The 230,686-nt window shown below is 51.7% G+C and carries 201 protein-coding genes, 1 tRNA gene, 1 other RNA gene and 2 riboswitches (2 of these 205 cut by a window edge); of the genes, 79 read left to right on the top strand and 124 right to left on the bottom strand.

Annotated elements, in window-relative coordinates:
• The 3 genes in view from JYB63_RS04540 to JYB63_RS04550 are tightly spaced (at most 39 nt apart) and all read right to left on the bottom strand, a layout consistent with a single transcriptional unit that may run on beyond the window.
• Window positions 1-546, bottom strand: the 5' portion of a protein-coding gene (locus JYB63_RS04540; protein ID WP_205656603.1) for a LysR substrate-binding domain-containing protein. It extends 453 nt beyond the left edge of the window; only the first 546 of its 999 coding nucleotides appear in the window; its start codon is at window positions 544-546; its stop codon lies off the left edge, out of view.
• On the bottom strand, window positions 543-2,855 hold the full coding sequence (locus tag JYB63_RS04545) for a mechanosensitive ion channel family protein (protein ID WP_205656604.1): 2,313 nt from the start codon (window positions 2,853-2,855) through the stop codon (window positions 543-545). The genes JYB63_RS04540 and JYB63_RS04545 overlap by 4 nt, the downstream gene beginning before the upstream one ends.
• Before the next feature lie 39 nt (window positions 2,856-2,894).
• Window positions 2,895-3,386: a methyltransferase family protein gene (locus JYB63_RS04550; RefSeq protein WP_205656605.1), complete on the bottom strand. Its 492-nt coding sequence runs from the start codon at window positions 3,384-3,386 to the stop codon at window positions 2,895-2,897.
• Window positions 3,387-3,460: 74 nt separating this feature from the next.
• Between JYB63_RS04550 and JYB63_RS04555 the strand changes: the two genes are divergently transcribed.
• Window positions 3,461-4,357 (top strand): endonuclease/exonuclease/phosphatase family protein, encoded by an 897-nt coding sequence (locus JYB63_RS04555; RefSeq protein WP_205656606.1) that lies wholly within the window; start codon window positions 3,461-3,463, stop codon window positions 4,355-4,357.
• 141 nt (window positions 4,358-4,498) lie between these two features.
• Window positions 4,499-5,314, top strand: coding sequence for a substrate-binding periplasmic protein (locus JYB63_RS04560; RefSeq protein WP_205656607.1), 816 nt, complete (start codon window positions 4,499-4,501; stop codon window positions 5,312-5,314).
• Window positions 5,315-5,464: 150 nt separating this feature from the next.
• Here the strand turns inward: JYB63_RS04560 and JYB63_RS04565 are convergent, their stop codons facing one another.
• The 5 genes from JYB63_RS04565 to JYB63_RS04585 all read right to left on the bottom strand — a co-directional run bounded on the left by JYB63_RS04565 (window position 5,465) and on the right by JYB63_RS04585 (window position 13,508).
• A complete protein-coding gene (locus JYB63_RS04565) occupies window positions 5,465-7,432 on the bottom strand; it encodes a Rieske 2Fe-2S domain-containing protein (RefSeq protein WP_205656608.1) in 1,968 nt (655 codons plus the stop codon).
• Window positions 7,433-7,458: 26 nt separating this feature from the next.
• Entirely contained in the window at window positions 7,459-8,634 is a 1,176-nt protein-coding gene (locus JYB63_RS04570; RefSeq protein WP_205656609.1) for an SRPBCC family protein, read from the bottom strand.
• 482 nt (window positions 8,635-9,116) lie between these two features.
• Window positions 9,117-10,532, bottom strand: coding sequence for an MATE family efflux transporter (locus JYB63_RS04575; RefSeq protein ID WP_205656610.1), 1,416 nt, complete (start codon window positions 10,530-10,532; stop codon window positions 9,117-9,119).
• Window positions 10,533-10,607: 75 nt separating this feature from the next.
• Window positions 10,608-11,933, bottom strand: a complete 1,326-nt coding sequence (locus JYB63_RS04580; protein WP_205656611.1) for a sensor histidine kinase — start codon at window positions 11,931-11,933, stop codon at window positions 10,608-10,610.
• Window positions 11,934-11,975: 42 nt separating this feature from the next.
• Window positions 11,976-13,508 carry an HD domain-containing phosphohydrolase gene (locus tag JYB63_RS04585; RefSeq protein WP_205656612.1) on the bottom strand — a complete coding sequence of 511 codons (1,533 nt, stop codon included), beginning with the start codon at window positions 13,506-13,508 and terminating at the stop codon, window positions 11,976-11,978.
• Between the two features lie 743 nt (window positions 13,509-14,251).
• On the opposite strand from JYB63_RS04585, the gene JYB63_RS04590 reads away from it, so the two are divergent.
• From JYB63_RS04590 to JYB63_RS04610, 5 genes are all read left to right on the top strand, one after another.
• The gene (locus JYB63_RS04590; protein ID WP_205656613.1) at window positions 14,252-15,511 is read left to right on the top strand and encodes a flavin-containing monooxygenase; all 1,260 of its coding nucleotides are present in this window, start codon (window positions 14,252-14,254) and stop codon (window positions 15,509-15,511) included.
• 74 nt (window positions 15,512-15,585) lie between these two features.
• Window positions 15,586-16,005 (top strand): RidA family protein, encoded by a 420-nt coding sequence (locus JYB63_RS04595; RefSeq protein ID WP_205656614.1) that lies wholly within the window; start codon window positions 15,586-15,588, stop codon window positions 16,003-16,005.
• A 72-nt stretch (window positions 16,006-16,077) separates the two neighbouring features.
• Complete coding sequence (locus JYB63_RS04600) at window positions 16,078-16,749, top strand: DUF1028 domain-containing protein (RefSeq protein WP_205656615.1); 672 nt, start codon at window positions 16,078-16,080, stop codon at window positions 16,747-16,749.
• A 332-nt stretch (window positions 16,750-17,081) separates the two neighbouring features.
• Window positions 17,082-18,263 carry an acetylornithine deacetylase gene (gene argE / locus JYB63_RS04605; RefSeq protein ID WP_205656616.1) on the top strand — a complete coding sequence of 394 codons (1,182 nt, stop codon included), beginning with the start codon at window positions 17,082-17,084 and terminating at the stop codon, window positions 18,261-18,263.
• A gap of 130 nt (window positions 18,264-18,393) precedes the next feature.
• Window positions 18,394-19,821: an APC family permease gene (locus JYB63_RS04610; protein WP_205656617.1), complete on the top strand. Its 1,428-nt coding sequence runs from the start codon at window positions 18,394-18,396 to the stop codon at window positions 19,819-19,821.
• 99 nt (window positions 19,822-19,920) lie between these two features.
• On the opposite strand, the gene JYB63_RS04615 is transcribed toward JYB63_RS04610, so the two are convergent.
• Together JYB63_RS04615 and JYB63_RS04620 are read right to left on the bottom strand one after the other, a co-directional pair.
• Window positions 19,921-20,520 carry a macro domain-containing protein gene (locus JYB63_RS04615; RefSeq protein WP_205656618.1) on the bottom strand — a complete coding sequence of 200 codons (600 nt, stop codon included), beginning with the start codon at window positions 20,518-20,520 and terminating at the stop codon, window positions 19,921-19,923.
• Window positions 20,521-20,534: 14 nt separating this feature from the next.
• Complete coding sequence (locus JYB63_RS04620; protein ID WP_205656619.1) at window positions 20,535-21,467, bottom strand: LysR family transcriptional regulator; 933 nt, start codon at window positions 21,465-21,467, stop codon at window positions 20,535-20,537.
• Between the two features lie 126 nt (window positions 21,468-21,593).
• On the opposite strand from JYB63_RS04620, the gene JYB63_RS04625 reads away from it, so the two are divergent.
• From JYB63_RS04625 to JYB63_RS04635, 3 genes are all read left to right on the top strand, one after another.
• Window positions 21,594-22,034 carry a VOC family protein gene (locus tag JYB63_RS04625; RefSeq protein ID WP_205656620.1) on the top strand — a complete coding sequence of 147 codons (441 nt, stop codon included), beginning with the start codon at window positions 21,594-21,596 and terminating at the stop codon, window positions 22,032-22,034.
• A gap of 55 nt (window positions 22,035-22,089) precedes the next feature.
• Window positions 22,090-23,175 (top strand): alkene reductase, encoded by a 1,086-nt coding sequence (locus JYB63_RS04630; protein WP_205656621.1) that lies wholly within the window; start codon window positions 22,090-22,092, stop codon window positions 23,173-23,175.
• A 250-nt stretch (window positions 23,176-23,425) separates the two neighbouring features.
• On the top strand, window positions 23,426-24,289 hold the full coding sequence (locus JYB63_RS04635; RefSeq protein ID WP_205656622.1) for a substrate-binding periplasmic protein: 864 nt from the start codon (window positions 23,426-23,428) through the stop codon (window positions 24,287-24,289).
• A 2-nt stretch (window positions 24,290-24,291) separates the two neighbouring features.
• Here JYB63_RS04635 and JYB63_RS04640 read toward each other — a convergent pair whose 3' ends face one another.
• The 3 genes from JYB63_RS04640 to JYB63_RS04650 are packed head-to-tail and all read right to left on the bottom strand — an operon-like array spanning window position 24,292 to window position 27,094.
• Window positions 24,292-25,320 (bottom strand): FecCD family ABC transporter permease, encoded by a 1,029-nt coding sequence (locus JYB63_RS04640; protein ID WP_243431799.1) that lies wholly within the window; start codon window positions 25,318-25,320, stop codon window positions 24,292-24,294.
• Window positions 25,321-25,323: 3 nt separating this feature from the next.
• Window positions 25,324-26,280, bottom strand: coding sequence for an ABC transporter substrate-binding protein (locus JYB63_RS04645; RefSeq protein WP_205656623.1), 957 nt, complete (start codon window positions 26,278-26,280; stop codon window positions 25,324-25,326).
• The gene (locus JYB63_RS04650; protein ID WP_205656624.1) at window positions 26,225-27,094 is read right to left on the bottom strand and encodes an ABC transporter ATP-binding protein; all 870 of its coding nucleotides are present in this window, start codon (window positions 27,092-27,094) and stop codon (window positions 26,225-26,227) included. Before JYB63_RS04650 ends, JYB63_RS04645 begins: the two co-directional genes overlap by 56 nt.
• A gap of 140 nt (window positions 27,095-27,234) precedes the next feature.
• Window positions 27,235-27,437, bottom strand: a riboswitch (cobalamin riboswitch).
• 207 nt (window positions 27,438-27,644) lie between these two features.
• Window positions 27,645-27,745: riboswitch (TPP riboswitch) on the top strand.
• A 60-nt stretch (window positions 27,746-27,805) separates the two neighbouring features.
• Here JYB63_RS04650 and thiD point away from each other — a divergent pair.
• The 10 genes from thiD (at window position 27,806) to JYB63_RS04700 (ending at window position 35,984) form a co-directional block, all read left to right on the top strand.
• On the top strand, window positions 27,806-28,627 hold the full coding sequence (gene thiD / locus JYB63_RS04655) for a bifunctional hydroxymethylpyrimidine kinase/phosphomethylpyrimidine kinase (protein WP_205656625.1): 822 nt from the start codon (window positions 27,806-27,808) through the stop codon (window positions 28,625-28,627).
• 8 nt (window positions 28,628-28,635) lie between these two features.
• Window positions 28,636-29,418, top strand: a complete 783-nt coding sequence (locus tag JYB63_RS04660; RefSeq protein WP_205656626.1) for an ABC transporter ATP-binding protein — start codon at window positions 28,636-28,638, stop codon at window positions 29,416-29,418.
• Window positions 29,419-29,492: 74 nt separating this feature from the next.
• Window positions 29,493-30,242, top strand: coding sequence for an ABC transporter permease subunit (locus JYB63_RS04665; RefSeq protein ID WP_205657028.1), 750 nt, complete (start codon window positions 29,493-29,495; stop codon window positions 30,240-30,242).
• Between the two features lie 22 nt (window positions 30,243-30,264).
• On the top strand, window positions 30,265-31,194 hold the full coding sequence (locus JYB63_RS04670) for an ABC transporter substrate-binding protein (protein ID WP_205656627.1): 930 nt from the start codon (window positions 30,265-30,267) through the stop codon (window positions 31,192-31,194).
• Between the two features lie 41 nt (window positions 31,195-31,235).
• On the top strand, window positions 31,236-31,901 hold the full coding sequence (tenA, locus tag JYB63_RS04675; RefSeq protein ID WP_205656628.1) for a thiaminase II: 666 nt from the start codon (window positions 31,236-31,238) through the stop codon (window positions 31,899-31,901).
• A 504-nt stretch (window positions 31,902-32,405) separates the two neighbouring features.
• Complete coding sequence (locus JYB63_RS04680) at window positions 32,406-33,074, top strand: DUF1007 family protein (RefSeq protein ID WP_205656629.1); 669 nt, start codon at window positions 32,406-32,408, stop codon at window positions 33,072-33,074.
• Window positions 33,075-33,091: 17 nt separating this feature from the next.
• Window positions 33,092-34,177, top strand: coding sequence for a nickel/cobalt transporter (locus JYB63_RS04685; protein ID WP_205656630.1), 1,086 nt, complete (start codon window positions 33,092-33,094; stop codon window positions 34,175-34,177).
• A gap of 231 nt (window positions 34,178-34,408) precedes the next feature.
• A complete protein-coding gene (locus tag JYB63_RS04690; protein ID WP_205656631.1) occupies window positions 34,409-34,813 on the top strand; it encodes a helix-turn-helix domain-containing protein in 405 nt (134 codons plus the stop codon).
• Between the two features lie 63 nt (window positions 34,814-34,876).
• Window positions 34,877-35,266 (top strand): VOC family protein, encoded by a 390-nt coding sequence (locus JYB63_RS04695; protein ID WP_207758288.1) that lies wholly within the window; start codon window positions 34,877-34,879, stop codon window positions 35,264-35,266.
• A 253-nt stretch (window positions 35,267-35,519) separates the two neighbouring features.
• On the top strand, window positions 35,520-35,984 hold the full coding sequence (locus JYB63_RS04700; protein WP_205656632.1) for a cyclic nucleotide-binding domain-containing protein: 465 nt from the start codon (window positions 35,520-35,522) through the stop codon (window positions 35,982-35,984).
• Between the two features lie 112 nt (window positions 35,985-36,096).
• Here JYB63_RS04700 and JYB63_RS04705 read toward each other — a convergent pair whose 3' ends face one another.
• The 7 genes from JYB63_RS04705 to JYB63_RS04735 form a co-directional block, all read right to left on the bottom strand.
• Complete coding sequence (locus JYB63_RS04705) at window positions 36,097-37,485, bottom strand: ABC transporter ATP-binding protein (RefSeq protein ID WP_205656633.1); 1,389 nt, start codon at window positions 37,483-37,485, stop codon at window positions 36,097-36,099.
• The gene (locus JYB63_RS04710) at window positions 37,472-38,275 is read right to left on the bottom strand and encodes an ABC transporter permease (protein WP_205656634.1); all 804 of its coding nucleotides are present in this window, start codon (window positions 38,273-38,275) and stop codon (window positions 37,472-37,474) included. Before JYB63_RS04710 ends, JYB63_RS04705 begins: the two co-directional genes overlap by 14 nt.
• Complete coding sequence (locus tag JYB63_RS04715) at window positions 38,272-39,207, bottom strand: ABC transporter permease subunit (RefSeq protein WP_205656635.1); 936 nt, start codon at window positions 39,205-39,207, stop codon at window positions 38,272-38,274. Before JYB63_RS04715 ends, JYB63_RS04710 begins: the two co-directional genes overlap by 4 nt.
• The gene (locus JYB63_RS04720) at window positions 39,207-40,739 is read right to left on the bottom strand and encodes an ABC transporter substrate-binding protein (RefSeq protein ID WP_205656636.1); all 1,533 of its coding nucleotides are present in this window, start codon (window positions 40,737-40,739) and stop codon (window positions 39,207-39,209) included. The genes JYB63_RS04715 and JYB63_RS04720 overlap by 1 nt, the downstream gene beginning before the upstream one ends.
• A 357-nt stretch (window positions 40,740-41,096) precedes the next feature.
• Window positions 41,097-41,858, bottom strand: coding sequence for a substrate-binding periplasmic protein (locus JYB63_RS04725; RefSeq protein WP_205656637.1), 762 nt, complete (start codon window positions 41,856-41,858; stop codon window positions 41,097-41,099).
• A 149-nt stretch (window positions 41,859-42,007) separates the two neighbouring features.
• The gene (locus tag JYB63_RS04730) at window positions 42,008-42,460 is read right to left on the bottom strand and encodes a hypothetical protein (RefSeq protein ID WP_205656638.1); all 453 of its coding nucleotides are present in this window, start codon (window positions 42,458-42,460) and stop codon (window positions 42,008-42,010) included.
• A gap of 241 nt (window positions 42,461-42,701) precedes the next feature.
• Window positions 42,702-45,302: an inverse autotransporter beta domain-containing protein gene (locus tag JYB63_RS04735; RefSeq protein ID WP_205656639.1), complete on the bottom strand. Its 2,601-nt coding sequence runs from the start codon at window positions 45,300-45,302 to the stop codon at window positions 42,702-42,704.
• Between the two features lie 492 nt (window positions 45,303-45,794).
• On the opposite strand from JYB63_RS04735, the gene JYB63_RS04740 reads away from it, so the two are divergent.
• Window positions 45,795-46,235 (top strand): pseudoazurin, encoded by a 441-nt coding sequence (locus JYB63_RS04740; RefSeq protein WP_205656640.1) that lies wholly within the window; start codon window positions 45,795-45,797, stop codon window positions 46,233-46,235.
• Window positions 46,236-46,369: 134 nt separating this feature from the next.
• On the opposite strand, the gene JYB63_RS04745 is transcribed toward JYB63_RS04740, so the two are convergent.
• From JYB63_RS04745 to JYB63_RS04755, 3 genes are all read right to left on the bottom strand, one after another.
• Window positions 46,370-47,770, bottom strand: coding sequence for an ATP-binding protein (locus tag JYB63_RS04745; protein ID WP_205656641.1), 1,401 nt, complete (start codon window positions 47,768-47,770; stop codon window positions 46,370-46,372).
• Window positions 47,757-48,404, bottom strand: a complete 648-nt coding sequence (locus JYB63_RS04750; protein WP_205656642.1) for a response regulator — start codon at window positions 48,402-48,404, stop codon at window positions 47,757-47,759. Before JYB63_RS04750 ends, JYB63_RS04745 begins: the two co-directional genes overlap by 14 nt.
• 191 nt (window positions 48,405-48,595) lie before the next feature.
• Window positions 48,596-50,479, bottom strand: a complete 1,884-nt coding sequence (locus tag JYB63_RS04755) for a methyl-accepting chemotaxis protein (protein ID WP_205656643.1) — start codon at window positions 50,477-50,479, stop codon at window positions 48,596-48,598.
• Window positions 50,480-50,654: 175 nt separating this feature from the next.
• Between JYB63_RS04755 and JYB63_RS04760 the strand changes: the two genes are divergently transcribed.
• Window positions 50,655-50,831, top strand: a complete 177-nt coding sequence (locus JYB63_RS04760; protein ID WP_205656644.1) for a hypothetical protein — start codon at window positions 50,655-50,657, stop codon at window positions 50,829-50,831.
• A 307-nt stretch (window positions 50,832-51,138) separates the two neighbouring features.
• Here JYB63_RS04760 and JYB63_RS04765 read toward each other — a convergent pair whose 3' ends face one another.
• From JYB63_RS04765 to JYB63_RS04780, 4 genes are all read right to left on the bottom strand, one after another.
• Window positions 51,139-53,637, bottom strand: a complete 2,499-nt coding sequence (locus JYB63_RS04765; RefSeq protein ID WP_205656645.1) for a DEAD/DEAH box helicase — start codon at window positions 53,635-53,637, stop codon at window positions 51,139-51,141.
• A 7-nt stretch (window positions 53,638-53,644) separates the two neighbouring features.
• Window positions 53,645-54,565: a HamA C-terminal domain-containing protein gene (locus tag JYB63_RS04770; RefSeq protein WP_205656646.1), complete on the bottom strand. Its 921-nt coding sequence runs from the start codon at window positions 54,563-54,565 to the stop codon at window positions 53,645-53,647.
• Between the two features lie 889 nt (window positions 54,566-55,454).
• A non-coding RNA gene (locus JYB63_RS04775) (RtT sRNA) lies at window positions 55,455-55,589 on the bottom strand.
• A 45-nt stretch (window positions 55,590-55,634) separates the two neighbouring features.
• Window positions 55,635-55,711, bottom strand: a tRNA-Val gene (locus JYB63_RS04780).
• A gap of 279 nt (window positions 55,712-55,990) precedes the next feature.
• Between JYB63_RS04780 and JYB63_RS04785 the strand changes: the two genes are divergently transcribed.
• From JYB63_RS04785 to JYB63_RS04795, 3 genes are all read left to right on the top strand, one after another.
• Entirely contained in the window at window positions 55,991-56,872 is an 882-nt protein-coding gene (locus tag JYB63_RS04785; RefSeq protein WP_205656647.1) for a transporter substrate-binding domain-containing protein, read from the top strand.
• Between the two features lie 127 nt (window positions 56,873-56,999).
• A complete protein-coding gene (locus JYB63_RS04790; protein ID WP_205656648.1) occupies window positions 57,000-57,548 on the top strand; it encodes a heme NO-binding domain-containing protein in 549 nt (182 codons plus the stop codon).
• Entirely contained in the window at window positions 57,545-58,552 is a 1,008-nt protein-coding gene (locus JYB63_RS04795) for a sensor histidine kinase (protein ID WP_205656649.1), read from the top strand. The genes JYB63_RS04790 and JYB63_RS04795 overlap by 4 nt, the downstream gene beginning before the upstream one ends.
• A 47-nt stretch (window positions 58,553-58,599) precedes the next feature.
• Here JYB63_RS04795 and JYB63_RS04800 read toward each other — a convergent pair whose 3' ends face one another.
• From JYB63_RS04800 to uvrB, 6 genes are all read right to left on the bottom strand, one after another.
• Window positions 58,600-61,290, bottom strand: a complete 2,691-nt coding sequence (locus JYB63_RS04800; protein ID WP_205656650.1) for a bifunctional diguanylate cyclase/phosphodiesterase — start codon at window positions 61,288-61,290, stop codon at window positions 58,600-58,602.
• A gap of 397 nt (window positions 61,291-61,687) precedes the next feature.
• A complete protein-coding gene (gene nosR / locus JYB63_RS04805; RefSeq protein WP_205656651.1) occupies window positions 61,688-62,968 on the bottom strand; it encodes a response regulator c-di-GMP phosphodiesterase, NosR family in 1,281 nt (426 codons plus the stop codon).
• Window positions 62,969-63,006: 38 nt separating this feature from the next.
• On the bottom strand, window positions 63,007-64,875 hold the full coding sequence (locus JYB63_RS23490) for a sensor histidine kinase (protein ID WP_205656652.1): 1,869 nt from the start codon (window positions 64,873-64,875) through the stop codon (window positions 63,007-63,009).
• Window positions 64,876-64,877: 2 nt separating this feature from the next.
• Window positions 64,878-66,089 carry an ABC transporter substrate-binding protein gene (locus JYB63_RS04815; protein ID WP_205656653.1) on the bottom strand — a complete coding sequence of 404 codons (1,212 nt, stop codon included), beginning with the start codon at window positions 66,087-66,089 and terminating at the stop codon, window positions 64,878-64,880.
• A 41-nt stretch (window positions 66,090-66,130) separates the two neighbouring features.
• Complete coding sequence (locus JYB63_RS04820; protein ID WP_205656654.1) at window positions 66,131-66,751, bottom strand: response regulator; 621 nt, start codon at window positions 66,749-66,751, stop codon at window positions 66,131-66,133.
• Window positions 66,752-66,912: 161 nt separating this feature from the next.
• Window positions 66,913-68,928, bottom strand: a complete 2,016-nt coding sequence (gene uvrB, locus JYB63_RS04825) for an excinuclease ABC subunit UvrB (RefSeq protein ID WP_205656655.1) — start codon at window positions 68,926-68,928, stop codon at window positions 66,913-66,915.
• A gap of 234 nt (window positions 68,929-69,162) precedes the next feature.
• Here uvrB and JYB63_RS04830 point away from each other — a divergent pair, with 234 nt between their 5' ends.
• The 3 genes from JYB63_RS04830 to mepK all read left to right on the top strand — a co-directional run bounded on the left by JYB63_RS04830 (window position 69,163) and on the right by mepK (window position 72,727).
• Window positions 69,163-70,344, top strand: a complete 1,182-nt coding sequence (locus JYB63_RS04830; RefSeq protein WP_336510852.1) for a pyridoxal phosphate-dependent aminotransferase — start codon at window positions 69,163-69,165, stop codon at window positions 70,342-70,344.
• Window positions 70,345-70,705: 361 nt separating this feature from the next.
• Complete coding sequence (locus tag JYB63_RS04835) at window positions 70,706-72,010, top strand: L,D-transpeptidase family protein (protein WP_205656657.1); 1,305 nt, start codon at window positions 70,706-70,708, stop codon at window positions 72,008-72,010.
• Window positions 72,011-72,124: 114 nt separating this feature from the next.
• Complete coding sequence (gene mepK, locus JYB63_RS04840) at window positions 72,125-72,727, top strand: peptidoglycan L,D-endopeptidase MepK (RefSeq protein ID WP_243431800.1); 603 nt, start codon at window positions 72,125-72,127, stop codon at window positions 72,725-72,727.
• A 58-nt stretch (window positions 72,728-72,785) separates the two neighbouring features.
• Here the strand turns inward: mepK and JYB63_RS04845 are convergent, their stop codons facing one another.
• From JYB63_RS04845 to JYB63_RS04860, 4 genes are all read right to left on the bottom strand, one after another.
• Window positions 72,786-73,070 (bottom strand): hypothetical protein, encoded by a 285-nt coding sequence (locus JYB63_RS04845; protein ID WP_205656658.1) that lies wholly within the window; start codon window positions 73,068-73,070, stop codon window positions 72,786-72,788.
• A gap of 85 nt (window positions 73,071-73,155) precedes the next feature.
• A complete protein-coding gene (locus tag JYB63_RS04850) occupies window positions 73,156-74,133 on the bottom strand; it encodes an alpha/beta fold hydrolase (RefSeq protein ID WP_205656659.1) in 978 nt (325 codons plus the stop codon).
• A 41-nt stretch (window positions 74,134-74,174) separates the two neighbouring features.
• On the bottom strand, window positions 74,175-75,245 hold the full coding sequence (gene ada / locus JYB63_RS04855; protein ID WP_205656660.1) for a bifunctional DNA-binding transcriptional regulator/O6-methylguanine-DNA methyltransferase Ada: 1,071 nt from the start codon (window positions 75,243-75,245) through the stop codon (window positions 74,175-74,177).
• Window positions 75,242-76,177, bottom strand: a complete 936-nt coding sequence (locus tag JYB63_RS04860) for a DMT family transporter (RefSeq protein WP_205656661.1) — start codon at window positions 76,175-76,177, stop codon at window positions 75,242-75,244. Before JYB63_RS04860 ends, ada begins: the two co-directional genes overlap by 4 nt.
• A gap of 556 nt (window positions 76,178-76,733) precedes the next feature.
• On the opposite strand from JYB63_RS04860, the gene JYB63_RS04865 reads away from it, so the two are divergent.
• Entirely contained in the window at window positions 76,734-79,883 is a 3,150-nt protein-coding gene (locus JYB63_RS04865) for an HD domain-containing phosphohydrolase (RefSeq protein WP_205656662.1), read from the top strand.
• Between the two features lie 116 nt (window positions 79,884-79,999).
• Here JYB63_RS04865 and htpG read toward each other — a convergent pair whose 3' ends face one another.
• The 7 genes from htpG to JYB63_RS04900 form a co-directional block, all read right to left on the bottom strand.
• Window positions 80,000-81,907 carry a molecular chaperone HtpG gene (gene htpG, locus JYB63_RS04870; RefSeq protein WP_205656663.1) on the bottom strand — a complete coding sequence of 636 codons (1,908 nt, stop codon included), beginning with the start codon at window positions 81,905-81,907 and terminating at the stop codon, window positions 80,000-80,002.
• A gap of 187 nt (window positions 81,908-82,094) precedes the next feature.
• A complete protein-coding gene (locus tag JYB63_RS04875) occupies window positions 82,095-83,036 on the bottom strand; it encodes an MBL fold metallo-hydrolase (protein WP_205656664.1) in 942 nt (313 codons plus the stop codon).
• A 17-nt stretch (window positions 83,037-83,053) separates the two neighbouring features.
• Window positions 83,054-83,596, bottom strand: coding sequence for a YceI family protein (locus JYB63_RS04880; protein ID WP_205656665.1), 543 nt, complete (start codon window positions 83,594-83,596; stop codon window positions 83,054-83,056).
• A gap of 16 nt (window positions 83,597-83,612) precedes the next feature.
• Entirely contained in the window at window positions 83,613-84,134 is a 522-nt protein-coding gene (locus tag JYB63_RS04885) for a cytochrome b/b6 domain-containing protein (RefSeq protein WP_205656666.1), read from the bottom strand.
• A gap of 5 nt (window positions 84,135-84,139) precedes the next feature.
• The gene (locus JYB63_RS04890) at window positions 84,140-84,727 is read right to left on the bottom strand and encodes a YceI family protein (protein ID WP_205656667.1); all 588 of its coding nucleotides are present in this window, start codon (window positions 84,725-84,727) and stop codon (window positions 84,140-84,142) included.
• A gap of 242 nt (window positions 84,728-84,969) precedes the next feature.
• On the bottom strand, window positions 84,970-85,857 hold the full coding sequence (locus tag JYB63_RS04895) for a LysR family transcriptional regulator (RefSeq protein WP_205656668.1): 888 nt from the start codon (window positions 85,855-85,857) through the stop codon (window positions 84,970-84,972).
• A 2-nt stretch (window positions 85,858-85,859) separates the two neighbouring features.
• The gene (locus tag JYB63_RS04900; RefSeq protein ID WP_207758289.1) at window positions 85,860-86,621 is read right to left on the bottom strand and encodes a DUF599 domain-containing protein; all 762 of its coding nucleotides are present in this window, start codon (window positions 86,619-86,621) and stop codon (window positions 85,860-85,862) included.
• Window positions 86,622-86,765: 144 nt separating this feature from the next.
• On the opposite strand from JYB63_RS04900, the gene JYB63_RS04905 reads away from it, so the two are divergent.
• On the top strand, window positions 86,766-87,083 hold the full coding sequence (locus JYB63_RS04905; RefSeq protein WP_205656669.1) for a DUF3301 domain-containing protein: 318 nt from the start codon (window positions 86,766-86,768) through the stop codon (window positions 87,081-87,083).
• Between the two features lie 16 nt (window positions 87,084-87,099).
• Here JYB63_RS04905 and JYB63_RS04910 read toward each other — a convergent pair whose 3' ends face one another.
• The 8 genes from JYB63_RS04910 to JYB63_RS04945 all read right to left on the bottom strand — a co-directional run bounded on the left by JYB63_RS04910 (window position 87,100) and on the right by JYB63_RS04945 (window position 100,170).
• The gene (locus JYB63_RS04910) at window positions 87,100-87,780 is read right to left on the bottom strand and encodes an alpha/beta hydrolase (RefSeq protein WP_205656670.1); all 681 of its coding nucleotides are present in this window, start codon (window positions 87,778-87,780) and stop codon (window positions 87,100-87,102) included.
• Window positions 87,781-87,832: 52 nt separating this feature from the next.
• Window positions 87,833-88,843: a class I SAM-dependent rRNA methyltransferase gene (locus JYB63_RS04915; protein WP_205656671.1), complete on the bottom strand. Its 1,011-nt coding sequence runs from the start codon at window positions 88,841-88,843 to the stop codon at window positions 87,833-87,835.
• 105 nt (window positions 88,844-88,948) lie between these two features.
• The gene (gene recD / locus JYB63_RS04920) at window positions 88,949-90,979 is read right to left on the bottom strand and encodes an exodeoxyribonuclease V subunit alpha (protein WP_205656672.1); all 2,031 of its coding nucleotides are present in this window, start codon (window positions 90,977-90,979) and stop codon (window positions 88,949-88,951) included.
• A complete protein-coding gene (recB, locus tag JYB63_RS04925) occupies window positions 90,966-94,658 on the bottom strand; it encodes an exodeoxyribonuclease V subunit beta (protein ID WP_205656673.1) in 3,693 nt (1,230 codons plus the stop codon). The genes recD and recB overlap by 14 nt, the downstream gene beginning before the upstream one ends.
• Window positions 94,651-97,941 (bottom strand): exodeoxyribonuclease V subunit gamma, encoded by a 3,291-nt coding sequence (gene recC / locus JYB63_RS04930; RefSeq protein WP_205656674.1) that lies wholly within the window; start codon window positions 97,939-97,941, stop codon window positions 94,651-94,653. Before recC ends, recB begins: the two co-directional genes overlap by 8 nt.
• Window positions 97,942-98,039: 98 nt before the next feature.
• Window positions 98,040-98,243, bottom strand: coding sequence for a hypothetical protein (locus JYB63_RS04935; RefSeq protein ID WP_205656675.1), 204 nt, complete (start codon window positions 98,241-98,243; stop codon window positions 98,040-98,042).
• Window positions 98,244-98,341: 98 nt separating this feature from the next.
• Window positions 98,342-99,169 (bottom strand): hypothetical protein, encoded by an 828-nt coding sequence (locus JYB63_RS04940; protein WP_205656676.1) that lies wholly within the window; start codon window positions 99,167-99,169, stop codon window positions 98,342-98,344.
• Window positions 99,170-99,783: 614 nt separating this feature from the next.
• Window positions 99,784-100,170 (bottom strand): hypothetical protein, encoded by a 387-nt coding sequence (locus tag JYB63_RS04945; protein WP_205656677.1) that lies wholly within the window; start codon window positions 100,168-100,170, stop codon window positions 99,784-99,786.
• A 274-nt stretch (window positions 100,171-100,444) separates the two neighbouring features.
• Between JYB63_RS04945 and JYB63_RS04950 the strand changes: the two genes are divergently transcribed.
• Window positions 100,445-101,263: a mechanosensitive ion channel family protein gene (locus tag JYB63_RS04950; protein ID WP_205656678.1), complete on the top strand. Its 819-nt coding sequence runs from the start codon at window positions 100,445-100,447 to the stop codon at window positions 101,261-101,263.
• A gap of 68 nt (window positions 101,264-101,331) precedes the next feature.
• Here JYB63_RS04950 and JYB63_RS04955 read toward each other — a convergent pair whose 3' ends face one another.
• Window positions 101,332-103,116 carry an acyl-CoA dehydrogenase gene (locus tag JYB63_RS04955; RefSeq protein ID WP_205656679.1) on the bottom strand — a complete coding sequence of 595 codons (1,785 nt, stop codon included), beginning with the start codon at window positions 103,114-103,116 and terminating at the stop codon, window positions 101,332-101,334.
• Between the two features lie 320 nt (window positions 103,117-103,436).
• Here JYB63_RS04955 and JYB63_RS04960 point away from each other — a divergent pair, with 320 nt between their 5' ends.
• Window positions 103,437-103,865: a MaoC family dehydratase gene (locus JYB63_RS04960; protein WP_205656680.1), complete on the top strand. Its 429-nt coding sequence runs from the start codon at window positions 103,437-103,439 to the stop codon at window positions 103,863-103,865.
• Window positions 103,866-103,935: 70 nt separating this feature from the next.
• On the opposite strand, the gene JYB63_RS04965 is transcribed toward JYB63_RS04960, so the two are convergent.
• The 25 genes from JYB63_RS04965 to sdhC all read right to left on the bottom strand — a co-directional run bounded on the left by JYB63_RS04965 (window position 103,936) and on the right by sdhC (window position 129,263).
• Entirely contained in the window at window positions 103,936-104,379 is a 444-nt protein-coding gene (locus tag JYB63_RS04965) for a c-type cytochrome (RefSeq protein WP_205656681.1), read from the bottom strand.
• Window positions 104,379-105,431: a quinolinate synthase NadA gene (gene nadA / locus JYB63_RS04970; protein WP_205656682.1), complete on the bottom strand. Its 1,053-nt coding sequence runs from the start codon at window positions 105,429-105,431 to the stop codon at window positions 104,379-104,381. The genes JYB63_RS04965 and nadA overlap by 1 nt, the downstream gene beginning before the upstream one ends.
• Before the next feature lie 122 nt (window positions 105,432-105,553).
• A complete protein-coding gene (gene queC / locus JYB63_RS04975; protein WP_205657032.1) occupies window positions 105,554-106,237 on the bottom strand; it encodes a 7-cyano-7-deazaguanine synthase QueC in 684 nt (227 codons plus the stop codon).
• 48 nt (window positions 106,238-106,285) lie between these two features.
• Entirely contained in the window at window positions 106,286-107,041 is a 756-nt protein-coding gene (ybgF, locus tag JYB63_RS04980; protein ID WP_205656683.1) for a tol-pal system protein YbgF, read from the bottom strand.
• A 20-nt stretch (window positions 107,042-107,061) separates the two neighbouring features.
• Window positions 107,062-107,565 carry a peptidoglycan-associated lipoprotein Pal gene (gene pal, locus JYB63_RS04985; RefSeq protein WP_205656684.1) on the bottom strand — a complete coding sequence of 168 codons (504 nt, stop codon included), beginning with the start codon at window positions 107,563-107,565 and terminating at the stop codon, window positions 107,062-107,064.
• Between the two features lie 323 nt (window positions 107,566-107,888).
• Window positions 107,889-109,187: a Tol-Pal system beta propeller repeat protein TolB gene (gene tolB, locus JYB63_RS04990; RefSeq protein ID WP_374730434.1), complete on the bottom strand. Its 1,299-nt coding sequence runs from the start codon at window positions 109,185-109,187 to the stop codon at window positions 107,889-107,891.
• Entirely contained in the window at window positions 109,184-110,260 is a 1,077-nt protein-coding gene (gene tolA / locus JYB63_RS04995) for a cell envelope integrity protein TolA (RefSeq protein ID WP_205656685.1), read from the bottom strand. Before tolA ends, tolB begins: the two co-directional genes overlap by 4 nt.
• Before the next feature lie 7 nt (window positions 110,261-110,267).
• Entirely contained in the window at window positions 110,268-110,684 is a 417-nt protein-coding gene (tolR, locus tag JYB63_RS05000; RefSeq protein ID WP_205656686.1) for a protein TolR, read from the bottom strand.
• An 11-nt stretch (window positions 110,685-110,695) separates the two neighbouring features.
• Entirely contained in the window at window positions 110,696-111,364 is a 669-nt protein-coding gene (tolQ, locus tag JYB63_RS05005; RefSeq protein WP_205656687.1) for a protein TolQ, read from the bottom strand.
• Window positions 111,365-111,753: 389 nt separating this feature from the next.
• On the bottom strand, window positions 111,754-112,125 hold the full coding sequence (locus JYB63_RS05010; protein ID WP_243431854.1) for a TraR/DksA family transcriptional regulator: 372 nt from the start codon (window positions 112,123-112,125) through the stop codon (window positions 111,754-111,756).
• A 137-nt stretch (window positions 112,126-112,262) separates the two neighbouring features.
• Window positions 112,263-113,276, bottom strand: coding sequence for a Holliday junction branch migration DNA helicase RuvB (gene ruvB, locus JYB63_RS05015; RefSeq protein ID WP_205656689.1), 1,014 nt, complete (start codon window positions 113,274-113,276; stop codon window positions 112,263-112,265).
• A gap of 19 nt (window positions 113,277-113,295) precedes the next feature.
• The gene (gene ruvA, locus JYB63_RS05020; RefSeq protein WP_205656690.1) at window positions 113,296-113,919 is read right to left on the bottom strand and encodes a Holliday junction branch migration protein RuvA; all 624 of its coding nucleotides are present in this window, start codon (window positions 113,917-113,919) and stop codon (window positions 113,296-113,298) included.
• Window positions 113,920-113,964: 45 nt separating this feature from the next.
• On the bottom strand, window positions 113,965-114,675 hold the full coding sequence (locus JYB63_RS05025) for a trimeric intracellular cation channel family protein (RefSeq protein WP_243431801.1): 711 nt from the start codon (window positions 114,673-114,675) through the stop codon (window positions 113,965-113,967).
• Window positions 114,669-115,184, bottom strand: a complete 516-nt coding sequence (ruvC, locus tag JYB63_RS05030; RefSeq protein WP_205657035.1) for a crossover junction endodeoxyribonuclease RuvC — start codon at window positions 115,182-115,184, stop codon at window positions 114,669-114,671. The genes JYB63_RS05025 and ruvC overlap by 7 nt, the downstream gene beginning before the upstream one ends.
• Before the next feature lie 255 nt (window positions 115,185-115,439).
• Window positions 115,440-117,206, bottom strand: coding sequence for an aspartate--tRNA ligase (gene aspS, locus JYB63_RS05035; RefSeq protein WP_205656691.1), 1,767 nt, complete (start codon window positions 117,204-117,206; stop codon window positions 115,440-115,442).
• Window positions 117,207-117,305: 99 nt separating this feature from the next.
• Window positions 117,306-117,536, bottom strand: coding sequence for an FmdB family zinc ribbon protein (locus JYB63_RS05040; protein WP_205656692.1), 231 nt, complete (start codon window positions 117,534-117,536; stop codon window positions 117,306-117,308).
• Window positions 117,537-117,771: 235 nt separating this feature from the next.
• Entirely contained in the window at window positions 117,772-118,647 is an 876-nt protein-coding gene (gene sucD, locus JYB63_RS05045) for a succinate--CoA ligase subunit alpha (RefSeq protein ID WP_205656693.1), read from the bottom strand.
• A gap of 2 nt (window positions 118,648-118,649) precedes the next feature.
• Window positions 118,650-119,816 (bottom strand): ADP-forming succinate--CoA ligase subunit beta, encoded by a 1,167-nt coding sequence (gene sucC, locus JYB63_RS05050; RefSeq protein WP_205656694.1) that lies wholly within the window; start codon window positions 119,814-119,816, stop codon window positions 118,650-118,652.
• Window positions 119,817-120,010: 194 nt separating this feature from the next.
• Window positions 120,011-121,453: a dihydrolipoyl dehydrogenase gene (lpdA, locus tag JYB63_RS05055; RefSeq protein ID WP_205656695.1), complete on the bottom strand. Its 1,443-nt coding sequence runs from the start codon at window positions 121,451-121,453 to the stop codon at window positions 120,011-120,013.
• 39 nt (window positions 121,454-121,492) lie between these two features.
• Window positions 121,493-122,704, bottom strand: coding sequence for a 2-oxoglutarate dehydrogenase complex dihydrolipoyllysine-residue succinyltransferase (gene odhB / locus JYB63_RS05060; protein WP_205656696.1), 1,212 nt, complete (start codon window positions 122,702-122,704; stop codon window positions 121,493-121,495).
• A 47-nt stretch (window positions 122,705-122,751) separates the two neighbouring features.
• Window positions 122,752-125,583, bottom strand: coding sequence for a 2-oxoglutarate dehydrogenase E1 component (locus JYB63_RS05065; protein ID WP_205656697.1), 2,832 nt, complete (start codon window positions 125,581-125,583; stop codon window positions 122,752-122,754).
• Between the two features lie 467 nt (window positions 125,584-126,050).
• A complete protein-coding gene (locus JYB63_RS05070; protein ID WP_205656698.1) occupies window positions 126,051-126,755 on the bottom strand; it encodes a succinate dehydrogenase iron-sulfur subunit in 705 nt (234 codons plus the stop codon).
• Between the two features lie 12 nt (window positions 126,756-126,767).
• Window positions 126,768-128,543, bottom strand: coding sequence for a succinate dehydrogenase flavoprotein subunit (gene sdhA, locus JYB63_RS05075; protein WP_205656699.1), 1,776 nt, complete (start codon window positions 128,541-128,543; stop codon window positions 126,768-126,770).
• 1 nt (window position 128,544) lies between these two features.
• Complete coding sequence (gene sdhD / locus JYB63_RS05080; RefSeq protein ID WP_205656700.1) at window positions 128,545-128,892, bottom strand: succinate dehydrogenase, hydrophobic membrane anchor protein; 348 nt, start codon at window positions 128,890-128,892, stop codon at window positions 128,545-128,547.
• Window positions 128,886-129,263, bottom strand: a complete 378-nt coding sequence (gene sdhC, locus JYB63_RS05085) for a succinate dehydrogenase, cytochrome b556 subunit (protein ID WP_205656701.1) — start codon at window positions 129,261-129,263, stop codon at window positions 128,886-128,888. The genes sdhD and sdhC overlap by 7 nt, the downstream gene beginning before the upstream one ends.
• An 850-nt stretch (window positions 129,264-130,113) precedes the next feature.
• Here sdhC and gltA point away from each other — a divergent pair.
• Window positions 130,114-131,394 carry a citrate synthase gene (gene gltA / locus JYB63_RS05090; RefSeq protein WP_205656702.1) on the top strand — a complete coding sequence of 427 codons (1,281 nt, stop codon included), beginning with the start codon at window positions 130,114-130,116 and terminating at the stop codon, window positions 131,392-131,394.
• A 94-nt stretch (window positions 131,395-131,488) separates the two neighbouring features.
• Here the strand turns inward: gltA and rlmKL are convergent, their stop codons facing one another.
• Window positions 131,489-133,672 carry a bifunctional 23S rRNA (guanine(2069)-N(7))-methyltransferase RlmK/23S rRNA (guanine(2445)-N(2))-methyltransferase RlmL gene (gene rlmKL, locus JYB63_RS05095; RefSeq protein WP_205657036.1) on the bottom strand — a complete coding sequence of 728 codons (2,184 nt, stop codon included), beginning with the start codon at window positions 133,670-133,672 and terminating at the stop codon, window positions 131,489-131,491.
• Window positions 133,673-134,189: 517 nt separating this feature from the next.
• Here rlmKL and rmf point away from each other — a divergent pair.
• The gene (gene rmf, locus JYB63_RS05100) at window positions 134,190-134,399 is read left to right on the top strand and encodes a ribosome modulation factor (protein WP_205656703.1); all 210 of its coding nucleotides are present in this window, start codon (window positions 134,190-134,192) and stop codon (window positions 134,397-134,399) included.
• Window positions 134,400-134,524: 125 nt separating this feature from the next.
• On the opposite strand, the gene JYB63_RS05105 is transcribed toward rmf, so the two are convergent.
• Both JYB63_RS05105 and JYB63_RS05110 read right to left on the bottom strand, forming a co-directional pair.
• Window positions 134,525-135,553 carry a quinone-dependent dihydroorotate dehydrogenase gene (locus JYB63_RS05105; RefSeq protein WP_205656704.1) on the bottom strand — a complete coding sequence of 343 codons (1,029 nt, stop codon included), beginning with the start codon at window positions 135,551-135,553 and terminating at the stop codon, window positions 134,525-134,527.
• Window positions 135,554-135,627: 74 nt separating this feature from the next.
• Window positions 135,628-135,846, bottom strand: a complete 219-nt coding sequence (locus tag JYB63_RS05110) for a DUF2835 domain-containing protein (RefSeq protein ID WP_205656705.1) — start codon at window positions 135,844-135,846, stop codon at window positions 135,628-135,630.
• Between the two features lie 256 nt (window positions 135,847-136,102).
• Here JYB63_RS05110 and JYB63_RS05115 point away from each other — a divergent pair, with 256 nt between their 5' ends.
• Window positions 136,103-137,911, top strand: a complete 1,809-nt coding sequence (locus JYB63_RS05115) for a BatD family protein (protein WP_205656706.1) — start codon at window positions 136,103-136,105, stop codon at window positions 137,909-137,911.
• Here JYB63_RS05115 and JYB63_RS05120 read toward each other — a convergent pair whose 3' ends face one another.
• Window positions 137,912-138,814 (bottom strand): TIGR01777 family oxidoreductase, encoded by a 903-nt coding sequence (locus tag JYB63_RS05120; protein ID WP_205656707.1) that lies wholly within the window; start codon window positions 138,812-138,814, stop codon window positions 137,912-137,914.
• Between the two features lie 178 nt (window positions 138,815-138,992).
• Between JYB63_RS05120 and JYB63_RS05125 the strand changes: the two genes are divergently transcribed.
• Complete coding sequence (locus JYB63_RS05125) at window positions 138,993-139,607, top strand: riboflavin synthase subunit alpha (protein WP_205656708.1); 615 nt, start codon at window positions 138,993-138,995, stop codon at window positions 139,605-139,607.
• A gap of 149 nt (window positions 139,608-139,756) precedes the next feature.
• On the opposite strand, the gene mqo is transcribed toward JYB63_RS05125, so the two are convergent.
• Window positions 139,757-141,259, bottom strand: a complete 1,503-nt coding sequence (gene mqo, locus JYB63_RS05130) for a malate dehydrogenase (quinone) (RefSeq protein ID WP_243431802.1) — start codon at window positions 141,257-141,259, stop codon at window positions 139,757-139,759.
• Window positions 141,260-141,775: 516 nt separating this feature from the next.
• The gene (locus JYB63_RS05135; RefSeq protein WP_205656710.1) at window positions 141,776-142,714 is read right to left on the bottom strand and encodes a bile acid:sodium symporter family protein; all 939 of its coding nucleotides are present in this window, start codon (window positions 142,712-142,714) and stop codon (window positions 141,776-141,778) included.
• A 541-nt stretch (window positions 142,715-143,255) separates the two neighbouring features.
• On the opposite strand from JYB63_RS05135, the gene JYB63_RS05140 reads away from it, so the two are divergent.
• From JYB63_RS05140 to JYB63_RS05150, 3 genes are all read left to right on the top strand, one after another.
• A complete protein-coding gene (locus JYB63_RS05140; protein ID WP_205656711.1) occupies window positions 143,256-144,413 on the top strand; it encodes a cation diffusion facilitator family transporter in 1,158 nt (385 codons plus the stop codon).
• On the top strand, window positions 144,410-145,018 hold the full coding sequence (locus tag JYB63_RS05145; protein WP_205656712.1) for a YigZ family protein: 609 nt from the start codon (window positions 144,410-144,412) through the stop codon (window positions 145,016-145,018). Before JYB63_RS05140 ends, JYB63_RS05145 begins: the two co-directional genes overlap by 4 nt.
• Window positions 145,019-145,420: 402 nt before the next feature.
• Window positions 145,421-146,443, top strand: coding sequence for a GGDEF domain-containing protein (locus JYB63_RS05150; protein WP_205656713.1), 1,023 nt, complete (start codon window positions 145,421-145,423; stop codon window positions 146,441-146,443).
• 76 nt (window positions 146,444-146,519) lie between these two features.
• Here the strand turns inward: JYB63_RS05150 and gorA are convergent, their stop codons facing one another.
• On the bottom strand, window positions 146,520-147,875 hold the full coding sequence (gorA, locus tag JYB63_RS05155; RefSeq protein ID WP_205656714.1) for a glutathione-disulfide reductase: 1,356 nt from the start codon (window positions 147,873-147,875) through the stop codon (window positions 146,520-146,522).
• A gap of 291 nt (window positions 147,876-148,166) precedes the next feature.
• Here gorA and xthA point away from each other — a divergent pair, with 291 nt between their 5' ends.
• The 6 genes from xthA to JYB63_RS05185 all read left to right on the top strand — a co-directional run bounded on the left by xthA (window position 148,167) and on the right by JYB63_RS05185 (window position 156,600).
• Complete coding sequence (gene xthA, locus JYB63_RS05160; RefSeq protein WP_205656715.1) at window positions 148,167-148,976, top strand: exodeoxyribonuclease III; 810 nt, start codon at window positions 148,167-148,169, stop codon at window positions 148,974-148,976.
• 369 nt (window positions 148,977-149,345) lie between these two features.
• Window positions 149,346-151,721, top strand: coding sequence for a DUF1989 domain-containing protein (locus tag JYB63_RS05165; protein WP_205656716.1), 2,376 nt, complete (start codon window positions 149,346-149,348; stop codon window positions 151,719-151,721).
• A 67-nt stretch (window positions 151,722-151,788) separates the two neighbouring features.
• The gene (locus JYB63_RS05170) at window positions 151,789-152,757 is read left to right on the top strand and encodes an ABC transporter substrate-binding protein (protein WP_205656717.1); all 969 of its coding nucleotides are present in this window, start codon (window positions 151,789-151,791) and stop codon (window positions 152,755-152,757) included.
• 128 nt (window positions 152,758-152,885) lie between these two features.
• Window positions 152,886-153,950 carry a quaternary amine ABC transporter ATP-binding protein gene (locus JYB63_RS05175; protein ID WP_205656718.1) on the top strand — a complete coding sequence of 355 codons (1,065 nt, stop codon included), beginning with the start codon at window positions 152,886-152,888 and terminating at the stop codon, window positions 153,948-153,950.
• Window positions 153,947-155,485: an ABC transporter permease gene (locus tag JYB63_RS05180; protein ID WP_205656719.1), complete on the top strand. Its 1,539-nt coding sequence runs from the start codon at window positions 153,947-153,949 to the stop codon at window positions 155,483-155,485. Before JYB63_RS05175 ends, JYB63_RS05180 begins: the two co-directional genes overlap by 4 nt.
• Window positions 155,486-155,583: 98 nt before the next feature.
• Entirely contained in the window at window positions 155,584-156,600 is a 1,017-nt protein-coding gene (locus JYB63_RS05185) for a LacI family DNA-binding transcriptional regulator (RefSeq protein ID WP_205656720.1), read from the top strand.
• 111 nt (window positions 156,601-156,711) lie between these two features.
• Here the strand turns inward: JYB63_RS05185 and JYB63_RS05190 are convergent, their stop codons facing one another.
• The gene (locus JYB63_RS05190; protein WP_205656721.1) at window positions 156,712-157,650 is read right to left on the bottom strand and encodes a universal stress protein; all 939 of its coding nucleotides are present in this window, start codon (window positions 157,648-157,650) and stop codon (window positions 156,712-156,714) included.
• A gap of 77 nt (window positions 157,651-157,727) precedes the next feature.
• Complete coding sequence (locus tag JYB63_RS05195) at window positions 157,728-158,474, bottom strand: sulfite exporter TauE/SafE family protein (RefSeq protein WP_205656722.1); 747 nt, start codon at window positions 158,472-158,474, stop codon at window positions 157,728-157,730.
• A 254-nt stretch (window positions 158,475-158,728) separates the two neighbouring features.
• On the opposite strand from JYB63_RS05195, the gene bfr (JYB63_RS05200) reads away from it, so the two are divergent.
• Window positions 158,729-159,214 (top strand): bacterioferritin, encoded by a 486-nt coding sequence (gene bfr / locus JYB63_RS05200; protein ID WP_205656723.1) that lies wholly within the window; start codon window positions 158,729-158,731, stop codon window positions 159,212-159,214.
• Window positions 159,215-159,280: 66 nt separating this feature from the next.
• Window positions 159,281-159,754 carry a bacterioferritin gene (gene bfr / locus JYB63_RS05205; RefSeq protein ID WP_205656724.1) on the top strand — a complete coding sequence of 158 codons (474 nt, stop codon included), beginning with the start codon at window positions 159,281-159,283 and terminating at the stop codon, window positions 159,752-159,754.
• 14 nt (window positions 159,755-159,768) lie between these two features.
• Here the strand turns inward: bfr (JYB63_RS05205) and JYB63_RS05210 are convergent, their stop codons facing one another.
• Both JYB63_RS05210 and JYB63_RS05215 read right to left on the bottom strand, forming a co-directional pair.
• Entirely contained in the window at window positions 159,769-160,038 is a 270-nt protein-coding gene (locus tag JYB63_RS05210) for a hypothetical protein (RefSeq protein WP_205656725.1), read from the bottom strand.
• Between the two features lie 296 nt (window positions 160,039-160,334).
• Window positions 160,335-160,529 carry a bacterioferritin-associated ferredoxin gene (locus tag JYB63_RS05215; protein WP_205656726.1) on the bottom strand — a complete coding sequence of 65 codons (195 nt, stop codon included), beginning with the start codon at window positions 160,527-160,529 and terminating at the stop codon, window positions 160,335-160,337.
• A 317-nt stretch (window positions 160,530-160,846) separates the two neighbouring features.
• Here JYB63_RS05215 and JYB63_RS05220 point away from each other — a divergent pair, with 317 nt between their 5' ends.
• The 4 genes from JYB63_RS05220 (at window position 160,847) to JYB63_RS05235 (ending at window position 163,849) form a co-directional block, all read left to right on the top strand.
• On the top strand, window positions 160,847-161,200 hold the full coding sequence (locus JYB63_RS05220) for a hypothetical protein (RefSeq protein ID WP_205656727.1): 354 nt from the start codon (window positions 160,847-160,849) through the stop codon (window positions 161,198-161,200).
• A 104-nt stretch (window positions 161,201-161,304) separates the two neighbouring features.
• The gene (locus JYB63_RS05225; protein ID WP_205656728.1) at window positions 161,305-162,567 is read left to right on the top strand and encodes a GGDEF domain-containing protein; all 1,263 of its coding nucleotides are present in this window, start codon (window positions 161,305-161,307) and stop codon (window positions 162,565-162,567) included.
• Window positions 162,568-162,699: 132 nt separating this feature from the next.
• Window positions 162,700-163,266 carry a DUF5610 domain-containing protein gene (locus JYB63_RS05230; protein WP_205656729.1) on the top strand — a complete coding sequence of 189 codons (567 nt, stop codon included), beginning with the start codon at window positions 162,700-162,702 and terminating at the stop codon, window positions 163,264-163,266.
• 274 nt (window positions 163,267-163,540) lie between these two features.
• Complete coding sequence (locus JYB63_RS05235) at window positions 163,541-163,849, top strand: ArsR/SmtB family transcription factor (RefSeq protein ID WP_205656730.1); 309 nt, start codon at window positions 163,541-163,543, stop codon at window positions 163,847-163,849.
• Between the two features lie 51 nt (window positions 163,850-163,900).
• Here the strand turns inward: JYB63_RS05235 and JYB63_RS05240 are convergent, their stop codons facing one another.
• From JYB63_RS05240 to pdxB, 5 genes are all read right to left on the bottom strand, one after another.
• Window positions 163,901-166,633, bottom strand: a complete 2,733-nt coding sequence (locus JYB63_RS05240; protein WP_205656731.1) for a GNAT family N-acetyltransferase — start codon at window positions 166,631-166,633, stop codon at window positions 163,901-163,903.
• A 266-nt stretch (window positions 166,634-166,899) separates the two neighbouring features.
• Window positions 166,900-167,463: a hypothetical protein gene (locus tag JYB63_RS05245; RefSeq protein ID WP_243431803.1), complete on the bottom strand. Its 564-nt coding sequence runs from the start codon at window positions 167,461-167,463 to the stop codon at window positions 166,900-166,902.
• A 152-nt stretch (window positions 167,464-167,615) separates the two neighbouring features.
• On the bottom strand, window positions 167,616-168,731 hold the full coding sequence (locus JYB63_RS05250; RefSeq protein WP_205656732.1) for an ATP-NAD kinase family protein: 1,116 nt from the start codon (window positions 168,729-168,731) through the stop codon (window positions 167,616-167,618).
• A 114-nt stretch (window positions 168,732-168,845) separates the two neighbouring features.
• The gene (locus tag JYB63_RS05255) at window positions 168,846-169,541 is read right to left on the bottom strand and encodes a flagellar brake protein (protein WP_205656733.1); all 696 of its coding nucleotides are present in this window, start codon (window positions 169,539-169,541) and stop codon (window positions 168,846-168,848) included.
• A gap of 2 nt (window positions 169,542-169,543) precedes the next feature.
• On the bottom strand, window positions 169,544-170,698 hold the full coding sequence (gene pdxB / locus JYB63_RS05260; protein WP_205656734.1) for a 4-phosphoerythronate dehydrogenase PdxB: 1,155 nt from the start codon (window positions 170,696-170,698) through the stop codon (window positions 169,544-169,546).
• A 113-nt stretch (window positions 170,699-170,811) separates the two neighbouring features.
• On the opposite strand from pdxB, the gene JYB63_RS05265 reads away from it, so the two are divergent.
• The 8 genes from JYB63_RS05265 (at window position 170,812) to JYB63_RS05300 (ending at window position 181,107) form a co-directional block, all read left to right on the top strand.
• Window positions 170,812-171,060, top strand: a complete 249-nt coding sequence (locus tag JYB63_RS05265) for a hypothetical protein (protein ID WP_205656735.1) — start codon at window positions 170,812-170,814, stop codon at window positions 171,058-171,060.
• A 210-nt stretch (window positions 171,061-171,270) separates the two neighbouring features.
• Window positions 171,271-172,473 (top strand): tryptophan synthase subunit beta, encoded by a 1,203-nt coding sequence (gene trpB / locus JYB63_RS05270; protein ID WP_205656736.1) that lies wholly within the window; start codon window positions 171,271-171,273, stop codon window positions 172,471-172,473.
• 342 nt (window positions 172,474-172,815) lie between these two features.
• Entirely contained in the window at window positions 172,816-174,105 is a 1,290-nt protein-coding gene (locus tag JYB63_RS05275; RefSeq protein ID WP_205656737.1) for a TolC family protein, read from the top strand.
• Entirely contained in the window at window positions 174,102-175,301 is a 1,200-nt protein-coding gene (locus JYB63_RS05280; RefSeq protein ID WP_205656738.1) for an efflux RND transporter periplasmic adaptor subunit, read from the top strand. Before JYB63_RS05275 ends, JYB63_RS05280 begins: the two co-directional genes overlap by 4 nt.
• The gene (locus tag JYB63_RS05285; protein WP_205656739.1) at window positions 175,298-178,447 is read left to right on the top strand and encodes an efflux RND transporter permease subunit; all 3,150 of its coding nucleotides are present in this window, start codon (window positions 175,298-175,300) and stop codon (window positions 178,445-178,447) included. The genes JYB63_RS05280 and JYB63_RS05285 overlap by 4 nt, the downstream gene beginning before the upstream one ends.
• Window positions 178,441-179,115: a response regulator transcription factor gene (locus JYB63_RS05290; protein ID WP_205656740.1), complete on the top strand. Its 675-nt coding sequence runs from the start codon at window positions 178,441-178,443 to the stop codon at window positions 179,113-179,115. Before JYB63_RS05285 ends, JYB63_RS05290 begins: the two co-directional genes overlap by 7 nt.
• A gap of 15 nt (window positions 179,116-179,130) precedes the next feature.
• Window positions 179,131-180,393, top strand: a complete 1,263-nt coding sequence (locus tag JYB63_RS05295) for a sensor histidine kinase (RefSeq protein ID WP_205656741.1) — start codon at window positions 179,131-179,133, stop codon at window positions 180,391-180,393.
• A gap of 132 nt (window positions 180,394-180,525) precedes the next feature.
• Window positions 180,526-181,107 carry a cytochrome b gene (locus JYB63_RS05300; RefSeq protein WP_205656742.1) on the top strand — a complete coding sequence of 194 codons (582 nt, stop codon included), beginning with the start codon at window positions 180,526-180,528 and terminating at the stop codon, window positions 181,105-181,107.
• A 131-nt stretch (window positions 181,108-181,238) separates the two neighbouring features.
• Here JYB63_RS05300 and JYB63_RS05305 read toward each other — a convergent pair whose 3' ends face one another.
• Window positions 181,239-181,829 carry a hypothetical protein gene (locus JYB63_RS05305; RefSeq protein WP_205656743.1) on the bottom strand — a complete coding sequence of 197 codons (591 nt, stop codon included), beginning with the start codon at window positions 181,827-181,829 and terminating at the stop codon, window positions 181,239-181,241.
• Window positions 181,830-181,999: 170 nt separating this feature from the next.
• On the bottom strand, window positions 182,000-183,307 hold the full coding sequence (locus JYB63_RS05310; RefSeq protein ID WP_205656744.1) for a Na+/H+ antiporter NhaC family protein: 1,308 nt from the start codon (window positions 183,305-183,307) through the stop codon (window positions 182,000-182,002).
• A 340-nt stretch (window positions 183,308-183,647) separates the two neighbouring features.
• On the opposite strand from JYB63_RS05310, the gene JYB63_RS05315 reads away from it, so the two are divergent.
• Together JYB63_RS05315 and JYB63_RS05320 are read left to right on the top strand one after the other, a co-directional pair.
• Entirely contained in the window at window positions 183,648-183,905 is a 258-nt protein-coding gene (locus JYB63_RS05315) for a CV_2116 domain-containing protein (RefSeq protein WP_205656745.1), read from the top strand.
• 260 nt (window positions 183,906-184,165) lie between these two features.
• Window positions 184,166-185,203 carry a GGDEF domain-containing protein gene (locus JYB63_RS05320; protein WP_205656746.1) on the top strand — a complete coding sequence of 346 codons (1,038 nt, stop codon included), beginning with the start codon at window positions 184,166-184,168 and terminating at the stop codon, window positions 185,201-185,203.
• Between the two features lie 72 nt (window positions 185,204-185,275).
• On the opposite strand, the gene JYB63_RS05325 is transcribed toward JYB63_RS05320, so the two are convergent.
• From JYB63_RS05325 to JYB63_RS05335, 3 genes are read right to left on the bottom strand one after another with little or no spacing between them, the layout of a single operon-like run.
• Window positions 185,276-185,647, bottom strand: a complete 372-nt coding sequence (locus JYB63_RS05325; RefSeq protein WP_205656747.1) for an antibiotic biosynthesis monooxygenase family protein — start codon at window positions 185,645-185,647, stop codon at window positions 185,276-185,278.
• 30 nt (window positions 185,648-185,677) lie between these two features.
• On the bottom strand, window positions 185,678-186,133 hold the full coding sequence (locus tag JYB63_RS05330; RefSeq protein ID WP_205656748.1) for a hypothetical protein: 456 nt from the start codon (window positions 186,131-186,133) through the stop codon (window positions 185,678-185,680).
• A gap of 14 nt (window positions 186,134-186,147) precedes the next feature.
• Entirely contained in the window at window positions 186,148-186,570 is a 423-nt protein-coding gene (locus JYB63_RS05335) for a c-type cytochrome (RefSeq protein ID WP_205656749.1), read from the bottom strand.
• A gap of 112 nt (window positions 186,571-186,682) precedes the next feature.
• Here JYB63_RS05335 and JYB63_RS05340 point away from each other — a divergent pair, with 112 nt between their 5' ends.
• The 3 genes from JYB63_RS05340 to JYB63_RS05350 all read left to right on the top strand — a co-directional run bounded on the left by JYB63_RS05340 (window position 186,683) and on the right by JYB63_RS05350 (window position 189,994).
• A complete protein-coding gene (locus JYB63_RS05340; protein ID WP_205656750.1) occupies window positions 186,683-187,315 on the top strand; it encodes a cytochrome b/b6 domain-containing protein in 633 nt (210 codons plus the stop codon).
• A 10-nt stretch (window positions 187,316-187,325) separates the two neighbouring features.
• Window positions 187,326-187,775 carry a MarR family winged helix-turn-helix transcriptional regulator gene (locus JYB63_RS05345; protein ID WP_205656751.1) on the top strand — a complete coding sequence of 150 codons (450 nt, stop codon included), beginning with the start codon at window positions 187,326-187,328 and terminating at the stop codon, window positions 187,773-187,775.
• A 620-nt stretch (window positions 187,776-188,395) separates the two neighbouring features.
• A complete protein-coding gene (locus JYB63_RS05350; RefSeq protein ID WP_205656752.1) occupies window positions 188,396-189,994 on the top strand; it encodes a sensor domain-containing protein in 1,599 nt (532 codons plus the stop codon).
• Window positions 189,995-190,038: 44 nt separating this feature from the next.
• Here the strand turns inward: JYB63_RS05350 and JYB63_RS05355 are convergent, their stop codons facing one another.
• The 4 genes from JYB63_RS05355 to JYB63_RS05370 form a co-directional block, all read right to left on the bottom strand.
• Complete coding sequence (locus JYB63_RS05355; protein ID WP_205656753.1) at window positions 190,039-190,482, bottom strand: pseudoazurin; 444 nt, start codon at window positions 190,480-190,482, stop codon at window positions 190,039-190,041.
• Window positions 190,483-190,651: 169 nt separating this feature from the next.
• On the bottom strand, window positions 190,652-190,996 hold the full coding sequence (locus JYB63_RS05360; RefSeq protein ID WP_205656754.1) for a mannan-binding lectin: 345 nt from the start codon (window positions 190,994-190,996) through the stop codon (window positions 190,652-190,654).
• A 668-nt stretch (window positions 190,997-191,664) separates the two neighbouring features.
• Window positions 191,665-194,586, bottom strand: coding sequence for an AAA family ATPase (locus tag JYB63_RS05365; protein WP_205656755.1), 2,922 nt, complete (start codon window positions 194,584-194,586; stop codon window positions 191,665-191,667).
• Between the two features lie 422 nt (window positions 194,587-195,008).
• A complete protein-coding gene (locus JYB63_RS05370; protein WP_205656756.1) occupies window positions 195,009-195,782 on the bottom strand; it encodes an IclR family transcriptional regulator in 774 nt (257 codons plus the stop codon).
• A 302-nt stretch (window positions 195,783-196,084) separates the two neighbouring features.
• Between JYB63_RS05370 and bhcA the strand changes: the two genes are divergently transcribed.
• The 7 genes from bhcA to JYB63_RS05405 all read left to right on the top strand — a co-directional run bounded on the left by bhcA (window position 196,085) and on the right by JYB63_RS05405 (window position 202,922).
• On the top strand, window positions 196,085-197,254 hold the full coding sequence (bhcA, locus tag JYB63_RS05375) for an L-aspartate--glyoxylate aminotransferase BhcA (RefSeq protein WP_205656757.1): 1,170 nt from the start codon (window positions 196,085-196,087) through the stop codon (window positions 197,252-197,254).
• Between the two features lie 32 nt (window positions 197,255-197,286).
• Window positions 197,287-198,249 carry a beta-hydroxyaspartate dehydratase BhcB gene (gene bhcB, locus JYB63_RS05380; RefSeq protein ID WP_207758290.1) on the top strand — a complete coding sequence of 321 codons (963 nt, stop codon included), beginning with the start codon at window positions 197,287-197,289 and terminating at the stop codon, window positions 198,247-198,249.
• Window positions 198,250-198,359: 110 nt separating this feature from the next.
• Window positions 198,360-199,520 (top strand): 3-hydroxy-D-aspartate aldolase BhcC, encoded by a 1,161-nt coding sequence (gene bhcC / locus JYB63_RS05385; RefSeq protein WP_205656758.1) that lies wholly within the window; start codon window positions 198,360-198,362, stop codon window positions 199,518-199,520.
• A 63-nt stretch (window positions 199,521-199,583) separates the two neighbouring features.
• The gene (gene bhcD / locus JYB63_RS05390) at window positions 199,584-200,570 is read left to right on the top strand and encodes an iminosuccinate reductase BhcD (protein ID WP_205656759.1); all 987 of its coding nucleotides are present in this window, start codon (window positions 199,584-199,586) and stop codon (window positions 200,568-200,570) included.
• Window positions 200,571-200,775: 205 nt separating this feature from the next.
• Window positions 200,776-201,651, top strand: a complete 876-nt coding sequence (locus JYB63_RS05395; RefSeq protein ID WP_205656760.1) for an isocitrate lyase/PEP mutase family protein — start codon at window positions 200,776-200,778, stop codon at window positions 201,649-201,651.
• 92 nt (window positions 201,652-201,743) lie between these two features.
• On the top strand, window positions 201,744-202,466 hold the full coding sequence (locus JYB63_RS05400; RefSeq protein ID WP_205656761.1) for a DsbA family protein: 723 nt from the start codon (window positions 201,744-201,746) through the stop codon (window positions 202,464-202,466).
• Between the two features lie 12 nt (window positions 202,467-202,478).
• Complete coding sequence (locus tag JYB63_RS05405) at window positions 202,479-202,922, top strand: nuclear transport factor 2 family protein (RefSeq protein ID WP_205656762.1); 444 nt, start codon at window positions 202,479-202,481, stop codon at window positions 202,920-202,922.
• Between the two features lie 21 nt (window positions 202,923-202,943).
• On the opposite strand, the gene JYB63_RS05410 is transcribed toward JYB63_RS05405, so the two are convergent.
• Window positions 202,944-203,669: a PhzF family phenazine biosynthesis protein gene (locus JYB63_RS05410; protein ID WP_205656763.1), complete on the bottom strand. Its 726-nt coding sequence runs from the start codon at window positions 203,667-203,669 to the stop codon at window positions 202,944-202,946.
• A 171-nt stretch (window positions 203,670-203,840) separates the two neighbouring features.
• On the opposite strand from JYB63_RS05410, the gene JYB63_RS05415 reads away from it, so the two are divergent.
• Window positions 203,841-204,311: a nucleoside triphosphate pyrophosphohydrolase family protein gene (locus JYB63_RS05415; RefSeq protein ID WP_205656764.1), complete on the top strand. Its 471-nt coding sequence runs from the start codon at window positions 203,841-203,843 to the stop codon at window positions 204,309-204,311.
• A 61-nt stretch (window positions 204,312-204,372) separates the two neighbouring features.
• Here the strand turns inward: JYB63_RS05415 and JYB63_RS05420 are convergent, their stop codons facing one another.
• From JYB63_RS05420 to JYB63_RS05490, 15 genes are all read right to left on the bottom strand, one after another.
• Entirely contained in the window at window positions 204,373-205,494 is a 1,122-nt protein-coding gene (locus JYB63_RS05420) for a mandelate racemase/muconate lactonizing enzyme family protein (protein ID WP_205656765.1), read from the bottom strand.
• A 134-nt stretch (window positions 205,495-205,628) separates the two neighbouring features.
• Complete coding sequence (locus JYB63_RS05425) at window positions 205,629-207,416, bottom strand: BatD family protein (RefSeq protein WP_205656766.1); 1,788 nt, start codon at window positions 207,414-207,416, stop codon at window positions 205,629-205,631.
• A gap of 12 nt (window positions 207,417-207,428) precedes the next feature.
• Complete coding sequence (locus JYB63_RS05430) at window positions 207,429-209,672, bottom strand: vWA domain-containing protein (protein WP_205656767.1); 2,244 nt, start codon at window positions 209,670-209,672, stop codon at window positions 207,429-207,431.
• Window positions 209,672-210,700, bottom strand: coding sequence for a VWA domain-containing protein (locus JYB63_RS05435; RefSeq protein WP_205656768.1), 1,029 nt, complete (start codon window positions 210,698-210,700; stop codon window positions 209,672-209,674). Before JYB63_RS05435 ends, JYB63_RS05430 begins: the two co-directional genes overlap by 1 nt.
• A complete protein-coding gene (locus JYB63_RS05440) occupies window positions 210,697-211,191 on the bottom strand; it encodes a DUF4381 domain-containing protein (RefSeq protein WP_205656769.1) in 495 nt (164 codons plus the stop codon). Before JYB63_RS05440 ends, JYB63_RS05435 begins: the two co-directional genes overlap by 4 nt.
• Window positions 211,188-212,123: a DUF58 domain-containing protein gene (locus JYB63_RS05445; RefSeq protein ID WP_205656770.1), complete on the bottom strand. Its 936-nt coding sequence runs from the start codon at window positions 212,121-212,123 to the stop codon at window positions 211,188-211,190. The genes JYB63_RS05440 and JYB63_RS05445 overlap by 4 nt, the downstream gene beginning before the upstream one ends.
• Before the next feature lie 16 nt (window positions 212,124-212,139).
• Window positions 212,140-213,132, bottom strand: a complete 993-nt coding sequence (locus JYB63_RS05450) for an AAA family ATPase (RefSeq protein ID WP_243431804.1) — start codon at window positions 213,130-213,132, stop codon at window positions 212,140-212,142.
• 78 nt (window positions 213,133-213,210) lie between these two features.
• The gene (locus tag JYB63_RS05455; protein ID WP_205656771.1) at window positions 213,211-213,864 is read right to left on the bottom strand and encodes a YfdX family protein; all 654 of its coding nucleotides are present in this window, start codon (window positions 213,862-213,864) and stop codon (window positions 213,211-213,213) included.
• Window positions 213,865-214,058: 194 nt separating this feature from the next.
• Window positions 214,059-214,235, bottom strand: a complete 177-nt coding sequence (locus JYB63_RS05460) for a hypothetical protein (RefSeq protein WP_205656772.1) — start codon at window positions 214,233-214,235, stop codon at window positions 214,059-214,061.
• Window positions 214,236-214,481: 246 nt separating this feature from the next.
• Window positions 214,482-215,870 carry an ATP-binding protein gene (locus JYB63_RS23615; protein ID WP_205656773.1) on the bottom strand — a complete coding sequence of 463 codons (1,389 nt, stop codon included), beginning with the start codon at window positions 215,868-215,870 and terminating at the stop codon, window positions 214,482-214,484.
• Window positions 215,857-216,534 carry a response regulator gene (locus tag JYB63_RS05470; protein WP_205656774.1) on the bottom strand — a complete coding sequence of 226 codons (678 nt, stop codon included), beginning with the start codon at window positions 216,532-216,534 and terminating at the stop codon, window positions 215,857-215,859. Before JYB63_RS05470 ends, JYB63_RS23615 begins: the two co-directional genes overlap by 14 nt.
• Before the next feature lie 111 nt (window positions 216,535-216,645).
• On the bottom strand, window positions 216,646-217,089 hold the full coding sequence (gene hisI, locus JYB63_RS05475; RefSeq protein WP_205656775.1) for a phosphoribosyl-AMP cyclohydrolase: 444 nt from the start codon (window positions 217,087-217,089) through the stop codon (window positions 216,646-216,648).
• An 11-nt stretch (window positions 217,090-217,100) separates the two neighbouring features.
• Window positions 217,101-217,703, bottom strand: coding sequence for a DUF1826 domain-containing protein (locus JYB63_RS05480; protein WP_205656776.1), 603 nt, complete (start codon window positions 217,701-217,703; stop codon window positions 217,101-217,103).
• Complete coding sequence (gene folE2 / locus JYB63_RS05485; protein ID WP_205656777.1) at window positions 217,700-218,656, bottom strand: GTP cyclohydrolase FolE2; 957 nt, start codon at window positions 218,654-218,656, stop codon at window positions 217,700-217,702. Before folE2 ends, JYB63_RS05480 begins: the two co-directional genes overlap by 4 nt.
• A 157-nt stretch (window positions 218,657-218,813) precedes the next feature.
• Window positions 218,814-219,731: a LysR family transcriptional regulator gene (locus tag JYB63_RS05490; RefSeq protein WP_205656778.1), complete on the bottom strand. Its 918-nt coding sequence runs from the start codon at window positions 219,729-219,731 to the stop codon at window positions 218,814-218,816.
• A 117-nt stretch (window positions 219,732-219,848) separates the two neighbouring features.
• Between JYB63_RS05490 and JYB63_RS05495 the strand changes: the two genes are divergently transcribed.
• Window positions 219,849-220,538, top strand: coding sequence for a type 1 glutamine amidotransferase domain-containing protein (locus JYB63_RS05495; RefSeq protein ID WP_205656779.1), 690 nt, complete (start codon window positions 219,849-219,851; stop codon window positions 220,536-220,538).
• A gap of 126 nt (window positions 220,539-220,664) precedes the next feature.
• Here the strand turns inward: JYB63_RS05495 and JYB63_RS05500 are convergent, their stop codons facing one another.
• A complete protein-coding gene (locus JYB63_RS05500; protein ID WP_205656780.1) occupies window positions 220,665-222,638 on the bottom strand; it encodes a DNA topoisomerase III in 1,974 nt (657 codons plus the stop codon).
• 126 nt (window positions 222,639-222,764) lie between these two features.
• The gene (locus JYB63_RS05505) at window positions 222,765-223,127 is read right to left on the bottom strand and encodes a glutathione S-transferase N-terminal domain-containing protein (protein ID WP_205656781.1); all 363 of its coding nucleotides are present in this window, start codon (window positions 223,125-223,127) and stop codon (window positions 222,765-222,767) included.
• Between the two features lie 340 nt (window positions 223,128-223,467).
• Here JYB63_RS05505 and JYB63_RS05510 point away from each other — a divergent pair, with 340 nt between their 5' ends.
• Window positions 223,468-224,037, top strand: coding sequence for a TIGR04211 family SH3 domain-containing protein (locus tag JYB63_RS05510; RefSeq protein ID WP_205656782.1), 570 nt, complete (start codon window positions 223,468-223,470; stop codon window positions 224,035-224,037).
• Window positions 224,038-224,082: 45 nt separating this feature from the next.
• Here the strand turns inward: JYB63_RS05510 and JYB63_RS05515 are convergent, their stop codons facing one another.
• Window positions 224,083-224,568 carry a cyclic nucleotide-binding domain-containing protein gene (locus JYB63_RS05515; protein ID WP_205656783.1) on the bottom strand — a complete coding sequence of 162 codons (486 nt, stop codon included), beginning with the start codon at window positions 224,566-224,568 and terminating at the stop codon, window positions 224,083-224,085.
• Window positions 224,569-224,890: 322 nt separating this feature from the next.
• Between JYB63_RS05515 and JYB63_RS05520 the strand changes: the two genes are divergently transcribed.
• Complete coding sequence (locus tag JYB63_RS05520; protein ID WP_205656784.1) at window positions 224,891-225,160, top strand: GrxA family glutaredoxin; 270 nt, start codon at window positions 224,891-224,893, stop codon at window positions 225,158-225,160.
• Between the two features lie 43 nt (window positions 225,161-225,203).
• On the top strand, window positions 225,204-225,359 hold the full coding sequence (locus tag JYB63_RS05525) for a hypothetical protein (RefSeq protein ID WP_205656785.1): 156 nt from the start codon (window positions 225,204-225,206) through the stop codon (window positions 225,357-225,359).
• Between the two features lie 106 nt (window positions 225,360-225,465).
• Here JYB63_RS05525 and JYB63_RS05530 read toward each other — a convergent pair whose 3' ends face one another.
• Entirely contained in the window at window positions 225,466-225,915 is a 450-nt protein-coding gene (locus JYB63_RS05530) for an HIT domain-containing protein (RefSeq protein WP_205657040.1), read from the bottom strand.
• Window positions 225,916-226,110: 195 nt separating this feature from the next.
• On the opposite strand from JYB63_RS05530, the gene JYB63_RS05535 reads away from it, so the two are divergent.
• Together JYB63_RS05535 and JYB63_RS05540 are read left to right on the top strand one after the other, a co-directional pair.
• A complete protein-coding gene (locus JYB63_RS05535) occupies window positions 226,111-227,292 on the top strand; it encodes a GNAT family N-acetyltransferase (RefSeq protein WP_205656786.1) in 1,182 nt (393 codons plus the stop codon).
• Window positions 227,293-227,485: 193 nt separating this feature from the next.
• Window positions 227,486-228,613, top strand: coding sequence for a sensor domain-containing diguanylate cyclase (locus JYB63_RS05540; RefSeq protein ID WP_205656787.1), 1,128 nt, complete (start codon window positions 227,486-227,488; stop codon window positions 228,611-228,613).
• Window positions 228,614-228,672: 59 nt separating this feature from the next.
• Here JYB63_RS05540 and JYB63_RS05545 read toward each other — a convergent pair whose 3' ends face one another.
• Window positions 228,673-230,328 carry an aminotransferase class V-fold PLP-dependent enzyme gene (locus tag JYB63_RS05545; protein ID WP_205656788.1) on the bottom strand — a complete coding sequence of 552 codons (1,656 nt, stop codon included), beginning with the start codon at window positions 230,326-230,328 and terminating at the stop codon, window positions 228,673-228,675.
• A 197-nt stretch (window positions 230,329-230,525) separates the two neighbouring features.
• Between JYB63_RS05545 and JYB63_RS05550 the strand changes: the two genes are divergently transcribed.
• Window positions 230,526-230,686, top strand: partial view of an Lrp/AsnC family transcriptional regulator gene (locus tag JYB63_RS05550; RefSeq protein ID WP_207758291.1) — the 5' portion only. It continues 295 nt past the right edge of the window; only the first 161 of its 456 coding nucleotides appear in the window; the start codon lies at window positions 230,526-230,528; its stop codon lies beyond the right edge, outside the window.

The following is a 230,686-nucleotide window of genomic DNA, read 5'->3' on the forward strand; positions in this document are numbered from 1 at the left end:
CGGCGCACATACCAGACACTTGTCATCCCGGATCAGTAACTGTTTGTGGCGGAACGGCCACTGACCAAAGCCCCACTGAATGGCAACATCGGTCTCTTCCCGGGAAAAATCAGGGAACCGTAAAGCAGTACGGACATTGAAATCCACCTGAGGATAACGGGCTTCAAAATCACTGAAACCGGGCAATAAACAATGCACCGCAAACCAGGGAGATACCCGGATATTAAACTGCCGGCGGCCCTGCTTGGCACGGATATCCGCAATACCGGTTTCGATCAGGCTTACTCCCCGCTCAACATAATCAAGCAACTGCCCGCCTTCCTGAGTCAGCTGTATACCCGCAGACAAGCGTACAAAGAGACTGAACTGCAGAGACTCCTCCAGCGAACGCACCTGCAGGCTCACCGCCTGAGGCGTGACGCACAACTCTTCTGCCGCTTTTTTAAAGCTGCCATGGCGGGCCGCCACCGCAAAGACATGCAAGCCCCGCAAAGGCAAACGGCCGGAAGCTGACCGGGCATCCTGTTTCGTCATTTTCTCTGTCATACCGGTTTGCCCGCTTCTGCAGGCTGGCTGTTCTGGATAGCTTCACTGGCCGCAGCGACGGCCCGCTCTTTATCCTGCTCGGTAGCGTGTTCCGGCATCTGCACCTCAACTTTGCGACGGGCAAACTCAATGCCGTTTTCCGCAAACACCCGCTGAACCTGCGCATAAACTTCCTTACGGATCATAAACTGGCCGCCGGGTTTGCAGGTAAACTTACCGCGGATCACCATCCCCACTTCATCCACTTCCAGCACCCCCTGACTCTTGAAAGGTTCAATGAAGTCTTTACCGATCAGCGGATGGTCCAGCAACTCTTTACCCAGATTCTTAAACAACTTCTTCACCTTATTGATATCCGTATCATGGGGCACCCGGAACCGCAGCTTCATAATCACCCAGTCGCGGCTGTAATTGGTCAGGCGGGAAATGTCACCATAGGGCACGGTATGTAACGCCCCGAGATGATGTCGCAAACGCAGCGAACGCAGGGCTATTTTTTCGACCGTTCCCTTTATTTCCCCAACATCCACATACTCGCCCATGCGAAATGCATCATCGATCAGGAAGAACATTCCGGATACGATATCTTTCACCAGCGTCTGGGCACCAAAACCGATTGCCAGACCAACGACACCGGCACCTGCCAGCAACGGGGTGGTGTTAACCCCAAGGCTGCTGAGAATGGCAAACAGCGAACTGACAAAAATCAGTACAAAGGCAATGATCCTGATAATCGGCAGTAAAGTTGCAGCCCGGGACAGCCCCTGCCCGCCTTCTGAATCCTGCTCCTGCTCACCGGCTGGCAGCTCGGTCGCCAGCTTGCGTTTAACCAGCACATCGATCACCTGAGCGGCAATCATCGCCAGCAAGAGCAGAACCGTCGATTCAACCAGGCTTGCCGCAATTCTCGCACTGACTCCCTGACTGGCCAGATCCACATAACTGACACCCCACAACAGAGGCAACACAATCAGAATCAGACCGGCCAGCAGCAGCCGGGTTACTCTTAAGGCACTAACCTGTACCTCACCGCGCATCAGGGCTTCCTGTTCTCTGGTTGAACCGGTTGCTGTGTCTCCTTCCACCGTTTCAGCAGATTCAGCCTCAGGATCGTCAACATCAGCGTTGGCACTGGCCTGCGCCCCGCAGTCAGTCAGATGCAGAGGATAGAAATGCTCAATCACAGCCCGGATCGCCACATCAAAAAATGGCACCACCAACAGAATGACCAGGGTAAACACAGCTGCATAAATCAACTCGAGGCTGAAGCCTCCGTTAGCAATGATGACCTGTAAACTCAGCCAGGTCAGGACTACTGCCACCATGACAACCTTTGGCCAGAACTCCGCAAACCGTATTCTGGAAAGGCTGTTCTGTTCATTCTGTAACAACAGCATGGCTGTAAAGGTTTGCCGGTTACTCCAGACGATCCATAACAGTGCCAGATAAAAGCCGAAATCAATCCAGAATCCCAGCCCCGCCTCAAAGGGCTTAAGGCCCAGATGCCAGCTCCATTCCAGAATAATGCTGCTGGTCGCCAGCAACGCCAGTAATACCCCCTGATACACCATGCGTACAGCAGCAGGGTCCGGCAAATTAACCATCCGTAAGTGGCTGTGAGAAGGCGCCAGAAAAAATGACATCAGCACATAGGCCACCCGGCCCATATAGACATAATCAAGAATGGCTACAGCGGTCATCAGGGCTGTTTCATTACTGATCGTCAGCATCAGCAAGGTTTCTGCCACACTGTAAAAAATCACCAGGCTGATGTTCACCAGCAGGAAATAACGCCCCAGTAATTTCAGCCGGAGCGAAAATGGCAGTGCCGAGCCGTCATCTTCAGGCAAACGGTATTTAGCGGGCAGCAGGCGCAGTACCCCGGCAGAAACGGCATAGGCAACCGCAAGAATCAGCGCAACCAGCCCTGCAAACCAGATAACGGCAAAGAAATCACTGAACGCCTCACTGAGCGCATCCCCCACCACTGCAAAGTTCTGTGGTAACGCCAGTAACTGCTGCACGGCCCCCAGTAAATGATCCCGAGTATTCACAATGCCTGCAGTAAAGCCTTCAAACAGACTCTGTTTTTCTTCCGCTGATTTCTCCGCCAGCCCCTGCAGCTGTTTATTCAGCAGGCTGCGAACCTCTTTATCTGATAACTCCGCCAGAAAGCCACTGACACTTTCTTTTGTCAGTGTTTCCGGCAGTTGGGGTTCAGCGGTGGCCGTCGCGGCATGTACGTTAACCAACACACTCAGAAGCAAAGAGAACACAACCCCAAGGCCGGTGATTAATCGCAACTGCATAAAGGATATCCTTTGTTATTTTTCTTTAGGGAACAGGCGTCAGAACCAGCGACGCACCTGTTGCATATAGGTCTGGTAGTCATCACCGAACTTAGCCAGTAAGTAAGCCTCTTCTTTACGGATAGCAAAATACGACAATAACCTCAGCGTCACGCTACCGCATAACACGACCCAGCCGTTCAGTAACCAAAGCCCCAGGCCAACCTGAAATACAAACATTGCAAGATAGATAGGATTACGCGAAAAACGGTAAACACCTGAAACTATGATACGGCTGGTAGGCTGCCAGGGTTCTATATGGGTTTTAGCGCGCCAGAACTGCCAGACACACGCCAGTGCCAGACACACAGCAACGGCCATCAGAAACACACCCGGCCAGTACACTAACGTACTCAGGGTTAAAGGCACGATAAGGTTCAGCCCCACCCCCAGTAAAATTGATCCGGCGACCATCATCGGCGGCGGTACTCTGACACCGGGGCCACACTTGTCGTTATCAGGATCGAATGGCTGATCGGAATGAACTGTCATCTTAAAATCCGGCTATCAATGGCGTTAGTACAGCAGTATATTGAATCCCCGGGGCAATGATAAGGAATCAGACAATGTTCGGTTTACAAAACAACAAGATAGTAAAACTGCAACTCATTTCCGCTCTGATTCTTAGCAGTGCGTACACACAGGCAGGCCCGCTGAAACTGGCCAGCTGGAATATCGAGTGGCTGGATACGACACCGCAACAGCGTCAGCAGGAACGAACCGCTACAGACTACGCAAAGCTCAGAGACTACGCCCGCCGGCTGGACGCTGACATCATCGCCTTTCAGGAAGTCGCCGACACCGCCAGCGCCGCCCGTCTGTTCCCTGCAGATGAATATCAGCTGTTTATCTCATCCCGGGAAAACGATCAGAAAGTCGGCTACGCCATTCGCCACACACTTAAAGCGGAACCGCTTCCTGAACTGAAAGCCCTGGACCTCTATGGAAAACAAAGCCTGCGTTACGGGTTCCCGGTTAAAGTAACCACCCCTGACCGGCAAAGCCTCACTCTACTGAATGTGCACCTGAAAGCCGGCTGCTACAACAATAAAGCCGACAAACAGAGCAAGCGTCGTAAAAGTTGTCAGCAACTGGACCGGCAAATAAAACTGATTAACACCTGGGCTGAACAACAAGCCGGCACTAAGTACGTAATACTCGGTGACTTTAACCGGCAACTGAAAAACACCGCCGACAAATACGGTAAACGCTTACAGGAAAGCGGCCTCCAAAGCACCGGTAACAACAATGCCAGCCAGTGCTTCAGCCGGCGATACGATAAAAAAAACCAGCGCTGGACCCTGAGAAATTACCGCCAGTACATCGATCATATACTCCTCAGCAATTCAGCTCATATAGCCCTTGAGCCCGGTTCATTCCGGCAACATGTGTTTGCAAAGGATGACGTCCTGAACACCTACCTGAGTGACCACTGTCCGATATCCGTTACGCTGAATTTCTGAGGCATTTCAGACAACTGAGAAGCCTTAACAAACCTGCTTATACGTTTTATTTATTTGCTTATATGTATTTTTGCGATACCTTAAGTACTACAACTCTTTGATTTATTTGTAGTATTTTAAATCCATCGGGGATACAAACGTATGAGACGCCGTGGTCAGTTAGCCAGAAGTTTACTGCTCGGAACCTGTTTGTTGTTTACTGCCTATACACCTGCCTGGTCTGAAGAGGCAACGCTTAAAGCCTGCGGCCATCAGGATTACCCGCCCTGGAACTGGCACAGTCAGGGTGAAATACGCGGCGCCTGTGCCGATGTTACCCGAGAACTGTTTGGCCGCCTGGGTATCGGCGTAGACCTTTCGTACGTCGGGCCTTGGAAACGCTGCCAGAAAGCTGTCGAAGAAGGTGATGTAGACGTTAATATCTGTGCCTTTATCAACCCTGCCCGCCAGACCTATTCAGACTTCACCGCCACCCCAATGGGCTACAACCAGAACGCTGTGTTCGTCAGCAAAGACAATGCATTCGGTTTTAATCGCTGGGCAGACCTCAGCGGGAAACAGGCGGCTATGGTGCTGGGTGTAAGTATCGGCGAACAGTTTGATACGTTTCTGAAAAACAATGTGAACATTGAATGGGTACCGGATTACAAATCAGCTTTCATGATGCTTAAACACCGGCGGGTCGACTTTGTGCCTTTCGGCCGTGAATCCGGGCTAACCAAACTGGCTACCCTGAATATGTCAGATGATATCGTGCCACTGGATCATCCGATCACCACCGGCAACCTGTACATCTCTATCTCAAAAAAATCCCGATTTAAGCATTTACTGCCCGAAATTAACGCCATGATTCAGGAACCAGGCTACCGGCAATGGGTTACAGAGTTACTGAAAACCAATATAGAAAAGTATTCCGCTGAGCAGGCCAGACTCAGATCATCAATCAAAAATAACTGACCGACATCATCTATTTTCAGCCTCTCTGGTTTAATTTTTTACTTAGTCAGCTCACTACGAAAGCAACTGCCTTAAGTCTGATATCGCCGGTTTGCTTAAACCAAAAAAGGAGAGCCGAAGCTCTCCTTTTTTCTTACTTTCATCACCTGTTTACAGGGCGATTTCAGTATCCGTGATCGGGTTGGTACAGCAAGCCAGTACGTAACCCTGATCGATTTCCTTCTGGCTGATACCGCCACTGTGAACCATGTGGGTATCACCGGAAACCACCTTGACCTTACAGGTACCGCATACACCGAAGCCACAGGCACTCGGAATGGCGATGTCGGCCGCTTTAGCCGCATCCAGCAGGGTTTCACGCTGGCTGACTTCACGGGTCTTGTCAGACTTACCGAAGTTAACCTGCACCACTTCTGCGCCATCCGGAAACTGATCTTCCTGCTCAGACGCATCCGGTGCACCGAAGCTTTCCTCATGGTAACGGCTCATATCGAAACCGGATGCATCCAGCGCATCCCGTACCGCTTTCATAAACGGTGCAGGACCACAGCAATACACATCACGGTCCATATAGTCCGGTGCAGTCAGACCCAGAATCAGCTTGTTGAAACGGCCACGCAGGCCAGTCCAGGCGTTGTATTCTGTATCTTCAGCACACACCCAGCTCAGGCGGAAGTTAGGGCAACGGCCGGCAATGTTTTCCAGCTCTTCGCGGAACAGAATATCCTGCGGTGTATTCACACAGCTGATGAAGTTCACATCCAAATCGTAGCCATAGTCGAACATCCAGCGGGTCATGGACATCATCGGCGTGATACCGGAACCTGCAGAAATGAACAGATACTTCTCAGACGGCTGGTTAAAGAAGCTGAACTCACCTGCCGGCCCGTAAGCCTTCAGGCTGTCACCCGGTTTAACGTTGTCAAACAACCAGCGGGTGCCGGTGCTGTCCGGCTGAACCTTCACGGTAACCGACAGAGAGAACGGCCGCGACGGCGTCGACGAAATGGTATAGGTACGCAGTACCGGACCGTCTTCGGTCGGCAGCGACAGGGTTACAAACTGACCCGGCTTAAACTTAAACCAGCTGCCACCTTCTGTTTTGAAGGTGAAGGTCTTCACGTTATGGGTCTCGTTCACCACCATGGTGCACACCAGTTCCTGGGCACTGCTGTCCCAGATACGGTGTTCAGAGAACATATCGTTGTAGTCCATATCGTTATGGCGCAGCACCGGTGCTTCCAGACCGTACTTCTCGGCGAATTCCATATTCGCCTGGTGCTGTTCGTCCGGATCAGCATCAACTGTCACCGTCAGGCTGGACTGGTAATCCGTCACACCCCACTGCTCCATTAATGCCTGATCCAGATAATCCCGGCCCGGTGCGGCGTCAACAGACACCAGACACTGGATTGAAAACTCCGTCTGATAGAGGTTTAACGGGATCTTACGGATGATCGCAATGTGATCCGGCGCCTGCCAGATGCTAATGTTCTTGCCGGTAAACAGGCACTCAGCGGCCTCATTAGAAAAGCTTTCAGCTTCTTCCCAGTGCCCTTCTGCCAGCTGGCGGTACTCTGCGGCAGACGCCCACTGATCAATATCCGCCAGCGGTAAACCGGCCAGCGCCTGCTTGAAGGTCTCTTCAGCTCCATCAAAAGAAGCATCTTCTTCAGTCAAATGAACAAAAATAAACCCTTCATGTTCCGCAATGGCGAATTTCTTCAGCGGATAATCATCCAGATTCACTTCGTCCATCATGTTACGGGCAAACACCAGCTCACCGTTCAGATCGTAAGTCCACTGGTGATACGGGCACACCAGATTAGGCGCATTACCCTTATCCTGCTGGCATACCCGGGAACCCCGGTGGCGACAGCTGTTATTCAGTGCAACGATCTGGCCGTCATTGTTGCGCACCAGAATCACCGGGTAATGACCGGCCTGCACAGTCATGTAATCACCGTTGGCAGGAATCTGGCTGCTGTGGCCGGCAAACAGCCAGTCGCTGTACCACTGCTCATGCAGTTCAGATTTAGAACTTTCGTGGCTCTGGTAAATCAGTTCCTGATTGTCTTCAGTTCCACAGGGGCGGCTTGTCGAAATAGTTGTTGTCATTATCAGATCTCTTACTGCCGTGGCTATCAGCCCAGGCGTGCCTGCAAAGTGTTGCTGTACCATTCAATAAACTGAATAACACCGTCTTCCTGATTCTCCGAGTACGGGCCGGATGAATACAGCGGCGAGTTAATACCCCGCTGGTTCTCTTCCACCAGGTGCTTATCCTGTGCATTGGTGGCTTCCCATACTTCCAGCAGCTCCGCCGGGTTGTAATCCACGTTCTCTTCAGCGTCAGCCCGCACCATCCACTTGGTGGTGACCAGGGTAGTCTGCGGCCCCAGTGGCAACATACGGAAGGAAATAACGTGATCACCCAGGAAGTGGTTCCAGGTATTCGGGTAATGGAACAACACCAGTGCACCGACGTTTGGCAAACCTTCATCACACAACGGCTTGGCAACCGCATCTTCACCGCTCATGGTGTAACTGGTGAAGTCTTTCAGCAGTGGCATACGGGCGACGCGGAAATCACCTTTATCGGAAATCTTGAAACGGCTTGGTAAACCGGCTTCCTCACAACGCTCCCAGTGATCAGACACCATGGCTGGGACTTCGCCAGTCGGGCTGACGCCAGTTACCGCAGGGTCTTCCGGGTAGGTAATGATCAGTTCAGGGTGGTTACTCAGGCAGTGGTAGCATTCACGGTTGTTTTCGAACACCAGCTTCCAGTTACCTTCTTCAATGATGGAAGACTGGGCAGCAATTTTGACATTGTCCATGCTGTGCGGCGCCATATACGGTTCAACGACGCTGCTGAACTCAGCAAAATCTTCCGGCTCATCCGCCAGACAAATAAACAGATAGCTCTGCACACTGTTCAGCGCTACCGGCTGTAATTGCGCATCTTCCTCACCCAGGGATTCGCCATCCAGCTGATACTGAATCGTCGCACCGCTGTCACCCAGGGTCAGCTGGTTACCGCTCTCTTCGTTACACAGCGGATAACCACTGACCGGACAACGGTTATAAAAGGCTTTCAGGGACTCACCCTGATTGATGATGACGATGTTATGCTCACCCAGAGGCAGAGTCATGTAATCGCCGGTATTGGCTAACTCAAAATCATGGCCGACAAATATCCAGTCTTTGTACCAGATATTTTCCAGATCCATCTGATAAAGCGCAGGGTCATTGTAAAATTTGCCAGCCAGACTGAAGTTCTTTGGCTTATTGGCAAGCTCGGTAAGTACGTGTTGCATAGGGCCGCCTACACTAAAAAAAGCAATAGCATCTCAGGCGGTGAACAGCATGAATCGTTACAGCTTTTTCTGGCAAGGGGTAACCCTGCAGCCAAGCCGCAATTCAGTTTTGTTGTCCACCGCAACCTTATTCACCAGGCTCCGTGCCTGGTATCCAGTTTGTGACTTAGGTGGGATCGGGCTACAAACGCATCTTTATCAGAAAACGTTCTCACCGTTACGGGGATAGCAACAGAGTTTCACTGTTTTCACCAACCCGCCGCTTGTGACGGCGTGTCCTAAGTGGCGCCAGTATCGCAAAAAAATTATTCGGTCATTGCTCAAAAACGACCATTCCAGACCCAAAAAAGCCGGTGAAATGGTCGTAAGTCGCATAAAAGCAGGTTATGAGTCGCAAACAGATGCAGAAAAAACCGCCCGTCTGACGGACGGTTTCTTAAAACAGAGAAAAAACTGTGTTCCAGCCGAAGAAATGAAGAACGTCAGTGCGCCGGCACCCAGGCCTGCTGTCGCACCATAAGATAAAGGCGTCGCGCCTGAAACATGGCACTGAGCAGCACCCCGCACATAAAGCCGGCCCAGAAACCGAAAACACCATACTGCTGCCCCCACAGATCCGTGAGGCCCAGGCTGTAACCCAGCGGAAAACCGATTGCCCAGTAGGATGTCAGCTGAATCACCATTGGCATACGGGTATCCTGAAACCCTCTTAACACCTGAATACACCAGACCTGCAGAGCATCAAAGAAAAAGAACAGCGGCGCAAATGCCAGCATAGTAGCGGACAGCGCAATTACCGAAGCATCCCGAACAAACAGCCCGGGCATCGTCTCATGCCAGATCATAATCAGCGTGCCGGATACCAGACTGAACACCAGCACCATGCTCAGCCCCACTTTCAGTTGCTGATTAACACCGCGGGTGTCCTGCCGGCCAATACTGTGTGAGGCACGGATAGCTGTCGCCTGGCCGATACACAGCCCAACCATCAGCACCAGCGCCGCCACCTGAATGGTAATCTGGTGAGCCCCCATAGAACTGACCCCCAGCGGGGCAATGAGTAACGCGGAAAAATTAAAATAGCCTTCTTCCGCCAACAGCATCAGACCGATAGGCAGGCCCAGCCCCAGAATGGCTTTAATCCGTGCTTTATCGATTCCCGGCCAGCGCTGGTAAAAACGATAGCCTTTCAGTTTAGGATGTTTCGTCGCATAGACGCACAGTGCAATAGTCCATAACGCGTACAGCGAAGCAGATGTTACCGCACAGCCAACGCCCCCCATGCCTTCGAACGGCCCGACGCCAAAGACAAACACATAATCCAGCAACAGATTCAGCGGTAAAATCAGCAGGCTGGTCAGCGCTATAAAACGGGTTAGCCCATGACTTTCCAACAGGTTCATCACCACAATGAATACCCCGATTGCCGGGAACCCCAAACCAATAATTCTGATGTAGCCCTGGGCAATACGGGTTTCCGTCTCCCCCGCCCCCAGCCCGGGCAGCCAGCCGGGAATCATCCAGCTCAGCAACGTCATGATCAAACCCAGCACTACTGCCAGGATCATCCCCTGCTGCACTTCACCGGTAACATTCGCACCGTCATCCGCACCGTAAAAACGGGCCATTCGTGGCAGCACCGCCCCCAGTACGCCCACCATAAACAACACCAGTATCAGCCAGATACTGCCGCCCATTGCCAAGCCCGCCAGATCCTGAGCACTGTATTGCCCGGCAACAATGGTATCAATAACCTCCATACCGACCATCGCGATATGTGCGACCGCCAGCGGAATCGCCAGGCTCAGAATAGCCCGGGCTTCTCCAGTTGTACGGGGTGTTGTGTCTGATGAATACTGATCCTGAAGCATTTTCCATAACCACAAAAAAGCCGGCATACGGAAAGCACACCGGCATACAGAGCCTCAGCATAACAGAAAAAATTGAATAATCATTCAGTTTATATGGAAAAATCAGCCCGTAAATGAACTGAATCGGTAACAGAAACTGACCCCGCTGTCCCCGGGCAGTAATTCGATTTGCCCCTTAAGAGACTGCACAATCAGGTTATAGACAATAGACATGCCCAGCCCCGTGCCGCCTTCACTGCGGGCAGTGGTATAAAAAGGTTCAAAGATTTTTTCCCGGCTTTCAGCATCCAGGCCTTTACCGTTATCAGAATAATCCACCTGAACGGAACCATCCTCACGGCTAAACCCGGTAATCAGAATCCGGTTGTCTTCACCGTTTACCTCAAATCCATGACGGGCACTGTTCTCAATAAGATTACTCAGCACCTGTGCATGCACTCCGGGCAAGGTACGTACCTTAAGATCTGCCGGCATATCTAACTGCAACCTGATGCGTTTTTTATTCAGCACCGCGGCAAGAGTAGAGATAACATCTGCATAGTATTCCCGCAGATTAATGGTTTCTTCTTCCAGCACATGCTGATCCGCTGCCGTGCGCTTAAAGCTGTCGATCAGATCTTTGGCATGGTTGAGATTAAATGCCTGCAGACGCAGGGATTCCCGGGTTGAATCACAGTACTTATCCATATCCTCAATGGTCAGTTCCTGAGCTTCAACCTGACGGCGAAAATCCCCAAACTGTTTTTCCATGAAGCTGTGAGCGGTAATGGCTATGCCCAGCGGCGTATTCACCTCATGGGCAACGCCTGTCACCAGACGGCCAAGGGCTGCCATTTTTTCCGATTCAACTAACTGCTGCTGGGCTTCCTGCAAATTCGCCAGCGTAGTGCTCAGCTCCAGAGTCCGGCTGCGAACCTGCGCTTCCAGAGTTTCGTTAAGATTTTCCAGCGATGCTTCAAACCTTGCCCGTTCAAGCTCCGCGGCAATCCGGCCGGAAAAGACCTGAAACAGCCCTGATATCAGCGCCTGTTCCTGGGTGATATCCCGCTCATAAAGCGCTGCAATCAGCCCCATAATCCGGCCTTTTGAATCCCGGATCGCCGTGCCTATATAGCCTTCGATATTGAGATCAGCGAGAAACTCATCCTCGGGAAACTCTTTGGCCACTCCACTGGGAAAGCAGGCAACCTTCTCACACATCACATCAGAACAGGGGGTATCTTTCAGCGGATAACTGAAAGTATCACTGAGCTCACCTTTGGCCACCCACACCACCAGATCCGCTTTTTCATAAGCATCATCCGCTTCAGCAATGTAGGTATAATCAGCCTTTAGAATACTGTTCAGCTTAAGGGTTATTTTCTGAAGAAAATCAGCACCATAGGTACTGGAAGCATCTTCAATAATCTCTTTAATGTAATCTTCCATTACGTATTATCCCACCAGCGCAAACGTTACCTTAACCGCAGTTCAGTCGGGGTAACGATCCCGGGTTGCCACCATTTCATCGAAAGACTCAAAGAACAGATCCACCAGTTGCGGATCAAACTTAACGCCCCGGTTGTCTTCAATAAATCCGCGAATATCCTCCAGCGACCAGGGGTCCTTATAACAACGCTTTGCCCCCAGCGCATCAAAGACATCTACCAGGGCCATAATCCGTGCCTCGATCGGGATCTGCTCTCCCGAAAGACCCTCCGGGTAACCGCTGCCATCCCAGTTTTCATGGTGGTAGCGGGCAATCCGTGAACCCAGCTGCGCCACCGGCAAATGACTTTTCGCCAGCATATTGCCGCCGATTTCTGCGTGGCTCTGCATCACCGCCCATTCCCCGGCGTCGAGCTTTCCGGGCTTACCGAGAATATTATCGGGAATAGCAATTTTGCCGATATCATGCAGCGGCGCAGCGGTTTTAATGGCTGCACAAAAACTCTCCGGCAACCCCAGTTTACGGGCCAGCAGCTCACTGAGAATGGCTACCCGCTTCACATGTGATCCGGTTTCCTTACTGCGCGCCTCCACCGCTTCCCCGACGATATACATCAGCTCTCGCTGGTTATCGGCCAACTGCTGCTTACCAATGAGACTTTCCAGAATCAGGGCAATATTGGTGATATACAGTTCTGCCAGCCGGGCATTAAAGTGCTCGCCTTTTTCAGCATATTTCACATACAACACGGAACAGGTCGTCGCAGATGTCTGGAAGTAAGCAATGAAGTAACCACCGGCCTGCACATTTTGCCGCAGGCGAAATACTGACTGAATCTGCCGCCTGACGGTATCCGGCACGCTGCTGATACACTGGCTCTGCCGGCCCTTGCGACCGCTGCAGGCGACAACCGTCTCCCGGGTTTCCCCCATAAAGTCATCTTCGTGGCGGACCATATAAAACGACGCACCTTTGAGATGCAGCAACGGCAGCATGTTATCCAGCGCCGCCAGGGCAAACTCTTCGAGGCTCTGGACCTTAAGAATGGTATTTGAAGTACTGATGAGATTGCGGAATTCCCTGAGATTTCTCAGAATGGTTTCAATATCCCGGTAACTGCGAATGCCGGAGATCACTGAAGTGGTCATCTTCAGTGCGGTGAATTCCGTCTTGGTTTTATAGTCGTTAATGTCATACCGGCGAATGACTTCCTCTTCCGGTGCCATCCCCGCCTGACCGGTACGTAACACCAACCGGATAGACTGGTTCTGAAGTTTTTCACGGATCCAGGAAACCAGCTCCAGCCCGGCGCTGTCACTTTCCATCACCACATCCACGAACGCCATGGCAAACTCAGTGCCATTCTGCAGCATCCTGCGGGCTTGCGCACCGTTATAGGCAAAATGCAGCTTTAGCGGCCGGCCAAATACTTCAACACCGGAAAGGACTAACTGGGTAACATCATGAATAGCCTGCTCGTCATCAACCACCAGCACGTGCCAGTGGTCTGTTTCCTCAGGCTTAGAAACCTTGTCTGAGGGTTGCTCAGACGTCTTGAACTGAAACAGCGTCATATCGTTATCGTTCCCCCGGATGCATCACACCTTGCACAGTGAACCTGGCCTGATGCAAACCTGTAAGGTCTTCCTGACACCCACTCCCACCGGACCGCTGAAAATCACCAATCCATTTTCCATGCAGTCAGTTCTAACAAATACAAACTGAACAACTGCTAACAAAAAAGTAAAAAAACGGGCGACAAGCCCTGCCTTGCAACCTCATTCAGCCGGCCCTGACAGAGCAACAGTCAGCAACCGATGAAAATACCGATACCTGTCACAGAAGCCTAACATCAATTTTCACTTGTGCACGGCCTGCAGAAGCTGCTTAGCCCCACTGCGCAACCTCCACATTCAGGCGTTACACCTGCCATAATCAGACAGCCTGTCCTGCAGGCTATGGAAATCAACAGGTTAGTTTTTTCTTTTGAAATCAGCGCAGAAAAAATGTGCCTGAATTAATGTGACACAAAGATAACCATTTTAGTAACACCGTTCAGGTTTCCCCAAAACCCTGGCAGGAAAAGTGACAAAAAATGATCTAAATCAGTTTTTTTAATCCATTCTAAAAGTTAAAAATATTTTAATAATACAAGCAAAGCTCATAGTCTGAATGCACACCATGAGGGCCGTGCAGGTAATCGGCATAACCGGAAAACACAATGTTTTTTTGCCATGCACACCCCGCCCACCCTGCTGTGTGGGACGGGTCACTAATCCCTCTGAGAAACACTGAATAACAACAACAGGAATCAGACATGACAGTTGAAAAAATAGACACGCTTGTTATCGGTGCCGGCCAGGCCGGCGTGGCCATGAGCGAACACCTTAGCAATCTCGATGTGCCACATCTGGTTCTGGAACGTGACCGTATTGCAGAGAAATGGCGCACCGCCCGCTGGGATTCACTGGTTGCCAACGGCCCGGCATGGCATGACCGTTTCCCGGGTATGGAATTTGAAGATGTCGATCCGGATGCCTTTGCCCCGAAAGAACGGGTTGCTGACTATTTCAATGACTATGCGAAAAAATTCAACGCGCCAATCCGTACCGGCGTGGAAGTTAAAAATGTTGTCCGCAATGCTGACCAGCCAGGCTTTACCGTAGAAACCTCTGAAGGCACCATCATTGCTAACCGTGTGGTTTCTGCCACCGGCCCTTTCCAGCACCCGGTTATTCCACCGATTGCCCCGAAAGATGACAGCATTCACCAGATTCACTCTGCCAGCTACCGTAACCCTGAACAGCTGCCTGAAGGCGCGGTACTGGTGGTAGGTGCAGGTTCATCCGGCGCACAGATCGCCGACGAACTGCAACGTGCCGGTAAAAAAGTGTACCTGTCTGTTGGCCCGCACGACCGTCCGCCACGCTCATACCGTAACCGCGATTTCTGCTGGTGGTTAGGAGTACTGGGTGAGTGGGATGCTGAAGCCATGAAACCGGGTACTGAGCACGTCACCATCGCTGTAAGCGGTGCCTACGGTGGCCAGACTGTCGACTTCCGCCGCCTGGCAAACGAAGGTATGACGCTGGTTGGCCTGACTAAAGCCTTCAACAACGGCTCAGTAACCTTCCAGTCGGATCTGGTTGATAACCTGAACCGTGGCGATGACAACTATCTGGAACTGCTGGATGCGGCAGACGCGTACATTGAACGCAATGGTCTGGACCTGCCGGAAGAACCGGAAGCCCGTACCCGCTTCCCGGATGCAGACTGCATCACCAACCCGATTGTTGAGCTGAACCTGGCCGAAGCCGGCATCACCTCCATCATCTGGGCAACCGGTTTTGCCACCGATTACAGCTGGCTTAACGTTAACGCCTTCGATGATAAAGGCAAACCTGCTCATCAGCGCGGTGTATCCACTGAACCGGGTGTCTACTTTGTTGGCCTGCCATGGTTATCCCGCCGCGGCTCAACGTTCATCTGGGGTGTGTGGCATGACGCCAAGCACATTGCGGACCACATCGCCACGCAGCGCAAGTACCTGGCATACCGCGATCCGTCACAGCGTTAATCACCAGCTACACCCAATTCCCTCAGGCCGGTTGATACCGGCCTGATGTCATACAGAATTACTGGAGCAAGTTGATGCCAACCCATACACGCATCCGTATGTTCAATACGAAAGAAACCTATCCGAACCAGAGCCTGGATAACGACCTGTGTCAGGCCGTCCGTGCCGGCAATACCGTTTACGTCCGTGGCCAGGTAGGTACTGATTTTGAAGGCAACCTGGTAGGACTGGGTGACCCGCGGGCACAAACCGAACAGGCCATGAAAAACGTCAAGCAACTGCTTGAAGAAGCCGGTTCAGATATGAGCCACGTGGTTAAAACCACCACCTACATCATCGACCCCCGCTACCGGGAAGAAGTCTATAAAGAAACGGGCAAGTGGTTCAAAGGCGTTTACCCGATTTCAACCGGACTCGTAGTTCAGGCCCTGGCACAGCCCCAGTGGCTGATGGAAATTGACGTCATTGCCGTCATTCCGGACGACGAAGCCTGATTACAGATACGCCCTACAGCCTGCCTCAGTAATGACGCAGGCATTTTTACTACAGCACAACAGGATAACAATATGACATTCTCAGTTGCAGGTATTTGTCCTGATACAGGAATGGTCGGCTGCGCGATCACCTCATCCAGCATTTGCGTCACCAGCCGCTGCGCCTTCGCCCGCAGTGGCACAGGTGTTGCTCTGACACAGAACATCACCAACCCGGATCTCGGTCCGCTGGCACTGGATCTTCTTACTGAAGGCCACAATGCTGACGCCGTACTGGAAAAACTTCAGGCAGCCGAACCTCATGTTCAGTGGCGCCAGCTGGGCGTACTGGATAAAGACGGCAACGGTGCCACCTTCAGCGGTGCTGAAGCACTGGGTATATACGCCACCGCCAAAGGCAAAAACTGTATCGCCATGGGTAACCTGCTGGCCAATACAGATGTACCTCAGGCCATGGCAGAGCACTTTGAAAACAGCACCGGTGATCTGGCGGATCGCCTGTTAGCCGCACTGGAAGCAGGCCTTGCAGCCGGTGGTGAGCTGGGCCCGGAACATTCCGCCGGCCTGCTGGTTTATGGCGAACCGAACTGGCCCATCGTTGATCTGCGGGTCGACTGGCATATCTCCCCCATCAGTGAACTGCGCATGGTACTGAACAACTACCAGCCACAGATGGGCGCCTACATCACCCGTGCAAAAGACCCTGCCAATGCAGAATCTTACGGTGTGCCGGGCGACGAATAAGCGCCCGAAATCACCCGATCAACAAGCTCGGCAAACACTGTTTCCGGGCTTTTTTATGGCGTAAATGTATGTTTTTACGCTCATACAGCCACATAACCTGCTGAAATAAATACTGAATTAATTTTTTTGATCCAAATCAAAAAATAAAAATATTTTAATGATGAAGATCAAGGGCATATTCTGAATTCATCGCCAGCTGGCCTTCTGAGCAACCTGTTCAGCAGTGTTATGAAAGCGTCTGTTCTTCACGGCGCAGACTTTCAGAAGCACATGAACAACCAACTTCAGAAGCACAGCCGGCAACTGATAATAACAACGCTCCGGGAAATAAAATGGCACACACCGCAACCCTGCAACTGCTGCAAGATCTGATCAGCTTTGACACCACCAGCTGCAATTCCAATCTGGAACTGATGGCCTATGTACAAAGCTATCTGAACGAACAGGGTGTGCAAAGCCAGCTGATTTACGATGAAGCCGGCGGAAAAGCCAATCTGTATGCCACGGTTGCGGGCTCTGCTGCCAACAATGCAGAAGTAGCAGCTAAAGCGGGCGTTATGTTATCCGGCCATACCGATACGGTACCTGTCACCGGCCAGAACTGGACCTGTGACCCGTATCAGCTGAGTGAAACCGATGGCCGATACTATGGCCGTGGCACCAGCGATATGAAAACCTTCATTGCTTCTGCCCTGGCAGCCGTACCGGCCATGCAGGCAGCTGACCTGCAAGTGCCAGTGCACCTGGCCTTCTCCTACGATGAAGAAATCGGCTGTGTGGGCGTACGCCGCATGATCGATACCCTGAAAGATCACCCGGTTAAACCGGCCATCTGCATCATTGGCGAACCTACCGAAATGCAGGTGGTTACCGCCCACAAGGGAAAACTGGCAGCTAAGGTAAGTGTCTACGGCAAAGAATGTCATTCCGGCATGGCGCCTTACGGTGTCAACGCGGTGAACTACGCCGCCCGGATGATTACCTGGCTGGAACAGCTGGCGCACGAAAAACAGACACTGGGCCCGTTCGAAGACGGCTACGACATCCCTTACACCACCGTTCACACTGGCGTTGTTCACGGCGGTACCGTGGTGAACATCGTGCCGAACTACTGTGAGTTTGTATTTGAATTCCGCAATGTAGCCGCCGAAGATCCCCGCGGCCTGCTGCAACGCTTACAGGGCTATGCCGACAAGCTCAGTGAAGAAATGCGCAGCACCGATCCGGACTGCCGGATTGAAATTAACATCACCACGGAATATCCCGGCTTAAGCACCGCCAGTGACAGCGAAGTCATCGCTTTTGTAAAGAACCTCGCCCAGCCACTGGCAAAAAAACACATCAACTTTGGCACCGAAGGCGGCCTGTTCAGCAAGGTGCTGGGCATTCCCACCGTCGTTTGCGGCCCTGGCAGCATGGACCAGGGGCACAAGCCTGATGAATTTATCCATATTGATCAAATCAACCAGTGCGATGCCTTCATGGCCCGCTTAATTACCCAGCTAAGCGGATGATCGCCAGCCAGGTTATAGCACCACGCGCACACCTTGAATCGCGAAGGAGGTCTTACCCGTTTTAACGTCCGGTCTTATACTTGAATAGGGCCAACCTGATATCAAAAATATAATAAACCAGGAGTAAAAAATGTCTGACAATTCTACCTACGCCTCTGGCGTCGCTGGTGCTTCTTCAGGAAGCAGCAGTAAGGGATTCAGCAGAGTACTCGGTTTAGGCTCACTGTTAGCCGTTGCCGTTGGTCTGGTGGTATCTCAGGGTGTTATGGTTCTGATGCTGCAGGGCGCCGGCATCGCTGGTCTGGGATTCATTATCCCGCTGGCTATCGGCTATATTCTGGCCCTGACCTACGTCTATTCATTCTCTGAACTGTCACTGATGATTCCCCGTGCGGGCAGTCTCAGTAGTTACACTGAGGTGGCGATTGGCCATTTCCCCGCTATTCTGGCGGTATTTTCCGGCTATGTCGTGGTGGCAATGTTTGCCCTGTCGGCTGAGCTGTTGCTGGTCGACTTCATTATCGACAAGATTTATCCGGGTGCCTTCCCGCAGTACACCGTAGGCTTTGGCTTACTGGCTATCTTCACCGCCCTGAACCTGATGGGCATTGACGTGTTCGCCAAGCTGCAGTCTGCTCTGGCATTCATCATGGTTGTGGTATTACTGGTTCTTGGCCTGACAGCCGTCTCCGGTGCTGCTAACCCGCAGCCTGCCGGCCTGGACCTGACATCAACCTGGAACCCTCTGGGTGCAGAAGTTATCACACTGGTTGCCCTGGCAATCTGGGGCTATGTAGGTGCAGAGTTTGTCTGCCCGCTGGTGGAAGAATCCAAGAGCCCTGAGCGCAATATTCCACGGGCAATGATCATCGGTGTTACCGTTATTTTCGCCACTATCGCGATTTACTGCCTGGGTGCCCTACTGTACATCCCTGCGGATGATCTGGCGGCGTCTCCGTTACCACATTACGATTACTTCAAAGCTGTATTCGGCGATGTAGGCTTAACCTTCCTGGCGGTTGCTGCTGTTACTGCAACCTGCTCCACGGTTAACACCTCACTGGCGGCTATTCCACGTATGCTTTACGGTATGGCACAAAACGGTCAGGCATTCCCACAGTTCAAGAAACTGACCAAAACTACCAAGACGCCTTGGGTTGCGGTTGTATTCGTTGCCGCGGTTACCGGCCTGCCAATGCTGGTCATGGGTGATAACCCGGATGCCATTGGTCTGCTGCTGATCTCTGCCGCAATCGCCTGGTTGCTGGCGTACATCATTACGCACATTAACGTTATCGCCCTGCGTAAGCGTTACCCGGATATGGCTCGTCCCTACAAGACACCTTTCTATCCGTTACCACAGATCATCGGTATCGCCGGTATGATCTACGCAGTGATCTACGCATCACCGGCACCGGAACTGAGCAATCAGATCTTCGGCGCAGCAGGAGTAGTACTGGGTATCGTGTCTGTGATCGGTGTGTTCTGGGTCAAAGTGGTGATGAAGAAGAACCTCTTCGAACCGGAGCCAATTGAAAAAGCACTGGACGCTGAATAACAGCTTCCGGCAGATAATCAAAAGGCAGTGAATTCACTGCCTTTTTTACATCTGTAAAGACGCAATACGTTCTTAAACACGCCCGTAATGCAGATAAAATCAATCCGCTGTCGCTAACCGCCTGTACATTTCACGTAACTCAGAGGCCCCAGGTATTCTCGCCGGCCGGTCAAGCTGTTCAAAAGCCAGCTTCATCTGCATAGCACACTGGGCCGGAGGCATTCTCCCCACGCCAGTTCCCAGCCCCGGACAAATCAGTGTCCGGATAGCATCTTCCGGCCGAAGTGTATTATGTCTGTGCACAGCAATTAACACTGCCCTGAACGCCAGATAAGCATTCAGTGTATGTCGAATATTCTCTGGAACACGCATCGTTGGGGCCACTATTAAATAAGGCCATACACCATGATCGGTTTTCACTACCGCAGCATTGCCAACCGGAAGCTCACCATAATATTCCCTGACAATGCAGTCCTGAACACGGGCTTCAATGTTATTGCCCAATTCATGACGAATCGCCAGATCAAGCCCACCATCCATAATGCCAAAACTGTTCGCTGGACTTACCAAAGCATCGGCAGGATGCTTAAAAAAATCCCCCTGCTCAGCGCTCACCCGTTCCGTATCTTCGAATACAGACTGCCAGGCGGTTATAAGGCCAGCATCGGCATCCCGCAGGTATATGTGTTCAATGTCCATAAGTCATAATCTCTTTAGCAATCAGACAACCCCTCTGCCTGATATTGTAATGCTTCCATCAGATACTCACTGAACGCCTGCACCTGACGGGGCAGATAACGCCGCTGCGGGTAGACAATCTGCAACCCTACCGTTGCATCATCCTGCTCACTCAGACCGGCAGTGTAATCTTCCAGCACGGGAATAAGCCGGCCGGCTTTAAGATCGCTACAAACATCCCAGTAAGACTTCAGCGCAATCCCCATGCCTTGCAGTGCCCACTGCCTGACCAGCGCACCGTCATTTCCGGTCAGGCGGGGTGTGATACGCAACCGGGTTTCAGTACCGTCAATCATGAAGTACCAGCTGTCACGGGGCTCACCTGACCGGCTCATGACAATACAGTCATGCTCAGCCAACTCGGACGGATGCTGAGGCTCACCTCTTTGTTTCAGGTAGTCCGGCGATGCACATAACAGGCGGCGGTTTGAGACTAACCGCCGGGCAACCAGACTGCTATCCGGCAGATTACCGATACGGATGCCCAGATCAAATCCAGACTGTGCCAGGCTTACCACCCCGTCATCAAGATGCAGCGACCCGTTCACCTGAGGATTCAGCCGGGTAAATTCCGCCAGTGCCACCGCCACAAACTGACGTCCAAAATCAGACGGTGCGGTGATTGCCAGCCGGCCACTCAGCTCAGCAGCCTGATCAGCCAGTAACGCCTCAGCGCAGTGAAGCTCCTCGACGATACGCAGGCAGGATTCATAGAACCGTTCACCTGCCGGTGTCAGTGAAATATTTCGGGTTGTACGGTTTAACAACCGTGCTTTATAACGGGCTTCAAGGCTGTTAATCCTGGCGGTCATTGCCGCCGGTGATAATCCAACCTGCCGGCCAGCCGCCGCCAGCCCTCCGGCTTGAACCACTTCAACAAACAACTCCAGATCATCCAGTTTTGCCATCGCAAATCGCCCGAGACTCTTTTATTCATATTTTATAAATAATATTTTCACATCTAAGCCAATTATCAAACATAACCTTAAGACTTAGCCTGAGAACACTGAATAAATCACCGACAGGCAACACTGATGAAACTCAATCACGCCTTACTGATGTGCGAAAACATCACCGCGATGGAAGACTTCTTCATCCGGATTATTGGTTTTGAAAACGGCCCCCGTCCGCCTTTCCCGTTCGCCGGGAGCTGGCTTTACAGCGATGGCCAGCCGTTAATCCATCTGGTGGGCAAGACCCCCTTCTCTTCACAAGAGCCGTCACAAGAGCAATCACAACAGGCTTATCTGCGAACAGTAGAGAAAGACACTGAAGCCAAAGCTAACGGCATCATTGATCACCTGGCCTTCCAGGGAGGCTGCTACCGCACGCTTATCAGACGGCTGGACGAGCAGCAGGCCACCTACTTCGAACGGACGATCCCGCTCAGTAATGAGCATCAGGTATTTGTCATCGGCCCTGAACAGATCAAATTAGAAATTCTTTTTAATCAGGACCGCAGTTCTCTGAACTGAAGCGGTCACATTCACTTCGTTCTCACCCCATTCTTTCTCAAATAAGGAAAACACCATGTCAGACTTTAACCTGCACAGCCCAGGACGCATTGGCCAGGCAAACACTGCTAACAGAATCATCATGGCCCCCATGACCCGCGCCAGAACCACACAGCCCGGCGATATTCCTAATCTGCTGATGGCTGAATACTATGCCCAGCGGGCCAGCGCTGGCCTGATCATTTCTGAAGCCACCCAGATTTCACCTCAGGGTAAAGGATATTCCTTCACACCTGGCATGTATTCTGAAGCTCAGATAAAAGGCTGGCAGCAGGTAACCGGCGCAGTCCATGAAGCGGGTGGCAAAATGTTTGCCCAGCTATGGCATGTTGGCCGTATGTCTCACGGCACCTTTCATAACGGCGGCCAGCCGGTAGCCCCGTCCGCCATTGCCCCGAACGCTCAGGTATGGGTTGAAGGTGAGATGCTTGACTGCCCTGTCCCCCGGGCGCTCAGCCTGCCGGAAATAAATAACATCATCGCGGATTACCGCCAGGCCGCCGCCAACGCGATAGAGGCGGGGTTTGACGGCGTGGAAATTCACGCTGCCAACGGCTATCTGATCGACCAGTTTATGCGTCGCAGCTCAAATACCCGTACAGATCAGTACGGCGGCTCACTGGAAAACCGTATCCGCTTTGCCTGCGAAGTCACCGCCGCTGTTTGTGAAACTGTCGGGGCAGACAAAGTCGGCATCCGCCTCGCCCCCTTTATTACCCAGCGGGGCATGAACGACAGCGAAGCGATTGAAGCCATTCTCACCGCTGCCCGGTATTTCAACACTCTGGGCATTGCCTATATTCATCTGGCGGAAGCGGACTGGGACGACGCACCGATAGTTACCGACAGTTTCCGGCATACTCTCCGGGACCTGTTTGATGGCGCGATCATTGTCGCCGGCAACTTTACCCGTGAAAGCGGCGAACACCTGATCCGCAAGGGGCTGGTGGATTTCGTCGCATATGGCCGGGCCTTTATAACCAACCCGGATTTACCACGCCGCTTTAAGGAGAGCCTCCCTCTGTCTCCCCTTAAAGACAAAAGTACACTGTTTGGCGGTTCTGCAGCCGGATATACTGACTATCCGTTATCACCTGTCTGAACCTCTGGCTGCAACAGAAACAGTGACTCTCGCAGACTATATTTTCAGGATGTGCTGCACATCCTGAAAACTCTTTATAAAAGCTCTTCACAAAAACACTTCACAAAAGCTCGGCACAAAAGTTCAGCCAGGATTCAGTTTTTAGATGAAATTACCTATGGATTTCCGTAGTATCTGTTTAATTAGAAAGGGATTTCTGAAAAAAACAGGGATGAGGGACCAGTTTCGTTTTTGTCATAAGGCTGCATGAATGTTCAGACGAACCTTCAGATATTTTTTACCATGCGGTAAGCAATCGTTAATTTTCAGGCACTGTATCCGCCTGTCAGCCGCACTGCTGACCGGCATAATGGCTACGCTGAGCTATGCGGCAGATCCTGTGCAACTGGACCTGATCACTGAAGAATTCCCTCCCCTGCAAATAGAAACGGACAACCAGCCCAAAGGGTATGTGATTGATTTCATCAAAGCCCTGGTTGAAGAAGCAGCAAAACAACAGCCAATGGTTATCCGCAGCACCCACTTTGCTCCCTGGCGGCGTGCTATCAAAATGTCTCAGGATGGCCCCAACAAACTGTTTTTCTCTATCTCCCGTAATCAGCAGCGGGAAAGCCAGTATCACTGGATTGGCCCGGTCTCCCCTTACGAAGTGATCATCTACAGACATAAAGATGGCCCCGATCACATGCCCGAATCACTGGAAGAACTGAAAAAATACCGGGTAGCGGTACAGGGGGGCGGCAGCCTCGACACCTACTTTACTGAGCAGGGTTTTACGCCGGTAAGAGTCAATTACACCCGCCAGACCATTAAAATGCTCCGTGCTCTGCACATTGACTACGCCCCACAGGTAAACAGCTTCCCCTACAGAATTGATGAGTTCGGCCTTAACGCGGATGACTTTATTCCGGTGTTGCGGGTAGACGATTTGTCAAAACAGCTCTGGCTGGCCGCCAGCCCGGAAACCTCACCAAAGGTTGTCCAGGCATTACAGACAGCCTACATAAAACTTTCAGAAATAAATCTGCTGGATGATCTGATCAGCCTTTACGGATTCAACAGCCCGGTGATGCTCGATTACCGTTTACGCAAACGGCTGATCAACAAGATATAAAGTTAACGCCGCGCCAGCAAATAACAGAAGTAACTGCCGCCTACCGCGCCGGTAATTATTCCGATTGGCAGTTCCTGCGGCGCCAGCAACATCCGGGCAACAATATCCATCCCCAGCATGAAAGCCGCACCAGCCAGTGCGCATACAGGCAACAGGATGCGGTTATCCCCGCCGATGAATGTCCGCATGATGTGCGGCACCACCAGCCCGACAAATCCGATAGTACCGGTCAGAGAAACGATCAGACTGGTCACCAGGGTTGCCAGTAACAATACGGTTATCCGCACGCGGTTAACGGATATACCCAGCGCAGCTGCACTCTCCTGCCCCATCATCAGGGCATTCAGGTTACGGGCCTGCCAGATCAGTAACATCACGCCCAGTACTATGATCAGCGTCGGAATAGGCAGCAGATCCCAGCGGGCCCGGCCAAGCCCCCCCAGCATCCAGAAAACCACTGACTGTGCCGCCCGCTGGTCACCCAGAAAAATCAGACCGTTGGTGCCGGCCATCAGCAAGAATGAGATGGCCACACCCGCCAGCACCAGCCGGTCCGGCCGCTGGTTCTCCGGCCGTTTCATCAGTATCAGCAACAACAGGAAAGACAATAAACCGCCGGCAAAACTGAACACCGGCATGGTATACGCCCCGATCACCAACCCCACATGGGAGATAACCAGCACCGCCCCCAGTGAAGCACCGGATGATACCCCCAGCAGGAACGGGTCGGTTAACGGATTACGGGTTGCCGCCTGCAAGGCTGCACCGGCCACCGCCAGGCCAGCACCGGCCAGCATGGCCAGAATCACCCGGGGAGCCCGCAGCTCATTAATGATAACGGCCTGGGAATTACGCCAGTCCGGCTCGATAAAACGCCCCAGCCCGTCGGGGCTGAAACCGTGAAGCAGGATACCAAGTGCCTGGTCAGGCTGAATCTGGCTGACACCAATCATGACGCCAGCCAGTGAAAGTGCCAGGATGATCAGCAGCAGGACACCGCCGATCAACCCCGGCCTGAAGGGTTTGCTCAAAACTTACCGTCCGCTCAGGTACATCTTCTCAGCCAGTTTTTCCACCGCCTGAATGTTCAGCGGGCCCGGTGTAATTTCACCGTACTCCAGTGGCAGGAAGCGGTCGTTCTTCACCGCATCCAAAGTGGACAGCACCGGATGGTTCTTAATGAATTCCCAGGAGCCTTTCCAGCCACCCTTCTGATAATCCACCAAAATGAAGAAATCAGGTTCGGCATCCATCACCGCTTCAATGCCTACCTTGCCCCAGCTGGTATCGATGTTATCCATCACGTTTTCACCACCGGCAGCACGGATCAGCGCAGTTGGCATACCGAAACGGCCAGAAGTAAAGATCTTGTCTTCACCGGAGTCATACAGGAATACCTTCACCGGCTTCTTGCCTTCGGTCTTATCAGCGACGGCTGCCAGACGGGATTTCCAGCCATCAACCAGTGCGTCGGCTTTTTCCTTCACGCCGAATACCGCACCCAGACGTACAACGTCATCGTATAGCAGATCCATAGACGCATCCGGACCGGATTTGGTCAGGTGAACACAGGATTCAGTCAGTTCCAGAACCGGTACACCCAGATCACCCAGGCTTTGTGGCGTCAGCTCACCGTCGGTACGCATACCGTAGTTCCAGCCGGCAAAGAACAGATCCGGATCAGCACTGATGACGTTCTCAGTGGTCGGGTTCTTCGGCGCCAGTTCAGGAATATCACCACGGTCTTTATCAAACTCAGGGCTGGTTTTGTACCAACCGGTAATACCGGTCAGGCCGGCTACATTCTTTTGAATACCCAGCGCAAATGCCATCTGGCTCATATTCTGATCATGAATGACCGCCCGCTTAGGAGCTTCATTAAAGGTAACGGTTCGGCCACAGCTGTCTACAGTAACCGGGAATTCAGATGCCTGGCTAAGCGGCGCCAGACTGGCGAACAGCATCGCTGAGCTGAAGATGAGAGTGCGCATGTGCTTGATCCTTTTGCTTTTTTGTACAGGAAAAAAAGGGGAGCGAGGTGGCATAAAACGACCACTGCTCCCAAGGGTTAGAGTAGGTATTGGCACGCACGGCAAAAACGTTTTCGAATAACTCAGGGGTCAGCACAGATTCAGCAGGCCCCTCAGCCACCAGACGTCCCTGCTTCATGACCAGAACGCGGTCGCAATAGCGGGCCGCCAATGGAAAATCATGCAGGGACACCAGGCTGCTGACCGGCAGTTTACGCAGTAACTGCATCAGGCTGAGCTGATGTTCAATGTCCAGATGGTTACAGGGTTCATCCAGCACCAGCAGTTCCGGTTGCTGTACCAGTGCCCGGCAGATCATGACGCGTTTGCGTTCACCGCCTGAAAGCTCACTGATGTCCCGGTCCAGATAGCGCCGCAGATGAAACTGCCTGACGGCCTCATCAATCACCTTTTCGGCATCCGGGTCTTTACCCGTAAACCAGTGCTGATGAGGCGTACGGCCGGTCGCAATCACCGAACGGACACTGAGCTGAAAGTCAGCTGGCATTTCCTGTGTTACAGCAGCCACCTGCAAAGCCCGTTGCCGATCAGTCAGAGTGCTGATATCCCGGCCATTGATGTGAACTGATCCGCTGAACTGGCGCAAAGCACCAAACAGGCAGCGCAGCAGTGTGGTTTTGCCGGCGCCGTTCGGCCCCAGTACACCCACTACTTCGCCCGGGCGCATACTGAAGCTGACGTCATCCAGCAGTAATTGCTGGTTATCGCCAGATACAGTCAGCCCTGAAACCTGCAGCAAATCAGCCACAGCCATCGGTTACCGGAAGCCCCGGCAGAACAGAGAGTGTTTTCGAATTGTCTTTGCCATGTGTCGCCTATGTTCACACACGGACAAGCACGCCCAGGAAAAAAGCTACAGAAAGCTTTTATGCCCAGAACCGCCCACCGCGATAATATAAGGGTGATACGCAGGCTGGTTTCCGGGCTTAACAGTTGGCAGATGCCGGTAATCAGCCCTTCCCAAGCGTATTGCTCAGTGGTTTGCTGATCACCAAACTGTAGTTACCGTTGCGGGGGCAGCGCCGGACTTACACCGGCTTCCCAATTATCAGCCGGACATAAAAATGGCCGGCTGCACCTGTCGCATACAGAATTAGTTGGCAGCATAGTATTTTGGAAAATTCTGAAACACAACCCTTACCCCGAGAATTTTTTTCAGTACCGAATTACCTGTGTCGTTTTTTGACCTTTACCCCCAGGCCATACCAGCCCTGAGTTTCACGACAACTCTCATGCTTTAGGCGCACAGCCACAGATAACAATAAGTTTCATTTGTCTTTGTATAGCCAACTCTCTATGATCGCCCAATACAGTCGGGGAACCAGAATTCTGGTTGAGATGGCATATGCTGAACCCGTTGAACCTGATCCAGTTATTGGCGTAGGAAATCTGTGAACATTACTTCCAGCATTGCTTTTCCTGCCCGGGTCAGACCGTTATCTATCTTCAGACGCAGGAAAGCACCATGTCACAGCCCAACACTCCTATCGTTCTCAGCGTAGCCGGATCCGACAGCGGTGGCGGTGCTGGCATACAGGCGGACATCAAAGCCATTTCTGCCACCGGCAGCTACGCCTGCACAGTCATCACTGCCCTGACCGCCCAGAATACCCGCGGCGTCACTGGCGTTATGCCGGTTACCGGCGAGTTCATTGAGCAACAGTTCGAAGCAGTTTTCAGCGATATCGCCGTCGATGCCGTCAAGATCGGCATGCTGGGCGACGCGGACACCATCCGTACAGTGGCGGCAGCCATCCGCAAATATCAGCCAAAACACGTGGTGCTTGACCCGGTGATGGTTGCCACCAGTGGCGATGTGCTGCTGGCAGCGGATGCTACCGATACCCTGATCCGCGAACTGATCCCACTGGCGGACGTAATTACCCCTAACCTGCCAGAAGCGCAGGCATTACTGGCAGCACGCCCGGAACTGAATACCGCTGGCGCGGAAGATACCGCCGCACACTGCGAACAGTTGCTTGGCTATGGCTGCAAGTCGGTACTGATCAAAGGCGGCCATCAGGCAGCCGATACCAGCACTGATTTCTGGCTAGGATCTGAAGGCCTGCGCACATACAGCAGCCAGCGTATCGACACCAAAAACACCCACGGCACTGGTTGTACGCTGTCCGCCAGCATTGCGTCTTTCCTGGCACAGGGCTACCCGATGGCAGATGCCATTCAGCAGGCAAAAGACTATATACAGGCGGCCATCGAACACGCTGATGAGTTGCACATTGGTGAAGGTTCCGGCCCGGTTCACCACTTTTACCGTCAGGCCCGGTAATCCAGACCATGCAAGCCACCGAAATTAATATTCGCCAGCTCAGCCTGCAGTATCAGAATGCCCCTGAACCGGTCTTCAGTGATCTCAACCTGCAGCTGCCCGCCGGAGAATGGACCTGCCTGCTGGGCAGCAGCGGCTGCGGTAAAACCAGCCTCTTGCGCCGTCTTGCGGGATTAATTGAACCGCAGCATCACTGCAGCGGTGAAATTATCGATCAGCACGGCCAGCCCCTGGAAGGTCAGATCGCCTATATGGCCCAGCAGGATTTGCTCCTGCCCTGGCTGAAAGTACGCGATAACGTTTGCCTGCAGGCCCGCCTGAGCAAAGGTAAACCCTCGGCTGAAGACTACGCCCGGGCAGACCAGCTACTGGCCCAGCTTGGTCTGGCTGACAGCAGCCACCTGCTGCCGGATGCGCTGTCCGGCGGTATGCGACAGCGTGTGGCGCTGGCCCGTACCCTGATGCAGGACACCCCCATCGTCCTGATGGATGAACCCTTCAGCGCACTGGATGCCGTGACCCGCCACCGCTTGCAGGCACTGGCCTTCAAAGCACTTGAAGGCCGTACGGTACTGCTGATCACCCATGATCCTCAGGAAGCTCTGCGACTGGGCCAGCACGTCTGGCTGTTTCAGCAGCGCCGGCTGAAAGCTGCCGCCACACCGGACAGCCCCGTGCCCCGTCCGGTGGATGCAGAACTTGGTGACTACCAGCACCGCCTGCTGGCTGCCCTTCAGGCCGCCGATGAACAGTTCAGTGTGGCCAGTGTCAGTGAAGGAGAGCGCCAGTGAATAAGCCCGTTACACCGGTCGTTAACCGCGCCAGCACACAACAGGATTTACAGAACGGCACGGGGCGGCGCCAGATACTGTTTCGCCTGACCATCACCAGCCTGGTCTTACTGGGCCTGTGGCAGGCCATTGTGGTGATCTTCTCGATGCCACCGTTCATTCTGCCGCCGCCTCTGCTGGTCTTCGACAAACTGATCAGCAATCCGGAACTGCTGTGGGATCACAGTCTGATCACTCTTACTGAGATTGTACTGGGGCTGTTACTCGGCTTATTTATGGGCATCGGCCTGGCCCTGCAGATGCTGCTGTTTAATCCGGTACGCCGCTGGTTACTGCCGGTACTGATTGCCAGCCAGGCGATCCCCGTATTCGCACTGGCGCCAATTCTGATGCTCTGGTTCGGCTATGGCATGGCCTCCAAGGTCATTATGGCGGCACTGATTATCTTCTTCCCGGTCACCACTACCTGCTTTGACGGTTTGCGCCACACGCCCACCGGCTACCTTGATCTGGCCACCACCATGCACGCCAACCGCTGGCGTCAGCTGTGGCATATCCGCTTACCTGCCGCCCTGCCAACACTGGCATCCGGCATCCGGGTAGCGGTGGTGGTTGCGCCAATTGGTGCAGTGGTTGGTGAATGGGTAGGCTCTGCCGGCGGCCTGGGTTACCTGATGCTGCAAGCCAATGCCCGGATGCAGATTGCCGACATGTTCGCGGCCCTATTTATCCTCGCCCTGTTCTCTATTCTGCTGTACTACAGCACCGACCAGTTACTTAAAAAAGCCATTCCCTGGTATCGGGAAAAGCCAAACAACACCTGAAAATGAAACAACGGAAACTGTTATGAAAAAAATATTCGCTTTTGCCCTGATTATGTTCAGCCAGCAGGCACTGGCTGAAAAAGTCACCCTGATGCTGGACTGGTTTGTAAACCCGGACCACGGCCCGATCATTGTTGCCAAGCAGCAGGGCCTGTTCAAAGCTCAGGGTCTGGACATTGAAATCACCGAACCTGCTGACCCAAGCACTCCGCCTAAACTAGTTGCTGCCGGTAAATTCGATCTGGCGGTTACCTATCAGCCACAGCTGATCCGTGACGTGGTGGAAGACCTGCCCCTGAGCCGGGTTTCAACCCTGATCGCCACCCCGCTAAATACCGTGATGGTACTGAAAGACAAGGGCTACAACTCTCTGGCTGACCTGGAAGGTAAGAAAATCGGTTACGCCTTCGACGGCGGTCTGGTCGATGCCACCATCGGCACCATGATGAAGAAAAACGGCGCCAGCATTGAAAATGTTGAACTGATCAACGTGGGCTGGTCTCTGTCTGCTTCACTGGCAACCGGCAAAGTTGATGCTATCTACGGCGGTTACCGTAACTTCGAAATGCACCAGCTGAGCATGGAAGGTTTTGAAGGCAAAGCGTTCTTCGTTGAAGAAGAAGGCATTCCGCCATACGACGAGCTGGTTGTGGTTGCGAACAGCAACAAAATCGATAAAGAGATGCTGAAGAAGTTTAACCGCGCACTGGAACTGGCAACACAGTACACCGTTAACCACCCGGACGAAGCATGGGAACTGTTCAAGTCTTACGGCGACGGTAACAAGCTGGATACTGAACTGAACCGCCTGGCCTGGAAAGACACCCTGATCCGTTTCGCCCTACGCCCACAGGCAGCAGATCTGGGCCGTTATGATAACTATGCCCAATTCCTGTTCGACAACGGTGTGATCAAAACGCTACCGAAAGCCACTGACTACATCGTTCAGTAAACCTGTGTAAAACACAGCAAGTACAAACAGGAAAACAGACTATGAACCATCAGGATCTGATCAAAGGCTGCCAGCAAGACTGGAATCTGTACATCAAGCACCCCTTCGTGCAGCAGCTTGGCCAGGGCACACTGGCCGGGGAAAGTTTTCGTCACTACCTGCAGCAGGACTACCTCTACCTGATCCACTACGCCCGGGCTCACGCGCTGGCGGTGTTCAAGAGCGACAGCCCACATCAGATGCGGGCCAGCCTGCCTTCACTCTCGGCACTGGTAGAGCACGAAATCAGCCTGCATATCGACTACTGCAAGTCCTGGGGCCTGCAGGAAAACGATATTCTGGAACTGCCTGAAGCCGTTGCCACCGTGGCTTACACCCGTTACCTGATCGATGCAGGCCTGCAGGGTGACCTGGCCGACCTGTACGCGGCACTGGTGCCATGTGCACTGGGCTACGCCCACGTGGGTCAGTACCTCACTGAAGCTGGCAACAGCGTCATTGAAGGTAACCCGTACGCTAACTGGATCGACATGTACGCCGGTGAGGAATATCAGGAAGCAGCCTATGCCACCACGGCATTCTTTGATGAACTGATTGCAGAAATCCCGGCGGACAGCCGCCGCGGCAAACAGCTGCAAAAGCACTTCACCACCGCTACGCGGATGGAAATTGCCTTCTGGCAACAGGGGCTGGATCTGACTCAATAAATCGGCTCCCCCTCTGACGGGCATTCTGAACCATCGCTTCAGAACGCACCGCGCGGCACAAAAAAACCTTAGCAGAGTAACTTGCTAAGGTTTTTTTATTTTTGCGGCATGCCCGGCTATTCCAAATATACAGTGCCCCTGTAGTCCAGCTCATTGCTGTTACATCAGTGCTTACACAAAGCATGATACATATCTCATCTCCCTCTCATGAATGGCCTCAGCTGGCTACGGAGCTATATTCTTTTTCGCCTCCATAGAATCTATTCCGTTGCCGTCACCTACGCCGGTGTTTATGAATACAGCCACTGTGCAAAGCAATCTCCTCAGTTGCCAGTCAGTCATTCTTGACCGGCACATTACAAAGCAAGGCTAGACTCGAAAAATGTTATAATATAACATTTCTTAAATCATACACTGAGAATCAGTCATCGGATTCACGCCCACTAACACGCTATGCAGACAGAATATGAAAACCATCGGCCACCTAAACAGACAGCCTGTCAGATGAAATTTCGCGCCCGGGTTTTCATTTTTTTGATTTTGTCTGTGCTGCTGTCCTGCTATGCATCCCTTACAAATGCTCACCCACATAACTGGATCAATCTGAAATCTGATTTCACAATTGATAGCCAGTTCAGGCTGACACAGATTAAGCAGACGTGGAAATTTGATATGTATTACTCAATGATCACGTTAGCGGATGTATTGAATGAGTATAAGGATGAAGAAAAAGGCCTGAATGCCGTTGCCCGTAAAATGATTTCCAACCTGGCGGATTATAATTATTTCTCCCTGCTAAAAATAAAGGGGCAGCCCGTCCCCCTCTCAGCACCGACTGAATACCGGCTATATTCCCGGAATGAAGGCAATACACAGCTTCTTGAAATGGAAATTCTGTTTGATATCACACCGGAAATTCCTATCGATAATAAAGGGATTGAATGGCAGGTATACGACCCTACCTACTACATCGCCATGATGCATACAGAAAATACTAACGTTTCCGTAACCGCCAACCATGCGCTTGATTGCTCAAGTACTGTTGAACAGCCTGATCCCACCGAAGACATCATTAACTACGCCATGGGTTTAGACCAGAGCCAGCGGGAAACGAACGGTTTAGGAAAACATTTTGCCGAGAAAATCCGAATTAACTGCCATCCGAAATATTAAATAAAAGAAGTGCATCCATGAAAGCTATCAGTACAACGCTTCAACTTAACCGCCAGAAGACAATCATTAATCTGGTAACGCTCATCTTGACGGTTAGCCTGGTCACCGCCCTGTATCTGAACTGGGCTGCTCTTATGGCCATCATTGTTGATGTGCAGTTACAACTGCACAAAACGATGGCGGACCATATCAGCCGGGTTTCAGAGAATCCTGCGAAGTTTGGCGGAGCGCTCATCGCAATCAGCTTCCTGTACGGTGTTTTTCATGCAGTCGGCCCTGGTCACGGTAAAGCGGTGATCGTCACGTATTTAGGCACCGGTAAAGACAGCCTGCGAAATGGCGTGTCTATATCCATGCTGTCCGCCATTATGCAGTCACTTGTTGCCATTGCACTGGTCAGCGTTCTGGCTAAATACCTGGCGTTTCAGTTATCCGATGTACAAAGCTACGGCAACAATGTAGCCATTGTCAGCTATATCCTGGTGATGCTGCTGGGGCTGGTTTTAACATTTAAAGCCATGCGGGTACTTCTGAAAACTGACCGCTTTGCTAATCTCTTTAAACGGCTTAAATCCGTAAACAGTCATAATCACCAGCACCATAACCATTCACATGATCATGCTCACAGCCATGGACATGATCACAGCCATGGACATGATCATTCTCACAATCACGCACACAGCCATTCACATGATCACTCCCATGGCGCAGGTTGTGGCTGCTCCCATGCCCACGCACCAGTAAAAGATCAGTCACTGTTTCAGACACTCACGGTTATTTTATCGATGGGATTCAGACCATGTTCCGGGGCGATTATCGTACTGATCTACGCCCACCTGGTTGACGTGTTTTCCTATGGCGTGATCGCCACCCTGATGATGGGACTGGGTACCGGGCTGTCCGTAAGTCTGATGGCTGTTGCAACGGTTTACGCCCGCACCCGACTGGAACGCCTGGTTTCCGGCCCGGACGGCATCAGCACCCGAGCCTATCATTTTATGTCCAACTACCTGCGCCTGACCGGCGGAGTTTTTCTGATCTTTTTTGGCTATAGCTTGTTAAGTGCCACGACAGCCCTGCTCAGTAAACACCCTTTACTGTAAGCCTGACCCACACCTGTATTGCCGGGTGATTTACAATGTGAATTACACCGGCAATCTGTTAGTCCCCGCTTAAATAAGAGCAAGCATAAGATTTCCACTACATTCATTTACAGCTGTGCAGGAAGCTACACATTCCTCTCCTGCAATCTGCTCAAAACTCCTGCCAGCTCAGACAAACATCAAACTGTGCTAAAGTCAGACAAAAACCGCACCGTTACACTGCACAGCCAAATGCCAAAAGCCCCCAAAACATTTTATGAACGTGAGCTGGAACGTATCTACAGTGAAGAGGTATTGCCACCGGAAAAGTTTGAGCAAGTAAGGCAATCCAGAACCTTCATGGAAGAACACTATTCCGACCGGTTAGAACTGGATGACCTGGCCAGCGCAACACATATGTCACGGTTTCATTTCGTCAGAATCTTTCAGCAAATGTATGGCTTAACGCCCAGAGTCTATCTGAGGGATTTACGCATCGCGAAAGCAAAAGACCTGATCAAAACCGGATTATCCATTACTCAGGTTTGCCTGGAAGTTGGTTACCAAAGCATGCCAACCTTTTCATCCGTGTTTAAAAAATGCACCGGCTATACTCCCAGAGAGTATCAGCGCATGCATAACAGCAATCCGGAATAAGTTTTCTTATGCAAACACGTCTATGCTTTACCGGCTCACTAACCAGCAGAGAGTTTCACAGCAATGATCAAAATATATGTCACCAGCATTCCTGTTGAAGATCAGGACAAAGCTCTGGATTTCTACACCCGTATTTTAGGCTTCATCAAGAAAAAGGATATCCCGCTTGGCGAACACAAATGGCTGACTGTCGTCTCCCCGGCTGAACAGTCCGGCGTTGAGCTCTTACTGGAACCCATGGCCTTTGAACCGGCAAAAGTGTACCAGCGCGCCCTCAAAGACGCGGGTATTCCCTGCACCTCTTTTCAAGTGGATGACATAGAAAAAGAATACCAAAGGCTCTGCGAATCAGGCGTGCAATTCTCAATGCCGCCCACTGAAGCAGGCACAGTTAAGATCGCCCTGCTGGATGATACCTGTGGCAATTATATTCAGCTGATGCAAGAGCTGTAGCGCCCAAAAAACCTGAGAGTGATCCTGGGGTGCGAGGCTAATTTAGCTCCGGCCCCAAACCTCTTCTGCTTCCAAATAACCACTCCACCAACTGAAATCACCGCTACACAAATCAAGACAACGAACTTCAGGCTTTCCTGTTTCCGCTACTTCTCCGTAAACAAAGTAATTCTGTGTTGATCATTTCCACCATTTCCATGCAACCCGGCAGCGGTTTTACTACACTGGAGTGAGAGAAATCGGGGTCTCCGCCATGTTGAAAATATCCAGAGAAAAGTTTGATAAGGATTACCCTGTCGGGCATCTTCAGGGACTGTCTGTGTTTGGTGCGCTGAACCAGGATTTTGTCGGGCATTTACTGGATGAGTGCGAGATATACCGCACTGAAAAGAAAGACCGGCTATTCTCAGCTGACCATCGGCCCAACGGGTTTTATATCCTGATTGAGGGTAACAGTACGCTCTACTGCGGTCCGCAGAAAGAAAACAAAGTCGTGAACGTGCTCGAGCCCGGTGAATGCGTGGGTTTTATCAGCATGCTTTCAATGAATCCGGTCATCGGAGATGTAACACCCACGGCCGGTTCAGTGGTGCTGCGCATCAGCGACCATCTGTTTGCCAGCCTGCCAGAGATTGACGGTGAACAGTCCTTCATCCTGCTCATGAACCTGACCCGTAACATCTGCAGGGCCTATATCAAGCATGCGATTCAGAACTAGCTTATAAAGAAGTATCAGAGCCAGCCCCAGTTTCTGCGCTTCCCCCTTTTATCGGTCAGAAAACAGAAACAAGGCCCGACTCTGTAGTGGTAACTATCAGGTTAGAAAGCCATTAAGCGGTCAGTTGAATCACCCGGTCGCAGCGTTTCTCGATCAGCATCGGGTCATGGCTAACCAGCATCACGGCACAGCCCTGTTCTCTGGCCAGATCCACCAGCAACTGGCTTACTTCCCGGGTGGTTACAGGATCAAGCCTGGAAGTTGGCTCATCAGCAAACAGGAAGACCGGTTTCAGCAAGAGAATCCGCAACAGACAAAAACGCTGCAACTCCCCCCCTGATACTTCACTGGCACTGCGTTCCAGTAAGGCGTCGCTCAGCCCCAGCCGGGCCATCAGTGCAGGCACTGAGGTCACGTCCAGGTCATGAAGTTGTATCAGATCCATCAGCAGAGTACGCAGGGAAACCGCATGGCTTACAGCCGCTGTTGGGTCCTGATACAGCTTTTGCCAGTGATGGCCGGATACGCCTTCACGACGGGCCACCTCACCTGCATGCGGCGGATTCAGCCCAAGCAAGGTATCGCCCAGTGTACTTTTACCACACCCGCTGTCACCGACAACACCGACAACTTCACCTGGATGCACCTTAAAATCCAGCCCGGAAACCAGCGCCTGTTTACCCCGCCCAACCGTTAACTGACGGGCACTGATAAGAGGTTTACTGTCTTCAGCAAATACCTTGCGCGGTGGCTGCCACCACTTAGCCGGATCAGCACTGATCAGTTCACGGGTGTAAGCATGCTGCGGGTTGCTGAGAACGTCCTCTGCCAGCCCTTCTTCCAGTAATACGCCGTCTTTCATCACCATGATCCGGCCACCGATCTGACGGGCAACAGCAACATCATGGGTGATAGTCAGCAACACACCGTCTGCCGCCTGACTGATAAGCTGACTGACAACATGATCACGCCGGGATATGTCCAGTCCCTTGGTGGGCTCGTCTGCCAGCAGCACCTGAGCACCGCCCGCCATGGCACAGGCAATGGCCACCCGCTGGGCCATACCCCCGGACAGCTGATCTACCCGTTTCTCTGCACCAGCCTGTAAACCTAACCGGAACAAATCATCTTCTGTCCGGCTACGCGCTTCACTTTCAGTCAGTCCGCCTACCAGATGATAGGTTTCCTTCAGTTGATTACGGGCACTCATCAGCGGCGACAGTGCATTCCAGGGTTCCTGAGGCAACAGAGTAAGTTGCCGCCCCCAAAGCCCCTGCCTTTCACTCATACTCTGCGCTTTGCCGAACAGTTCCAACCGCCCTTCACAGTGCAAAGTGTCAGCCAAATTCCCCATAATCGCCTGCGCAAGGAGGCTTTTACCCGATCCGGTCTGCCCTAAAATGGTTAACCGCTCCCCCGCATCCAGCGTCAGGCTCAGCGATTGCAATAACTCAACATTGCCGGCGTATACGGCCAGGTCTGTTGTCTTAATCAGGTGCATTACCGCCCCTCCTGCCACAAAGATGGAATGCCAGTACCAGTAATGCCAACGCCAGTAATGGCTGTGCTAACAGCCAGGGGGCTTCCTGATAATACGGGAACAGCTCGACGATCATTTGCCCCAGCTCTGCCGTCGGCGGCTGAATACCTACGTATACAAACCCTAACGATGCCATCATCAGTACAGCATTAGCGGCACCAAAGGCAGCCAGCGTCAGCAGCTGCGGTGCCAGCGCCGGCCAGTAATGACGCCGGAACAGATACCATAAACTGAAACCCATTAACCGGGATGACTCAACGGCCGGAGAGGTATCCACCCGCTGGATCACTGCACGGGTCAGGCGAAAATATTCAACCCACTGGATCAGTGCAATGGCGATATACAGGACCAACAGGGAGCCAGGCGCGATTGAAGCAAAGATCATCACCAGCACCAGCCCGGGCAGCGCCATAATCAGCGTCACCAGCATATCGATCAGCCGGTCAACCCAGCCGCCCCGGGTCGCTGCCAGCACGCCTAACATCACGCCGGTCAGCGCTGATGTCACTACACATGCCAGCGCCAGAAGCAGCGATAACCGCAGGGCATCCGCCAGCCTTAGCCACATATTGCGGCCGAAATGATCAGTTCCCAGTAAAAGCTCGGCATTGGGAATGCTCAGTATCTGATTAAGATTCTGACTGTTACCGTCACCGGCAAATAAAAAGGCGGTACCAAAGCTGTACACGCAAAGCACGGCTAACAGGACTAATCCCAGCCCCTGCGCATTAATAAGCGTACGGTCACTCATTGCAGTCGCCCTCCCCGCGGATCCAGATAGTAGCAGGCAATATCAACGGCGGTATTCAGAAGGACAAAGAGTATGCCCATCATCAGAGCAGCCCCCTGTATTACCGGAATGTCACGGGCAAAAATGGCATGGGCCAGACCATGGCCCACCCCGGGCCAGGAAAAGAGTGATTCAATCATCACCACCCCTTCCACCAGAGTAATCAGCTGAATCCCCATGAAAGCAACCACAGGCACCGCGAGATTCCGCAGCCCATGACGGTAAAGCACCTGCCAGTTGCTCAGGCCTTTAGTACGGGCAAACTCAAAAAACGGGCTTTGAATCACCTTACGTGCTTCGTTATGCACCACCCGGTTAGATACCGCTGCAAGGCTCAGACCTAACGCCAGCATGGGCAAGACCAGATGGCTGGCACTGCCAAAACCGGCAACCGGAAACCACTGTAATTCCAGCGCGAAAAGAATGATCACTAACAGGCCGGTTACAAATACCGGCAATGCCCGCATCAGGGTTGAAAGCGTCAGCATCAGCCGGTCAAACCAGCCCCCCCACCATGCGGTGGCAATGCCTAACGGCACAGCAATCAGCATAGAAAGAGCGACACCTGCCATTGCCAGATAAAATGAATGGCTCAGCATATGCCAGAGCTCATCCACCACCGGCATACCACTCACCAGAGAGTTGCCAAGGTTGCCTGTCAGCAGGTCTGCAAACCATTGCAGATAGGCCTGAAACGGCCCCTGATCAAGGCCTAACTCGGCCCTGACCAGATCCGCAGACGTTGTATCAACCGCATCCATTCCGTAACGCCCCGCCGCAATACGGTAGGCCATATCTCCGGGAAGGCTGCGCATCAGCAAAAATGTCAGGGTACTGACACCCCAGGCCACACCCAACAACTGCAGCAGGCGCTTTATCAGTAACTGCGCCACTAACGGTTCCACTTAATCTCGTTCAGAAAGTAGCTACGCTCATAGGGATCGAAGCGGAAACCCTCAACGTCTTTCTGAACCGCGGTATGCTGAACATAGTGCGCGATGGCAATCAGCGGCTTATCTTCATAAATAGCCTGGGCGATTTGCTGCGCCTGCTGACGGTATTTTGCCGTATCGTTCTGCTGAACCAGCTGACTTAAAGATGCCTGAATCGCCGGTTGAGACCAGTTCATGCTTCCCCAGTCACCGCCACTGCTGTTACCAAAATCTTTAATCAACACGCCCAGAGGATCAGCAATGGTGCCGTAGTTACGTGCGATCAGCGCCACTTCCAGTGAACCGTCCTGATGCCCGGAAGGAATAGCACTGGAGTTAGTAACATTCACGTTCAGCTTAACCCCGATGCGTTTCCACTGATCCTGCAGTGCTGTTGCAACTGTCACCAGCTCCGGCCGGTCGGCATAAGTAATCAGTGTCAGTTCAAACGGCTGACCGGCTTTTTCCATCCAGCCATCGCTGTTTTTCTGCCAGCCATCAGCCATCAATAATGATTGGGCACGTTCAAGATCCTGCGCTGCAGAGGTATCACCGATATGCCAGTCAGACATATAAGACGGCAGCAACTGAGCCGTTGCTGATTCAGGGCTGCGCAACACAGCGGATGCAATACCATGGCGGTTAATTGCCAGGCTCAGTGCCTCCCGGCTTGACTGGCTCGCCAATAGCGGATGCGCCAGGTTCAGCTTAATGGACAACACCCGTGGTAAATCCGTACGCAAAATTTCCACCTGAGGCAGCATGCGCAGTGCAGGTACAGACGCTGCATCCAGGCCAAATACAATATCACCTTCCCCGCTGCGCACCTGTAATACTCGGCTTTCCGCCCGGTGACCGGTCAGATAGCTGGCATACTCTATTGACGCTTTTTTACCCCAGTAATCATCAAAACGCTCCACCACCAGCTTGTGCGGCATCGCAATTTCATAGGCAGTGAATGCCCCGGTACCGATAACAGCGATTACATTGGATTCAGCATCGAACGCTTCCGGCGCCAGAATAGCGGTTGAATAGTTAGCCATGATTGCCCCTAACGGGCTGTAAGGATTGGCAAGGTTAACTCTCATTTTCTGGGGATCCAGCACTTCAATGCCGGTAATCGGCGCCCCCTGCATAAGGCTTGGCTTGGCACGGGCAATATTCAGGCTGTTAACCACCGCGGTAGCATCCAGGGCAGAACCATTGTGAAACTTAACATCCGGCTGCAGGGTAAATGTCCATGCTTTGCCGTCTTCACTGATCTCCCACTTGCTGGCCAGACCTGGCGTCAGATTTCCTTTCGCGTCGACATTCACCAGTGTTTCAAGTACCTGCATCCGCTGAAAGACATAGCCCCGGCGCGTCGGATCCAGGCTGGCAAATTCAAACTGTCCCTTTATCGCTAATGTATTTTCTTTTGTCGGCTCAGCCAGTAAAGGGGCTGAGAGTGACAAAGCACCAGCGACACCCAACGCAGAAATAACCTTCAACATCTGTCCAATTCCTTACACATAACATGAAAGCTAAAAATGTTACGTTATAACAAACCAATTGAAAACAGTTATTATTCTGTTTAAAGAACACAGACATCTGACGAAGCAATACCCATCAGCAGGTCAGGCATGCAAAGATGCCACTTTACTGAGCGATACGCTTATTCATCCCTGAACAGCTGTAGCTTCAGAGAAACCTGACAAGAAAATCTCTGAAAACCGGAAAGACCTGCCGGCTGAAGAATGAATGATCTTGCAGGCACGGTGAATGAAACAGACTTCCCGTGAATACCTGTTTCCGGTGAAAGCCTGTCAGTGATGAGAATGGATGCGCTAATCTGATATCAATTGTTGCAATTACTCTTCAACAAACTGATATTTCTGCAGAATTTTCTGATAAATGCCCTGCTCCTTTATCCGTAACAGTGCACCGTTAAAATCACTCAAAAGACGCTGGTGTCCGGGATAATTACGGGACACCATCAGCCGGGAGGGGCTCTTGCTGTACAGAGGTTTTGGCAGCATCCGGTAATCAGCCTGACGATCCCCCAGCATGTCTGCTAACAATAAGCGGCCACCGAGGGTATCCAATGCAGCAAAATCTATTCGCTGCGACGCCAACATTTTCACCAGCTGAACATCGGAATTCACGACAGTCAGTTCGGCACCGACACTCTCAAAATCCCCCACGTAGCTGTAGCCCCGAACACCGCCAATCAATACACCCTTAAGATCTGAAAACTTTTCGAAGGTTACCGGCTCTGTACGCTCAGCATCAAAGAATAAGCGGGTTGTGGTAAAGATCAGCGGATCAGAAAATGCAAACTCACTGCTGCGTTCAAGGGTTTTGCGGTAAGGAAATGCCGCAAAAACTTTACCCTGCCTGAGCAGTACTTCGTTACGTTTCCAGGGTAACCACTGAACCTCTGTGTGCATCCCCATTTCAGCAATCACGGCACTCACTATTTCAGTGGTCAGACCATAGTCACCGGGTACGTTTTGAGTATAGGGAGGCCAGTCACCACTGGCTAAAGGCAAAGTATCTGATGCCCTGACAAAACCAGAAATCAGAAACAGCACCAGCGGAATACACCAACCAAAGATAAAGCACTTACGCATACAACCCATTTGCCAGCCTTTACTTGAAAGATACGGGCTACAGTATAGGCAGATTAAAAGGCATTAAAAACAGGGTGATGAATGAAAATCACACAGTCACGGGTGATGTTGTCCGAGACTGTGTGACAGGGGAAAAGCAAAACTGACTGTTATGTCATGCCAGCGTCGGCCTGATTGTAATAAGTAACTGTTGATGGCTGGCCGGTTCTGAGTACCCGGTTATCGGCCGACTCAAACTCATCGACATCATACCGGCGATCAATGGGTGCATTCGCCAGGCCGTACAGTGAATACTTCTGCGCAGCGAGAATAAAATCCGTCTGACGGATCTGCTCCAACTGTCTGATAAAGGCATCATCATCCAGATCCCGCTGTCGCTGAACCTCAATACGCTCTTCATTCAGTCGCTCCAATTCCAGCTGCTCCCGGGCCAGTGCTTCGCGGGCTGCATCGCTGATGCTTACCTGAACCCCTGGCTGCTCAACACGCGGTGGCTCAAGGTTTTCGGTATATGCCGCAATGGCCCGTTCCGCCCTGCTAACGGGTGCTGTAGCAGTGATCTGACCGACCGCTGCTGAAGTAATATGTGAAATGCCGTCCATAACCGATCCTCCTTATCCCTGCTATCCGATTAGTTAAAAGAAGTAAGACCACGACCCACCATTGATCAGTATATAAACACCTGTAACTGAAATGTTACTGAAAGAGTTATCACAGCTTCAGAAACAACAACGATAAGGGCTGAACAAGCGTAGTTACCTGTTACCGGTAGCAGGGTACCAGCACAAAAAAACCGGCAGCCTTTCGACTGCCGGTTTGGACTCCCGGACAACTTCAATCCGGTTATTGCTGAGTTACAGTAAAGCCCTGCAGGTTAGTCAGATCCAGCGCTAGCGCTCCGGTATTCGTCAGATTAAGGTTACTCAGTAATAACTGTCTGCTAATCGCCAGATTATCGCCGGCGCCGTTAAATGACACACCGGAACCCGCGGTGTTATCTACCCGAATATTGTCCAGCTCAACCCGGTAGCTCAGGCCATTTGCCGGTATTGATGTGAACTGATTAAACGATCCCTGTAGCGATACACCCTCATTCAGGACAATATCACTCACCCGGATGTTACGCAGGGCTAATGTCGCTGTCCCGCTTGAATTAGTGATCTCATCGTAGGCGTGGCTGATATCAATACCGTTTGGTGCACCGCTTACAACAATGTTACTCAGTACAGTCGTGCTGTTAACCCTGCTGTTCACCGTCTCGTCAAAACTGCCACTCATATCAAGTGCATCGGAATTCGGATTGAGAATCCCGGCATCAATCACTGTGATGTTATCCAGTGTTACCTGGGCATTCACTGTACTATCTGTGAATTCATCAAGGATCTGTAAATTGATGCCGTCATCAGCGACTCGGTTAACGGTGATATTACTCAGCGCCAACTTCGCAGTTAAAGTACTGCCGGTTGCTTCATCCAGCCCGCCACCAAAATCAATACCATCTCCTGCCCCTGTAAAACCGGCATCTTCAATGGTGATATTGTTCATGACAATATCGATATCCGATACAGCATTATCAAACTCATCAAAAGAACCATTCAGGGCAATCGCCGTTTCCGGTGCTCCCCGCACAGTCACGTTGTTAAACCCAAGCTTAAGCTTACCGTTACCGCCATGAAACTGATCAAAAAAGTTAGACATACTGAAGCCCCGTGATTCGGGATCAATTATGCCAACACTGTCGATGGTGACGTTGTTGAAAGCAATATCAAAATCTGCCGTGCCGTTTACAAAGCGGTTAAAGGCACTGCGCATACTGATCCCGTCGTCACCGGTATTGGATATATCCAAACCGTTAAATCTGAGTATGCCGGTGCCTGTTTTAAAACTGTGGACCGAGCTCTGGAAATCAATACCGGTCTGGGCGATATCATGAAGCGTAATGTCATTAAGTTGCACATCCAGATGAATCCTGTCCGCATTTATCAACCCGCCCAAGCCAGTAAAATCAAAACCGGAACCGCCAACCTGATGCATATCGACGTTATTTGCCCGTAGCGTCAGATCCGATGCGCCCCCTAACCGGATACCGGCACCGCCCACGTCGGAAATATTAATATCATCAAATGCCAGTATCTGACGGGGTAATACAGCGCCGGTCACCTCCTGTACCAAATGCCGGTCACTGAAACCATGGTTAAAAATACTGCCGGACATAAAGCCCGCACCGCTGACATCCAACCCGATAAAGTGATTACCATCTGCCACCTGAAAAACCGCTTCATTAAGTGTATGGCTGATACGCGGGCGGCTGCCCGGTGCTGTATAAACACCGCTGCCGCCGGTTTTAGCACCGCGCAACTGCACGGTTCCTGCACTGCCCACCAGTGTCTGATCAGCCGCCATCACACGGCCACCGGTGAACGTACCGGCGGTGCCGTCCAGCACGATTAATGTATTGGCACCTTTATTAATTGCCTGTGTCAGATCGGCATCATCAGTTGCAAAGGCCACTTGAGATAACGCAACACCGGTGGTGGCATCTTCTACCGCTTCGCGGCCGGAATCAGCGGCAATGATATCAGTATCTCTTTCCAGCGCTGCCAGCATCCGCTGTTCCTGAACAGATAAACGGCTGGCGGGCCGGTCATATTCCGGCACGAGAGGAATGGTCAGTTTCAGGCCGAGTTCCCAGTTATCGTCCCGTACCTGATCATGGCTGTAACCGGCTTCCCATGTCAGTGATGAACCGGGGATTGCCGCAAAGACATTGTTCAGTCGCCACTGTGCCCGTACCTTGGGGCCCGTCACGGCTTCAGCGGCCAGTTCATCATCAAACCAGAAGCCGCCACCATGTAACCAGAGTTCGCTGTCAGCCCCCAGGTTAATCGGCAGGCGATAACCGGCTTCCAGATCCACCCCGTGTAAAGGTACCTCTGCCGCACCGGTAATAAATAACTGATTGCCCACCAGCTCAGCCTTTACCGGCGTGCTGTAGGCTTTAGCATCAGACAACGGATAATAACCATTGAAACGCAGATCCCAGTTGGCACTCAGTGCCTCAAGCCCACCTGCCACCTGTTTAAAGCGGTTGCCGGACTCAGACGTCCGGGCATCCAGCCCGAGCCAGCCGCCGATGTTCCAGCTGGAATCCAGCATTTGCCGGTAACCCAGCGCCACATTGCCTTCCCGGCTGCCTTCGGTAAATAACTTGCCCCGTAACTCAGTGAACACCATCCGGTCATCCAACTGATACAGGGGGATAAACAACGCGGCTTCACCGCGGCTGACATTATCGGAGCCGGCAAAACCGCCGACTTCCAGCCAGGGCTGCCACTTATTTGCTTCATGTGTATCTGCCGTTGCGTGACCGGCGAGAGATATTCCAGAAATAATCAGGCAAGCTGAAATTGCTTTATTAAGACACAGTGGATTCAGAGTCGACATCTTGGTTTGTGCTCCGTCAACGGTTAGTCAGCGGCAGCCGGATGAAACAGAAAAGCCCGCCGGCAGATACTCCAAATCCATCTGTTCTGCCGGTCCCCCCTGATCGGACAGAACCACCTGCCAGCGGGCATCTTTTCCTGTTCAGCACATACTGCCAGTCAAAGATGTTCTGACGGGGGACGTCTCTCCACGACACTGATTATCCTCCTGTGCTGTTGGGTATACACCGCAACAACTGATGATGACCGCCATCAGAACGACACAGAGTTTTACAAAGAAAACTTAAGAAACTCTTAAGCCTTTTCAATCTCTTACTGAAAAAACGGAATAAACACAGTAATCTGACGCGCCACTGATATCTCTGCTTCACCGGAGATAAACAGCCAGGCAGGATCAGGCACCCCTTAAGGCAGCCTGCCGGAAAATGACTGGGCTGATTGGATTGGACTGAACATCAACAAGGAACGCCCACGGGGGCATTTGGAACACACAATGAAAACCAGAATATTCTCAGCGCTGCTACTCTCGGCACTCACCGTTACGCCGGCATACGCTGCCGAGTATGAAGTCAAAATGCTTAACGCCAATGAAGAAGGCAACATGGTATTTGAACCTTCTGTTTTACAGGTGGAAGTGGGCGATACAGTAACCTTTATACCCAGCGACCCCGTTCATGATTCAATCTCAGTGCTGACACCAGCCGGCGCCAACAGCTGGCACGGTAAGAGAGACCAGAAAATAAGCGTCGTGATTAATAAAGAAGGCGTTTATATCTACAAATGTGCGCCCCATTACTACTACGGCATGGTGGGAGTCATCCACGCAGGTAACCCCGTAAACCTGGCTGAAGCACAGCAGGCCGCTAAAGACATCAGCTCTAAATTCCTGATGAACAAAGACCGGCTGATCAACTATGTGGACCAGCTGAAATAGCCTTTCACATCAAGCCCTTTTACAGAAAGAGCTTTCACATAAAAAAAGGGCTTCCGTCAGAAGCCCTTTTTCTTTGAAGCTGTTTGCACGTCAACAACCAGCCAGTTAAACAACCTTTCGATCAAACCCAGCAGTTAAACAGGGAGTGTGATCTGCACCGTCAGGCCGCCTTCCGGCGTATCCGACAGTTCATAACGGCCCTGGTGAAGCTCAACAATGGTTTTCACAATCGTCATGCCCAGCCCGGCACCTGGCAGGTGCTTATTCCCTGCCCGGTAAAAACGTTCGAACACCTGGGCTTTTTGCTCATCACTCAACCCGGCACCGTGGTCAATCACCCGCACCTGTAACTGCTGCCCTGCCGGCTCGATCTCAACCTGAATGCTGTCACCTTCATTACTGTAGCGAATGGCATTCTCGATCAGGTTACGTAACAGAATTCCCAGCAAGACCGGCTGGCCCTGCATACTCAATTCTGCATCAGAAGCGCTGCATTTGAGTTCAACATCCATGCGCCGGCTCAGGGCCTGCGGATACAGATCCGCAATCACATCACCGGCTACAGCTGGCAAAGCCACGGCTTCAGTTTTCATGCCGGTGGCATTTTGCGGATTCAGCCGCGCCAGCTCCAGCAACTGATTAATCAGCCGTTCCATCCGGGCTACCCCTTCATTCAGCTGAGTCTCGTTAGAAGTATCCGTATTAATGAACATTCTCAGTGCCGCCAGCGGAGTACGTAACTCATGGGCAGCATCATCGGTAAAACGCCGCTCCCGTTCCAGCATCACCTCCACCTTGGCAAACATCGAGTTCAATGCGTCAATCGGTGCATTCAGCTCCGCTGCCAGATCCGGTTTCGCCAGCGGGGTCAGGTTATCCGGGTCACGTTCACTCAGTTCATTACTCAGCTTCACCAGCGGCTCCATGCCCTTGCGTACCACCAGATAAATAGCCAGACACAGCAGCACAGCAGCCACTGTCAGTGCGGGAATGAAACTGAAGCTGATCTCAAGACTCAGGTAAGACCGCAGGGGGATATTCTGAGCGCTGCGAATCCACAGCTGACGCTGCTCATCAAAAATGCTGAATACCCGCCAGGCATCATCCTCCAGTTCAATATCCTGAAATCCTGACACCGGAGCACTCAGCCCTGCACCCTGTTCTAACGAACTGAACAGCACCTCACCTTCACGGTTCTGAATGATCACCCCAAGGCCGTCTGCGAAATATTCAACGGACTCCTCTTCCTCATGATCCAGATCCTGATCAAAGTACTGCGACAGATCACCGCTGTGGTCTGCCTGCTGTTCCCGGGTCCAGCCACTCAACACTTCCTGAAGATCATCCTGTTCATGGGGTAGCAGAGTATCTATAAGGGAACTGGCCTGAATCAGCCCGGCATCAAACACCTCTTCCGTTTCATGCTGCGCCATGTACACCGCACTGAGCAGTGAAGCAAAGCCCCCCAGACAAATCAGCGCCAGCGTCCAGTAAAGAATATACGTCTGAATTGAATACACCTTAGCTTTCAACAAAATAACCCACCCCTCTCACGGTTTTGACTAATTCTTTACCCAGCTTTTTACGCAGGTTATGGACGTGCACTTCCAGCGCATTACTTTCCAGATCATTCTCGTAAAGCTGTTCTTCTATCTGACGCCGGGTCAGTACCCGTCCGGCACTTTCCAGCAAATACACCAGTAATTCGTATTCCCGGCGCCCCAGCGTGATTAACTCTTCAAGGAAGAACACCTGTCGCGCCTGGGTGTCTATCCGGATATCCCGGTACGTCAGCATGGCCTGGCTGCGGCCCGCAGCTCTGCGCTGCAAAGCCCGTAACCGCGCTTCCAGCTCATCCAGATCAAACGGCTTCACCAGATAATCATCAGCACCGTTATCCAGCCCTTCAATACGGTGGTTCACTGCATCCCGGGCAGTCAGAATCAGCACCGGCAACTCAACCTCCCGGCGAATCCGGCGCAGCACCTCCAGCCCGTCTATATCCGGCAAGTTAAGATCCAGAATCACCAGCTCAGGCTGCAGCTCAAACACCGCATTGACTCCCGGCTCCCCGGCTTCAACCCAGTCAACCCGGTAACCCCGTTGCTGCAGATTCAGCTGAACCCCCTGCCCCAGCAAAGGATCATCTTCAATTAAAAGAATTCTCATAGACATCAACACACACAATTAACAACTGCCCGATGTAGCACATAGCTTCGGCTTATAATTGGCAGCCAGCATACACTATTGAACTCCTTTAAGGCCTGACCAAAAGTACCAAAGAGAGTAATCTCCCGGCCAGATACAAAAAAACCAACAACCTTTAGGGCTGTTGGTTTTGAAAAACGCCACCGAACGGATCAGACGCGGAAAGCAGCCACTGACTGATTAAGCTCATCTGCCACCGTGGCTAAACTCTGGGCCAGCGCCTTGTTCTGCTCGGACGTATCGAACGTATTTTTCGCCAGATCATTAATCTCAACAATGCTGACATTAATGGTTTCAGCCACCGCAGACTGCTCTTCTGCCGCCGTGGCTATCTGGCTGTTCATATCCTGAATGCTCACCGCTTCACCACCGATCACCGCCAGAGCCTGATTGGCATCCGCCGAGCGGGCTCCGGTTTCACCTGCACCGGCGGCATTCTCCTCCATCAGTTTTACAGCACTTTCAGCGGCATTCTGTAAGTTGGTAATCATGTTCTGAATTTCACTGGTGCTGGCCTGGGTCTGATTCGCTAGGCCACGGATCTCATCGGCAACAACCGCAAATCCCCGACCGGCCTCACCGGCACGGGCCGCTTCAATTGCCGCGTTGAGTGCCAGCAGATTGGTTTGTTCAGAAATGCCGTTAATCACATCCAGAATGCTGCCCACCCGGTTGGTTTCGCTGTCCAATTGAACAATCACTTCCTGAACATGGCCGATGCCGGAAATCAGCTCGGTAATCTGGGTGTTCATATCAGCCACCACGGAAGTACCATGCCCAGCCGATTCATGGGCCTGATTGGCAGAATCCGCAGCCGTCTGGGCACTGCGTGCCACTTCTTCAACGGTCATCGTCATTTCATTCATCGCCGTTGCCGTGTGTTCCAGCTGCTCCATTTGCTGATGAGAACTCTGATGCACCTGGCTGGCGGAGACCATAATATTCTGAGATGCATCACTGAGCTGGCCGGCAGTGCTGTTGATCGTGCCAACGGTCTTCCGCAAGCTGGCGATCATCGACAATACCTGCGCATAAATACCGGTTTCACTGCCCTTAATCTCAACATCGTGACTCAGGTCACCCGACGCAACCCGTTTGACCAGCGCCTCAATATCCCGGGGTTCACCACCAATCGGAACATACATCAGACGGTGAATACAGTAATACACCACGAACAACGTGATCACGATAAACACCAGCGCCAACAGGCTGGCCAGCATCAGGTTTTCATTGGATGCCTGTAAAATCTCATCCCAGGACACCCAAGCCCACACCATCCAGCCGAACTCCTCCACCCGGGTAGACACCACAAAATACTCGTTACCATCAAAAACATAACTGTGTTCACTGGTTGGCTGATCTTTGAAAGGCACATAGCTGGGACGCTGCTCATACAGGTTGGTGCCGATATAATCCGGATACTTCGCCGCCATAATGAAGCCATCCGCCCGGCTGACGAACAACTGATTGTTCTCATCCAGCCCCTGAATAAAATCAGTAATCTCATTCAGCGACAGGTTAATAGAAAGCACGCCCACAACGGCGTTACTGCGGATCACCGGAACAGCCACCGCCATCACCATATTGCCGGATGCACTGAGGTAAGGCGTGGTCATAATTTTACGTTCACCCGCCAGCGCCCGCAGATACCATTCACGCTGCTTCTGCTTGGCATTAAAGCCGGGAATCAGGCCATTCTTATTTACCGAATAGGTACGACCGTCCCGCAGCCCCACATATGCATTCAGCACACCGAACTGGCTTTTCAGCGCCTGAAGCTGCGGTAACAGCTGCTCAGAATTAACCTCACCATCAACGATCTGCACTTCACCGGAAATCAGTTCCAGTGCGTCAAACATACGGTTCAGTTTTTCGCTGATCGCTCTTGAAATCAGAAAAGACTGATTCTGCAACTTCCGCTCATAGTCATGAACCGAAGCGGTTTTAAAGTGATAAAAACCGACAACGGATATGCTGACAATCGCCAGCGCAAACAGCATACCCACGTAAATTAACAACTTTGCTTTAACACTCATTCATCATTCTCCCAGGGAATTCCTGACAGAGAATATCCTGTAAGACGCGTTAAACCCAAACACTTACAACCCAAAATGAAAATCAAATTCTCATTTTAGATACTTTATGTTGTTTTTTAGTATTCATTTTAAAGGCGGAATTGACTGACATCCGCAGAGAGTCTGGAGCTTTTTTATGGCTTACATTTCCATTTTCTGTATGACTGATTCTCCAGATAACAGCAATTCAGCAAAGCTCTCACAGATCACAGTGATGAATGTTGAGCTATCAGCAGGTGCAGAGAGGTACATAGAAGAAGAGAACATCATCGACTTTATGGCTGTCTATAAAGACTGGATCTACGGCTACTAGTTGGCCAAGAAATGCCTAGCGATCGTGAACGTCTCAGTGATTCGATGATTCTCCGCTTACAGATGGCGACATGCTGTTGATCGATTCTGCAGATAGATGTGCCCAGTTCGGAAATATCTATGTGGTAGAGATTAGGAGTGAGTTGCGCGTGAAATGCTTAATGAAGCGGATGGATAGACGTTGAGCCATCAGCTCAGATAATAAGAGTGCCCGGCCTATCAAAATGAAATTATCTCGCATTACAAGTTTGAGCTATTACGAGTGATAGGCCAGGCTTTTCTGATATTAAAAGGTAAGCTTTGAATATTTAATTACCAAGTAAGCTCAAAACTTCTTGTTTGCATAACTCAGGAATTTCAAGACGATCAAAATTTACATTCTTTAATTCTTTATAATAATCTTCGGTATCTAAATTATTAGCATCAAATTTTAAAACTTTACTCAGATAAATAGCTGTAAATCTAGATACACCTAAAGCCATAATTTGTAAGGTATGGCGGTTACACGAACCAAATTCAAAATAAATATGATATGGTTCTAAGCTAATATTTTCTTCTCCGTTTTTCTTTTCGATAAGATATCTTAAAATATCATTATACGCGGAGAAAAACTTAACCATGTTAAATCGTACTTCTTGATCAAGTAGTTTCAAATGATCTCTAATAACAGAAGAAATGCTTTTTTCTGTGTTAGCTAGAATATACTTAACTCTAGTATTCAGTATATCTTTTAAACTGTCTCCCTTAATCCAAGAATAAGCCAAACCGCTAATTAAGTTCTTATAAGATTCACTTTTAAGATCCCAACCTAGGCATAAAGCAAACAACTCAATAACGGTTATCATTTTGCTCTTTGCACCTGTAGCATATGGGTAGAGCAATTTTAAATCATTAAGGTCATCATAGTTCTCAATAAAGTCATACAGAAACTGCAAATAGTCAGCTCTAATAGCTTTATTTTTTTCTAATATTTCATCAGGAACCGTCACTGACAAACTAGTAACTTTTTCAATGGTTTTATCCAACTCGACAGTATTAGAATCAGTTCTAAATCTTTCAAAAATTTCAAGAGAATCTGTAGAGCGATAATCGTTGTATAGTTTACCAAAAGCCATTTCAGCTTTGCCGTACTCTTTTGAATTTAAGTCGAAATTAGATATTAACTCTTGAATAGTTCGTCCACCATCTTTCATTATGCTATCTAAGGATGACTCTATAATTTGAAGTTTCTCTCCTTTATAAACAGATTCTTCCCACTCATCAGGTTGTACACACCAAATGTTTCCCTGAAACTCTTTCACTAGACGACCTGCACGACCCGATAAATTCAGAAAATCTGAACGATTCATCGGAGAGTCACCAGACTTTGGATTTTCAATAACAATGTGCTTAGCAGGGAGATTTACCCCCTGTAACAAGGTACTGGTACAACATATGAATTTAATTTCGTCATCTTTGAATAAATTTTCAACACCCTGTCTAACTGTAGAAGGCATATGTCCATAGTGAAAACCAACTCCTTTCTCTAAACAAGAAATCAAAGGGTAATCAGGATGTATTTCCTTCTTTATAAAATCAATAAAGACTTTAACTTTATCACTTATAACGAAACTGCTATTTAATTCTGATATCTGAAACGCAACATTTTCTGCATCACCAGGACCGTTTGAAAAAACTATAACAGAATCTATATCTTTCGATATAGCTTTTGCAACATAAGAGCGCCTCTTAACTTTCGGTTCTCTATAAGTGAAATTAACCGATATTTCCCCTATATTAATAGAGCTTGTATCTGTTAGTAAGTCTACATTTATAAACTTAGGTTTCATTCTAACCGAATTCAACAAGAATATATTTTGAGACACCGGAGAAATAATTTCTGTGAAATATTTTCCTTCTTCATTAAGATTAAAAACATTTAAGAAATAATTAGGATTTTTTATTAACGGTGAAGCAAATAATATATTAATAGCAGGAAACATTTTAAGTGAATAGTCTATTACACTCTGAAGTAGAATACCTCTTTTTCCTTTTTGTATTTCATGAGCTTCATCAACAATCAAAGAGGAAATATATGGTTCATTATCTTCATGAGAGTTTAAAAAGCTCATCAATCTTTCTTGAGTAAAGACAAAAACACTTCCTGACTGCAATTGTTCTTCATTTGAAGGAAACGGCGCAGTTCTTACAAGAACATCACTCAAACCTTTATCTCTAAGCAAACTCCTTAACCTTGAAGAAACTTCAGTTATTAAAGCTCTAGTAGGAACTATATAAACTATGGACTTCTTACCCGGACCTTTTAGTTTATCTATCAAATCCATGCCGAGTATGAACGACTTTCCTGCCGATGTAGGTGCAGAAACACTGAGAAATTTTTCTTTTTTTAATGATGTATAAAATTTATATTGAAAATCTGTAAGTTGAATTTTTCGATCATCATCAAAAACAGAGTTTTCAATTTCTCTAGATAAAGTCTCTAGTTTGAGAAAGCTTGGTACTTTATTACTTTCCCCAAACCTATTTCTTAACAAAGCCCTACCAGGAAAATTCCCAAGCCTAGATAAAATAACATCTGCAGCACCTAGCACTTTTTCATCATCTATTATATTTAACAGATCTGATATTATACTATAAGCATCAGTTTTATCTTGATCTCTATCTGATAAAGACTTCATAGATGATATCGCTATCAATCTATTTATTTCCTTTTCAGTCAGCTTATCCGATTCAGAAGTACTTTCACCTGGCATATATATTAGTGAGCTATTCTTTTTTAACTTGATAATTAAGTCAGAATATTCCATTTTCAACCTAACGCTTTATTAAATTCGTTTCTAAATTCGACCACAGAAGGAAATGGTATAAAAAATACATCAAAGCATAAGTGTTTTTTATCGAAGACATCAAACTTTTCTGTATATTTTTTACAAGCCTTTGGCTATCTTTCAAAAATTCAATTCTAAAGTTATTATTTTTTTCTCTAGCAATATCGCCTACAGCCTCATCATAGCCCTTATAATCATAGCCAATCAAGCATGCATGATTTATCCTTACTGCCTCACTGGGTGCTCCGTTAACAAACAGGTTACCAATTTCTTCTTTAACAACCTCATCGGCATATTTATAATGCTTTGTAACCATCGAGAACTCATGTTCGAGCATATCTATATCGTGAAAATCACTTATACTCTGAAGTGCAGATGTTATTGCAGACGTGGCGCTTTTATATAATTTAGATTCACCAAAGTAAAAATCAACAAGCTTTAATTCTTTATTCCACTTAGCATGAATGCCATCTGATCCTTTAATTTCATCTTTATGATTAGTTTTAAGTTCCATCTTTGCTACAACTTGCGGAGCCTTAATTACTGCTTCCATTAAAAAGAACAAAAGTGTCTCACCAGCTTCACCTGTTTTATCTGGAGAATCATCATAAACTTCTGGATTTCTAAATAAACTTCTGGCTTCTTTAGTTAGAATTGCTGATTGAACCGGGTCCAAACTTTCACTTCTATTTCTAGAAGAAATACAGTAGTGAATTATATATGCATAAAGAGTATTGGCTAAAGCTTTAATCATTGGTTGCTTATTTCCATCAAACTTAAGGTGATGAAAACGCAACTTAGCTTCAATTCCATTAATGGTATGTTGATGCTCTATAACATCAATACATGTTGAAAAATGAGTAGGATCAACTGAAACATTTTTTTCAAATTCAGATTCGAAATTCATCTACTATCTATCACCTATTTAGATTTACAATCTAAAGGCGAAAGAAAAACAATCGATACTGTATCCTTGCTCTCTAACGCCTGCTGCCGTTATTTATCAATATCCAGCTCGTCGCTGTATCAGTTACTCCAATTATCCACTGAAAGACTATACACCACCTATCAATTCAATCCCTATAACTTATACATAATATTAAACAACAATTTACATAAATATTTGATTAAACCTAACCAAACATAACTACAATGATTGCATAAGTTATATATATATAAAACAACTTAAGTTATTTTGCATAAAACAACCTAAGAATTTACTATTATTCCTAAACCAAACAATGGTGCTATCAAAATCACTTCAGTAATTAGCTATAGCTGATTTTGTTCACTGTATTAATAAATATGCCCCTTTTGGCGCCCCAATATGTCAGAGCCTTTATAGCCCCAAATATCCGCAATCTGCTTATAAGTAGTCGTCTGGCGGTTATACGCTATTTTTATTAAAACCGGCCAAGTCTGAGCTGCACGGTACCCTAAGGATGGAGTGCCTGATAAATAACTGATCATAATGTAACAGCTCTCTGTGGCTAGAATTCAACGCAGTTTTATTAGCATCGATTAAACACAGTCACATCACAAAAAACAGTATCATCTTGGTATCAGTTAAGGGGACATTGAGCCAGATCAGAGGACCTATTGATCAAGAAGTGAACACCGCCAACAAAAATTACGAGTGAGTACGCAGATTGTTCACCCCTCCGGGGCTATCGTCGCAAGCTCCGATGTGGTCTCGCTTCGCTCGGCTCGACTGCCTTCGGCAGTTCTCATCTGCCTATTAATTCCCACGCCGTAGAATGCAAAAAGCCCGCAGTAAATGCGGGCTTTTTTATATCTGGTAGGACTAGGCAGATTATTCACGGCTTCGCCGCTCACCCCTTCGGGGCTATCGTCGCAGGCTCCGATGTGGTCTCGCTTCGCTCGGCTCGACTGCCTTCGGCAGTTCTCATCTGCCTGTAATTTCTCACACCGCAGAATGCAAAAAGCCCGCAGTAAATGCGGGCTTTTCGGTATTCTGGTAGGACTAGGCAGATTCGAACTGCCGACCTCTACCATGTCAAGGTAGCGCTCTAACCAACTGAGCTATAGTCCTGAAGTGGGGTCGTATTATAGGCAAATCGTTCCCGGACGCAAGCAGTTTTTACCTGTGTTTTAACAACTTATGCATCATGAAAGACAAAACGCCTGATTATCTGAATTAAACTCAATGTAATTCAGCTGCAGCTCATAAAACGCCCGTTAGACTTTAGTCAATGCTCAGCTTCTGACTGTTCTTTTTACTCATTAAACACATTACTCACACTTACACCCGCTCAGCCATGTATACTTTTCCAATCCAGACCGCTGAAGCATTTATCTGACAGGTTGTTTTATGATTGCTGTTGTTCGCTCTCTGGCCTGTGTACTGCTTTTGCTGTTCGGTACCGTTGTACACAGTACGCCTCTGACACTGAAATTCTTTCAGACCGATTCCCGGTATAACTACCGGATCGATCTGCTTAAACTTGCGCTGGATAAAACCGCCGCAACCGATGGTCCGTATCTGCTCAGCCCTGTTACGGAAGAGATGACTCAGGCCCGTGGCCTGCAGTCTCTGGAAATGAAACAGGAGATTAATATTGCGTTTCTTTCCGCAACCGCTGAGCGAGAAGCACGTTTTCTGTCGGTTAAAGTGCCTCTCCTTCAGGGCATTCTTGGCTACCGGATTGCGATGATTCATGAGCGTCAGGCGGATACTTTTGCCGGCATTAAGACCCTTGATGATCTGCGCCAGTTAAACGCCGGCTTTGGTAGCCACTGGGCCGACCTTTCTATTCTCGAAGCGAATCAATTACCGGTAACAGGCGTCGCCCGCTACCCTAATCTGTTCTCTATGCTCAACGCCGGTCGCTTTGATTACTTCCCCCGGGGCATTAATGAAATCTATAAAGAGCTGGAAGAACGGAAACCGGATTATCCGCGATTAACGGCGGATAAAGGCTTTGCCTTTTATTACCCCTACCCGGTATTTTTCTATGTCAGTAAGGATAATCAGGCGCTTGCTGACCGTCTGACCCGCGGGCTTGAGATGGCTAAGGCGGACAGTTCCTTTCATCAGTTATTCATGAGCTACCACCGGGATACGATTAACCGGGCACGTTTACCGGAGCGGCGAATTTTCATTCTTAACAATCCTTCTCTCCCGACTGACCTACCCCGCCCGAATACCCGTTGGTGGTTTGAGGAAGCTTTCCGCTCGGTCAGGGCTGACTGAACATCTGCAGTCCTGTAACGGGGACATCTCAACAGTCCCCCGCAATGGGTAACTAACGTACTGCAAACATCTGAATTCCCGTTATATTTAAAGGATATAGGTGAACAGCTACGTCAGGAGGACGTCCATGAAAGGAGTAATCTTCAACATTCTTGAAGAAATGGTCATCGAGAAATGCGGCATGATGGCCTGGAACGATATTCTCGAAACCCTCGGCCAGGATGGTATCTACACCGCTGGCAAAAGTTATCCGGATGATAAGCTCTTCGCACTGGTCGGTGAAGTTTCCGCCCGGCTGGAGCTACCGGCTGAAGCCGTTGTCGGCGCGTTCGGTGAGTTTCTGTTCGACCAGTTGGCCCGGCGTTATCCGGTGTTTCTGGAAACCCAGCCTACCCTCAAAGACTTCCTGAAAAGCATCGACTCTGTGATTCACGTTGAAGTGCGTAAGCTTTATGAATCGCCGGATCTACCTTCCATCATCTGCCATGAGCCTGACGAGCATACCCTTGTCATGGAATACCGCTCCCCCCGCCAGCTTTGTCTGTTAGCTGAGGGGCTGATTCGCGGTGCTGCCAGCCGCTACAACGAAGCCATTGAAATGACCCATCCGGTCTGCACCCATCAGGGGGCCGATCATTGTGATCTGATCATCCGCTTTACTGAGCAGGCAGCATGAACAAAGAAGCCGAAGCGTATAAAACAGCCTATGCCCGGGAACGGGCTGCCCGCCTGGAAGCGGAGCAGTTACTGGATGATAAAAGCCGGGAGCTGTTTCTGAAAAACCAGCAGTTAGAAGCCTCTAACACACGGCTGAAAGAGCAGCATAATGCCCTTGTGCGTAACGAAAAGCTGGCAACCCTGGGCACACTGTCCGCCGGTGTTGCCCATGAGATCAATAATCCGCTAGCCTTTGTTTACAGTAACCTTGGCAGCCTGAACGGCTATATCGGCGGATACCAAAAATTGCTGCAGATGGTGCAGTGCTGGCAGGCGGATGAGCAGCTGAGTCCACAACAGGCTGAGGCGCTCAGCCAGCTGATAGAAGCCGAAGATCTGGTGTTTATCAGCGAGGACATTACAGGCCTGCTGGCTGATTCACAGGAAGGTCTGGACCGCCTGAAAGACATTGTGCAGAACCTCAGACGCTTTGCCCATTCTCAGGATACCGACTGGGAAGATGTGGATGTGACCGACGGCCTGGAAAGCACCCTGAAAATTCTCAACAGCCAGCTGAAAAATACCGTCACGCTGGAAAAACACTTTGCTGAATTACCCATGGTGCCCGGCAAAGCTAACGAACTGAATCAGACATTCCTGAACATCATCGTAAATGCCTGCCACGCCATGAAAGATACAGAACGGCCATTACTGCGCATTGAGACCCGCAAGGAAGAAGACGAGGTCCTTGTTCAGATCACGGATAACGGCTGCGGTATGGATGAAGCGGTGCTTAAGTCCCTGTTTGATCCCTTCTTCACCACGAAACCCGTGGGCGAAGGCACCGGCATGGGCATGTCGATTACCTATTCAATTATTAAGAATCATCAGGGGCGTTTGAAGGTGGCCAGTAAACCAGGCGTTGGTAGCCGCTTCAGTATTTATCTGCCACTGAAACGCAGTGAGTCGGCAAATAAGGATACGTTGTCAGACCCTCAGGATCTGACAGAAGAGCCGGTTTAATACCACACTCAGAGAGATATAGTCAGAGTATTTATTAATCAGTTTTATTAATCCGTCAGCCCGGGCTGTGAAGCAGGCACAGCGGCTTCTTCAACAGCCTCTTCATGCACAGCAGATGAGTTCATCACCTGCTCAGCAAAAACCTCTGCAGACATCGGCCGGCCTAACAGGTATCCCTGCACCGCATCACATCCGGCGGTGTGCAGGAAGTCATACTGATAGGCGTCTTCCACCCCTTCTGCCACGACCTTCAGTCCCAGACCTTTAGCCATCGCAATCGACGCCAGAATCAGTTTCTGATCACTCGGATCACTGGCCAGATCCCGCACAAAACTGCGGTCAATCTTCAGCACGTCAAACGGGAACTGTTTCAGATAACTCAGCGAAGAATAACCGGTACCGAAATCATCCATCGACAGGCAGATACCCATATCCTTGATTTGCTGCAGAACAGTTTTGGTGCTGGCATCGTGTTTGATCAACAGGCCTTCGGTGATCTCAAGTACCAGCTGATGAGCCGGGAAACCGCTCTGCTCCAGCGCCTGATGCAACACCTGAACGATATGGCCATCCTTAAATTGCCGGGGAGACACGTTAATCCCCAGAGTAAACTCACCGTTAAGCTGCTCACTCCAGCGCTTCGCCTGATGGCAGGCGCGGGTCAGAATCCATTCGCCCAGCGGGACGATTAAGCCGGTTTGCTCGGCAACCGGAATAAACACATCCGGCGGCACCATGCCCAGCTGCTGATTATCCCAGCGCACCAGTACTTCCGCGCCCAGCAGCTGCTGTTCCTTAAATGAATAGATCGGCTGGAAGTTGAGATAGATTTCATCCCGTTCCAGCGCACCCCGTAACTGATCTTCCACTTCCAGCCGGTCGGTAATCTCGTTATTCATTTCCGGCGTATAGAAGGCAAAATTATTACGCCCTTCCGCCTTAACGTGGTACATGGCGGTGTCGGCCTTTTTCAGCAACTCTTCCGGCTGGGTACCATCCTGCGGCGCAATCACCAGCCCGATGCTGCCGGAAATAAAGTAACTGCGGCCCTGCAGCTGAAATTCCATCGCCAGCGCCACCAGTATTTTGCGGGCAATGGCTTCGGCATCCGCCTGACTTTGCTGGTTTTCAAGAATCAGAATGAATTCGTCACCGCCATAACGGGCCAGGGTATCGTCTTCGTGGATCACGTCCTGCAACCGCTGGGAGACGGATATCAGCAGCTCATCGCCCACTTTATGCCCGAGGCTGTCGTTGATCTTTTTAAAGTCATCCAGATCAATAAACATCAGCACCACAAAGCCATCATTCAGCATTGAGCGGCCAATGGCCCTCTCCAGGCGCTGGGTCATCAACGTACGGTTAGGCAGGTTGGTCAGGGCGTCAAACTGGGCCTGATAACGGACCAGCTTTTCACGCTGGCGGCGGACGGTAATGTCCTGCAAATTGATAATCGTCGCGGGGCCGTCATCCAGAATGATATGTTTGGTATTCAGTTCAACCGGAAAGCTCATGCCGTCACGGCGCAGTGCTTCAACCTCAATATGCTGCTCACTGTTAGCCATGGCCTTCTGCACCAGTTCAGCCTGGGCACTGCCCCACAGATCCGGCATTTCGGTACTGAGTAATTCACTACGGGTATAACCAAACATGCTTTCAGCAACTTCGTTGAAATCGATGATCTGGTTGTCCCGCAACATAAAGACGGCTTCACTGCCGGTATGGGTCAGTTGCCGTAAACGGGATTCACTGGTACGTAAATTCTGAATATCACGCATCAGCTCCTCAATATACACCCGCCCCTTACTGAGCAACATCCAGGTAATCATCGCCAGAATCACCGCCACCAGCGACAACAGGGTTATTACCGATACATCTGCAAAATGGCTGGAAGGCAGATAGTTTTCATCTTCCAGATACAGCCAGCGCCATCCGGGTAGCCGCTCAATTTCAGCCGTCGATACCCGGTAGGTATTGCTGAACTCATCGGTCACCACCGGCGAGCCGGTTTTCCAGACAAACGGCAATGTCTCGGTCACTCTCTCACCAAACTGACGCCCGTCAACCAGCAACTGCTGCTGCCAGCTATCCAGCGGGTTCATGCTTCTGAACACCCATTCACGGATGTTTGACGCCATGACAATGCTGTCCGGCGATAACAGCACCATTTTGCCCGGTACATCAGAAAACCGATCTTCCAGACCGGAAATATCAACCTTATTAACAATCACCCCCAGTAACTGGCCATCATCACCGCGCACCTGATGGGAAAAATACAGCCCCCGCTTTTTCGTGCGGTATCCCAGTGCCAGATACACAGATGAGATCCCGGACAGCGCCTGGCTGAAATAAGGACGGTAGGCAAAATTGTTGCCCAGAATCTGCTGTTTCAGCGGATTATCATTCACAGCCACCATATAGCCGTCGAGATCCATGAGGTAACACAGGGATGCAGAGTTAATTTCACAGATACTGTTAAGCAGCGGCGTCGGGTCGCCACCGGGGCTGGTGTAAAAATCTTTTACCTCAGTCATGCTGGCTTGCAGATTTAACTGCCGGGACTGAGCCCGCAAATATGCATCGAGTTCTGCATTCACTTTTTCCACATAACTGTCGGCCCGCTGCCGGGACTGATGTTCAGCGTCGGTTTCAAGCAGCCAGAGATAACCGCCAAAACTGCCAAATACCGTCAGCAGACAGAGCAACGCCAGAGAAAACTGAATGGATTTAAGCTTCATGACACAGGTTTAAGCACTGACCGGTTGGGTTGGAATTAACATAAGACCTCTCTGTAAGCGTGTTTGCTGATACGTCAGAGTGGCCAGAGAATTATTTGAGAAAACATAAAATGCCGTTATTACATGCATAGTACTGCTCCGGGATTGCTTACCGGTGATTCGACATCCGTTAAACATCCCGTGTTTCCGGCAAACTTATAATCTTCTGCGCTGTCCGGACGTAATTACATGAAACTTAGGGTTAAGCCTACAACGATACTGGCAGTTTATCTGCTCATGAAGCGGGAGAACTCACCAGACTGGGTATACCCTGCCTTAAAATCAAACAGTTATATTACGGCCGGAGGCTGACTCTATCCTTAAGAACAGCCGGCAGAACAGCTGCTCAGCCCTTGCCTCATTTACGCTGCTGAATATAAATCCGGAAGTGCTCTCCCAGATTAAATTCCATTTCCCGCAAGCGTTCGATGGCCACGTCATCCATGACCATACCGGCACTGAGCAGGAGTACATGCTGTTCACTGAGAAGGTCACGGGTCAGCTTCATACCCGGCTTCAGTTCCACACTGCCAATATATTCATCCTTAAGAGCAGCCCCCTGCTTATTAAGTTCCTGCAGAGCCTTAACCAGTGTTTTCAGTGCTTCAGGGTTATAACGTTCTTCAGCGGTGTCCTGCATATAACGGATGGCTTCTGCGGTGCTGTAAGCCCGCTCAGAATAATGACCGTTCACCAGCTCCACGTAGTCATTTACGACGCACAGATACTGGGCTCCAAGGCTTATTTCGTCCGCCTTCAGGCCTGAGGGATATCCGCTGCCATCCAGATATTCTTTATGCTGAGCAATAATCTTGCCGGCGTCATAAAGCGGCTTAACCAGCATAATCTGTGCCTGTGCCAGCAGAGGATGTCGGCGATACAGACGCTGCCGGGCCGGCGACAGCTGGAGATAGGCAGGCTTAATGAGTTGATCATCAAAACTCAGTTTGCCGATGTTACGTAACTGCCAGGCGTAATAGAGCTGCTTTAAATCGCCGCCCTTCAGAGGGCTGAGTTTGGCCACTGTGACCATCAGCTTATTCAGCCTGACATTGTCTTCCGCCAATTGTCCCAGTCGTCGGGCAGTCAGTGCGGAAAACATCCGCACCACTGAACGGTAACTGCTCTTAAGCTCGGTATGGCTATGTAACAACCGGGCAGTCCGGTCTTCAACGGCACCGGCCAGTTTACGGGTGAGTTTTTTCAGCTGCTTATTACTTTCCAGCGTCAATTCATGCAGCTGTTCGTTTTCCCGTTTTAGCTGCCCCAGCTGTAAACATTTCTCCACCGCCTGCAACATTTCGTCATCTTCCCAGGGTTTGAGAAGAAAACGGCTGACCTTACCTTTATTGATGGCCCGAACGGTTACTTCCGACTCAACGGACGCGGTCATGCCGATGCGTTCAGTTTCCGGCCATTTGGCAGCCACTTCACTGAGAAACTCATCGCCGCTCATGTTGGGCATGTTCATGTCACTGATCACCAAATCCATGGGAATATCTTCCAGAATAGCCAGACCGGCCTCTCCGGATTCAGCGCAGTGTATATGGTGCCCGACAGGCTCCAGCAGCGCTTTCAGCGCCGCCAGGTATTCAGCGTCATCATCCACCAGAAGAATCGATCGGTAATCAGTATCCATGCCGCTCCCTGTAAATAGGTAAAACCTGCCGGTTGTGTTTAATCCTGCTGTACCGCTGCGGTATTTGCCGGCAGTGAGATCTGGAATTCAGTGCCCTTGCCAGGCTCGCTGGTAACCTTTATCGAACCGCCATGCTTTTCGATAATGCCATGGCTGATAGAAAGGCCCAACCCGGTACCTTCACCCACTTTTTTGCTGGTATAGAACGGCGTAAACAGGTCTTTCATGTTGTCGGCAGCGATCCCACAACCTGTATCCCGAACGCTGATTATTATCTGACCGTCACAATAACGGCTGGCTATAAATATATCCCCGCGGGTCTCAATCGCCTGTACGGCATTCATCAGTAAATTAATAATCACCTGCTGAAGCTGGCCGGCATTGGCATCAATTTCCGGTAAATCACCATAGTCTTCATACACAGAGGTTTTGTATTTCAACTCGTTCCAGATGACCTTCAGGGTATCCTGAATAATGACATTCATATCCACCCGGGCCATTTCCGTTTCACCCACATGGGCAAAGCTCTTCAGGTTAGTAACGATATCCGCCACCCTTTCAACCCCGGCTGTGGATTCACTGATCAGTTGCGGTGCATCTTCCATGACATAGTCAATATCAGCGCTCTGCCTGAGTTCAGCCAGTTGCTTACGTTGCTCAGGAAAGGCTTCCAGCCATGCTTCACTGTGCCGGTCAATGAACTGCTGATAGCGCAGCATAGATGCCAGGTATCCCTCAAGGGTGCCCAGATTACTTTTGACATAACCGATCGGGTTATTGATTTCATGAGCAACCCCAGCTGCCAGCGTACCCAGACTGGCCATTTTCTCTGCATGGACCAGTTGATCCTGGCTTTGCTGCAATTGCCGGTTCATGCGGGCAAGGTCCTGATTAGAATGCTTTAACTGCTGTTCTCGCCGGTCGATCCGTCGCAGCATCCGGTTAAAGCCTCTGGCCACATCCTGAACTTCCCGCCATGCACTGGTTTCATCGATCGGGTCTTTGTTTTTACTGACACTCAGGCGGCGTATCTCCTGCTGCAGATACAGAATCGGCCGGGCAATCGCCCTTTGTCCCCAGCGGTAGGCCAGCAACACCATGGCGATGGCCACCGATGCCACCAGCAACACCAGTTGCATCAAAATTTCCCAGCGCTGGTTATGCATGGCTGTATCGTCTACCTGAAACTCAAACCGCAGGTTCTGTGCCGGCCAATCAGCCAGGTACACCGCACCGCCCGGTTGTGGCTGGCCGTAATGGGCCACTTCCTGATCCCCCTGCAGCAGGCGAATATACATATCACTGAGACGCTCATTCAGTTGGTAATCGTTACTCATGGCACTCAGGGGGATTTCTGTAATCAGTGCCCCTTCCGCAAATCCCTGATATTCCACCGGAATGACAATGCACCAGTAATATTCACCGCGGATGGCATGCAGCATCACCAGTTCGGATACCTCACCGCTGATCACTTTTTGCATCCATGGGGCATGGCTGTAATCCGCCTCCAGTTCCGGCCGGGTCGAATAAACTGTACGCCCCTGAAAATCCACCAGGGTTTCTTTATAACGACGGCCAATCACCGAGAGATTCTGCATAAAGTCACTGACATAGCCGCGCATCTGTTCAGGCTGCAGTACCCCCTGACGCATCACCGGGAACGCCGCATGGTCACGTAACACGATCATTTGATTGGCAAGAAAACGTTCAAACTCAGCCACCAGAATCTGGCTTTCATGATGCAGATGCTCCTGCCGCAACTCCTGCATGACACCGTTAATCCGTAAACCAACCAGCAGCACCACCAGAATGCCCATGATCGCAATACTAAGGGCGGTCAGGCGGGCAACCCCTCTGGCAATACTGGGTTTACGTGCATTTTGCTGCGGTGCTTGCTGTACTGACATAGTTATTCAGACTCCAGAATGATATTCCCCTGCCCGTTGTAGCGGGCCATGCGCAAATCCTCAGTCCCGAGGGCCTCATGGGCATCCGGCTGATCCGGGCTGAACGCAGAAAAAGGTTGCCGGTAGGTTTTGATCAGCCCTTCAACCGGTACCTGCAACCGGTTAAGCGCAGCGCGGATAGCCGCCCGGTCAGCGATCACATCTCCCGTCAGCCCCGCCTGTTCGATGGCGGCGATCATCAACCGGGTCAGGTCATAGGCATGAATAAATCCTGCCGGGGCCTTAATATCCCGGGCGCTGATCACATCGGAAAAGTTCTCGCGGGTTTGTTGCAGCACCTGCTCTGCCAGCGGCGTCCGGGGCAATTCGAGAAATGAAAAACGGGTCTGGATAAATTTAAGGTCAGCCTGCTGGCGGGCTTCAGCAGATACATCTGTGGCGAAATCGCCGCCGGTAATCCCCCAGTGACTGCGAACCGGTAACTTCAGGGAAGGATCTTCCGCCATTGCCTGCAGCAACACTTTGCCTTCCGGCGCGTTGGCCACCAGAAAGATCACATCCGCACCGGAGTCACGGGCCGTACGTAAAATGGTTCTGGCATTGTATTGCCCCAGCGACCAGTTAAACCAGCTGACCCCGGCCGCCTTCAGGTTTCTGGCTGCCAGCGCGCGGAGCATATTTTTTTCGTTTGAACGTCCCCAGCCGGTATTTTCAAGCAACAGATAGGGACGGCTGAAACCTTCAGTATCCACTGAGTAGGCAGTGATAAACTCACCGGCCTTACTGTCATCCACCGACAACCGGTAGATCCAGTTTTCCGCCTCTTTACTGCGGGTAATAGGCGCCGCTGCCGCCCAGGGGTCCAGTAACAGAATTTTTTGCCGGTTAATGAATGACTGATTCGCCAGCAGCGGAGGCGAATGCAAACCGCTGAACACCAACAGGCCCCGATCATCCTTCAGAAAGGCTTCCAAGTTTACCTTGCTGCGGGACGAGTTGCCCCGGTGATCCCGGATTACTATTTCAAACAGATAGCCTTCGATCAGAAAGTCACGTTCCTTCAGCGCCGTATAAATGCCCCGGTAAATCGATTCAGTTGCCTGCCGCGAAATGCTGTTGTCCGCATCAATATACAGCCGCATGAGGTTATCCCGGGCGAGAACCGGCCATGCCAGGACACACACCATCAGAAAAATGATCAGACGTAGCTGCATATCGGTTACTCCCTATTCATAAGGCAAATATGTTCGGACGTTCAGGCTTCCTTACGGTTTGAATTCATGACCAGTTGTTGTGCCAGTTCCCGCAGCCTCTGGTTATCAAAAGGCTTGGCCAGAACCTCATCGGCACCGCTATCCAAAGCCTTTTTCAGTGCAGCCGGTGGCAAGGCAGAAATCACCAGAATCCGGCAGTCACTAATCTGCCGGTTCCCCCGGATATAGCGGATGACTTCATAGCCATCGAGCCCGGGCATACTCAGATCCAATAACACCAGATCCGGCTTTTCCTGCAGCATCAGGCTACCGGCCTGAAATCCGTCAGCCGCTTCATGTAACTCCCAGCGTAATGGCCGTAATACCCGGTTAATGGCCCGGCGGACATCTTTTTCATCGTCAACAATCAGCACCTTAGGAACACTGACGCCTGCCGTTTCTGTTGCAGAAGGTTTGCCTTCAGGGCTGGCTGTGCCCTGCAATTCAGCCGGAACAGGCAGCCCGTTTTCTTCCAGAAAGGCGATAAAATCACCTTCCTGTACCCGGTGATTGCCCCCGGGCAAGCGGAATGCTTTCAGCTTGCCGCTGGTGATCCAGCGCAATACCGTTCGGGGATTTACGTTACACAGAGTGGCAATCTTGCCACTGGTCAATGTCTGCATGGAGGCTCCTTTATTCCTCTCTATACTAGACACCTTTTCAGACAAATGCGACTTATCAGACAAACCGGACATTCAGGACATATCCGACAAGTTAAGTTTATTAAGCAAACCGCAGGCACAAAAAAGCCCGGCAGGTGCCGGGCTTTCCGTTAAGTTCGATCTTATAAGCCGCTGTGCTTGAGCTTTTCCAGCTGATCCCGGAAATGGGCGGCTTTCTCAAACTCAAGGTTTTTCGCCGCTTCATACATCTGATCTTCCAGCTTGCTCATGGCTTTAGCCAGCTCCGGCCCGCTCAGTTGTGACGGATCAACATTGTACTCTGCGGTCGCTTCAGCCACCTTCTTCGCCGCCTTAGTACTCTTACGGCCCGGAATAGACGAAGCCCCTTCCATAATGTCGGCAACCGACTTCTTAATGCCCTGCGGCACAATGCCGTGTTTCTCGTTATGCAGCATCTGCTTTTCACGGCGACGCTCGGTTTCATCCATCGCCCGCTGCATGGAGCCCGTTACCCGGTCCGCATACAGAATCGCCCGGCCATTGATGTTACGGGCCGCCCGGCCAATGGTCTGAATCATCGAGGTTTCAGAACGCAGGAAGCCTTCCTTATCTGCATCAAGTATGGCCACCAGCCCTACTTCCGGCATATCAATACCTTCACGCAGCAGGTTGATCCCTACCAGCACGTCGAACTCACCGATCCGCAGATCGCGGATAATTTCCACCCGTTCCACGGTATCGATATCCGAGTGGAGATAACGCACCCGAACCCCGTGCTCATCCAGATACTCAGTAAGGTCTTCCGCCATCCGCTTGGTCAAGACGGTAACGATGACACGTTCTTTATTGGCGGTGACTTTATTAATTTCACCCAGCAGGTTATCGACCTGGGTTTGTGCCGGCCGCACTTCCACCACCGGATCCAGCAGACCGGTTGGGCGTACTACCTGCTCCACCACCTGCCCGGCATTTTCTGCCTCATATTTACCCGGTGTTGCGGAGACAAAAATCATCTGTGGAGAGACAGACTCCCACTCCTCAAAACGCATCGGCCGGTTATCCAGCGCAGACGGCAGCCGGAAACCGTATTCCACCAAAGTTTCCTTACGGGAACGGTCACCTTTATACATGGCACCTAACTGCGGCACCGTCACGTGGGATTCATCAATGACTACCAGTGCGTTGTCCGGCAGGTAGTCGAATAATGTTGGTGGTGCTGCACCGGGATCACGGCCGGACAGGTAACGGGAATAGTTTTCGATCCCCGAGCAGTAGCCAAGCTCCATGATCATTTCCATATCATAGAGGGTGCGCTGTTCAAGACGCTGGGCTTCCACCAGTTTATCGTGGTCACGTAACTGCTTAAGGCGTTCCTGCAGTTCCACTTTGATCTTGTCGACCGCAGCCACCAGAATTTCCCGCGGGGTAACATAGTGGGATTTCGGGTAAATGGTTGCCCGGGGCACTTTGCGCAGCACTTCACCGGTCAGCGGGTCGAAGTAGCTGATGTTTTCCACTTCGTCATCAAACAGCTCGATACGCACCGCTTCTTTTTCGGATTCCGCCGGGAAGACATCAATCACATCCCCGCGCACCCGGTAAGTACCCCGGTGCAGCTCGATATCATTACGGGTGTACTGAAGCTCAGCTAAACGGCGCAGAATAAAGCGCTGATCAATCTCATCGCCCCGGTCCAGATGCAGCATCATACCCAGATAAGACTTAGGATCACCCAGACCGTAAATCGCCGATACCGTCGCAACAATGATGGCGTCTTCACGTTCCAGCAGCGCTTTGGTGGCCGACAATCGCATCTGTTCGATGTGATCGTTTATGGATGCATCTTTCTCGATGAAAGTATCTGAAGAAGGTACGTAGGCTTCCGGCTGGTAATAATCGTAGTAAGACACGAAGTACTCAACCGAGTTATTCGGGAAGAACTCTCTGAACTCACCGTAAAGCTGGGCTGCCAGGGTTTTGTTATGGGCCAGCACGATGGTTGGCCGCTGCAGCTCTGCCACCACATTCGCAACGGTAAAGGTTTTGCCTGATCCGGTTACCCCAAGCAAAGTCTGCGCAGTTAATCCTGCATTGATACCCGTAACCAGCCCTTCAATTGCGGTTGGCTGATCGCCGGCCGGCTGGAAATTCGACTTTACCTGAAAGCGTTGCTTCATAATGTGAGTTCGCTTGTGCTGCTGCAAAAATAAGAGAATCGGGGATTATACCCGGCAGGCCGAAAGAGGGACAAACGAATCTGTAGCACGAATTTAAAAAACAAAGCGTTATTTCACAAATATGTCGCTTTTTTACGGTTCAGGGGGATGCTTCCTCACATTGGTTTCCGGTATGATTGTGCGGTTAATCGACCGTGGAATAAATCCACATTTTCAGAGGATATGGGCTTGGATATGCAACTTTCCGACCGCGTAAACAGTATCAAACCTTCCCCGACACTGGCGGTGACCAACCGTGCTGCCGAATTACGTGCAGCGGGTCAAAACATTATCGGCCTGGGTGCCGGCGAACCAGATTTTGACACCCCGGAACACATTAAAACCGCAGCGATTACCGCGCTGAACAACGGCTTCACCAAATACACCGCTGTTGACGGTACGCCAGCTCTGAAAACCGCGATTATTAATAAATTTAAACGTGATAACGGCTTTGATTACGAAGCTAACCAGATTCTGGTGTCATGTGGTGGTAAGCAGAGCTTCTTCAACCTGTCGATGGCCCTGCTGAACAAAGGTGATGAAGTCATCATCCCTGCGCCGTACTGGGTGTCTTACCCGGACATGGTTCTGATGGGTGAAGGTAAGCCGGTTATCGTGACCACTGAACAGGCTGCCCGTTTCAAAATTACGCCGGAACAGCTGGAAGCGGCCATCACTGAACGCACCAAGCTGCTGGTTCTGAACAGCCCCTCTAACCCGACCGGTGTTGCTTACGAACTGGACGAGCTGAAAGCTCTGGGTGAAGTGCTGAAGAAGCATCCGCACGTGATGGTTGCCAGCGATGACATGTACGAGCACATCATGTTCGACGACAAACCATTCGTGAACATCCTGAATGCCTGCCCTGAACTGTATGACCGTACCATCGTACTGAACGGTGTATCCAAGGCTTACTCTATGACAGGCTGGCGTATCGGTTACGCAGCAGGTCCTGCGAAGCTGATCGGTGCAATGAAAAAGATTCAGTCTCAGAGCACATCAAACCCGACTTCTATCTCTCAGGTAGCAGCTGAAGCTGCGCTGGAAGGTGGTCTGGAATGTGTTAACGAAATGCTGGTTGCGTTCCAGGAACGTCGTGACTTCGTTGTTAGCAAGCTGAATGAAATCGAAGGCGTTGACTGCCTGGACGTTGATGGCACGTTCTACGCGTTCCCAAGCTTCCACGCTGTTATCGACAACGATGACCGTTTTGCTGATGACATCGCACTGGCTGAATTCCTGCTGCAGGAAGCCGGTGTTGCACTGGTACCGGGTTCTGCGTTCGGTGCACCGGGCAACATGCGTCTGTCTTTCGCTACCTCTATGGATGTACTGGACGACGCCATCGGCCGCATCAAGAAAGCACTGCAGGGCTAATTCTGCTGCTAAAAGAAAACCGGGCAACTGCCCGGTTTTTTATTGCCTGTCCGCTATAAAACAACCGCAAAACAGCCATAAAACAGCCGTTTCATTTTGACATCCGGTCAGAAAATAACTTGAAGAACACTCCAACCCGGACTGTACTTACCGGTACTTAGATTCATTTTGAATAGTGTTTTTAGCCGCTACATAGCAAGACCGCAGCATGACCCGGGAACATCTCAGCTGCTCGCCACTATGCAGTAATTCTGTGGGAGCCACCGGAATAAAGAACGACTGACAGCATACATTTTGCAGGCACTGCCCGCTTCACCACCGACAGTCGCTGACCGGCTTCACCCGCAGGGAGGAGTATGTCATGTTTTGCCGAACGATCCGTCAGCCAGCACTGCCCCCGTTTACCTTGCACACTTTCGTCTTCTTTCTGCTGCTCTGCTTAGCAGCAACAGCATGTGCCAACCGCCCTTCTATTACCCCCCTGGATACCAAACCCTACGATTTTAAAAACCTGCAACAGGCAATCGGCTTTTATCAGACCCTGAGTACCTTGCCCTGGCCCACTCTGCGGAAAACCAACAAACTGCTACGGCTGGATGACAACCACCCGGATCTGGCAATCATGCGCCAGCAGCTGTTACTGCTGGGTGATCTCTCCGCGCCGTATACCGATCCGGACACTGCTGGAAGCAATGAGTATTTCGACATTCATCTGGAGCAGGCGCTGATGCATTTTCAGCAACGCCACGGCATTAAAGTGGATGGCATCCTCGGCCCGCAAAGCCGCAAAGCACTGAATATTCCACCGGCCCACCGCATTCAGCAGCTAGCCCTGAACATTCATCGCCAGAACCAGTTTGCTGAGAAAATCAGTAACCGGTTTATTCAGGTGAATATTCCGGAATTTCGTCTGCGGTTATTTGATCAGCAGAAACTCCTGCTGGAGATGAAAACCATCGTCGGCAGAAAAACCCGTAAAACCCCGGTATTCGACACCCATATCCAGGCACTGGTAATTAACCCCTCCTGGAACGTGCCCCGCAGCATTGCCTTCAAAGATATTCTGCCCCGTTGGCAGGCAGACCCGGAGTATCTGGCACGGAAAAACCTGCAGGTACTCTCCGGCTGGCACTCATCCACCCCGGTTGCTGAGGAAAATATAGATCTGAATAAAATGTATCAGGGTGAAGAATTCCAACGGTTATGGGAACCGCCCGGCGCCGGCAACACACTGGGACGGATTAAGTTTGTCTCCCAAAGCCAGTATGCAATCTACCTGCACGACACCTCCGCACCGCGGCTGTTCGATGAACACCGCCGGGCATTCAGTTCCGGCTGCATACGGGTAGCTAAAGCACGGGAGCTGGCAGACACCCTGTTGGCACTGAGTGAACCGGAAACGGTACCGCTGGACCCCATACTTGAGCATTCCGAAACCGAAACATTACCGCTTCAGGAACCGGTTAATCTGCATGTTACCTACTGGACGGCCTGGATTGCCCCTCAGGGGACATTAAATTTTCGCGAAGATTTGTATAAACGCGACCGCTGGCAAATTCAGGAACACCAGCAGCAACTTGCTGATATCATAAATAAAACCACTGCTCAGCCGGTACTGGAGACCGCACAGGCAGACATATCATCATCGCCTGAAGCACATAATTAGTGATCATTTTATGTACAGCACAGGTGCTTTCGGGCATAATCCCCAGCCATGATTCAGGGCGGCCAATGCGGCCGCCCTGGTAGTATTCGTTGACTGGTAACACCCACGCACACTATGTCTAAACAGCTTCACAGCCGCAGAAAATTTCTGCGCACCCTCAGCGGCTTCACCGGCCTGTCTCTGGCCCCTAACGCCTTTTCACAGATCAACCAGATGCAGATGCCTGCCCCGTTAGCATCCGGTAAAGAAATGCCACTAGCTTCTCATGCAGACAAGCAACTGGATTTCTTACACCTACATACCGGTGAATCCCTGTCGACGACGTTTTTCAGTGGCAACCAGTTTGTCGCTACAGAAATGTCCGACGTGAACTACCTGTTACGGGATCATCATAACGGTGAGGTATATACCATGAACCCGGAACTGCTGAACCTGTTGTACGACGTACGTACCGCACTGGGAACTAATAAACCCTTCCATGTCATTTCCGCTTACCGTTCACCGGCCACCAACGAAAAGTTGCGCAAGAACAGCACCAAGGTTGCGAAAAAGAGCCTGCACATGCAGGGCAAAGCCATCGACATCCGTATCCCGGGAGTTGATGTGAAAGACATCCAGAAAGCAGCACTGGCTGTTAAAGGCGGCGGCGTTGGTCTCTATACCCGCAGTGACTTTGTTCACCTGGATGTGGGCCGGGTTCGCCGCTGGGGCAAATAGAAGCAACCAGGTAAAACCAGCTAAGTAAAAACAGCCAGGTAAAACCCGGCAAGCAAAATCAGGAACCGGCAGCAGTCCCCTGCCGGTGCGGCCAGAGCAGCGCCGACAATCCTGTCAGCGACAGCAGCCCCAGCAAGACAGCCGTTCCCGCATTCTCTGAAGACAGGTTGAAACCGCCGCCGAGTGTGCCGGCGGCGATCAGCAGAATCAGCGCAAATACCGACAAGATGCCCGACACCCGGGCGAGTGCAACCGCCAGGGTATTCAGTGCAGCGACCTTCACCGATGCAGCGACCGTACCGCTGAGCAGAAGCCCGGCGATCGCCAGCACCAAATCAGCCATCGTGAACCCTTCACCCTCCGACGAACTGAACAGCAAAACCCCGGCTATAAGCACAACCAGGATGGCAAAGCCTAACTTAAGCCGGTTAACCAGCCGAACAGGCAACATCAGTTTCACTCACACGCAGCAAGCCTGTCAGCCGGCTAATAAACCAGTCATGCATGCTGTCGGGTAAGTCATGCCCCCAGCCTGCCAGCACTTCCAGACGGGCACCGTCTATGCTGTCGGCAATGCTTTGTGCGCAGGCAACCGGAAAGATCGGGTCCGCTGCACCGTGAAATATCAGCGCCGGCGCGGTTATCGACCGGTTAGCTTCCCGTAAATCAGAATGACAGAGAATCGCCAGTAACTGGCGCATATAGCCTTCAGGGCAATAACAGCGGCTTAGCGCCTGCTCCGCCAACTGCAGTTGCTGTTCATCAGTCGGCCGATGGTCTGTGCCGGTGTACAGGGCACTCTCTGCGGCTGAAGCCCGGACCATATCTGCAAATGTATTCGGGTCATCAGGAAGGCTTCTCGGTGCTGCCACCGGGGCCTGATTATCGTCATAGAGTAAATGCCAGCCATGGCCTTTGGGTAACTGAGGATCAAGCGAGGTGGAAAACACCACGCTCAGACTCAGGGTTCTCTCCGGCCAGTGAGCGGCAAAAATCTGGGCGATCAGCCCTCCCATTGATCCGCCCAGAATATGGGCTTCAGGAATCTCCAGCTCGTCCATCAGACGCGCCACATCTGCTGCCATATCCGTGAGGGTATAAGCCGGGGTAACGGTTTCTCCCCGCCAGGCCTGCTGTAATCGTTGCGCCAGCATGTTGCCGGTCAGTGCCTGATGTTTATCAGACAGTCCGGAATCCCGGTTATCAAATACCACCACCCGGTAACCTTCACCGGCGATACGCTGCAACAGATTTTCCGGCCAGTGAATCAGCTGTGATCCCAGCCCCCGGATCATCAGCACCACAGGATCAGCCACATGACCATACGCCTGCCAGTAAAGGCCGCTGGATTGCGCATATCCCTGGTCGACGGGTCCGGTTAAAACCGTATTATCTGTCTGTAGCATCACTGTTCCTGTTAAGTCTGTTGCTGTTAATTCTGGGCCTGCTAATCATGCTCACGGTTTTTCTGCAGCTGTTCTTCATTATTCAGCAACTGTTGCTTGCGCTCTGTTCCCCAGCGGTAACCGCTCAAACCGCCGTCGCTGCGTACAATCCGGTGACAGGGCACCAGCACCGCCAGCTTATTCGCACCACAGGCACCAGCCACTGCCCGGCTTGCGGTGGGTTGCCCTACCGATGCTGCGAGCTGACTATAACTCATTGTCTGGCCCACCGGAATTTCCTGCAGCGCCTGCCAGACCCGCTCCTGAAACGCGGTTCCCTGAATATCCAGCGGTAACTCACAGTCCGCCTGGGGTGCCTCTACAAATGCCAGTACTTCCGCCAGTAAATCAGATAATTCATGCCTGGCAGCAATCAGCTCTGCTGCGGGAAAACGCGCCTTCAGTACCTGTTGCACATCCGCACCGGCATCCAGAAATTCAACACAGCAGATACCCCGGGCACTTACTGCCATGACCAGCGGACCGAGCACGCTTGCGCCGGTGCAATAATAAATCTGCTGACCTTTTCCGCCTTTACGGAACTGCGAAGGGGTCATTCCCAGCCGGTTATGGCTGTACACGGAAGCCGCTGAGCCAATACCGGAGGCATAGACTGCCTCCGTCACACTGACCTGATCCAGCAACGCCTCACTAAAACGCTTATTCCGGTGGTTGCGCTGATAGGCTTTCGGACTCACGCCAACCAGCCGGGTAAACAACCGCTGAAAGTGCCAGATACTTAATTGCGCATGCTCTGCCAGTTCAGCAAGATCAACACTGTCTTCGGCCTGCTCAATATACCGGCAGGCCTTCACCACCACTTCAACCAGTGCATCTGTCGCGGAGCTGTCCTGCGGTTTACAACGCTTACAGGCACGAAACCCCGCTTCTGTCGCCTTCTCGGTATTTTCAAAGAAGCGAACATTTTCCCGTTTTGGCTGCCGGGACGAACATCCCGGACGGCAGTAAATACCGGTACTCAGCACCGCATAATAAAACTGACCGCTGGCCGCCAGGTTCCGGTCGCATACCGCCTGCCAGCGGCTGTCATCATCAGCAAACAACATACTCATTTCATTACCTCCTGCTGATTCACCTTTGAACCGGCGAACAGTTTCACCGCCCTGCCGTCGATCGCCAGCAATCCGGCTCCCACCAGAAGAATGCCCAGATAATGCTCAGCAGATAAAGACTGACCAAGAAATACCGCCCCCAGACTAATAGCACTAACCGGCGCCAAAAACGTTACCAGAAGTAAGTTGGTCGGGCCCGCCGTGGAAAGAATCCGGAAATAAATAATATAGGCAAGCGCCGTACAGATCAGGGCCAGTGCCGCAACAGCCAGTAATACGTTGGTATCCGGCATAGGCAGTAACCATGGCTGATCGGCCCATAGCACCACCGGCAATAACAGCAGCGTAGAAGCGGTGACCTGACCGGCAGTTATGACCAGCGTACTGTAACCCTGGCCCTGCAAACGTTTACCGTACACACCGGCACAGGCATAACTGAATGCCGCCAGCAGAATCGCCAGCTGCGCGGTAAGATCTCCTTTCAGACCGGCAAACACATCCGGGCCGATAATCACTGCAACACCGGTGATACCCAGCACCAGCCCCACCAGTTTACCGGCACCTATCTGCTTTTCGATGCCCAGCCCCCGCAATACCAGAATACTGAACACCGGCGTCATCGCGATCAGCACCGACGCCAGCCCGCCACTGATGTAGGTCTGCCCCCAGACGATCAGGCAAAAAGGTGCCGCATTATTCAACAACCCGATACAGAGCATCCCCCGCCAGGCCGGCCAGTTGAACGGCATCCGCTGCCCCAGCATATATACCAGCGCAAACAGCAACAGCGCCGCACCGGCAACCCGCAACAGTACAATGCTGAAAACCGGCAACTGTGTCAGTGCAATATCGACAAAGAAATACGAGCCTCCCCAGATAATTGCCAGACTGATTAACAGCCCCCACTCCTGAAGATTCATTGTCTGTTTCATATAAATTCCTTTCACCGGCTACTGATATAGCCAATGTATGCCAGCGCCCCGGGTAAAACACTCAGGTTCTTGCGTTCTATTCAGAAACAATTTTTCTGGCGTGTAATAACAACTGTAATCACTGACCGATAACGTAAACAGAAGCCGGCCCGGAACATAGCCAGATTACAGCATCACTGCAGTCTGCCAATATAAAAATCAGTATGTTATGCACTCCCGATGTACAGTAAAAAAAACCGTTTAACAGGCAAGAATACCTAATATGGGCACCCGCAGCCCATAACAGAAAATACTGCTTATAAACATATAACTATATGATTTTAAATATAAAATCCATCCATCTTACAGAATCAAAAAAACAGACCCGTCAGTCAGCTTATAGCCCCAGCCGATCCAAAGTGTCTCTTTTATGCTACAAAGGTGACCAGTTAGGCTGAAGTCTGTTGCTTGATGTACCTCCCCCAACAATCAGTTTTCTCGCGAAAACCTGAGGATTAGCGGCAAGAACCGGAACACTTACAGACATCGTCAGGTGCCATGGGAGGGTACATCAGACATGGATAATGCCGTACTGCACGCCAGAAAATTTTCCATCCGGTTTACCGTTGGATGCATCTTTTTGATGGTCACCGGTTTAACCGCTGTCTTTGCACTCAGCCTGCAATTTCATTTTGGCCGGGCCATGTCAGAAGAGCTGGTATTAACCAAGCTCACGACAGCCTCTTCCAAAATAAGCGCCTACATCCAGGGGATCGACATTGATGCCTCCAGAAGTATAAAGGTTCTGAAAGACGTTTCAGTCACCAGCCAGCATAAATTCTCTGAACAGGAAATCCGGGATCTGCTAGTTCAGGTACTGCAGGACAACCCGATGTTTTACAGCATCTACTACGGTAAGCCTGACGAAGATTTCTACCAGGTGATTAATCTTGAATCGTCACCGGTGGTTCGCGAAAAAATATTCGCCGCCGATAAAGACCACTGGGTTATCATAAAAATCAGCAGTGAAACCGGCCAGCGCATCAGAAACACCCATTACTACGACAGTCAGTTAAACCTGACCAACAGCACTTCAAAAATCAGTAACTACTTTCCAACCCAGCGCCCCTGGTATAACGCAGCCACAGCAAATAAGGTTCATAAAACAGATCCCTATCTTTTCAAACACCTGAAACTCACCGGCCAGACTTATTCAATCAGAACTCCTAAAGCCGTGCTGGGTATCGATATCGTGCTTTCCTCAGTGAATTCAAAACTCTCGGCAGCATCACTGGGGCTGGAAGATCAGCAGGGTATCGAGTCATTTATATTCAGTCATAACGGCGAGCTCATCGCTTCAAACCAGAATACGGCCCAGCAACTTGAGATCCCCGCCTCTGAGCCACTTCAACTATCCCCAGACCAGCAGCGGCTGATTAATGCTATCAGCTCCCTGACGGTGTCTAACCAGACCAACTGGCCACCGCTGGACTATTCAGTCGCCGGCGAACCTAAAGGTTATGCCATTGATTTGTTAACCCTGGTTTCTGAAATGACCGGCCTGAAATTTGAGTTCATCAACGGCTTCAGCCTCAACGAACTGCAAAGTAAATTTCACGACGGGGATATCGACATACTGCATTCGGTGTCCGGCCTGAAAGCCAACCGGGGCGAAATCAGTCAGCCCATGTATACCAAAGCACTGGCCGTTGCGGTTGAAAAGCACACCACCGGTATCTCAAAGCTGAGCGACCTGAACGGTCTGAGGCTGGGACTGCCCTATGGTCAGGGATTAACTGAATTACTCAAACGTCAGGGCGTTGAAGCAACCCTGCAGGGTTTTCCTGATCTGGAAACCACCATTAAGGCATTACAGAACGGCCGCATCGACGCCATTGTCCATGTCAGTTCCACCCTCAAGCATTTCAGCAAAACCAGTATTGGCAACATGCTGAAGGTCATTATGCTCCCGGAGCTGAAAAAACTGGACCTGCACCTGTATCTGCAACCTGACCAGGCAGAACTGATGGAGATCATGAATCTCGCGCTGGCAAATGTTACGCCGGCACAGAGAGAAGTGCTCGATGAAAAATGGCTCAGTGAAGGCATTCACACGCAACACAATAACTTTGTCCCTTACGATCAGCTACTGGACTTATCACGGAATCCGTCTGTACAGCAGAACATGATCAAAATGGAGGTTAACGGCAGCAACAAATTCTTTTATGTCACCCCGCTGCACGGTCAGGGCTGGAATAAGGAGTTTTTTGCCGTCGTCATACCGGAAAAAATTGTCACTGAAGCCGTCTTTGGGCAGATCATTACCTCTACCCTGATGACCGGCGCCGTTCTGTTGTTACTGGTGCCTTTCGCCTGGTGGTTCGGTTCCCCGATTGTGCGGGCGATCACCTCACTGAAAGAAGAAACCAAGAAAGTGAAAGAACGCCGTTTTGATGAAATACAACTGGTGGACACCCGCATAAAAGAAATCTGGCAGCTGTCTAACTCTGTGCTGGACATGTCCAAAGATATTAAGAAACACCAACAGGATCAGAATGATTTCATCGAAGCCTTTATTCGCCTGACCGCTCAGGCGATCGATGATAAATCCCCTTACACTGCCGGACACTGTAACCGGGTGCCGGAACTGGGCCTGATGCTGGCGAAAGCCGCTGAAGACAGCAACAAAGGCAAATTCAGAAAATTCCGTTTTGCCAATGACAACGAACGCCGGGAATTCCGCATCGCCGCCTGGTTACACGACTGCGGAAAGATCACCACGCCGGAGTTTATCGTCGATAAAGGCACCAAGCTTGAAGCCAATTACAACCGGATTCATGAAGTACGGACCCGCTTTGAAGTGCTCTGGCGGGACGCAGAAATTGAGTACCTGAAAACCCTGCAGAAGAACCCTGAATCTGAAAGCATTGCTGCCGCCAAACTGCAGCAACAGCAAAACCGTTTACAGGAAGAATTCCGCTTTATTGCCAGCGCCAATGTCGGTGGTGAATTTATCAGTGATGAGAAGGTAGAACGGATCAAAGCGATCAGCCAGCAAACCTGGATGCGCCATTTCGACGACCGTCTGGGACTCGGCCCGCTGGAAGAAATGAACCGCCCCGCAACAGAACAATCTTTACCGGTGGCGGAACCCCTGCTGGCAGACCGGCCCGAACACATCATTAAACGGGACCGGGAAATGCAGTTCGATCCGAAGTTTAATATAAAAATGGACGTACCGGAGCACCTCTACAATCAGGGTGAAATTTATAACCTGTCTATCGGACGTGGCACCTTAAATGCCGAGGACCGCTTTAAAATTAACGAACACGTCATCAGTGGTATCAAGATCCTTGAAGCACTGCCCTTCCCGGAAGAGCTCAGCAAGGTACCCCGCTATGCCACTACCCATCATGAAACCCTTAAGGGCACCGGTTACCCCCGTAAACTGACAGCCGAGGACCTTTCAATACCGGAACGTATCCTGGTGATTGCCGATATTTTTGAAGCCCTCACCGCCGCAGACCGGCCATATAAAAAAGCCAAACCGCTCAGTGTTGCCGTCGATATCATGTACAAAATGGCGCTGGATGAACACGTCGACATGGAACTGTTCCTCCTCTTCCTGGAAAGCGGTACTTATCTGCAATACGCCAAAAAGTTTCTCCCGGATGAACAGATCGATCCGGTTGATTTGCGCAAATATCTGGAACAGGCCGCGGCATAACCCCCCGCTTTTACAGGCATAAAAAAACGCAGTCAGATGACTGCGTTTTTCTGTTTATGGCCGGCGGATACAAAAACGCCGGCTTTAACACAAACGGCTTTTAACCGATCCGGCTGTTAACCAATCATAGTTACCAGCAGCTTGTTCAGACGGTTAACGTAAGCCGCCGGATCATCCAGCGTGCCGCCGGCCGCAAGCTGAGCCTGCTCGAATACCACCAGGCTCAGTTCGTTGAAGCGGTCTTCATCCGCTTCCTGATCCAGCTTGGTAATCAGCGGGTGCTCAGGGTTAACTTCAAAGATCGGCTTGCTTTCCGGTACTTCCTGACCGGCCGCTTCCATGATCTTACGCATCTGCATGCCCATATCGTAAGCACCCAGAACCACACAGGCCGGAGAATCCGTCAGACGGTGAGTAATGCGTACTTCGCTTACTTTGTCACCCAGACCAGTGGTCAGGCGCTCAACCAGACCTTCCAGTTCCTTAGCGACTTCTTCCTGTGCCTGCTTCTCTTCTTCGTTCTCAACTTCACCCAAATCCAGCTCGCCTTTGCTCACGTCCTGGAATGACTTGCCGTCGAAGTCGAACAGGTGGCTCATCAACCACTCATCAACCCGGTCAGACATCAGCAGAACTTCGATGCCCTTCTTACGGAAAATTTCCAGATGCGGGCTGTTCTTCGCGGTGTTGTAGTTTTCAGCAACGGTGTAGTAAATCTTTTCCTGACCTTCCTGCATGCGGGAAACGTAATCTTCCAGCGATACACTCTGGGCAGAGTCAGCGTTGTGAGTAGAAGCAAAACGCAGCAGCTTACAAACGGTTTCACGGTTAGCGTGATCTTCCGCCGGACCTTCTTTCAGCACTTCACCGAAGGAAGACCACAGAGACGCGTATTTTTCCGGATCGTTTTTAGCCACTTTACCCAGCATATCCAGCGCACGCTTGGTCAGTGCTGCACGCAGCTTATCAACCACCGGATCCTTCTGCAGAATCTCACGGGATACGTTCAGGGACAGATCATTAGTGTCCACCACACCCTTCATGAAACGCAGGTACATTGGCAGGAACTGATCAGCGTCATCCATGATGAATACACGCTGCACGTACAGTTTCAGGCCACGGGGAGTATCACGGTTCCACAGGTCATGGGGTGCGTGGGAAGGTACGTATAACAGGCTGGTGTATTCCAGCTTACCTTCAACCCGGTTGTGGCTCCATTTCGCCGGCTCCTGGAAGTCGTGGGAAATGTGCTTGTAGAACTCACCGTATTCTTCGTCAGAGATTTCACTCTTGGAACGGGTCCACAGCGCTGTTGCAGTGTTAACGGTTTCATCTTCCGGCTCTTTCTGCTCTTCACCTTCAGCCGCAGGCATTGGCTCAGACTGCATGATCACCGGCAGGGAGATGTGGTCGGAATATTTACGGATCAGGGTACGCAGGCGGAAACCGTTAGCAAACTCTTCTTCACCTTCTTTCAGGTGCAGTACGATACGGGTACCACGCTCGGCTTTTTCAACGGTTTCAACGCTGAACTCACCTTCACCGGCAGATGCCCAGTGAACACCTTCTGCAGCAGACTCACCTGCTTTACGGGTGTAAACGTCAACTTTATCAGCCACGATGAAAGCCGAGTAGAAACCTACCCCGAACTGACCGATCAGCTGAGAATCTTTCTTCTGGTCGCCGCTCAGGGACGACAGGAACTGAGAGGTACCGGACTTAGCGATAGTACCCAGGTGATCAACAACGTCCTGACGGTTCATACCGATGCCGTTGTCATCAATGGTGACGGTTTTGGCATCAGCATCAAAGTCGATACGAATACGCAGTTCGCCGTCACCTTCATATAAGGCGTTGTCAGAAAGCGCCTGGAAACGCAGCTTGTCAGCAGCATCCGATGCATTGGATACCAGCTCACGCAGGAAGATCTCTTTGTTGGAGTACAAAGAGTGAATCATTAAATGTAAAAGCTGCTTAACTTCGGTCTGAAAACCAAGTGTTTCTTTCTGAGTATCTGTGCTCATTATTCAATCCCAAGCTTGAAACAATAATTACGGAATCTGCTGTAAAACAGCTGCTCGGTGAAAGCAGGCGGCAAAATTAAATGTCAGATTCCTTAACCCTGCATTCAAAATGGGGGTAGGCAAACAGATTTCAAGGCCGGCAGGGATAAAAATAATACCTGTCACCGGCCCCTTTCTTCAGATGCGCTCAGCGGTTCTTTTCCCAGCGGTAGAATGCCCGGACGTTGCCTTCAAACCAGTCATCGTAGTTAGCAAAGTGCCGGAACGCTTCAAGCTCGATACGCTCTGCGGCCTGATCTTCCGTCCACCCGGCAGCAAGCGCTTTGCGTGCTTCAGCCTGAAGCGCAGTAAAATAATCAATCTGCCGCTGCAGCGTGGCTTTATTACCCGGTGCACCGTGACCGAATAAAAACGTATCGGCATCCAGCTCAAGGGTTCTGCGCTGCTGGGCCATCAGCACATCCAGATTGATACCCGGCAAGTCGGTCCAGCCCACCACATCACCGTTGATATAATCCACGGTATAGGCCACACGCTTCTCAGGCAGCACCGGCACCAGGATGGAGGCGGTGTGTACATCCCCCAGATACTGCAGCTGAATCTCGGTATCGCCGAACTGATAGGTTTTACCTTCGTCTCCCACGACCTCGGTGGGCATATCAATAAACGGCACCTTCCTGATACTGAAATACCGTCGGGTACGTTTATGGGCGATGATCGGAGTATCTGAACCAAACGCTTTACGCAGCACCCGGGCACCAGCGATATGGTCCGTATGCAGGTGGGAATACACAATAGCAGCCAGCGGCTGGCCCGGTGCTTTTTCCCGGATAACATCCACCATGGCTTCGGCGGCGCTGTCTGACAGGGGATCAAATACCACAACACCTGCGGAGGTCACCACAAAGTGGTTGTAGTAGAACTCCTGCTCATTTTTAAATTTCAGGGAGAAAACACCCGGTACAGTTTCCTTCACATCCACAAAGTCAAACCAGTTATAGAAGGTGCCCCGGTCATTAAAATACGCTGATTTTTCTGCCAGATGATTCGCCTGTAACGCAATACTGAAAGACGTCACGCTCAGGGTTAACATCCCGGCGATAATCCACCCTGCCGCTTTATTCATCATGCTTCTCCTGAATACGGTTACGGTGCAAAGCTTAGCCTGGCACTGAATTTAACGGCTGCCCCCACGACGGCTGTGTCCAGCCATTCGCCGCTGCCAAGCCCAAAGGCCAGACGGTCGAACTCCCCTTCGGCACTGAGGCTCACCAGACGGTTTTCTGTGTCAGTGTTCACCGCCAGATCCAGTGGCAAGGTTTTATCACGGATGGTGAGAAAGCCACGGATAAACTCACCGTCAGCAGACTGGCCTTCGAAGCGCATTTCAGGAAACACCGCCGCATCCAGCCACTCATCTCCGTGCAGCACCTGATCCCGTTCAGCATTCTGAGTATCCAGCGAATCCGCACGGATCTGTAACTGCAGGGCGGTCAGTTGGCCTGCTGCGCTGAAATCAGCCGTTGCCGTGTATGTGTCCGCCTGACCTTCAAATACTCTGCCCATCTGTGTACCACTGAAGCGGATCTCACTGTTTTCCCTGACCAGCTCTGCTGCGCTGGCAGCCGCACTGATCAGCATACCTAACCCCAGCGTCAGCGCCAGCAGACTCTGCTTTACTCTTCTCACACCGCTACTCCGGTTATTAATCATAAGGACGCATCCGCTGCCAGACATCATCTTTCAGCCAGCAGCGGTGCCATATCACCGCACCGATATGCCCCACCAGTAATGCACACAAGCCCCAGCCCAGCCATTCATGCACAGCAGTAAACACATCTCTGAGAAACGGGTTTTCCGCCAGTAATACCGGCAAAGTAGCCGTGCCATAAACCGTAACACTGAACCCTGCTGCGTTAGACATCAGCCAGCCACTCAGCGGCAGGCCGAGCAAACACAAATACAGTAACCGGTGGGCCATTCTGGCTGCCGCATTCGCGGGCATCTGCGCAGCCGGCCTGATCACCCAGTGGTGTAACAGGCGCATCAGCGTCAGCAGTAACAGCAGCACTCCGAGGGACTTATGCAGATTGACCGTATCAAACCGCTTCAGCCCCAATGGCATATCTACCATCAGCCAGCCAATCACCAGCAGTGTCAGCACCAGAGGAACGGTCAGCCAGTGAAATATCCGGCTGACCCGGTCATACCGTTGCGATCCCGACATAGCCGTTACGGTGTACGCTTCAGTTCAGTTTCGATGGTAATGTTTACCTGATCCCCCAGCATTGGCGCGTAGGTCATCATGCCAAAATCTGTACGGCGGATACTGGTGGTCGCAGAAAAGCCCAGGTACTGGGTGTCATAGGCCGGGAAGAAATCTGCCAGCGGGTGCCGGCCCTGAAAGTTCAGACGGGCATCCAGCGTGACCGGCAGGGTTTTATCCAGCATGGTCAGCTGGCCTTCCACGGCATACTTATCCGCAGCGACCTGCACAATCCGCTCACTCTTGAAGCGCATTTCCGGGTATTTAGTCACGTCGAAGAAATCTTCATTCTTCAGGTGATCATCCAGCGCCGGTACATCGGTATCTACACTGGCGGTTTTAATCACCACATCAAAGGAAGACTGGGTCAGATCTTCTTCGTTGATATCGAACTTGCCGGTAAAATCCTGAAACTGACCCAGAAAATTGGAAATGCCGTTGTGGTTAACACCGAACTGAATGTTGGTGTGCGCCTTATCAAACTCATAATCTGCCGCAGATACAGGCAGTGCCATCGCTAATCCTAAGGAACACAGTGCGAGTGTTTTTTTCATAATAATCTCATTCTCGGTCAGTGAGTCCGGCGCTTAGCTTTGCAACTTTTCTTTGCAAGCTCTGGCCGTACCCGGTTAATTAATCGACGGATATGAGAATACTATTGTTGCCCGTATATGATTAGACAGGTTATTTGAGAAGGATTGTTCCACTCAAGGAACAATAAATAAGGAACTTTTAGCTGATACGCTGAAACGTAAAATTCCCGGGAAACTTAAAAGGTATTTACTCAGTGACCGGGCTAAGCCTCAGCAAAATATTCCCGGAGATGATCAACAAAGCTGCGTACCTTAGGGGACATCAGCTTACGGTGAGGATACACCGCGTACACACCGCCCTCCGGGTAGCGCCATTCGGGCAAAAACGCCACCAGCTCGCCGCTTGCCTCTTCCTGTTTACACAGGTGTTTCGGCAGAAAACCTATGCCCCCTCCCCGCAGGGTGACATTTTTAATAAACCCCAGGCTGTTCACCGCCATACGGCCTGACAAGATGACTTTGTCGCGCTTACCGTCGTTGATGAACTGATGAACGACCTTGGCAGTGCGTTCACCATAAAGAAAACAGCTATGTTCCGCCAACTGAGCAATGTCTGTCGGCGTACCGTGTTTCTGCAGGTACTCCGGCGATGCATAAGGGGTCATGGTTTCGCTGAATAACTTCACCGCGATCAGAGATGAGTCCGGCAATTCGCCGGCCCGGACGGCAACGTCATACTCGCCCCCCACCAGGTCCACGAATTCATTGGTCAGGTGCAGCTGTAACTCAACTTCCGGGTACTTCATCAGGTAATCTGCAATGACCGGCCCCAGCACATCGTTACCTTCTTCTACCGGGGCCGAGACCCGCAGTATGCCCCGGGGTGCCGCCAGGCTGTCCAGCATTTCACTTTCAGCATCCTGCGCCTGCTGCACGATCAAACGGCAGCGCTGATAAAACGTACTGCCCTGTTCGGTGAGGGTCAGTGAGCGGGTGGAGCGCTTCAGTAAACGCACCCCCAGATCAGATTCCAGTTGAGACAGCTTACGGCTAATGGTGGATTTTGGCAGCCCCAGCACTCTGCCGGCAGCACTGAAACCACCGGCATCCACTACCTGGACAAAAATCCGTACGCCGTTTAGGTCCAGCAAAATTAATCCTTGAGCCCCGGATCAGCCTGACTGCTGACCAGTTGCAGTAATGTGGCCGACTTAAATTCACGTCGGTAGAGTACAAACAGTACCCCGCCTGACAGTGCCATGAACAGCCAGGGATTAATGAACCAGCCCAGTACCGCCATGCTGAAGTAATAGGTGCGTAGCCCCAGGTTAAAGTTATTGGCCGCCAGCGAGCTCATGATGGCAATACGGTTAGCATGGCTCATCAGCTCTTTTTCCTGCACGCCTTCACTGGGCATCGGCGCACCACCGATCATCACCGAGGTAAAGCCGTACTGCCGCAGGCTCCAGGTGAACTTGAAGAAGGCATAAATAAACATGCCAATCAGCACCAGCAGTTTCAGCTCCCATTCGGCCTTGGTGGCATGGGTGGCAAACGGAATATCACCGACAATGTCGATGGCTTTTTCAGTGGATCCGAGCACGGTCATTAAACCGGCCAGTATCAGGATTGTAGAAGAGGCAAAGAAAGATACCCCCCGTTCCAGATTGGAAATCACTGTTGCATCGGCAATCCGGACATCCCGGTGCAGCACCTGAGTCATCCAGTCGAGCCGGTAAGAGTGCATCACACTGGCAAGGCAGTGACAGGTTTTGGCCTTCTTCTTGCTGTAAAGGTTATAGCCCTTGAAACACATTAAAAACCAAACAAGTGCCAGTATATTCAGCCAGTTTTCTTGAACAAACAGGGACAACGGTTCCACATTCACAACCCGGTAGCAGAAAGGAGCCTTCATTCTAATCATGCCGGGGTTAAATTGCACTGTATAAACATAGGCTTATACGGTATAGCCAAATGCCGGAGCCAGCCTTACAGCCGGTTGGCATCCCCCGGCAGCTATGCTAACTTGCCAGTGTGTCTTTCCAGTAGAAATGCCCGTATGTATATAGATTTAAAAGCTTTATTCTGGCTATGCCTGATTTGTGTCGGTTGCTGGCACTGGTGGCATTCACTGAAAGTAAAAGACATCGCCCTGCGTGCGGCAAAAGCCTACTGCAAAGATATGGACGTCCAGCTGCTGGATGAAAGTATCTATTTACGGGGTTTCTGGCTGAAGCGGGATGAAACCGGCCGGTTCCGTATCTGGCGTTCTTACCTGTTCGATTTCACCGCCAATGGCGAAGACCGCGCCCGTGGCAGAGTGGTTCTGCTGGGCTATAAGGTAACCAGTACACAACTTGATCCCCACAGGATCTGAATACTGGCCTTCTGTTTCAGCGCTTAAAAGTACCGTTGCGCAGGAAAAACAATGTCTGGGCCATCACCTTGCGGTTCTGCATCATGAAGGTATGGGTCACCGGCATGATCAGATGATCCTGCATTCCTTCAAGCCGGGTATGTACCACCGACACCTTACCGTCATTAGTGCCGGGTATCAGTAAAGATAACCAGGGATTCACACTGCGGGTACCGGCGATAATGCCCAGTTCACCACTGAACGGTCCCAGTTGCACCGGTAGACCGCGGGTGCCCAGCTGTAAGCCGGCCGGGCCGTTTATCCAACGGAACGGCGGTAACCAGCCCAGCTTATCAACCACTTCACTGCCACCGTTTGGCGGCCCGAGCATGACCACCCGGCCAAGTCCGGTAATGGTTTGCTGACGCAAAAAATAACGCAGTAAGATACCGCCCATGGAGTGAGTTACAAAATGCACTCTGGAAGCCCCTTTGCAGGCTTCAAGGGCAGTGCTGATCGCCGGCTCTGCCAGCGCTTCAACCGGTTCAGATGTGGATGGATAGCCCTGATTCACAACCTGATAACCGGCCTCTTCCAGAAACCGGGCCAGAAGGTTAAATGCTGCCGGCGTTCGGGCCAGGCCATGCAGTAATACCACCGCTTCTTTCACATTTTCTGCTGCCGTTGCAGTGGTTTTTTCAGCGTTCTGATCGTCCATGGGCATCCCTGTCATTTCTGAAAAATATACGTGAGCCTACCGGCCTCCCTGACTATAACTGTAACACAGCGATTTTCAGCGGATGACAACCGTCAGTGCTCGGGAAATCCGCTTCCGGGGTAATCAGCTGGATATCCTTCACCGGTCGTCCGGCTTTGGTGGCACAGCGCTTTATCACATCGAGCCAGTCTTCAAGGCTGACCTTGGCAACGTTATTGGTACACACCAACTGCCCACCTTCACTGACAGCCAGCAATGAGGGTTTAAGCACGCTCGGGTAATCGCGAATCAGATCCACTGTACCGAAATGACTCTTCGCCCAGCGGGGCGGATCCAGGTACACCAGATCAAACTGTTCAGCTTCAATGCGGGGGAACTGCCGGGGTTTCTGCCCTCTTTTCACCCGCTGTTTAATTTCAATACCTGCCAGTTGCTTGGCCGCGGTAAAAAAATCACTCTGGAAGAAACCGATACGGGACTCATCCAGATCATTCAGACGGGCGTTCTCGCGACCAACATCCAGGCTGCGGGTGGCAAAATCCACATTCAGCACCCGGCTGGCACCGGCCTTAGCCGCCACGACGCCAACACCGCAGGTATAAGAGAACAAATTCAATACTGATTTTCCGGCGGCATTCGCCTGCAGCCAGCGGCGTCCGGCCCGCATATCCAGGAACAGTAACGGGTCCTGACCTTTGTGCTTGCCTTTCACCAGATAATTCACGCCCAGTTCCTGCCCGGTCAGTTGCTGACGGTCAACAACGTGATCATCACTGCGACGGGAGTTACTGCTGCTGCGGTCGTTATATACCCGCTGCAGATTTTCCACTCCGGCAGGTTGCAGGAACGCTTCAGCCTGATCAAACAGCACATCCGCTTCAGACTCGCTCAGCGGTGTATGAAAACTCTGCAGCAACAGCTGATCACCGTAGCGGTCCAGCGTCAGCCCCGGTGTACCTTCAGTGGTGCCGTGATACAGCCGGTAACAGCTGGTAGCTTCAGCGTGCAGATCTGCCAGCAGTGCCTCCCGGCGTTGCAGTGCAGCTTGGAATAGGTCAGACATTCAATCAATCTCAGTAAGTGCGGCTCGGCGGGCAGTATACGTGGATAGCCAGTGACATCAACTAAACATCACTGGATGGTCGCAACTGCCCGCGGCGGTTTCAGCTCATTTCCAAAGCTTAGCGCCCAGACCACTGGCCCGCTCCGTACGACGGGACGTGGCGCCTTTCAGGCTGGACAGACGGGCGTACAGCTCGAGCCGCTGTTTTGCCCGGGTCACCCCGGTATATACCAGCTCGCGGGTCATCAGCGGACCGTCTTCCGGTGGCAGGATCATCAGCACCCGGGCAAACTCTGAACCCTGACTTTTATGCACCGTCATCGCAAACACGGTTTCATGGCCCGGCAACCGGCTGGGTAACACACCCCGCACACCGTCCGGGTGGTGCGGATCTTCAAACCAGACTCTCACCCGACCATCCTGATCCGGCTGAACAATGCCGATATCGCCGTTATACAGCCCTAACTGGTGGTCATTCTGGACGATCATTACCGGCCTGCCCGCATACCATTGCTGGCTGGTCTGAATCAGCCCCATGCGGTTTAGCCGCTGCTCCAGCGCCTGATTAAGGCCTTCTACTCCGTAAACACCCTGACGCAGTACCGCCAGCAGCTGAACCCGGGCAAAAACCTTCAGTACCTCCAGTGGCGCAGTACCGGCCCGCAACGCCCGCAGATACTCTGAATACCCTTGTGCCGCAGCCTCTATCAGTTGCGGATAACTGTCAGAAGATAACGGTATAAAATCAATATCCTCATAACCTTTATTCAGCACCGGCTCAACCTGCGCGGCATCACCGGCATTGATCGCCGCCGCCAGCTGACCAATTCCGCTGGCAGCATCAAACCGGTAACTGTGCCGTAACAGCGCAAGACTGTCGGCCACTGCTTTCCTCCCGCCGGCAACACTGCGGGCATCCAAACCACACACCCGGCTCAGGTACCCTGCCTGATCAGCACTGTACTGCAGCTCAGCAGATGTAACAGACTGGCTATTGCCCGCCTGCAAATGCCAGGCACAGATGTCGCCCAGCACACTGCCCGCTTCCACAGAGGCCAGCTGATGTTTATCACCGATCAGAATGATGCGCCCCTGCGGCGGCAACGCTGCCAACAGCCGGGCCATCATAGGCAAATCGATCATGGAGGCTTCATCAACTACCAGTAACTCAAGATGCAGCGGGTTTTCCGCGTTATGCCGGAAGGATTTACTGTTAGGGATCGTGCCGAGTAAACGGTGAATGGTAGTGGCTTCCACCGGAATCCGCTGAATAATCTCCGGGGAAATATTCAGCTGATCACGGGCCTGAGCAATGGATTCACTCAGCCTTGCTGCCGCCTTACCTGTGGGGGCTGCCAGTTTAATCGCCGGTACAAAATCTGCGCCATGCTGTAAACACTGTTGCTGAATGTACAGCGCCAGTAACCGGGTCACGGTGGTGGTCTTGCCGGTACCCGGGCCACCGCTGATAATACTGAAACGCCGCCGCAGGGCGACAGCAACCGCCACCTGCTGCCAGTCAACCGTCTGTGCCGGATCAGGTTTGAACAGCTGTGCCAGCCCCTGCTTAAGACTTGACTCATCAACGTCCAGCGGCTGAGCAAGACGGTTAATCTGGCTGTTCAGGTAGGCTTCAAAACTGAAATACCGCTGCAGATAGACACGCTCACCGTCAAAGATCAGCGGCGCTTCTTCACCCGGCTCACCCATGCTGCTGTAACGGTCACTTAAAGATGTGGCTGACACGAAGCCTGCCGGTACCTGAGGCGCTGGCGGCTCTGCAAACATGTCGAGGGTAACCGGCGTATCATCGACAACAGGGACTGTTTCAACAGCAGGCTGCGGCCGCAAACAGTCGCTCTCCAGTGCGTTAAATAACAGCCGGAACTCTTTACGCAACACTTTCGGCCATTCATCCACCAGACTGGCAATCCGGTCCAGTGGTAAACAGACATCTCCCCGGCCCAACTGATAACTGGTAAACGCCGCCAGTAATGCCAGATGCTGATCTGCAGCGCTGTCCTGTTCGCAGATAAAACGGGCAAACTGATAATCCAGCGGCCTCAGCAGGTTCTGCTGACGGGCCCGGAGCAAAGGTTCAAAATAAGCATTCAGAGCAGACTCATGCGGTTTCATCGCCAGCGCCCTCCATCGCAGGAATATCCTTCAGTTCAGCTTTAAACAACGCATCCATTTCGGTCACCAGTGCCAGTGAGGGCCGGTTATAAAACACACCGTAGCCTGGCATACCGGCCCGCATGCCCCGCAGGAACAGATAGTAAACGCCGCCGAAATGCTGCTCATAGCGGTAGCCGGGCAAACGGCTGGCAAGCAGACGGTGCAGCGCCAGCGTATACAGCTGATACTGCAGGTCATAACGGTGCTCCAGCATGGCCTGATCAAGTTTTTCAGGGCTGTAATCGTCGGTCGAACTGCCCAGATGATTGGATTTGTAATCGAGAATGTAATAGCGCCCCTGATACTCAAACACCAGATCGATAAAGCCTTTCAACATGCCCCGTAACGGCGCGAAATCCAGCGGCGGCGCATGTTGAGAAAGCGGGTCATGACGGGCAACCAGCGCATTTAACCCGCCGGCATTCAGGCCTTCAGAAGGCAGCATAAACTCCATTTCCACCAAACGCTGCGCATTGCTGATCTGCCCCAGGGTCAGTCCGGTTTCAGTATTCAGCGGGCATTGCAGTACATCGTCCAGCAGTTGCTGCAGTACGGGCAGCCATTCCGGCTCATAGCCCATGACCAGGCTGCGGGCTTCCAGCAATTCCGCCACCTCAGGGGTGCGGTAATCGGTGAAATCCACCGATTCAAAAATTTCGTGCAAAAACGTACCGGCCTGCGCTCCCTTGTGAAAGGTAAAAATATCGTAAACCGGCGTGGCATCCGCGCCGCTATCGGAGCCGCTGTCAGCCTCATCCGCCACTTCAAGATCCAGCCCCGGCAGGTTTGGCAGGCTGTGGCTGGCGTGGCTGGTCAGCGCTGAATAACTGGAGATACGCCAGTCACGCAGTAAGCGGCGGGCAAACGTCCGGGCCTGTGGTTCTGCAGCTTCAATATCGGGAGAAATACCGACATCCGCTGCATCATGATCGTCGTCAGCAAACAGTGACTGTTGTTCTGCAGCTACCGGTTTCGGCGGTTCAGTGACGGTTATTGAGCCTTCAGCAGTCGCCAGTAGGCTGTCCAGCTGGGCATCCAGATCCGGCACGGGGGCTTTTTTACCCGGCACCATATCGGCATCGCCCTGTAACAGCAGATAACCCAGTGCGCTGCGAGCCAGACCACTGGCTTTGCGGCGGCCGTCCTGCAGGTTTGCCAGCCCCACATAGCAGGCATATACCGACCGGGTAAGTGCCACATATAGCAGGCGGACGTCTTCCGCCAGCCGTTCTTTATCGGCAGCAGCCAGTGCTTCATCTGCAGCCGTCAGGTCAATCTTATAGCGGCCGTCATCATCGTGATAACTGGCCTGAGTAGCCGGTTTAAAGGTGCAGGCAAAAGGCAGATACACCAGCGGATACTCCAGACCTTTACTCTTATGCACGGTGATCACCGTCACCAGCGCCCGGTCACTTTCCAGCCGCAGACGCTGCTCATCATTTTCACCGTTGGGTGACAGCAGTTGATCGCTGAACCAGCGCATCAGGCTGGTCATGCTGTCCTGTTCAAGGCTCACCCGCTGGAGTATTTCACCGAGATGCAGCAGGTCCGTCAGTCGGCGCTCCCCCTGTTCCCCGGCCAGTAGCTGTTCGGCCAGTTGCCGGCGAGCAAGTAAGCGCCGCAGCATGGGCAAGATACCCAGGTTCAGCCAGCAATCGTGATAGCCACTGAACTCTGCCACCAGGCTTTCCCACAGCTGTTCATCCCGGTTTAACCGTTCTAAAAAGCTTGCCGGGTAATCTAACAGGCCGGTCGCCAGTGCAGCCCGAAGCCGGCGTTCGTCCTGCGGATGCTGGATGGCCTGCAGAATCAGATTCAGATCCACCGCTTCCTGGCTATTAAACACACTTTCCCGGCCACTGAGGTAGACACTGGCCACTGCACGGCCGGCCAGCGCCTGACGCACCGCATTGGCTTCGGTCCGGTCACGCACCAGAATGGCAATGTCTTTTGCTTCCACCGGCCGGTCACCGATCAGGGCTTCGCCCCGGGCGGCGGCCGCCAGTACATCTGCAATGTGGCTGGCACAGGCCTGCGCCATACTGTTCAGATAGGATTTCTTACTTTGAATTTCCCGTTCGCCAAACCAAAGATTCAGGGGTGTCTGTGGCTGACCGGCCAGGGTAAAAGGTGTTTTATCTGCTTTATTAGCGGCATCCACCGGCAGGAACGGAATGTCCCGGTTATACATAAACGGCGCGGAATGATATTCGAACAGGCGGTTAACCCCCTGAATCATCTTGCTGGCAGAGCGCCAGTTTGTGCCAAGGGTATAGTGTGCCTTTACCGCACGGCGGGCCTGAATGTAGGTAAAGATGTCCGCACCGCGGAAACCATAAATCGCCTGCTTCGGATCACCGATCATAAACAGGCCGGTGGTTTCGTTGCCCCCGTACAGATGACTGAAGATCCGATACTGCAGGGGATCGGTGTCCTGAAATTCATCAATCAGCGCCACCGGATACTGTTCAGCAATACGCTGTCCGAGAATATTGTGGGTATCCCGCTGCAACGCCTGATCAAGATTACTCAGCAGGTCATCAAACGAGAGTACGCTGAGCCGCTGCTTGAGCACGCTGTACCGCTTATTCAGTTGCTCAAGCCCCTGATGAAGCAGAATTTCCCGCAGAGGCAGACGCCACTCAAAGTAAGCATCACAAAGATCAAATAAAGGATGTTCAGGCACCGCTTTGCCTGCCGGGGTTTTCGCCGCCAGCACCGATTGCCGGAAACGCTGCATTTCTGCTTCCGGAACCTGCCTGATGTCCCCCCGGGCGAAGCTGTCAATTACCCCGATGTATTTCGGGACCGAAGCTTTGCGGTAAGAATTCTTGTTCACGCCGGAGTTCTGGATCAGCTCAACCAGATCGGTTTCACTGGCCAGCCACTGTTCACGGAATCCCTGCAGCTTTTGCTGATAATCCTGCCAGCCACTAAGCAAGTCATAACCCCGGCAATCCGGGGTAAACTCTGCTTCGCTCTGCCCCAGGTACGGCCGCAGGGTTTGCATATAACGGTCGGGGGTCGGCCAGATTTGCAATAAAGCTTCGGTCAGCTCTTCCGGCAGGCAGTAACTGAGGCTACGCCAGGTATCCAGTAACGCCTGACGGCGCAGGTCCGCATCATCGGTCAGCAGCTCTGTGGCAAACAGTGCACCACTTTCAAAGGCATGCTGTTTGAGCATCCGCTGACAGAAACCATGAATGGTAAAAATGGCCGCTTCATCCATCTGCCGGGCAGCCAGCTCCAGCAGTTTTGCCGCCCGCAACTGTTCTTCGGCGTCGCCCTGATCCACCAGCAACTGACGCAGGATCGGATCATCCGACAGGGTGCCGTCGCCGGCAACCGCTAAAAACGCTTGCTGGGCTTGCTGAATCCGTGCCCGGATTCGCTCTCTCAACTCCTCAGTAGCCGCTTCGGTAAAGGTCACCACCAGTATCTGATCCACACTCAGTGGGGCTTCCCGGCCGGCACCGTCGGCGCCATGGCCCAGCAGCAGGCGTAAATACAGTGCTGCAATGGTGAAGGTTTTACCGGTACCGGCGCTGGCTTCTATCAGCCGCTGGCCATGCAGAGGAAACGTCAGCGGGTTCAGCTGTTCCGGTGTGACATCCCGTGGGATTACAGATTCAGTCATCGGCGTCCTGCTCATTTGAAGTTTCGTACCAGGCCAGCATCGGCTGGTAACACTGTTCGGTCAGCCGCACGAATGCTTCACCCAGTGAAGCAAACTCCGGATACACCCGGGCGATATAGGCATCTGCAGACTCCCCCGGACTGAAGGCATCATGATTAAAACGGCTCTCGGCTTTCTGAGCGGCCGTCTCCGGGCCTTTCTCTTCATTCACCGTCATCCATTCCCAGGCAGTGTCCGCAGGCAGTGGCAGCGGTTCACAGAGCCCCCGACGATAAAGATTCAGCCAGTCCTGAAGATGACCCCGGGCTTTGGTCGCAGAAAACATTTTGAACCCGTGGCGGCCGTTCAGCCCGAAGAACCAGGAATCGTGATGATTGTCATGAGCCATACTGACCAGATGCTCAAGCCACAGGCTCACCATGTCCCGCCCTTTTGAATGAGCCGGACGGTAACGTAACAGACGGTTTTCATGGTAATCGTCCAGCCAGCCGGTCAGTTCTGTTTCGCTGCCATCTTCCAGTTCAAGGGTCAGACGGCATTCCCGGCGGGCAGGATGTCCGCTGTAATAGGCTTCCATCTTCTGTGCCATTTCCTGGCAGTCATGGACCAGCTTGCGGGTCTGCAGCTGCCCCGCCAGTCCGTATGGCAGTTCGCCGGCCGCTTCAACCCGGGCCAGCAATTTACTCAGGCTTTCACCGTTCAGGGCCGCCAGCAGCAGGCGCTGCTTCAGCTGATAGCCTTCCAGACCATCCAGCTGAAACGGTTCTTCATCCTGGTTAACGATGCTGTGATCCAGAAAATACACCTGCAACCGGCGCTGGAAGAAATGCTTCACCGGGTTACGGGCAAACGCCAGCAGGTCTTTCAGCTCCAGCGTTGGCAGTGCCTCCGGCTCCAGTGGCTGGGTAAGGAACTGATCCGGCTGTTCGCCCCCGCCCCCTGCCGCGGGTAACCATTCATCCGCATAACTGAATAATTGCGGGTGTTGCCCAAAATACGCCGGGTTAAACGGCTGCAAAGGGTGCTCGGTGAATTCTGTCACAGCTAGCCCACCCTGTTCATCGATATAGTTCTGCTGGCAGTATTCCAGCAGCTCACTGACCAGCACCGACGGCACCCGGGGGGAGTTATCCTGTGCGCTGCGTCCCAGATAACTGATGTAGAGCCGCTCCTGTGCAGACAGGAGGGCTTCAAGGAACAGATAGCGGTCATCATCCCGGCGGGAACGGTCCCCGCGACGGGTGTGTTTCACCATCAGGTCGAAACCCACCGGCGCAATGCTGCGCGGGTAAACACTGTCATTCATACCAAGCAAACAGACCACCCTGAAAGGAATCGCCCGCATAGGCATCAGGGTACAGAAGTTAACCGCTCCGGCCAGGAAGCGCTGGCTGGAACGCTGACTGCCGAGATGCTCCTGCAGCCAGTCGTTGAAGACCTGCGCACTGAGCGGCGCTTCGAAACGGTTTTCCTGCAGGGTATTACTGAGATTCTCCAGCGCTTCACGGATCTGATTCAGGACCACTTCATCGGCGGCATCCGGATCATATGCACTGTTCAGCAGGTGGTTAATGATCTGTAACCAGTCTTCAATACTGCGGGGTTCACTGAGGCTGCTCAGGCAAAATTCCAGCAACTCGATGAATTCAGCCAGTTGCCCCAGATCCCGGGCTTCAATGCCTTCAATCTCGGCATAGGGATCAATGCCCTGCCACAGTTCATCGCTACCACCCATGGCGTAACCGGCCAGCATCCGCTTCAAGCCAAACTGCCAGGAGTTCTGTTCAAATGCCGGTAATTCCATGCCGGAGCGCTGACGGCTGTCCAGCCCCCAGCGGATATTGGTCTGATCAATCCAGCGCCGCAACCGTTCAAAGCCTGCTTCATCCAGCTGGAAGCGGCGTAATACGGCGGGCACTTCCAGAATGGCCAGCACATCAGACACGGTTAACCGGCTCTGCGGCAGGGATAGCAGCGCAAAAAAACTCATCAGCAACGGGCTTTCCTGCTGGGCGGTCCGGTCGGAAATGGAATAGCCGATAAAGCGCCCTGCCGGCGCATTCCCAAACACCGCCTCAATATACGGCGCATAGGTGGCCACATCGGGCACCATGACAATAATGTCCCGGGGTGTCAGGCTATGATCTTCATCCAGCATGGCCAGCAACTGATCGTACAGCACTTCCACTTCACGCAGGTGGCTGTGAGCACTGTGCAGCATCAGCGACTGATCATCGGAGGATATCTGACGCTTTTCCTCATCGGACAGCAATTTATTGGCTGCCGGATCATCCAGATGCAAAATGTCGTTCTGAATGTGCTGTAACACCCCCTGACGGCTCTCTGTCAGCGGAGATTCAAACAGTTCTACTTCCTGAGCGCCCAGTTCCTGAAGCTGATACAAATAGTCCCGGCCCAACTTGCCCATGGAAGACAGCAACGGATTACCGTGGCTGTAATAGTTCTGTTCTGTCATACCCGGTTTGGACAGCCAGCGCTGATGCAATCTTGCCAGATACTTAGGGTCGACAATGTCCCCCCAGAAATAACGGCACGGATTATTCACCATCAGATGAACATCCACCTGCTGACCCAGCGCCTGCAATGCTTCGATGAAGTTACCAGGCAATGCCGAAATACCGAAGACATAGACCCGCTCCGGCAGTTGCGAGGTGTCGAAAGCACCGCTGCGCAACGCTGCCAGGAAGTCATTGAACATATTACCCCGGTGCCAGTGGGGCTGCCCCAGCGCGGCCACCTCTGCCACCAGTGCCTGCCAAAGTTCAGGCTGCCAAGGTTGTGATTCGGTAATATCCTGCAGCGGATCACCCGCCTCCCAGGCAGCGATCCAGTCAGGGCGGTATACAAGATACTGGTCAAAAATATCGGCGACTTTGGCACTCAGTTGATAAAGCTTATAGCCGTTATCATCGCCTCGCAGGTATTGCTGCAGCGGCAGGAAAGCATCCTTAGAAAGATAATCCGGTAACAGTCTTACCAATAGCCAGGTCATGGCTTCTTTGTTAAACGCTGAGCGCTCCGGCACACTGGATAATACCTGGGTAAAGATGCGCCACAGGAAAGATGCCGGTAAAGGGAATTCAATATTGGCGGCAATGCCCAGACGCTCTGCCAGTTCCAGCTTTAACCACTGGGCCATGCCGGGACTCTGCACCAGAATCTGTTCCCGGCTGAAAGGATTGGGTAAAGGCTCACGGCGGATCATTTCCACCAGCAGATCTTTCTGTAATTCCAGCGAGTTCGAGTGATAGATTCGGAACATAGGGTACGGGGCACTCAGTTGCGATAAGCCATATAAACAAAAAAGCCCCTGCATCAGCAAGGGCGGTCAGACCGGCGCAGCAAGGCTACGCGTATATATCAGGTATCCGGCGCACCGGCGTCCGGCGGTAAAGCCGATTCACGTTCTTCGGGCGGCAACTCCCAGTTTTCCTCACCGGCAACCACGCTTACCACCCCTTTAAAGCGCTTACGAAGATAAACAATGGCTTCATCAAAATCTTCAATATCACACAGCATTACACCGCCGCGGTCATTCTCTGTAGTAAACAGATAACTCTTCATGTTCGCTCTTCAGGCATGTCTTTAAAACCAACATTTTACAAGAACCTTAACCGCACACAAGCCCATTCACTGACTTTAAAAATACCTGGGTTCATCACTTACTGCAGAGCTTTATGATCCAGTTCAGCAATCACGGCTTTATTCTGCTCAACAACAGCGGCGGTCTCTTCAGATAAAAGTGAAATACGGCTGGCAGAGTGTTCAGCGTGCCCCGCCACCGGTTCCGGACTGTCGCCTGCCTCTCCTGCTATACCCTGATACTGACCAGCGGGCGCGGTACGTAAAGAACGATGCCAACCGGTGAGATAGCGGTAAAACAGCAACCCGGCAAGCAGAACGACGGCAAGTGATGCCAGCATCAACGGCAAAACACTGGTAAATGCAGAATCAACCCGGGACTCAATTCTTTGAATATAGATTGCCAACAACTCAGTGTTACGGGCCTGCAAATCGGCAAGCCCCTTAACTGCTGGGGCATCTGAAATCTTAACGCTCTTATCAATGCTGCCGCTGTCAGCACCCCGGGCCAGTAGATCCCTGACGGCAGTGGCTGAAGCCAGATACTCATCGGCCACCTGCTGAATATTATCCAGTGCATTGCGTTCCGATATTGTCAGCCCGCCGAGCTGGCGATAGCGTTTAATTCCCAGGGTTACCGCTAAATGATTTTCTGTGAATTGCAGGTAGTAGCTGTCCTGCCCCCGCAACACATAATTTTTGAAATTATGGATCAGTGACCCGTACCCCATTTGCGAGCGGATAACCGCTAACAGCTGTTCACGGGCAAGTGCTTGTTCCCGGAGGCCATTCCAGTCATTGCGCTGGCCCTTCAAAAACAAAGCCTGTACGGTACCGGCACTGGCAAATGCCAGAATAATTACCGTCATGAAGCCTGCAAACCGGTGCCTGAGCCCCAATTCTTTCATCGTCCTGAATCCCTGTCTTATCCCTGATTTACCCCGCAAACGGCCATGTAACTGTCGGCCCCGAAAGCGTAGTGAAACTATAGGTTAAAACCCAAGTTGGGATATAGGCAAAAGGTCGACAGACTAACCATTATGGGTTTGAAATCAAAACGCAAGGGCAGAAATCCCGGGACATCTGACGTGAAAGCAGCTTACACATATTTTTTGCAGATGCGTCATGCAAAATTAATTCGGCCAGCCAGATCCGAAAAAAATAAAGTATTTCATGATTAAATACATAAAATTTCATGAAGTTAGCATATTTTATTCATGTATTTAATAAAGATAGCTACCGGTCAGGCAACTGAAGAGACACACTGAAAAGCGATAAATCAGACTAAAAATTAAGCAGAAAACCCCTTGACGAATCCTTTATTGAGACCAATACTTTTAATCCGCGCTGCAGAATTCGGCACTCACATCACAAGTAATAATTGCCGGAATTCAAACGCTAAGCAGTTATAATTAAGCCGCAGCGTTGTATTTCCCTAATGAAAGTTTCATCAACATTCATTAAGCCACGGTATCCCCTAATACCGTGGCTTTTTTTATGTCAGCCATACCGGCCGCGGTGTTCAGTCCTGTGGTACTTCTGTCACAATCAGCCGGTCGGAATCCGCCACCCGGACAATCTGGCCTTCTACCGTGGTGAACCGGCGTAATTCAAGGTCCCGTTTATACACCTGATAGTCGCGACTCTCCCCCTCCCCTGCCGGTGTTAACTGCACTTGCAGCAGCGTACGGCCGTCATACCAGTGGTAAGCCGCAACCGAAGCACCACCTACCAGCGCCAGAACTACCAGGATAACCGCCAGCAAGCGAAACGGAGGTCGTGGATCAATATCTGTATCAGGGATAACCCTTACCGCAGGCTGAGAAGCGGCGGCACGTTTGCGTTTGAATTTCAGATAAAAGTAACAGGCAGCAATAACAGCGAGGGTAATTAAAATTTTGGTGATCATAGATGCCCGTTGTAACAACACATAAAAATTAGTCTCAGACGCTGGAAACCATCTGCAGCACATAATATCGCCCCAGCCTTCCAGCAATCAGAAGCTTACCTGCAAAGACGTACAGATACTACCGCAAGACAACCAGATACATCCTGATTCAAACACTTCGCTCAGAAACAGCTACGAGCGCCATTCTGTTCAGCCAGATGACAGTATCAGCCGGTTATCATTTCCCGGTTTCCTGCTTAACTCATCAACTTACTCATACAAAAACGGTACACCTATGGACATCTTACAGTCGCAATACGAGAACCTGATCAACCTCGCCACCATCTATGGCGGGCAGATACTGCTGGCAATCGTGGTTCTGATCGTGGGCCTCTGGGTCATAAAAAAAATCAGCAACTTCGCTAAAACCACCATGATCCGCCATTTTCCGGATGAAACCCTCGCAAAATTCCTTGGCGGTGCGCTGGATGTACTGCTGAAAGTGCTGCTGGTGATCAGCGTCGCCTCCATGGTCGGCATCGAAACAACTTCTTTCATCGCCGTTCTGGGTGCTGCCGGCCTGGCAGTTGGCCTGGCACTGCAGGGCAGTCTGTCTAACTTTGCCGGTGGCGTGATGATTCTAATTTTCCGTCCCTTTAAGGTCAGCGATTATATTGAAGCCCAGGGACTGAAAGGCGTGGTCAGCGATATCGGTATCTTCGTTACTACCCTGCAAACGTTCGATAAGCGCACCCTGATCATCCCTAACGGCCCACTGGCTAACGGCAACATCATCAACCACACCCACAGCGATATCCGTGCGGTGGAAATCAATATCGGGGTTTCCTACAGCGATGATCTGGGCAAAGCCAAAACAGCGATGGAAGCGGTACTGGCTGAAGATGCCCGCATCCTGCAGAACGAAGGCAATGTGGTCGCCGTCGTTAACCTGAACGACAGCTCTGTAGACTTCCTCGTTCGCGGCTTTGTGAAAACAGAAGACTACTGGTCTTTCTTCTTTGATAGCCGTGTGGCACTCAAGTCAGCGGTTGAAGCGGCAGGCTGCACAATTCCGTTCCCTCAGCGGGATATTCATATGATCTCGCAAGACTAAATGACTCAAATAAAAAGGGCCTTCATCATGAAGGCCCTTTTCATATCTGTACATTTCCGTGAATGATTTTAACCGATAGAACTCAGCCATTCTTCTTCAGACATCGCGGTAACCGCAGCACTGCCCTTTTGTAAGGTTTCAGCATGGCCGTGAATACGCGGCAAAATCTGCTGAAGATAGAAATCACAGACCTTTTGCTTACCGGCCCTGTACTGCGGACTGATGTCAGCCTCAGACTGACAGGCAACCGCCTGACGCAGTAACTGCCAGCCACCGCAAACATACCCGGACAACATCAGGAAATGCTGCCCCACCGCACCGGCCAGCAGGGGATCACCTGCCTGTTGCTGAAGAATAAACTCGGCAGAACCTTCCCAGCACTGCACTGCAGCCTGTAAAGCCTCAGCCTGAACAGCCAAACCGGCAGCTTCTGCACTACCGATATCGGCCCGGATTTCAGCCATCAATACATTAAAAGCAGCGGCGTTATCAAAAATCAGCTTACGCCCTACCAAATCCATCGCCTGAATACCGTTGGTGCCTTCATAGATTGGCAGGATACGTGCGTCCCGGTAGTACTGAGCAGCACCGGTTTCTTCGATAAAGCCCATCCCACCATGAACCTGTACACCCAGCGAGGTGACTTCCTGCGCCAGCTCGGTACACCAGCCTTTAACAACTGGAGTCAGCAATGCCGCACGGGCACCGTGAGTTTGCTGCAGATCTTCATGCTGGTTCTGTGACGCCCAGTCGATACTGGCGCAGGCATCATAGGTCAGCGCCCGGCCCGCCTCAGTCAGCGCCCGCATGGTCAGCAACATGCGCTGCACGTCAGCATGACGGATAATAGGACCTGCCTGATCAAAGCCTACTGCACGCCCCTGAACACGTTCGCGGGCAAACTCAACTGCATGCTGATAGGCCCTTTCCGCTATCGCCACCCCCTGTAAACCTACCGCCAGGCGGGCGTTATTCATCATTTTGAACATACAGGCCAGCCCCTGATTTTCAGCGCCGACCAAGTAACCAACAGCACCGCCATTATCCCCGTAGGACATCACACAGGTCGGGCTGGCATGAATGCCCAGCTTATGCTCAAGGGAGACAACCTGACAGTCATTCCGGCTGGCCGGGTTGCCGGCAGTATCCGGTAAAAACTTAGGCACCAGAAACAATGATATTCCTTTCACGCCCGGCGGCGCATCCGGTAAACGGGCCAGCACCAGATGGACGATATTTTCCGCCATATCATGCTCACCCCAGGTGATGAATATCTTTTGTCCGCTGATGAGATAATGGTCGCCGTTTGGTACCGCTTTAGTACGAATGACTGACAGATCAGAACCGGCGGCGGGTTCAGTCAGGTTCATGGTGCCGGTCCATTCACCGCTGATCAGTTTTGGCAGATATGTCTGCTGCAGTTCATCACTGGCACTGCTTGCCAGAGCCTCAACCGCGCCCTGGGTCAGTAACGGGCACAAGCCCCAGGACATATTGGCCGCCTGCCACATTTCCATCACAGCAATGGACAACACATAAGGCATACCCTGTCCGCCATGCTCCGGATCGAACTGTAATGAACCCCATCCGCCTTCGATAAAGGCCTGATAAGCTTCCCGAAATCCGTCCGGGGTCTGTACGTCAGTATCATGCTGCTGTAACCCCTGCTGATCACCGCTGACATTCAGCGGGGACAGCACTTCACCGGCAATTCTGCCGGCTTCTTCAAGGATCGCCGTCACCATGTCATCGCTGGCATCCTCAAACTGGGGCAGCTTAGCCAGCTGCTGCAAACCCGCTGCATGTTTCAGGGTGAACCGCATATCCGCAACCGGTGCTCTGTATTCCGCCATAACCTATTCCACTCTTTTACTGTAGCGCCCTGCGGGCAGGGCTTTTTTATGTCAGGAAGCCGTGTATTTTTCTGTTCTGACCTTCGCTAAGGGGCAAAAGCATGTTTTACTTAACACCCTGATGATCAGTGCGCCCATCATTTTATAAGGGTTTTCACTTATATTTCCAGTATAAGATTGTCGGAAGGTTAAAACAGTTACCGGAAACGAGTCATAAACCTGTTTAACCGACGGCATAACGCCTGATTCTGAAACCTGTATGCTGCCCGGAAACCGCATCACCGGGCTGCGCGATACGATTGCAGACAAGAGGAAAATGTATGCAAGATTTACACGGCTACTATCTGGAAGATCTGGAAGTAGGCATGAGCGACTCCTACGAGAAAACCATCAGCGAAGCCGATGTTAACCTGTTCGCTGAACTGTCCGGCGACACTAATCCGGTACATCTGGACGAAGAATACGCCGCTGCCACCCCTTTCAAACAGCGGATCGTTCACGGTATGTTTTGTGGCGCCCTGATCTCTACCGTAGCAGGCACCAAGCTTCCGGGACCAGGCTGTATCTACCTTGACCAGCAGATTAAATTTAAAGCGCCGGTACTGATCGGTGATACTGCGAAAGCCACCGGTACCATTGAGGAAATCGACCAGCGCCGCCGTCGCGTGAAGATGCGCACAGACGTGCACGTAGGAGACAAACTGGTAGCCACCGGTTACGCATTACTGATGGTCGACAAACGCGGCTAACCGTTACAAAGCTATCTTCAGATAACAAAAAACCGGCATAAGCCGGTTTTTTTTCAGAGTCAGAAACAGATCAGCGCAGCGCGTCAACCTGCTCCATTGTAAAGGTCATACCGCTGTCATTTCCCCAGGCATTAGAAATGTAAGTCAGGATATCCGCCAGCTCCATTCCGGTCACTGAATGGGAAAAACCTGGCATGGTTCCTTTTCCTTCCAGTACCAGCTCAATCAATGGTTCAACTTCATCGCTGACAAAAGCATTATCTTTCAGTGCAGGCGCACCCACACTGACCTGACCTTCACCACTTCCCATGTGACAGGCAGCACAGGTACGCTTATAAAACTTCTGGCCCCGGTCAAGACGCAGCAAATCAGCTTCGCTCCACTGCTTCGCAGGTGTATTCCACTGTTCAGCCAGGGCATTAAGATCAGGTTCGCTGCCTGGCATACCATCACACCCGGCCAGCATTACACCGGCCCCCATTACAGTGACTAACAAAGCTGAACGCAGCATCATTACTTCACCATCTGGCTGGAAAAATCGAGCATCCGCTGCAGAGGACGACGGGCATCATCCAGCAGCGCATCATCAACGATAACTTCATCCGTGCCGTTTTCCAGCGCACTGAGGACATTTTCCAGACCGTTCATTGCCATCCACGGGCAGTGTGCACAGCTACGGCAAGTGGCACCGGAACCGCCGGTAGGCGCTTCGATAAATTCTTTGTCCGGTGCGGCCTGACGCATCTTGTAGAAAATCGCTTTATCAGTCGCAACGATAAACTGCTTGTTTGGCAGATCACGGGCGGCATTGATAATCTGGGTGGTCGAACCCACTACATCGGCAATCTGCACCACCGGATCCGGTGATTCCGGGTGAACCAGTACTGCAGCGTCCGGATATACCTGCTTCATATCCAGCAGGCGCTGTGCCTTAAATTCTTCATGGACGATACAGGAAGAATCCCACATCAGCATTTCAATACCGGTCTGCTTTTGGACATACTCGCCCAGATGCTTGTCCGGTGCCCAGATAACTTTCTTGCCCTGATCTGCCAGATGCTCTACGACCTTAAGCGCAATACCAGACGTAACCACCCAGTCAGCACGGGCTTTAACCGCCGCAGAGGTATTGGCGTACACCACCACTTCATGATCAGGATGGGCGTCACAGAATGCTGTAAATTCTTTTTCCGGGCAGCCCAGATCCAGTGAACAGGTGGCTTCCAGTGTCGGCATCAGAACACGTTTTTCAGGGTTGAGAATTTTGGCTGTCTCCCCCATAAAACGTACCCCGGCAACCACCAGTGTCTTGGCTGGATGCTGATTGCCAAACCGGGCCATTTCCAGTGAATCAGAGACGCAGCCGCCGGTTTCATCCGCCAGTTCCTGAAGAACCTCTTCGGTGTAGTAATGCGCGACCAGACAGGCATCTTTTTCAATCAGTAACTGCTTGATTCGCTGCTTGTATTCTTCGCGCTGGGCCTGGTCGACATCAACCGGCAAACGTTCCCTTGCAAGGTGTTCCTGGACCAGAATGCGGTCATCTAATTCGTGTTTCGTTAGCATTGTGTAGATCTTGTCATCAACACAGCGTTTACGCTGTAAGTGGGGTCGGTTTTCTTAAGCTGCGGAGTATAGCATTGTTGCCGGTGCTTTTGGCATCACCGGCACACTCCGCTGTATAAAGCTTACGGCTGGTAACGGGTAGGATCAGAAACGCCGGCGTCGGCAAAGCCTTTGGCACGGATACGGCAACTGTCGCACTCGCGGCAGGCACGGCCGTCATCATCGGCCTGGTAGCATGACACACTCAGACCATAATCCACGCCCAGACGGTTACCTTCAGCAATGATTTCAGATTTGGTCAGGTCGATCAGCGGGGTCAAAATCTTAATGCCATCGCCTTCAACCCCAGCTTTAGTTGCCAGGTTCGCCATGGTTTCAAAAGCTGCCACATATTCAGGACGGCAATCCGGATACCCGGAATAATCAACCGCATTGACACCAATGGAAATGTACTTGGCTTCCAGCACTTCTGCCCAGGCCAGCGCCAGTGACATGAAGACAGTATTACGGGCAGGTACATAGGTAACCGGAATGCCTTCTTCTTCCTCGACTGGCACGTCGATACTGTCATCAGTAAGTGCAGAACCACCGAAGTCTTCAAGGTGCAGACGAACAACCTTGTGATCAGCCACATTCATCTGAGCAGCAATTTTCTTAGCTGCATTCAGCTCGGTCTGGGAACGCTGACCGTAATCAAAACTGAGCACATAACATTCATAACCGGCTTCCTGAGCCATTGCCAGTGCGGTCACGGAGTCCAGACCGCCGGATAAAAGCACGACAGCTTTTTTCGGAGAAGTATTCATCATTAATCTGTCACTGGCAGCCAGTACTGACTGCCATCTTTGAAGTTTTTACTTGAGTTGATCCTGCGCCAGATTGGCGGCAGAAGATCCGGGATACTGAGCAACAGTCTGCTCAAAATACGATTTTGCCTGCGCTGCATCGCCCTGCTGCTTGAAAATCACACCCAGCTTATAGCTGGCGTCCGCAGCTTTACGGTGCTTGGCAAAATTATCGAGCACATACTGAAAGGCCTGCTTGGCCGGTTCAACATTCTGCTCTGCAAGATTTACCTCACCCAGCCAGTAATAAGCATTCGCTAAGCGCGGGCTGGAAGGATAAGTATTGATAAAGGCATCAAAGGCACTCAGTGCAGCACTGTAATCTTTCTGACGAACCAGTGCAAAAGCGGCCTGATAGGCTTCAACATCGGTAACCTGAGTTGAAGATGCCGGCGCTGATGTGTCGGTGGCAGCCGTATCGGAGCCTGTATTATCACCTTCCGGTGATGCCGGGCCATTCGCCGCCGCACCCTGCTGAGCAGCAGAAATACGCCGGTCCAGATCACGGTAACGGTCACGGGCATCCCGCTCCATCTTCTTGATCTGATATTGCTGCTTTTCAACAGTGCCCCGTAAAGACTGGACTTCACGCTGCAGCTGTTCAAGCAACTGGAGGATATCGCCATTGGCGGCGCTACCCTGAGAAAAATTGCTGGCAGACCCTTCCTGCACCTGAAGTTCGATCACCGGTACCGGATCAGCAGCGAAAGCGCTGGTGCTTGCAAGCACCAGCGCCATAGCAGTAACAGAACATGCTTTAATCATGTGTTATTGCTTACCTACGCTTAGTAAGTCAGAACAGCACGACGGTTCTGAGCCCATGCAGATGGGTTGTTACCCACAACTGCTGGCTTCTCTTCACCGTAGCTGATGACTTCAATCTGGCTGCTGGACACACCGTTGATAGTCAGAACACGTGCAGCTGCTTTAGCACGCTTCTCACCCAGAGCGATGTTGTATTCACGGGTACCACGATCATCCGCGTGACCTGCCAGTGTTACTTTTGCAGACGGGTTAGACGCCAGGTATTTAGCGTGACCACGCAGTGCAGCAACGGCTTCTGGCTTCAGAGTGTACTGGTCGAAGTCGAAGTAGAACGTGTTATCCAGGCTCTTAACCTGATCCATTGCATTACCGGAAACACTGCTGGTAGTAGTGCTGGTAGTAGACGTAGTGCTGGTATCGCCAGCCGCGCCTTCAGTAGTGTTCTGAGATGTGGTGCTACAACCGGCAGCCCATACCACGGTCAGCGCTAAAGCAACTGCTTTGCTGATATTCTTAGCTTGCATTGACGACTCCTAAAGTTTTCTAACTGGTTCATAATGAACCGAAAATTAATGCAACGTGTGGTTGCCTAAATTAAAGCTTGCCAGCCATGAATGCAATAGCCTTGCCCCAACTACACTGGCTTTACACAAGTCCTGCGTGGCATTTTGCGACGATCATCTGAAATTTGGCATGATCTTTTCCGCATTAAGCACAGAACTGCATATTCTAAGTGGTTCCCGCAAGAGTTCAATAGCCAGAGAACCCTTTATTATTGTTCCCTGTCAACTGCTTACGTGAAACCTGTTAAGGCTGCCTGCCAGGCAAACAGCCTATTTAAAACGCATCAGTTAAGAAACGGTGACCAGGCCGGTTCACGGACATCACCGCGATCGGATGGCAGACGATACTTCACGTTACCGTCCAGAGACACCGCCCCTAACACACCCCGGCCGCCGGCCTGGGTTGCGTACATTACAATGCTGCCGTTTGGCGCAATCGTCGGTGATTCATCCATCGCTGTCTGAGTCAGCAGATCCAGACGGCCGGTCTGCAGATCCTGAACAGCAATGTGGAATGAACCGCCTTGCTGATGCACCATGGTCAGGTAACGACCATCCTGAGTCAGGCGACCACGGGCATTGTAGCTCCCTTCAAACGTCAGACGGGTAATATCACCGGTCGGTAAATAAACCTGGTAAATCTGTGGCTGACCACCCCGGTCTGACGTAAAGATCAATGATTGACCATCAGGTGTCCAGGAAGGTTCCGTATCAATACCAAAATGATGTGTTACACGGTTTAAACGGCGCTGTACCAGATCCAGAACATAGACTTCAGGGTTACCGTCCTTCGACAGAACCAGTGCCAGTTTGTTGCCATCCGGTGACCACGCAGGCGCACCGTTCAGACCCGAGAAGGACTGCACCTTTTCACGGCGACCGGTAGACAGGTACTGGATATAGATTGCCGGGCGGCCGGTCTCGAAAGACACGTAAGCCAACTTAGTACCGTCACGGGACCAGGTCGGTGACATAATCGGTTCATCGGACTGAAGAATAGTCTGTGCGCCGTAACCGTCCGCATCCGCCATTTGCAGTTTGTAGTCATACACCCCTGAACGGACCAGATCTGCCGTCACATACACAATTCGGGTGGAGAACGCTCCGCGAATACCAGTCAGAGTTTCATAGATTTTGTCACTGATATAGTGCGCCACAGCCCGCAGATTAGAGAAATTGGCATTCACCACTTCACCTAAAATGCGCTCTTCTTTCAGCACATCAAACATTTCAACCGCAACTTCAAGGTTACCGTCCACCTGGGGACTGATCCGGCCAATCACCAGGAAGTCCGTGCCTGACACCCGCCAGTCGCGGAAGAAGACACCGGAACGCTCCGACGGGAAGCTGAGCATATTGTCCTGAGACATCAGTGAGAACAGACCGGTGGTTTTCAGGTCATTGGTAACGATCTCTGCGATATCCTGCGGTAACGCGGTGGTGCCGCTCCAGGCAAAAGGAACAACCGCAACGGGTGTCGGCTCATCCACCCCTTCGGTTATCTCAATAGTTAATTCAGCCCTGGCGAGTAAACTGAAAAAGAGTAGGCATACCATGATTGTGCCGGACAACATTCTGCTCATTGACGAAGATCTCCAGGGTTAAATAACAAATCAAATTTTCTGAACTGCCGATCAAATAAGGCAGACTGCATGTCCTGCAGCTGATCGAACCGCTCCACACGCTTCACCGCCCGAATGGCGCTCTCATCGAACAGCGCATCACCACTGGAGCTTTTAACGTAGACGTTATCCACTTCTCCGGTGGGGAACAGATGAATTGTCAGCGTAACCTTCATACCATTCCTTGCACTGGGCGGACGGCTCCAGCGACGCTGAATCTCACCTTTAATATAGGCAGTATAACTATTTACGCTGGCAGCATCGGCCAACTCCTGAGCAATTCGGGCTTCTTCGGCAATTTCAGCATCCAGTGCAGCCTGCAATGCTTCCTCTGCCTTCTTCCGCTCAGCTTCAGCCTTCTTACGTTCGGCTTCTTTCTTGCGCTTAGCTTCCTCAGCTTTCTTACGTTCAGCTTCGGCTTTCTTACGCTTCGCCTCTTCAGCTTTTTTACGCTCGGCTTCTTTCTTGCGCTTAGCTTCTTCAGCTTTCTTACGTTCAGCCTCTTTCTTGCGCTTAGCTTCTTCAGCCTTCTTACGCTCGGCTTCTTTCTTACGCTTCGCCTCTTCAGCTTTCTTCTGCTCAGCTAACTTCTTAGCCTGCTCTGCTTTTTTACGTTCAGCTTCCTGCTTTGCCTGTTCAGCTTTCTTACGTTCCGCTTCCTGTTTAGCCTGCTCAGCTTTCTTGCGTTCCGCTTCCTGCTTAACCTCTTCAGCTTTCTTGCGTTCGGCTTCCTGCTTAGCCTCTTCAGCCTGTTTACGTTCCGCTTCTTTTTTCGCTTCTTCCGCTTTTTTCTGTTCAGCCTGCTGCTTCTTCAGTTCTTCAGCTTTTTTGCGGGCCTCTTCTCTTTTCTTCGCCTGCTCCTCTGACGCTTTACTCTTGGATGTCAGATCCACAATACTGGCCTGAACATGACGCGGTGTGACCTTCCGCTCATCATCCGCATGGCCAAACCATGAGTTGAATAACAGCGTCAGCACAACTGCATGCAGTGATACAGCGAGAAACGTAGGAATTATATAAGATCGGGAATTCACAGTTGCTTTACTCAGTCACCAGCCCAACACTCGGGGCACCGGCATCTTGCAGCAATGTCATCAGCACGACAACGGCTTCATAATCGACACCCTTATCACCTCTGACCAGCAAAAGCTTCTTAGGGTTCGTTGCCAGCACCTTGCTGATCCGCTCAAACACCACTTCTTCACTGACAGCTTCAGCAGGGTCGCCACCGACATCAATGTAATAATTACCCTCTTTATCGACCGTCACAATAACGGGCTCGTTATCCTGAGTATCCACCGGGTCAGCCCCCGCCTGAGGTAATTCAACATTAACCCCCTGAGTAAGCATAGGCGCTGTGATCATAAAAATAACCAGCAGCACCATCATTACATCAATATACGGGACAACATTGATCTCAGAGTTGAGCTTGCGGGACTTCTTCTGACGTCTGATCATAACAGTACCGCTTATTGCCCGGCATGTGCACGGCGGTGCAGCACGCTGGAGAACTCATCAGCAAAGGTTTCGTAACTGTTCATGAGCGTTTCAGTCTGAGCGGAATAACGGTTGTAGGCGATTACCGCAGGAATCGCAGCAAACAAACCGATAGCGGTTGCAATCAGGGCTTCGGAAATACCCGGCGCAACAGATGCAAGTGTCGCCTGGTGAACGTTTGCCAGGCCACGGAATGAGTTCATGATTCCCCAAACGGTACCGAAGAGACCAATATACGGGCTGGTAGAGCCAACAGTTGCCAGAAATGGCAGATGGGTTTCCAGACGCTCTTCTTCCCGGGCCAGTGCAACGCGCATACTGCGCTGAGCACCATCCATGACCGCATCAGGATCAACGCCCGGCTGCTGATTCAGACGGGTAAATTCTTTAATGCCGGCACGGAAAATATTTTCGGCCCCATTGTCTGCATCCGGGGAATGATTAACTTCCCGAAACAGTTGGCTGAGATCCATACCGGACCAGAAACGGTCTTCAAAATAATGTAATTTCTGTTTTGCCTGACGTAATACAGCATGACGCTGAAAAATCATTACCCAGGAAACGACCGATGCAAGTAACAGCAGCAACATAACCAGCTGAACAACAACGCTGGCATTTACCACCAGACTCCAGATCGACATTTTATCCGGCACAGTCTGAACCTCTTCCGTTTATACAAAAAAAATTATTTAGCATGAGATAGTAGCCGGATAAAGAAGTAAAATCTTTATCTTTTTTACAAAATTCAATTATTTGGCTGCTGATCCGGCAGGCAGTTTTATGGTGAGCTTCAGTACTGATGGCCACTGTATTTTACAGCCAAACATCAGACACCTTCTTTTTTCAGGTAATTTTCAGAGTACTGAATTAAGCTCGCCTGACGTCCTGGTGTCTGACTGACCTGACCGCATTCAGAGTTTCTCAATGCTGGCCATGAAAAGAGACAGCAATGATTGCCGGAAGTTTATTTTTTCCATAAAAAAACCGGGTAAAAAACCCGGTTTTTTTATTTCACTTCGTCAGGCATCACTCAGCCTTCAAAATTAGACTGGCATCCGATACACAACACTGCAACAGGATTTGCTTTAAGACGGTTCAGTTCGATCATTTCACCACAGTTTTCACACTCACCATACAACCCTTCATCAAGGCGCCTTAAAGCATGCTCCGCAGAACGAACCTCTCCTTCAAGCTGCTGAATATGTCCCAGCAACTGCACCCGACGGGCACTGTCACTCGCCTGCTCAGCACTGTCCACCGGCTGTGCCACATCAACCAGCGCCAACTCAGCCCTTTGCTGTTCCCGCGCCTGTGACAGGTCTTCCCGCAACTGATCAATTAACTGACAGACATCTTTTCTAAGGTCAGCTAACTGGGACTGCGACAACTCACAGCTTCTCATCACATCTTTACTCCGGATCCATCGTATTATTTAAGCGGTGCGCCCCTGGCCCTCTATGGCCCGCCGGCAATCTGCAACCACTCTGCTCAGTTAAGATGTAATATTAAACTTTCATGAAAAACGCACCATGACGCACGTCAATCGCGTTTAGGTAATTCCAGTCCAAAGTGTTCATAAGCATGATCAGTAACGACCCGGCCACGGGGCGTCCGCATCATATAACCCTGCTGAATCAGATAAGGCTCTAACACGTCTTCAATGGTATCCCGCTCTTCGCTGATCGCTGCGGCAAGGTTATCTACGCCGACCGGACCGCCGCCAAACTTTTCAATCATAGCCAGCAATAACCGGCGGTCCATATGATCAAAACCACGGGCATCTACATTCAGCATGTTCAGCGCAAGATCGGCCATTTCACGGGTAATTTCACCGTCACCGCGGACTTCAGCAAAGTCGCGGGCACGGCGTAATAAACGGTTAGCAATTCGCGGTGTACCCCGGGAGCGACGGGCTACTTCAATTGCCCCTTCATGCTCTATTGCACAGCCCGACAGCCTGGCTGAACGCTCAACAATGCTAGTCAGATCATCAATGTTATAAAACTCTAACCGCTGCACAATACCGAACCGGTCACGCAACGGAGATGTCAGCAAACCGGCTCGGGTAGTTGCCCCTACCAGAGTAAAAGGCGGCAACTCCAGCTTAATTGAACGTGCCGCCGGCCCTTCGCCGATCATAATATCCAGCTGGTAATCTTCCATGGCCGGATACAGCACTTCCTCAACCGACGCGCTTAACCGGTGAATCTCATCGATAAACAGCACATCGCCGGGCTCAAGGTTGGTCAGCATCGCCGCCAGATCGCCGGCTTTTTCCAGCACAGGCCCGGAGGTAGTTTTTATTTCACTGCCCATTTCGCTGGCGATAATATTTGCCAGTGTGGTTTTACCCAGCCCCGGTGGTCCGAAAACCAGTGTATGGTCCAGTGCTTCGCCACGTTTTTTCGCCGCCCCAATGAAAATTTCCATCTGTTCACGAACAACCGGCTGACCAACATAGTCTTCCAGTGTTTTCGGACGAATGGCCCGGTCCTGCACTTCCTCAGCTGCCGGCACAGACACCGGCGATACAAAACGATCTGCTTCGATCATCAGTTGACCCTTATCTCAGTTATCCCTGCACCATACTTTTCAGCGCAGCACGGATCAAGGATTCGCTGCTGGCACCCGGCTCCAGCCCTTTTTCTGCAGCCGCAATCGCCTTCGTTGCCTGCACAGGCTTATAACCCAGCGCAACCAGCGCACTTTCAGCTTCAGCCCGGTTATCAGCAACCGGAGGCGCTTCACCGAAATCATCGGTCAGGGTGAAATCAGCTACATCATCAACCTGGAAGTCTTTAATCTTATCCTTCATTTCGATCAGCAGGCGTTCGGCAGTTTTCTTCCCGACACCCGGCAACCGCACCAGTGCAGCGGTATCTTCAAATTGCACACTCTGCACAAATTCAGACACACTGATGCCGGACAAAATCGTCAACGCCAGCTTAGGCCCAACACCGTTAACCTTAATAAGCGTACGAAACAGCGAACGCTCCTGCCGATCATAAAAACCGTACAGTAACTGTGCATCTTCACGCACAACCATATGGGTAAACAGCACCACTGTCTGCCCCACACCCGGCAAACGGTAAAAGGTGTTCATTGACGCATCCACCTCATAACCGACACCATTTACATCCAGCACCAGTTGCGGAGGAACCTTTTCCAGCAATTCACCTTTAAGACGACCTATCACGTATTGTTTCCTTCATTTACAGAGGCTGCCAGACAACCTGAAATACTAACCCCGTTCTTTATCGTCGCGACGTTCCAGCTTATGGCCGGCAACGATAAATTCCGGCAGACAGATATCACCGAATACGGCTGCCATACGGATAATAAAAATAATTGAAATAGATAAAGCAACCAGAACCACCGGATGCATTGAGCCTTCAAGCCACACATACAGTACTGCACCAATGATCGAGCAGGTGGCATATAACTCACCGTGCCGGTGCAGTATCAGCGGAATCTGCCGGGTAAGCACATCCCGAACCATACCACCGGCACAACCGGTAACCATCGCCATCATGACAACAATGATGGGAGGCAAATCAAGACTGATAGCCTTTTGCGCTCCAAGCACAGTAAACAGCGCCATTCCAAGCGCATCAAGAATAATCAGCAAACGCCGCGGATAACGCAGATACCGGCAAATCCAGAACGCCGATACGGCAGATATAACCGCCGTCCATATATAGGTGTCGTTCTGAATCCAGAGTAATGGATGAATATCTAAAGTCAGATCCCGAATAGTGCCGCCACCCAGTGAGGTTACAATGGCCAAAACCACCACGCCAAGAATATCCATGTGCTTTCCCTGCGCAGCCAGTGCACCGGTAATTGCAAATACCGCCACCCCTAACAGCTCAGTGACATAGACAAATTCTGACAGGGTAAAAAACAGGTTCATTTTAAAGTCTGCAGTCCAGCCAAATTCATCGCTTAACATAATCGCCCCCGCCGGCTGCCCTTAGCCCCCGCCATCGCAATCAGACTGGTTCGGGTGTGAGCATGACACAGCGCAATAGCCAGGGCATCTGCCGCATCCGCCTGTGGCAAACCGGGCAGTTTCAGAATCGACATTACCATGTGCTGCACCTGAGATTTATCCGCTGAGCCCTTGCCTACCACAGCCTGTTTTACCTTACGGGCCGCATATTCAGCCACCGGCAGACTCTGATTAGTACCGGCAACGATGGCAACACCACGGGCCTGTCCCAGCTTCAGAGCGGAGTCCGCATTACGGGCCATAAACACCTGTTCAATGGCCATTTCCTGCGGACAATAATGCTCAATGATTTCAGTCACCCCGGCATACACCTGCTGCAGCCGCTCAGGAAGTTCATCTCCCTTTATCCGGATACAGCCACTGGCCACATATTCATTTTTACTGCCCACTGCATTGATAATACCGTACCCGGTTATCCGTGAACCCGGATCTATTCCTAAAATCAGCATGGCGTTTTGAGACATCTCCGGTTATCAATAAAACTGAATAAATACACTGTATTTTTATACATACTATCATTGCTTCAGCCAGGCATCTACGTGCAATAGGCATAAAAAAACCGGGATCTGAATCCCGGTTTAATTTTCGCATCACTTTCACGCTACAGTTCAGCACTATTCAGATCTGAATAACACATCACATCCGGATAAGTGATCCGAATCAGGCTCACCGCCGCAGAACCCGGCGGTGAACAAAGCTTCAGCTTAAGCTTCTTTCTGACGCAGCTTGATGTGCAGTTCACGCAGCTGAGCAGCGCTTACCTGGCCCGGTGCTTCAGTCATCGGACAGGAAGCACTCTGGGTTTTAGGGAAGGCAATCACTTCGCGGATTGAGTCAGTACCGGTCATCAGCATGATCAGACGGTCCAGACCGAATGCCAGACCACCGTGCGGTGGCGCACCGTATTTCAGGGCATTCAGCAGGAAGCCAAACTTATCTTCAGCTTCTTCGTCAGAGATACCCAGCACTTCCAGTACAGTTGCCTGCATTTCCTGATCGTGGATACGAACTGAACCACCGCCCAGCTCACAGCCGTTCAGTACCATGTCGTATGCACGGGACAGTGCATCCAGCGGGTTAGCTTTCAGCTCTTCCGCAGTACAGCTTGGCGCAGTGAACGGGTGGTGCAGTGCAGTCAGACCACCTTCAGATGTTTCTTCAAACATCGGGAAGTCAACAACCCACAGCGGCGCCCACTCACGCTCGCCCATATTAAGATCTTCACCGACCTTGATACGCAACGCACCCAGTGCTTCGCTGACAACTTTCTCTTTGTCCGCGCCGAAGAATACGATATCGCCGTTCTGAGCACCCAGACGTTCCATGATTTGCATGGCAACTTCTGCACCCAGGAATTTAACGATCGGAGACTGCAGGCCTTCTTCACCCTTCTCCAGTTCGTTAACCTTGATCCACGCCAGGCCTTTAGCACCGTAGATGCTGACGAACTTGGTGTACTCATCAATGTTCTTACGGGTCAGCTGAGCACCGCCAGGAACTTTCAGCGCAGCAACGCGGCCTTTCGGATCTTTAGCAGGACCGGCAAATACCTTGAACTCGATCTCAGCCATCAGGTCTGCAACATCAACCAGCTCCATCGGGAAACGCAAGTCCGGCTTATCAGAACCGTACTTCTGCATCGCTTCCGCGTATGGCATACGTGGGAACTCACCCAGATCAACGCCTTTCAGTTCCAGGAACAGCTTGCGGATCATGGTTTCAGTCATCCCCATGATACCTTCTTCATCCATAAAGGATGTTTCGATGTCGATCTGGGTAAATTCTGGCTGACGGTCTGCACGCAGATCTTCATCACGGAAGCAGCGGGCAATCTGGTAGTAACGGTCGAAGCCGGACACCATCAGCAGCTGTTTGAACAGCTGTGGAGACTGCGGCAGCGCGAAAAACTGACCTTCGTGAACTCGGCTTGGTACCAGATAGTCACGGGCACCTTCCGGCGTTGCACGGTTCAGAATCGGTGTTTCGATATCCAGGAAACCGTTGTCATCCAGGTAGTTACGGATCGCATTGGTCACCTTGGAACGGAAGCGCAGTTTTTCCTGCATTTCCGGACGGCGCAGGTCAACATAACGGTGACGCAGACGCACATCTTCACCTACCTGCTGATGCTCATCCAGCTGGAAAGGCGGTGTTTCAGATTTGTTAAGGATAACCAGCTCTTTACCCAGTACTTCGATCTCGCCGGTAGGCATATCCGGGTTAGTGGTACCTTCAGGACGGGCACGGACAGTACCGCGTACTTCGATGACATATTCATTACGCACGCTGTCGGCCAGAGCAAAACTTTCTTCCCGGTCCGGGTCGAATACGACCTGAGTAATACCTTCGCGGTCACGAACATCCAGGAAGATTACACCACCGTGATCACGGCGGCGATGCACCCAGCCGTTCAGGACGATGTCTTCGCCGATATGAGTTGTATTTAGTTCGCCGCAATAATGGCTGCGCATAATTACCAGTTCCTGTTATTTATCAGTTGTTCACTCACAGCCGCCCTGCCGGCCAGCTGCTGAATAATTCAGATTGCCGCAGCAATCGTATGTCAGGTATCAGCTACCCGCACCGGAGGAGCTGTCCCCCGCCAGATTTTTCTTCTTGCCGGTTTTGAAGTCAGTCTCATACCAGCCACTGCCGGATAAACGAAAGCCCGGTGCCGACACCTTCTTTTCTACATTTTCAGCATTGCAGGCCAGACAGGCCGGAGGCGGCGCATCAGACTTCATTACTAACTTTTCAAATTCGTGACCGCATTCGCGGCAGGCAAAATCAAAAATAGGCATCGGTTAAATCACTTCTTTATGCTTATTCGGGCAAGGATCGCCAATAAAAAGACGCAAATTATACCTGAATTTCCCCGGGCTGACAGGGGCTGTGACGGAAATATATCGCGCACACTCATGCAGCCATACCAACTGTATTTCAGACGCTGCTGAAGCACGCTCCTACCCGCAAAACCCCAGACGCAAAAAAGGCAGCCGAAGCTGCCTTTTTCATAGCGGAAAACCCGTCAGGAAATTATTCCCAACCGGTTACCTCGCGCAGACCGTCAGCGATCTGTGCCAGAGAGCGAACAGTTTTAACGCCCGCTGCTTCCAGTGCTGCAAACTTCTCATCAGCAGTACCTTTACCGCCAGAGATGATCGCACCGGCATGACCCATACGCTTACCTGCAGGTGCAGTTACACCGGCAATGTAAGATACAACAGGCTTGGTTACGTTTGCCTTGATGTACGCAGCCGCTTCTTCTTCAGCAGAACCGCCGATTTCACCGATCATTACGATGGCTTCAGTCTGCGGATCGTTCTGGAACATTTCCAGAATGTCGATGAAGTTAGAACCCGGAATCGGATCACCACCGATACCAACACAGGTAGACTGACCAAAACCAGCATCAGTTGTCTGCTTAACCGCTTCATAGGTCAGAGTACCTGAACGGGAAACGATACCTACTTTACCCGGCAGGTGGATGTGACCCGGCATGATACCGATCTTACATTCACCCGGCGTGATAACACCCGGACAGTTAGGACCAACCAGACGTACGCCCAGCTCGTCACACTTAACTTTACACTCCAGCATATCCATAACCGGGATGTGCTCAGTGATACATACGATCAGCTCGATACCTGCATTTGCCGCTTCCAGGATAGAATCCTTACAGAATGGCGCCGGTACGTAGATAACAGATGCAGTTGCACCGGTTTCAGCAACCGCTTCAGATACAGTGTTAAACACTGGCAGACCCAGGTGCTCAGTACCGCCCTTGCCCGGCGTTACACCGCCAACCATTTTAGTGCCGTACGCAATCGCCTGTTCAGAGTGGAAGGTACCCTGGCCACCGGTGAAACCCTGACAGATCACCTTAGTGTCTTTGTTAATTAAAACCGCCATGATTATTTACCCTCCGCTGCTTTTACCGCTTGCTCAGCAGCGTCTGTCAGACTGGTCGCTGCAATGATATCCAGACCGGATTCAGACAGCAGTTTAGAACCCAGTTCTGCATTGTTACCTTCCAGACGTACCACAACAGGTACCTCTACACCGACTTCTTTAACCGCGCCGATGATACCTTCAGCAATCAGGTCGCAACGTACGATACCGCCGAAGATGTTAACCAGAACCGCTTTAACTTTAGAATCTTCCAGAATGATCTTGAACGCTTCGGTTACACGCTCTTTAGTCGCGCCGCCACCAACATCCAGGAAGTTAGCCGGGAAGCCACCGTGCAGGGAAACGATATCCATCGTACCCATTGCCAGGCCTGCACCGTTAACCATGCAGCCGATGCTGCCATCCAGTGCAACGTAGTTCAGATCCCACTCAGCCGCGCGTGCTTCACGCTCGTCTTCCTGGCTCGGATCTTCCATTGCCTGCAGATCTTTGTGACGGTAAACCGCATTACCGTCGATCGCTACTTTAGCGTCCAGACAGTGCAGGTCACCTGCTTCGGTGATTACCAGCGGGTTGATTTCCAGCAGCGCCAGGTCTTTTTCCTGGAACATTTTCGCCAGACCCATGAAGATCTGAGTGAACTGCTTAATCTGCACACCTTCCAGACCCAGCTTGAACGCCAGCTCACGGCCCTGATAAGGCTGTGCACCGGTCAGCGGATCGATGGTCGCTTTAAGGATTTTTTCTGGTGTTTCTTCCGCAACTGTCTCAATTTCCACACCACCTTCAGTAGATGCCATGAAAACGATACGACGAGAAGAACGGTCAACTACTGCACCCAGATACAGCTCGTTAGCGATATCGGTGCAGTCTTCTACCAGAATTTTAGATACAGGCTGACCATTGGCGTCAGTCTGATAGGTCACCAGGTTTTTACCCAACCACTTAGCGGCAAATTCAGACGCTTCAGCAGGAGAGTCAACCAGCTGTACACCGCCAGCCTTACCACGGCCACCGGCATGCACTTGAGTCTTAACAACCCACTTGCTACCACCAATTTTTTCAGCTGCTTCAGCAGCCGCTTCCGGGGTATCTACAGCGTATCCTTTGGATACCGGCAGACCATATTCGGCAAACAGTTGTTTGCCCTGGTACTCATGAAGATTCATGCTCTAATCCGTCGTTTTTACTTTTGAGGTCTCTGTATTCAATGGGGAGAGGCCACTGATATACAGCCCAAAGGTTGCAAACACCTCAGCTGCTGCAGTAACAGCGTGCCGGGCATACACAACGATAATCAACCGGGGTCTCCGGTCGAAATCTAAAACTATAAAGCCCCTGCACAGAGTACAGGGGCTTTTCATTACTTACGCTTGCGGCGGTTTGCCATGTGGATTGCGTGACCATCCACAGCCAGTGCCGCTTCATGCACTGCTTCACTCACGGTTGGGTGAGCAAATACAGTCAGCTGCAGGTCTTCTGCAGTTGAAGAGAACTCCATTGCGATTGCAGCCTGAGCAATCAGCTCAGAAGCAATACCACCAACCATATGTACACCCAGTACACGGTCAGTTTCAGCATCAGCGATCATCTTCACGAAACCGTCGGTATCGTTAGCAGCCATGGCACGGCCAGATGCTGCAAACGGGAATTTACCCACTTTGATTTCAACACCTTCCGCCTTCAGCTCCTGCTCGGTCTTACCGACCCAGGCCAGTTCAGGATGGGTGTAGATGATGCTTGGAATCACATCGTAGTTCATCTGTGCATGGTGACCGGCAATGATATCCGCAACCATGATGCCTTCTTCAGATGCTTTGTGTGCCAGCATCGGACCACGTACAGAGTCACCGATCGCGTAAACGCCAGGTGCTTCAGTACGGCACTGACCATCAACGAAGATGAAACCACGCTCATCCAGCTTAACGCCGGAATCATCCGCCAGCAGACCGTTAGTCTGAGGACGACGGCCAACCGCTACGATCAGCTTATCAACAACCAGTTCCTGGTCACCGTTAGCATCGGAGTACTTAACCTTAACTTCTTTGCCGTCAATGATTTCAGTACCGGTGCAGCGCGCGCCCAGTTTGATATCAAGCTTCTGCTTCTTCAGCAGCTTCTGAGCTTCTTTGGCAACATCCTTATCGGCCATTGCCAGGAAGCTGTCCATCGCCTCAAGTACTGTAACTTCAGTACCCAGACGCGCCCATACGGAACCCATTTCCAGACCGATAACACCGGCACCGATTACACCCAGACGCTTAGGCGTCTCGTCGATGTTCAGGGCACCTTCGTTGTCCAGAATCAGACCTTCGGTCAGCGGCGCTGGCGGAATCTCAACCGGTACAGAACCGGAAGCCAGAATCACGTTTTCTGCGTCATAAACAGTCGCAGCGCCGTCAGCAGCAGTTACTTCAACACGCTTGTTAGCCAGCAGCTTGCCTTTACCGGCCAGCAGGGTTACACCGTTCGCTTTGAACAGACCGGCAATACCGCCAGTCAGGTTTGAAACGATCTTGTCCTTACGGGCAACCATCGCTTTAACATCCATAGTGACTTCGCCACCTGTCTGGATGCCGTGAACATCAGCGTGCTGGGCATTATGAAACTGGTGAGTAGACTCCAGCAGAGCCTTGGAAGGGATACAACCAACATTCAGACAGGTACCACCCAGTACAGGAGCACCTTTGCCATCGACCCACTTCTCTACACACGCGGTTTTCAGTCCCAGTTGTGCGGCTCGAATCGCAGCTACGTAACCACCAGGGCCAGCACCAATCACGATGACATCAAATTTATCTGACATTTTTACCTACCTTTAAAAATTTCTGTAAGGGGGCTGAATTTATACGTCTAGCAACATCCGAGCTGGATCTTCTAAGAGATCCTTTATAGTAACCAGGAATTGTACAGCTTCCTTACCATCAATCATACGATGGTCGTACGACAGGGCCAGATACATCATTGGCAGAATTTCTACCTGACCATTGACGGCCATTGGACGTTCCTGAATTTTATGCATGCCCAGAATAGCGGTTTGTGGCGGATTCAGAATTGGCGTAGACATCAGGGAACCGAACACACCACCGTTGGTGATGGTGAACGTACCACCCTGCATATCATCCATACCCAGCTTACCGTCACGACCACGCAGACCAAAGTCACGGATTGTCGCTTCAATATTCGCCAGGCTCATCGCATCTGTATCACGCAGTACCGGTACCATCAGACCACGATCGGTCGATACCGCTACACCGATATCCTGATAACCGTGGTAAACCATATCGTTACCATCGATTGAGGCATTTACTGCAGGGAAACGCTTCAGCGCTTCAGTTGCAGCTTTAACAAAGAAAGACATGAAGCCCAGACGGGTACCGTTGTGGGTTTTCTCGAACAGATCCTTGTACTGCTTACGCAGCTCCATGATCGGCTTCATATTGACTTCATTGTAAGTCGTCAGCATCGCAGCATTTTGCTGAGCTTCAACCAGACGCTTAGCAATCGTTGCACGCAGACGGGTCATCGGAACACGCTTCTCTACACGCTCACCCACAGGCACAGTACCCGGTGCAGCTGCCGAAGCAACCGCTGGCGCAGCAGCGGCCGGAGCCGGTGCAGCAGGCTTGTTCTTGATGAAATTCGCTACATCTTCCTTGGTGATACCGCCATTCTTGCCGGTACCCGGAATCTGGGTAGCATCCAGACCGTTTTCTTCAATCAGCTTACGGGCAGCCGGGCCGATTTTATCAGCATCAGATGCTGCAGGCGCTGCTGCAGCTGGCTCAGCCGCTGCGGCCGGCGCCGCTGCAGGAGCTGCACCCGCTTCGAAAGTCGCCAGCACTTCTTCACTCAGTACTGTATCGCCTTCACCTTTAATGATGTCCTTGATTACGCCATCCGCCGGCGCGACCACTTCCAGTACAACTTTGTCGGTTTCAATATCAACAATCAGCTCATCGGTGGAGCAAGCTTCACCAGGCTGTTTGTGCCAGGTAGCCACGGTACCGTCGGCTACGGATTCAGGGAAGGTCGGCGTTTTGATTTCGATAGACATATTCTTTCCTTTCTCAGTGTTACTAACAGGCGTTTTCGTCAGGCCTGTTAGCCATTGATTGCTTCATTAACCAGTTTTTCCTGCTGTTCAAGGTGTACCGAAATGTACCCTACAGCAGGTGCGGCTGCATGTGGCCGGCCTACGCCGCCCAGTTGAATCGAGCTGTTATGACGGGCCAGCGCATGACGCATATGGTGCTGACTGCAGTACCAGGCGCCCTGGTTCATCGGCTCTTCCTGACACCAGATAACTGACTCAAGATTGGTGTAATCCTTGATCGCTTCGTACATCTGGTTTTCAGGGAACGGATAAAGCTGCTCAATACGTACAATTGCCACATCATCTTTTTCCAGCTCTGCACGGCGGTTATACAGGTCGTAGTAGACCTTGCCGCTACACAGCACAAGGCGCTTAACCTTGGCCGGATCAAGCTGATCAGTTTCGCCGATCACCGGCTGGAAGTTGCCGTTTGCCAGTTCTTCAATACTGGAAACCGCCTGCTTATGACGTAACAGACTCTTTGGTGACATAACCACCAGAGGCTTACGCAACGGACGCACAACCTGACGACGCAACAGATGGAAAATCTGTGCCGGCGTGGTCGGAACACACACCTGAATATTGTGCTCAGCACACAACTGCAGGTAACGCTCCAGACGGGCTGAAGAGTGCTCAGGGCCCTGGCCTTCAAAGCCGTGCGGCAGCAACATAGTCAGACCGCACAAACGGGCCCACTTATGTTCACCACTGGTAATAAACTGGTCGATAACTACCTGGGCACCGTTGGCGAAATCACCAAACTGGGCTTCCCAGATAACCAGAGCGTTCGGCGTGGTAGTGGCATAGCCATACTCAAACGCCAGAACCGCCTCTTCCGACAGGAAAGAATCATGCAGGGTCAGCCGTGGCTGATCCGGTGCAATGTTCTGTAACGGCTCGTAAACGGCCGCATCTTTCTGACTGTGCAACACCGCATGACGGTGAGAGAAAGTACCACGACCCACATCCTGACCGGTCAGACGGACACCATGTCCCTCCGCCAGAACCGAAGCGTATGCGAGCATTTCCGCACAACCCCAGTTAACCGCCATTGCCCCGGCAGCCATTTTCTTACGGTCGTCGTAGATCTTCTGTACCTGACGCTGTACAGCAAAACCTTCCGGCACATCACAGATCTTCTGACCCAGAGATTGCAGAGTTTTAATGTCAACGCTGGTATCACAGTCAAATGACCATTTGTGTCCCAGATACGGTGTCCAGTCCACAAACAGTTCTTTATTCGGTTCCAGAACCAGAGAATGGGTAACGTGCTTGCCGTCTTCCAGATTCTTCCGGTAATCCTTCTCCATTTGCTTGCTCTGCTCCTGACTGATAACGCCCTCTTCAATCAGTTGCTGAGCATAAAGTTCACGGGTAGTTTTCTGAGCCTTGATCTTCTGGTACATCAGCGGCTGGGTGCCGGAAGGCTCATCCGCTTCGTTGTGACCGCGACGGCGGTAACATACCAGATCAATAACCACATCTTTCTTAAACTCGGTACGGTAATCCACAGCCAGTTGGGTTACAAAACGTACCGCTTCAGGATCATCACCGTTCACGTGGAAAATCGGTGCCTGTACCATCTTCGCGATATCGGTACAGTACTCGGTTGAACGGGAGTCTTCCTGCTTGTTCGTTGTAAAACCAACCTGGTTGTTAACAACGATATGAATGGTGCCGCCGGTCTTGTAAGCACGGGTCTGGGACATCTGGAATGTCTCCATGACCACGCCCTGACCTGCAAACGCCTGGTCACCGTGAATATTCACCGGTACAACGGTATCGCCGTGCGGATCATTACGGCGGTCCTGACGGGCCCGTACTGAACCTTCAACCACAGGCGCTGCAATCTCAAGGTGCGACGGGTTAAACGCCATCGCCATGTGCATTTCACCGCCATCGGTCATGATGTTGGATGAGAAGCCCTGATGATATTTAACGTCACCGGAGGTTTCCAGTGTCTGCACACCTTCAAACTCACCAAACAGTTCCGCAGGGTTTTTACCGAAGATGTTTACCAGGGTATTCAGACGACCACGGTGGGCCATGCCGATGACCAGTTCACGGGCGCCATGTTTACCGGCACGGTGAATCAGGGTATTCAGGGAAACAATCAGGGATTCGCCGCCCTCTAGACCGAAGCGCTTGGCACCGGCAAAACGGGAACCCAGGTATTTTTCCAGACCTTCTGCCGCTGTCAGGCGCTCAAGCACCATGACTTTCTTTTCAGGCTCAACGGTCGGATGAGAACGGACCGGCTCCAGACGTGACTGAATCCAGCGTTTCTCTTTCGTATCAACGATGTGCATATATTCAGCACCCACCGTTGTACAGTAAGTCTTTTTCAGATCATCCAGGATAGATTTCAGTGTTGCTTCTTCAGCACCGAAAAACAGGGAACCTAACTGGAAGGTCGTATCATAATCTGCCTCAGACAGCTCATGAAAACGCGGATCCAGATCAGGAACAGGCTCGCGCTCAAGCAGATTAAGCGGGTCAATCTGGGCAGCCTGGTGTCCCCGTACACGGTAAGCGTTGATCATTCGCAGAACGCGAATCTGCTTTTTCTCGTGATCGGAACTGACGCTGGAAGCAGAGACAGGCGCAGCCCGACGCTGATTCTTAGCAATAAACTGGAAGTGTTCACGCACCGCTGTATGCGGCACATCCTGTGTAATGTTGTCGCCGACTTTGGGTAGCCGGTCAAATTCTTCACGCCATTCCTGAGGAATCGCGTTGGGGTCCATCAGATAGGTTTCATACAGCTGCTCAATGTAGGATAAATTGCCACCGTAAAGATGCGCATTTTTCCACATCAGCTCCATTATGCCTTCTTGCATTATTGATCACCCTGGCTCAAAGGAATATCAACGTTCAGGTTGCACCACGTCCCGACTGATTCGGCCATTTTCCGGCCTTTTCCTTTATGGTTATCGTTTATTATTTCTCACGTATATAGCCCCGAAGTGGTAGCACTTATACGGGGACAGATTCTACGCTTTTTGTACCCAGCTTCATACATGCAAGGCACTAAGAATCATAAAGTTTTCTAAATTTGGATCATATACAACTTCTTTTTACTTACAAAAATACGACATCCACCTCACTCATCCGATTCAAAAGCGTCTTTCAGCTGATTTGATGTATAAATTTCAACCGTTCAGAGCAGAATACCTTTGTACCATCCCTGCCTGCACATGAACATTCACCAAAGGATGCATGAATGCAATTCAGCCAAGCACAAATAGCTGAGTTAAATTTGAGCAATAAAAAAGGCGGTACCTTTCGGGACCGCCCTGAGTAACAATCAGGTTGCCTGTTGCAACAGCATGTTACGGATCTTACCAATTGCCTTTGTCGGGTTAAGCCCCTTAGGACAAACACTGACACAGTTCATGATACCGTGGCAGCGGAACACGCTGAACGGATCATCAAGATCAGCCAGACGCTCCTTAGTAGCCGTATCACGGCTGTCAGCCAGGAAGCGGTAAGCCTGCAGCAAACCGGACGGACCGATAAACTTGTCAGGGTTCCACCAGAAAGACGGACAGGCAGTTGAACAGCATGCACACAGAATACATTCGTACAGGCCATCCAACTCAGCACGTTCTTCCGGTGACTGCAGACGCTCAATGGCAGGCGCCGGCGTGTCGTTCAGCAGGAACGGCTTAATCTTCTCGTACTGCTGATAGAACTGAGTCATATCAACAACCACGTCACGGATAACCGGCAGACCTGGCAGCGGACGCAGAACAATCTTATCGTTCTCAACCACTTCAGACAGCGGCGTAATACACGCCAGACCGTTCTTACCGTTCATATTCATACCGTCAGAACCACAAACACCTTCACGGCATGAACGACGGTACGCCAGAGACGGGTCCTTATCTTTCAGCAACTGCAGCAGATCCAGAACCATGATGTCCTTGCCACCAGGGATGTCGATATGGACATCCTGCATGTAAGGGGCATCATCAACCTCAGGATTATAGCGATATACACTTACTAACATCGTGGCAACCCCTTAATACGTTCGAACTTTTGGCGGGAAGGCATCTACTGTCTTCGGCGCAAAGTTAACAGCACGCTTGGTGATCTGTTTTGTCTGCGGGTGGTACAGTGAGTGGCACAACCAGTTTTCATCATCACGCTCGGTGAAGTCGTTACGGGCATGCGCACCACGACTTTCCTTACGGGTAATAGCAGCGATCGCCGTTGCCTCAGCAACTTCCATCAGGTTTTCCAGCTCCAGCGCTTCAATACGGGCAGTGTTGAATGCCGCGCTCTTATCTTCCAGGTGAAGATTAGAAACTTTGGCACGCACTTCCTTAAGCAGCTCCAGACCTTTCTCCATGCTTTCGCCTTCACGGAATACCCCGAAGTACAACTGCATGGTCTTCTGCAGCTCAGCACGAACCTCAGAAACCTTTTCACCACCGGTTGAATTGTTCAAACGGTTCAGACGTGCCATCGCACGCTCCAGATCAGCATCGCTGGCCGGCGCTACTTCGTAGCCCTCACGCATCTGCTTCTCAATCTGAATACCCGCCGCACGGCCAAATACAACCAGATCAAGCAGCGAGTTGCCGCCCAGACGGTTCGCACCGTGTACAGATACGCATGCAACTTCACCGCAGGCAAACAGACCGTCGATAATGGTATCGTTACCGTCCGCATCAGCACCGATCGCCTGACCACCGATATTGGTGGTTACACCGCCCATCATGTAGTGACAGGTAGGTACAACAGGAATTGGCTCTTTAATCGGATCCGCGTGAGCAAAGGTACGGGACAGCTCAAGGATACCCGGCAGCTTGGCATTCAGGGTATCAGCACCCAGGTGATCCAGCTTCAGGAATACGTGATCACCGTCTTCACCACAACCACGGCCTGCCAGAATTTCCAGCACCATGGAACGGGCAACAACGTCACGACCCGCCAGGTCTTTCGCGTTAGGGGCATAACGCTCCATGAAGCGCTCGCCATCCTTATTAACCAGGTAACCACCCTCACCCCGGCAACCTTCAGTTACCAGTACGCCGGCACCAGCAATACCGGTTGGGTGGAACTGCCACATTTCCATATCCTGGGCCGGTACACCGGCACGCAGGCTCATACCCATACCGTCACCGGTATTGATCAGAGCATTGGTTGTGGACTGATAAATACGGCCTGCACCACCGGTCGCCAGAACGGTCGCTTTAGCCTTGATATAAACTGTTTCACCGGTCTCGATACAGATCGCGATAACACCAACCACCGCATCATCTGCATTCTTAACCAGATCAACCGCATACCACTCATTCAGGAAAGTGGTACCGGCTTTAATATTACCCTGATAAAGCGCGTGTAACAGAGCGTGGCCGGTACGGTCAGCCGCCGCACAGGTACGGGCTGCCTGACCGCCTTCACCAAAGTTTTTAGACTGACCACCGAAAGGACGCTGGTAGATACGGCCTTCTTCAGTACGGGAGAATGGCAGACCCATATGGTCCAGCTCAAATACCGCCTGAGGGCCTACAGAACACATGTATTCGATAGCGTCCTGGTCACCGATATAATCGGAACCTTTAACGGTATCGTACATGTGCCAGCGCCAGTCATCATTAGGATCCGCACTGGCAATCGCACAGGTAATACCACCCTGGGCGGATACAGTGTGCGAACGGGTCGGGAATACTTTCGTGATACACGCAGTATTCAGGCCCGACTGGGCCAGTTGCAGCGCGGCACGCATACCGGCACCGCCGCCACCAATTACAATCCCGTCAAAGGTCAGGGTACGTAACTTGCTGCTCATCTTATGCTCCCCACAGAATCTGAACACCCCAAACAACGTAGATAAAGGTCAGCAGACCACACGCTGATTGGAACAGAAAACGGATGCCGGTTGGCTTGATATAGTCAGTAGAGATAGACCACATTCCGATCCAAGCGTGTGCCGCCAAAGACAGGATTGTCAGCAGCGTAAAGATACGCATTGCTGTGCCCTCAAACAGGCCACTCCACTGGTTGTAATCCAGATCCGGATTCATTAACAGATAACCGATCATAAAGATCGTGTAAGCAAGCAGTACGACAGCTGTTACACGCTGGATCATCCAGTCATATAAGCCGCTGCGACCAAAACTTGTAATTGAAGTTACCATATCCATACTCCTGCCAGCAGAATTGCGATAGCCGCAATAACCAAAGTCGCTTTGGCGGCTTTCTGTCCAGATTCCAACTCTTCACAATGACCAAAATCCATAATCAGATGTTTGATACCGGCAAAGAAGTGATACAGCAATGCTGAAACCAATCCCCAGGCAATCAGCTTCGCAAAGAAGCTCTCCGTCAGCATCTGCGCGGCAGCATTAAAACCCTGCTCAGACTCAAGAGACATCCCCAGTGCATACAGCATGAAGAAGGCACCAAAAAATAATGCCAGACCTGTCACACGATGCAGGATGGATGTAATCGCCGGTAAAGGCTGTTTGATAGTTCGTAGATCTAAGTTTACGGGTCTTTTCTTGTTCACGGCTCTTGTTCACACTTTATTGGTTAGCCCGATCGCAGGGCTAAGTTATAAAAGGGTAGTGTTCAAAGACAAAGTAAGTACCTCGGTCCAACGCCTACACCCCTTTAAATACGGGCCTGTAAGCTGGTGCGAGAGTATACCAGCTCGCACTAATATTACAATTAAGCAACAGGTCTCTAAGCCCTTTGTCTAGGTACTTACAGCCAGATTTGGCGATCAGAAAACAGCCAAAAACACCTCTTTCAGACCCCAATCCGTTTTTCTCCATGCGACAGAATATGTCGCATATACCATCGTAAAACCCGCGCCATACTTGGCCTCAGGCAAAATTGATTAACCTGCATAATAGTGTCAACATTCCGGCTTCTCCACTCGTGATGGGTAGTGTTAAATTTTTTTTAAAAACCTTATTTTTACCCCCTCCCGGAAGCGACATCCAGAATCATACAAAAGTCGCTATCTGCGGCATAAACACTTAAACACCCACCTGATTAAATACACTTAACTAATTGATAAACAAAAACTTAATCCCGAAAAAGATCAAAAAACAACCCATGCTGCACCGCAGCACAAGAATCCGAATATAAATTGACAATTTCGTGTAAGTCTCTATATTGTCTGGGTCCTATTACGAGCAGAGACTCAGACGAAACCCTGAAAAAAGCTTGGCAACCGTCAGAAATTGTTATCAATCTGGCAGTTGGACCAAGAGCGGTTTCCCTAACGTGACTAGTATTACAGGAGCCTCTGAGCAAACCCGACCGCCTGCTTTATATAGCCAGCGCCGGTCCTGCGGTTCCCTCAAAGGCTCTTGAGTCATTCAGATAACCAGAAATGATAGGAGCCTCTAATGGCTGACAAGAAAGCACGCTTAACGGTCGATGGTCTCGAGGAAGTCATCGAACTTCCGGTTTATTCCGGCACCACAGGTCCCGATGTGGTTGACGTACGCGCTCTGACTAGCAAAGGCCTGTTCACTTATGACCCTGGCTTCGTTTCCACCGCAGCCTGCGAGTCCAGCATCACTTATATCGATGGTGCCAAAGGTGTACTGCTGCATGGCGGCTACCCGATCGAACAGCTGGCAGAAAATTCCGATTACCTGGAAGTCTGCTTCTTACTTTTAAATGGCGAACTGCCTACTCCGGAACAGAAAGAAGTCTTCGTCAAGACTGTTAAGAACCACACTATGGTTCACGAACAGATGACACACTTCTTCAACGGTTTCCGCCGTGACGCTCACCCAATGGCTATCATGGTAGCGGTTGTCGGCGCACTGTCTGCCTTCTACCACGACTCCCTGGATATCGACGATGCGCACCACCGCGAAGTGTGTGCTTTCCGCCTGATCGCCAAAATGCCAACCATTGCTGCCATGTGTTACAAGTACAGCATTGGCCAGCCATTCCAGTACCCGCGTAACGAACTGGACTATGCAGACAACTTCCTGCAAATGATGTTTGGCAACCCGTGTGAAGACTATGTAACTAACCCGGTACTGGCGAAAGCTATGGACCGCATCTTCCTGTTACATGCAGACCACGAGCAGAACGCATCTACTTCTACTGTACGTCTGGCAGGCTCCTCCGGCGCTAACCCGTTCGCCTGTATCGCTTCCGGTATTGCGGCACTGTGGGGCCCGGCACACGGCGGTGCAAACGAAGCTGTACTGACCATGCTGCAGGAAATCGGTGACGAATCAAACATCGACGAATTCATCAAGCGCGCTAAAGATCCTGAAGACTCTTTCCGCCTGATGGGCTTCGGCCACCGTGTATACCGTAACTTTGACCCACGCGCCAAAGTTATGAAGCAAACCTGTGACGAAGTACTGGCTGAGCTGGGTATTGAAAACGATCCTCTGCTGAAGATCGCTAAGCGTCTGGAACAGATCGCCCTGGAAGACGACTACTTCATCCAGCGTAAGCTGTACCCGAACGTAGATTTCTACTCCGGCATCATCCTGAAAGCTATCGGTATCCCAACTAACATGTTTACCGTTATCTTCGCCCTGTCCCGGACAATCGGCTGGATCTCTCACTGGAGTGAATTCCACAGCGGCCCGAACAAAATCGGTCGCCCACGCCAGCTGTACACCGGCCCAACCAAGCGCGATTACGAGAAGAAGTAATCCCACTGGCAAGCCACAAAAAAGGCCATCATCAGATGGCCTTTTTTATTGTCTTCAGGTCAGCACCTTAACGACTGACAACTCCCCTTCCAGCTTATTCCGGTTTTACAAACTCAAAACAGCAGTGAATTTTAGCATTACGCTTAAAATCCAGATCAATGGTTGAACGGGTAATATCCTTCACCTGATAGCGCTGCTGCAGCGCCTCATCCAGCTTAAAGCGGCGATAATTATTAGAGAAGATAAGCTTGCCACCCGGGCGCAGTAACTGCATAGCCTGATCCACCAGCATCACATGATCACGCTGCACATCCAGCACATCATGCATGCGCTTGGAATTCGAGAACGTCGGCGGATCCATAAAGATCAGATCAAACTGCTGCCCCTTTTGCGCCTTGAGCCACTTAATACAGTCTTCCTGCAGAAAATGGTGGCGGGTTTCAGCAAAACCGTTCAGCGCAAAGTTCTTACGCGCCCAGTTAAGGTAGGTTGCCGACATATCAACACTGGTAGTCGAACGGGCACCGCCCTTCGCAGCATGCAACGAAGCCGTCGCGGTATAGCTGAACAGGTTAAGTACATCTTTACCCGCTGACTGCTGCTGAATCTGCAAACGTACCGGACGGTGATCCAGGAACAGACCGGTATCCAGATAATCCTGAAGATTGACCAGAATCCGGCAGCCGCCTTCCTGCACTTCAAAGAAATGCTCCGTCGCATTCTGCTTTTCGTACTGGCTGCTGCCCTGCTGACGGCGACGCTGCTTCAGCACTACCTTATCCGCCGGCATTTCCAGCAGACCAGGCAAAACCTGCATGACTTCCTGCACCCGCTCAAATGCCTTAACTGAATCCACACTCTTAGGTGCGGCATATTCCTGCACGTGCAACCAGTCACCGTAACGGTCTACCGCAACCGCATACTCCGGCAGATCCGCATCATAAATCCGGTAACAGCTGATATCCTGCTTACGGGCCCATTTACCCAGCTGCTTTAAATTCTTCTTCACCCGGTTGGCAAACATGGTCGCCCCTTCGGACAGAGCCACCGCACCGGCTTCAGTTTTATACTTTTCCTGATCCCGCTGTGCCTTTTCTGCCGCCTGCGCAACCTCTTCTTCAGTACGGGCGCGGATATCAAACATCAGCAACTGGCTTTCCAGCGCACCGTTATACAGCTTGTAACGCTTATCCACCGCCAGCTTCATCATCTTGCACAGTTCCGGATTACCGGTAAATACTGCAGCACGCCAGCCGGCAAAATGCGCCTTAAGCCGCTCACCAAGATGCTGATACAGGAAATACAGCGTTGGCTCATCACCCAAACGCTCACCGTACGGAGGGTTGGTCAGCAACAGACCCTGTTCCATTTTCGCCGGCCGCGACAGCTTGGCCAGCTCGCGACGCTCAAAATGCATCAGATGATCAACCCCGGCACGACGGGCATTTTCCTGAGCAGTTGCCAGCACCTTGGCATCAGAATCAAAACCTGCCAGCTTGATATTAACAGCTGCCAGACCAGCATCACGGCGCGCTTGTGCCTCTTCCAGCAATACACGCCATACCGACGCCTTGTGCTGCGGCCAGTGGGTAAAACCAAACTCACGGCGCTGCAGGCCAGGGGCAATATCTGCGGCCATCATCGCCGCTTCAATTAACAGAGTACCTGAACCACACATCGGGTCGATCAGCCCCTGCCCCTGACTGAAGAAGTCTTGCCACTGGCTGCGGTATAGCAGCGCGGCGGCCAGGTTTTCCTTCATAGGCGCTTTACCCGCCTGCAGACGATAGCCACGACGGTGTAAACTGTCCCCTGACAGGTCCAGACAAATCCGCAACTTACCCCGGTTCAGGCGCACATTCACCCGTAAATCCGGACGCAGACGATCCACAGATGGCCGCCGCCCCGTTTCTTCACGGATCTGATCAACGATTGCATCCTTAACCTTCTGAGAACCAAAGCGGCTGTGACTGATCGCCTGAGACTGACCGGAAAAATCCACTGTCAGTGTGCCACTGGCCCGCAGATGATCCAGCCAGCCAACCGCACGCACCGCCTGATACAGATCATCAGCGGTTTCAACTTCATCAGCTTCGTGTAATACCAGCAAGACCCGGTTAGCCACCCGCGACCACAGACACACCCGGTAAGCCTCAGCCAGCTCGCCGGCAAAACTCACACCCGCCAGGGTCTGACGGCAGTCCGTCACCCCCAGAGATTCAAGCTCATTAAATAAAACAGGCTCCAGGCCTTTGGGACAGGTAGCAAAAAAATTCATATCAGACAGGTATTCAAATAGATGGATGCGGGACACAGATTGTCAGGACACGCATGGTAACGCGCCGGCTCACATAACACCAGCCAAACAGCGCCAGATACCGGCCCTGCGCACCTTACACAAACCGTCACCGCTAGATCAAAATTCCCGAAAAACAACTTTCACAGGAAGAAATGGGTACAAATATTGAGCCATATCAGATGAAAATATTTCAAACATTTATTTGAAAAACATCTACAGGAATTAACTGTTTGAAAAAGCTGAATTATTGCATCTGCGAAGATTACAAATTTATTAAAAGCTAACCGTTAATATGCTTTTTTAATTACACAGCGAAGCTGAATTGAGTATAAATGGTGGAGTGCGATGTTCAGAGGCAAGAGCATTCTGCCCCTGATTCACAGAGAAATGGATAGCTATTATTGCTGGCAGATTATCAAGAGTCACCCCACAGCTAAGGGATTCCAGAGGACGGCTATCCTGCCTTCAATGTTAAACCTTAAAGAGAGGTTGTCTTATGAAAAGACAAAAGCGAGATCGTTCCTCCGTACTGTTCAACCGTGGTTTTCAGGCAGGCCTGATTGGCAAATCCCGGGACGAGTGTCCCGTCAATAACGTCAATGATTTACGCAGTCACTGGATGAGTGGCTGGAGAGAAGGCCGCGAAGCACACTGGAACGGTCAGTCCGGGGTCTCAGCTATTAACATTAACCCGTCTCTTCATTAACACCCGACCGAATCCTGCCAGCCTTCCGGTCGCAGGATTCAGATAGAACACTCACTTTTCCTAACCCATTAAAAAAGGGCCTGAAACACAGCTTCAGGCCCTTCTTTTTATCCCGGCAAAATAACTCAGCTCTCTCTCAGCTCAGCAATGGCCTGAACAGAATCCCGGATAAGCGCCGGCCCCTGATAGATGAAACCGCTGTAAATCTGCACCAGGCTGGCACCGGCTTCAATCTTCTCCCGGGCATCAAAGCCATCGGTAATACCGCCCACACCGATAATCGGTAGTGCACCATCCAACTCACGGGCCAGAATCCGTACCGCCCTTGTAGACCCACTGCGAACCGGCGCACCGCTCAGGCCACCGGCCTCATCACCGTGCTGCAGCCCCTCCACCCCTTCACGGGACAAAGTAGTATTGGTTGCAATCACGCCGTCCAGTTCAAACTGTTTCAGGGAAGCGGCCACCAGACCAAACTCTTCTTCATTCATATCCGGTGCAATCTTCACAGCTACCGGTACATACTTGCCGAACACCTGTGCGAGCTTAGCCTGCTCTTCTTTCAGATTCTCCAACAGCTCATTCAGGGAATCACCAAACTGCAGGTTACGCAGGCCCGGTGTATTCGGCGAAGAAACATTCACCGTAATATACGTCGCCTTATCGTAGACCTTACGCATACACAGCAGATAATCATCCAGCGCACTCTCAACAGGGGTATCAATGTTCTTACCGATATTAATCCCCAGCACTCCGGTGTAACGGCTTCTGGCTACATTCTCCAGCAGGGTATCCACCCCCAGATTATTAAAACCCATACGGTTAATAATCGCGTACTGCTGTGGCAAACGGAAAATCCGTGGTTTCGGATTACCCGGCTGCGGCCGCGGGGTTACAGTGCCCACTTCCACAAAGCCAAACCCCAGAGCTGCCATTGCATCAATGGCGACGGCGTTTTTGTCCAGACCTGCCGCCAGACCCACCGGATTGGGAAAATCGATACCCATCACATTCACCGGCAAATCCGGTTGCTTGCACGCCAGCAATTTATTCAGTCCGCTGCTGCCCATCAGCTGCATGCTTTTCAGAGTCAGGTCATGGGAAACTTCAGGATCAAGCTGAAACAGTGCAGAACGAGCGAGTTGATATAACATTGGCGGCCACATATCGGATTAAAAGTCAGGCGGCATTATAAGCAATCGGTGAAACAGAGTAAAAAGCCATCCCTTTATAAACGCCGGATATCGCTAAATTTTCCCTGATCATCGAAGCGAATCACAAAACTTCCACTGATTCCGCTGTGCAACAGAAACGGCCGCAGTATTTCAGCCGGAAACCGGATACGCCGACCGTCCCGGCTACGGGCAAGAACATTTTTCGCCGTACCGCGGTAATGCTGTAAAAACTCTTCGCTGCTCAGGCTGATATCAACAATTATCTGCTGCATAATCCCGCTTAAAATTCATTCCAGTATTGCCGGTATTTTATATCAGGAAAATATCAGGTTTCCACGACAATCAATGACCAGAATGCATCTGAAAAACGCTTAACAAGCTGACATTGCCAGCTTTTTAACACCCGCACTTCATGGCCACTGGGATTTACAGAAAACCCCGTTATAATCCTAAGCTTAAACTTCCGCTGCCTGCGACCGAAACTGCCGGCATATAGACTATCAGCGCAACAGGATCTCACCTGCCAGTATGCAACGCTTACTTAATTTTTTTGTCATTCTGTCAGGCACGTTAAGCCTGTTGTATTCCGGTCTGCTACTGGCACAGGTAGGCGTTTATCTCGACCGCTATGCCATCAATGAAAATGAAACCGTCCTGCTGACCGTCGAAGTGGATCAGCGGAGCGCCCGCCGTCCGGACTTTTCCCCCCTGAATAAAGATTTTCATTTCCTTGGCAGCAAGCAAATGAGTGTTTCCAGCCACACCAATGGCAACAACACATACAGCAGCCGCTGGCAGATATTGCTCCGCCCGCGTAAAAGCGGTGAACTGCAGATTCCCGAATTACTGATCAACGATGAAGTCAGCCCGACCATTTCCCTGACAGTACTGCCATCCCAGAACCGCCCGGCAGCTGCTGCCCCACAGAATGAGTTCATTGAGCACAACGTCGATAACAACGAAATATATGTGAACAGCCAGTTGCTTTACAGCATCAAGGTATTTCACCAGGAACCCCTTGCACAGCTTGCACACCTGCAACAGCCGGAACTGGACAATGCCGAAGTCAAGCCATTAGGAGAACCCCGCCAGTACACCACCCGCTTTCAGGGAGAAAGCTACCAGGTACTGGAACATAACTATGCAATATTCCCGTTGCAGCCGGGCCAGTTAGTTATTCCTCAGGCCAGTTTCCGTAACGGCCCCGGCGCAGCTGAGGTAACCAGCCCGCCACTGAATATCGCCATTCTGAACCAGGCGCCTCAGGATCCGCCCGGTTTCTGGTTACCTAGCAGCAAAGCCAGCATTACCGAAAACTGGCAGATGCCTGAACCACTGGTGCCGGGCGCCGCCATCAGACGGACAATTACCCTCAGCGCTGAAGGTGTTCCTGCCAGCAATCTGCCTTCACTGATGCCCCTGCGAAACGAACTGGCACGTATTGCCATTGAAGAAGTTACCCTGAATGAAGAAGTCACCGGCGCAGGGTTGGTAAGCAGCCGGACGGAAGTCATTACCATTATCCCCACCGAACGGGGTGAAGTAACCCTGCCACAAATCGTGATTCCCTGGTGGAACACCGAACGTGACCGTAATGAAAGAGCTACCTTGCCAAGTGCCATCCTGCGGGTGATTCCAGGTGCTGCACCGATCAGCATCGGTGAAAGCCTGCCACCGGCTGATGCCGTTAAAACAATGGCTCAGACAGAACCGGCTCAGAAAGCAACTGCTGCCCCGGCAATGCAAGAAAACACGGCAACAGAGCCAGCGGCGCCTGCTAACGCGCAGCCTGTCCCTGCTCCAGCCACAGATACAACGCCGGCCCTCCCTCTGGCATCACCGCAGGATAACTCACTGCCTTTCATTGTCTGGCTGTTAGCAGGTTTCAGCATTCTCTGTGCTCTGGGCTGGCTGTATACCTTTGCCCGGCTGCGCAAGATGAAACAGGATCCCTTCGCACCGTCTATGCCTCTGACAGAAGACCAGACCGCTGCTCCTGAAGCCGTTGAAGAAGAACTGGATGCAGCCGATCTGATGGCCATTCAGCTCGCTGAAGAAGAAGCCTTTAACGCCACCATACAGGCCTGTCATCAGGGCATGGCGCTGGAAGCCCGGCTAATGATGCTGGAATGGGCCCGGTACATCTGGCCGGATAAAGAAGTACAGAACAGCATGGACATGATCAACGCCAGCGGTAGCAAAACCCTTGAGCTGCTGCTGATTGATCTTGAAAACCATATTAATGAACACGATACGGATGACTGGGCCGGTGACCTGCTCGCCAACGCCCTTTATAAAATCCGGGAACGCCAGTCGGTGCTGTTACAAACCCTCTGATTATCCGTCAGCCAGAACCGCTTCAAGGGCTGCCGGCAATTCAGGATAACTGAACCGGTAGCCAGCCTCTTCTATGCGCTGCGGATAGACCCGCTGTCCTTTTAACAGCAATACAGCCCCTTCCCCCAGCATCAGCCCCGGTACAAACCCGGGCAAGGGTAATATCGCCGGACGATGCAGCGCCCTTCCAAGCTCAGCACTGAATTCGGCATTGCTGACCGCACCGGGAGCGGTCAGGTTATACGCGCCGGAACATTCTGAATGCTTCAGCAAATACACAATGATCGCCAGTTCATCCTGAAGGTGAATCCATGACATCACCTGCTCACCGGACGCAATCCGCCCCCCCAGCCCGAACCGGAACGGCGGGAGCATTTTCGCCAGCGCACCGCCTTTACCCAATACAATTCCGGTACGTAACAGACATACCCTTACACCGGATGCTTCAGCCCGCAGCGCACTCTCTTCCCAGCACCGGCAAAGCTCATGGGTAAACTCATCATGGGGCTCAGCATCTTCAGACAACACCCGGTCAGACGGCTGACTGCCGTAATAGCCGATAGCAGAACCACTGAGAAAAACTGCCGGCTTATTCTGCAGACGCTCAACCAGCGCCACCAGCGCATCCGTCACAGCAACTCGGCTATTGAGCAGTAACTGTTTACGTGCTTCTGACCAGCGGGCATCCGCAATGCCTTCCCCTGCCAGATTAATGATCGCATCGATATGCACATCATCCCCAAGGTGATCCAGTGAAGTAACACCACTGACGCTGTCTGCGAATAAACGCCGCAGTTTCGCTTCTGAGCGAACCCAGAGCGTCAGCGAATGACCTTCAGCCAGCAATACCGGCACCAGCGCCTGACCAATAAATCCTGTTCCGCCACTCATCAGAATATGCATACGATTCCCTCATTCCTTGTTCCGGCATCTGTGCATGCGCAAAACTGCACAGACTCTTTACAATCTTATACCTTGAAATCCATCCTGTGGATCTCTATATAAAGATCTCAGCTAAGACACTTGACGTTAATACAGCTTAATCCCCCGGCAGCCTGCTGCCTACAGATGAGAGATAACTATGTTCACAGGTATCGTACAAGGCATCGCCACTGTCACCCAACTGGAACGACAGGAAAACTTTATGCGGCTCACACTGGAGCTGCCACAGGCCAGTTGCGATAACCTGCAAACCGGTGCCAGCATTGCCGTCAACGGCACCTGCCTGACCATTACCGGCTTCAGCGGCCAGTTGGTCCACTTTGACCTCATCATGGAAACCCTGCGGGTAACCAACCTTGGCGCACTGCAACAGGGGGATAAAGTAAACTTTGAGCGGGCGGCGCGCTTTGGCGATGAAATCGGTGGCCACCTGTTATCCGGCCACGTGCACAGCCAGATCAGCCTGCGCAGCAAAGACACCCCGGCGGATAACTGCATCCTGTGGTTTGACGTTGCACCTGAATTTATGAAGTACATCCTGCCGAAAGGCTTTGTCGCCCTGAACGGCTGCAGCCTCACTGTCGGTGAAGTCAGTGACAACGGCTTCAATGTATACCTGATTCCCGAGACGCTCTCCGTAACCACCTTCGGCACTGTTCAGCCCGGCGATACCATCAATCTGGAAATCGACAGCCAGACCCAGGCAGTGGTGGATACCATTGAACGCTATATGGCGCACCGGAGCGACAGCTAACGCATCCACAAGCGGGCTGCTTCAGCAAAACAGTAAGGAAAGCAGTAAGCCCCCTACAGAGCCCCCCTACCTTACATCTGGCCTGAAACATACAGACGAAAAAAAACCGCAGCACCCGGCTGCGGTTTTTTGTCACTCAGTAAAAAGACTTACGCCTCTTCAGCGCCGTACTGATCATCAATTTTCAGCACAGACAGGGTACGCTTACGAATCCGGCGCAGCAGCTCATCATCTGCCACCAGATCTTCACCGTAAGACTCAACCATCTGCTTCAGCTTGGCCTGCCACTCTGGAGTAGCAACCTGCTCAGGGAAGCAGCGATGAATCACATCAATCATGGTCATGGTAGCTGTAGACGCCCCCGGAGAAGCGCCCAGCAGCGCAGCCAGCCGGCCATCGGCAGAGGAAATAACCTCGGTACCGAATTCCAGTTTGCCCTTACCCTTATCATCTTTCTTAATGATCTGTACCCGCTGACCGGCATAAGACAGTTCCCAGTCTTCATCTTTAGCATCCGGGAAGAAACGGCGTAAGGCATCCACGCGGTCACTGTGTGACTGCATCACTTCGCTGATCAGATAACGGGTCAGGTCCATATTCTTGGCACCGACCGACATCATTGGCTTAAGGTTATTCAGACGCACACTCAGCGGCATATCCAGCACAGAACCTTCTTTCAGGAACTTAGTAGTAAAACCGGCGAAAGGCCCGAATAACAGCGCACGCTTACCGTCGATCACCCGGCTGTCCAGATGTGGAACAGACATCGGCGGCGCACCGATTGGCGCCTGACCATACACCTTGGCCATGTGCTGCTCAACAATTTCCGGCTTATTACATACCAGCCACTGACCGCTTACCGGGAATCCGCCGTAACCGTCACCTTCACTGATGCCGGATTTCTGCAGCAGTGGCAATGCACCACCACCGGCACCCAGGAAGACAAACTTAGCCCGCAGTTTAGTCTCTTTACCCTTCAGAGACTTAAGCTCAACCCGCCAGTCGCCATCGCTGTACTGGGACAGATCTTCAACCGCATGGCCCAGCAGTAACTCAAAGTTATCCTGCTTCTGCAGGTAATTCACCATGTTACGGGCCAGAGAACCGAAGTTAACATCCGTACCGTAACGCACACGGGTAGCTGCTACTGGCTCATCCGTCGGGCGATTCTGCATCACCAGTGGCATCCACTCATTCAGCACAGCCGGATCTTCAGAATATTCCATATCGGCAAACTGAGCACTCTTGCTCAGGGCCGCATAACGCTTACGCAGGAAAGCAACATTCTCTTCACCCCACACCAGACTCTGATGCGGTACGTTGCTGATGAACTGTTCAGGCTCAGGCAGGCAGCCCTGCTCAACCAGATAGGACCAGAACTGCAGACTGGCTTCAAAAGACGCGTTAATGTTAAAAGCTTTATCAGTACTGACACTGCCATCGCTCTGCAACGCTGTGTAGTTCAGTTCACAGTATGCCGCATGGCCCGTACCGGCATTGTTCATTGCATCGGTACTTTCATTCGCCACGTGGTCTAGACGCTCGACCATGGCAATCTTCATGGAAGGATCAAGCTGTTTAAGCAGCACACCCAACGTGGTGCTCATCGCACCGGCACCCACCAGTAATACATCAACAGTTTTCGAGGTCATAAATCTCCGCCATTTAAACCTGGACATTAACGCTGCTATCAACACTGCACCGCAACAAATCGGCAGAACCGAAATCCCGCCGGCGGTAACAGCACTGGGTAAAGAGCTTCTGCAGTTTAGTTGCTGCAGCATCCATCTGGGTAAATGAACCAGCTTTCGTTATTAACGAAGCAGAATTACCGCCCAGGATGGAATTTGTGGCGCTGATTATACTGATTATGACCGAAAAAGCTTGTGGCACCGGATAATAAAATACTATCCCTTAGGCGGATACTCCCACTAAGGTCTATACAATAATCCTCTTCTACAGGAATCATCACGCTGCACCTGCAAAATCACCGGTAGCTGTTTCTCAAAACAGAAATCACTGCCATCAGCCCGCATATCAGGGCCTTATGACAGCACCTGACCTGATAAACCCTAGTGCAAATTCGGCTAACCGCCAGCCCCTGAAACAACAGATACCGGCAATACGCCTCATAGTGATAGCTAAAACGCGTCTCAGCCTAGAACAACTCAACGTAAAATCGCTGGACTGTGCCCGGAACGGCCCGGCAGGTTACGCCAGATGATCAGCCCCAGTGCCGGCACCTGCATAAATATCCCATACAGGAGAACCGCAACGGACATTTCATTATTCTGCAAAACCACTGCTGTAATCACCAAGCCTGTGCCCGCATTCTGGATTCCCGTCTCAATCGCCAGCGTCAGTGCCCGGGGCGTCCCCACTCTCAGCTTATGGCCGGCCATATACGCCAGTAACATTGCGCCGGTGGCCAGGGTTAAAATCGCCGGCGCCAGTACCGGGAGCAATTGCATCAGCCCCTGAATCTGAGCGGCCGTGAGTGTTATTACCACCACCAGCATAACCAAAGCAGCGGCGGCTTTTATCCAGCGCTGTGCCCGAATACAAAACCCGGTTTGCCAGTGACGGCAAAGCATTCCCAGTATCACCGGCAAAACACCGATCGCCAGCAGCTTACCGATTGTCGCCCCCACCGGAAAATCAATGGCTAAATTGCCCAACTGCAACTGCTGCAGGGCCAGCACACTGAGCACAGGTAAGGTAAAAGGAATAATCAGCCCGGATAAAACAGTCAGGCTGACCGACAATGCAGTATCCGCCCGGCACAGCAAACATATCAGATTAGAAGTGGCACCTCCCGGTGCGAAGGTAACAATCATCAGGCCCGCCGCCAAAACAGCCGGCAGCCCAAATAAAGCCACCACAGCCAACCCCAGCAAGGGCAGCAACACTAACTGCAACAGCCCTCCCAGCACCAGCACACCAGGTCGCGACAGTAACGCGCTGAAATCTTTAACCGACAGTGACAGCCCCACGGCAAACATCACGGCAAAAAGCCCCAGGGGTAAGAAGATAGCAACTGTATCCGGGCTGTTCATAAGCAGGTCTGTACTCCGTTGCAGACAGGTTTCAGAAGTTTTCGCCATCATAGGGCTTACCCGCCCCGGATAACATAACCACCTCTTATCCGTTAGTCGTATAAGTTGCTAAAAAAACACCCGGATAACATCCTGTTTTTGCTGCCTTTACCGGCATCAGTAAAAACAGTTGCCTGGCTATAAATCTTTTCCCCAACCGGCACCCAAACCCCGGCAGTACAGGGCCTGAAAAGATCTACTCACATATCTTGTGGATAACGCTGTGGGTAGCCGTTCAAAAAACCGCCAACGCCCCCATAACAGTGCTGATACACACAAACTGATCATTTTTTAACCATTTGTTTTATTTTATATTTATCAAATACTTACAAACAGCAAAATGGATTTTTTCTGGCTAAAGCGGTATTTTTCCCACACTATATTGCAAAACCGCGTCAGCTCTGTGACAGAGCCAAGTCAACCCGAAAAACGCATTTTTTTGATATTTTTTTACGCCTTTTTGATCCCGGCGCTGGAGCCCGCCAACCAGACACATTAGTATGCCCCCTCCGGATTCAGACGAAGCTGCCCGATAGCAGCTATTATTCAGATTATGACCCCACAATCAGAAGCACAGAAAATCACCCTGATCGGCGCTGTACTCGATGCAGTGCTGGGCGCCCTGAAAATCGTTATAGGCAGCATTGCCCACTCCAGTGCTCTGGTTGCCGACGGCATTCATTCCCTTTCAGATCTGCTGACCGACTTTATGGTCATCGTCATTCTGAAGTATTCCCACCAGGAACCGGATAAAGAACATCCCTGGGGACATGCCCGGTTCGAAACTCTGGGGACAATTATTCTCGGCGGCCTGCTGATTCTGGTAGCCGGCGCCATCGCTTACGACAGTCTGCACATCCTGATCAGCGGTACTCAGCTACTGATCCCGGAATGGCCGACATTACTGGTCGCGGCAATATCAGTCCTCGCCAAGGAAGCAATCTTCCGCTACACCCTGGCAGTCGGGAAAAAACTGAAGTCCGATCTGCTGATCGCCAACGCCTGGCACAGCCGCACAGACGCCCTTTCATCCGTCATCGTATTTGTCGGCATTGCGGGAGCCATGAGTGGCTTCGCCTGGCTGGATGCGGTGGCAGCCATTCTGGTGGGCTTCATCGTTGCTAAAATCGGTATTGAACTGAGCTGGAAATGTGTTCAGGAGCTGCTAGATACAGCTTTACCGGAAGAAGATGTCCAGGCCTATACCGATGAAATTATGCAGGTTGAGGGCATACTCAGCGTACACAGTTTCAAAAGCCGCCGGATGGCCAGCCACATTCTGCTGGAAGTACATCTGCAGATAGCGCCCTATCTGAGCGCCTCAGAGGGCCATTTTATCGGCGATATGGCAGTGTACCGGCTACGGGCCCGTTTTCCCGACATCAAGCACGTGATCTTCCACATCGACACCTATGATGATGAAGCCGAGAACTATTGCCAGGTTCTGCCCAACCGGGTTGAAATCAGCCGCTGTCTTTTCGCCATTCTGGACCGGTATGATGCAACTGAGCTGAAAATTCACCGCCTTGGTCTGCATTACCATACCGACGCTATTGAAATTGACCTGCAACTCAACCAGCAGGATACCGTTGCGTATGACCTGCCACACCTGCAACAGCAGCTGAATACTGAACTGAGCAAGCACGCCTGGTTTGGTCATCTGAACCTGCTTGTACGCCACATAGACAGCAATAATCAAGTACTGAAATGAAAACCTACCTGCGCCCCAGCGCTGCTGTCAGCAGTGAAATCATCATCAAGCACAGCCGGTTTATCTGCTATATCGCGCCGGTTACAGGCCGGGCAGAAGCAGAAGCCTTTATCGACAGCATTCGCCGCCAGCACCCCAAGGCCAACCATAACTGCTGGAGCTATGTTGCGGGCTACCCCGAAGACCCGCAACAGTGGAACTGCAGTGATGACGGAGAGCCCAAAGGTACCGCCGGCCAGCCCATGCTTAACATTCTGCGCCATTCCGGGATGGGACAAATCTGTGCGGTGGTTACCCGCTACTTTGGCGGCGTAAAACTGGGTACCGGCGGGCTGGTCCGGGCCTACGGCCAAAGCCTGAATGAAAGTATCCGCCTGTTGGAGACCGAAGAAGTCGTCCCTCAGTCTGCAATCAGCCTGAGCGCCGGCTATGACCTCACCGGCGACCTGGAGCAACTGATCGCCCGTTTCAGCATTCAGGTAGAAGAACGGCTCTTTGAAGAACAACTGGTCATTCATGGCCGGATAGAAGCTCAACAGCTGGATGACCTTAAGCAGGCACTGCAGCCGATTCAGCACAAAGTCACCCTCACCGCCGACGAATAATCCCCCCTGCTGCCGGTGAATCGTCTTTCACCGGCAGACTCTGTGCGTACCCTCATTTGCAATCTGATCTCGCCACTGCACTGTTCCATGGGGCACATCGATACCCCCTTCTGACAAAAGCGCCACCTAAACACAGGTAAGTGTCTGATCTGCATCAAATATCCAATTTAATATTGTTCAAACCGCCCACCTTAACCTATAGTCTTATTTCAGCATTGCTTAACCTCATGCGAGGATCGAAAAAATAGCGCATCCGGGCTTTAAAACAGTTGTTTAATTATTTTCAATAAACTATAAAGTTCCGCCAAATCAAGCCGATAGATAACTACTAAGTAGAAAATCAGGTTCATGTTTGATTGTTGTACTTGTTGATATAACGATTGCACTCGCAGAAGAGGTCGTATGAAGTTCGCAGATAATCCAAATCAGGCTGCAGAATGCCTCCGTCAGGCCATCCCCCTGATGGTTAAATACAGCATCCCGCCCAACCCGCTGAATTATTCACTCTGGTATGCCTACGTCTCCAACGTTATCCCGGGTCTTAACACCCAGATGGACAAAGCTCTGGAAACCTACGGTACCTGCCCCAGCATTATCAGTGAACAAATGTTCCGGGATTTCCTCATTAAAGAAGAAATCGATAACGCAGAAGATCTGCAAACTGCACTGATGGCTGTGATGGGAAGCCTGGAAAACGAAGCCAGCAGCACCATTCAGAATACCGAAGCGTTTAATGACGTTCTTGAAGACAGCCTGCAGGCACTGCAGGCCAGCCACTTTATTGACCAGGACGAAAATGTTGCCGGCATCATTGAAAAGCTGACAGCAAACACCCAGGCAATGAGCGAAACCACCAAACAGTTCCAGAGCAAGATCGACGAAGCTCAGGCGGAAATTGCCACCCTCAAGCAGGAACTGGAGAAATCCCGACAGGATGCCAGTGTTGATTCCCTTACCGGCCTGTTCAACCGCCGGGTGTTCGACATGGAATTCAGTCAGATCGCCAGCAGCCAGGATGCCAAAGTCACGCTGGTGATGATCGATATCGATCACTTCAAGAAATTTAACGACACCTACGGCCACCTGATGGGCGACAAGGTCCTGCAGTACGTCGGTAAAATGGTTAAGGAACTCTGCCTGCCCCCACTGTTACCGGTGCGTTTTGGCGGTGAAGAATTTGCGGTACTGATGCCCGGTAAAGACACAACCGCGGCGGCTGAACTTGCCGAAACTATCCGTGGCAAAATCAAAGCGATCCGGATTAAACAGAAGAAATCCGGCGAAGTTATCAGCTCTATCACATCCTCATTCGGTGTGGCTGAGCTGATTCCGGGCGAAACCCCGGAAGCCTGTACAAGCCGTGCCGATGCAGCCCTTTATCAGGCAAAAGCCAACGGCCGCGATCAGGTACAGGTAGCTGGCTGACCCCCACTGCCCTGCGACTGCTTACGAAAAAAAACGCGCCATCCGGCGCGTTTTTTTATAACCCGGTGAAACCGCTTTACTTAGCCGGCTCACGCATGGTGACAAACTCTTCAGCAGAGGTTGGGTGAATACCGATGGTGGAATCGAATACCGCTTTGGTTGCACCGGCTTTCAGCGCAACAGCCATACCCTGAATGATTTCACCGGCATCAGCACCTACCATGTGAATACCCAGCACCTTATCGGTATCACGGTCCACCAGCATCTTCATGAAGGTCTTCTCGTCACTGCCACTCAGTGTATGCTTCATCGCCCGGAAAGAAGACTTGTAAACATCCACATTCGTATACTGCTCACGGGCCTGCTCTTCGGTCAGACCAACAGTACCGATATTTGGCTGGCAGAATACCGCCGTCGCAATCAGGTTGTAATCCACCTTCTGATCCAGGCCACCGAACAGATTACGCACCAGCGCCATGCCTTCAGCCAGAGCAACCGGCGTCAGCTGAACACGGTCGATAACATCACCAATCGCATAAATAGACGGCTCGCTGGTTTCAAAATTATCGTTTACCACGATCGCGCCATTCTTCTGCTGTTCAACATTAACTGTTTCCAGGCCCAGATCCGTAACATTTGGCACCCGGCCAGTTGCATACAGAATGGTATCCGCTTCCAGGGTTGTACCATCCGTCATGTGTGCCAGCAGGCTGCCATCAGCCTGTTTTTCGATCTTGCTGATGTTGTTGTTGAAGCGCAGGTTAACGTTCTTCTTCGCCACTTCTTCAGCGGTGAAACGGCGCACTTCTTCATCAAAGCCACGCAGGAACATATCACCCCGGTAAATCAGAGACGTTTCAGCACCCAGACCGGCAAAGATACCGGCAAACTCAACCGCGATATAACCGCCGCCCACAACCAGGGCACGTTTCGGGAACTCATCCAGATAGAACACTTCGTTTGAGGTAATCGCGTGTTCGCTGCCTTCGAACTCAGGAACGAACGGCCAGCCACCGGTAGCAATCAGAATCCGCTCAGCGGTATAGGTCTGCCCGGATACCTCAACTGAATTCGGGCCGGTAATGCGTGCGCGGCCTTCAATCAGGTTCACGCCAGCGTTCTTCAGCATATTGCGGTAAATACCGTTAAGACGCTCAATTTCTTTAGTCTTGTTATCACGCAGAGTCGGCCAGTCAAAGCCGTTCGCTTTAACATCCCAGCCGAAGCCCGCTGCATTTTCAAAATCTTCATGGTAGTGAGAACCGTAAACAAACAGTTTCTTCGGTACACAACCCACGTTTACACAGGTACCGCCCATATAGCGGTCCTCAGCCATACCTACTCTTACACCCATGGCAGCAGCCATACGTCCGGCACGTACACCGCCTGAACCGGCACCAATTACAAACAGATCAAAATCAAACTCTGCCACAATTATTCCTCTTTTCTGTTACGCCACGTACTGCGCTGCGAATATCAATCTAAACCGCGACAACCTGCGGTCATATAAAGACGCTAATCTACCTGTTTGGACGACTAACTGCCAATAAAGATAATCAACAATACTTATAGCAATCACTTATAAACATCCATTTTAAAAATTACCAAAAGCTATAAACAAAACTTCCCGGCAACCATCCCGGTAACCAGAGTGACAGGCGATTGATCTTTAGCGATGCGCAGAGTAACTTAGTGCCTTTCGATTCAGCCTTACGGATTTACAATGAAACTCATCTCTTTCAACATCAATGGCTTGCGTGCACGTCCTCACCAGATCAAAGCCCTCATCGACAAGCACCAGCCAGACGTTATCGGTATTCAGGAAATTAAAGTACATAACGAAGAATTTCCGGTAGAGATGATCACCGACCTGGGCTACCACGTTGAGTTCCATGGCCAGAAAGGCCACTACGGTGTTTGCCTGATTTCCAAGAAGCCACCGGTCAGCATCCAGATGGGCTTTGCCACCGATGAAGAAGACGCTCAGCGCCGTATGATTATCGGCGAATACGACATCGACGGTGAAACTGTCACCGTACTGAACGGCTACTTCCCGCAGGGTGAAAATATCGCCCATGAAACCAAGTATCCGGCCAAGCGTAAGTTCTATGCTGACCTGCAGATTCATCTGAATGAACACTGCTCCCCGGATGCAAATGTCTGCGTCATGGGTGACCTGAACATTTCCAGCGAAGACATTGATATCGGTATTGGCGAACCTAACCGTAAGCGCTGGCTGAAAACCGGTAAAACCAGCTTTCAGCCGGAAGAACGTGAATGGCTGGCGACCCTGCTGGGATGGGGTCTGCAGGATACCTTCCGGAAAATTCACCCAACCGAAGATGCCCTGTTCAGCTGGTTTGACTACCGCAGCCGTGGTTTTGAGGCAGAGCCGAAACGCGGTCTGCGCATAGATGCGGTACTGGTGACCAAGTCACTGTATGAACGCTGCACCGACGCAAATATCGACTACGATATCCGCGGCATGGAAAAACCGTCAGATCACGCACCGATCTGGGCCGAGTTCAGCTGATCCACCGGATCACTCCGGCCTGAATGGCCATCTGAATTTTATAAGGATACCTGCGGGTATCCTTTTTATTTTTAGCTGTCCGTCTCCTCTTTCTCTGCCTTTTCGTTAACCATACCTTTTAATGGAACAATCTCCCGGCAGCCGGAGCCAGCAGCACACCGACAGCTCAAAATGTAACTGTTACATCAGCAATCAGGGCTCTCCTTACTCATCCGTCTGTACAAATTTTCACCTGTTTTTTTAACTGCAGGGCTTGCAAAGAGGCTGAACCGGGATTAAGTTAAATACAAATGTAACCGGTTACATTTACTCAAAACGACTAAATGCAGCCATTCATCATCCACATAATCTGATTAAAAGAGCCCTGCCATGGCTGATGCAACAACACTTATCTGGGAACCTGCACGGGGCGGGCTGGACACCTCCGCCCTGTATCCCGGCTTTCCACAACCGGATACCCAGGAAACGCTGCAACTCAACCCGGGAAGCTGCCACTGGGTCAGCCTGCGTAAAGGCGATCTGCTGTCGCTGAATGCGCACCTTACAGACAGTACACTGCTGTTCTCAGCACTGACCAGCAACAGCACTGACTCTGCCAGCCTCAGCACGGTCTCCTACCAGCCAGAATTCCTGCAAGCCATGCCAGAAACAGCGCAGGCTGCTGAACAATTTAACCCGCTGGCAATACAACCCCGGTTGCAGGCGCGGCAACTGCGATTACAGGATCTCAGCTTCCGTACGCTAAGCCGGGATATGCTGGCAGACACAGAACGTCCCCTGATTATTCAGGCGGCACAGGATTACTGCCTGATCATTGCCCTCTCCGCCACCAGCAACCAACTGGTGGACGGCAGTGAACAACCCCGGTCAGTCGCCCATATCAGTATTCAGCGGGCTGAAACCAATAGCGATCAGCCACTGCCAGAGCCACTGGGGCCTGTTCGGGATGAATTCCGCATCCCCCGTGCCACCGCCAAAGCCTACACAGTTAAAAAAGGTGAATACATCCAGATCATCGATGTGGAAGGTCGCCAGTGCTCCGACTTTATGGCCATGAATTCAGCAGCACTTGCAGAAGGCAGAGAACGCTTTATTGACTCCACCGTCAGCCGTTCACTGGCGGCCGGTGCATACCCTCAGCCAGGGCTGCACGACAAGTTTTATGATCAGGATATGAAGCCACTGCTGGCGGTTGTACAGGACACCGCCGGCCGTCACGATACCTTCGCGCTGGCCTGCACAGAATTTGGCTACGCAGAACGGGGCTTTCCCGGCCATGTGAACTGCTCCGACAATATCTCTGCCGCCTATGCACCTTACGGCATCCAGCCCCGCCGGGCCTGGCCGGCCATTAACTTTTTCTTTAACTCCTGGATTGATCCCGACAGCCACCGGCTTGGTTCCGATGAATCCTGGTCCCGGCCCGGGGATTATGTCCTGATGCAGGCCCTCACTGATCTCACCTGCGTCAGCACTGCCTGCCCGGACGACATTGATCCGATCAACGGCTGGAACCCAACCGAAATACATATACGCATTTACCGTCCGGATGCGGCCATTCCCCGCTCTGTTGCTTACCGATCCTTACCGGAGTCGACCCCGTTTATGAGTACCGAAACCCCTTTTCATCCGCGTACCAGCGCACTGACCAAGCGTTTCCATAATGCCCGTAACTACTGGGTACCTCAGGCCTTCGACAGTACCGGCAGCATTGCTGAATACTGGAATTGCCGGAACAACGTCACCGTACAGGACATGTCCAACCTGCGGAAACTGGACGTCTACGGACCGGATGCCGAACGGCTGTTACAACTTGCACTGACCCGGGACATCAGCCGACTGTCCGTGCACCGTGGCTACTATGCCCTGCTCTGCTCAGAACAGGGCGCGGTCATTGATGACGGCACCCTGTTCCGGCTGGCCCCGCAATTGTTCCGCTGGTGCTGCGGCAGCGACGAATCCGCCCGGCAACTGGAGAGCCTCGCCCGGGAAAATAACCTTAAAGTCTGGATCAGAGATCTCACGCTCAAGCTTTGCAACCTGGCCATCCAGGGGCCGAAAAGCCGTGAACTGCTGCAACGGCTGGTGTTTACCCAACCCGCTCAGCCGGATCTGAATAACATTAAATGGTTCGGCTGTGCCATTGCCCGCACCCATGACCGGGACGGTATTCCCTTCATGCTCACCCGAAGTGGCTTTACCGGTGAACTGGGTTATGAACTGTTCTGCGATCACCGTGATGCGGTCGCACTGTGGGATGCGGTGTTTGCTGCCGGAGAAGATCTCGGGGTCAGCCCAATGGGCGGTGATGCACTGGAAATGCTCAGAATCGAAGCCGCCCTGATGATCAGCGGTGCCGAGTTCGGTGGCGAGACAGAACCGGATGAAGCCGGTCTGGGGTTTGCTATTGATATGCGCAACACCGAATTCACCGGCCGTGCAGCCATTGATCGTAACCGTCAGGCGCCTCGCAAACAGCTGGTCGGCCTGAAAATACAGGGGGACGAACTGCCCCAGCACGGTGATCACATTTTCCTTGAGCGTCAGCCGGTAGGCACGATCACCAGCGCCACCCGTTCACCGGAACTGCAACAGGTTATCGCCATGGCGCGGGTCGCCACTGAACTGGCAGCGGCCGGTACCATGCTTGAAATAGGCCGGCTCGACGGTCACATGAAACGCCTCAGTGCTACGGTCTGTGAACTGCCGTTCATTGACCCGCAACGTCATAAAGCAAGGCAATAACGGTTAACCACCGGGATTGCTTTAACAAACCGAACACCTAAACCAACAATAACAACCGGAGTGAAACATGAAATCTTTACGTCAACCTCTGCTGGTCGCCCTCAGTGCTTCAGGTCTGCTGCTCAGTCAGGCCCATGCGACGGATAAAATTACCGTCGGCGAACCCAGCTGGCCGGGGGCCAAAATCATCGCTAACGTGATTCAGGTCGTAGCCAGTGAAAAGCTTGGTGCTGAAGTCGGCCTGGCACCGGGGGCTAACGCCGCGATTTACGCCGGTATGGATAAAGGCCGCGGTGATATCGATGTACACCCGGATGTATGGCTGCCTAACCAGCAAAGTTTCACCGACAAATATGTGGTTGAAAACGGCACCGTCAACCTCAGCGAAGGCTCTTATGAAGGGGTCAGCGGCTTCTGTATGCCGACCTATATGAAAACCGAGCACGGCATCAGCTCTATTTATGACCTGGCCACCCCTGAAGCTCAAAAACTGTTCGACCTGAACAACGACGGCAAAGGGGAAATCTGGGTCGGTGCACCGGGCTGGGGCTCAACCAAAATCAATCAGGTCAAAGTACGGGATTACGGCATTGAGGACTTTCTCGAGCCGACCACCGAAGATGAAGCGGTGTTCTACGCCAAAATTTCTGCTGCCATCAAGAAACGTCAGGGCGTGGTGTTCTACTGCTACAACCCTCACTACGTTCACAAACTCTACGACGTGACCATGGTAGAAGAGCCGGAAAATAATCCTGACACCTACCGCATGGTTCAGCCTGATCAGGACCCTGAATGGTTCGCTAAATCTCACATCAGCAGCGGTGATGCGAAAAAAACCGTCCGGGTCGCCTATTCTAAATCACTGGAACAGCGTGCACCGGAAGTGGCGAACTTCCTGAAAAATATCGATCTGGACAACCAGGCCATCAGCGCCATGACCCATGCAGTGGTCATTGAAAAACAGGCACCGGCCGACGTGGCTAAAGCCTGGGTCGATGCCAACAGCGCAACTGTCGATAAATGGCTGGGCCTCTGAGGCCCGCACAGGTCTTTAGCACAGACAGTCAGAACAGGGCCCACCACAGGGCCACTGTCACCGGGACCTGTCGCTTCTCCCCGAAGCGGCAGGCCAGCAGAAACACACAGAATAAGAAGGAAGTAGCGGTGAATACACTAACCGAGCAGCCGGCTATTCAGGTCAGCGGGGTCTGGAAGATCTTCGGCGACCGCTGGCGCGAAGCACTGCAGGCGGTGCAGGAACATGGCATCAGCAAGCAACAGGTACTGGAAGAATATAATTGCGTGGTCGGCGTGGCAGACGCCAGCTTTGAAGTGGCAGAAGGTGAAATCTTCTGCATCATGGGCTTATCCGGCAGCGGCAAATCCACCCTGGTACGTCATGTAAACCGTCTGCTGGAACCGTCTGCCGGTCATATTCATGTGAATGGCGATGATGTTGTCGGGCTGGACGACAAACAGCTGCGTGATCTGCGCAACCGCCGCATTGCGATGGTCTTTCAGAACTTCGGCCTGATGCCCCACCGCACCGTGCGGGATAACGTCGCCATGCCTCTGGAAATCCGCGACCTGCCCAAAGCCACCCGCTGGCAGGAAGCCGACCGGGTACTGGAACTGGTCGAACTGAACGGCTGGGAAGACAAATACGCCCATGAACTCTCCGGCGGTATGCAGCAGCGGGTCGGCCTGGCCCGGGCAATTGCCGCCGACCCTCAGGTGCTGCTGATGGACGAACCCTTCAGCGCACTGGATCCTCTGATTCGCCGTCAGTTGCAGGATCAGTTCATGCAGCTGGCCCGGGTGATGAAAAAAACCACCCTGTTTATCACCCATGATCTTGATGAAGCCATCCGCATCGGCCACCGGATCGCCATCATGAAAGACGGCCGCATCATTCAGATCGGCACCCCGGAAGACATTGTGACCAACCCTGCCGATGATTATGTAGCGGACTTTGTCGCCAGTATCTCCCGGCTCAAATTTGTCCATGCCGCGTCACTGATGCAAAACCCCGAAGCGTATATTGCCGAATTTGGCCCGCTGGCGCAGAACGCCCCGAAAGTCAGCGCGGATGCCGACCTGAATACCCTGATCGACACCGCCATTGAATGGCCCGGCGCAATCATTGTTGAAGACGCCGGACAAACCGTCGGCGTAATCGACAGAGTAGACATTATGCGCGGCATTCAGGGCAACGGAGGTTCAGAATGAACAGCACCACCCAACACACAGCGAATGCCGCGGCTGACAAAAACACAGCAGCCTACCAACAGGCAGTTAACGAACTGGTCGATCAGTATTGCGTACAAAACAGCCCCTACTACCGGCAGGCCTTTGCACGGATCAGCGGTGCTAACCGCTTTATCCTGAGCTTCAACCTGATGGCCGCATTACTGGGCCCGGTATGGTTTGCCGCCCGGGGATTATGGAACTGGTTTCTGGTATTCGTCCTGCTGGAAGCCTTTGCCTGTATTCAGATCTCACTGGGCCTGTTCAGTGACCTGGGGGCTGAATCCAAACTGCGGGCTGAACGTATCAGCGCCACACTGGAACAGCGCCGGGAACAGCTTGCCACCGCCATTGAAACCGGTACCGGTAACATTGAAGGCCTGACCCGCATTGTCAGCTCACTGGAAAATGCCGTACAGCAGGCCCTGCAACAGGCACAGGCGCTGGAAACCGAGCGTATGTCGCTGCTGATTTTCGGTCTGGTACTGATGGCTGTGTTTAAACTGATTCAGGGCTTAATCGCCAACCAGGCGCTGGAAAAACACTTTACCCTGTGGCGCTCCGACCGCTATCTGCCCCACGGTATTTCCGTATTACGCGGCATCACCGGGCTGGCTATCGTAACAACCGTCTACGGGCTGGCATCGGCACAGTTTTCCTTCCCAACCAGCTGGACGGCCCTGCAAACCTTCCCCGCACCGGAGGGCTTCCGGACCGGAGTCAGCTCCGGCCTGAAAGAATGGTTTGACTACGCCACAGTTGCCGGCAGCGGTTTCTTTAACAACATTACCGACAGCGTACGGGTACTGCTTGATGGCCTGGAAACTCTGTTCGTCGGCACCCCATGGCCGGTGGTCATTCTGTTCATCGCCCTGCTGGCGTGGCAATGTGCCGGGCCGAGAGTCGCCATCTTTGCCGTCGCCGGTTTAATGTACCTGGGCTTTCTGGGCTTCTGGGACAAAGCCATGGCCACAGTTTCCCTGCTGGGGGCAGCAGCCTGCGTAAGCATCTCGCTGGGCATTCCAATGGGCATTCTCTGTGCCCGCAAGCCGCGGGTATATACCTTTATCCGGCCAGTGCTGGACTTCATGCAGACCATGCCGTCGTTCGTCTACCTGATCCCGATCATCGCCTTCTTCGGTACCGGTAAACCGGCCGCTATACTGGCGACACTGGTATTCGGCAGCCCGCCGGTTATCCGCCTGACAGTACTGGGCCTGCAGGGTGTTCCGGAACACGTTCGCGAAGCGGCTATCTCCTTCGGCGCCACACCGGCATACCTGCTCTTCAAGGTAGACCTGCCACTGGCAGCCAAAACCATCATGACCGGGGTTAACCAAACCATCATGATGAGCCTGGCCATGGTCGTTATCGCCTCCCTGATCGGCGCGAAAGGTCTGGGTGAAGATGTACTTGAAGCATTGCAGTACGCCTCCACCGGCGAAGGTATTCTGGCCGGCTTTGCCATTCTGATCTGCTCCATGATTCTTGACCGGATCATTCAGGGTAAACGCTGACCAGCACCGGCCACAACTGGCTGAAACCGACGCGCTGCCGTGGCAACACGGCAGCGCATTCTTCTCAAAGCACCACAGATCCAGTATTCTCCTTGCCTATGAATAAAGCAGTGTCCGGACAAAGCGGCGTCCGCCAGGTCGCCAAACTCGCAGGGGTCTCCGTCGCCACCGTCTCGCGGGTGTTTAATCAGGCCAGTACTGTACGGCCCAATACCCGTGACAAAGTGATGGCCGCGGCCAAACAGCTTAACTATGTCCCCAACAGCGCTGCCCGCTCACTGACCATGAACCGCAGCTACACCATTGGCATTGTCATTCCCACCATCGACAACTCAATCTTTGCCCGGTTTATTGACGCCATCGAGCAAACACTGGCAACCCAGGGCTATGGGCTGATCGTTGCTACCTGTGGCTTTGACCGGCACAGCGAAAGCCGCCGGGTTGAAGAACTTCTGAAAATGGGCATTGAAGGCCTGATTCTGTCGGGCGCAGAACACGATGAAGAACTGCTGGAACTGATCGCCGCCCGAAACCTTCCGCTGGTCTGCACCAGCTTATTTGATTCTGATTATCCATGGCCAACCATCGGTTACGATAACTACAGCATGGGCAAAGCCATCGCCCGGCATTTGCTGGACCATGGCCACCGGCAGTTTCATATTCTCTCCGGCCCGCGGGACCTGATCGACCGGACCCGCATCAGGGTGCAGGGTATTCTGGACTGTTTACAGGACGCCGGAGTCAGTGATATCAGCATCAGTGAAACTGACCTGAATTTTGCTGCCGGCTGCCAGGCGGCCAAGAACATCCTCACCCCACCGCTGAATTTCACGGCTCTGCTGTGTACGTCTGACGTGCTGGCCATGGGGGTATTGCTGGAAGCACCCCGGCTGGGCATCCGTGTACCGCAGCAGCTTTCAGTCACAGGATTTGATGATCAGGACTGGGCCGCCGTCAGCAACCCGGGACTCACTAGTGTACACACCCCTTCCCGGCGCATGGGAGACGCCACAGCAAGGGCACTGATGGATAACATCGAACAGGGAATTGCTGTCGCCAGCCAACTGATTGATTCCCATCTCGTCATACGGGACTCCAGCGGCCCGGCACCTTAAGAACACTGGCTATCAGAAAAAAGTCCATAGAAAAAAGACCATAGGAAACTCACTGACACAAAAAACCATCCCGAAGGATGGTTTCCTATAGCACTTCAACGACAGGCCAAATCAGGATTCGCTGACATGGCATTCAAAGTCAGGCCCTTTCACCACCATAATGTCACAGTGGATCGAATCCAGAATCCTTTCAATGGTACTGCCCACCATCAGCCGGTCAAACACACCCCGGGCAACGGCGCCCATCACCAGTAAATCCACATGATGATCTTCAACATATTCCAGCATCTTCCGGTGTGGCGGCCCTTCCAGCAAATTGACTCTGGAGCTGTCCGTATTCAGCCCGTAAGGCTCCAGCAATGTGTCCAGTGCCCGGATATGCTCACGGCGTACTTTCACCTGCATGTTTTCAAAATCAGCGACGACATGTTCATCAAAAATAGCGGAATGGGGTAAAACGTTAAAACAGTGCATCACCCGCATCTCACCTTCCAGTTGCTGTGCCATAGCCGCACTCCAGTTAAGAATATGGCTGTCCAGCACCGCCGGTGAGTCACATTCATGAAACGGATCAACCGTCGCCGCCACATGACCACCATCCGACCAACTATGTTCCTTAACCAGCATTAAAGGCACCGGACACTCGCGAATCAGCTGCCAGTCACTCTGAGCAAACAGGAAATGCCCCAGACGGGAATGTTTCTCTATCTGATGGACCATAATATCCGGCTGATAACGGAGCACCTTACGTACCAGGCTATCAGCATGATGCCTGTCCCAGCAAACATCGAAGTCAACATCGACACCTTCAGCCTCCAGCTGTTCAGCCAGAACTTCCAGCTCCGTCTCGGCCTGATTCATAAAGCGGTGTTCAGCCCGAAGCAGGCCTTCTTTATCGAACAGATAGCTATTGCGCAACGACGCGTTATAACAGCAGCGAAACAGTTCTACACGGGCACCGCTGGCTTCAGCAAGGCGTAAAGTTTTCTCCAGCAGATACTGATGATCTGCCTCTGCTTCCACGTTAACCAGAATCTTTTCTATATTCACCGCTAACCCCCTGTTCACTCAGCACCCTTTAAGCATGAATCAGCATAGGGATTTTTCAACGCTTTTTCACAGAAAAACTATCCGGCGAACGCCTGAATCCCTGCCCGGATAATACCCACCGCAGATAAAAGTATAAGCAGACAGATAACCCCACGGCGCAGTTTTTTCTCTGGCAGCACACTGAACAGGCGCGAACCGAAGAAAATACCGATACCCATCGGCACCATCATGGCGAGGCTTTGCCACACCAGTTCTTCGTTCAACAAACCATGACCGGAGGCGGTACTCAGCAGGATAATATCCGTCAGCAGGAAGAACATAACCAGGGTAGCCCGCAGCTCTGTCATGGTCAGATTCATGGCGGTCAGAAAGGTCGCTACCGGCAAACCGCCTACCCCGGCGGCACCATTACAGACACCTGATACCAACCCAAGCCCGAAAAACGGCACCGGGCCGGTAGGCCCCCGGTACTGCCAGCCAACGGCCAGCAACACACTCATAATCAGAATAACTGCAGAAAGCAGCAGACGGATGTTGTCCGCTGGCATCACCACCAGCGCATACACACCCAGCGGGGTGGCAATCAGCGTGCCGATCAGCAGATAACTAAGAATACGCCAGGCGGTATCCCGCCAGGTACTGAGTACCATCTGGATACTGGCGGCAATTTCCAGCACAGCAATCATCGGGACGACCTGGGATGGCGCCAGAAAGAGCGTTGCTGACGCCACAACCAGCGCTGAGAATCCGAAGCCAATACAGCCTCTGACCACCCCTGCTATGCCAACAATCAGTGTCAGCATTACCCACTCAATAAGTTCCATCAGTCATCCTCAGGTCGCGCCAAATGATATTAATTTTCAAACAGTTAACACGAATCCAATACGCCGGTTAGCGATAATAATTTACAAATGATAATCCCGTCATGGTATGCAAAAACAGCATTGAATCACACCCACAAATGTCACATTAATCAGCTATATTTATGCCACCCTATTGTCCGGCGGGTAGAACCAATTACAAAAAAGCACCTGTCCGAACACACAATAAATGACAAGAGTCTGATACGGAGAATCCCATGAAAGGCAGCCAAAAAGTTATCGACGCCTTCAATATGCTGTTGGCGAATGAACTCGCCGCCATTGACCAGTACTTTGTACATTCACGGATGTATGACGACTGGGGCCTGGATAAGCTTTACACCCGACTGAATCACGAGATGGAAGAAGAAACCCAGCATGCTGACTGGCTGATTAAGCGTATCCTCTTTCTGGAAGGTGTACCTAATCTGAGCAAACGACGCGAACTGATCATCGGTCATGACGTTAAGTCGATGATGGAAAATGATCTCAAGCTGGAAATGGAAGTGGTTGCAGCCGTCCGCGACGTTATCGCCACCTGCGAAGCTGAACAGGATTACCAGAGCCGCGAAGTGCTGGAAAAACTGCTGTTCGACACCGAGGAAGACCATGTTTACTGGCTGGAACAGCAACTGGGTCTGATCGAACGGATCGGTATCGCCAACTACACCCAGTCACAGATGGGTGGCGGTGCAGGCGCATAACTCAACAGAACAGCCACACGTATCAAAAGAGATATCAGACGCTGATTCTCTGAGAAGGAAAATATTATGAAGGGTGATAGCCAAATTATCGCAGGCCTGAACGCTGTACTTGCCAACGAACTGGTCGCCATTAACCAGTACTTCCTGCACGCACGCATGTTCAAGAACTGGGGGCTGGGTGGCCTGAATGAAGCTGATTACAAAGTTTCTATTCAGAAAATGAAGAATGCCGACAAAATCATCGAACGGGTCCTGTTTCTGGAAGGTTTGCCAAACCTGCAGGATCTGGGCCGGTTACGGATCGGTGAAGACACCGGCGAAATCATTCAGGCAAACATGGACTTTGAGCTGGAAGCGTTAAAGCCGCTTAAAGAGACCATTGCCAAATGTGAAGAAAAGAATGACTACATCAGCCGCAGCCTGCTGGAAAGCATTCTGGAAGATCAGGAAGAACAGATCGACTGGCTGGAAACCCAGCAGTATCTGATTGCCAATGCCGGCATGGAAAACTACCTGCAAACCCAGATGGATGATGACTGATACCGACTCCGGTATTAAGACGTAATCCCCACCGCAGTGGCCAGTGCGCCACTGTGGTGTTGTTCCAACCAGTTAAACATCTCTCTTTCCTCAAAACGCACATGCGCCCTGAGTAACCGGGCAAACGCCTCCCGCTCCGCATCAGTATCCGCCTCTGCCAGGCGCCGCAACTCCCGATGCTCTTCTTCAAACTGCAGCTTCAAATCACCCTGTAGCAGATGCGCAAACAGCTTTTCTTCTTCTCCGAAATGCTCCAGTAAGTCAGCAATAAAAGTATTTTGCATGACCTGCCACTGATCAGCTAAAGCCTGGGCGACTGCTGCGCAGCATCCAGGATGCGTTTGGCATTCACCAGGGCAGTATGATGTTCTTTACTGAGTGGCGTCAGGGCCAGTGAGCGTTTCATAGGAGGCACTCTTAAACAGGTAGTTTAAAAGCATCTTATAAACAGAGGAGTGTCGGGGTCAAACAGGATGTAAGCTGAAACAGGATAGAAACTAAAACAGGATAGAAAATAAAACAGGAAGTATCAGGCCCGTGCAGATGCGCTCAGGCCAGAGAGACAGAAGGCACGGCCTGTTCAGGCAACCTTTACAGCGTTTTCCGCCAGCTCATACAGCTTATCGTTAAGGATTTTCTTAGTGACGCGTGCGCATTTTCCACACTGGCTGGCTACACCCAGCTCAGTAGAAAGCTGTTTCATCGTAGTCGCACCAGCTTCAATACTGGCTTCAATTTTTTTATCGGTAACACCGTGGCAAATGCAGACGTACATTGAACTCATTCTCATTAACAGTAGCTGCAGGGATATTAATGTAAATGATAATGACTATCAAGATGAATTAACATGAAAATGATTCACATCAACACTGTGCTCCAATGTCAAACTGAGTACAAAGGACTCCTCCTTATACAACTTTGGGTAGAATTAATCAGTCTGTTGATTTACAAACGATTTATACGCTTGTTTAATGTAGTGAAACCATACGCCCCTCAGTAACGGAGCCTCTGAAAATTTCACGATACCCGTTCACTGAATAAGAAAAACAATTACTATGCTCACACGGGACGTGAATCAGGTTAAACAGATCTATGACAGTACGCTTACCATTACCCGCAGCCAAGAAGTTGACCATCATTTATAACGTTGAGTCAGGTTGCCTGGGCCCCCGGGGCCGCTCTCACATCGAGCCCTTTTGCCAGTTTGCTCAGGAACAGATGGCCGATTTGCACAGTGACTTTATTAACTGGCAAATAACCCCCCGTACCGATAACAGCAAACCGGAAATTCAGTACTCACTGATGAATAAACTTCTGCAGGATCATCAGACAGAAAAGTTTCTCAGCTACTTCAATAAAAGCGTTGATGAGCTGGAAACCTTCCTGCTGGGCATCATTGTTATCCTGATTGAGCAATACCATAACGAGCACCCGGAAACGAACTGAACCGGGTAAAGAAATTCCCCAAACCGGTTAACCGCAGACTTCCTCCCGGGGCAGCCTGTGATAACCTAACGCCTTAATTTGTCTGTTATTTTAAGGCCACTTCTTTGCTTGCTCATGCCTTCACTAAGTCGCTGCGTTTACTGGTCCCCGGCATTATTACCCTGATTGCCGGTATCCTGTTACAGCAGCAGGCAGCGGCGCTGCCCCTGCACTATAAAGATATTGTTACCCTACTCCCTTACGTTCTTGGTGTGATCAGTCTGATCCTCGCCATGAGTTTTAACCAGGGACGTCTGTTTCTGGGGTCTCTTAACGCCCTTTGTTTTTATGCAGCCATTCAGGCTGAGTTGCAAACGTCGCTTAACTTGCCGGCTAACTTTGTCTTTTTCAGTTTGTTGTGTCTGTTGTTTCCGGCCCAGCAGGCGCTGCTCAGCCTATATCCCGAACGGGGCTTCAGCCCCCGCTGGGCGATCCCCCGTGCGGCCATTATCATTTTCAGCTATCTGCTGTTATGTGGCCTGAAATATACCCAGAGCTTCGCCGGCTGGATAAGCACCCTGCCGTCATCCATGGTAGAACTGGCCTATGACCCGCTATTGCTAAATCAGGTTAGCCTGGCAGTATTCGCAGCAACCCTGCTACTTAACGGTTATCTGTTAATGCGGCGCCAGAGTCTGGTAGACGCCGCCATGCTGATGATGACTCTGGCCGCGGCAGTTATGCTGGCGTTCTTTGCACAGCCGCTGGTATCCGCCCTGTTCGCCTGCTCGGCCCTCATCCTGCTGTTATTCACCACCCTGTTTAACTCCTACAGCATGGCGTTTATCGACGAGCTAACCGGCCTGCCCGGGCGGCGGGCACTGGAAAACCAGCTTGCCAGCGTCGGCAAGCATTACACGCTGGCGATGGTGGATGTGGACCATTTCAAAAAATTCAATGATACCTACGGCCACGATGTCGGCGACCAGGTACTGAGAATGGTGGCCAGCCAGATGCGTCAGGCTGCCAAAGGCGCACAGGTATTCCGCTACGGCGGTGAAGAATTCACCATCCTCTTTAAAGGCAAAGATGAAGCTGCCGCCTGGCATACCGCAGAACGGGTCCGGGAAGCGGTAGCCGGATATCCGATGTATATTCGCGGCGACAACCGCCCTGAAGATGCCGACGAAGGTAAAAATCAGCGCCGCAAAGGCAAACCTGAATCCGATTATGTTCAGGTCTGTATAAGTCTTGGCTTATGCCAGAATACCGATGATCTGGCTGATAGCAGCGCGGTACTGAAAGCCGCTGATGAAGCCCTCTATAAGGCTAAACAGATGGGCCGTAACCGCACTATCGGGCGGCAAACCGGCATCACTAACGAATAGTCACACTTTCTCATAGCCGTTTCGCCGGGTCAGGCAACTCTGCAACCGACCCGGTTGAAATAATTTCACTCGATATTTTCCCTCAGTGGCCGATAGTAAAGGGATCGTTAAACCCATTCAGAGACCGGTACTATGGAGATTAATACTCAGGGAACCACTCCCCGCAGCAACGAAGTATCTGCTCAGCAAAAACCGCAGGCCGAACAGGTCAGCACCGCTCAGTCCAGCCGCACTGAGCTGAACCAGTCAATTCTGCAGGCATCACTGAATGTCAGCATCAGCTCCGGTAACGACTCCCTGGCGCTGGTGTACCGCAGCGCAATCGATAAGCTCAATGAAGTGCTGGAAACTGATCTGGGTGAAAATGCTATCAACAAAGCCTATGACTCCGGCCTGGATGTCAGCCCGGAAGCCACGGCAGAGCGTATTGCAAGCCAGACCACGGCCTTCTTCGGCGCTTATCGGCAACAGAATCCGGAACTCAGTGAAGCGGAAGCAGCCAGCAAATTCAGCGAGATCATCCGCGGTGGGATTAAACAGGGCTTTGATGAAGCCCGTGAAATTCTCGACGGCCTGAAAGTGCTTGAAGGGGACATTGCTGCCAATATCGATACAACCTACGATCTGGTGCAGGAAAAACTCGATGTTTTCTTTGAAAACCTGACCGGACCAGACACCTCTGAAAGCGCCGCAACATAACCCGATTCAGATCAATGTCCGGCATCCTACTTAGGTATATGATCAAAAAAATTACGATCAGTGCCGGACGCAAATACTCCCCGGGATTTTTTTCAGCGACAAACTGCAGTATCTGCTCGCCAGCCAGCGTCGTTTCTAGTGTATTAGCAAATTGAGATTTAATTCCAGTTCCACTAGAATCCCTGTGTTGGATTGCCGAGTGATCCTTGGTCAGCCCCGCACAATAATAAAAATTACCGGAGACTTCCCCTTGAATACCATTGCGGATCATCCTATGACGCCAGAGACCCTGGTAATGATGAAAGACAATGCGGCCCAGGCCGCAAAAATAATGAAAGCCCTGAGTAATGAAAGCCGCTTACTGATTCTCTGCCATCTGGATGGCAAAGAACTGTCGGTTACTCAGTTAAACGACTATCTGGACCTAAGTCAGTCGGCTTTATCGCAACATCTGGCAGTACTGCGCAAGGATGAATTAGTCAGCACCCGCCGTGAATCGCAGACCATCTACTATTCGCTGTCAGGCAATAATGCCACCCGCATTATTCACACCCTGCACGAAGTGTTCTGCCCAACGCTATAAGTGATCAGGCATTGAAGAGTGCCCCTTCAGTGCCCATGATTACCCTGCCTGTCAGTGCTTCAGGCGCTGTTTCTGCCAGTCCTGTTCCGGCTCATTGAGCAACATCTCCATTTCAATTGCATCTTCATCCATGTTGTAACGGTTATTAAAGCCCAGATGACGGGCCAGCCCCTGCATACCTTTGTTAGATACCAGAGTCGAACCCATCAGCAACAGTGTGCCCCGGCTGCGGCAGTAGTCGATGACCTTTTGCATCAGAATACGGCCCAGTCCTTCCCCCTGCAGCTCATCACGGATAACCACCGAAAACTCCGCCCGGACATTATCCGCATCGGTCACTGCACGAACGACACCCAGAGTTTCCCAGCCGCTGCCGTCCGCTTTCCAGGCGGTGGCAATGAAGGCCATCTCCCGGTCGTAATCAATCTGTGTCCAGTTCGCCAGCTCCAGATGATCCGGTACGCCGCGGTTATAGAAATACCTGAGCCGGATCGATTCCGCACTGAGGCTGTTATAAAACATCAGATGATTAGGTTCGTCTTCGCCGCGAATCGGCCGGATCTCAACGGTTCTTCCGCCCTTCAGACTGACCTCTTCCCGCAAATGTTTAGGATAAGGTGAGATTGCCAGCGGTGCCGGTTCACCGAGAGAGACCGATACATCCACCGCCAAAACGCCCTGTTTATTGATCATCAGCGGGTTAATTTCCACCGCCTGCAAATGGGGCAGCTCAACCGCCATTTGCGACAGACTCAGCAACACTTCGCACAACTGTTCCAGGTCGCTGTGCGGGCGATGGCTGTTTTCCTGCAGCACCTGCCATGCCCGACTCTGACATATCAGCTGCCGGGCCAGACTCAGATTCAGCGGCGGCAACATCACCCGCCGATCAGCAATCACATCCACCGTATAGCCACCGACACCAAATATAATCACCGGCCCGAATACCGGGTCCCGGCTGATGCCCAGATTGATCAGAATAGACTGCTTGCCCCGCTGCATCGGCTGAACACAGAATCCCAGCGCACCGGTCTCAGGACAACGTTCCCGGGCCCGGTATGCCAGCCGGACCGCCGCCTGACGGACCTCCTGTTCATTCTCCAGATCCAGCGCCAGATCCTGCCATCGCTGCTGACTTTTTTCGTCATAACAATAGGGTTGGGCATTCTGATCGTGGAGTACTTTGATAGCCGCCGGACGGTCAAACTGCTGGGAAGCCTGAACCGCCTCTTCAATATCATCGGCATACCAGGATTTAACCACCGGAATGTTGTACTGATCCAGCAGCTCACAAGCCTCACTGTGGCGCAGGAAACTGCGCCCCTTGGCAGAGGCAACCTCCAGCAAATGCTTCGCCCGGATGTGATTCTCCCGGTTCTGGGTAATATAAGGCAGAGGGGTCTGTTTCATGGCGCTCTGGTTACGGTGAAAATCCACCATATACATAAACGCATCCACCGCCTCTTCCGGGGTGATAAAGGTTGTCATTCCGGCATCGTTAAACAGATTCCGACAATCAATCGCGGTGCTGCGGCCCATCCAGCAGGTGAGAACATTACGGACGGTTTTCTTTGCCACTGCAATGACCGCTTCAGCGGTATCCGCCCCCGAGGCCAGACGGGTTGGGGCATGCACCACCAGCACCACATCCACCTGATCATCTTTAGTCAGTAACTGCACCGCCCGGGCAAAACACTCCGGGGTCGCTTCCGCACTCAGATCAATAGGGTTACGGCCGCTCCAGCTGCCCGGTAAAACTTCCTGCAGAGCAGTGACCGTTGCCGGAGTTAAATCCGCCAGCCGGCCGCCCCGCTTACGTAACCGGTCCACCGCCAGCGCACTGGGCCCCATGCCGTTACAGACGATAGCCAGCCGCTCACCCCGCATGGTTTTCATACGTGACAGGGTTTCCAGCGCATTAAACAGCTGATCACTGGTATCAACCCGTACCGCACCGGCCCGGCTAAGGGCCGCGTTATACACCAGATCTTCATGGGCGATACCCGGCGCCGGTGCCTGCAACCGGTCTTCAGCGAACACCATATTCGATTTCAGCACCAGCACCAATTTGTTCCGGGATGCGGCCCGTAATGCGCTGATAAAGTCCCGGGAGCTGCCGATCAGGTGATCCATCTGCAGCAGAATCGCCTGGGTGTGCGGGTCCTGCGCCAGATAATCAATAATGGAAGCAAGATCCACATCCACCCCATCCCCCAGGGTCAGAAAGTGTGAAAAACCAATCCCCTGGCCATTGGCCCAGTCGATCATGGCCGTGCCAAGCAAGCCGGACTGGCCAATATAGCTAACCTTGCCCTTCTGAATATTCAGGTGTGAATAGCTGGCATTAATGCTCTGCCAAGGTGCCAGCATCCCCATACAGTCAGGGCCGAGAATCCGTATACCATAAGGCTCCGCCGCTTCACGGATGGCATCCCGCTGGCTCTTACCGTCGGCCCCCACGTCCCGTGACAGACCGCCGGTGAGAATCATCGCCGCCTTAACCCCCTGCTGCCCCAGCACTTCGACCATGCCCGGTACCGTAGCCGGCGGCGAACAGATAATGGCCAGATCAACCACCCAGTCCAAAGCGCTCACCTCAGTGAACGCCGGCACGCCAAACACCTCACCGTGGCCATCCGGATGCACCACCGCCAGTTGGCCTTTGTAACCGCCTTCCTGCAGGTTCTGCAGCACCACGCCGCCCATATTATTCAGGCGCTCAGACGCGCCAATAATGACAATAGACCGGGGATTAAATAAACGCTTCAGATATCGGGTACTCACAGCGACAGCCCTGCAATGAATTAACTGACAGAATAGCCGGTATTCTACCTGTGAAACTTCCTTTTCGCAGGTGCAGCATAATATTTATTGAGCACTTTGTGACGAGTATCAAGGATTGCCTCAGGACTGGCATCCCCCCTGTCATTCTCCTGAAAGTAACAGGTGGAATAACAACACAAACGATAATCTTACGTGAATTTAAATCAGCCTGACGCAAAAACCCGCCGGATGGCGGGTTTTGACTATATTCTGAATCCGGGCAGGGATTACAGTGAATTCATTGCCTTAAAGCGTTTAACCAGCGCTTCAGGATATTGTTTTTTGTTGTCTTTATTCAGCACGAATACAACAGACTGACCCTGCGGACCGGTACCGATCTGCGTCAGGCGGTAAGCGGCTTCACCGGTCTGACGAACGGCTTCCATGTCTTCCAGGCGGTCAAATACATACAGGCGACCGTCTTCACCGCGCATTTCACCGTAAAAGTCTTCTGCTGCAGGCATGTTGCCGTTATACATTTCCACGCCGGCCAGACCGGTGAGCTTTTTCTTATCTTCACCGCGCAGGCCAAACACCAGGCTCTCACCGTTAGGACCGCCACCGATGAACACCTTACGGTATGAGGTTTCGCCCACTGTCAGGAATTCCTGGTAGGTAGCAAAGTCGTCAAATACATAATGACGGCCTTCATGAGCCACTTCGTAAAGGTCCTGATTATTCAGTTGTGGTGCGGCTTCTGCTACCGGCTTATCCTGCTGTGTCTGACAGGCCGTCAGAGCCAGTGCTGTACCGGCAACCATCACTGCTTTGGCAAGCGTTTTCATGGACATAAGTATTCTCTCCTGAGCACAAATACGTTTCGATTGCTGAGGAGAATAAGGAAGAAATGTGACAGGGGAATGTCAGAATTACTGCAGGGATGTAACAAAACTTATAGCAATAAGCCGGTGAAATAACACCGGCTTATCAATCAGTACCCGAATTACAGATCCGCAACCCGGTAGAGAATCGCATCCCGGTAACCGGTGACAATCCGGATCAGACCTGACAGCTGATGGTTAAGGGCTGCATCGCCACTGTCGACGATCAGCGGACGGCCATCCAGTGACTGAATCTTGGTTTTAGTCGCCACCACAATGATGTTGTCACGCCCCAGACGCTTCAGTAACTCAGGACTAAGCTGCTGGTTGCCACGACCAATAATGTGCCCCTGGCCACCAATAACCGTAATCACCAGCCGGGTTTCCCGCCCTTCGGTCATATCCAGCAGTTGCTGGGCGGTCAGGTCCTGGCCGATCAGCTGACCATTTTCGATCAGATCGACCCCCAGCAGGGTATTTTCCAGACCCAGTTCATTCATCAGCGCCTGTACTGTCGAACCGGACCCCATAATGTACAGCACATCATCTTCCATGGTTTCCACAAAGTCCGCTGCAATGTCATCCAGCACCAGCTCTTCAATCTCTTTGCCGCCGCTGCTTTTCACATTCTGCACATAACGGGCTTCCTGCGGCACCAGCAGCTCACCGTAATACTTAGCCCGTACACGGCCTTCCCGAAAAGCGGCTTCGTCGATATCCCGGACTTCCTGCTCATCCAGCGTCACTATTTCGCCACGCACCAGCATGGCCACCACTTCACCGGCGGCCTTAGGGGTCACCGCATACACGCCGGAATGGATTTTAACCCCGGCAGGTACGCCCAGTACCGGCACTGCATTTTCAATGGCGTGACAGATATTCCGCGCGGTGCCGTCGCCGCCGGCAAACAGAATCAGATCCACCCCTTCTGCGACCATCGCCACAGCGGCCCGCTCGGTATCTTCCGCGGTGGTATGACCGGATTCAATTTCACCGATCACCTTAGGGTTAAACCCCATTTCAGTCGCGGTATCTGCGCCCATCTCTGCGGGAAACGTCAGTACTTCCATCTCCAGCCCCTGAAGAGGTTCCAGTGCCTGACGGGTACGCAGATTAGCCTTGGGCTCAGCGCCCAGCGCCAGTGCTTTAGCGGCGGTGTCTTCACCATCACTGCCTTTAAGTGCCACACTGCCACCCAACCCTGCGACGGGATTTACAATCAAACCTAATCGAAACATCTTTAATCCTGTTTGCTGTGATGCCCCCTCAAGCACCGTACTTATCACTTTCACTTGTCACGCTTCATCAGTCGCCGCCGCACCAGACGGTTTCTGATTACAATTTCTGGCCGATTATAATTCCTGACCGTTCGGTTCCAGATTGCCGGTTTCCACCAGAAACTGCTGGTAGGTAAAGGCAATCAGAATCAGTCGGGAATCTTCGTCCAGATCAATAAATTTAAATCCATGATTAATCACCACACTGCCTGCTTCACTGCCCCGGTGTAGATTACGTAATTCCACCGGTGTCAGGATCACATGTTCAATGTCCGCAACCTTCACCCGGGTTGTCAGATAGAAACGGTCACCGATATCCCCCAGGGTCTGGCCATACTGCACACAGCAGCCGCTCAGGCTGATATCCACCCCAAGTGCGGAACAGGGCAAATCATCCCGGTGGCTCATATCATCAAAATCATCCACCGAGACCATCAGGTTCACCGGCACCCGGCTGTTACTGCGAATCTGCTTGGATTCGATACGCCCGGGATATTCCAGCAGCCAGTAAGACACCGGCAGATCATACTGTTTCAGCAGTTTACTGGCGAAGGTAATGATCCGGTTATTGCTCAGTAAACGCAACGTAATGATGTTCCCTTCGGTGATCAGTACCGTTTCCCCGTAGGCATTTTTCGGTGCCTGAATGAAAACGCCGCTGTTCTCTACCACACCCACCAGCGAGGTCATGTAGTGGCCTTTCGGGGCTTTGATCTCAACCCGGACCGGCTCACCGATCTGCAGTTTAAAATCTGCCAGTGTCTTCGCCATGGTTAAGACTGCTCCGCGAGTTTAAATCCAAGGGCCTGAAGCAGTTTGCCCTTGCTGCTGTCAGCCGTTATCCCATGCAGTGTCAGTGAGGCAAACTCACGCCGTACCGGATACTCCTTACGCAACCGGTCAAAATTCACTGGCTGTTGCGCGGCATCTGCCAGTGAATCCCGGAAGCGCTGATCATCCGCCGCCGGATGATACACAGCATCAATGGCTTCGCGAACATCAGCGGTATCTTCCAGTGTGAGATCCGTCAGCTCCGCCCGGGGTAAACAATCATCCAGCGTCAGTTGAGGCGTAATTCCCTGTGCCTGGCAAAATGCCTCATACAGCATGAACGTGCCGCGAACCTTGCCCTCCAGACTGTAGCCGGCAATATGCGGCGTACCGATTCGCGCCCTTGCGGCAAGTTCTGCATCAACCGCCGGCTCATGCTCCCAGACATCCAGAATCAGGGTGACATCATCACGATGACGGTGCCAGTTCAGCAAATCCTCATTGTTGATCACCGGGCCACGGCCAGCATTCAGCAACACGGCACCGGGCTTAAGGCGATTCAGATTATCTTTATTGAGTAAATGTTTGCTCGGATGTTCGCCCGATGTGGTCAGCGGCGTATGACAACAGATAATATCGGCTTCGGCCAGCAGAGCATCTAAAGCAGTAAAGCTTTCAGATCCTTCGCGGGCTGCCCGCGGCGGATCATTGATCAGCACATCGATGCCCATCCCCTGCAGACGCTGCTGCAGCCGGCCACCAACGTTGCCGACACCGATAATGCCCACAGTTTTGTCCAGTAATTCAAACCCCTGCTCTGCCGCCAGCATATACAGGGAGCTGATAACATACTCCACCACAGCATCAGCATTACAGCCCGGAGCACTGGAAAAACTGATGCCCTGCTGCTGTAAATAGTTCTGATCAATATGATCGGTGCCAATCGTTGCCGTCCCGACAAACTTTACCTGGCTGCCCGCCAACAGTGCTTCATTTACCCGGGAAATTGACCGCACCAGCAGCACATCAGCCTCAGCAACATCTTCACCTTTCAGGTGGCGTCCCGGTAACCGGCGGATGCTGCCAAAACCACCAAACAGGGTTTCCACAGCGGGAATATTTTCATCAGCAACAATATGTAACGGCAGGTTATTCAAATAGGGCTCCAGATACTGAAATTACGGCTGGTTAAGCGTCTCAAGCATGATTATAATTCCCGGCCACCCAAGATTGCAGTAAAATATGCAGTCATTTTATTTAGGAACAACTCTTGATCATTCGCTGGCGCAAACAACAGGACTTTTTTATCGTCCGTCTCTATCAGGACCTGGTAGGCGACTGGGTGCTCAGCGAGTCCTGGGGCAACTCTTTGAGCCAGGATAATGCCTTCAATCACACGGTATATCACTGTTATCACGAAGCCCGGCACCGCTTACGGGAAATCGGCCGTGAGAAAAAGCAGCTCGGCTTTAAGAAAACCGTGGCCAAAGAACAACAGATCGAACTGGATTTCGGTTAATCGTAACCCTACCCCTTTTGCCAATTTCTTTCACCTTCCAGCCTTCGACTTCCGTCTGTTTTCTTTACCCTGCCTATTAGACTAATGGCGAACAGTCTCCACCACGCTTAATCCCTATAGTTCATCTTTTGCTATGCATATAACAAAGCAGCAGCAACAGCCTTTTAACGGCAACCGCTGCCTGCCCCTGCAAGAACCAGGAGAGGTACCATGAGTCAGTTCAATTTTGCGCCAATGCCCGATGCCGAAGGCTACTTTGGAGAATACGGCGGACAGATTATTCCCCCGGAACTGAAAGCCATTATGGATGAGATCAATCAGGCCTATGAAGAGATCCGTCATACCGAGGCATTTCAAAATGAACTGATGCAGCTGTTTCAGGATTACGTAGGCCGCCCAAGTCCGGTTTATCACGCCAAACGGTTAAGCGATCAGCTCGGCGGTGCGCAAATTTTCCTGAAAAGGGAAGACCTGAACCACACCGGTGCCCACAAGATCAACCACTGCCTGGGCGAAGCTCTGCTGGCAAAATATATGGGTAAAACCAAGGTCATTGCTGAAACCGGTGCCGGCCAGCACGGTGTTGCCCTGGCAACCGCCTGTGCCCTGGTGGGTATCCCCTGTGAGATTCACATGGGTCAGGTAGACATTGAAAAAGAACACCCCAACGTTACCAAGATGAAAATCCTTGGCTGCAACCTGATTCCGGTTACCCGCGGAACCGCCACCTTAAAAGATGCAGTCGACAGTGCCTTTGAGGAATACCTGAAAGACCCGGTGAACTCTATCTATGCCATTGGCTCCGTGGTTGGCCCGCACCCGTTCCCGAAAATGGTCCGTGACTTCCAGAGTATTATTGGCCGGGAAGCCCGCCAGCAGTTTCAGGATAAATTTAACAAGCACCCGGATTACATCACCGCCTGTGTCGGCGGTGGTTCTAATGCTATGGGGCTGTTTACGGCATTTCTGGAAGACGACGATGTTCGCATCGTCGGTGTAGAACCGGCCGGTAAAGGCCTCAGCACGCCGGATCACTCAGCCACCCTGACCCTGGGTTCACCGGGCGAGATTCATGGTTTCAAGTGCTATGTCCTGCAGGATGATAAGGGCCAGCCACTGCCGGTTCACTCCATTGCATCCGGCCTGGACTATCCGGGCGTTGGGCCGCAGCACTGCTACCTGAAAGATATCGAACGGGTACAGTACGAATCCGTCACCGACGAGGAATGCCTGAACGCCTTCATGACCCTCTCCCGTGTTGAAGGCATTATCCCTGCACTGGAAAGCGCCCACGCGGTCGCCTGGGCCATGCGCATGGCACCACAACTGGATCAGAACCAGACCATCCTGGTGAACCTGTCCGGCCGGGGCGATAAAGACGCCGACTACGTCGCGGATAAACTTGGGCTGTAAGCACTGAAGTTGCTTTAGTCACAACACGAAAGGATCAGATCTTATTGATTGAAACGATACAGATCTGATTCTTTCTCTCTCCGAAAAATCATTCTGCGAACAAATCCGCTACGCACCTCTCCAGAAAGCTGCCCCCTCTGCTTCTTCACTGAAATAAGCAATCAAAACAACCGCCAGCATTAACAACACCATTAATTTCTTAACACTTTTTTAATGCCCGCCTGCATACCCTTGGCTCTCAGTTATCACGACGCACTAACTGCAGCGGCTTAAATCATGCTACGACCCATATTCAAACTTCCGGCTTTGAGCATCATTCTGATGCTTTCAGGATGCACAGCTTTGGACGGCACACGGTTTGCTGAACAGTCCTCAGAATCGCTGAACAGCATCAGCGAATGGCAACAACAGATACCCTCCGCCTCCCGAAAAGCCTATCTGACAGACCTGATTCATTCAGAAGCTTTACAGACACTTATTCGACAGGGACTAAGGAACAACCCGGGGCTGCAGCAAACCGCGCTGGCCATCAAAATAGCCCGTGAAAATGTCACGGATGTCAGAGGTGACCGGCTGCCGCAGGCCAGCCTCAGCGTTTCGCAAAACAACAGCGAAGGCAGCGATACGGTTTATCAAGGCAGTCTGGATGTCAGCTGGACACTGGACTGGCTGCAGAAACTGCAGGACGGTGTGAATGTCAGTGAAGCCAGCCTGGCCAACAGCATCGCCGCGGACCGGTATGCACGCGATCTGCTTGCCGCCACCATCGCGGATACCTGGCTTCAGCTGATCCGGCAAACCCGGCTTACTGAAATAGAACAGAACCGGCTCAGCGTACTGGAACAAAACGAGCAAACCATTGTGGAGCGCTACCGCAAAGGTCTGGACGAACTGACTGATCTGGATTCTGCACGCAGCCAGAGCGCCTCATCAAGAGCAACACTGGCAGCCTACACAGAAAACTATGAAGCATTGCAACGCTCAATGGCAGTCCTGCTGGGCGACACCAGTTACCGAAAAACAAACCGCATCAATTTCCCCCGGGTTGAGATACCACTGGCCTCAATGCCCGCTCAGGATCTCGGCCGGCGGCCTGATCTGCAGCAGGCATACCTGAATATCCGGATCGCGGATCTGAACAGCGCCATTGCTTATAAAGCGTTACTGCCAAGCCTGTCACTGAACCTGTCCCTCTCCCAGAGTGATGCAAGCTTTCGGAATGCACTATTCACCAGCCCCGCATGGGGATTACTGAACCGGATCACTGCCCCCCTGTTTCAGGGCCGCAAACTGCGCGCGCAGGCCCGTCAGGCTGACCTGACCGCCGAGCAAGTCTACTGGGCTTATCAGGAAAAGCTGTTGACTGCGGTGAAAGAAGTTGAAGACGCCATGGGGCAGGAACATGCACTGACCGCCCGACAGGCACATATCAGTGACGCACTGACAAACGCCGAGCGCAGCTTTGAGACTTATCAGACAAAGTATCGCCAGGGCCTGGTGTCATTTCTCGATCTGTTAACAGTTCAGACACAAACCTTCGATCTGCAGGTGCAAAAAGCCAAGCTGACTTACGCACGCTTAACCAACCGTATAACTCTGGGACTGGCATTAGGACTGGGAGTGGAATCATGAAAAAAACACTTAAGAAACAACTGGTAGTCACCGGCATTGCCGCAGTATGTGTCCTGGCTGCTTATGCCACAGGTACCAGCTCTAGCGGTAACAGCTTCGCGCCGCCACCGGCAGATACCAAAACCTATCCGCAGGTCACCACCATTCAGCCAGCAACCGGTAACTTTCCTGCCATTATTCAGGGCTACGGGGAAATCACGCCGGTTCAGAAACTGAATCTGGCTACTCAAGTGAGTGGCAGAGTGACGGAATTGTCTCCCAAGTTCAAAAGCGGAGAGCGACTGCAAGCCGGCGATATCCTGCTGAAAATTGATGACACTGAATACCGTGAAGCCGTTGCCAATGCGGAATCCTCACTGGCCGCGGCGCAAGTGACACTGTTACAGCAACAACTGAACAGAACTCAAGCAAAAGCAGAGTGGCAACGCTCAGGGCTGAGCGGATCACCGGACTCAAAACTCGCTCTCTATGAACCTCAGGTCAAAGCCGCACGGGCGGCCGTTGAACATGCCAGACGCACGCTTGAAAAAGCCAGCGCCGACCTGAACAAAACCGTTATCCGGGTACCATTTAATGCACTGGTCATATCCCGCACAGCTGAACTTGGCAGTTTTATTCAGTCAGGCACGGAGCTGGCACTCCTGTACGGTACAGACCAGGCAGAACTGACACTGCCTGTCGCAACCAAAGACTGGCGCCTCCTGCCACCACTGCCTGAGGAGAAAAAGTCCTGGCAAGTCTCATTGTCTGATACTGAATCGGACCAGCAGTGGTCAGGGTATGTGGACCGGATAAACCAGCATATTGAAAGCAGTACCCGGCAGCGCTCGCTGATCATCCGGCTGGATAACCCGCTGGATCAAAACCCGCCTCTCTATCCAGGCACATTCATTGAAGCATCGGTTCCCGGTTTAGCAATGGAAAATGTGTGGCAACTGCCGGCATCAAGCGTGACCCAGAACAATGAGGTCTGGTTCGTTAATGACACCAACACCCTGGCTAAAACACCCGCAAATATTCGTTTACGCATGGCTGACAAGGTCTACCTGGTTCCGGCTGATGCCACTACCACGCCACGTATCGTCACATTGCCACTGGCCAGCTATTTACCGGGTATGAGGGTTGAAGCCCAAATGCCCTCCGGCGAACCCGGTGCTTTAGCTCACACTGACGCCCCTTCCGGGAGAAACCAATGAATCAGCTATCCAGAACAGGCATCATCGCCTGGTTCGCCGGTAACAGTGTCGCCTCAAACCTGCTGCTGATCAGCATCATTCTGTTAGGCCTGTTATCGATCGACAACTTACGCAAGGAAGCTTTTCCCCCCTGGCCCGTCGATTCAGTCACTGTCTCTGTTACTTACGACAGCGGTGATGCCAGCCAGACCGAAGAAGGCATTGCGTTAAAGGTCGAAGAAGCAGTCGCCAGCCTTAGCGGTATCAAACGGGTCACCTCGGTATCAGACGCCAATACCTCTACTGTCACCATTGAAGGCGTCAGCGGCTATGATCTGGACATTCTTTTGCGGGATGTCAAAAGCAAAGTCGATGCCATCTACAACTTCCCGGCCGACGCCGAAAACCCGGTCATCGAAAAGCAGGCACTCAAAGAACACGCCTATTCAGTGAAAATTTACGGCGATACCGACCGTCAAACCCTGCAGACACTGGCCGAACGCATCAAGATCGACCTGCTGGCCCAAAGCCAGATCAGCAACGTGGATATCAAAGGTAAAGCGGAAAAGCTGTTGTCTGTCGAAATCGACGAAGCCAAGTTAGAGTCCTACGGCCTGACCCTTTCAGATGTTCAGACGGCAATCAATGCGGAATCAAGCTCAGCCCTGTCCACCAGCCTGCGCAGTGAAGATCAGATTGTGCGCCTGAAAGTAGCCCGGCAGGCTTATTATGCTGAACAGTTTGCCCAGATTCCGGTCATCACCGATCCTTCAGGAACAGTCATCAGGCTTGGCGATATCAGTCGGATTGAAGATGGTTTCACCGATCAGACCTACACACTGGCCCGCTATAACGGCATGAACGGTATCGGGCTTGAAATGACCGTCAATGAAACCGGCGATGTTATCAAACTGGTGGAAGAAGCAGACAAAGTCATTAAAAAATGGCAAACCTCTGCGGCACTGCCGGATAATGTTTCCGTGGTAACCTGGAACGACGGCAGCACACTGATCAAAGACCGGCTCTCACTGCTCATTAAAAACGCCCTGTCCGGTATTGCTCTGGTCTTTGTGGTTCTGGCGCTGTTTCTCAATCTGCGGGTGGCTCTGTGGGTGGTTGCCGGCCTGCCATTTATTTTCTGCGGCACCCTGTTCTTCATGTCGGAACCGTTCACTGGCATGTCGATTAATGAGATGACCACCTTTGGTTTCATTCTTGCACTGGGCATCGTGGTGGACGATGCCGTGGTGGTTGGCGAGAGCATTTATACAGAACGGCGAATCAAAGGCGATACGCTGGCCAATACCATCGCCGGTACTAAGCGCGTTGCCGTCCCCACAATTTTCGGTGTCCTGACCACTGTTGCGGTATTTGTGGCTCTGGCAAACATCGAGGGCGGTATGGGACAGGTATATAGTCAGTTTGCGGTAATCGTAACCATCTGTTTACTGCTCTCGGTGGTGGAGTCCAAACTGATTCTTCCGGCACATCTGGCAAACCTGAACACACACCGCAAAATCGGTTCCGGCTGGAAGGATTGCTGGGCACGTATTCAGCACCGATGCGACGCCGGGCTTATGTGGGTAACTGAAAAGTTATACGCTCCGTTGATCAGGCAGGTTATTCAGTTTCGTTATGCCGCTGTATTAGCCGCCATTGCCATTTTCACTTTCGTGCTTGCCATGCCCTTTAACGGCAGTGTTCGCATTGGCTTCTTTCCGGATATTCCGGGGGCAACCATCTCCGCCGGTCTGACCATGCAAAATGATGCCAGCTTTGGCCTTACCCGGAAAAACCTGCTAATTCTGGAACACCTGGCATTAAAAGCGGATCAGAACCTTTCCGGACCCGATAACACCTCTGCTATTGGCACGGTTGAGATCATTGCCAGCGGCGACTTTTCCGGTTCAGTTACCGTTGAACTGAACGATTCGGCAACTTACTCAATTAATGAATTCACCCGCGAATGGAAATCCCTGACCGGTAGCCTTGAAGGCGTTAAATCGCTGGATATTCGCTCGGGCTTTGGTGGCGGCAATGAATTTAAAGTCGAACTGAAGGCCTGGGACAGCCAAACGCTGGCGCTTGCCGGTGAAGAATTTTTAACGGCACTGTCGCAAATAAATGGCGTACAGGGGATCGATAATAATTTCAGCAGCGGCCAGAACCAGCTGAAATTCAGCCTGACCCAACAGGGCTATGCACTGGGGGTTACAACCGCGGACCTTTCCCGGCAGGTGCTCCAGGCTTTTGGCGGTGAAGTGGTCCAGCAGTATCAGCGGGGGAAAGACGAGATTAAAGTCCGCATCCGCTATCCTGAATCTGCACGCCGTGATGTCAGCGACATTCTCAATGCAAAAGTCCGTCTGCCCGACGGATCGGTGGTGCCTCTTCAGATCGTCGCTTCAGTCACCGAAGAATATCAGCAAACTGAAAGAACCCGTATCGGTGGCCTGCAGGCTTACTATGTCAGCGCCAGTGTCGATAAAACAATTTTATCGCCCACAGAGCTTGTTCAACAGCTGCAGGAAACCCTTGTCCCAACACTTCTACAACGCTATCCGGATCTGGATATCCATTTTGCCGGCGAAGCAGAAGAACAGGCTGAAACCGCCGGATCGATGATAGAGCTGTTTATCATCGCCATGATGGCCGTCTACATCCTGCTGGCTGTTCCCCTGCGCTCCTATTTTCAGCCTCTGATCATTATGACAGCCATTCCGTTTGGTCTGGTGGGCGCCATTCTGGGCCACTGGTTTAACGATATGATGCTGAGTGTACTGTCATTCAACGGTATCGTTGCGCTGAGCGGTGTGGTGGTCAATGACAGTCTGCTGCTGGTCTCCCGTTTTAATGAAAACCGCAAACAGGATATCCCTTACCGCGAAGCCATCATTGAAGCCTGCACCGGCCGCATCAGGCCCGTATTGCTGACGTCCCTGACCACCTTTGCCGGGCTTGCGCCTCTGCTGAGCGAAACCTCGACTCAGGCGCAATTCATTATCCCGGCAGCCGCATCTCTGGGGTACGGCATTTTATTTGCCACCGTCATTACGTTGATAATTATTCCGGCAATGCTCATGATTCAGTATGACGTGAAAATGCTGTTCAGCTCACAGACAAATGTGTCTGAAACAAACGCTTACCCCGAGGATTCCGGATGCTGAATGTACTACTGGCAGAAGATGATCGTGACCTGGCACTGGCTGTAATCGACCATCTGGAAATCGAGAACATCATCTGTGACTACGCCGCCAATGGCGTGGAAGGCGCAGCACTGATCGCACAAAACCGCTATGACGTACTGATTCTGGATATCAATATGCCAGGCATGGACGGACTGTCCCTGTGCGAAAAGATACGTTCCGACAGCAATGACACGCCAATTCTGATGCTGACCGCCCGGGATGCCCTGGCGAATAAAATTGAAGGATTTAACGCCGGTACCGACGACTACATGATCAAACCCTTCGAAATTGAAGAGTTGATTGTACGCCTGCATGCCCTGTCCAAAAGACGCAGCGGTCAGGTATCAGTTATTCAGACCGGCCCCCTGCAACTGGACCTGCACAACCGCAGCGCAAGCATACACAATGCACCGGTCAAACTGAGCCCGACCGGTTTCAAACTGCTTGAGGTACTCATGCGGGCCAGCCCTCATCCGGTGTCTCACGCAGATCTGATCATGAAAGTCTGGGGGGATGACTTACCCGACAGCAATAAACTGCGTGTTCACATTCACAATTTACGTAAGGCCCTGGAAGCAGGTAATGCCGGAGATATGCTGAGAACAGCAACCGGGATCGGCTTTTTCATTACCACTGAACACAGCTAACACAAGGGTATATCCATGCAGCAAACCAAAAGTCTGAAGTCGTATATTCTGTTCCGGATAATCCTGCTGGCGATCTGTATGTCCGCATTACTGACTTACCAGAGTACGCAGTATTTTCTACAAGGCTTTGACTCAGTGCAGGAATCCCAGATGCAGCAGGCGGCAGAGCTATTACCAAAAGGAGAACACGCCACTACCACTGACTTCAGGTATCACGTAACAGACCGCTGGGAACATGTGCCTGATAACATCAAAAACATTTTTCCCACCCCGCCGGAAAACCATCGGCAGCTGCAGGTACATTTTGAAAACTGGTGGTATTTCGCGCCGCCAGAAAAATCATACTCCCTGATGTCATTGCTGAATAAAGATGGCGAATTACGCTACGTTTCAAAAATCATGGTCACATCCACAATGACGAAAACTGCACATCATGAAGGGCTGGACCCCATGGTGATCATTGCTTTATGGGGGCTGGGATCATTAGCAGTGTTTATCTTTGTGATCTACCGGATGCTGAATAACCTCACCCACCCGGTACAGTCAATCTATACATGGGCCAAACAGCTGAACCTGAAAAGCGCCAGTAAATCCCCGCCGGACTTTCAGTATGATGAACTGAATCAGCTGGCGAACATCATTCATGGCAGTATTCAGAATGTGGGGCGCACACTCGAGAGAGAAAAAGAGTTTCTGGGCTTTGCCAGCCATGAACTGCGCACCCCCATCGCAACCCTCAGAAGTAATGCCACCCTGCTGGACAAAATAAGCACCTCCCCATCCCCCAAAGAACGGGAGGTACGGGACCGGATTCTCCGTGCCAGCCTGACCATGAAAGGCATTACCGAAACACTGCTCTGGTTGAACAGAGACAGTCAGGAAGCCCTTGAAACCAGTGACGTACATATTGAAGAAATTCTGAAACAGATAACCGGTGAGCTTGAATACCTGCTGGCCGGTAAAGATGTAAACGTAACCGTTCAGACTCAGCCCACGGTGATGCAACTCCCTGAAGCAGCCTTCCGTATTCTGATCACGAATATCATCCGTAATGCCTTTCAACACACCATTCATGGGCAGATTCAGATCATTCAGGACGGCAACAGCATCCGGGTAAGCAATACATTGCCCGCCAGCCAGAGCAAGACCCAGACAACAGGATTCGGACTCGGACTGAAACTGATCCGCCGGCTCGTCAGCCGCTTTAACTGGGCACTGACAGAACAGGAAAAAGATGCAACCAAGCAGATGACTGTTATCTTCCATCCAAAACAATAATCATCACCCTAACCCTTTCCCCCAATATCAGGGCCGGTATAGTCTGGCCCTGTTCCAATCTCTTAACACTTTTTTAATGCCATCCGGTTCAAACTCCCACACCAAGTTAAAACAATGGTATTGAGGTGAACCATGAATAACGATACCCGATCAAAACTGTCCCGCACCACGGTGAGATTACACTGGCTGATAGCCTTTCTGATGATCATGCTGTTAGCCAGCGGCCTTTATATTTCAACCACAGAAACCTTTGCCCTGATGCCCTGGCATAAATCCTTTGGAGTGCTGGTATTTGGTTTTGCTGTTTTTCGCATTATCTGGCGCATCAAACAGGGCTGGCCGGAGCACGTTGGCAACTATTCCCGGATGGAACGCATTCTGTCCAAAGCCACCCACTGGATTTTAATTTCAGGCACGATCATCATGCCTGTCAGTGGCTTTATGATGTCAGCGATGGGTGGTTACGGCGTAGCAGCCTTTGGAATAGAGCTGTTCCCGACAAACACCGGCCCCGGTGGTCCGTTCGATTTTGTGGCAATCAATGAAAATCTGAACAGCATTATGCGTTCTGTACACAGCCTGGCCGGAGACCTGATCCTGATCACAGTGGCCCTTCACACCATCGGCGCGCTGAAGCATCACCTGATGGATAAAGATGCAACCATCCGCCGGATGCTTGGGGCCGAAACTCATATCAGAAGCACATACGAGTAAGCTCCCTACATGCAGTGAACTCTGCTCAGTCGGACACAACCCAGAAATTCCGGCCACAAAAAAAGAGAAAGCGCATCTGCCTGTTACGAGGCGATGCGCTTTCTCTTTTTAAAAATCGCTTTTAAGAAGAATCAGAAGCTGAAAGTAGGTGGTTCTGTCTCAGTTCCGGTGAACGAGCGCAGGTGCGCATTTTTCTCAATCACCCGGGCAATCATCAGTTTACAGTTTTCGGCAAAACTGACACCGGCATCCTGACTGGTCACCGCCAGCACATCTTTCAGATGCTCAGTCGTATAAGTCGTGGCGATACCTTTACCGTGTTCATAATAACTCTTGAACGGCGATTGCTGATTACCCAGATAAAGCTGATCTTGCGCAGCCGACCACTGGTTCAGCTCACTTCTTTCATAATCAGATACCTGACAAACCTCATGAAGGCGGGCATTAATCACCGCCAGACGGCCAGCCAGAATGGCGTTATTCTGTTCCGCTTTAAGAGGATCAGCCTCAATCAGGGACGAAGCCGAAGGCTTGGTCACTGATGCTACCGCCGGCTTCTGAGGCGCAACTTTAACCGGTGCTTTTTCAACCGTCGTTGTCTGCGCCTGCACAGGTGTATCTGAAGACTCTGCCTGAGATGAAGCTTCAGGCTTTAACAGAGACTGTAACTGGCAACCCGACACCCCAATCGCAGCTACCAACAAAAGAACTCTTTTGAACATACCAATCCGTTAACTCTGTATTTTGTACAACTTTTTACAACCCCGGAATGATACACATCTACTATTCCATAATCCAAAGAAGTACGGCATTTTTCTGCTAAAAATACAAAAACGGCGCGAATACTGCTGAGCAGCCGCGCCGTTAACTCTGTCATGTATTGAACCTGTTATTACCGGCCGTAACCCGGTTTTGCAATGACAACCGAAATAATCGCCGCCAGCCCCAGGAACCAGCAATACTGCACAGACGTCACCAGCTCCAGCGGGGACACCTTTGCAACAGAAGATGCCAGCAGAATCTGCGCCCCCCAGGGAATCATTCCCTGAACCACACAGGAAAAGATATCCATCAGGCTGGCAGAGCGCTTGGCATTCACACCGTAACGTTCTGCAATGTCCCTTGCCAGAGAACCGGCAATGACAATGGATACCGTATTATTAGCAGTACACAGGTTTACTGCAGCCACACTGGCGGCGATGCTGAACTCTCCTACCCGGCGGTTATCTTCACGGCCTTCCCGGTGAGTCAGCTTCTCAATGGTCTGCGCAATAAAGTTCAAACCGCCCTGCTGCTTGATCAGCGCACCTAAACCACCGATCAGCATGGACAGGATCATAATTTCCTGCATCCCGGTATAGCCTTCATAAACCTGCTTTGAAAGCTGCGCCACACTGTAATCCGGCAGGCTCATAAAGCCGACGCCACCCGCCAGCAAGATACCGGTTAACAGAACCAGCATTACATTCACACCCAGCACCGCTAATACCAGCACAACCAGATACGGCAAGACTTTAATGAAGTCATAATCCTGCGGTACCACATCTCCCGGATTACTCTGGTAAGCCAGAAACAGAATCGCAGCAAAGGCAGCCGGTAAGGCAATCATCAGATTAAGGCGGAATTTATCCCGCATTTCGCATCCCTGAGTACGGGTGGCAGCGATGGTTGTATCTGAAATGATTGAAAGGTTATCGCCAAACATGGCACCGCCAACAACTGCACCGGTGGTCAGCAGCAATGGCAAATCACTGGATTCAGATAAACCGACAGCCACCGGCGCCACCGCAGCAATCGTGCCCATGGAGGTTCCCATCGACGTGGCAATAAACGCTGCAATCACAAAAATGCCCGGCAGTAACAGCCATTCGGGGATGATGCTCAGCCCGAAGTTAACCGTTGCATCTACACCGCCAACCGCTTTTACCACTGACGCAAACGCGCCGGCCAGCAGAAACACCAGAACCATGGTGATAATCGTGGAATCACCGATACCTTTAATAAAAGATTCCAGCCGGTTGTTCAGCGACCCGGGAGAAAAACACAGTGCCAGCACAATCGCCGGGATAATCGCGACCGGTGCAGAAATCTGATAGAAGGCAAAATCAGTACCCTGCGACTGGTAATAAAGACCGCTGCCAATAAACAGCACAAGAAACAGCGCTAACGGTAGCAGCGCCAGTGGATTAGAAGTTTGCATGAATCGTCATCCTGAAACGAGAAATCTGTGGGTAACAGTTAACTCAGCCCGGCCGCCAGGATCTCTGTAAGCCAGACTAGAAGTGCCGGCAAAGATACTCTCAGAACACTATAAAGAAAAGATTTTTTATTTCTTTTTAGAATTAAAAAATTATAAAACATACCGGACAGGTTATAAGCAAAAACGGTATCTGCCGGACGGAACAGACTTGAAAACCGAACAGTGTCATCACCATTGAAATCAATAATTACCCAAAATGGGTAAGCGCTCATCGCATCATAATCACCCTCGGCTATCTTTTTTCTGTGGCAAGTTTTAATAACGAAACAGGGATATGCCTATGATTAAGGCTCAGCACAAAGGCTTTCTGATTTTTGCGGCACCGGAAGAACTGGCAGACGGTGGTAAATGGAGTGTCAGGGTACTGATACAGCGCAATCTGAATACCGCTTCCGTATCAAAACAAAAGTACTTCAGAAGTAAGAACACCTGCGATTCCCGGGAAGAAGCAGAAGCCCATAGTATTTTTTATGCACTCAGGGTGATTGATGGCAAGATTCCCGGCCAGAATACCAATAGCCTGTTTTCAGTTATATAAACTGAAGCGTGCAGACAACAATTAAATCAGTATTTAATAAAAAACAGCCTGGTGCTTTTTATTTATTAATTATTGATACCCGTCAAAATTACACTTTAATAAACACAAATATTTAACAAACTATTCAGGCGACATTCATAGTATATAAGATTATTTTATTAATCCTGTATACCGTTTGATTTGCCAGTTATTTTTTGTTATGATTATTGCCATTCATGATAATACTGTTTTTTACACGCTGACAGTGCTGAGTATAAAAAATGGCTGTTGTAAATCTTATCAATAAAATAAAAAGTGAATGTAAGACCCGCTCAGAGCAAGAAATCGTACTGCTCTCCTGCAGTGCGTTAGGTATCTTATATATCCCGCCTTTCATCATCTACCGCATCATTACTGAAGACTGGGCTGTAGCCGCCATCGACTGCATTGTTCTGGCAATTATGCTGGCCTTTTTCAGACTGAACTATCAGAAAGGTAATATACCTGCTGCCCGGGTCACCATGTCAGTTTTCCTAATGGTCGCCTGTATAGCCGTTGTACACATCAAAGGACTTTCATCTATTTTCTGGTACTTTCCGGCGGTCATTGTTGTTTATTATCTGATGCCCCCGGCATCTGCCGTTTTAATCAGCATTTCCTCCGCAATTATTTTATCTTTTATATTATTTCCTCAGACAGAAGCCATCGTATTTGCATCAGTACTGGTTCCCTGCACGCTGATGAATTTAATTCTGTATATTACCTTTAACTCATACCGCAAAATCGAAAAACAACTCACCCGGCTGGTGACATTAGACGCCCTGACCGGTATCGGAAACCGGCGTTCGCTGACTCAGGAACTGGCAAACCGCGTCATGACACAACGAAGGAATTTCACTGACATTTCGCTGGTGATGTTTGATCTGGATAACTTTAAAAGCATCAATGACCGCTACGGCCATCTGGCCGGTGACGAAGTTCTGATTCACCTGGCCAAAGTCATCAGTTTAAATATCCGCGCCGCTGATTCTTTATACCGCTATGGCGGTGAAGAGTTTGTTTTATTACTGCCGGATACCAAGCTGAGCGAAGCAGCAGACGTCTGCGAGAACCTGCGAAAGCTGATCGAAACCTATCACTTCCCCGCAGATGTTAAAGTCACTATATCCATGGGAGCAGCCCGGCAAACCGAAGGCGAATCAGCTGTAGAATGGCTGGAAAGAGCCGACGCTGCACTTTACAAAGCCAAGCAAAACGGTCGTAACTGTGTGGTCACCTCCCAGCAGGAGACAGAACTTATTGATACAGTTTCTGCTTAACCTTACACAACAGGGCAGAGGCTCAGGCTTCTGATGCAGCCTGCTCACCGCATCAGAAACCTGTTTTTTTTACTAGGCAACGCAATGCCCCTCAACCGCAAGCTTTTTAAACAAATGCGGAAAAGCAACTGCACTTTCAGGATACTGATTAATCCGACTCTGAAATTCAGGATGCATAAAAGCCTCTCTGAATGCGCCGACACTTTCCCAAACCGCATAGTTTATAAACGTTGTACTCCCTGCGATGCCCTGATGCAGCTGAGTGGATATATAACCGGGCTGCATTTTCATAAAGTCAGCATCATGTGACCAGGCTGCTACCAGTGCGTCGACATCCTTACTGTCTACTGTAAACACGTTCATCAGCACAACAGGACCTTCCACATCCGACCCCATCTGATCAGCAAGAGATACCACTGCATCCAGATCTCTGAAATTTGCCATAAATTACTCCTTATATATGTCGTATATGAATTAAGACTGATGACGGCTTCGTGCCCGGACAATCCTGAAACCATCCCTTATATTCAGAAACATTAAGCTCAGGTTGATAAATCCAGCCAGTAACTCAACACCCTGAACGGTATAAAAGACCGTATCCAGCTGCCCTTCAGAGGCCAAATAATTCAGATAAACAGCTGACGGCAGCAGGACAAACAGACCATTCACAGCAATAAACGGCATACGTTTCTTCTTACTGCCAATCACTCCGCCCTTTACACCCGGTACCATCAGATTTCCCGTAATACCGGCGGTAATGATGCAGGGAATTAAGACCCACATCCCGGAAACGATATAATTCTTAACAGCAGCAATCTGAGCCGGGTCCCCCTGCAATTCCACGAATACTGTGCTGCAAAAAAATGACAATATAATCAAAAAAGCAATTACGCCTGCGGCCCGGTGGAAATAACTCATAACCTTTTTCATCTGAATACTCCTGCTTACCAAAGTGAACGGTATTTCATATGGCATGACCGGCATGAACCGTCTGCGGTTTCAAAAGCACTTTTAGCCAGTCCGAAATTACTTTCAGATGCTGCCAGATAAGCATCCTGATAAGCAGTTTCGAGCGCAGCCAGTCTGGAAGAGAAATCGTCCCAGTTGTCCCAAACCTTTTCACGGCTTCGCCCTTCTCCTCTGGAATCCTCCGGAAAAAGGGTTTTCAGCATCTCTACCTTCAAAAGCATTGCTTTCGCCTGTTGAGCACTTTCAGCCATATTTCGACGGTTAATCATCTTTTCGAGCATTTCTGTTCCGTCTTCTATCTGCTCAAACAATGCCTGTCGCTCTTCTGTAGCGGGCTGTTCTGCCCGAACAGTTAAAGCGATAAACGTCAGGGCAAGCGTTAATGCAATTCTGTTCATATCTGTTGTTCCTGTATGTGTGATTTTGACGGCAAGATATCATGCAAATACAATTGTTGCAAATGCTATAATAGCAATTACAATATTTGCATTCACTTAAGGAGGCATTAGAATGATCATCAAATGGGACCTGCCCACCCGGCTTTATCATTGGATTCAGGCATTACTAACCACCCTGTTACTGATCTCAGGATACAGCGGTGATGGCTCAGCAATTGTTCACCAGGCATCAGGCGTGTTGATTTTGCTGTTACTGTTATGGCGTGTGATATGGGGGTTTGCAGGCAGTCAGACGGCCCGCTTTACAGACTTTCTGGTCCCCCCGCGGCAGATTATTCATTACTTTCGGGGGTTGACTGTAAACTTCACCGGACATAACCCGGCAGGTGGTCTGATGGTACTACTGATGATCAGCCTGCTTTTGCTTCAGGCAATGTCTGGCCTGCTGACATCAGAACTTTCAGACAGTGAGAGTCTCTTAGGCAGAGGGATAACAGGATGGCTGGAACTGTTGCACGAAGTAATCCCTCCTGCGCTGACAGGACTGGTGACAATGCACCTTACTGCAATCATTATTTATAAATACAAAGGCCAGCCACTGGTCAGGGCCATGATAAACGGATATGCAGACAGCACAGACAAACAGCCTCTTTTGCAAAGTAATCGCCGGGCCGCATTCGTATTATTTATCAGTACTGTATTATTAACGTCTCTGATTACAGTGCTAATTTTTTTAACCTATTGAGAACCGCCAGATGACATCCCCCCATAGCGAAAACTTACTTCCACGACATACCAGCTTTGGCTGGTTAATTGCGGTACTCGGCGGTCAGTTAGCAACAGAGCTTGATGGTAAACTAAAAACAATCGGCCTTAATATTACACTCTGGCCAACACTGTTTGCCCTTTGGGAAGAAGAAGGTCTGACCCAGGCCGAACTTGCAGCCCGGTGCCAGACGGCACACTACACAACCACCCGGGTGCTGGATTCGCTGGAAAAACTTGAGCTGGTTGAAAGACGCAAGCATCCGACGAGTCGCCGGGCCTATCAGATCTTTCTGACAGAGAAAGGCCGTGAGCTGGAGGCAGAAGGCACAGCACTTGCCAAAGAATGCAACCGGAATTTTTTATCTCCCCTGAGCGAGGATGAAAGTGAAACCCTGCACGCCCTGATCACTAAAGTAGTTCAGGCCCGAATGTCCTGACCCGGCGGCAAACAGTTAATAAACAGAACGGTCTGCGTTCATATTAGCTATACTGATAACCGGGTACCGCAGGATGCTGACATAGCTGGTACTTCCGGTTTTAGGTACATCTGTAAAATAGGGAAATCGGCCTAGTAATATAGTCAGTATGTCGATACGCCAGCAGGCATCCGGTACCCTTCCATTTCGGGGTAAAAACCGTCAAATCTCCCCTCCGCCGGAGCGCCTCACCAACATTGCTTTTCTGCACACAGTTTTAGGTGAAAACCCGTACACTTAACCTATTGATATATATAGTGTTTAGTCTGGAAAGGTATATATATTCAAGAGAAAATAGCGAACCGTCACATTCCACCTATACTTAGTTATACGAAAAGCTATCTGTCTGAACTCCCACGACCCACCTTTCAGACGGGTAGCTTTTTGTTTTAATCCGGCTTCTTTCCCTGATGAAGATTCAATTAACCTCTTCCTTCATATTCAAATCTCATATAATTCAGCCACTTAAATCAAACGATCGTATTAGAAAAATACACCGGACTTTTCAGACAAATACGACATTTACAGCTTGCGTGACTATACTGAATTGCAATTATCGCCATCGGCAACTCTGAATTACTATGTCAACTGTGACGGATCAGCAGACTGCAATTTCGGAACAACCCTTCGCCTTATCCCCTGAGGTAAGTATCGCGCTGGCCCGTTTTATCAGTGCAATCATCACTGCCCCTTCTGAACAACAGATATATTCCATCCTTGCCAACAGCCTGAAAGAACTGATCCCCAATGACCGTGCCAGTGTCACCTTACACAATCCGGAAACCAATGAACTGGAGATTTTTACACTGCACGGCCAGCACGGCACACTGCCGATGGGTAAGTCACTGACGGTAGAAAATACCTACACCGGCCGGGCATTCCGACGGTGTAAGGGACAAATCCATGAACTGCAGGCATCTACGACAAAAACAGACGGTAGGATTCTTTATAACGACGGCCTGCGCAACATTATCAATGCGCCACTGATCATTCATGGTCATGCCATCGGTACTATCAATGCAGGTCACCGTATCAGTACCGGATTCAACCGGGTCTCGCTACAACTGCTGGAACTGATTGCCCAGTTAGTATCAGCCAATATTGAACGCCAGCGGTTACTGGAAGACCGTCAGAAAGCAGTCAGCCATTACCGGTTTTATGCCACTCAGCTGGAAAATCTCAACCGGCTGGCACAACAGCTTTCAACCGTTACATCTGTAGCTGAAACACTGGAAATAACTACCCGTACACTACAGGTGATGATGCCGTCACGGCGTATCAGTTATGCCGCCTACTGTCCGGAGCATGACAGCTTTGAGATAACCGTTCTGGCCGGCAATGAAATTATGAACTGCCTGTGTATGCCTGCAGAAGGCACCAGCCTTCAACTGGTTATGGATTCTCAGGAACCGATGTATTTCTCCCAACTTGCCGACTCCCCTTATCCTGAGCATCAGTGCCTTAGCGAACGGGGAATGAACTGTGCCTGGAGCATTCCTGTGCGCTGTGAAAACCGTGTCATCGCAGTACTTAATGCAGCCGCTTGCGCACCTGATACAAATTCACACCGGCTTATGGACATCCTGGGGACGCTGAGCGGCATCATTGGCAGCGTACTGGAACGTCTGAATGCTCAGCAAAAACTGATTCATCAGGTTAACCATGACAGTGTCACCGGGCTGCCTAACCGGGTATTACTCAACCGGCAGATAGACCAACTGATGGAAAACCACCAGAACCAGCGGTATGCCCTGCTGTTTGTCGATCTGGATCACTTTAAAGTGGTTAACGATACCCTTGGCCATCAGGTGGGGGATGAACTGCTTGCGCTGGTCGGTAAGCGTATGCGCCACACAATCCGTGAAGAGGATCTGGTCGCCCGGGTGGGAGGTGATGAGTTTATCGTGCTGCTAGAGGATGATAACCAGGCCAGTAAAAGCCAGGAGACTGCGCACCGTATCATTGATGCCCTTTCACATCCATTCGATATAAAAGGAGAAACCCTGAATATTAATGCCAGTATCGGTATCTGCCTGTCTTCTGAGACCCTCTATAAACCCGAAGACATGATACGGGCCGCTGATATGGCTATGTATGACGCCAAGCTTGCCGGCAGAGGCACTTACCGGATCAGCCAGCAGCAGCTGCCGCTGGTCAGCAGCCGCCATAACGGCCTGTAAAAACCGGAAAGCACATCGGCTTTCCGGGTAAGAAGATATCACTTCTATTTGGCCTGTCCGAGATAGTTATCCAGCCGGTCCTTGTTCAGTGCAAACCGGCCCTTAAGCGCAGCTGAGTCAGCCATCACCTGATCCAGGTTTGTAGGTTCTCCGGCCACAATCACGCCAACCATTGCCATTACCACGTGCGGCAGGCACTGATAAACATAAACACCTTCTTTATCCAGCGTGACTGACACTGGCTGGCCAATGACGCCTTTCCAGCTTGTCGCTCCTTCAGGGGCCAGACCAGGCACCAACTCTGAATTATGCGCCATATCAGTGGGTACAAAGGTCACCGTATCACCCACTTCCGCTTTCACCACTGCAGGTTCAAACACCATTACACCGTCTGCCCCGGCATTTTTCATTTCAACAATGATTTCTGCCGCCCATGCTCCTGTTGTCAGGCACATCAGCGCAACACCCACCAGACTTTTCAGTTTCATAATCATCTCCTGTTTAACTGAATTAAATAATCTGGCCATAGGGTACGCCATACAATCAACAAAAGCATTTGATAATCATTATTATTTAGATTTATATCACTAGCCGGAATAAAAAAAACGGCTGCCATGCGGCAACCGTTCTCTTATTGAATGCTGTGATCAGAATACGTTAAAAAACATATCTGATTTCGATAATACTCATTTGTCCCTGAACAACGGATTCCCAGCGTCCGGTGAATTCAGCACCGTAGGAAGCCGCCAGGACCGGCCCTATTTCCTGTGCTTCATCATCACTCCAGAGCGGCCCGGCCGGCACCGTGGTCACCAGCTCATTTTCACCCCGCTGGTCATCACTCAGCTCAACCTCTACTACACTCATCTTACCGTCAACTACGGTATTCCAGACCCCCGTCCAGACACCCTGATGTGCCGCTGCGATCATAGGTGCTTTTTTTTCGGCATCCGCCTGGTTCCAGATAGGACCTGCGGGCAAACTGACTTTGTAGCTAGACATCACGATTCCCTGTTGCGCACTGGCTGTACTTACATCCCGAATATTTCGTTCAGCCTGGTATCAAATGACATAATTCTGACTAACGTGTAAAGAGTGCAAACAGTCACCCGGTGGTGAAGTTTACAACAAAGCAGGAAGGCGCTGATCTGATCAGGAGATTTACGGGGTGATATGCGCCCATACCACCCCGTATAAAAATCATCCTTAACGAAGCTCCCATCCGTGAAATGGCTCTGTCCCTAAAGCCTATCATCCCTGAATCAATCCATGAGCGCCTCATCCAAATAAAGGCTAATAATCCTGCTCGTCCATGAATGGGTGACTCCGTCCCCCAGATCCATTCATGCATACATCCTGATGCAGCGCTCATCCGTGAACTTTTCAGTTCCTTTGCAGTAATTCCTGTAGCTTCGACCAGCTTCCGTGTCATTGGCGTTATGTCATCCTGACACGCTCCCTTTCTGACTGCTGCAATGATCTCTCCGTACAAATAAGTCTAACAAAGCCTGAAATTTAAAAAGTATCATCTTGGTATCAGTTGCAGGGGCAAAAAGAGACGAAACGCCATAATTGATCACTTTTTAATCAACAGTTAACTTTTTAGTGTGATACTGGAAAATTAAAGGGTGGGAAATGAGCCGCCGGTATCGGTCACCGGCGGCGAATAATCAGCCGAATAAGCTGTGCTGCAGTGGCGTGCAGGAGAAGTGAAGGCGGGCTTTCTGTACCCATTCGGAAGCCACAAAGGAATTGTCACCCACCGTGCGGGACATAAGATAATACAGTTCCGGCAAATAACAGTTAGCACCCTGCTGCTCTGCCTGTCCAATGGCCTCTTCCAACACCTTAACCGCTTCCTGTTGCTGTCCGTGGCTGATCAGAACATCACCAATCAGCGCGGCATACAGGGAATGGGTCAGCCGGAATCCGGTACTGGATAACCAACGCTGAAACGCCGTTGAAATGGTCAGAATATGCTGCTCATCAGGGGTCTGCTGGTATTCAGCCCACCCCTTAAACAACGCGGCGATTCCCTGATAGAACGGAAAGGCATTTTCTGCCGTCAGCACTTCCAGCTCCGCGGCATACTCAAGGGTTTTCTCAACGTTACGCTGCTTCCAGGAGAACCACGCGCCGGCCTGTAAAGCAATCGCCAGGCTGAACATATGCCCGACTTCACGGCTGGTTGCGATCATGTCTTCCAGATAGGACTCGGCCTGCTCATCCTGTAACTGCAAAGCACTCAGACACTTAAAACACCAGGCAATCATACGGGGATCCTGGCCTTCAATTTCCAGTGCTGATTCCAGCATATCCGGCTCATACTGCTCCAGCGCCAGACTTGAATGCCGGAACGCATCCTTAGCCCGGCCGGCCCAGAAACAGGTATTCCCCAGAGCTGTCAGTGCCTGCATTTTACAGGCGCTGTCTTCCAGTTGTTCGGATAACTCCAGAGCCTCCTGGGCATAGCCAATGGCTTCCGGAATATCCAGCCGCATCAGGGCAATTGTCCAGATTCGGAATAAGCCATTCACCTTACGGTGATAACTCTTGGTCCGGTCACACAGCTCAAGGATTTCAGCATACACATCGCTGATCACCGGGGAGTACCAGCCGTAACGCATTTTATAAACGTTCGCCAGATAGAACAGCAGATCCAGCTTAAGGTCTTCACACTGTTCCGGCGTATATTTCCCCCGGGTACAGTGTTCCGGCAGGGCCGCTGTTACCAGCAAATCACGGGCTTCCAGAAGTTGCGTTTCAGCTTCACTGTAACTGTCAGCGGCAATCAGCAGATTGGCATAACGGGCCTGATAAATAACCGCCCGGAAATAATTACCTGCCAGATTAAACTGACGGTATAACCACTCCATACGTAACCGGTCACGGGAAGGCGTTTGCTCAGACAACTTGCCATCCATCATGGCTTTCTCGACTTCATCCGCCAGTTGCCCGTGACGCTCGGAACGGTCTTCATCTTTGAGGGTTTCAACCACCAGCTCACGGATCAGCCGGTTAGCAATTTCCAGCTGCCCGTCTGAAGTAGTCCGTACCAGTTGCGACTGCCGCAGGGCCTTCAAATCAGATTGCCCTGCCAGCACATAGAGGACATCAAGCGGTAATGAAGCTCCCGCTAAAGCCAGATACTGCATTGCCTGCAGTTCACCAAAGCTCAGGGCAAACAACTGCTCTTCCAGCACAAGCTGAATAGACTCAGGCATTTGCTGACTGTCAGGATCCACCTGTTCCAGCAATAAATTCAGATAAAACGGTACTCCGTTAGAACGGGCAATGCTTTGCTGCAGCCATTCGCGGGAATGATGCTTAAAGTGCCCCGCCAGCTTCTCGCATTCCGCCACCGTTAAGCGGGATAACGCAATAAAAGAATCCGGATTCAGTAACCGGATAACCCGGTCAGAATAACGGAAGGTACTGGTAATCACTGCCGCCACCGGGAAACCCCGCAGTGTCTCACTCAGTTCAGCCAGCTGTTCCAGTGCATCCGACACACAAAGATGAATATTATCAATCAGCAAGGCCAGCCCGGCAGGCATGTTTTCCAGCGTCGCCACCAGCACATCGCTGTCTTCGGCCAGCCCCTGAGGGCGCCATTCTTCCAGGCGGTTAATCAGGGACAGGCGCCAGTCCGTTTCATATTGCTCTGCATCCAGGCGAATCACTTGCATACCGCGGCTCTGGGCGTAACCGGACATCTCTTCCAGCATCCGGGTTTTACCCATACCGGAATCACCGGCCAGGCAGTTCAGTGTTAACCGGCCATCCCCCAGACTGACGTCAAACTGGCCCTTTAAGCGGCCGAGTTCTTTATCACGGCCATACAGTGGAATTTGCCGTTCTTCCTTGCAGGTAGCACCTTCTATCACCCACCAGCCAGACTGTCCCGGCTGCAATGGTGAAAAATCAAAATGCAGGTCATAAAGAAATTTAAGCTGATCCCCCACCACAATTTTATTGGCCGGAACATACATTGCTTCATCCAGCAACCGGCTGACATCACTGTTCGGCAAGGTATATCCCTTGCCGTCGTGGTGTAACTGTTCCAGAGAAATCAGACAGAAATGCGGTGACAGCAGTGAGGCAGGCCGCTCGGTCAGCATTTGTTCCAGCAACAGTAAAATATGTGCCCTGCCGCTGTTAGCGGAATCCGGTGCAGTAACATACTGGCTGAAGGCCGCAATGACATAAGCACCGTGCTGTTTAACAAACAGCGGGCTCAAATCATTCAGTTGTTGCTGTATAGCAGCATGTTGTTCAGCATCAGTCACCTTAACAACAGCAACCACACTCAGGCGGTTCTGTAAAAGTGCCTGCCCTTCGGCCAGATCGTACTGCTCTTTGTGCAATGACAATTCTGCGTGGGATACCGAAAAAAACTCCGCCAGATTATGCAATGTGCGCAGCGTTACCGGCTTATTGGTTTCCGCACGCTTAATGGTGGCAATAGATATACGTAAATGCTGGCGTTCACAGGCATCGGCCAGCGCTTCCTGACTGAGGCCGTGCTCCCTGCGGAGACGTTTCAGACGAGCACCGTCAATAAAAATCTGCCGGTCTTTTTGTTTTGTCATGCATCAAATCCTGAACCAGGTAAAACCTGTTATACAACCTGCTGAACGAATCAGACTTTAAAACAGAAAATGGCCATCAACTAATACAGAAACAAGCCATTTGCCAGGCTTTGATCGAGCATATTCAGCGGATGAAACACTTTATTATTCTAATACTTATGTCACAAACGGGAGAACAGTCAGACAGGCACCTGCATCTGTATTCGCTAAACAGAAATGCACGTACCCTTAAATGACGGATTCGCTGCCAGTTGCCGCCGACTGTCCCCACAGAAACGTTTAAACTCAAACGCTAGCCATGCAAAAAACAAACGAATCCCAATACGCAAAATATACCCGACAATTGCGGGTAACACACCTGTTGATTCCAACAGTCCATAGATCAATTGTTACAGTAAATCCTCAAAAAAGAAGCCCGAGACTCAGTTTTCATAACCAAGTTGAGCAGAAATAGCCCTGCCGGCGGCTTGCAAATCTTCAATCCAGGCATCTTTGCGCCGCTCAATCGGTGCAGAAACAGACAAGCCCGCTGTAATATTACCGGTCCGGTCGTATAACAATACGCCGATACAGCCCACATCAATTTCAGCCTCTTCATTATCCAAAGCATACCCCTGAGCAACACTTTTCAAACACTCATCGGTCAGTGCCGGTAAGGATGAAAATGTATTACGGGTATACGCGGGCAGATTGGTACGCTGTGCGTAATTGGCAATTTCCTCTTCCCCCCCGGAGCCGAGCATCAGCTTGCCCACACCGGTTACATGCAGGGGTGCCCGGCTGCCAATAATCTGCTGAACATGCATCATGCGGTTCGGAGTCACTTTTTCAAAATAGATAACCACGTCTCCTTCACGGATCGTCAGGTTAACCGTTTCACCGGTCTTATCCCGTAATTTTTCCATAAAGGGTAAAGCCACCGCCCGTAAATCAATGTCCGTATGCAGGCGATTACTCAGCTGCAGCAGACGCTGCCCAAGCCGGTATTCGCCGCTGCCATTGCGCTCAACAAAACGGTTATCGATCAGTGAATGCAAAATCCGGTGCGCGGTTGAGGGATGTAACCCGGTATCGGCACTGAGCACCTTCAGCTTCACCGGCTTTGAATAGCGTGAAATGGAATCCAGCAGCGTTGCTGCCCGGTCGATTACCTGAATACGCGCTTCCGGTTTTTCTTTGTTTTTTTCCTGAGACATCTGCCTGCTCTCCGAACGTTTTGAACGTATTTGCAATGGGAAACAATTTCATAATGCAGCAGATATTTTCACAATACAACACACTTATTTTGCATTTCGTATTATGAAAATCAGAAAACAAAAAAATTAATAGATTAAAAACAATCACTTAAGAACATAATTCCAGAAAAGCCACCAATTTTCACATAATGAAATGATTGCGTATTGCGATATAAAAACCTGACTCATAAGTTAAATAGTAACTGACCAAGGCAGCCGTTATCCGGCACAGAGCCCAACTATCAACTTTAGGCAGAGCAATCATGGCAGATCAAAACCCCGTTTTTATTCCCGGCCCGACCAACATCCCGGACCGGTTACGCAATGCAATGCACATTCAGAGCCGCGACCACCGCGCCCCTGACTTTGTAGAAACTTTTGCCCCTGTCCTGCGTGACTGCAAAAAAGTATTCGGTACCGACAGTGGTGAAATCATCACCTTCCCGGCCAGTGGGACCGGTGGGTGGGAAGCCGCTATCTGTAACACCCTGTCCCCGGGTGACAAAGTACTGATTGCCCGCTACGGCATGTTTTCGCACCGCTGGATCGACCTTTGCGAACGCCATGGTCTGGATGTACAGATCATCGAATGCAGCTGGGGCAGCGGTGCACCGGCAGACCAGTTTGAAGAAGTGCTCCGTGGTGACAGTCAGCATGACATCAAAGCCGTTCTGGTTACCCATAACGAAACAGCCACCGGTGTACTGAGCGACATCGCAGCCGTTCGCCGGGCAATGGACAGCGCCGGCCACCCGGCAATGATGTTCGTTGACTGTGTAAGTTCGCTGGCTTCGGTGCCTTTCGAGATGGATGCCTGGGGAGTGGACATTGCCGTGTCCGGTTCGCAGAAAGGTTTCATGCTGGCTACCGGCATGGCCATTCTTGGGGTAAGCCAGAAAGCACTGGCCGCCATGGAAACTGCCACCCTGCCACGGACCTTTTTTGACTTCCGCGACATGATGGCAGCCAACGCAACCGGTGGCTTCCCTTACACACCACCCCTGCAACTGATTTACGGCCTGAAAGAAAGCCTGAACATGCTGTTTGAAGAAGGTCTGGAACAGGTTTACGCCCGCCATCACCGCCTGGCGGAAGGTGTTCGCAAAGCGGTATCAACCTGGGGACTGAAATTATGTGCCAACTCACCGGAGCTTTATTCCAACACAGTAAGTGCCATTTATGTACCGGAAGGCTTTGACAGTAACCGTTTAACGGAACATGCCTTCAGCAAATACGGCGTTTCCTTCGGCATCGGCCTGGGTGAAATGAATGGCAAGGCATTCCGTATTGGCCATCTGGGCTCACTGACCGACGTTATGGTGCTGTCCGGACTGGCCACCATCGAAATGGCCATGGCCGACCTGGATTACCCGATAGAACTGGGCAGCGGTGTACGTGCCGCACAGGAATATTTTCGCCAGACCGCCGCGTAAGGCACCTTCAAACTGCAGAGAAGAGGTAAATCATGTCTGAACAAACAATGATCATACCGACCTGGGATGATGTAAAGATCGCCCACGAGCGTATCAGACCCTACATCCATGAAACACCGGTCCTGACCTCACGTTTCATCAATGAGCTGACCGGCGCGGAGCTGTTCTTTAAGTGCGAAAACTTTCAGAAAGCCGGTGCGTTTAAAGTGCGCGGTGCCTGTAATGCTGTGTTTGGTCTCAGCGAAGAACAGGCGGCAGTTGGTGTGGCCACCCACTCTTCCGGTAATCACGCCCTGTCGCTGTCTTACGCTGCAGGCCAGCGCGGCATCCCCGTTTCAGTGGTGATGCCACGGACCGCGCCTCAGGCAAAGAAAGATGCAGTTATCGGCTACGGCGGAAAGATCGTCGAATGCGAACCATCTACCAGTTCACGGGAAGCAGTATTTGCAGAAATGGTCGCCCAGTCCGGTGCGGACTTCATTCACCCGTATAACGATCCGCGGGTAATCGCCGGCCAGGCAACCTGTTCCCGGGAGCTACTGGATCAGGTCGACAATCTGGACGCTGTTATCGCGCCGATTGGCGGTGGCGGGATGATCTCCGGCACCTGTCTGACCCTGTCCAGTATCGCACCTGAAGTAAAAATCTATGCGGCAGAACCGCTGAATGCCGATGACGCAGCACGGTCTTTCCGGGCCGGTCACATCATTGCTGACGATGCCCCCCAGACCATTGCGGATGGCTTAAAAGTGCCTCTGAAAGACCTCACCTGGCACTTCGTCAGCAACCACGTTACGGACATTCTGACGGCCACAGAAACAGACATTGTAGACGCCATGAAGCTCATCTGGAAGCGCATGAAAATTGTGATGGAGCCCAGCAGTGCGGTACCACTGGCGACCATTCTGAAGAATCCGGATGTATTCCGGGGCAAACGCATCGGCGTGATTATCACCGGCGGCAATGTCGATCTCGACAAACTGCCCTGGCTGTAAGCATCCCGTAAACCGAACAACGATCTTATCCCGGACAGTCTCTGCACAACAGCACGCCTCTCACTTGCTGAGAGTACTGCCGGGTAAAGAAAATTTATCTGGAGAATCCCATGACAGCACAAAACAATTTACCGGCGTCCCTGGAAGTAGGTTATGACATCCCTGCTACCATCGGTATGAACGAAGCAGACATCCAGACCCCCTGTCTGGTTGTTGACCTGGACGCCCTGGAAAAAAACATCCGTACCATGGGCCGCTATGCCCGTGAAATGGGTGTTCGACACCGGGTACACGGCAAGATGCACAAGTCCGTTGATATAGCTTTATTACAGGAGCGCCTGGGTGACAGCTGCGGTGTTTGCTGCCAAAAAGTATCGGAAGCAGAAGTATTCGCCCGTGGCGGTATCCGTGACGTACTGGTGTCCAACCAGGTACGAGACCCGGCCAAAATCGACCGCATGGTACAACTGCCGAAACTGGGTGCACGGACAATCTGCTGCGTTGACGACATCGATAACGTTGCTGAACTGTCTGCGGCTACCCAGACCCACGGCACTGAAATTGAGTGCCTGGTAGAAATCGACTGCGGTGCCGGCCGCTGCGGTGTGGCCGCCGGTGAACCGGTGGTTGAACTGGCCAAGGCTATTGCTGCTGCACCGGGCCTGAAGTTTGCCGGTATTCAGGCTTACCAGGGCGCTATGCAGCACTTGCAGGACTACAGCGAGCGTAAAGAAAAAATCAACATCGCGGTTGAAATGGTAGCCCGCTCCATCGAACTGCTGAAAGCGGAAGGCCTGGAGTGCGACATCGTTGGCGGTGGCGGCACCGGCTCCTACTACTTTGAAGGTAATTCCGGTGTGTTCAACGAACTGCAATGTGGTTCATACGCCTTTATGGATGCGGATTATCAGACCATCCACGATGAGAACGGCGAGCGTATCTCTGAATTTGAAAACTCACTGTTCATCCTGACCTCCGTCATGAGCCACGCCAAAGCCGACAAAGCCATCTGTGATGCCGGCCTGAAAGCCCAGTCGGTAGACAGCGGCCTGCCGTATATCTTCGGCCGCGATGATGTTGAATACATCAAGTGCTCCGATGAGCACGGTGTAATTGCCGATCCGAACGGCGCCCTGAAAGTAAACCAGAAGCTGAAACTGGTACCTGGCCACTGTGACCCTACCTGTAACGTTCACGACTGGTACGTAGGCGTTCGCGGCGGCAAGGTTGAAACCCTGTGGCCGGTATCAGCCCGCGGTAAAGCTTATTAAGCATTAACACCCTGATTTGTAGTGCCGGGCAACCGGCACACAACACCTGTAAGGAGTCACTGAATGACTACTCAGAATAAAGGCGTTGCCATTGTTTCCGAAGCCGTTTGCGAAGCGATTGTTGGCCGCCCGGAAGCCTTCACCGCTGTCGAAAACATTTTTGCTGCCATGGCAAAAAATGATGCGTACAACTTTCCCGTTGTCCGCGAAGCCATTGGCCATGCCGATGCCCTGTACGGATTTAAATCCGGTTTCGACCGGGCCGGTCAGGTACTGGGGGTTAAATCCGGCGGATACTGGCCCGGCAATGCAGCCAACGGCCTGACTAACCACCAGTCCACGGTAATCCTGTTTGATCCGAACACCGGCAAACTGAAAGCCCTGGTCGGCGGTAATTACCTGACCGCTGTCCGTACGGCAGCATCTTCTGCGGTGTCTATTGCTCACCTGGCCCGTAAAGATGCCAAAGTACTGGGCATGGTCGGCGCGGGCCACCAGTCAACCTTTCAGCTACGGGCCGCCGTGGAGCAACGCAACTTTGAAAAAGTGGTTGCCTGGAACCCACACCCTGAATACCTGCCAAGGCTGCAGGCTGTCTGCGATGAACTTGGCTTGCCATTCGAAGCGGTCAGCCGCGAAACACTGGGGGCCCAGTCTGACGTTATCATCACCATCACCTCAGCCTTTGAACCCTTACTGAAGAAGAGCTGGATCAAACCCGGTACACACATTGCCTGCATGGGCACCGATACCAAAGGTAAACAGGAAGTTGATCCTGAACTGCTGGTTGCCGCCACCGTATTTACCGACGAGACCGAACAGTCGGTCACCATCGGTGAAGCACAGCATGCCGTCGCAAACGGCAGCCTGAGCGCCAGCGACATTACCCCGATCGGTGAAGTCATCAATGCCACTCACCCGGGCCGTCGTTCTGATGATGAAATCACCCTGTTTGATGGCACAGGGGTGGGCCTGCAGGATCTGGCAGTCGCATCGGCGGCCGCTGAACTGGCCATCGCCCAGAACAAAGCTGACTGGACCGAACTGTAAGCAGACATCACGGCTTCTGCTTCCGGTATATCGCTGAACCTGCCGGCATCTCCTGCCACTGCTGACGTCCAAATGCGAATGGCGGAGTAACTCCCTGTCCGTCGGTAAGTTCAGCGATACCCTTGCTGCCTGAATCAGGCAGCCAAACACCCCTTCCTTCGCCGGAGGGGTGTTTTTTCCTGTACTGAATTTAGGAACACACAGCATGAAAAAGACTGCCCGAAGCCGCATGCGCGCCCTGCTAGAAGACAACCGCTGTATTCCCTGCGCATCTGTTTTTGATCCAATGTCCGCACGGATGGCTGAAGATATTGGTTTTCAGACCGGTATTCTGGGAGGCTCCGTTACTTCCCTGATGACCCTCGGCGTACCGGACATCTGTCAGTTAACACTCAGCGAACTGGTTGAGCAGGCCCGGCGCGTTTGCAGAGCATCCAGCCTGCCGGTCATTGTTGACGGCGATAACGGCTACGGTAATGCCCTGAATGTGGTCAGAACCATCGAAGCACTGGAATACGCCTGCGCCTCAATGGTCACACTTGAAGACACCGTTTTGCCCCGTGCCTATAATGATTCTGCACAGCAACTGATTCCGGTTGACGAAGCCTGCAGTAAACTGAAAGCAGCCCTGCAAACCCGGCGGGATCCGGCATTCGCAATCTTTGCCCGCACCCATGCACTGCCGGGGCAGCCAGTGGATGCATTGCTGGAAAGAATCAAAGCCTACAGTGCAACCGGCATCGACGGCCTGTGTATATTCGGGCTCACCGACAAAGACGTTTTAGGTCAGATCGCCGCCAGCACCCATCTGCCACTGATGCTGATTACCTACGGTGAAGTTGATTTAGGCAGCCAGCAGATGCTGACTGATAACAAAGTCAGAATCCGCCTGCAGGGACATCTGGCGTATGAAGCCGCTGTTCAGGCGACTTACCAGTCGTTACAGGCATTACATCTTCGGCATAACCCCGGCGCAGAACTGCGCAACGCCAGTGCCAGCGCGAAGACGCTGATCAGTGAGTATTCGCGCCAGTCACACTACGATACCCTGATTAACAACTATGTGACTCCGGACATGTAACCTTATCAGCGATTTTATTCTGCCGGATCATGCAACAATCTGTTGCATACAAACCGCTATATCCCCGTCACCGTCAGTTTTAGAGTACCCCTTTGCACTCTGAAACTGACGACAATACCGTGTCCCGAACCTATACCCTGCACTATTACTTCGACCCTTTATGTGGCTGGTGCTACGGCGCTGCCCCCCTGCTAAACCAGGCCAGACAACTGGCATCTGAACTGGCCGGTCAGGATATCCGGCTAAATATGGAGCTGCATCCCGGCGGCATGTTCAGCAAGCCACACTGCATGCCGGTTTCAGAACGGTTCCGGGCAATGGCCAACCACCACGATGCCCGTATTGCGGATCTGACCGGCCAGATATTCGGCCAGGCCTACCAACAGGAACTGCTGTTTGATACCGCCAGAATACTGGATTCCACTCCCCCGTCCGTGGCGGTGCTGGCGGCGCAATCCATGGCAGGAAAAGGCACAGACATGCTGCACAGCCTGCAAAGGGCGCATTACATCGAAGGGCTCGATATCACAGCCGAAAAAGTACTGCTACAACGGGCAGCTGAAGTACTGAACAACCCTCAGGATTTTCTGCACAGCCTGTCCGTCATAACACCCCGTATCAGTGAACGGTTTAACGACTGTCACCAACAGATGTTGCGCTTTAACCTGCGGGGCTATCCCGGTTTTGTTCTTGAAACGGCACCGGCCCCTGCAGTAAACAACCCGGCTGAGCCACATTTCAGGGTCTTAAACCATCAGCCTTTCTATGGACAGCCAATGGCATTTGCTGACCACTTAACTAGCCTGCTTACTTAAGGAAATGCCATCATGAAAAATATGCTTGCTCTGCTTTGCCTGCTCAGCCTGCCCCTTCAGCTACACGCTGACGACTCAGCGGAAGCAAATAAAAAACTCGTGGTAGATTTTTATACTGAGATTCTGTTTCAGCAGAAACTGGACAAAATTGACCAGTACATCGGCGATGTCTATATCCAGCACAACCCGAACGTCGCCGACGGTAAACAGGCATTACTTGATCTGCTGCGCAGCTTCCCTGCACCGGAACCTGGCAGCAACCCCTTCGGTGAGATAGTCAGAGTCATAGCCGAAGATGACCTGGTGGTTTTACATGTTAAAAACGACAGCTGGCCAGGGCCAAACGGTGGGGCCGTGGTGGATATTTTTCGTGTGAAAGACAATCTGATCGTCGAACACTGGGATGTGATTCAGGCCATTCCGGATACCGCCGCCAACGACAATACTATGTTCTGAAACGGTAACTGCCCCGAGACATCAGGCCGGGGTTACCCGGCCCCCTACCCAGATATTGCCCGCTTCACAATGCAGGCAGATACGGTTCGGATAATCCGGAAACCCCATCAGAACGCTGCAACCTTCATCACCAATGATCAGTGGCAACGCTGAACAGCACACACCGCAGGCAGAGTCCTCCGGTAAATTAAATAACGGATTCGTGGCCCGGGCATACAACTGCCCTTCATGCTCGGTGTACAACACGTAGCCGCTGAATTCCCGGCCCTGATTCCAGTCCGCCAGTGCCGGTAAATTAAATTCAGCAGTATTCAGTGCCTGCAGAGAATCCACCCAGATACACAACTTAGCCTTACCGGCACTGTGTACCCCTTCAAGATGAATATTGCCGGGCATCAGCCCCAGCCAGCAGGCTGAAAACCCATTCAGATCAACAGCAGGTGACTGCCGTTCACCCAGGTTCACTTCAGCAAACTCGCCGTTACAGCGGACCTGCACAATCCCTGCCGCGGTTTCCACCTCTGCGTCAGTAATCTGCAATGCCTGAACCGCCCCTAATAACGCATGGCCACACAGGGGCGCTTCCTTTGAGCCGGGGTAAAAAAACCGCAAACGGTACTGCGCCGTTTCAGAGCTTTCAGCAAGTACCTGAACCGGTACACCACTGTTTTCCGGATTTTCAGGCACGTCAGTCATCGCCATTAGATTACCCTGACTTGCCGTATCTCCAAATACTCTGAATCGCATTGCTGCCTCCTGCAAAGCGGTTGCACTGAACCGTCAATAACGCCATCATATTGCGCTGAATTTATGCCGGCCCGGTATATACATTCACCCGACTGCCGACACACTTACTTACATTTTTTACAGTAAGCACCGTCAGGCAGCAATCAGATTATTTTTATCAGGCGAATCTCTATGAGTAATTTCAGCGACGTATCTTTTCTTAACTCAGTCTTTGGCAATGTTCAGGGTGACAAATCCAATCCTGACTGGCAAAAAGCTGCCAAGCAGTTACACCTGATCAAAGAAGAACTGGCCGAGCTGGTAGAAGGTATAGAGAATCAGGATATCAGTGAAGTCCGCGACGCCATTGCTGACGTACTGGTCACCACTTATGGCATGGCCCATGTTCTGGGGATAGACGCCGATCAGGACATGGCCACTGTACAGGCAAGCAACCTGTCCAAGCTGTGCAAGACTCAGGAAGAAGTTGAGCAGACACTGGCGTACTACAGTGAAAAAATTGGCCTGCAGGTATACAGCGGCGGCGAACTGCCGGAAGCCTTTATCAAATCAGCGGAAGATCAGACCGGTAAAGACGGTAAGTTCTACCCGGCGCACAAATTCCTTAAATGCATTAACTGGCACGAGCCGGAATTCGTTTAAGTACTGCCTTATCTGCCGGACAGCCCCGACTGTCCGGCTTCTCTATTCCCTCTTCTTATACTCAGCCGTAACTGGCTACCGGTTCTCCCAGCACATCCAGCCTTGGGGTAATGCCCAGTCCCGGCTCATCCGGTGCCATTACCAGTCCGTTCTCCACTCTGAAATTACCGTCAGCGGTTGTCAGGCTCACCATGTCCCGGCACTCCAGAACGGAACGTAACAGTTCCGGCCTGACTGTTTGCCCCAAATGGACGATGGCGGCGAATGCAATATCAGAACCGGTGGTTTCCTGCACACTCAGGGTCAGCCCTGCAGCGGTACAGATATCACGCTGCCGGCGTCCGCGGGTCAGCCCGCCATTCTTGGAAATTTTAAGGCCAATGCCGTCCGCCAGATCATTGGCAACGATCTGGGTCACAGCGGTTTCATCCAGGGCCAGCTCATCCCAGATGATCGGGATATCACAGCGGGCGCGCAGCGACTGACATTCACGGATGGTGGCACAGGGAGCCTCCAGCACAATGTCCAGTCCGGGCGGCAACAGGCGAATCATGCGCAATGCATGTTCCACGGACATGCCACCATTGGCATCCACCAGAAAATATTCACCGGGTTGTCGGTCCGCCAGTGAAGCGGTAATCCGTTCTGCATCCAGCGCCGGACCACCTTCGGCCTCCGCTGCACCCACCTTAATTGAATGGCTGCGGTAACCCTGCGCCCGGTGTTCCGCAATCCGGCTACGCATATCGTCAGGGTCACCGGCATAAATAGACGAGATGATCGGCATCGCCGCCCGGGTACGCCCGCCTAACAAATCACACACCGGCATGCCGGTCGCTTTGCCAAAGATATCCCAGCAGGCCACATCAATGGCTGTTTTGGCGTGGTTGTGGCCGACCAGTGCACCATCCATCGCATCATTAACCCGGTCAACATGGCGGGGATCGAGACCAATCAGCTGCGGAGCCATTTCAGCAATACCGGCCCGTACCCCCAGCGCATGGGCGGCAATATAGGTTGCACCAAACGGGGTGCTCTCCCCCCAACCTTCCAGACCGGTATCTGTAGTAATTCTGACAAAGGTAGCATCGAAACTGTGGTACTCGCGGCCTCCGGATAACCGGTACACGCCGCCCGAGTAAGGTAAGTCCTGTTGAAACACATCAATACGGGCAATTTTCATGGCAATCTTCTTATTATGATTTTGCGGATTATGAATATCGAACTGTTCCTTTATAGCCCAGTCAAGATACCCCTTACTCTCACAAAAGCGAAGAAGATTGCCAATCCGAAGAAACCGCTATACCACCCTGACTGTCAGGCTAAATGCCGGGGTGTATCCGGATACAGCGGTGGTAATTTTTCACTGCCCTGCCTGGCCGGTTCACTGACTGTATCCAGAATCCTGCTCAGGCCGCTGCTGTCATAATTTACGGCAGCCTTGCCTTCAGCACCGAACACCGCAGCCTCCAGCGCCGTGATCTCCCGGTTGAGTTCAGCATTCATCCGCGGCTGTTTACGCCAGCGCATCCAGCTGAGCAGAGCAAGGTAAATCTCACGGTTATCCCCTGCCCGGATCGCCTTGCGCAACGCCTCCAGCTGCACGGTTTCTTTATCCTTCACCGGTGAAGATGTTGCTGTCTTTCTCCCGGTTTCCGGCTGACGTCCACCGGATGTCTCAGCCAGAGGCCCACGGCGGGCCGAACGTTTACGCTGCCAGATAATTGCCAGGGTAAATAACAGCAGTACCGCTAACGCACCGGCTTCATAACGCTTATCTTTGAGCAGAGATAACACATCGGAAGCGGCAAGCTCCGGCTCAGCCTTCCCGGTCCCGGTTGTTACCTCAGGCTTCGCCGGTAAAACCGTCGCCGGCGTCGTCTGTCCCTTACCGGCCCCCCCTTCCACAGTAATAGTCTGTGCCGGTAAAACGGCCTCTTTCTGCTCATTGGTAGCGGTATCCAGCCAGCTTACCCGTACTTCCGGCAATGTCACTTCACCGGCCACAGTAGGCACCACGGAAATCAGCGTATCCCGCCGGGCAACGGTGCCTTCGCCGGTCTGTACCTGATTAACACGGGTGTCATCAGAATACAGTTTCACATGTTCGGTGCCGACAATGTCCAGATCCGGTAACTGCTCCGGCCGGGCCCCTAAGGCCAGCAGGCTGATCTTACGGCTCACCGCCTCCCCCACTCTGAACACCGGATTCTCAGGCTCCCAACTGGCCTCTATCTGCACAGCCCGGGCCGGCAGGAACCAGCTGTCAGCTGCTGCGTCCGGATTACCGGCAATCTGCAACCCGGTTACGTCAGAACGCACCTTAAAAGGTTTTCCCTGACTGAAAATACCGCCAAAGCCAAACTGCTGAAGCATGGAACTGCGGTCAAACGGAAAACCTGAAAACGGCGACCTTGCCTGCCGGGGATCAGCCACTTCCCCCTGCAATACAAACGGCCCCAGCGTCAGTGCACCACTGGTTTGTGGCCGTAACAGATAATCCCGCTCAATGATGTTCACGCCCTGCCCCTGTATCAGCCGGTCTTCACCGTTTTGAGTCAGTTCAAAATCCGGACTCTGAGGCGCAATCAGGGTCGCTTGCTGAACGGGCTGACGGATCTCCATCCTTACCGTCAGAGGTATTTCCTGATAAATATAATGCTGTGCCTGATCCGCCAGGCTGACCGTCACACTGATGCCATCGGCACCAATTGCCCTGGGCATTTCACTGATGTCCACCACCCGAACCGACGTACTGTCACTGCTGACCGCACCGGCAGAAATAGCCGGGATAGTCAGCTCCCCGGTATGTTTTGCCGCCAGGGTAATGATCCAGCTCTGCTGAGCACTTTTTCTGCCATTGATGATGCTGGTCTGCATGGACTGTGATGTCCCCTGTACAGAGAAATCCTTTTCCAGCGGCGTCAGATCCGGCGCCGCAGCCTGAGGGTCACGGGTGCTCAGAATCAGCTGAAAGTTATCTCCCACGGCAACCTTCTGTGCATTCAGCCTGGCATCCAGCCCGGCCGCCAGCAGCGCTGGCGAAATACCGGCTGCGGTAACCGCCGCAGCCAAAGCGATTGTTTTAAAACTGACTGATTTCATCTTTAACCTCTTTTACTGCGTTGCCCGAAGCCGGGCATAATGTTGACGAATGCGGGCACGTAACAAACCTGTCGGGTCATCCGGCACCCGCCGTAACTGCTGTTCAGACGCCTGATCCAAAGGTGCGATATCCCCCGAACGTGCCTGCAGTTCCGCATCCTGCTGCTGATCTTCTGCAGACTTGCCGTTGCCCTGCAGGGCATTGGAAATCAGTTGTGACAGCAGGCCTGAATCCTCTTTCTCTGCTGCATTGCCTGCCTGCTCCTCAGACTGAGCATCCTGCCCGCTCTGCTGATTGCCGGCGTGGGCCTGCTGATCCTGTTGTTGCGGGTTTTCCTGTTGCTGATCCTGAGGATTGGAAACGGATTGTTGATTCTGTTGATCTTTCTGATCCTGAGAATCTGCGCCGGATTGTTGATCCTGCTGCCCCTGCTGGCCCTGAGAATCCGAGCCGGACTGCTGTTGCTGATCCTGCTGGCCCTGAGAATCCGAGCCGGACTGCTGTTGCTGATCCTGCTGTCCCTGAGAATCCGAGCCGGACTGCTGTTGCTGATCCTGCTGATCCTGTTGATCCTGTTGATCCTGTTGATCCTGTTGATCCTGTTGATCCTGCTGATCCTGTTGCTGGTCCTGAGAACCTGAACCAGACTGCTGATCCTGCTGCTGTTCCTGATCCTGCTGATCCTGCTCCTTCTGATCCTGTTGCTGTTGCTGTTGCTGCTGCTGTTGCTGTTGCTGTTGCTGTTGCTGTTGCTGTTGCTGTTGCTGTTGCTGTTGCTGTTGCTGTTGCTGTTGCTCAAGCAACTTTGCCACCAGCTCACGGTTATATATCCCATTCCCGTGATCCGGATGGGTTTTCAGGAATCGGTCATAGGCATCCAGCGCGCCCTGAAAGTCGCCGCTGCGGGCCAGAGAATTACCCAGGTTGTAATCTTTATCCCCGGATTGCAGTTCAGCATATTCTTTTGCAGCGGCCTGATAATCACCGGCGCGGTATAAGGAGGTCGCCTGCCAGTCCGGCGACTCGAAGGTCTGTGCTGCGGTACTGAAATCAGAAGCGGCAAAAGCTTCACTGCCCTGCTGATCCGGCGTTTTCCATAACCCCTTCCAGCCCGAAGCTGTTTCAAAAGCAGATGAAACTGCACCGTTTTCGACAATCTTTTCTGAAGCCTTTACAGCAGCCTCTTCTGAAGCCATAGCCGAATCCGGTTGAAACCCTGCCACTCCCAGCATGCATACAAGACCGAATACCAGCCCGCGGCGAAACAGCAAAGGCACAGCCAGCACGGGCAGCAATAACAGCCAGTAGCCACTGTCCACCCAACTGTCAGAACGGATATCACTGCTTTCACCGGCCAGAACAGCCCCGCTATCCTGCGGCAGCAGCTGTGCCAGATCTTCACCGCCCGCTGTAATCACCGCCATTGATCCGCCTCCCTGACGGGCAAGTTTTTCCAGCCCGTCCAGCGGTAACCGGGAAACATAGGCTGAACCTTCAGCATCACTGATGACCTGCCCGGAAGCAGTTTGCAAAGTCGCACCTTCTGCGGTGCCTACCGCCAGCACAGAGACTTCATAGCCCTGTTCACGGGCTGCTTCAGCAGCCTGCAAACTGGCCTGCGGACGATCCCCCATACTGTCAGTTAAGAGAATGATCCTGCCTGACCGGGCACCGGTCCGCTGCAATAACTGTGACGCTTCACTGATCGCCAGATCAGGCCGGTCTCCCAGTACCGGCATCAGACCGGTAGTAAGCTCCGGCAGCATCTGCTCAATCACCTGGGCATCTTTGGTCAGCGGGGCCGCCACAAAAGGAATATCGGAATAAATCACCAGCGCCCGGTCATTCCCCCGGGTTTCAGCCAGTAAATCCCGCAACTTATGAATAGCCCGCTTAAGCCGGCTGGGGGCAATGTCCGTGCCGTTCATAGACTGCGCCAGACTCAGAACGGCCACCACCGGCTCACCGCCGTTAAATGATGGTGTCTCAGCTTTTTCCCAGCTGGGCCCCGCCAGTCCGGTAATCAGCAGGGCCAGCACCAGTGCCGCAATCACCCATGATTTACGCCGAGCCACCGGCTTACTGCCCGGTAATGAGAGATGTGCCAGCAAATGCGCATCAATATAACGCTGCCAGTTATCCGGCCCCTGCGCTGCCCCGCGACGAGCTAACAGCACCAGTAACACCGTTGCCGGCAGCAGCGCCCAGAGCCATTCAGGGCGCAAAAAATGAAACTGTTCGATCATACTGTTCATCACTGAACCTCCGCGCGATTAACCCGGTTAGCACCCGGTGCGCCACCGGATATCAGACTGAATAAAGCCAGCAATGCGGTCAGCCCCAGTGCCAGCCCTGCCGGCCAGAAATACAGGGCAACTTCAGGCCGTACGTACACCGGCTCACCGCTGACCGGTTCCAGTTGGTCAATGGCCAGGTAAATACTGGCCAGCCCCTGTTCATCGGTAGCACGAAAGTATTCACCGCCGGTCATCGCGGCGATCTCACGCAAACTGGTTTCATCCAGATCCCTTGAAGGATTAACCACCTGCCGGCCAAACACCGTATTCACCTGCACGGCATCCGCCCCCACACCGATGGTATAAATCCGGATACCCAGTTTTTTAGCCAGTGCCGCTGCCTGCAGGGGCTCCATAACCCCTTCGTTGTTGGCCCCGTCAGTCAACAGCACCAAGACCCGGCTGTCTTCGGCGCGGTCCTTCAGACGCTTGGCTGCAATGGCGATCGCATCGCCAATGGCCGTTTTCTGGCCGGTTAGCCCCACCTGCGCCTGTCCCAATAATTCCCGGACCACTTCACGGTCAAAGGTTAATGGCGACTGCAGATAAGCCCTGTCAGAGAAAAGCACCAAGCCGACACGGTCACCTTCACGGCGCTGGAGAAAATCATCCGCGGCCTGCTTCACCACATCCAGCCGGGTTGCCCTCTGGCCGCCACGGGTCAGATCTTCCTCTTCCATCGAACCGGACAGGTCAATGGCCATCATCAGATCCCTTCCCTGTGCTGGTAGCGGAACTTCTTCCCCCACCAGTGCTGGCCGCGCAAGCGCGCTCACCAGTAACACCCAGATACTCCAGGCCATCAGTAACCGCCACAGGCTTTGACCCGCTACACCGGCGGAGGAAGTCTGTTGCAGAGAAAAACGGGAATAAAACGGCACGCGCAATGCGCCGGAAGTGCCTGCAGCCACCGGTTTCAGATACCGGCGGGCAACCAGTGGCAACGGTAGTAACAGAAAGGCCAGTGGCCATATAAAGGTAATCATGTATGCCTCCTGATCCAGTGTTCGCTTTTGTCCAGCAGGCTGCTGTGCTCAGGCATCTCAGTGTTTGCCGGAAAATGGACCTGCTCACGGTATGGCGCACTGGCAATAAATTCCGCAATGTCAGGGGCCATCCCTCCTTTGCCCTGAGAAAGATACTCACTCCATTGCGCATTACTGAGCTTCCCCGACGCCCGGTTGCCCCCCGCCACGGCGACACGGTGCAGCAACACCGATAACCGGGTCGCCAGCTCAACCGAGTGCATATCGCCGGCTTGTTGCCGTAGCAGCGTCAACTCCTGAAGGGCAATGTATCTGAGGCTCCGCCGGTGGAAATACAGGTATACCAGTGCCCCGGTAAGTAACGTGACAACAGTACCGGCGGCCAGCCACCAGCCCGGTGCCAGTGGCCACCACGAAACCGCCTCCGGTAAACTGATATCGCGCAGTAAATCCAGCTGCGCCTGAACATCGGGTGTGGGATTAGAATTCATCGTTGACTCCTTGCCGCCCGTGGGCTGAACAGACATGCAGGGGATTCAGGAGTGCTGATCTGATGCAACACCATGTTGTGCTGAACACTCAGCTTTTTCAGCTGCTGACTGCGATATTCAAAGGCACTGGCGTAATCTTCCAGCACCTGTTTGCCAAGACGGTTCAGCTGCAGGGTATCCCGGCCATTACTGATCCGCCCGGCAGTTGCCGGTAATGCCGAATCCAGCGGGTCGCTGATCTGTATATTGATAATGTGGGTTCGGCCTGCCAGATATTTCATTTCACGCTCACAGGCGGTATTCAGATCCGCAAAATCACTGATCACAAACACCATGCTGCCGGGCCGGCAGATCTGACGCAGTCGCCGCAGGCCATCACTTAAAGACGTTTCCTGCAGCCCGGCTTGATCCGGCAGCTCCTGCTGCCGGGTTTCCCGGGCGACGGCATCGAGAAACTGCAAAACTGAGCCACGTGTACGGGCTGATTTGAAACTGTGAATGTTGTTTCGCCCCAGAATCAGGGCGCCGATACGGTCACCACCGTCGTGGCCAATCCAGGCCAGTTTTGCAGCAACCTCCGCCGCAAGGTGAGATTTGAACCGCACCCGGGAGCCGAACTGCATCATGCTGCGCAGGTCCAGCAGGAGATAGACCGGCCGTTCCCGTTCAGCCTGAAACAGCTTGGTATGTGCCTGCCCCGTACGGGCAGTCACACACCAGTCGATATTTTTAACGTCATCTCCCGGCTGATAGATACGGGATTCAGCAAACTCCATCCCCTGGCCAAGAAATGCCGAGCGGTTGGTGCCCCACTGGTGGGTCTGAACCGGACCGGACGGTGCAAAGCCGGTCGCCCCCCTCGGTAGCCGCATCTGAATCAGTTCTTTTTTACTGAGCTCAATGCCCGGTGCGACAGCTTGTGTCTGTTGCATCAGTACAACCTCCCTGTCAGCTTACCGGCACACGGTCGATCAGGGTGGAGATAAAGTCATCAGCGGTTTTGCCGTCAGCCTGGGCTTCAAAACTGAGGATAATACGGTGACGCAAAACATCATGAACAACAGCCTGTACATCCATCGGCGTAACAAACTCTGAACCCCGCATCCAGGCATTTACCCGGGCACAGCGGTCCAGCGCGATAGTACTCCGCGGGCTGGCACCGTAACTGATGACATCCACCATATCTTCGCCGTACATAAATGGCCGGCGGGTCGCCTGAATAATCTGAATGATGTATTGCAGCAGAGATTCAGAGGCATGGGTCTCCAGTGCCTGCTGACGGGCAGCAAAAATTTCATCAGCACTAATCAGCCGCTGAGGTTTAGTCACTTCACCGCGGGCCTCACCGTGGACAATGCGCAGAATTTCCCGCTCAGCTTCAGCGCTGGGGAAATCAATATTCACATGCAGCAGAAAACGGTCCAGCTGAGCTTCCGGCAGCGGATAGGTACCTTCCTGTTCAATCGGGTTCTGAGTGGCCATCACAAGGAAAAGCGCCGGTAACGGATAGGTCTTACCACCCACGGTAATTTGCCGTTCAGCCATGGCTTCCAGCAGTGCAGACTGGACCTTGGCCGGAGCCCGGTTAATCTCATCCGCCAGAATCAGACTGTTGAACAGCGGCCCTTCCTGAAAGGTAAAACTCTGTTGTTCCGGCCGGTAGATATCCGTACCGGTCAGATCACTGGGTAACAAGTCAGGGGTAAACTGAATCCGGCGAGCATCGCAGTCGATGGCTTCAGCCAGGGCATTTACCGCCTTGGTCTTTGCCAGCCCCGGAGCACCTTCCAACAAAATGTGACCATCAGCAAACAGCGCCAGTAACAGGCGATCCACAAAGCGTTCCTGCCCCACGATCCGGGCGTTCATATGGGCTTTGAGATAGGGTATCAGTTCATTGGTCAGCTGATCCGTACCCTGCAAAGCAGTATTAGCATTCATCGGTTTTTCCTCTTCATCAAAAAACCAGCAGGTCAAAGAAAAAGAGACCGGCCTGCGCCGGCCCCAACGGTGAACAGATTAAGATTTACTGATGGTTTCCCAGGCGAAGCCCTGCTTCGGTGTGTCAGCCACACCGTAGTCTTCGATTACCAGAGAGGTTTCAATTGCTTTGAGGACGATGTTTGCTTCATAGAAGCTGCCATCCTGCAGGTCATCCAGCGCGTTATTCAGGCTGACAACCGTCGGGGCAACCGGCAACATGGCGTATTTGAAGTCCAGCTCGATGCCGCCTTCAATCATGGTTTTAACTGCCGCCTGCGAGTCACCTTTTTGTGCCAGTTGTCCGGCCTGATTAATGACTTTTGCGTTTGATTCAGTCGGCTGGAAGCCTTCGTTAAACTCCACCGAGCTGTCGACAGGAATACCGAATCCGGCGTCATCATCCAGTTCAACTGCGTAATCCGCCACCCCGGCATCAAAGGTATCCAGTGCTTTCTGTACCAGGTCGATAGCGGCATCCGTCTGGCCTTCAAACAGTGCCACGCGGGCAGCGCGGGTATCCGCTAAAACCGACTTTGCGTGGCCCGGAATTTTGATACTTTCAATCACATAAACTGCAGCATTTTCCTGGCTGGCCGCTTTACTCTCACTGGCTAAGACCAGACCGGAAACACTGCTGGCGGCCAGAATGCCAGTGAATGCTAATGCGATTTTTGTAGAGGCTGTTTTCATGACTATCTCCAGTTCATTCATTTGATGCTGAACATGGTATGCCCTGATTTTCACCCCCACCTTTAACCAACTTTAAAAAAAATTAAACTTACAAAAAAACACTAACCCACTGTTTTAAATAGATATTTAAGACAATAAAAAAGCCCGTCCGACAAATGCCGGCGGGCTTTGGGTCCTCGCTCCGGATGGGTGAATCAGAGCGTTTCCAGGGTGACTTTTATCTGTTCAAGGATCATTGCACGGGCAGCAGCTTCATCGGTTTCCGGTACTTCCCATTCCATGATTCTCAGGTATTTATCAACCAGCTTATGAACATCCTGAGTGATCTGGCTGTGCAGTTTGGCAATTTCGGCCTGTTGTATGTCTGACATGATCTTTTCCGGTAAGCGTTAATCGGCGAAGCAACTGAAAGCCGGGCCCTGACCTGTGCACCTTTACGCGGCAGGAGTCGGTGCGCGGATGCACAGTCACTGCAGAGGCCCGGCATATCATTGCAAGACATCCTAATTTAGTGCTCTGCAGGCTTCCCCTTGTGCCCTGACAGCAACCGTTTCAGATGTTGAGGAACAGCTTAACGCCCGAAGTTTGGCTGAAATTCGGCAAAAGTTTAAAAAAATTTAAGATTTGGAAAGGCGTTCCGGGATCAGCCTGGGAAAGCGTATCTGAATACGCAGGCCCGGCCCGGCATCCGCCAGAGATATACTGGCATGATGGGCATCCCCGACGGCTTTCACCAATGCCAGCCCCAGCCCGTTGCCGGGTGTGGTTCTGGACTGGCTGAGACGGGTAAAAGGTTTGAAAACAGTGTCCTGCTCGGCCTCGGGAATTCCCGGACCGTTATCTTCCACCGTGAGAAGAACATCATCCCCCTGCCGTACAGCACTGACTTGCACATGACTGCCAGACGGACAATGGGTAATGGCATTGGTGAGCAGGTTAATCAGCATCTGCTGAATCATGCCCGCATCGCAATACAGGTTCAGCTCAGCCTGCTGCTGAGGCAAAACGGTCAGCTGAATGCCGGCATCCTGAGCGCCAGGCTCAAGTAAATCATAGATTTTCTCCACCAGACCGTGCAATTCAACCTCCGCAAAATTACTGCGGTCGGTATGGGCCTGAATACGGGAAATCCGCAAAATAGTATCGAAAGTCTGGTTCAGCTGTTCCAGTTTACTCAGTGCCTGACTGATTTCCTGTTCCGGGTCTTCACCGCGGTCACACTTATCGCCGGCTTCATAAAGGGCAATCTGAGCATGTGACAGAGGGGTTTTAAGGTCGTGAGCAATGGCAGTAGCAGTGGCCTGAATGCCGTTCACCAGTGTTGCCAGATGCTGCAGCTGGGCATTCATCTGCTGGGCGATCAGATCGATCTGATCAGGCTTTTCAGCAACAGGAATCCGGGCGGTCATATCTCCGGCGGCAATCGCTTTAAGAATCTGCCCCATGCGCTGTAACTTACGGTAAGAACGGCGGCTGGCCAGATAGCCAAGAACTAAAGCCCCCAGTGACAGGAACACACCGGTAATCAGTAACCAGAAGATCAGCTGGGTTCTGGCGGCATCAATATGGGCCGTGCTGCGTCCGATAACCAGGGTCATACTGTCCAGCTGTAATACCCGGGCATGATAATTCTGTTCTTTATCTGACTGGGGTTCCACCAGCGTCAGACGGGTTTTGCGCCAGCCAACAAAGTCCGGCATCAGGCTTACTTCCCCGGCCAGATGTACCTGATCTTTATCAAACAACCCCAGTGCATGATCAAACAATACCGACTGCCTGCCCAGCTCTTCGATGGTTTTGGTAAGCCCTTGCGCCCCTTCGGCATCGTAAATGTCTTCAAACAGCAGGGCTTCTTCTTCAAGCTGGGCCCGGGTTTCACTTTCCAGTGTATTGGTGACAGCAGAGACCAGCACAGTCCCGGCCACCAGCAGCATGACAATAAAAACCGCCAGCAGCTGAACCGCAACCCGAAAGGCCGATCCGGCGGTGATATTAGCGAGGGGCACGGAGGCTGTACCCCATGTTACGGACGGTGTGGATCAGTTGCTCAGCAAAGGGTTTGTCCACTTTCTGACGCAGCTTGCTGATATGGGTTTCGACCGCGGTCGTACCCGGGTCAAAATTCAAATCCCACACTTTCTCGAGAATGATGGTTTTGCTGACCACTCTGTTGGCGTTTTCCATCAGCAGCTCAAGCAAGGCAAACTCTTTGTTCTTGAGCTCGATTGCCTGCCCCTGCCTTTCAGCCATCCGGGTAAGAAGGTCCAGTTTGAGATCGTGTACCACCAGTTCAGTTTTTTCAGTACTTTCTCCGGGACGCCGGGAAAGCACAGTGATCCGCGCCAGCAGTTCTGAAAAATGAAACGGCTTAACCATATAGTCATCGCCACCGGCCAGCAGCCCTTCCACTTTGTCGTCCACATCGGACATGGCAGTGAGAAAGATCACCGGTAACTGACTGCCTGAAGCCCGCAGTGCTTTAACCACTGACAGGCCGTCCATGCCCGGCAGCATCCGGTCAGCAATGAACAGGTCACACTGGTTGTAGAGACAATAGGTCAGCGCTTCCCTGCCGTCGGTGACCCAGTCCACCACAAAGCCCTTTTCTATCAGCCCTTTGCGAATGTACTCAGCATTGACGACATCATCTTCAGCCAGCAAAATTTTCATCAGTGTTCCGTTCACCTGGTTGCACATTGATCCGGTTATCAGCAGTTTAAGTACTGACAACCGGATACAACATAATTATCCCGTCTTAGGAGTGCAACCGCTAAATATTGTTTAGCGGGTAAACAGAAGCCGGTAATCCGGCCGGGATTCCAGCACGGTGGCCTGAGTATCCTGTGGCTTCATTGAAAAATAGAAACAACCGGAACGCCCGGTATGGCAGGCAGGTCCGTTCTGCCGGACCAGACACAGCAGGCTGTCGCCGTCGCAGTCCGTGCGCAACTCGAGCAGTTCCTGTGTATGCCCGCTGGTAAGTCCTTTCTCCCACAGCTGATTCCGGCTACGGCTCCAGTAAGTCACCTGTCCTGTTTCCAGTGTTATACGCAGGGATTCAGCATTCATCCATGCCTGCATCAGCACCTGATAGGTATCGGCACACTGAGTGATCACAGGAATCAGCCCATCCTGATTAAACGCCAGCTGTTCCAGCAGTTCATCCAGTGGAATACTCTGGCCTGCAGTGGCATCCTCAAGTGCTAAAAAGTATTGATTATGCATACCGCTGCCCCTCAGTTGGCAAAGTCAAAACTGAGAAATACCCGGGGTTCTTCAGGGCTGGCCGCCGGCGACCGGTGAACGATGCCCCGCCCTTCATTCTGCCACCAGCCATCGCCCTTAAGCAGCACCACACTGTGCGGCGGTACACTGTGTTCAGCAGGCGTATCTCCATCCACAGCATTTTCCCGCCATTCAGTGGTGGCACCGGTGTAGGTTGTTACCAGCCGGCAAGGTACTTTATCAACATGAAACTTCGGGCACATGGCCTGTTGTAACACCTGCAGACGAATACCGATGCGTGGCAAGTCGAACAGGTAGCTGAACATATCCGCCAGCATGGCGACATCTTCACTGAAGGCGGCTTTGTCCGGATGTTCCGGCAAAATATCATTCAGCCACTCTGCAACTTCCGGCTCAGAAAGCACCGTTGATTTACTGGTGAAATGACACTCAGATCCGGCCAGGAAACGGGCATAATTCACCCCATCCTGTTCAGCCTGCCGCTGCCAGTACACCAGGTTCAGATCCGGTTGATAGATCTCACTGAGAATGACCGGCTGATCGCCACTGCACACATGAGTTGGCTGTGCAGCTAAAGCCAGTGCGGCGGTCATAGCCCTGCGCCTTCAGCGGAGAGTTTTTCACCTCCGGTGGGAGCTACCCAGTAGCTTTTAGCAACCGCATCGTGACCGTGCAGACTTTCAAAATGCCGTACCTCAACCGTCGCGCTGCGATAACCGGTTACCGCATCCAGAATCCGCCGGCTGGCATCTTCCACATACATCAGGTTGCTGCCGTTACGCAGTGCAAATGCCTGTTCATCGGCACGTTTCACGAAGGTTTGTACCGGGGTTTGCACCGCAGACTCAATCTGCTCTATCAGCGTTTGTAAACCAAAACACGCTGAATCCTCAGGCACATCCACCGACACACGGGCGACACTGCGCTGGCTGTGAGGGGTGGCAATACTGCCCTGTTCCTGTAACCACTGGCTTATTTCTGCAACATCCGGTACAGCTCCTTCCGCAAAAGCAGCACTGAAATGTTCACTCAGCGCCTGGCGGGACAGTGCCGCTGAACAGGGGCAGGTTGACGAATACGCCACTTCCACCGTCGATGTAATCTTTGTATGACCTTCTTTATCCGTTCCGGCAGAAAGCTCAACCGCATATCCCTGCCAGCCAGCGGCCTGCTCTGTCAGCAGTGCCGGGCGTAACAGCAGTAAATCAAAACGAACAGTGATCGCCGCCTGATAGGAGTTACAGTCTGCATGGCTGGTTACACATTCCTGCAGGCATTCAAGTACTGCAGGAACGGTTAGCGGCTGTTGGGTCAGCGCCAGCAGGGCACGGTAAAGCCGGGACATATGGATGCCTTTCCGTGCTCCCTCCCCACCCGGAAGATCTATTCCCAGATCAACAGTTGCCGTTACCGGCACAGGCTCCTGCGTTGAGTCAGCAGCAACAATTTTTAACGGTAATCTGATATTTTCCATGCCCACCCAGTCCAGAGAATGACTGTGGGATGGCATCAGATGGCGGGCAGTATCCGGCAGAGAGGCGTTCAAGCAAGAGCTCCTGAATATAAAAAAGAAAAGCTATCGGTTACTGCCCAGATTCATCTCGGATGTCGGCAGGTCCAGTAACCGGACTACACTACTTATGCTAAGAGATGTTATGTTATAACAATTCTTTTTATATCTACAAGCAACATTTATCTGCAAGCTAAACGCTCAGTAACCGCTGATGCTCCAAACCGGCATAATGTAACTTCAGAAAATCCAGCAGTACCCTGAGTTTCTTGGTTTTCGCCGCGCCCGGCGCAAACACTCCATACACTTCAATATCGTTAAGCTGATAATCATCCAGTACAGACTCCAGCGTTCTCCCGTGGATTTTCGGCGCGGCATCATAAGCAGGTATCCGGCCCAGCCCGTGCCCACCCTCCACAAACGCGGTACGGGCAGCGGCATTATTAGTAGAGATATCCCCTTGGGGCCGGATGCTAAAAGAACGTTCCCCTTTGCGCAGCTCCAGGCTGCCCGATGACAGCTGATACATAATCCAGTTATGGCGGCTCAGATCTTCCGGTGACAGTGGCCGGCCATGTTTACGGAAATACGCCGGCGATCCGCAGATATGGGTTTTCAGCACCGCCAGCTGCACCGCCTGTAAAGAAGAGTCCGCCAGTGGGGCGCCCCTGATTGCCAGATCAATGCCTTCTTCCAGAATATTCACCACCTGATCCGCCAGCACGATATCCAGCTCGATCCTGGGATAGCGTTGTTTAAACTCATTCAGTGCCGGCACAATAATCTGCAACCCCATATTCACCGGACAGGTAATTTTCAGTAATCCTTCCGGCACCTGCCTGAAGTTTTCCATCTGCTGTTGTGCTGAAGCAGCCTGTTCCGTGATGGCTTTGCAGTACGCGTAATAGCTGCGGCCTTCATCCGTCAGGGATAACGAACGGGTTGACCGGTTAAGTAACTGCACCCCTAACTGACGCTCAAGCTTTTTGATGTGATAACTGACCACACCACGGGACAACCCCATATGGCGGGCAGCCGCGCTGAAACTGCCCCGTCCCGCTACATGGGCAAAAACCACCATACTTTTGAGCTGTTCAAAAGACAGATCCATAAAGCACCCTTTGTATCAATTATTAAAACAAAGTTACCAATTTAATAACCATTATGTAATCAGGCTGATTAATTCATACTGCAGTTATTCTGGATTCTTACTTGAAGGACACTGCTCATGTCACAGTTAAACATTCTTATGGTGCTGACCTCTCACTCTGAACTGGGTAATACCGGCGAGAAGACCGGTTTCTGGGTGGAAGAATTCGCTGCACCTTACTACGTCTTTGCAGATGCCGGCGTAAATATCACCCTCGCATCCCCCGCCGGTGGCCAGCCTCCGGTAGACCCTAAAAGTGAACTTCCTGATTTTCAGACCGATGCTACCCGTCGTTTTGATGCTGACAAACCGGCTCAGCAACAACTTGCTGCCACGCTGCCCCTCAGTGAAATCAAGGCTGATGACTACGATGCAGTATTTTTCCCCGGTGGCCACGGCCCGCTGTGGGACCTGACAGAAGATCAGCATTCGATTGCGCTGATTGAAGCAATGATCCGCAGTAACAAGCCGGTTTCAGCGGTCTGTCATGCCAGTGCTGTGCTCTTGCATGCTAAAGATTCTACCGGTACGGCAGTGGTTAAAGACCGGGCGGTAACAGGCTTCAGTAACAGTGAAGAAGCAGCCGTACAGTTAACCGAAATCGTCCCGTTCTTACTGGAAGATGCTCTGCTGGCTGCCGGTGCGGAATATCAGAAAGCGGAAGACTGGCACGCCTTTGCCATACAGGATGGCCTGATCATTACCGGCCAGAACCCTGCCAGTTCGGAGCTGGTTGCCGAAAAACTGCTGGGACATCTGAACGGCTAAACTCTCTTTTCTTTTTGCCTGACCTTCACGTCTGACCTTCACGTCTGAAGCGATCTGTCATCCCCCCGATATGACCGGTGACAGGTCAGGCCCCTTCTTCAGAGCCGTTTCGTTTATATACAGGCTTTATGCAGTTGTTGCTTTGCGCTTACGTCCCGCTGCAGAACGGGTGGTTTTCGCTGATGATTTAGTGGCAGTTCCTTTCGCTTTACCTGTAGTTTTACGGCGTTTGTAGCTCTTTTTACGGGCCGGCGAAGCAGCTTTCAGTGAGGCCGGAATCTGCACCCCGGCTGAGCCTGCCACCAGGTCTTTTAAACTTGTCAGCAATGGTTGCATGAATGCGTCGTAACTGCTCTGCTTATGGCAGATATCGTTAAGAGTAGCCTCCCACCGGGCAGTCATATCCGGCGTCGTTGCCGAATCCGGCAAACAACTGATCAAAGCCTTACCCACCTCAGAGGCTCTTACCGCTTTGCCTTCCCGGTATAAAAAACCACGGGTAAACAACAGCTCAATAATGCCGGCACGGGTAGCTTCCGTGCCCAGCCCGTCGGTTTCCTTCAAAATCTTACGGATATCCGGGTCCTGAACATAACGGGCAATGCCGGTCATCGCCGCCAGCAAAGTAGCATCGGTGAAATATTTAGGGGGCTGGGTATGCTTTTCTTCCACCTCGCCACGCAAACAGTCAACCACCTGCCCCTGATGTAATTCAGGTAACTGCTGATCCTTGCTGGCATCTTTATTCAGCAAATGCTTCCAGCCCAGCTCCAGCGTACGGTGCGCATTACAGACAAACAAACCACCGGCGATCGTCACCTCGGCCTTAGTTTCAAAGTAACTGTACTTAGGCATAAACTGGTACAGATAAAAGGTGGCGATCAGCGTATAAATTTTCTTCTCAGTCTCACTCAGTGAGGCAGGCATTTTACGGCTGGTGGGGATAATCGCGTGGTGGGCGTCGACTTTGCTGTCATTCCAGGCTGCACTGCGGCGGCTCAGATCCAGCATCCCGGACACTTTCTCAAAGCCCGGACAATTCCCCAGCACAACGGGCATGACGTCCTTTGCCAACCCGTGATGCTCCCAGGGCAGATAACGGCTGTCAGAGCGGGGATAGGTAATCAGTTTGTGCCGTTCATACAAACTCTGACAGGTATCCAGTACCGCCTTGGCATTCATGCCAAAGCGTTTCGCCGCTTCTATCTGCAATGCGGACAGGTTGAACGGTAACGGCGCGGCCTGCTGTTTCTGTTTCTGTTCCAGTTTTGTGACGGTACCCGGCTGTCCAGAAATTCTGGAGACGACATTCTCCGCCAGCGGACGTGATAACACCCGCCCTTCTTCGTCCTGATATGGCGCACAGTTTTCACTGGGTTTCCAGCGGGCCTGAAAATCTTCCTGTTTGTCTGTCTGTAAATGCGCAGTCACTTCATAGAAAGGTTTGGACACAAAGTCTTCTATGCTCTGATCCCGCCGAACCACCAGCCCCAGTACCGGGGTCTGTACCCGGCCAACCGACAGCACCCCGCTATATCCGGCCTGCTGTCCGCGTAACGTGTAGGCCCGGGTCATATTCATCCCGTACAGCCAGTCCGCCCGGGAACGGGCCAGTGCTGATACCGACAGAGGCACGAATTCCTGATTAGAACGCAGCTGCTGCAGTGCCCGGCGCACCGCACTGGCATTCAGGTCGCTGATCAGGCACCGCTGTGTAGCTGCTTTTTTAGCTGCGCTGACACCCAGGTAGTTAATGACTTCATCCACCAGCAACTGCCCTTCCCGGTCCGGGTCACCAACGTGAACAAGCTGATCTGCCTGCTTAACAAGCTTACGCAATACACTCAGCTGGCTGCGGGTTTTGCTGCGCGGCTGCAGTTTCCACTGTTCCGGTACTATGGGTAAATGTTCAAAACGCCATTGCTTAAACTGTGGGTCATAGTGATCCGGTTCAGCCTGCTCCAGCAAATGCCCCAGACACCAACTGACAACATCGCCGTTTCCCAGCCGGATGAACCCCTGATCTTTGCTGTGCGGTTTTGGCAGCACATCGGCCAGTGCCCGTGCCAGGCTGGGTTTTTCGGCAATATATAAAATCATAAATAGCTCAACCGGATAACTTACTGGCTAAATATACAGTTAAGCATTCTGTAACGGCAAGCCCTGTCAGCCCCAGACACAAAAAAAGCAGCCCATGGCTGCTTTTTTCTCACCGCTGAAAGCGGCTTATTTTACGTAGTTCTTTTCAAGATACTGAATAATGTCACCGGACTCATACATCCAGCGCACACCATCCTGCTCTTCGATTCGCAGGCACGGCACTTTCAGTTTGCCGCCATTCTGCTCAAGCTCAGTTTTGTAATCCTGATTACGCTTGGCATCCCGCACTTCTACATTCAGATTAAAGCGGCGCATTGCGCGGCGAACCTTGACGCAGAAAGGACATGCTTCGTACTGATACAGCGATAAACTGGCCGTCAGCTTATCCAGCTCAGCCTGCTGTTCAGGGCTGCGCTGCATTTTTTTCGGCGGAGTAAGCGCATTCACCAGTAAAATAATACGGCCAAGAATCCAGCGAATAATAAACACTTCTATCTTCCTCAGAGAACAAAAACGGTGGGCGATTCTAGCACACAACAACCCCTTGTGACGATGCCGCAGATACGCTTAACCGTCAGCACCGGACATATGCACGACAAAGCTGAAATAAAACTGAAAATAATAAACAAATGTTCGAACTTTTCCCTGGCACCGAAGTCACAGGCTAAGCTGTACAGGGATGAGACAAAATTTTAGCGATTTACCCGGGGGTCTGCGCCCTGCGAAACGAAGGACAATACCGTTCCCGCAAGCAGGCGCCCGAGAAAACAAATATAAACTTGCAGCCCTGTTATGCAGCAAGAGCAGATTATTGAGTTACGGTGTCACCATGCGTTTATTGATTGCTTCCTGTTTTACCCTGGTTTCTCTTTTCAGCCTGAACACCCAGGCAGCTTATATAAGTGATGATGTTTTTACCTATTACCATGGTGGTCCCAGTGATCAGTACAGGATCACCGGGCGGATTCGCAGTGGCACCAGCATTACCATTCTGGACCGTAATAAAGACAGCGGCTACGTTAAAATCAAAACCGCTTCAGGGCGTACCGGATGGCTGCCCGGTGCGAATGTCAGCGAAGGCTCAAGCATGTCGGTCCGTTTTCCCCAGCTGGAAGAAAAACTGGGTAAAAGTAATGCCATGATCACCCAGCAGAATGAAGTTATTCAGTCACTGAAACAGCAAACCGTCGGTCTGCAGCAACAGAACAAAGAATACGCCGATACCATTGCCAAGCTGGAACTGGAAATCTCCAGCCTGAACCGCTCCATTAACAGCATGGACGACTCAAACCTGATGCGCTGGTTTACCTACGGCGGGCTGGTTGCGTTTGGCGGCCTGGTGCTGGGCCTGATTATCCCGCTGATTCCACGCCGTAAGAAACGTCCGGACGTGTGGTAAGTCCGGATATTCTTCAGAAAGAAAGTCAGATACAAAAAACCGCCGTTATCCGGCGGTTTCTGCATTTAGCTGGTCTATACAGCCTGCCAGCTGACAATCTCCGTCACGCAGGCGTCTGCTCAGATCACGGGCCATGTTCATAAATATCAGCATGTACTGCTCGGCATCCTGCTGATATAGCGAAAACAACTGATCGGCCTTAATTTCAATCGCGTGGCACTGGTCATCCGCGATGACCACACCGCTACGAGGATAAACCCCAAGCAACGCCATGGCACCGAAGCACTCTGTCGCCTGAAAGCTGCGAATTTTATGCAGGGTGCCGTTTTCACTGCCGTGCTTATACAGGGATGCGTGGCCTGAAACCACTACAAAGGCTGAGTCGCCCCGTTCACCTTCTGAAAAAAACGCTTCTCCCGGTGCGTGTTCAACGCATTTACAACCGGCAATCAGCATCCGGATACTGTCTTCACGCAGGCCACCAAATACAGGCATGTTCTGCAATTGCTCAATAGGAATATCTACTGCCACGCGACTACTCAACTTTTCCCGAGACGACATTTTATTATGTCAAACTCGTGACATAATAAACCAAGCAGCGCCGCGGTCAAACAGGCACTTTTACTCCTGGTAAAATCAAACGCTCAGCAAGGTTAAAGATTACATAGCATCCTTTACTCAAACTGGTTGCTATACTGACATTACTGGCGCGGCTTCAGTCCCGGTTTATGGCATACTTCACCGGTCTATAGAGCTAATAACCAATAGCTATGTTTGATATAAACATTCACTATTGGCATACGGGTTAATAAATTGTTTCAATGTCACCCGTTCTTATGAGGAGATTATTTAGATGCAACGTGTGACTATTTTTGGTCGTGAAGGATGCGGATTCTGTGTCCGTGCCAAGCAACTTTGTGAAATCAAAGATTTAGATCATCGCTATATTGATATCCATAAAGAAGGTATCAGCAAAGAAGATCTGGAAAAAACTATCGGTAAACCAGTCACAACTGTTCCTCAGATCTTCCACGGAAAGGAGCACATCGGAGGCTTTACCGAGTTTTCTGCATTAGTCGCTGAGCTTGAAGAAGGAAACGAGCTCGAAGGATTCGAGCTGTAAGGAACTGACTAAGCAATAACCGCAATTAACAGCGAGCAAGCCTATGATTACATTATTGTCTTTAGCCGTTTTAGCTTGCCTGTTCGTGATTGGCTATAGCCTCAGAGACCATCTTAAAGGGCACAACAGTCAGCCGCAGGCATTACGTATTCCTGTCGAAGAGCACCGCCGGCACCCACAGCGCCGCCGTCGCCGTTAAACTTGCAGAAAACGGGCCTGTTCCGTAAAGCCCGGACAAAAGAAAAGCGCTCAGTCGTCAGGACTCAGCGCTTTTTTTATACCTGCCAGTCGGTATTTCCCGGTACTTAGCTGGCTGCCCGGTTCAGCGCCAGCGCACCATTCAGAATCACTTCAAGTTTGTGCTGTACTTCATACAGCTCTGTTTCAGAATACTGCCGTGACGGTACCGCACCCCACACAGGCGCAGGCCAGGCGGCATCATCTTCATAACGCACCACATGATGCACATGTAACTGAGGCACCATATTGCCAATTGCAGCCACATTCATTTTTCTGGCGGCAAAAATATCGTGCAGATTCTCAGCCAGAAAAGATGACTCATGTATAAGCTGCTGCTGTTCTTCTTCCGGTAAATGATAAATTTCTGTCGCACCGGCCCGGCGTGGCACCAGAATAAACCAGGGATAGTTAGCATCATTCATCAGCAACAGCCGGCACAGCGGGAAATCACCAATATGAATGCAATCGGCGGCAAGACGGGGATCCAGTTCAAATTCCAGCTCAAGCTCATCCATCATATATCTCCTTTGTGAAGCAATACCTTAACTCTAGCAGTTGAACAGCAATCCCGACAGAACTTGTTGACTGTAAAGCAGTTTTTCTCGCACTTACCGGCCAGCATCCGATATACAAAGCAGACGGAAGGCTGGATTTAGTACTATCAACTGACTTACAGTAAGCACTCTCTTCCAGTCACCAAACACAGTTGTATGACCACATTCAGTTTTCATAACTCAATCGCTGATATCGGCCAGGAAACCTGGGATGCGCTAGTTCACCGGCCGGACAGTGGGCTGGATTACCCATTTATCCGCTACGGTTTCTTACATGCACTGGAAAGCAGTGGCAGCGTCTGCGTAAAAACGGGCTGGCAACCGCTCCATATGGTCATCAATGATCCGGAACCGGTCGGCGTGATGCCCCTGTATGTTAAACAGCATTCCTATGGCGAATACGTGTTCGACTGGGCCTGGGCAGACGCTTATCAACGTTACGGGCTGGAATATTATCCAAAACTGCTCAACGCCATTCCGTTTACACCGAGTACCGGCCCCCGCCTCTGCCTGTCTGCTGACCTCAGTCCGGAGCAGCAGGCAGAATTACATCAGGCGGCGGCTCAGGCGCTGACCCAGGTGTGCCGGCAGCATAAACTGTCCGGCTGGCACAGCCTGTTCCTGGATACTGACAGCCTAGCTCTTCTTAAGGGTGACGGAGTTAAGCGTCGTCTGGGCAGCCAGTACCACTGGTTTAATCAGGGCTACCATGACTTTGATGATTTCCTGAGTACGTTCAGTTCAAGAAAACGTAAGAATGTCCGTAAGGAACGGCAAAAAATCGATCAGCAGGCAATCAGCCACCGGTTTCTGAACGGCCATCAGATCACAGATGCTGAACTGGACAGCTTTTATGACTTTTATCAGGTTACATACCTTAAACGGGGCCGGTCCGGTTACCTCAACCGCGATTTCTTTCATCAGCTGTGTCAGAGCATCCCAGATAACCTCTTATTCTGTATTGCCAGTAAAGACGGTCAGGACGTCGCCGCCGCCCTTTATCTGCAGGACTCAGCCACCCTGTACGGCCGCTACTGGGGCTCACTGGAAGAGTTCGACAGCTTGCATTTCGAAACCTGCTATTACCAGGGCATCGACTATTGCATTGCCAAAGGCTTAAAACGTTTTGACCCCGGCGCACAGGGGGAACATAAAATCCAGCGGGGCTTTAAACCTATAGAAACCTGGTCAGTGCACTGGCTGGCGGAAGCAGGATTTGATCAGGCAATCAGTCAGTTCCTCGCCGAAGAAGAAACCATGATGCGCGAACATATGGCTGTACTGGAAGCCCAGCTGCCCTTTAAAGCGGATAATCTGAATGACCGCAACGCGGGTTAGACAGCCTCAAAAATACGACCACTACCCAATCTGGGTAACAGCTATTCAAGCTACAGGCCAGTGTTCATCAGGGTTATTGAAATTTAAGTGTTTTTTTCATGCCAGATGGCCAAAAGTTTTCCAGTACTTTGCCGATTAAATGAATTATAGTTTTGCAGTCAGGCAAAACCATCGTTTTCCAGTTAGGCGATTTATGGCATCAACAGAAAAAGACAATCAGGAGCTGCGCCGCGTTATCCGTCTTATGTCGAGTAAGATGGAGCGTAATGAGGCCATTCTGAAATCTTTTTTTGAGATGGAAATCCGCCTGCTGAGCTGCAGCACACTGGCAGAATTACTCGACTTGCTGCTGGTTGAATTCAAAGAATACTTCCGCCTGAGTTCCGTCAATCTGATTTTGCTGGACCCTGAAGGTGCCGCCCGGGATCTCCTGGATGACTACGTGCCTCCCAAACCCGGCCACACCCTAAGATTTGTTAAGAATCAGCGCTTACTGAAATCCATTTTTCCGGTCCCGAAACTGAAAGCCGGCGAACTGGATGATGAAGTCAAAAAGCTGGCCTTTCCCAGCAGCCCATTTATTCTCAGCAGTGCCCTGCTGCCACTGGTACGTCACGACTGCCTGATCGGCAGCCTGCATCTGGGCAGTAAAGATCCGGGACGCTACAGTGACAGCTTTGACTATGACTACATAAATCACCTGGCGTCCGTCATCGCAGTTTGTATTGAAAACTGCATTAACCAGCAGAACCTCAAGCGTATGAGCATCATTGATATGCTCACCAAGGTGCATAACCGCCGCGCATTCGATCAGGAAATCATCCGTGAACTGTCACGGGCGAACCGGCACCAGACCACTCTGAGCTGCCTGTTTGTCGATCTTGACCATTTCAAGCTGGTGAACGATACATACGGCCATCAGGTCGGTGACCGGGTACTGCGCAGCGTCGGCCAGGTGCTTAAAAAATCTCTGCGTAAAACTGACTTTATCGCCCGCTATGGCGGTGAAGAATTTGCCATTCTGCTGCCCAAATGTGACGCCACCCAGGCACAGCAGATCGGCGATACCATTCGCAGCAAAATCCTGAAAATGATCATGCATAATGATCTTGGGGAAGCCTTCAGAATCAGCTGCTCCATCGGTATTTCCAGCTGTGAAGTATCTCGCTATCACTGGGCGACACTGGAAGACCTGTCCACCCGGTTGCTGAAAGCCGCCGATGACGGTGTCTATACCGCCAAGCATAATGGCCGTAACCAGTGTGCCTACGAGCCGTTCGATCTGGAACCGCGCAGCGGCATTAAGCTGGTCTCCGGCTAAACTGAAAAAACCGCCGGCAGCCAGGCTACACAGCGGTTCTTTTCATTCCTGACAGTCTGTCAGACAGCGATCTCCTGAGGTAATACAAACCAGCGCAGGGCGTCAGCATCTGACGGCAGTTCCAGGGCATAACGCTCCCCTTCCTGCGCTCCCAGCAGAACACTTTCCGCCTGTTGCAATAAATCCGCATAATCAGGTGCAGCTGTCGCGCCCTCCACCGGTTCTTCAACAGTCATAAAATCCACATCATGCAAATTTACTGCTGTTTGCAGCCCCTGCCCCTGATACTTCCAGACGCTCGCTGCAGTATCGTACTGATAATACGGCAACATTCTCCAGCCATGGGCAGCAATCAGATCAATCGCCTGCAGCAGATACCGGAAGGTTGCCTCATCTATGAAATAATTGAAGTTCAGTCGCGTCCAGCCCGGCCGCATCACCATCTGCGCCGCTTTAATCTGGGCTTCAACCGCTTTGCTGTACTGCATGTCCATTTCCAGCAATGCATGTCCGTAAGGGCCGGCACAGGAGCAGCCACCACGGGCCTGAATACCAAACAGATCATTCAGCAGCGCCACGACAAACCCATAATGCAGGTCCTGCTTCTGATGCTTAATTCGCAGAGAAGCAATGGATAAACGCGGTGCATCCGGATTTCCCAGCACCTCTATATTCTCATTTGCACCCCAGTGTTGCAGCGCACGCTGCACAAAATCCGTTTCCAAACGCCCGATGGTTTCCACCCCAACCTGCTGCTGTAACTTAAATACCAGACCGGCACGGACAGACTCTACAATCGCCGGTGTACCACCTTCTTCCCGGCGCTCACCGCTGTCGGTATAGCTATGATCTTCAGGGGTCACATATATCACAGTACCGCCACCGGGTACTGCCGGAACCCGGTTAGACAGCAGCGCTTTATTTACCACCAGAATACCCGGTGTGCCCGGACCGCCAATAAACTTATGAGGTGAAATGAATACCGCATCCAGCGCACTGTCAGGCTTACCACCGGAGGTCATATCAATGCCCACGTAAGGTGCAGCGGCAGCATAATCCCAGAAGGCATAAGCACCGGACTGTTTCAGCAACCGGCTGATTTGCTCTACGTTGCTCTTCAGACCAGTGACATTGGACGCCGCAGAGAAGCTGCCAATCTTCAGTGGCCGCTCACTGTATGCCTGAAGTTTTTCTTCCAGAACAGATATATCCAGCAGCCCGGACGCATCTAATGGAATAACCACCACGTCTGCAATGCTTTCCCGCCATGGCAGTTCGTTGGAATGATGCTCGTACGGTCCGATAAACACCACCGGCCGTTCTGCTTCAGGAATCATTGCCGCAAACGCATACCGGTCATTCAGATCCGCCGGTAAACGCAGGTTAAGAATATCCACCAGCTTATGAATCGCGGCAGTCGCTCCTGATCCGCAAAAAATCACTTCATAGTCATCATCGGCATTCACTGCCCGGCGAATTTCAGTCCGCGCCTGTTCACGTAACTGCCCAGTCTGTGCACCGGTATAAGAAGACTCCGTGTGCGTATTGGCATAAAACGGCAGCACCTGCCGGTGAATATAATCTTCGATGAAACTTAGGCTGCGTCCTGATGCGGTGTAATCCGCATACACCAGTGGTTTGTTACCAAATGGGGTGGTGATGGTCTGGTCTGAACCAATCACTGAATCACGTATATGTTGAATAAGCGCTGTCATACTGCCACTCCGAAAACTGCAGTTAAAGAATGAACAAAGTATATGCAGCCTTGCGGAAAAATAGTTTGCCTTTATTTGCTACAAACGCACAAAATGCAGAATTATTTTTTATTTTTAAATCCATAAATAAAATTATTTTTCACCAACTAGTTATCTGCGATAAACTATCTTCATTCAACCCGCAATCCGGATCAATTATGGACCTCAAAGATCGCCAGATACTGAACCTGCTTCAGGAAGACTGCAGCCTTTCACTGCAGGCACTTGCCGAACAGGTGAACCTTTCCCCCACCCCCTGCTGGAAACGGATTAAGCGCCTGGAAGAATCTGGTGTGATCCGCTCTCGGGTAGCACTGCT

The organism is Aliamphritea spongicola (genome assembly GCF_017051665.1).
GTDB classification, from domain to species: domain Bacteria; phylum Pseudomonadota; class Gammaproteobacteria; order Pseudomonadales; family Balneatricaceae; genus Amphritea; species Amphritea spongicola.

Coding starts and splice junctions, on each gene's coding strand:
- JYB63_RS04545 (WP_205656604.1), bottom strand. CDS start 2,855: ATGCAGTTGCGATTAATCACCGGCCTTGGGGTTGTGTTCTCTTTGCTT.
- JYB63_RS04550 (WP_205656605.1), bottom strand. CDS start 3,386: ATGACAGTTCATTCCGATCAGCCATTCGATCCTGATAACGACAAGTGT.
- JYB63_RS04555 (WP_205656606.1), top strand. CDS start 3,461: ATGTTCGGTTTACAAAACAACAAGATAGTAAAACTGCAACTCATTTCC.
- JYB63_RS04560 (WP_205656607.1), top strand. CDS start 4,499: ATGAGACGCCGTGGTCAGTTAGCCAGAAGTTTACTGCTCGGAACCTGT.
- JYB63_RS04565 (WP_205656608.1), bottom strand. CDS start 7,432: ATGACAACAACTATTTCGACAAGCCGCCCCTGTGGAACTGAAGACAAT.
- JYB63_RS04570 (WP_205656609.1), bottom strand. CDS start 8,634: ATGCAACACGTACTTACCGAGCTTGCCAATAAGCCAAAGAACTTCAGT.
- JYB63_RS04575 (WP_205656610.1), bottom strand. CDS start 10,532: ATGCCGGCTTTTTTGTGGTTATGGAAAATGCTTCAGGATCAGTATTCA.
- JYB63_RS04580 (WP_205656611.1), bottom strand. CDS start 11,933: ATGGAAGATTACATTAAAGAGATTATTGAAGATGCTTCCAGTACCTAT.
- JYB63_RS04585 (WP_205656612.1), bottom strand. CDS start 13,508: ATGACGCTGTTTCAGTTCAAGACGTCTGAGCAACCCTCAGACAAGGTT.
- JYB63_RS04590 (WP_205656613.1), top strand. CDS start 14,252: ATGACAGTTGAAAAAATAGACACGCTTGTTATCGGTGCCGGCCAGGCC.
- JYB63_RS04595 (WP_205656614.1), top strand. CDS start 15,586: ATGCCAACCCATACACGCATCCGTATGTTCAATACGAAAGAAACCTAT.
- JYB63_RS04600 (WP_205656615.1), top strand. CDS start 16,078: ATGACATTCTCAGTTGCAGGTATTTGTCCTGATACAGGAATGGTCGGC.
- argE (WP_205656616.1), top strand. CDS start 17,082: ATGGCACACACCGCAACCCTGCAACTGCTGCAAGATCTGATCAGCTTT.
- JYB63_RS04610 (WP_205656617.1), top strand. CDS start 18,394: ATGTCTGACAATTCTACCTACGCCTCTGGCGTCGCTGGTGCTTCTTCA.
- JYB63_RS04615 (WP_205656618.1), bottom strand. CDS start 20,520: ATGGACATTGAACACATATACCTGCGGGATGCCGATGCTGGCCTTATA.
- JYB63_RS04620 (WP_205656619.1), bottom strand. CDS start 21,467: ATGGCAAAACTGGATGATCTGGAGTTGTTTGTTGAAGTGGTTCAAGCC.
- JYB63_RS04625 (WP_205656620.1), top strand. CDS start 21,594: ATGAAACTCAATCACGCCTTACTGATGTGCGAAAACATCACCGCGATG.
- JYB63_RS04630 (WP_205656621.1), top strand. CDS start 22,090: ATGTCAGACTTTAACCTGCACAGCCCAGGACGCATTGGCCAGGCAAAC.
- JYB63_RS04635 (WP_205656622.1), top strand. CDS start 23,426: ATGTTCAGACGAACCTTCAGATATTTTTTACCATGCGGTAAGCAATCG.
- JYB63_RS04645 (WP_205656623.1), bottom strand. CDS start 26,280: ATGCGCACTCTCATCTTCAGCTCAGCGATGCTGTTCGCCAGTCTGGCG.
- JYB63_RS04650 (WP_205656624.1), bottom strand. CDS start 27,094: ATGGCTGTGGCTGATTTGCTGCAGGTTTCAGGGCTGACTGTATCTGGC.
- thiD (WP_205656625.1), top strand. CDS start 27,806: ATGTCACAGCCCAACACTCCTATCGTTCTCAGCGTAGCCGGATCCGAC.
- JYB63_RS04660 (WP_205656626.1), top strand. CDS start 28,636: ATGCAAGCCACCGAAATTAATATTCGCCAGCTCAGCCTGCAGTATCAG.
- JYB63_RS04670 (WP_205656627.1), top strand. CDS start 30,265: ATGAAAAAAATATTCGCTTTTGCCCTGATTATGTTCAGCCAGCAGGCA.
- tenA (WP_205656628.1), top strand. CDS start 31,236: ATGAACCATCAGGATCTGATCAAAGGCTGCCAGCAAGACTGGAATCTG.
- JYB63_RS04680 (WP_205656629.1), top strand. CDS start 32,406: ATGAAATTTCGCGCCCGGGTTTTCATTTTTTTGATTTTGTCTGTGCTG.
- JYB63_RS04685 (WP_205656630.1), top strand. CDS start 33,092: ATGAAAGCTATCAGTACAACGCTTCAACTTAACCGCCAGAAGACAATC.
- JYB63_RS04690 (WP_205656631.1), top strand. CDS start 34,409: ATGCCAAAAGCCCCCAAAACATTTTATGAACGTGAGCTGGAACGTATC.
- JYB63_RS04695 (WP_207758288.1), top strand. CDS start 34,877: ATGATCAAAATATATGTCACCAGCATTCCTGTTGAAGATCAGGACAAA.
- JYB63_RS04700 (WP_205656632.1), top strand. CDS start 35,520: ATGTTGAAAATATCCAGAGAAAAGTTTGATAAGGATTACCCTGTCGGG.
- JYB63_RS04705 (WP_205656633.1), bottom strand. CDS start 37,485: ATGCACCTGATTAAGACAACAGACCTGGCCGTATACGCCGGCAATGTT.
- JYB63_RS04710 (WP_205656634.1), bottom strand. CDS start 38,275: ATGAGTGACCGTACGCTTATTAATGCGCAGGGGCTGGGATTAGTCCTG.
- JYB63_RS04720 (WP_205656636.1), bottom strand. CDS start 40,739: ATGTTGAAGGTTATTTCTGCGTTGGGTGTCGCTGGTGCTTTGTCACTC.
- JYB63_RS04725 (WP_205656637.1), bottom strand. CDS start 41,858: ATGCGTAAGTGCTTTATCTTTGGTTGGTGTATTCCGCTGGTGCTGTTT.
- JYB63_RS04730 (WP_205656638.1), bottom strand. CDS start 42,460: ATGGACGGCATTTCACATATTACTTCAGCAGCGGTCGGTCAGATCACT.
- JYB63_RS04735 (WP_205656639.1), bottom strand. CDS start 45,302: ATGTCGACTCTGAATCCACTGTGTCTTAATAAAGCAATTTCAGCTTGC.
- JYB63_RS04740 (WP_205656640.1), top strand. CDS start 45,795: ATGAAAACCAGAATATTCTCAGCGCTGCTACTCTCGGCACTCACCGTT.
- JYB63_RS04750 (WP_205656642.1), bottom strand. CDS start 48,404: ATGAGAATTCTTTTAATTGAAGATGATCCTTTGCTGGGGCAGGGGGTT.
- JYB63_RS04755 (WP_205656643.1), bottom strand. CDS start 50,479: ATGAGTGTTAAAGCAAAGTTGTTAATTTACGTGGGTATGCTGTTTGCG.
- JYB63_RS04760 (WP_205656644.1), top strand. CDS start 50,655: ATGGCTTACATTTCCATTTTCTGTATGACTGATTCTCCAGATAACAGC.
- JYB63_RS04765 (WP_205656645.1), bottom strand. CDS start 53,637: ATGGAATATTCTGACTTAATTATCAAGTTAAAAAAGAATAGCTCACTA.
- JYB63_RS04770 (WP_205656646.1), bottom strand. CDS start 54,565: ATGAATTTCGAATCTGAATTTGAAAAAAATGTTTCAGTTGATCCTACT.
- JYB63_RS04785 (WP_205656647.1), top strand. CDS start 55,991: ATGATTGCTGTTGTTCGCTCTCTGGCCTGTGTACTGCTTTTGCTGTTC.
- JYB63_RS04790 (WP_205656648.1), top strand. CDS start 57,000: ATGAAAGGAGTAATCTTCAACATTCTTGAAGAAATGGTCATCGAGAAA.
- JYB63_RS04795 (WP_205656649.1), top strand. CDS start 57,545: ATGAACAAAGAAGCCGAAGCGTATAAAACAGCCTATGCCCGGGAACGG.
- JYB63_RS04800 (WP_205656650.1), bottom strand. CDS start 61,290: ATGAAGCTTAAATCCATTCAGTTTTCTCTGGCGTTGCTCTGTCTGCTG.
- nosR (WP_205656651.1), bottom strand. CDS start 62,968: ATGGATACTGATTACCGATCGATTCTTCTGGTGGATGATGACGCTGAA.
- JYB63_RS23490 (WP_205656652.1), bottom strand. CDS start 64,875: ATGTCAGTACAGCAAGCACCGCAGCAAAATGCACGTAAACCCAGTATT.
- JYB63_RS04815 (WP_205656653.1), bottom strand. CDS start 66,089: ATGCAGCTACGTCTGATCATTTTTCTGATGGTGTGTGTCCTGGCATGG.
- JYB63_RS04820 (WP_205656654.1), bottom strand. CDS start 66,751: ATGCAGACATTGACCAGTGGCAAGATTGCCACTCTGTGTAACGTAAAT.
- uvrB (WP_205656655.1), bottom strand. CDS start 68,928: ATGAAGCAACGCTTTCAGGTAAAGTCGAATTTCCAGCCGGCCGGCGAT.
- JYB63_RS04830 (WP_336510852.1), top strand. CDS start 69,163: ATGCAACTTTCCGACCGCGTAAACAGTATCAAACCTTCCCCGACACTG.
- JYB63_RS04835 (WP_205656657.1), top strand. CDS start 70,706: ATGTTTTGCCGAACGATCCGTCAGCCAGCACTGCCCCCGTTTACCTTG.
- mepK (WP_243431800.1), top strand. CDS start 72,125: ATGTCTAAACAGCTTCACAGCCGCAGAAAATTTCTGCGCACCCTCAGC.
- JYB63_RS04845 (WP_205656658.1), bottom strand. CDS start 73,070: ATGGCTGATTTGGTGCTGGCGATCGCCGGGCTTCTGCTCAGCGGTACG.
- JYB63_RS04850 (WP_205656659.1), bottom strand. CDS start 74,133: ATGCTACAGACAGATAATACGGTTTTAACCGGACCCGTCGACCAGGGA.
- ada (WP_205656660.1), bottom strand. CDS start 75,245: ATGAGTATGTTGTTTGCTGATGATGACAGCCGCTGGCAGGCGGTATGC.
- JYB63_RS04860 (WP_205656661.1), bottom strand. CDS start 76,177: ATGAAACAGACAATGAATCTTCAGGAGTGGGGGCTGTTAATCAGTCTG.
- JYB63_RS04865 (WP_205656662.1), top strand. CDS start 76,734: ATGGATAATGCCGTACTGCACGCCAGAAAATTTTCCATCCGGTTTACC.
- htpG (WP_205656663.1), bottom strand. CDS start 81,907: ATGAGCACAGATACTCAGAAAGAAACACTTGGTTTTCAGACCGAAGTT.
- JYB63_RS04875 (WP_205656664.1), bottom strand. CDS start 83,036: ATGATGAATAAAGCGGCAGGGTGGATTATCGCCGGGATGTTAACCCTG.
- JYB63_RS04885 (WP_205656666.1), bottom strand. CDS start 84,134: ATGTCGGGATCGCAACGGTATGACCGGGTCAGCCGGATATTTCACTGG.
- JYB63_RS04890 (WP_205656667.1), bottom strand. CDS start 84,727: ATGAAAAAAACACTCGCACTGTGTTCCTTAGGATTAGCGATGGCACTG.
- JYB63_RS04900 (WP_207758289.1), bottom strand. CDS start 86,621: ATGAAGGCTCCTTTCTGCTACCGGGTTGTGAATGTGGAACCGTTGTCC.
- JYB63_RS04905 (WP_205656669.1), top strand. CDS start 86,766: ATGTATATAGATTTAAAAGCTTTATTCTGGCTATGCCTGATTTGTGTC.
- JYB63_RS04910 (WP_205656670.1), bottom strand. CDS start 87,780: ATGGACGATCAGAACGCTGAAAAAACCACTGCAACGGCAGCAGAAAAT.
- JYB63_RS04915 (WP_205656671.1), bottom strand. CDS start 88,843: ATGTCTGACCTATTCCAAGCTGCACTGCAACGCCGGGAGGCACTGCTG.
- recD (WP_205656672.1), bottom strand. CDS start 90,979: ATGAAACCGCATGAGTCTGCTCTGAATGCTTATTTTGAACCTTTGCTC.
- recB (WP_205656673.1), bottom strand. CDS start 94,658: ATGACTGAATCTGTAATCCCACGGGATGTCACACCGGAACAGCTGAAC.
- recC (WP_205656674.1), bottom strand. CDS start 97,941: ATGTTCCGAATCTATCACTCGAACTCGCTGGAATTACAGAAAGATCTG.
- JYB63_RS04935 (WP_205656675.1), bottom strand. CDS start 98,243: ATGAAGAGTTATCTGTTTACTACAGAGAATGACCGCGGCGGTGTAATG.
- JYB63_RS04940 (WP_205656676.1), bottom strand. CDS start 99,169: ATGAAAGAATTGGGGCTCAGGCACCGGTTTGCAGGCTTCATGACGGTA.
- JYB63_RS04945 (WP_205656677.1), bottom strand. CDS start 100,170: ATGATCACCAAAATTTTAATTACCCTCGCTGTTATTGCTGCCTGTTAC.
- JYB63_RS04950 (WP_205656678.1), top strand. CDS start 100,445: ATGGACATCTTACAGTCGCAATACGAGAACCTGATCAACCTCGCCACC.
- JYB63_RS04955 (WP_205656679.1), bottom strand. CDS start 103,116: ATGGCGGAATACAGAGCACCGGTTGCGGATATGCGGTTCACCCTGAAA.
- JYB63_RS04960 (WP_205656680.1), top strand. CDS start 103,437: ATGCAAGATTTACACGGCTACTATCTGGAAGATCTGGAAGTAGGCATG.
- JYB63_RS04965 (WP_205656681.1), bottom strand. CDS start 104,379: ATGATGCTGCGTTCAGCTTTGTTAGTCACTGTAATGGGGGCCGGTGTA.
- nadA (WP_205656682.1), bottom strand. CDS start 105,431: ATGCTAACGAAACACGAATTAGATGACCGCATTCTGGTCCAGGAACAC.
- queC (WP_205657032.1), bottom strand. CDS start 106,237: ATGAATACTTCTCCGAAAAAAGCTGTCGTGCTTTTATCCGGCGGTCTG.
- ybgF (WP_205656683.1), bottom strand. CDS start 107,041: ATGATTAAAGCATGTTCTGTTACTGCTATGGCGCTGGTGCTTGCAAGC.
- pal (WP_205656684.1), bottom strand. CDS start 107,565: ATGCAAGCTAAGAATATCAGCAAAGCAGTTGCTTTAGCGCTGACCGTG.
- tolB (WP_374730434.1), bottom strand. CDS start 109,187: ATGAGCAGAATGTTGTCCGGCACAATCATGGTATGCCTACTCTTTTTC.
- tolR (WP_205656686.1), bottom strand. CDS start 110,684: ATGATCAGACGTCAGAAGAAGTCCCGCAAGCTCAACTCTGAGATCAAT.
- tolQ (WP_205656687.1), bottom strand. CDS start 111,364: ATGTCGATCTGGAGTCTGGTGGTAAATGCCAGCGTTGTTGTTCAGCTG.
- JYB63_RS05010 (WP_243431854.1), bottom strand. CDS start 112,125: ATGAGAAGCTGTGAGTTGTCGCAGTCCCAGTTAGCTGACCTTAGAAAA.
- ruvB (WP_205656689.1), bottom strand. CDS start 113,276: ATGATCGAAGCAGATCGTTTTGTATCGCCGGTGTCTGTGCCGGCAGCT.
- JYB63_RS05025 (WP_243431801.1), bottom strand. CDS start 114,675: ATGTTAAGCGATGAATTTGGCTGGACTGCAGACTTTAAAATGAACCTG.
- ruvC (WP_205657035.1), bottom strand. CDS start 115,184: ATGCTGATTTTAGGAATAGATCCGGGTTCACGGATAACCGGGTACGGT.
- aspS (WP_205656691.1), bottom strand. CDS start 117,206: ATGCGCAGCCATTATTGCGGCGAACTAAATACAACTCATATCGGCGAA.
- JYB63_RS05040 (WP_205656692.1), bottom strand. CDS start 117,536: ATGCCTATTTTTGATTTTGCCTGCCGCGAATGCGGTCACGAATTTGAA.
- sucD (WP_205656693.1), bottom strand. CDS start 118,647: ATGGCGGTTTTAATTAACAAAGACACTAAGGTGATCTGTCAGGGTTTC.
- sucC (WP_205656694.1), bottom strand. CDS start 119,816: ATGAATCTTCATGAGTACCAGGGCAAACAACTGTTTGCCGAATATGGT.
- lpdA (WP_205656695.1), bottom strand. CDS start 121,453: ATGTCAGATAAATTTGATGTCATCGTGATTGGTGCTGGCCCTGGTGGT.
- odhB (WP_205656696.1), bottom strand. CDS start 122,704: ATGTCTATCGAAATCAAAACGCCGACCTTCCCTGAATCCGTAGCCGAC.
- JYB63_RS05065 (WP_205656697.1), bottom strand. CDS start 125,583: ATGCAAGAAGGCATAATGGAGCTGATGTGGAAAAATGCGCATCTTTAC.
- JYB63_RS05070 (WP_205656698.1), bottom strand. CDS start 126,755: ATGTTAGTAAGTGTATATCGCTATAATCCTGAGGTTGATGATGCCCCT.
- sdhA (WP_205656699.1), bottom strand. CDS start 128,543: ATGAGCAGCAAGTTACGTACCCTGACCTTTGACGGGATTGTAATTGGT.
- sdhD (WP_205656700.1), bottom strand. CDS start 128,892: ATGGTAACTTCAATTACAAGTTTTGGTCGCAGCGGCTTATATGACTGG.
- gltA (WP_205656702.1), top strand. CDS start 130,114: ATGGCTGACAAGAAAGCACGCTTAACGGTCGATGGTCTCGAGGAAGTC.
- rlmKL (WP_205657036.1), bottom strand. CDS start 133,672: ATGAATTTTTTTGCTACCTGTCCCAAAGGCCTGGAGCCTGTTTTATTT.
- rmf (WP_205656703.1), top strand. CDS start 134,190: ATGAAAAGACAAAAGCGAGATCGTTCCTCCGTACTGTTCAACCGTGGT.
- JYB63_RS05105 (WP_205656704.1), bottom strand. CDS start 135,553: ATGTTATATCAACTCGCTCGTTCTGCACTGTTTCAGCTTGATCCTGAA.
- JYB63_RS05110 (WP_205656705.1), bottom strand. CDS start 135,846: ATGCAGCAGATAATTGTTGATATCAGCCTGAGCAGCGAAGAGTTTTTA.
- JYB63_RS05115 (WP_205656706.1), top strand. CDS start 136,103: ATGCAACGCTTACTTAATTTTTTTGTCATTCTGTCAGGCACGTTAAGC.
- JYB63_RS05120 (WP_205656707.1), bottom strand. CDS start 138,814: ATGCATATTCTGATGAGTGGCGGAACAGGATTTATTGGTCAGGCGCTG.
- JYB63_RS05125 (WP_205656708.1), top strand. CDS start 138,993: ATGTTCACAGGTATCGTACAAGGCATCGCCACTGTCACCCAACTGGAA.
- mqo (WP_243431802.1), bottom strand. CDS start 141,259: ATGACCTCGAAAACTGTTGATGTATTACTGGTGGGTGCCGGTGCGATG.
- JYB63_RS05135 (WP_205656710.1), bottom strand. CDS start 142,714: ATGATGGCGAAAACTTCTGAAACCTGTCTGCAACGGAGTACAGACCTG.
- JYB63_RS05140 (WP_205656711.1), top strand. CDS start 143,256: ATGACCCCACAATCAGAAGCACAGAAAATCACCCTGATCGGCGCTGTA.
- JYB63_RS05145 (WP_205656712.1), top strand. CDS start 144,410: ATGAAAACCTACCTGCGCCCCAGCGCTGCTGTCAGCAGTGAAATCATC.
- JYB63_RS05150 (WP_205656713.1), top strand. CDS start 145,421: ATGAAGTTCGCAGATAATCCAAATCAGGCTGCAGAATGCCTCCGTCAG.
- xthA (WP_205656715.1), top strand. CDS start 148,167: ATGAAACTCATCTCTTTCAACATCAATGGCTTGCGTGCACGTCCTCAC.
- JYB63_RS05165 (WP_205656716.1), top strand. CDS start 149,346: ATGGCTGATGCAACAACACTTATCTGGGAACCTGCACGGGGCGGGCTG.
- JYB63_RS05170 (WP_205656717.1), top strand. CDS start 151,789: ATGAAATCTTTACGTCAACCTCTGCTGGTCGCCCTCAGTGCTTCAGGT.
- JYB63_RS05180 (WP_205656719.1), top strand. CDS start 153,947: ATGAACAGCACCACCCAACACACAGCGAATGCCGCGGCTGACAAAAAC.
- JYB63_RS05185 (WP_205656720.1), top strand. CDS start 155,584: ATGAATAAAGCAGTGTCCGGACAAAGCGGCGTCCGCCAGGTCGCCAAA.
- JYB63_RS05195 (WP_205656722.1), bottom strand. CDS start 158,474: ATGGAACTTATTGAGTGGGTAATGCTGACACTGATTGTTGGCATAGCA.
- bfr (WP_205656723.1), top strand. CDS start 158,729: ATGAAAGGCAGCCAAAAAGTTATCGACGCCTTCAATATGCTGTTGGCG.
- bfr (WP_205656724.1), top strand. CDS start 159,281: ATGAAGGGTGATAGCCAAATTATCGCAGGCCTGAACGCTGTACTTGCC.
- JYB63_RS05210 (WP_205656725.1), bottom strand. CDS start 160,038: ATGCAAAATACTTTTATTGCTGACTTACTGGAGCATTTCGGAGAAGAA.
- JYB63_RS05215 (WP_205656726.1), bottom strand. CDS start 160,529: ATGTACGTCTGCATTTGCCACGGTGTTACCGATAAAAAAATTGAAGCC.
- JYB63_RS05220 (WP_205656727.1), top strand. CDS start 160,847: ATGACAGTACGCTTACCATTACCCGCAGCCAAGAAGTTGACCATCATT.
- JYB63_RS05230 (WP_205656729.1), top strand. CDS start 162,700: ATGGAGATTAATACTCAGGGAACCACTCCCCGCAGCAACGAAGTATCT.
- JYB63_RS05235 (WP_205656730.1), top strand. CDS start 163,541: ATGACGCCAGAGACCCTGGTAATGATGAAAGACAATGCGGCCCAGGCC.
- JYB63_RS05245 (WP_243431803.1), bottom strand. CDS start 167,463: ATGTCCATGAAAACGCTTGCCAAAGCAGTGATGGTTGCCGGTACAGCA.
- JYB63_RS05250 (WP_205656732.1), bottom strand. CDS start 168,731: ATGTTTCGATTAGGTTTGATTGTAAATCCCGTCGCAGGGTTGGGTGGC.
- JYB63_RS05255 (WP_205656733.1), bottom strand. CDS start 169,541: ATGGCGAAGACACTGGCAGATTTTAAACTGCAGATCGGTGAGCCGGTC.
- trpB (WP_205656736.1), top strand. CDS start 171,271: ATGAGTCAGTTCAATTTTGCGCCAATGCCCGATGCCGAAGGCTACTTT.
- JYB63_RS05280 (WP_205656738.1), top strand. CDS start 174,102: ATGAAAAAAACACTTAAGAAACAACTGGTAGTCACCGGCATTGCCGCA.
- JYB63_RS05285 (WP_205656739.1), top strand. CDS start 175,298: ATGAATCAGCTATCCAGAACAGGCATCATCGCCTGGTTCGCCGGTAAC.
- JYB63_RS05290 (WP_205656740.1), top strand. CDS start 178,441: ATGCTGAATGTACTACTGGCAGAAGATGATCGTGACCTGGCACTGGCT.
- JYB63_RS05295 (WP_205656741.1), top strand. CDS start 179,131: ATGCAGCAAACCAAAAGTCTGAAGTCGTATATTCTGTTCCGGATAATC.
- JYB63_RS05300 (WP_205656742.1), top strand. CDS start 180,526: ATGAATAACGATACCCGATCAAAACTGTCCCGCACCACGGTGAGATTA.
- JYB63_RS05305 (WP_205656743.1), bottom strand. CDS start 181,829: ATGTTCAAAAGAGTTCTTTTGTTGGTAGCTGCGATTGGGGTGTCGGGT.
- JYB63_RS05310 (WP_205656744.1), bottom strand. CDS start 183,307: ATGCAAACTTCTAATCCACTGGCGCTGCTACCGTTAGCGCTGTTTCTT.
- JYB63_RS05315 (WP_205656745.1), top strand. CDS start 183,648: ATGATTAAGGCTCAGCACAAAGGCTTTCTGATTTTTGCGGCACCGGAA.
- JYB63_RS05320 (WP_205656746.1), top strand. CDS start 184,166: ATGGCTGTTGTAAATCTTATCAATAAAATAAAAAGTGAATGTAAGACC.
- JYB63_RS05325 (WP_205656747.1), bottom strand. CDS start 185,647: ATGGCAAATTTCAGAGATCTGGATGCAGTGGTATCTCTTGCTGATCAG.
- JYB63_RS05330 (WP_205656748.1), bottom strand. CDS start 186,133: ATGAAAAAGGTTATGAGTTATTTCCACCGGGCCGCAGGCGTAATTGCT.
- JYB63_RS05335 (WP_205656749.1), bottom strand. CDS start 186,570: ATGAACAGAATTGCATTAACGCTTGCCCTGACGTTTATCGCTTTAACT.
- JYB63_RS05340 (WP_205656750.1), top strand. CDS start 186,683: ATGATCATCAAATGGGACCTGCCCACCCGGCTTTATCATTGGATTCAG.
- JYB63_RS05345 (WP_205656751.1), top strand. CDS start 187,326: ATGACATCCCCCCATAGCGAAAACTTACTTCCACGACATACCAGCTTT.
- JYB63_RS05350 (WP_205656752.1), top strand. CDS start 188,396: ATGTCAACTGTGACGGATCAGCAGACTGCAATTTCGGAACAACCCTTC.
- JYB63_RS05355 (WP_205656753.1), bottom strand. CDS start 190,482: ATGAAACTGAAAAGTCTGGTGGGTGTTGCGCTGATGTGCCTGACAACA.
- JYB63_RS05360 (WP_205656754.1), bottom strand. CDS start 190,996: ATGTCTAGCTACAAAGTCAGTTTGCCCGCAGGTCCTATCTGGAACCAG.
- JYB63_RS05365 (WP_205656755.1), bottom strand. CDS start 194,586: ATGACAAAACAAAAAGACCGGCAGATTTTTATTGACGGTGCTCGTCTG.
- JYB63_RS05370 (WP_205656756.1), bottom strand. CDS start 195,782: ATGTCTCAGGAAAAAAACAAAGAAAAACCGGAAGCGCGTATTCAGGTA.
- bhcA (WP_205656757.1), top strand. CDS start 196,085: ATGGCAGATCAAAACCCCGTTTTTATTCCCGGCCCGACCAACATCCCG.
- bhcB (WP_207758290.1), top strand. CDS start 197,287: ATGTCTGAACAAACAATGATCATACCGACCTGGGATGATGTAAAGATC.
- bhcC (WP_205656758.1), top strand. CDS start 198,360: ATGACAGCACAAAACAATTTACCGGCGTCCCTGGAAGTAGGTTATGAC.
- bhcD (WP_205656759.1), top strand. CDS start 199,584: ATGACTACTCAGAATAAAGGCGTTGCCATTGTTTCCGAAGCCGTTTGC.
- JYB63_RS05395 (WP_205656760.1), top strand. CDS start 200,776: ATGAAAAAGACTGCCCGAAGCCGCATGCGCGCCCTGCTAGAAGACAAC.
- JYB63_RS05405 (WP_205656762.1), top strand. CDS start 202,479: ATGAAAAATATGCTTGCTCTGCTTTGCCTGCTCAGCCTGCCCCTTCAG.
- JYB63_RS05410 (WP_205656763.1), bottom strand. CDS start 203,669: ATGCGATTCAGAGTATTTGGAGATACGGCAAGTCAGGGTAATCTAATG.
- JYB63_RS05415 (WP_205656764.1), top strand. CDS start 203,841: ATGAGTAATTTCAGCGACGTATCTTTTCTTAACTCAGTCTTTGGCAAT.
- JYB63_RS05420 (WP_205656765.1), bottom strand. CDS start 205,494: ATGAAAATTGCCCGTATTGATGTGTTTCAACAGGACTTACCTTACTCG.
- JYB63_RS05425 (WP_205656766.1), bottom strand. CDS start 207,416: ATGAAATCAGTCAGTTTTAAAACAATCGCTTTGGCTGCGGCGGTTACC.
- JYB63_RS05430 (WP_205656767.1), bottom strand. CDS start 209,672: ATGAACAGTATGATCGAACAGTTTCATTTTTTGCGCCCTGAATGGCTC.
- JYB63_RS05435 (WP_205656768.1), bottom strand. CDS start 210,700: ATGATTACCTTTATATGGCCACTGGCCTTTCTGTTACTACCGTTGCCA.
- JYB63_RS05440 (WP_205656769.1), bottom strand. CDS start 211,191: ATGAATTCTAATCCCACACCCGATGTTCAGGCGCAGCTGGATTTACTG.
- JYB63_RS05445 (WP_205656770.1), bottom strand. CDS start 212,123: ATGCAACAGACACAAGCTGTCGCACCGGGCATTGAGCTCAGTAAAAAA.
- JYB63_RS05450 (WP_243431804.1), bottom strand. CDS start 213,132: ATGAATGCTAATACTGCTTTGCAGGGTACGGATCAGCTGACCAATGAA.
- JYB63_RS05455 (WP_205656771.1), bottom strand. CDS start 213,864: ATGAAAACAGCCTCTACAAAAATCGCATTAGCATTCACTGGCATTCTG.
- JYB63_RS05460 (WP_205656772.1), bottom strand. CDS start 214,235: ATGTCAGACATACAACAGGCCGAAATTGCCAAACTGCACAGCCAGATC.
- JYB63_RS05470 (WP_205656774.1), bottom strand. CDS start 216,534: ATGAAAATTTTGCTGGCTGAAGATGATGTCGTCAATGCTGAGTACATT.
- hisI (WP_205656775.1), bottom strand. CDS start 217,089: ATGCATAATCAATACTTTTTAGCACTTGAGGATGCCACTGCAGGCCAG.
- JYB63_RS05480 (WP_205656776.1), bottom strand. CDS start 217,703: ATGACCGCCGCACTGGCTTTAGCTGCACAGCCAACTCATGTGTGCAGT.
- JYB63_RS05490 (WP_205656778.1), bottom strand. CDS start 219,731: ATGGATCTGTCTTTTGAACAGCTCAAAAGTATGGTGGTTTTTGCCCAT.
- JYB63_RS05495 (WP_205656779.1), top strand. CDS start 219,849: ATGTCACAGTTAAACATTCTTATGGTGCTGACCTCTCACTCTGAACTG.
- JYB63_RS05500 (WP_205656780.1), bottom strand. CDS start 222,638: ATGATTTTATATATTGCCGAAAAACCCAGCCTGGCACGGGCACTGGCC.
- JYB63_RS05510 (WP_205656782.1), top strand. CDS start 223,468: ATGCGTTTATTGATTGCTTCCTGTTTTACCCTGGTTTCTCTTTTCAGC.
- JYB63_RS05520 (WP_205656784.1), top strand. CDS start 224,891: ATGCAACGTGTGACTATTTTTGGTCGTGAAGGATGCGGATTCTGTGTC.
- JYB63_RS05525 (WP_205656785.1), top strand. CDS start 225,204: ATGATTACATTATTGTCTTTAGCCGTTTTAGCTTGCCTGTTCGTGATT.
- JYB63_RS05530 (WP_205657040.1), bottom strand. CDS start 225,915: ATGGATGAGCTTGAGCTGGAATTTGAACTGGATCCCCGTCTTGCCGCC.
- JYB63_RS05535 (WP_205656786.1), top strand. CDS start 226,111: ATGACCACATTCAGTTTTCATAACTCAATCGCTGATATCGGCCAGGAA.
- JYB63_RS05540 (WP_205656787.1), top strand. CDS start 227,486: ATGGCATCAACAGAAAAAGACAATCAGGAGCTGCGCCGCGTTATCCGT.
- JYB63_RS05545 (WP_205656788.1), bottom strand. CDS start 230,328: ATGACAGCGCTTATTCAACATATACGTGATTCAGTGATTGGTTCAGAC.